Source organism: Methylobacterium sp. 1A (assembly GCF_058072805.1).
In genome coordinates this window covers 2,130,001-2,351,927 of record NZ_JBYQVE010000002.1, presented here as the reverse complement: position 1 = coordinate 2,351,927, position 221,927 = coordinate 2,130,001, and the positions used below count along the sequence as shown (strand labels likewise).

The following is a 221,927-nucleotide window of genomic DNA, read 5'->3' as shown; positions in this document are numbered from 1 at the left end:
CCGCGACCTCGCCGAGCCCCTCCGTGGTGCCGAGGGTGAACAGCGCCATCTCCAGCCGATGGAAGCCGACGAAGGCGGGATCGCGCTCGCGCAGCTCGAACTCGTCGCTGCGCACGTCGAGACGCTTGATCAGCTCGGGAAACAGGGCCGCCACCGGCTCGATACGCTCGTAGGGCGCGCGCGCCGGGGCGTAGAGCCGGCGCGCCTCCGCGAGCTGCCCGGCCTGGATCGCCGCGACGAAGCGCGCGGTCTCGCGCACGAAGGCGTCGGCCTGGGCCACGACGTAGGTCCTGTACGCCGCGAGGGCCGCAGCCAGCTCCGGCGGCACCGGCCGGGACGGCCGGGCGGGACGCGGGCTGTCCGGCATGTCGAGGGACCAGCCCGGGCGGGGATCGCCGACGCCGATCAGCGTCGCCAGAGCGAGGGCCGCGATGCGGGATCGGTCCCGGGCGAGGCTTGGAGACGCGGGCATGGGCGGCGCATCGTGACACGGGGCGCGGCCCGAGCCGGCCGCATCGACCGGCTAATCGAGGCCTCACCGGCGGGCAACTGCCGACCGCGGCGGCGGTTCGCGGCGGGCCCTGGTCGACCGGCCTTCCGGCGGCCTCGCGGAGCATGATCGCGGCGCGCTCAGACGAGGAGCGGGATCACGATCGCGAGCAGGACATTCCCGCCGATGAGCAGGATCAGAGGAAGCGTCTCCACGCCGGTCAGCCCAGGCAGGACCGGGCGCGGATCCCGGCCATCGTGGGCTTGACCGGGCAGGCGGGCGCGTCCGCGGCGTAGCTCCGGGTGCCGGCCTGCTGCCCGGTGACGGCCTGCGAGAGCGCCGGCAGGTAGGTCGTTCCAACCATGATGCCGGCCGAGAGCAGGAGGCGGGCGATGACGTCGAGCATGGTGTTTCCCCTCATTCGGCCTTCGAGGACCGTTGTGCGGGGCGGTATCTACGCAAGCGGTGCTGCGGGAATATTGCGTCCCGTGTTGCTTCAGCGCTCTCGGGAAGTCATCGCGTCGATGGCACAATAACGGACTGTGTCGTCGCGGAATCAGCGATGGATCGGGGAGCGGGACGGGTGACGGGGCGCGGGACACGGTGCGCGGCGCGATGATCCGCGGGTTGGGGAGGTCCGGGATCGCGCGCCGCGTCCTCGTGGTCGGCGCGATCCCGATTCTCGTCGCGGCCGCCATCGCGCTGGGCGCCTGGATCCTGCTCTACGAGGCCGAGCGGGCCCGGACCGGCGCCGTGGTGGCGACGGAGACCGCACAGACGCTGACGTCGATGAACCGGGCGCGGGCGGATGCCGTCAGCGGCGGCACCGCGCGGCGGGACGAGGCCGAGCGACGCTTCGACGAGCGGGCCGCCACGGCGGCCGGGCAGCTCGAACGTCTGGAGGGTCTCGCGCGCACCCGCGGCCAGTCGGCTCTCGTGGCGACCGTCACGGGCGATCTGAACTCGCAGGTGACGCGTATGCGCTCGCTCCTGCTCTCCGAGCGGACGGCGAACGCGACGATCGCCGATATGGCCCGGCGGGCGGACGCCCTGGTGGCCCTGACCGACGTCGCGCGCCGGCGCCAGCAGCAAGACAACGCTCAGCTGATCGCCGTCCTGGCCGTCAAGGATGCCGAGCTGGAGCGGAACCAGGGTGTCGTCACGGCCCTCCGGGAGCTCCGGGAGGCGATCAGCACCGCGGAGCTGAACCGGGCGCGCATCGGCCGCCCGGTCTTCCCGATCGAGTTCGATGAGCTCGCCGCCGACCTGCGGCAGCTCGATGCGGTGGGCGACCGGCTGCGCCGCGTCCTGCGGGTCGACGGCGAGGCGGGGGCGGCGGACCGGGCGACGGAGCTCCTGAAGGCGTACCGCGACCGGAGCCGGACCGAGGACGGCCTCAACAGGGTGCTCTCCGAGGGCTTCGAACTGACCCGCGCGACCCAGGCCGGCCGCGTCCTGGTCGAGTGGTGCGACCAGCTCGTCCAAGTGAACGTCACCCGGCAGAACCGGCTGTACGAGGAGGTCGCGCTCCTGATCCGTCACTCGGTCCTCTCGAACGAGGCCGAGCTCTCCGCCCAGGACATCGCCCTCACGGCCCTGCGCCTGGCCCGGCGGACGGATGCGGCCCTGGCGCGCCAGGATACTGCGGAAGCGTCGCGGGTGCTGGAGGCGGGCGCGGAGCTGTCGGGCACGTCCCGGACGCTGCTCATCCCGGTGAGCATCCGGGACGAGATGGCGGAGGCGATCGACGGGTGGCGCACGCAGCTCGCCGCGACGATCGAGAAGATCGGCGAGCAGAACGAGACCATCGCCGACATGGACAGCCGCGCCGCCACGATGAGCGCCAACGCGCAGACCCTGAGCCGGGCCTTCATCGACGATGCCGACCAGTTCGGCAGCGTGATCCGGCAGCTGCTGGTCGTGGGGGCGGTCGGCGCCCTGTGCCTGGGGATCGGCGCCGCCGCCGCGGTGGCGCGCTCGATCACCCGGCCGCTGCACGCGCTCCAGCACAGCATCGTCACCGCCGCCGCCGCGCCCGCCCCCGAGGATATCGGCCGCGACAGTCACCTGCTCACCCGACGCGACGAACTCGGCGACATCGCCAGGGCGACCAACGCGTTCCTGGAGCAGATCCGCCGCCGCGAAGCGGACCGGCGCAACGCCTCCCAGCGCGCCGACGACGCGCTCACGACCCTGCGGCAGGCCCAGGAGGACCTGATCCGCGCCGAGCGGCTCGCCTCGCTCGGGCAGCTCGTGGCGGGCGTCTCGCACGAGATCAGCACCCCGCTCGGCATCGCCCTGACCACGGCGACGCAGGTCCAGTCCGACTCGGCGGCGTTCGCGCGCATGGTCGGGGACAACCAGCTCTCCCGGTCGCGGCTGACCCAGTATGCCGGGCGGATGCGGGAGGGCGCGCAGCTCCTGACCAGCAACCTGATGCGCGCGGCCGATCTCCTCTACAGCTTCAAGCAGGTGGCGGCCGATCAGGCCATCGAGGACCGCCGCCCGCTGAACCTCGCGGACTGGATCGACGAGCTCCTGAAGAGCCTGCGCGCCCTGGCGCGGCCCGGCCGCCACGTGTTCGAGGTCGACTGCCCGCCCGATCTCGTCGTCGACACCCTGCCGGGGATCCTGGCGCAGGTCGTCTCGAACGCCGTCAAGAACGCGATCGAGCACGGCTTCCAGGATCGGGAGGGCGGCCGCATCACCATCACGGGGATCCGGTCCGGGGACGGCATCGGCCTCTCCATCGCCGATGACGGGCGCGGCATCGACGGGGCCGACCTCGGCCGCGTGTTCGACCCGTTCTTCACGACGGCCCGCGCCCGCGGCGGCACGGGCCTGGGCCTGCACATCGTCCACAACCTCGTGGTGAACCGCCTCCAGGGGCGGGTCGAACTGCAGAGCAGCGCGGGTGCCGGCACGGTGCTGCGGCTGTGGCTACCGGAGCGGCTGGCATGAGCGGCGCGACGCAACCCATCCGGCGCGGCGTCGGCCGCTCGAGGCTGCCGAGCGCCGGCCTGCTCATGACGCTGCTCGTCGGGCTACTCGTCGGGCTGCCCGCCGCGCTGCGCCCGCTGCCCGCCGCGGCCCTCACCGAGATCCAGTTCTGGCACGCCCTGGACGGGCCGAACGGCGAGCTGGTGACCCGCCTCGCCGAGACCTTCAACGCCTCCCAGCCGGACTACCGGGTCGTGCCGGTCTACAAGGGCTCCTACGCCGAGACGATCAGCAGCGGCATCACGGCCTACCGCACCGGCGCGGCGCCGCACCTGCTGCAGGTCTTCGAGGTCGGCAACGGCACCATGGCGGCCGCCGTCGGCGCCGTCAGGTCCGTCGCCACCGTGATGCGGGAGGCCGGGCTCTCGGTGACGCCCGAGGACTTCCTGCCGGTCGTCGCCACGAATTATCGGGATGCCGAGGGCGGGATGCTGTCACTCCCCTTCAACGTCTCCTCGACGGTGATGTGGATCAACCGCGACCGGTTCCGTCTGGCGGGACTCGACGCCAAGCAGCCCCCGGCGACCTGGCCCGAGGTCTTCGAGGCCGCGCGGCGGCTCAAGGCGGCGGACGGCAAGCGGTGCGCCCTGTCCTCCGCCTGGCCGACCTGGGTGCATCTCGAGCAGCTGTCCGTCTGGCACGACCGGCCGCTCGCGACCCGCTCCAACGGCCTGGACGGCTACGATGCCGAACTCGTCTTCAACGGCCCGCTCCAGGTCCGCCACCTGCAGAACCTCGTCGACCTGAAGCGCGCGGGCGTGTTCGAGTACAACGACCGCGTCAATCGCGGCGAGAACCGGTTCGTCTCGGGCGACTGCGCGATCTTCCTCACCTCGTCCAGCCTGTACGGCAAGGTCGCCACCGCGGCCCGGTTCGACTGGACGGTCGTGCCCATGCCCTTCTATCCCGACGTCGTGCCGGAGCCGCAGAACGCGATCCTGGGCGGCGGCTCGCTCTACGTGATGCAGGGCAAGACGCCGGACGAGTACCGCGGCGTCGCCCGGTTCCTGGCCTTCCTGATGGACGGGCGGCAGCAGGCCGCGATGTACCGGAACACCGGCTACATCCCCACCACGCGCGCCGCCTACGCCGACGCGGTGGCGGAGGGCTTCTTCGAGCGGCACCCGCAGCTCCACGTCGCCGTGCAGGAACTCACCCGGCGGCCGCCGACGCGCAACACCGCCGGTCTGCGCCTGGGCAACATGCTGCAGATCCGGGACATCTGGGCCGAGGAACTGGAGGCGGCGCTCGACGGCGCGAAGGCGCCGCAGCGGGCCCTCGACGACGCCGTGGCGCGGGGCAATCAGGTGCTGCGGGTCTTCCAGCAGCGGACCAAGAAGTGAGCGTGGCCGGTCGGTCGGCCCACCCCGTCATCGCGAGCGCCGCGAAGTGCCCCAGGGATGCGCGCCGTTAGTGGACGTGGCGCTGCTGGATTGCTTCGCTCCGCTCGCACGGACGGCGCTGTCGTTGCCGTCAGCGCGGGTCGCGGAACCGCACCGTCTCGAACAGGTGGCGGCCGAGGGGATCCATTGTCAGGCCGAGCACGTCGTCGCGGAGCGCCAGATGCACCTTGGTGTGGGCCAGGGGCACCCAGGGCATCGCACGCCGGGCGATGGCCTGAGCCTGCCGGTACAGAGCCTGGCGCGCCTCCCGGTCGCCGGTGCGGCGGGCGGCCTCGACCAGCCGGTCGTAGGCCGGGTCGCACCAGCGGGCGAGGTTGGCGCCGCCGGTCTGGGCGGCCTTGCAGCCGAGCAGGACGTTCAGGAAGTTGTCCGGGTCGCCGTTGTCGCTCGTCCAGCCGTAGAGCATCAGCGTGGGCTCTCCGCCGTACAGGGCGGCGCGGTACGCGTTCCAGGGACGCGTGACCGGGCGCGCGCGGATGCCAACTTGCGCGAGGTCGGCCTGGATCATGTCGGCGACGCGCCGGCCGTTCGGGTTGTAGGGTCGGCTGACTGGCGGATACCACAGGTCAACGTCGAAGCCGTCGGCGAGCCCGGCCTCGGCCAGCAGGCGCAGCGCCTCGCCGCGGTCGAAGGGGGTGTCCGGCAGGTCCGCGTCGTGGGCCCAGATCCCGGGCGGCAGCGGCCCCTGCGCCAGGATCCCGGCATCGCCGTAGACGCCCGCCACGATCGCCCGCCGGTCGATGGCGAGGTTGACCGCGCGCCGCACCCGGACGTCGCCGAAGGGCGCGCGGGTCGTGTTGAGGGCGAGATAGGCGACGTTCAGCTCGGCCAGCGCGAGCAGCGTTAGGCCCGGCTCCGCCCGGATCGCGTCGAGGTCGCCGGTCGCCGGGAACGCCATGGCGTGGCACTCGCCGGCCCGCAGCTTGTTCAGCCGGACCGCCGCGTTCGGCGTGATCGCGAAGACGAGACCGTCGGGGCGCTCGCCCGGCTCGTTCCCGTCCGCGGGGCGGCGCCAGTAATCCGGGAAGGCGCGGTAGCGGAGGACCTGATCCGGCCGGTACCCCTCGAAGACGAACGGGCCCGTCCCGACGGGCGCCCGGGCGAGGTCGTCCGACGCGTTGCCGGCCGCGAGGGCGGCCGCGTACTCGGCGGACAGGATGGCGCCGAAGGCCTGCGCGATGTTGGCGAGGAAGGTGGTGTCGGCCTCGCGCAACCGGAAGCGGACGTGGCGCGGATCCTGGGCGTCGACGGTCTCGATCAGGTCGGCGAGGCCGAGATCGTGGAAGTAGGTGAAGCCCTGCGCGGCGCCGTCGGGCCCGGAGCGCCGCTGCCGGGTGAACGAGAACACCACGTCGTCGGCGTTCAGGGCGCGCGTGGGGGTGAAGCGCGCGTTGGCGTGGAAGCGGACGCCGTCCCGCAGAGCGAAGACGTAGGTCCGGCCGTCTTCCGAGACCGTCCAGGATTCGGCGAGGGCCGGGCGGATCGTCGTGGTGCCGGGCACGAACTCCACGAGCGTATTGTAGACCTGCCACGCGGCGTTCATCGTGGTGGTGGTCGTGGCGCGGGCGGGATCGAAGGTTTCCGGGCTGCCTTCCGAGCAGAACACGAAGGTGCGCGCCGATGCCGGGCCGTGACCCAGGATCAGCGCCGAGATGAAGCCGGCCGCCAGGGCGCGCTGCCCGGCGCGGTATGCCGCGGCCGGCCTCACGGCGTCCGGATCGCGCCGGTCCGCGGCCGCGCGGCCGCTCCGGCACCCTGGGCGGGAAAGTCGACCTGCACGACGGTCCCCTGGCCGGGCTCGCTGCTGACCGCGATGCGGCCGCCGAGCTTGGCGGTCACGAGATTGTGGACGATGTGCATGCCGAGCCCCGTGCTGCCGGCGCTGCGGGCCGTCGTGAAGAACGGGTCGAAGATCCGGTCGAGGTGCTCCGGCGGGATGCCCTGACCGGTGTCGCGGACCTCCATCCGCACGAGGCCGTCCTCCCGTTCCGACACGTGCACGGTGATCCGTCCCGGCTCGCCCGCGCGGAAGCCGTGCACGACCGCGTTCGCGATGAGGTTGGTCACGATCTGCGCGAGCACGCCGGGATTGGTGTCGATGACGAGGTCCGCGGGGCAGGCGCGCTCGACCACGTGGCCGCCCTTGCGCAGCATCGGCCGGAGGCTCGTCAGCAGGTCGTCGAGCCAGGTCGCCAGCACGACGCTGCGGCACTCGTCGCTGACGCGGTCCACCGCGACCTGCTTGAAGCCCTGGACGAGGTCGGCGGCCCGGGTGAGATTCGTGCAGAGCAGGGTGGCGCCCTCCTCGACCCGGTCGACGAAGTGGTTCAGCCGGGACCGCGACAGCGTGCCGGCAGACAGGCCGGTGCGGAAGGTCCGCGCCTCGTCGCTCATGAGCGTCCCGGTGGTGAGCGCGATGCCCAGCGGCGTGTTGATCTCGTGGGCGACCCCGGCCACGAGCTGCCCGAGGGAGGCGAGCTTCTCGGCGCGGACGAGGTTGTCCTGGGTCCGGCGCAGCTCGACCAGGGCGACGTCCGCCTGATCCTTGGCCCGGCGCAGCGCGCCTTCCCGGCGGGTGATCTCGGAGACGAACACCGCGGTGGCGCGGGCGATGTCGCCGAGCTCGTCCCGGCGTGCCGTGCCCCGCACGGCCGCCCCCGCCGGGTTACCGGTCAGCATGACCATGTCGCCCTGGAGGGCGCGCAGCGGCACCAGGATCGAGCGGGCGACGAGGATCACGACCAGCGCGCCGAACAGCAGGAGCCCGGCCGCGCCGGCGAGTAGGATCCGCTGGATGACGATGCCGGACCGGTCGGCGTCCTCCACGAAGGCGTCGTTGAGCGCCTTGGCGCTGTCGATCATCGTCGCGGCGAGCCCGTCCATCGCGACGATCATGGCGTTCTGCTGCCGCAGGCCCCCGATGGTGGTGGTGAGGCGCCCGCGCCACCCGTCGAGGGCCTGGACCATCTCGGCCTGGATCAGCGGCGAGATCGGCAGCGAGGCGGCGCTCCGGGCGAGGCGCTCGCCCTCGTCGCGCATCCGCTCGGCGAGGGCCGCGTCCCGGTGCAGGAGGGCGCCCGCGGTGCGCGGCCCCAGCTTGAGGGTGCCGATCGCGACGTTCTGGGTGGCGCGCTCGATCTCGTTGGCCTCCACGGAATAGGCCAGCAGCTGCGCCACCTCGTCGTGCAGGCTCTCCTGGCCGGACGTCTCGATCTTCAAGGTGCGCTCGATCCAGGCGTCGAGCTTCGCGCGGAGGTCCGGCTTCGACCCCGCCGTCTCGGCGGTGAGCGCGTCGAGGGCCTCCGCGTCGGCGTCCCGGCCGTCGGCCCGCAGCGCCGCCGCGAGGTCGCGGCTGGCGGCGCGGAAGAGGCCCTGCGCGCGCGGGCCGTCGCCCTCCGAGACCGCCGCTCCGGCGGGGCCGGCCGCGGGGGCCTCGCTCCGGGCCGCGGCCTGGGCGGCGAGCACGGCGCTCTCCGCGCTGCGGGCTCTCAGGGCGTTGAGGCGGGCCACGAGGCCCCGGGCGACCCGCAGCGCCTCGACCTTCTCGGCCGTCGAGCGCGCGAGGTCGGCGTTCGAGGCCTGCTGCCGCAGGCGCGCCCGGTCGGTGAGGTCGATCAGGGTGTCGGCCCGCTGCGTCATCTCGCGGATCAGGCCGTCATTCTCCCGGGTCCGGCGGACGAAGGCGTCCATCTCGCCCCGGTAGCCGGCCAGCGCCCGCTCTACCGAGGCGGTCCGCGCGCGCTGCTCGTCGATGCGGGCGAAGCCGGCGAGCCGGCCGAGGCCGGCCTCGGCCCGTGCCGTCAGGCTGGCGAAGCGCTCGGCGTAGGCGGGCCGGTCCTGCGCGTCCGCGGCGGCGTACTGGTCGCGGACCAGGCGGGCGGTGGCGATGTCGTGGTACACGTCGGCGGCCAGGACCGCGCCGCGCCGGGCGCGCTCCTCCTGCGCCAGGAGGAGCCAGCCGGCCATGGCGATCGCGCCGGCGGCGAGGATCGGCACGCCACCGACCAGGGCGATCTTGGGTCCAACCCGCATCCGCGTCCCGACATAGGGGTCCGGCAGCAACTTAAGGCCGTGCCGGAGAGCGGTGCAATCGGGCGGCGTTCCGGCGACCGGATCACCCGGTGTCCGCGCGCAGTCTTCGGTCGCTGCCGCCCGCCCCGTCATCGCGCGCGCAGCGAAGCGACCCAGGGCTGCGCGCGTCCGGCCGATATGGCGCCGCCGGGTCGCTTCGCTGCGCGCGCAGAGACGGCGTCGAAGCCATCCGCCACGAGCGGTCTCAGCGATGTCGGGATCGGGGCGGCCGCGGGTCCGGGCCGGCCAGCACGGCATCCTGCGCGTCACGCGCGCGATCGCGCGGCGCCGGCACGCCGAACCGCTCGGCGCAGGTCGGCAGGCGCCGCGGAGCGCGTTCTCCGCCGTGCAGCATGCGGCGCAGCGCACCGAGCAGGTCGGGATCTTCGTCGGCACCGGGGTCGTCGCTGAAGTGCGGCATGGCGGTTCGCGCCCCTCACCGACGGCCGGGCGCGGCGTCGACCGCGATGAGCCGGACGCGACGGCCCGCCGGGTCGCCGACCGGGCCGGCACCCGCGCAGGCGCCGGGCGGGTACGGCCAGGCCGCCCCGCCACAGGCGGCGCCGTCACGGGCCGCCGCGGAGGCTTTTGCGCCCCCGCTGGCCTGCATCGGCACCGTGCTGGCCGCTTGGGTCCAGCCGACGAGCGCCAGGACGCAGAGCGTGCCGAAAGCCGCGGCCGACGAGGTACCGATCACGTGTCGCATGGCCCGTCCTCCGGGCACCTCCGGCCCTCGGTCCTGCCACGCTGATAGGGACGCTCCGTACCGCGGATATTGCTTCCAGCCAGATCTGGAGCGTGAATTGTTGCGTCACCCCATCACGACGCAACATTGATCCGGGTCGCATCAGTCTCCCTCGGGGCGGAATATGTATCCGAGGCCCCGCACGGTGCGGATGTAGCGCGGATTGCCGGGGTCCGGCTCGACCTTCTTGCGGATGCGGTTGATCCGTACGTCGATGGCGCGGTCGAACGCGTCCGGGTCGCGGGCATCGGCGAGGTCGAGCAGGCGCTCGCGCGAGAGCGCCCGCCGCGGATTGTCGGCGAACGCCTTCAGCAGGTCGAATTCCGAGCGGGTGAGCGCCTGCTCCAAACCGGCATCGTCGCTGAGGCGCAGGGCGTCGAGCTCCAGCCATTTCGTGCCGAACCGGATGCGGCGCCCGCTCACGGGAACCGGGGCCGGCGCGGCGGTCGGCGTCTGCACGCGGCGCAGGACCGAGCGCACGCGGGCGACCAGCTCGCGCAACTCGCAGGGCTTGGGCAAGTAATCGTCGGCCCCGAGCTCCAGCCCGACCACGCGGTCGATCGCGCTCGCCGTGGCGGTGAGCATGATGATCGGGATCGCGGTCCGGGCCTTGAGGTCGCGCACGATGGAGAGCCCGTCCTCCTCGGGCATGTTCAGGTCGAGCACGATCAGGTCCGGGCTGTGGCCGGCGAGGTGCTCCCGCAAGGAGCGCCCGCCGTCGCACAGGACCACCGAGAACCCGTGGAGCTTCAGGTAATCCCCGACCATCTCGCGGGTCGCCGCCTCGTCGTCCACCACGGCGATCGACGGGATCGCCGCACCGCCGCGGGCGGCGCCGGGGGCGGGGCTGTCTGGTATGGTCATCGCAGCGGTGCGCACTTTCCGGGTTCGCTCTGGAACGAATGCAGGAATCGTATCGGCTCACGGTAGCGTGACAAGTTTTCAACACGATTTCTAGCGTAGTCGTCCGATTGCGAGCAGCATTTCAGGTCATAGCCATGGACGATGACACCCTCACGCTGATCCCTGACGACCTCGACGAGGCGCAGCCGACCGCGGGAGCCTGGGTGATCGCCGTGATCGACGACGATCCGGCCGTGCATGACGGCACGCGCTACGCGCTGGCGAGCTACACCCTCGACGGGCGCGGCCTGGAGATTCTCACCGCCCGTTCGGCCGCGGAGGCGCGGGTGCTGCTCGCCGAGCGCCGCGACGTGGCGGTGGTGCTGCTCGACGTGGTGATGGAGACCGACAATGCCGGGCTGGAGCTGGTGGACTACATCCGGCGCGAGCTCCGGCAGGAGACCGTGCGCATCATCCTGAGGACGGGCCAGCCCGGGCAGGCGCCGGAGCGGCGGATCATCGTCGACTACGACATCAACGACTACAAGGCGAAGACCGAGCTGACCGCCGACAAGCTGTTCACCAGCCTCACCGCGGCCCTGCGCGCCCATCAGCAGCTCAAGCGCCTCGACGAGACCCGGCGCGGGCTCGAGATCATCATCGACGCCGCGCCGATGCTCCTCGATCACAAGTCGATGCAGCGCCTGGCGGAGGGCGTCCTCACCCAGGTCGCCTCGCTCCTGAACGTCGCCTGCGCCGGCATCCTGGTCCTGCGCGAGACCGCCGCCCCGCAGGAGCGCTTCTGCGTTCTGGCCGGCTCCGGCTGTTACGGCCACTACGCCGGCCGCGAGCCGTGCTGGCCGCTGGAGGAGCGGGTGCAACCCCTCGTCGAACGCGCCTTCGCCGAGCGCCGGCACAGCTTCGGCGAGCACTGGTCGACCCTGTATCTGCACACGGCGAGCGGCAGCGAGATCGTCGCGCTGATCGAGGCCGACCGCCAGTTGTCCGAGACCGACCGGTCGCTCATCGCCCTGTTTACGAGCCGGCTGTCGATCGCCTTCGACAACGTCATCCTCTACGAGCGGCTGCAGCTGACCAACGCCGACCTCGAGCGGCGGGTCGTCGAGCGGACCGCCGAGCTGATCCGGGCGAATCGCCGGCTGGACCTGCAGCGCTCGGACCTGCGGCGCGCCAACAGTCTCAAGACCGAGATCCTCGGCACGATCGCGCACGATCTGAAGAACCCGCTGGCGGTCATCCTCGGCCGCGCCGAGATGCTGTCCGACCTGATCGACATGCAGGGCGACCGGGAGCAGATGCGGGCGCAGGTGCAGCACGTGCGCACCAGCGCCAAAGGGCTGACGACCATGATCGACAGCCTCATGGCCGACGCGATGAACGACGCCCTCGACATCAGCCTGCGCCGGGAACCGGTCGACCTCGCGGGCCTCGCCCGGGAGGTCTGCGAGGCCGACCGGCCGCTCGCCGACGCGAAGGACCAGACCCTGGTCTGCGAAGGCCCGGACGAGCTGTTCCTCTGCGGCGACGCCGAGCGCCTGCGCGAGGCCCTCGACAACCTCGTCTCGAACGCCATCAAGTACAGCCCGGTGGGCGGGGCGATCACGGTCCGGGTCAGCCGCGAGCCGGGCCCGCGCGGCGCGGAACTGATCTGCGCCGTCGCCGACCACGGGCCCGGCCTCTCGCCGGAGGATTCGGCCCGCGTGTTCGGGCGGTTCCAGCGCCTGTCGGCCAAGCCCACCGGCGGCGAGAATTCGACCGGTCTCGGGCTCTCGATCGTCCGTCGGATCGCCGAGCTTCACGGCGGCCGCGCCACGGCGGAGAGCGCCGGTCCGGGGCTGGGGGCGGTCTTCGCGATCCGCTTCCCGGAAGAATCCGTCGGGCTGATCTGAGGGATCGCCGGGTCAGTCCGTGCCGCAACGCGAGACGTCGCGCAATCCGGCGGCAGAGGAGCTTGACCACGACGCCGCTCCGAGCCGGCCGATCACCGGCCGCGACCGCGAGGGGACGGCCGATGGCGACGCGCAGGATGACGAAACCGCGTCCGGATCCGACCGGCTCGTCGCTTGGTCGATGATCGCGGGTCTCGCACCGGCTCTGATCCAGTACGCGCACGGCGTCGCCCTGCCGGCGCGCTTCGTCTGACCGGCAGGACGATCCCGGCTCCGATCGCGTCGCGAAGGACGCGCGATGCCGCCGGGGGAGCCGCTCAAGGCCGCGACGGGCGCGCCTCTGCGTCACCGTCCCCCGGTGACCGGGTCCGGAGATAGGCGATGAGATCCCCCCGATCGAGGGGATCGGGAAGGCCGCGGAAGGTCATGCGCGTGCCGGGCGCCAGCTTCGCCGGGGCGGCGAGCCAGAGGTCCATCCGCTCCGGTGTCCAGACGCCGCCCAGCGCCCGGAGCGCCCCGGTATAGCCGTAGCGCCGGCTGTTGCTGGCGACCGGCTTGCCGAGCACGCCGTAGAGTTCGGGTCCGTTCCGATCGCCCGCCCCCGGGCTGATCGTGTGGCAGGCGGCGCACTGACCGAACAGCCGCCCGCCGCGCTCCGCGTCGGCCACCCGCATGACGTCATCGAACGTCGGGGTCTCGCCCAGGGCGCGGCGGCGCTCCCGTCCGTCGTCCGAGCAGGCTGACGCGAGCAGTACCAGCGCCAGTGCCGAGACGCGCGAGGGACGACGCGGGATCCGCGGGCGCGTCCGCCTGAGACACTGGAGCATCGCGTTCCCTTCGCGGTCAGAGGGGTCGGACCGGCATGGGTCGGTCGGCCGTTGGGGAGCGCGGCGCGCCGAGCACGATCCGGCCGACGAACGGGGCGGCGCGCGATCGGGCGGCGCAGCTTGGCCGAGCGCGCGAGGCTCGCGCCGCCTCTGCCGGCTCAGACAACGGTGGAGATCGCGCCGGGCGGGTGCGCCAGCAGCGTCGCGAGCAGGCTGAGGCCGTACCGGAGCGTCTCGGCGTCCGGCGCCGCACCCAGGGAGACGCGGATCGCTTCCGGGGCGGCCCCGACCGCGAAGGCGTCGCTCGGGACGACCGACACGCCGAGCTGGCGCGCGTGGGCGCCGAACTCGCCGCGACGCCAGGGATCGGGCAGCCGGAGCCACAGATGGTGCCCGCACGGATGCGCCCAGACGTCCAGGTCCCGGAGCGTCTCGCGCGCGACCGCCTGCCTAAGCTCGTTCTCCTGCCGGATCGCCGCGACGATGCCGTCGAGCTCGCCCTCGGCGATCCAGTGCGAGGCGAGCGCGGCCGTGAGGGGCGAGGCCATCATGTTGATGGCGCGCAGTTCGGCCGCCAGCCGCACCGCCTCGTTCGTCCCCGGGACCGCGACGTAGGCGATGCGCAGGCCGGGACTCGCGCATTTGGACAGCGTCGCGATGTGCCACGTGATGTCGCTCGCCTGAGACGCGATGGGAGCCGGCGCGTCGTGGGGCAAGGCGCCGTACGCGTCGTCCTCGATGATGGCAACGCCGTGCGTGCGGGAGATCTCGGCGATCCGCCGACGCCGGATTACCGGCAGGGTCGCGGTGGTCGGGTTGTCGAGGGTCGGCACGAGGTACAGGGCCCGCGGCCGATCGGATCGGCACCGCTCGAGCAGGGCGTCCGGGTCGAGCCCCTCCGCGTCGCCGGCCACAGGCAGGAGGCGGACGCCGCGGCGCTCCGCGGCCATGCGCAGCCCGGGATAGGTGAGCGCCGGGACGCAGAGGGCGTCGCCCGGCTTCAGGACGGCAGCGAGCACGGCGGCGAGCACGACCTGGGCACCGCCGGCCACGAGGACGCGCTGCATCGGGAGCGCCCCGAGCCGTTGACCGAGCCAGTGGGCCGCCGCCGCCCGGTCGGCGAGGTTCCCGGCACTGTCCTGGTACTGCATCCGGGCCAGGAAGGTGGACGAACCGGCCAACCGCGACAGACCCGCGTCCAGGCGCTCCGCCAGCCGCGCCGCCTCCGGCTGGGGCGGCATGTTCATGCTGAAATCGACGCTGCCGGACGGATCGGGCCTGCGCATCTCCCCGGCCGGCGATCGGGACGCCCGGACGAAGCTGCCCCGTCCCGCGGTCGCGTCGATCAGGCCCGTTCGGCGCGCCTCGTTGAAGGCACGCGTGACCGTGGTGAGATCGACGTTGAGGTGCTTCGCCAGGGCGCGCTGCGGCGGAAGGCGCGCTCCCGGCGAGAGCCGGCCGGCCCGGATGTCATCGGCCAACGCCCGGACGATGGCGAGGTACTTGGGCCCCGTGTCGCCGGCGATTGTCGGGCTCCAGGATTCCATCATTGACCCCTGTAATCCCACCACTGTATGCATACATTGAGCGAGCGGCCAGATCGCTCAGTGTTCGCAACCGGCCGCGATCCGCCAGAAACCTGTCGGATTGCTCAGTCTCAACCGCGATTGTATGGCTTAATATGCCATACAATCGGCAGGCGCAAGGCCGGTCGATCAGGGATCGGCGCCGGCCTGTTGCTCAGGACCGTCGATGATGCAGAGGACCACCGACCAATCGCTCATGTCCGTCGGCCTGCGCTGCCGCTGCCCGCGCTGCGGGACAGGACGCCTGTTCGACGGCTTCATCACCCTGCGGCCGCGCTGCGAGGCGTGCGGGCTGGACTACGGCTTCGCCGATCCGGCGGACGGGCCCGCCTTCTTCATCATGATGACGATGGCGTTCCCCGTCACCGCTTTCGGGATCTGGCTGGAACTCACCTACGATCCGCCGCTCTGGGTCCACGCCGTGGTGACGCTGCCGCTGCTCCTCCTGGCCTGCGTGCCGATCATCCGGCCGCTGAAGGGGCTCTTCATCGCCAGCCAGTACATCAACAAGGCCGAGGAGGGACGCCTCGCGGTCCCGAAGGCGCCGGTCTCCGGTCCGACGTCGCGGGACTGACCGCGTCGCCGGTGCGTGCGCGTCGCCGCGATGATCAGGCGGCGGTCGCGGCACGTTGACCGGAAGTCGACCGCCGGGCTAGCCTCGCGGAATCAGAGTATTCCGGGAGATCTCGTGGGCAGAATGTTTCGCCTGATCGTCCCGGCGCCGGGGCTGCGCGACGATAGTGGGACGCGTTCACGGGCAGATTTGGCGTCGCGGCGGATGCCGGTGATCGGCACGCGCGGCCGCGCTGGAAAGTCTTCGGTCCAGCCGCGCCTCACGTCACGGGACGGGCTCCGTGAGGCGCCCGCCGCCGGCTCGACGGCGCGGCGCGGGACGGCACCGCGACCGATCGCCCTGTCGCGGCGAGCGGGCCGAACCTGACGGGAGGGGGGTTATCGATACCGCGATCGCACGCCTGGAGCGCGCCATCGGCCGCGCGGCGCGCGGCCTGGTCGGGCGTCGCCACGTGGTGGAGCTGGTGCACCTCGCGCTGGTGGCGCGCGAGCATCTCCTGCTGATCGGACCGCCCGGCACCGGCAAGTCGGCCGCGGTGCGGGCCTGCGCCGCCGGGACCGGGGCGCGCTGCTTCGAGTACCTGATCGGGCGCTTCACGGAACCGGCCGAACTGTTCGGCCCGCTGGACCTCGAAGCCCTGCGCGCGGGCAAGCTGCGGCCGGACATCTCCGGCATGCTGCCGGAGGCCGAGTTCGCCTTCCTCGATGAGGTCTTCCTCGGCTCGACAGCGATCCTGAACGCGCTTCTCGGCGTGCTGAACGAGCGCCGCTACCGCCGGGGGCATTTCGACACCGCCGTCCCGCTGCGCTGCTGCGTCGGCGCCAGCAACGCCCTGCCGGAGGATCCCGGTCTCGCGGCCTTCGCCGACCGCTTCCTCGTCACGGCCTTCGTTGATCCCCTGGCCGACACCGACCTGGAGGCCCTGCTCGCCGGCGACCCGGTCGCGTCCGTCGAACCCGGCGACGGGGAGGCGCCGCTGACGCTCGCGGAGATCGACGCCCTCGCCGAGGCCGCCGCGCGGATCGACCTCGCGCCGGTCCGGCCCGCCTACGCGCAGGTGGTGCGCAAGCTGCGCGCCCGCGGCGTGCGGCTGAGCGACCGGCGCGTGGTGCGGGGCCAGTCGCTCGTCGCGGCGGCGGCGCTCATCGCGGGCCGCATGGCCGCGGAGGAGGCCGACCTGTGGCCGGTGATCCACCTCGTCCAGGACCGGATCGCGCAGGACGAGGCCCGCGACCTGCTGCGCGTCGAGCTCGGCGCCGCGGCGAGCCCCGTCCTGCCCGCGGCCGCCAAGGCGGCGGGCTACGGTCCGGCCGCACGGGCCGCGGACCTCGCCAGGGAAGGGGAGGCTCTGGCCGCCTCCGCCCCGGACGACCGCACCGCCCCCGCCTTCGAGGCTTGGCTGGTCCGCGCCGAATCCTTCCTCGTGCAGATCGACGCCGCCTTCGGGGCGGAGGAGCGCCCGCCGGCCCTCGCCGCGGCGCGGGACGCGCTGCTGACGCGCTGCCGGGCACCGGTCGCGGGCGCGACTCCGGCGTGATCCAGGATCCGGCGCGTCTTCCCCTGCGGTTGATGCCGGCGGCCGGCGGCTCGCCGGTGGGTCTGCGCCTCACCCGCAGCGACGCGGCCGGTCTCTTGGCGCGGATCGCCCCGCGGATCGGCCGCTACGCCACCCTGCGCCTCGCGCTGGCGGGTGGAGAGGCCGTCCTGTTCGCCCCCGACACGGGCTCGGGCCGGCCGGCGCTGCCCTGGTGCGCGACGCCGCTCGGGTGGCTGGCGGCCGACGGGCCGCTGCTCCTGCCCTTCGGGTGCCGCCTCGCCGTGCCGGCGCCCTGGCGCGCCGAGGTCGCGCGCCGCCTGCTCGACCGGCACGGTCTGGGCGGTCCGGCCCTGCTCGTCCCCGAGGGCGAAACCCTGCGCCTGCTCGACCTCGCCGGTTCGCGCGCCGTGCCGGACATCGATACCGGCCGCCTGGGAGAGGCGGCGTGAGCGCCGCGTCGACCGGTCCGCGGACGACCCTTCTGCCGGCGCTCGCACCGTGGACGGCGCTCTTCTCCGACATGGCGGAACCGGATCTGCGGATCCTCGCGGCGCTGGTCGAGGCGCTGCGGCCCCTCGTCGAGCGGGCCGACGGCGCGGGCGGGCAACCGCAGGGCGAGATCGACGGGCTGGGGGGCCTCGGCACCCGCGGCGGGATCGAGCGCCTCGTCGCCTCGGAGTGGCTCTGGCGCGACCTCGATCCGGACGCCTTCCTGCAGCGCGCGGCCGAGCGCGACCTGCTGACCCTGGAGCCGGTCTACCGTCAGGCGGCGGATGCGGGCGCCGTGCTGGTCGTGGTCGATGCCGGGCCGGAACTCCTCGGCGCCCCCCGCCTCGTGGCCTTCGCGGCGCTGCTCTGCCTGGCCGGCCTCGCCCGGCGGCGCGGCGCGCGCCTGCTCTGGGCCTCGACCGCCACGCCGGAGCGGCGCTGGCTCGGCACGTTGAAACGGTCCGACGCCGCGATCCTTCTCCGCGAGAGTGCCGCCACATCCCTCGACGCGGTCGAGCTCGAACGGGTCCTGGCGGAGCCGGTCGCGACCCGCGCGGCCGGGCGGCCCGGTGCCAGCCTCTGGCTCATCGGCGGGTCCGACCTGCCCGAAGCGACGCGACCGTGCCGGCGGATCACCATCGTGGAACGGCCGCGTCTCGGGCCGGACGGCCTCGCCGTGGCCGCCGACGTCACCGTCCTGGGCGCCACCGGCCAAGTCGCCGCCGCGCGCCTCGACCTCCCGCCGGAGCGCGAGGCGGTGGCGTTGTTGCGCGACCCGTTCCGGCCCCGTCCGGCTCCCGGACGCCCGCCGTCCCGGCGGTCCGCGCCCGACCGGAGCGCGGCGCCTCCGGACTGGGCGCCCCGCGGGCTGGCCTTCGCGCCCTGCGGCGAGCACCTCCTGGTGGCGCGGCCCGACGGCATCCTCATCGTCCCCGTCACCGGCACCTCTGGCGCGCTGCGCCTGCCGGTCGCACCCCACGAGCGCCTCGTGGGGCTCGCCGTCGGCCGGTCGCGGATCCGGGCCGCGTGCCTCAACGTCTACGCCGACGACGCGCGCCTGACGCTCCGCAGCTGGACCTTCGACCGCTCGGGCGCCGCTGCGACGCTCGACCGGCGGATCCCGCGGGACCATCCCCTGGTGAGCCCGCGCCTGCCGAAGGCGGTTCTGCCGCCCCTCGGGACGCTGAAACGCCGCAACCGGTCCTGGCTCCTGGCGGCCGACGGCACGGCCTTCCTGGTCTCGGAGACGCGGCTGATCGACTACGCGCCGCTCGCGGGCGAGCTTCCCCTCGCGGTCACGCCCGCCGGTCTGCTGATGCGCGATCGCGCGGACGGGGTGATCGCGCGGCGGCCGTCCGACGGGAAGGTCGTGGCGCGGTTCCCCGGCCGGGCCGGATCGCTGCGGCCGGGCGGCGGCCTCGCCCTCTGCGCGGTGCGCGGGCAGCCCACCCTGGGGATCGAGCAGGCGGGCGGGCACTGGCACGTGGTGAGCGCCGCGGACGGAGCGGTCGCGCACCTCGGGCCGCAGGGCCGGATCATCGGCATCGTGCCGCCGTACGACGGCGTGCGCGCCCAGGCCGTCGAGGGCCCCCTCGCCCTCCATCTCGACCGCGACGAGGCGGGCTCGGCGCGCCTGACGTTCCGGACCCCGGACGGCGCGGCGGCGTGCGATCCCCTGACGCTTCCGGACGCGACCCTCGAGGCGGTGCGCGTCGCCGTCGATGCCGATGCCGTCCCGTGCATCGCGGCCGCGCGGTGCGACGCCGCGGGCTTCGTCGACGCGCTCGCCTTCGGCCAGCTCGACCGCGGATGGTCCCACCTGAGAGATCTCGGCGCGTTCGCGGAAACCGTCCCGTGCCTGGGCGCCTGAGGCCGCCGCCGGTCCCCGATGCCCGGGAGCCGCTCGCGGCCCTGCGCCCGCGCGGCTGGATGCATGCCGGCACGATCCCCCTCGACGGGATCCTGATGGCGCGCGGCTCCGCGGGGCCGGACTGGCGCGCCCGGCTCCTTCCCTGGCTCGAGCACGCCGCGGAGGTGCGATCACGCGGCGATCGCGTGCTCGTGCTGTTCGCCGCGCCCGTCACGCGGGACTGCGCGGCCCTCGGACCGGTCCTGCCGGTCGTGCGCAGTGCCGGGATCCTGACCGCCGTACCCCTCGCCGAGCCGGAGCCGCCCGTCGCCGCGGCCCTGCGGGACCATGTCGTCCACATGACGGGGGGACGCCTCGCCGCCGAGCCGCTGGCGGCCTTCGCCAGTCTCGACATCGCCGGTTGGTGGGATCTCGACGCGATCGCGGTGCATCCGGCCGAACGCCTGCCGGTCCTGCGACCGGCGCCGCCGGCACGCCGCCTCGTCAGCGCCCCCGCCCTCGTCGCCGACGCGGACCCCCTCGCGCCGGTCCGCGACGCCGCGACCCGGCGGCCGCGGCGTCGGACGAAGCACGTCCTCGGCGATCTCGTCACCCGCTTCCGGCGCCTGATCGGCGGCGCGTTGGGGCTCCTCTGGACCGCCTACGTCGTCCTGCTGGCCTCCATCATGGTCGGCGCCATGGTGCTCGGCTTCGCCGAGAACGTCCGGACGACGGCGGAGCAAGGGGCCGCCGCGGCCCACTGGGGCAGCCTCGCGCTGCCGGTGCTGGTCCTTCTCGTCCTCGCGTGGTTCGCGTTCCGGCGCCGCGGGGCGCGGGCCGCGCGTGAGGGCGCCGCGCCCTCGGCCAGCCCGCCCGCCGGAACCGGCAGCGGGCGCACGCCCGTCTGGCGCCGGGCGGCGGCGTGGCTCGCGTGGCGCTCGCCCTACGCGGCCCATCTTCGCCGCCTCTATGCCCGGCGGCTCACCGAGGTCGAGCGGCTGTTCGCGGCGGGGCGCGTCGACGAGGCCCTGTACCGGGCGATCGGTCTCGGCGGCGCGGCGCGGCGCGGGAGCGCCTTCGCCGACCTGCCGCTGACCGGGCCCGGGCTGCGCAGGAGCCTCGACCTCGATCTCGGGCCGCAGCGGGCGAGCGGACTGAGCCTCGCGCCCGCGGACGAGATCCGGCTCGCGGCGCTCTACCGCGCGCAGGCCGTGGCGATGGCCGGACGCGGCGACACGGATCGCGCGGCCTTCGTGCTCGACAGCCTGGTCGGGAACCCGCACGAGGCGGTGCGCCTCCTCGCGGAATCCGGGCGCCTGGAGACCGCCGCCCGTCTGGCCGAGGCGCGCCGCCTCCCGCCCTCGACGACCGTCCCGCTCTGGTTCCGGGCGGGGCAGACCGAGCGGGCCCTGGCACTCGCCGCCCGCCACGAGGCCCACGCGGAGCTCTGGAAGGAACTCGGGGCCGACGATCCGTTCCGACCGGTCCTGGCCGAGGCCTGGGCCGCGCGCCTCGTCGGGATCGGCGCCCTGGATCGCGCCGCCGCGGTCACCTTCGGCCTGCCGGCTCTGGCCGAGCGGCGACTGGACTGGATCCGGCAAGCCCTCGACGCCGAGACGCCGGTGCCGGCCGCGCCGCTCGCCCGGGCCCTGCGCGCCCTCCCTTGGGAGGGACGGGACGGCGACCGGCTGCACGCTGCCTTCGCGGACCTGGTGGGCGCGACCGGGGCCGAGGCGGCGGCGCGCCGGAGCGCGGTGGCCGCGCTCCTGCTCGACGCGCAGTTCGAGGGCGGTCCGGAGCGGCCGCCGACGCCCGCCTTCGCGCTCCTCTGCCGCGGCCTCGCGCGCCGCCTCGCCGCGGATGACGGCATCCTCGGCCACGATGCGGAGCGCGCCCGGCTCGCCGGGCGCCTCGCGGAAGCCGGCGGACAGGTTGCCCTGCGCCAGCATCTCCGGCAGCTCAGGACGCGCACCGCACCGTCCGCCTCCCGCCTGGCGGGCCCGCTCGTCGTCCCGGACGGCCCGGCGCTGGCCGAGATCGCCGATACCGCGCTCCTGTCAAGCGGGCGGCTGCTCCTGGGCTACCGTTCCGGTCTCGTGCGCCTCCTCGGCCGCGCCGGCCGCGAGCGCTGGCGGGGACAGGTGGATGGCCTGACGGGCTTCGCGCGTCTCGGCGCGGGCGACCTGGCCCTCGTTCTGCGCGAGACGCTCGAAGGCCCCGACGTCCAGCTCTTCGACGCCGGCACCGGACGTCTCCTGCCGCTCGGTCCCCTGCCGATCACGCACTGGCATGGTCAGGCGGACGAGACCGGCTGGCTCGTCTTCGATGGGGAGGCGCTCGTCCGGCTGGACACCGCCTCGCTCCTCGGTCGCGCGGGCGGCGCGCCCGGCTCCGACGGCGCCCTGGCGCACCATTGGCGCCTGCCCATGACCGAACCGGGCCGGCCGCTGCTGCTCGCCGCCTTCGCGGACGCGAGCGCCCTGATCTACGCCCGGCACGACGGCCTGATCGAGTGGTGGAGCCTGTCCTCCCGCACCCTTGCGGTGACGTGCCGGTTCTGGACGCCGCCCGATCGCGGCGTCGGCGTGCTCGGCCTGACCGAGGCCGTCGCGTGGTCCCTCGAGGGGACCGGCGCGCATCCGCACCTGCGGGCGCATCCCCACGCTTTCACGACGGCCTCCCGGGAGCAGGAGCGCGCGTTGATCGAGGCCGCCGCGCGCGCGGAGCCCGCGGACCCGCCGCGCCTAGTCGCGGCGGAGAACGGCCGCCTCTGGGCCGCGACCGCCACCGAGGAGGGGACGCTCTGGGCCAGCGTGCCCGGCGCGAACCGGATCCGCGGACCGGCCGTCCTGTGGCAGGGCAGCGGGAGCCTGCGCGCGCGCTTCGCTCCCGAGGGCGACGCCGCGGCCGTCTTCGACGGGCGGGGTCGCCTGATCGTGTTCGAGACCGTCACCGGACAGGTGATCCTGCGCCTGATCTGACCGGCCGGGCGCGCGCACCGCCTTGGGCACGCGACACCATCCGGGCTAGCTTCCCCGTCGGACGACGACGTCGCTGCCCCGGCGACCGGCAGGCTCACCCCGACGATCCCATGCGGCCCCGCACGCCTCCCCTCTCCACGCTCAGGCTCTTCGAAGCGGCCGGCCGCCATCTCAGCTTCGCCCGCGCGGCGTCCGAACTGAACCTGACGCCGAGCGCCGTGAGCCACGGGATCGTCGGCCTCGAGAAGGCGCTGGGCGTCAAGCTGTTCGTCCGGGAGCCGGGCCGGCTGGCGCTGACGCGCGAGGGGGCCGAGTACCTGACCTACGTGTCCGAGGCGCTGTCCCTCATCCTGATCGGCACGCGCCGCCTGCCCACGCCGCGGTCCGGCAGGACCCTGGCCATCAGCTGCGCACCGACCCTGGCGACGCGGTGGCTGCTGCCCCGGCTCCCGGCCTTTCGCAGCCGCCACCCGCAGATCGCGATCCGGATCGACACCTCCCACCGGCAGGTCGGCTTCCCGATCGACGGCTTCGACTTCGCCCTCCGTCTCGGCCGGGTTCCGACTCCGCGCCACCGCAGCGTCCGCCTGTTCGAGGATTGGCTGCTCCCCGTCTGCAGCCCGGCCCAGCGCGGGGCCGTCACCGGTCCGGACGGCGCCCTCGACCTCCGGCGCGCGACGACGATCCACGTCACCTCCGCGACCGAGGACTGGCAGGCCTGGAGCGACGCGTCGGGGGCGGTGGAGCTGGCCTCGGCCGACACCCTGCACGTCGACACGTTCGCGATGGCGCTCCAGGCCGCGGCCGCGGGCCTCGGCATCGCCCTCGGCCGGGGGGCGCTCATGGACCGGGAGCTGCGCGAGGGTACGCTCGTCGGGGTCGGCCCCGCCGTCCCGGCGGCGACCTCCCACTGGCTCGTGAGCGCCGAGGGCGACGACGACCGGCCGGAGCCCGACCTGTTCCGGACCTGGCTGCTGGCAGAGGCGCGCCGGTTCGCGGCCGAGCAGAAGCGGCGCTTCCCGACCGGCGCCGCCTGAGGGCCCGACGGGACCGGGACGGCGCGCCCCGCCCGTGAGCGGCGTTCACTGCCCGTGGAAATCTTCTCGTTTGTCGCGCCGGCCACCGGCTGCGACCGTCTCCGAAGGCGACAGCCAACGGAGGCCGCGATGGCAACGATCGGGCGCGCGCGCGCAGGGCGACGGGGCGGGTTGCCGGTGGTGCCGGTGGCGGTCGCGGCCGGCCTGGTTCTGAGCGGCGCGATGGGCATCCGGCAGACCTTCGGGCTGTTCCTCGGGCCCTTCTCCCTCGAGACCGGCATCCCGGTGGCGACGACCGCCCTCGCCATCGCCCTGCACAACCTCGTCTGGGGCTTCGCGCAGCCCTTCGCGGGCGCGGCGGCGGACCGCTACGGGGCCGCGCCGGTCGTCGCCCTCGGCGCACTGATCTACGCGGGCGGCCTCGTCCTGACGGCGCTCGCGCCGACGGCGCCGACGCTGCTGCTCGGCCTGGGGCTGCTGGTCGGGATCGGGATCAGCTGCACCAGCTTCGGCGTCGTCCTGACCGCGGTCGGTCGCGCCTCCGCACCGGAGCGTCGCAGCGCGGCTCTGGGCCTCGCGAGCGCCGGCGGCTCGCTCGGCCAGGTGCTGCTCGTCCCGTTCGCGCAGTCCGTGACCGCGGTCGCGGGCGTGAGCGCGGGGCTCCTCGCGCTCGCGGCGATCATCGTCGCGCTCGCGCCGCTCGGTGTCGCGCTCGACCGCGCGCCCCGCGCCGGCGTGCCCGACGGCTCTTCGGCGGCCGGCAGCCTGTCCGAGGCGCTCCTGCGGGCGTGGCGGCACCCGGGCTACCGGCTGCTGACGCTCGGCTTCTTCACCTGCGGCTTCCAGCTCGCCTTCATCGCGACCCACCTTCCGGGGTACCTCGCCCTCTGCCACATGCCGGCGGGCCTGGGCGCGACCGCGCTGGCGCTGATCGGCCTGTTCAACATGGCCGGGAGCTGGGGGTGCGGCTGGCTCGGAGGCCGGTACCGGCCGCAGCACGTCCTGGTCTGGCTCTACCTCATCCGCGCCGCCGCGATCGGCACCTTCCTCGTCGCGCCGAAATCCGAGGCTGTCGTCCTCGCATTCGCGGCCGTGATGGGCCTGACCTGGCTGGGCACGGTCCCGCTGACGAGCGGCCTGGTGGCGCGGGTCTTCGGGATCCGTCACCTCGGGACGCTGTTCGGGATCGTCTTCCTCAGCCACCAGATCGGCTCGTTCTTCTGGGCGTGGCTGGGGGGCGTGGTTCTGGAGGTCTCCGGATCCTACGATGGGGTCTGGTTCGCCACGGCCCTCGCGGGCCTGGTCGCCGCGCTCCTCCACCTCCCGATCGACGATCGTCCGGTCCCGGCGGCCACAGCCGAGGGGGTCCGATGACGCCCGTCCGCCACGCGCCCGCCGCGACCGCCGGTGTCGACGCGCGACCCGTGACGATCGCCTGCCGCGACGGCTACCGGCTCCACGGTCACCTCTGGCGGCCCGAGGCGAACCGGCCACCGGGCCGGGGCACGATCGTCGTCAATCCCGCGACCGGCGTCCGCGCGCGCTACTACCACGCCTACGCGCGGTTCCTGGCCGAGCGGGGCTTCGTCGTGCTCACCTACGATTACCGCGGCATCGGCGACTCGCGGCCCGCGCGCCTGAGGGGATCCGGCATCCGCTGGCGGGACTGGGGCGAGCTCGACTTCGACGCCGCCGTCCGATGGATTCGGCAGCGCGAGGCGGGGCCGCTCACGGTCGTCGGCCACAGCATCGGCGGCTTCCTCCCCGGCTTCGCCGAGGCCGCGGGCGCGGTGGACCGCATCCTCACCGTCGGCGCGCAATTCGCCTATCGCCGCGATTATCGCGCCCGCGAGAGGCTCAGCATGATCGCGAAGTGGCACCTGCTGATGCCGTGCGTGACCGCCGTCGTCGGCTACTTTCCCGGCCGTCGGCTCGGATGGCTCGAGGATCTGCCGGCCGGCGTGGCCTACGAGTGGGCATTCCGCGGGCGGCGCATGGAGGCGAGCTACCCGGCCGCCGAGCGCCCCGCCCTCCTCGCCCGCTTCGCCGCCGTCCGCGCCCCGATCCTGGCGGTCGGTACGCCGGACGACCCGTTCGGCACGCCGGCGGCGATCCGCCGGGGCCTCGGCTACTACGTGTCGAGCCCGCGCATCCAGGTACAGCTGACCCCGTCCGCGATCGGCGCGAATGCGCCCGGCCATGTCGGCCTGTTCCACGCGCGCAGGAGCGGCGGATTCTGGGCCGACACGCTGCGCTGGCTGAGCGACGGGCAGAATCCCTGGCCGGACTCCGTGATCGATCCGGGTCGCCCGAACCCTGCCTGACCGCGCGTATCGCGGCGAACCGCTTCGGACGCGATTGAGAGGGCCTATCCTGCCCTGTGACGCAGCTGCAGCGATCGCGCGATCTCCGAGCGCTTGGCGGCGTAACCCGGAGCCACCATCGGATAGTCGCGCGGCAGCCCGTACTTGGCGCGATACTCCTCCGGTGTCAGCCCGTAAGCCGTCAGGTGGCGCTTGAGCGTCTTGTAGGACCTGCCGTCGATGAAGCTGATCAGGCCCTCGGCCTGGATGGACGCGCGGATCTCCCGCGCGGTGGCGGCCTCGGGCGTCGCGACCGCGCGCGCCGGTCCCGCGCTGATCTGGCTAAGCATTTCGTACGTACTGGCTAAAATCTCACAGAGTTGGACAGGGGATACCGGATTCCGGATCACGTAGGCGCAGACGATCTTGATTGAATTTCTCAAGGACGAGTCAAAAAATTCTCCCGCACCGACACCAACCTCAGGTAGCATACCTGCCATTCTCCCTCTAAACGCACCTCATGAGAGTTGTATATCAATTTTCGCATGTCAATCCTTCATCTTGATTGAGCTTCAAAAAAGAACATCGTGATCACTATTCTACTTATAGAAACAGTGGCTACAAAATTTCTCAACCAGAAAGTGGCTCCATCCTCCCCGCTGATCTGGGTACCGAACAGGTTGCTGTACTGGATCTGCGACACGTCCGTGGCGGCGAGCCTGTCGGAAGCGGTCGCGCCGGTCCCGCACGGGACGCCCACGGACGCGGATGGAAGCGCGATCGGCGGAGTTCGCGCACGGCGGACGGTCACCGACGACGCTGGCGCGACCGTTGCACCTCGGGTCCTAGGTCTGCGAAGAGCCCAGCCGGCACGGGACCGGATGCGGGGCGCCGGATCGCGTCGAGAGAGGATCATGACGGATCAATCCGCACGGACACGGGCGACAGAGTCCGGACGCCGTCCATGAAGGCGGGAGACGAGGGCGATCGCGTCGGGGCGATCTGCCAGGCCCTGAGGCGGGCCATCGTGGAACGGGCGCTCGCCCCCGGCGACCGATTGCCGGAGGACGCCCTCGGCGAGCGGTTCGGGGTGAGCCGCACCATCGCCCGGCAGGCCCTGCTGCGGCTGGCCGGGGAAGGCTTGGTCGATCTGCGCCGCAACCGCATCGCCGTCGTGGCGACGCCGAGCTGGGAGGAGGCGCGCGACACCTTCGACGTGCGCCTCGGCCTGGAGCGGCTCGTGGTCCGCCGCCTCGCCGGGCGGCTCAGCGCGGAGCAGCGTCAGGTCCTGCTGGACCAGATCGCGCGCGAGGAGGCCGCACGGGGCGGCCCCGAGGCGCTGTCGATCCGGCTCGCCACGGAGTTTCACCTGATGCTCGCCGAGATGACCGGCAGCGCCGTGCTGACCCGGTACGTCGCGGAACTCGGCTATCGCTGCGCCCTGATCCTGTCCCTCTACAGCCGGCCGCATTCCTCGGACTGCGCGGTGAGCGAACACCGCGACATCGTCGCCGCCCTGGTCTCGGGCGATGCCGAGCGCGCCGCCGCGCTCATGGACCACCACCTCGACGCGGTCGCCGACCGGGCGCGGATCGTGCCCCCGGCCCCGCGCGAGCGCGATCTGGCACGCCTGCTGGCGCCCTACGTCGCGGGCGGCGGGGCCTGAGCCCGCCGCGTCAGGCCGTCAGGCCGTGCTTCGTCAGCAGGCGCTCGGCGCTGTCGTTCCAGACCTCCATGCCGACGATCAGCCCGTCGCGCACGGTGAAGCGATCGACGTAGCGATTGCCCTCGAAGGGCGTGCCGTCCGGCCACGCGCCGTACAGGGTCCCGAGGCTGTAGACCGTGGTGACGCCGTCGCCCGGCACCACGTCCAGCCGCTCCATCCGCTTCTTCACCCAGGCGTAGCGGCCCGCGTTGAAGGCCGTGACCTCGGAAGGATGATTGAAGACCCGCGCCCCGGTGAACACGATCCGGGTGCCCGGCGCCATGTAGCGCGCGGCCGTCTCGGGATCGGGCACCATCGAGGCCTCGAGATAGGCGGTGACGTTGGCGGCGTCGCGGGCGGTCGCCGCATCGTGGGTCATGTCGGTCATGGCAGGCCTCCTGTCGGCCCAACGTGCCGCAAAAGGCCGGCCCGTGCATGCAGGAAGTGTATGCACTTTGACGCCAGATTGAGCACAGATTGCCTCCGACGATACAGGCACCGGTCTGTGCAGCGGCCGAAGCGGCCAATTCCTGGTGGCATGGAGGTTGCGCGAAGCAGGCTGCGCCCCGCTCCCGGAGACACGCCATGGCCTCCTTCCTGCCCCCGACCCTGCGCCGCTTCGCGGTGACGACGAGCGCGCTGCTCGGCCTCGCCGTCTCGACCGCGCAAGGTGCCGACACCGTCAAGATCGGGCTCGTGACCGCCCTGAGCGGCCAGTCCGCGAAATCCGGCGAGGCGATCTCCCGCGGGATCGGCCTCGCCATCGACGAGATTAACGCCAAGGGCGGCGTCCTCGGGCGCCCGCTCGAGCTCGTGGCCCGGGACGACGAGGCCAACCCGTCCAAGGGCGTGCTGGCGACCCGCGAGCTGATCCAGCGGGTCGGCGTCGTCGCGGTGGTCGGCGGCCTCGACACGCCGGTCTCGATGGCGATCGTGCCGATCGCCAACCAGATGAAGGTGCCGTTCATCGGCCCCTGGGCGGCCGGCACCGGCATCACCCGCAACGGCGCCGCCGACAACTACGCCTTCCGCGTCTCCGCGGTCGACGCCCTCGTCGACGAGGCGCTGGTCGCCTACGCGGTGAAGACCTACGGGGCGAAGAAGCCCGGGATGATCCTCGTCAACAACGCCTGGGGCGAGTCGAACCAGAAGGGACTCAAGGACGCCCTGCAGGCGGCCAACCTCCCGGCGGCGGGCATCGAGAAGTACGAGGCCAACGACGTCGACATGGTGCCCCAGCTGTCCCGGCTGAAGGAGGCCGGGGCCGACGCGCTGTTCCTCGTCGGCAATGTCGGTCCCTCGGCCCAGGTGGTGAAGTCGCTGGACCGGATGGGCTGGTCGGTGCCGGTCGTCTCGCACTGGGGCCCGGCGGGCGGGCGCTTCGACGAGCTCGCCGGCCCGAGCGCCGGCAAGGTCCACTTCATCCAGACCTTCACCTTCGCGGGCAACGCGTCGCCGAAGGCGGGCGCGGTGCTCGACGCGCTCAAGGCCAAGTACCCGGCGATCAAGTCGATGGCCGACGTCACCCCCGCCGTCGGCATCGCCAACGCCTACGACGCGACGCACCTGCTGGCGCTCGCCATCCAGGCCGCCGGCTCCACCGAGGGCCCGAAGGTCCGCGACGGCTTCTACAAGATCGGCACCTATCCGGGCCTTATCAAAACCTACGAGAAGCCCTTCGCCCCCGGCCAGCACGACGCGCTCGGCCCGAACGACTACGTGTTCACCCGCTTCAAGGACGGTGAGATCGTCGCGGTGACCAACTGAGCCCGGCGATGCTGACCTCCATCCTCGTCAGCGGCCTCGGCCTCGGCAGCATGTACGGGCTCGTGGCCCTCGGCTTCCACGTGACCTACGCGGTGTCGGGGACCGTGAACTTCGCGCAGGGGAGTGTCGTCACCCTGGGCGCGGTCCTGGCCTACGCGCTCGGCGTCACCCTGGGCTGGCCGATGCCGGCCGCGATCGTCCTGGCGCTCGCCGGCTGCGCCCTGTTCGGCCTCGTGGTCGAGCGGGCGCTGGTCCGCCCGTTCGTGGCGCGCGGCTCGGACGCGTGGCTCCTGGCGACCGTGGCGGGCGGCATCGTCCTCGACAACACCGTGCTGTTCACCTTCGGCAAGGAGCCGCGCAGCCTGCCCTCCCCGCTGGCGACCAAGCCCGTGGAGATCCTCGGGACCGGCATCTACCCGCTGCAGCTCGTGATCCCGGTGGTCGGGATCGCGCTGGCGTTCGCGATCCGCACGGTGTTCCGGAAGACCGATCTCGGCCGTGTCCTGCTCGCCGTGGCGCAGAACGCCGACGCCGCCCGGCTGATGGGGATCGACGTGCGCCGCACCGTGGCCTGCGCCTTCGCGCTCTCGGCAGTGCTCGCCGGCATCGCGGGCCTGCTGATCGCGCCGCTGTTCTCGGTCTCGGCCGAGCTCGGCACGCTGTTCGGCATCAAGGCCTTCGCGGTCGCGATCCTGGGCGGCATCGGCTCCGCGACCGGGGTGATCCTGGCGGGGCTGCTCTACGGCCTCGTCGAGGCCGGCGTCACCGCGACCCTGGGCTCGACCTACACGCAGCTCGTGGTGTTCTCGGTGATCATCCTGGCCCTCACCCTGCGCTCCGACGGCCTGCTCGGCCGCGCCGCGGTCAACAAGGTCTGACGCGATGCCGTACCTGCGCTCAGGCCCGGCGATGCGGCTCGGCATCGCCGGCCTCACCGCCGCCGCGCTCGGCCTCGTCGCGCTGACCGCCGGCTACAGCCATTTCGTGATCGCCCTCGTGGCGCTGACCACGGTGGCGGGGGTCGGCCTCAACGTGCTCCTCGGCCTGACCGGGCTGATCTCCTTCGGCCAGGCCGGCTTCTACGCGATCGGCGCCTACGCGAGCGCGATCCTGACGCTCCACGGCGTCAGCTTCTGGCTGGCGCTCCCGGCCGCGGCGCTGATCGCGGCGCTCGTCGGCGGACTCGTGGCGGTGCCGGCGATGCGGGTGAAGGGCCCCTACCTCGCCATGCTGACGATCGCCTTCGGCTACATCGTCGAGCACGGGCTGATCGAGGGCGGCGACCTGACCGGCGGCCAGAACGGCCTCGTCGTCACCGACGCGCCGACGCTCCTCGGCGAGCCGCTCGCGCCGGCGGGCCTGGCGGTGCTGGCTGTGCTCGCCGCCGGGGCGAGCCTCGCCGGGTTCGACGTCCTCGCCCGCAGCCGCCTCGGCCGGGCGATGCGCGCCGTGCGCGACGCCGACGTCGCCGCCGCGGCGCTGGGCTTCGACCCGGTCCGGGTGAAGACCCTGGCCTTCGCGATCTCCGCCGCCCTGACCGGCCTCGCGGGCGCGATCCTGCCGCCGCTGATGCTGTTCATCGCGCCGAGCTCGTTCCCGTTCTCGCAGTCGATCCTGTTCGTCCTCTCGGTGATCGTCGGCGGCGCCGGCACGGTGCTCGGCCCGCTCCTCGGCGCCCTCGTCACCGTGCTGCTGCCGGAGGCGCTGTCCGGCCTCGCCGAGTACCGCCTGCTGTTCTTCGGCGTCGCGACCCTGGCGGTGCTGTGGCTGGTACCCTCGGGGCTGGTCGGCAGCCTCGCCCGGCTGCTGCCCCGAGGCCGCGACGAGGCGGCCGCCCCGGAGAGCGGGGAGGTACCGCTGCCCGGCACGGCGGCGCGTGAGGCCCTCGTCCTCGACGGCCTCGGCATCCGCTTCGGCGGCATCACGGCGGCGGACGGCGTCGACCTCACGGCGCGGCCGGCGGCCGTCACCAGCGTGATCGGCCCGAACGGGGCCGGCAAGACCACCGTGCTCAACATGGTCTCGGGCTTCTACCGCCCGAGCGCCGGGGCGATCCGGCTGGGCGGGCGCGACCTCGCCGGTCGGCCGGCCCACGTCGTCGCCCGCGCCGGCATCGCGCGCACCTACCAGACCACGCGCCTGTTCGGCTCGCTCCCAGTGGCCGACAACGTCGCCCTCGGCCTCGCGCCGGGCCGGCTGTGGCGCCGCGCGCGGGCGCGGGACCGCGCGACGGCCGCCGCGCTCCTCGCCTTCGTCGGCTACCGGGGCGCCCTCGACCGCCCGGCCGCCGAGCTGCCCCACGTCGACCGGCGGCTCGTGGAGATCGCCCGGGCGCTCGCCGGCAGCCCCGCGGTGCTGCTCCTCGACGAGCCCGCCGCCGGCCTGTCGCGGGCCGACACCGACCGGCTGGCCCGGCTGATCCGCCGGATCGCCGACAGCGGCGTCGCGGTGGTGCTGGTCGAGCACGACATGCCGCTGGTGATGGGCATCTCCGACCACATCCTCGTCATGGATGCCGGCCGCCCGATCGCGCGGGGCACGCCCGCCGAGATCCGGCGCGATCCCGCGGTCCTGCGCGCCTATCTGGGCGGCGCCGACACCCCGGCCCGGCCGCGGAGCGCGCCGTGGCAGGGGCCGGCGGACGCCGTCCTCTCGGTCCTCGACCTGACGGCCGGCTACGGCGCCGCGCCCGTCCTCGACGGCGTCCATCTCGACGTGCGGCCGGGCGAGACCGTCGCCCTGCTGGGCGCGAACGGGGCCGGCAAGTCCACGGCCATGCGGGCGCTGGCGGGGCTGCTGCGCCCGGTCGCGGGATCGGTCGTGTTCGACGACCGGCGCGTCGACGCGCTGCCGGCCCACCGGATCGCCCGCAGCGGGCTCGTCCTGGTGCCGGAGGGCCGGCAGGTCTTCCCGGAGCTCACCGTCGTCGAGAACATCCGTCTCGGCGCCTTCGGACGCGGGACGCCGATCGACCCGGCCGAGGTCGAGCGCCTGCTCGACCGGTTCCCGCGGCTGCGCGACCGGGCGGCGAGCCGGGCGGGCCTGCTCTCCGGCGGCGAGCAGCAGATGCTGGCCATCGCCCGCGGGTTGATGGCGCACCCGCGCATCCTGCTCCTCGACGAGCCGTCGCTCGGCCTCGCGCCGGCGATGATCAACGCCCTCTACGCGACCGTGGCCGAGCTGCGCGACGAGGGCGTCACCATCCTGATCGTGGACCAGATGGCGGCACTGGCCCTCACGGTCGCCGACCGCGGCTACGTGCTGGAGCAGGGCCGGGTCGTCGCGCGCGGAACCGCCGCGGAGCTGTCGGCGGACAAGGGGCTGGAAGCGGCCTATCTCGGTGCGGCGTAACGGGGGCTCTGATGGACACCAATGCCGGACACGGCCGCTACGGCTACAGCGCCCTCCCCGACCGGCCGGTCTACGACTGGCCGGAGGGCAAGCGGCTGGCCGTCTATGTCGGGCTGAACCTCGAGACCTTCGCGTTCGGCGAGGGCCTGGGCGCCGAGCTGGCGCCCGGCGGCCCGCAGCCGGACGTGCTCAACTACGCGTGGCGCGACTGGGGCAACCGGGTCGGCGCGTGGCGGATCGCCGAGATGCTGGACGCTCTGGCGATGCCGGCGAGCGTGCTCGTCAACAGCAACCTCTACCGGGACTGCCCCGGGCTGATCGAGGCGTTCCGGTCGCGGGGCGACGAGATCGTCGGCCACGGACGCACCAACGCCGAGCGGCAAGGCACCCTCGACGAGGATGCCGAGCGGGCGCTGATCGCCGAGACGACCGCGGTGATCGCCGCGCAGGAGGGCCGCCCGCCGGCTGGCTGGCTCGGGCCGTGGATCTCGCAGTCGCGGGTGACGCCTGACCTCCTCGCCGAGGCCGGGTACCGCTACCTGCTCGACTGGGACCACGACGACCAGCCGACCTGGTTCAAGACCCGCGGCGGCGGCCGCATCCTGACGGTGCCCTACCCGCAGGAACTCAACGACATCCCCGCGATCGTCGCCCGCAAGGAGACGGGCCGCCAGTTCGCCGAAGCCATCGTCGACGCCTTCGAAGAAATGCTGGAGCAGTCTCGGGGCGCGCCGCTGGTGATGGGCATCGCGCTCCATCCCTACATCGTCGGGCGCCCGCACCGGCTGCGGCCCCTGCGGCAGGCGCTCCGGCACATCGCAGACCGCCGCGACGCCATCTGGCTCACCACCGCCGGGGCGATCGCCGACCACATCGCGGCGCGGGAGGCCGGGCCGCGCTGACGCGGCCCTGACCCCGGCGGGCTCAGAGCACCTGCGACAGGAACCGGCGCGTGCGCTCGTCCCGGGCGGAGGCGAAGAAGGTCGCGGGCGGCCCGTGCTCGACGATCACGCCGCGGTCGGTGAAGTAGATGTGGTCGGCGACGTCGCGGGCGAAGTTCATCTCGTGCGTGACGAGCATGCAGGTCATGCCCTCCTCGGCGAGTTCCCGGATCGTCACCAGCACCTCCTTGACCGTCTCCGGATCGAGGGCGGCGGTGACCTCGTCGAACAGCATCACGTCCGGCCGCATCGCCAGCGAGCGGGCGATGGCCACGCGCTGCTGCTGGCCGCCGGACAACTCGCCCGGATAGGCGTTCTCCTTGCCGGCCAGCCGGACCTTGGCGAGGAGTGCCCGCGCCCGGGCCTCGACCTCGCGCTTCTCCTGCCCGAGCACGTGGATGGGGGCCATCATCACGTTCTGCAGCGCGGTCTTGTGCGGGAACAGGTTGTACTGCTGGAACACCATGCCGACCTTGCGGCGCAGCGCCAGCTTGTCGAGCCGCGGATCGGTCACCTCGATCCCCTCGACCTGGATCGAGCCCGCGCTCACCGGCACCAGCGCGTTGACGCAGCGGATCAGCGTCGACTTGCCCGAGCCCGAGGGGCCGATGATGCAGACGACCTCGCCCTTGCGGACGTCGAAGCTGATCCCCTTCAGCACCTCGAACGACCCGAACGACTTGTGCACGTCGACGACGCGGACGATCGGCTGATCGGGGGTCCAGCTCGGGGACGGGGTGGCGGCCAGGGTCGCGCGCGTCATGGTCTCAGCGGGTCTCGAAGCGGCGTTCCAGGGCGGCGGTGAACCGGTCGATCGGGTAGCAGTAGAGGAAGAAGCACAGCAGCGCGAAGCCGTAGAGCGGCGCGAACAGCTCCGGGCGGCCGCCCTCGGCGGCGTGCACCTGCGCGGTCAGCGTCAGCATCTCGGTGACGCCGACGATGGAGGCCTGCACGGTCGCCATCGCGATGAGCGAGTAGACGTTCATCCAGGGCGGCAGCATGCGCTTCGCGCACTGGGGCAGGATGATGCGCCACATCGTCTGCCGCCGGGTGAAGGCCAGGGACTCGGCGGCCTCCCACTGGGTGTTGGGCACCGAGCGCACCGCGCCGCGGACGATCTCGGCGACGTTGGCCATGACCGGCAGGCTGAAGCCGAAGGTCGCCTTGACCCAGTCGGGCAGCGGCACGCGGACGCCGAACACGGTGACCTGGAACGGCACGAGGAACATCACGAAGAACAGCAGCACCAGCCAGGGCACATTGCGAAAGACCTGCGTGGCGCACCACGCGAGGCGGGGCAGGATCCGCCCCTCAGCCAGCATGGCCAGCCCGAGCCCGATGCCCGCCACCGTCCCGATCGCCATCGCCATCAGCGAGATCGCGACGTTGAAGGCGAAGCCGGTGAGCAGGAGGGGTGCCCACTTGATCACGACCTCCAGCGGCGACAGCGCGGCGGCGCCGCCCTGCGCCCAGGCCGGGACGGCGACGAGGGCGAGCGCGGTGAGCAGCCAGAGATGGGCCGGGCGCAGGCGCGCCGCCGCGCCGTCCCTCGGGAGCGCGAAGGGCAGCAGCACCGGCAGGTCGCCCGGTCGCCCGCCCCGCGGATCGGCAGCTTTCATCGGCCGTATCCCGGGATCCGCAGGGCGCGTTCCCAGCGGTGCATGATCCAGACGAGCACGCCGACGAGGACCGCGTAGGTCGCGAGCAGCACCAGCATCATCTCCAGCACGTTCTGCGATTCGGACCAGATCTGCTTGACCGCGTACAGCGTCTCCGGGACCGCGATGGCGTAGGCCAGTGTGGTGGTCTTCAGGAGGTTGATCAGGTTGTTGTTGAGCGCCGGCAGGCAGACGCGCAGGGCCAGCGGCAGGACGACGTACCGGTAGGCCTTGAAGCGGGTGTAGCCCAGGGCCTCCGCGGCCTCGACCGTGGTCCGCGGCACCGCCTCGATTCCGGAGCGGAAGATCTCCACGTTGAACGCGCCCGCGAACAGCGACAGCGAGATGATCGCCCACTGGACGTTGTTGAGGATCGGCGCGCGCAGGCCGTCGGCCGAGCGGATGTCCGGGAGCAGCGTCCCGAGGCCGAAGTAGAAGAAGAAGATCTGCACGAGCGGTGGCGTGTTGCGGAAGACCACCACGAAGCCGTTGACCAGCGCCCGCAGGACGCGCGACGGCCCGCTCTGCAGGAGCGCGCCGACGGCGCCGATGACGAGGCTCGCCAGGATCGTGCTGATCCCGAGGAGCAGCGTCATCCGCAGGCCGGCCACGTACCGGTCCCAGTCGTAGGGATCGTAGAAGACCGTGAAGTTGAAGCCCGTGGTCTCGTAGAGCTGCTGGAACCACGCCTGGATCGTGGCGATCATCGCGGGCTAACGCTCGGTGTTGTCGCGCAGAACCGCATCAGTTGGTCGCGTTCTTGTACTTCTCGTGCATCGCCTTCGAGTAAGCGGTCGGCTCGATGCCCCACTTCTTCTCCTCGTTGACGATGAAGCCGGTCTTCATCCAGTCCTTGGTGGCGTCCTCGACCGCGGCCTGGAGCGTGGTGTTGCCCTGCGCCACCGCCATCATCCACGGGGCGTCGAGGATGCCCTTGAGCGGCAGCGCGTAATTGGCCTTCCAGTCGTCGTCGAGCAGCTTACCCTGCAGCATGCTCTGGTCGTAGACGTAGCCGATGCAGTTGCCCTGCTTTAGCGCGAAGAGCGGCTTCTCGGACCCGTCGAAGGCGACGATCTCCGCCCCGTAGGTCCGCGCGACGTCCTTGTTGTACCAGGCGCCCGAGGTGGCGCAGAGCGGCTTGCCCTTTAGCTGCGCCCAGTCGGTGATGCCGGACGACTTGGGCAGCAGGACGTTCACGAAGTCGGAATAGTAGTTCGGGTCGATCGCCTGCACCACGCGGCGGCGCTCCGGCTTGTCCGACAGAGTGGCGATCAGCAGATCGACCTTGCCCTGCTGCAGGAACTCGATCCGGTTGGCCGAGACGACCGGCACGAGCTCGAGCTTCACGCCGAGCCGCTTGGCGAGGTCGGCGGCGAGGTCGGGCTCCAGGCCGATGATGGTCCCGCTCGGGTCGCGGAAGCCGAACGGCTTGTAATCCGCCTTCACGCCGACGATCAGCGTTCCGCGCTTCTTGATCGCGTCGACGCCGTCGGCGGCCGTGGCCCGGCCGGGCAGCGCGACGGTCGAGAACGCCGCGAGCGCGGCCAGCGCACCGGTGGTCAGAAGGGTGCGGACGGTGAGACGCATCGGATCTTTCCTGCTCGGGTCGACGGATCTTGGCATGGTTTCAAGCAATCCACGAGCCATTGGCCGGCGCATCAACTGAAACGTGCCAGAGCGAAGGGCTTGAGATCGACGGTGCTACCGGTCCCAGCCAGCTCCGCGGCGACGGCCTCGCCGATGCCGGCCGAGTGCTTGAAGCCGTGCCCCGAGCAGGCGGAGACGACCAGGACCCGCTCCATCGCAGGATGCCGGTCGATGATGAAGCCGCGGTCGGGGGTCACCGTGTAGACGCAGGCGGCGGCCTGGACGACCTCCGGAGTCGCGCCGGCCAGCCGGTTCGCGACGCGCAGCCGGTACATGTCGTCGGATTCCGACGGATCGACGCGGCGCTCCACCCCGTCGGCGGTGGTGGTGGTGCTGTACTGCTCCGTCGCGACCTTGATGGACCCGTCCAGCGGCGGGAAGCCGTACAGGTATTCCGTGTCGCTCGTCCCGTACATCCAGATGAAGACCGGCGCGTGTGGCCCGTAGGCGGTCTCGTCCGCGAGCGCGTACCAGTGCAGCAGTTGGCGACGGACGGTCAGGAGCCGGTCGAACGGGCTCCCGAGCAGCGGGGCCGTCCAGGCGCCCGCGGCCACGACGGCGCGGTCGGCCAGGATGGTCTCCTCCGCCGTCTCGATGCGGACGCCGCTCCCGTCCTGCTGCAGCCCGACCACCGTGCAGCTGGTGCGGATCTCGGCGCCCGCGGCACCCGCGCGGCCGAGCTGCGCCGCGAGGCAGCGCTCCGGGAACACGTAGCCGCCGCCCGGCTCGTAATAGGCCTTCTCGTCGCCCGCGAGGTTCAGGAATTGCGGGAAGCGGCGGGCCACCTCCGCCCCTGTCAGCACCTCGTGGACGATGCCGGCGCCCTCCGCGGCGCTGATGGACCGGCCCACGAAGTCCGGTTTGCCGTGGTGCGAGGAGACGCCGTGGCCCGGGGCCATGACGAGCGCCCCGCAGGCGTTCAGCAGGGTCTCGCCCGTCTCGGCCTCCAGCTCGCGCCAGATGCGGTGCGAGGCGGTGACGAAGGGGACGTAGTCGGCGCCCTCACCGACCGCCTGACGGGTGATCCGCGTCTCGCCGTGGCTCGACCCGAGCGCGTGGGGCGGCGCGAAGCGGTCGAGCCCGATGACCGCGGCGCCCCGCTTCGCCAGCTGGTAGAGCGCGGCGCTGCCCATCGCGCCGAGACCCAGCACGGCGACGTCGTAGCGGCGGCTCACGGCCGACACTCCCGCTCGCTTCCGGGACGGGCCGCCGCGGCGGCGCGGAACGGAGGAAGATCGGCAGGTCGAGGCATCCGGAAGCGATCTCGCGCGGGACGGGGTAACGGCACACAGCATGATCAATGCCGAGGCGGGCGTTTGACTGAAACGGACGGTTTCCTGCACGTTTGAGCCATCGAGGAGCGGAGGGGCGTGCGAGATGGAGGCGGAGACCGGGGATCGCCCACAGGAGATCGGCTTCATCCTCGTGCCCGGCTTCGCGCTGCTGTCCTTCGCTTCGGGGTGCGAGCCGTTCCGGGCGGCCAACGAACTTGCCGGGCGGCCGCTCTACCGCCTGCGGTACTTCGGCGAGTCGGAGGGCTCAGTGGCCGCCTCGTCGGGCGCCGAGGTCCCCACCGAGGCGCTGCCGCGCCAGCGCGGCCACCTCCACACCCTCTTCGTCTGCGCGGGCGGCGAGCCGACCGGGTGGGACAGGCCCGAGATCCACGCGACCCTGCGGCGGATGGCCCGACTCGGCGTCCGCATCGGCGGCATCTCGGGCGGTCCCTACCTGATGGCCGAAGCGGGCCTGCTGGCCGATCGCGCATTCACGCTCCACTGGGAATATGCCGGTGCCACGGTCGAGACCTTCCCGGAGGCGCGCCTGAGTCGGGCGCGCTACGTCGCCGACGGCGATCGCCTGACCTGCGGCGGCGGCGTCGCGCCCCTGGAGATGGCCCACGCCCTGATCGCCGAACGCATGGGCGAGGCCTTCGCCCGGCGCGTCTCCGACTGGTTCCTCCACACCGCCATCGGCGCCGCCGACGACCCGCAGCGGGCCTCCGCGGTCGAGCGCTACGGAATCCACCATCCGGCCCTGCTGGCGGTGCTGGAGACGATGGAGAAGACCGTGGAGGCGCCGCTCGGCCGCCTCGCCATGGCGCGCCTCGCGGCGATCAGCCCGCGCCACCTCGACCGGCTGTTCCTCGACAAGCTCGGGCTCAGCTTCTCGGCCCAGTACAGGGCGATTCGCCTCGCCCACGGACGCCGCCTTCTGCGCCAGAGCCCGCTCAGGATCGGGGAGATCGCGACGGCCTGCGGCTTCACGAGCGCGGCCCATTTCGCCCGCTGCTACCGGTCCCAGTTCGGCTGCAGCCCGTCCGCGGAGCGCGCGTGACGTCCGCCCGGGTCGTCCGAGCGGTCAGTCCCGCGCGTCCGGCAGCGCCTTCGGGTCTGCGGGATCGTCCCGGCGCAGCGCGACGCCGCTGGTGCCCTGGGCCAGCATCGCCCGCAGCAGCGCCTCCATCTGCCCGGCGGCCGCCTCGACCGCCAGGCCGCCCTCCCGGATGTTCGAGATGCAGTTGCGCCGGGAATCGGGCAGCCCCGGCGCCGGGCCGTACGTGACGTAGCAGCCCAGGCTGTCGGAGGCCGACAGGCCCGGCCGCTCCCCGATCAGAACCACGACGCAGCGCGCCCCGAGTCGCGCCCCGATCGGATCGCCGATCGCTACACGTCCCTGGCTCGCGACGACCACCGGCGCGAGGCGCCAGCCGGCCCGCCGCACCCGCGCTGCCAGCGCCGCCGCCGCCGGGACCGCGTTCAGCGCGACCGCCGTCGCCGACAGCCCGTCCGCGATCACGATCGCCACGTCGAAGCCCGGCCCGTGCCCGTCGAGCACCGACCCGGATTCCGGATCGAGGGTGCGGCCCCTGTCCGGCCGGCGCAGGTACTCCGCCCGGTCGGCCACGGCGGAGCGGACCTCCACCGCGTCGAGGCCCTGCGCCCGCAACCCTTCGCGGATCGCGGCCGCGTCGAGGGGCGTCCACACCGCCTCGCGGGCGCGGGCATGGTCGAGCCCGAAGGCGAGCGCCGCGCCGGTCGGCAGGCCAGCGCCGTGCGCGCCGAGCGCGATGCGCGCCTGGGTCAGCCCGCGCAGGTCGCGCAGCGTCGGGTGGCCCGGACGGGCCGGCTCGCCGCTCACGCCGCCCGCCCGGGCAGGAGCCGGGACGCCTCCGCCAGGGCCGGGGGCAGCGCGCCCGTCGCGCTGGCCAGCCGGCCCTGCCCGTCCGTGATGCCCACGGCCCGCAGCCACGCCTCGAATTCCGGGGCCGGACGGCGACCCAGGGTCTCGCGGGCGTAGACAGCGTCGTGGTGCGACAATGACTGGTAGTTCAGCATCACGTCGTCCGCCCCCGGCACCGTGATGACGAAGTTGACCCCGGCCGCGCACAGCAGGGTCAGGAGCGCGTCCATGTCCTCGCCGTCGGCATCGGCGTGGTTGGTGTAGCAGACGTCCACGCCCATCGGCAGGCCGAGCAGCTTGCCGCAGAAGTGGTCCTCCAGCCCGGCGCGGATGATCTGCTTGCCGTCGTAGAGGTACTCGGGACCGATGAAGCCCACGACCGTGTTGACCAGCAGCGGGTCGAACTCCCGCGCCACCGCGTAGGCGCGCGCCTCCATGGTCTGCTGGTCGACGCCCCAGTGGGCGTCGGCCGAGAGCGCCGAGCCCTGGCCGGTCTCGAAGTACATGAGCTGCCCGCCCTCCGGGCAGCGGCCGAGCGCGCGGGCAGCGTCCGAGGCCTCGCGCAGGACAGCGAGGTCGACGCCGAAGCCGGCATTGGCCTTCTGCGAGCCCGCCACCGACTGGAACACGAGGTCGACGGGCGCGCCGCGGGCCATGGCCTCGATCGCCACGGTGACGTGGCCGAGGCAGCAATGCTGGGTCGGCACGTCGAGGCGCAGCCGCAGGGTCTCGAGCAGCTCGACGATGCGGATGTAGTCCGGCAGGGAATCGGTGGCCGGATTGACCCCGATGACCGCGTCGCCCGAGCCCATCAGCAGTCCGTCGAGCGCCGAGAGCAAGATGCCCTCGGAGGAGTCGGTCGGGTGGTTGGGCTGGTTGCGGGTGGCGAGGCGCCCGGGCAGGCCGATGGTGGAGCGGAAGCGCGTCACCACCGGCCGCTTGGCGGCCACCGCGACGAGGTCCTGCAGCCGGCAGATCTTGGAGACCGCCGCGACCATCTCGGGCGTGAGGCCGGGCGCGAGGGCAGAGAGGGCGTCCGCGTCGGCGGCGGGCGCGAGCAGCCACTCGCGGAAGGCGCCGACCGTCAGGGATGAGACCGGCGCGAAGGCTTCCGTGTCGTGCCGGCGGGCGATGAGGTCGGAGACCTCGTCCTGCTCCGAGGGGATCAGCTCCTCGGCCAGGAAGGTCTTGAGCGGCAGGTCGGCGAGGGCGATCTGCGCGGCCAGGCGCTCGACCGGCCCGTCGGCGCAGAGCCCGGCGAGCTGGTCGCCCGAGCGCTCCGGCGTGGCCTTGGCGAGCAGGCTGCGCAGGTCGGGGAAGGTGAAGCGTGTGCCTTCGATCGTCGTCGCGTAGGCCATGCGGGCGCTCCCGGCGCGCTGTCGGACGTCAGGGAACCCGATCCTGCAGGATGTCGGGGCCGCCGGGAAGCGGGGACGGCGCGGGTGCTGCCCGCCCTCAGGCCGGCAGCACGACCACCTTCGTCTTCACCGGCGTGCGCGCGTAGAGGTGGATCATGTCCTGGCTGAGCAGGCCGACGCAACCGCTGGTGATGCCCGTGCCGATCGATTCGGCGTCGCTGCTGGCGTAGATCGTGTAGAGCGTGTAGGCGCCGTTCTGGTAGAGGTGCAGCGTGCGCGCGCCGAGCGGGTTGTCGAGGCCGCCGGGCATGCCGCGGGCGTATTTCGCGGCCTCGGGCTGGCGCCGGATCATCTCCTTGGGCGGGGTCCAGGTCGCCCACTCGGACTTGCGGCCGACATAGGCGTTCCCGTTCCACAGGAAGCCCTGGCGGCCGACATTGGCGCCGTAGCGGGTGGCGGTGCCGTCACCCTCGATGCGGTAGACGTAGTAGTTGGCGGGATCGACCACGATCGTGCCGGGCGCTTCCGACGAGGCGTACTGGACGGTCCGCCGGTAGTATTTCGGGTTGACCTTGCTGACGTCGACCGCCGGAATCGGGAACTTCTCGTTCGGCATCGGCCCGTAGGTCTTCGCCGCCTCGGCCATGAGCAGGGTGTCGGTCGTCCCGCACCCGCCGAGCGAGAGCGCGCCGATCCCGAGGGCCGAGCCGGCCAGGAACGACCGGCGGCTGAGAACTCCCGCCTCGCATCCGAGGCGCCCGCGCCCGTCGAACCCGCCGGCCTCGCGATCGTCCGTCATCATCGCCCTGGACTTCCCTGTCCTGCAGCCCGGCGCGACTGCGCGGCGTGCCACCGCCGCGCGAACGGCCAAGCTTGAGAGTGCCGCGTGCCAGCGCGCGTGGCAAGCTTGTCTTTACAGAGTCGAGAGCGGCCGAAATGCGTCGCAAGTGTGGTGAGTCCTCGCGATCTCCGGACTTCGTCGCTGAACGACCGTACTGAACGCGCCGGGTGTGCTTCGGACGTCGCAGGTGTCCCGGTGCGGGGCGAGGCCGGTCGGCGTCAAAACTGCACGCCGCGGGTCAGGCTGCCGTCGACCACGAGGTTGGTGCCGGTGATGAAGCTCGCGGCCGGGCTGGCCAGGAAGACGGCCGCGCGGGCCACTTCCTCCGGCCGCGCCATCCGGCCGGTCGGGTTCAGCCGGAGTGCCTCGGCGAACAGCGCCGGGTTGCCGGTCTCGATCTGGTGCCAGACGCCGCCCGAGAAGTAGGTGTTGCCGGGCGAGACCGAGTTCGCGCGGATGTTCCGCGGCGCGAGCTGGAAGGCCAGCCCCTGCGCGTAGTGGATCAGCGCAGCCTTAAAGGCGCCGTAGGGACCGGCCGCGAAGTCGATCTCCCGCCCGGAGACGCTGGAGATGACGACGATCGCGCCGGCCTCGGAGCGCTCGAGGTAAGGCATCGCCGCCTCGACCGCCGAGACGGTGCCCATCATGTCGACGGCGAAGCCGCTGCGCCACGCTGCCTCGTCGCTGCCGACCGCCAGCGCGCTCACGTTGGGCACCACGATGTCGAGGCCGCCGAGTTCCTCCGCGGCCTCGGAGACCCAGCCGCGCAGCGCGGCGGAATCGGCGACGTCGACGGCGCGCCCGGTCGCCGCGACGCCCCGGGCGCGCAGGGCCGCCACCTTGGCGGCGACTTCCGCGGCGTTGCGGGCGCAGAGGGCGACCGCCGCCCCCTCGTCGGCCAGCAGGTCGTTGATCGCCGCGCCGATGCCCTTGGTGCCGCCGGTCACCAGCGCGCGGCGGCCTCTGAGCCCGAGATCCATGCCGTCCTCCTCCGTCGCCGGTCAGGCGTGGGCGATCGCCTTCGTGATCGAGGCGCCGAGCGTGTATTTCGGATCGACCATGTTGCCGAGCCGCACGCGCCCGCACTGCGTGAGCAGCATGTAGGCGTCGATCTCGTCGAAGCCGAAATCGGCGGCGAGCCAGCGGATCAGCTCCCGGTAGGCGATGCGCGCCGCGTCCTCCATCGGCCGGGACGAGCCGATCGTCATGTAGAAGTCTTCGGTCTCGAGCCGCGGCCAGCGGAAGGTCCAGCCCTTGATCAGGTCGATCTGCACCGTCGTGTGGGTCGGGTGCTCCACCGCGACGCCGCAGAGTTCGCCGTCGCCCTGCGCGGCGTGGCAGTCGCCGAGGTAGAGGAGCGCGCCCTTCGCATTCACCGGCAGGTAGATCACCGCGCCGACGCCCACGTCCGGCAGGTCCATGTTGCCGCCGTAATAGTCCGGCTGCAGCGAGGAGATCGCCTCGATCTCCGGCGAGGTGCCGATCGTGCCGATGAACGGCTGGTAGGGCAGCGTGATCCGGTCGTTCCAGCGCACGCCGGTCTCGGCCGTGACCTCGAGCTTGCGCACCCGCTCGGGGAGCGGCGGATTGAGGAGCGCGGTGTCGCCGGTGGCGACGAGGCCGCCGAATTCCGGCATGATCAGCGTCGTGCCGCAGGGCTGCGGGCCGCGCGGCCGGATCGAGCGGATCGCCACCGCGAGGCAGTCGCCCTTCTCGGCGCCGTTGACGTAGATCGGCCCGTTCTGCGGGTTGAGGTAGGGGAAGTTCAGGATCTGCGTCGGGCTGTCGGTCTCGTGGCGGATCTTGCCCTCGAAGGCGTCGTGGGTCTCGACGGTGACGACCGCGCCGGGATCGACGGTCAGCACCGGCTCGGCGAAAGGCCCGTAGACGTAGTGGTAGCGGCCCTGCTCGACCTCGGTGATCGTGTACTCCCGGCCGGGCTTTCCGCCGGCGACGCCCTTGCGGGCCATGATGGACTGGTCGAGCCACTGCATGGTCGTCTCTCCCTTGGTTGTCTGCCGTGTCGTCAGACGGCGAGGTGGCGCCGCACGAGGTCGCGGTCGTCGAGGTCGCGGGCCGTCAGCTCCGCGACGATCCGGCCCTTGTCCATGACGTAGCTGCGCTGGGCCATGGCGCGGATCAGGTCGAGGTTCTGCTCCACGAACACGATCGTCACCCCGGTGCGGTGGTTGAGATCGACCAGGGTGCGGCCGATCTGCTGCACCACCGAGGGCTGGATGCCCTCGGAGGGCTCGTCGAGCAGGATCAGCGCCGGCCCGCCGACGAGGACGCGGCCGATGGCGAGCTGCTGCTGCTGGCCGCCCGAAAGCGTCCCCGCCCGCTGCCCGCGCCGCTCCCGCAGGATCGGGAACGGCCCGAAGGCGCGCTCGTAATCCGGCCGCTCGCCCTTCGGCAGCAGGGAGGCGCCGACCGTGAGATTGTCGGCGACGCTCATGCGCGGGAAGACGTCGCGGCCCTGGGGCACGTAGCCAATGCCGAGGCGGGCGCGCCGGTGGGCGGCGAGCCCCTCCACGGCCGCGCCCCGGAACGCGATGCCGCCCGCGGAGGCGGGCAGCAGCCCGACGAGGCTGCGCATCAGCGTCGACTTGCCGACGCCGTTGCGGCCGATCACCGCCACGATCTCGCCGGGCCGGACCGCGAGGTCGACGCCCTGCAGCACGGGCTTGCCGCCGTAGCCGGCGCGCAGGCCGGTCGTCGCGAGGAGCGGCTCAGGCATCGGCGACGCTCCGCAGCGGCGGCGCGTCCGCCTCCCCGAGGTAGATGGCGGCGACCCGCTCGTCCGCGATGATCGCGTCGGTGGTGCCCTGGGCGAAGATGCGCCCGACATGGAGCACGGTCACCCGCTGGGCGATCTGCCGGACGAAGGCCATGTCGTGCTCGATGGCCAGCACCGCGACGCCGTCGCGGTTGAGCGCCTGCACCATCGCGCCGGTGGCGAAGGTCTCGTCCGGCGACATCCCGGCGGTCGGCTCGTCGAGGAGGAGCAGGCGCGGCTTGAGGCTGATCGCCATGCCGATCTCCAGCCACTGCTTCTGCCCGTGGCTGAGGGCGCCGGCCCGGTCGGAGGCCGCCGCGGTGAGGTTGAGGAAGGCGAGCAGCCGGCGGATCTCGGCGCCGAGCGAGGCGCCCTCGAGATGGTGCTGCAGGGCGATCTCCAGGTTGTGCGCCACCGACAGGCTCGGGAAGATGCCCGGCACCTGGAACTTGACGCTCATGCCGCGCCGGATCCGCGCGAAGGGCTTGAGCGCGGTGATGTCCTCGCCGGCGTAGAGGATCTGCCCCCGCTCCGGCGCGTACTCGCCGAGCAGCAGGCGGAAGAAGGTGCTCTTGCCGGCGCCGTTCGGCCCGATCAGGCAGTGGATCTCTCCCGCCGCGAGGGCGAAGTCGACGTCGTTGGTGACGTGCAGCCCGCCGAAATGCTTGCTGAGCCCGCGGGTCTCGAGGAGCGGAATCATCGGCCGGCCTCCCGGCGGCGCAGGCGGCCGAGCCCGCGCAGGGCCGCCACCACGAGGCCGTCGGGCGCCGCCAGCACCACCACGACGAGGAGCAGGCCCATCACCACCAGGGCGTACTGGCTGCCGTAGATCGTCAGCGCCTGGAAGCCGCCGAGCACCAGGAGCGTGCCGATGAGCGTGGCCGTCAGGTCGCCGCGGCCGCCGACCGCGACCCAGATCACCGGCAGCGCGGCGGCGGTGAGCCCCATGCTGGAGGGCGTGATGTACTGGCCCCAGGCGGTGTAGAGGGTGCCGCTCAGCCCCGCGAGGGCCGAGCCGATCACGAAGGCGGCGAGCTGGTAGCGCCGCACGTCGTAGCCGAGCATCTCGGCCCGTTCCGGGTTCTCGCGGATCGCCACCAGCACGTTGCCGAACCGGGCGTTCACCAGGATGCGCAGCGCGAGGTAGACGACGATCAGGAGGCCCAGGAGACCGTAGTAGAGGGCGACGTCGGGGAACAGCACGACGTCGCCGTCGGGCCACGGCACGGTCAGGGGCGGCATGCCGCTCATGCCGTTGTAGCCGTTGAGGCGCGCCGCCCCGATCTTCCATTCCGGACCGGCGGTCTGCGCCATGAAGCGCTCCAGGGCGAGCGTCGCCGACAGGGTGATGATGCCGAGGAACACCCCGCCGATCCGGCCGAAGAACAGGAAGTAGCCGAGGAGCGCCGCCATCACGGCCGAGAGCGCGACCGCCAGCACCAGGGCCGCCAGGGTGAAGCCGTAGGCGGCGCCGACATTGAGGGTGAGCACGCCGTAGGTGTAGCCCGACAGGCCGAAGAAGGCGGTCTGGCCGAAGCTGAGCGCGCCGCCGTAGCCCCAGATCAGGCACAAGCCGAGCGCCATGAATACCCAGCAGAAGAAGTAGGCGGTGTTGCCGACCGTGTAGCCGTCCGCGAACCACGGGTAGGCCACGGCGGCCGCCACCGCGAGGGCGAAGGCGGTCCAGAAGGCCGGGCCGCGCCCCAGGGTCTGCGGGCCCTCGAGGCGCCGGAGCAGGGTCTTCGCCGAGAACATGGCCGGAATCATCGCCATGGCCTCAGGCCCGCTCGCGCAGGATCAGGCCCGAGATGCCCCGCGGGAGCACCCGGATCACCAGGATCACCGCGACGAGGAGGCCGATCTGGCCGAAGAGCTGGCCCTGCCACGTCGTGAGCAGCGCCCGCACCGTGCCGAGCACGAGCGCCGCCGGCGCCGTGCCGAGGAAGATGTCGGCGCCGCCGACCACTACGGTGACGAAGGCCTCCATGATGAAGGTCGTCCCCATGGTCGGCACGATGGTCATGGTCGGCGCGTAGAGCCCGCCCGCGAGGCCCGCCAGCGCCGCGCCGAGGCCGAAGGTCAGGGCGTAGACCGTGCGGGTGTCGACGCCGAGGGCCTCGGCCATGTGCGGCACCTGGATGGTGGCGCGGGCGAGCGTCCCGAAGCGGGTGGCGTTGAAGGCGAGGTAGAGCCCGGCCAGCACCGCCACGGCGGCGACCATCAGCACGACGCGGTAGGTCGAGTAGGAGTAGCCGCCGACCGTGAAGCTGCCGAGCGGCGTGCCGATCCCCGGCATGCTGGAGCCCAGCAGGATCAGCGTGCCCTGCGTCGCCGCGAGGCTGATGCCCCAGGTCGCCACGATCGTGTCGAGGGGCCGCCCGTAGAGGTGGCGGATGACGAGGCGCTCCATCACCATGCCGACGGCCCCGGCGACGAGTGCGCCGGCCAGGATGCCCAGCGGCAGCGGCAGCCCGGCCCGCGTGGACGCCGCCGTGACGTAGGCGCCGCACATGATCAGCTCGCCGTGCGCGAGGTTGATCACGCCCATCATGCCGAACACCACCGCGAGGCCGCAGGCGGAGAGGACCAGGAACGAGAACGCGTCGCCGATCTGGTAGAGGAACGTGAAGGCGTGAGTCAGCAGATCCATCCGGAGGCCCGATCGTGATGGCTGTGGGCCGGGGCCTCGGCCCCGGCGATGTCGCGTCGTCTCCGGCCCGGGGCCGCGGCGCGCGGATTCCCGTCCCGGCAGCTCAGGGCTTCGGCGGGTTGCTCGGCGTGTACTGCGCCATCGGATCCTTCTGCGTCAGGTCGCAGCCGGCCTTCCCGAGCCAGTAGGGCTGAATGTTGTCCCAGGTCTTCGAGAAGGAGATCGCGTGCTTCTCGTCGACCTTCGCGAGGTAGATCGTGTGGGAGGCGTGCTGGCTCTTCGGATCGATGCAGACCTTGCCCTCCGGCGCGTCCACGCAGACGTCGCCCGCCGCGATGACCTTGCGCAGGTCGGCGCGCTTGGTCGAGCCGTTCGCCCGCTCCACCATCTGCTTGTAGAGGTAGACCGCGAGGTAGGAGTTCTCGGCCTCCTGGTTCACGTAGGGCTCGTTCGGGAACTTCGCCTTCCACTTGGCGAGGAAAGCCTTGCTCGAAGGGCTGTCGACCTCCTCGATGTAGTTCGTGGTCACGTACATGTTGGCGAGGCTCGGGGGCTGGAAGCGCTTGTGCTCGTAGCCCTGGCCGATATTGACCGAGGAGCCCATCGGCACCTTCAGGTTCGCGGCCGCCGCCTGCTCGTAGTAGGAGGCCTGCGCCGTCCCGACGAGCAGCGTCATCAGGATGTCGGGCTTGGCCTTCTGGATGTTCTGGATCGTCTGCGAGAATTGCGACACGCCGAGGGGGATAAATTCTTCCCCGACCATCTCGCCGCCGTTCTCCTTGACGATGTTGCGCACCCACTCGGCCGAGATCTGACCGAAATTGTAGTCGGCCGCGATCGTGTAGACCCGCTTGCCGAACTTCTCCATCATCCACGGGATCAGCGTCGAGAACTGCTGCTCCGGCACCGCGCCCGTGACGACCATGTGGCCGTCGCAGACGCCGCCCTCGTACTGGTTGTTGTAGAACGCGAAGCCGTCGAGCTGGTCGACGATCGGCCGGTAGGCCTCGCGGGACGCGCTGGAGAAGCCCGCGAAGACGGCGTTGACCTTGTCGCGCTGGAGCACCCGGCGCATGAATTCCTGATAGCGCGTGTTGTCGGACTGCGTGTCGTAGATCACGAGCTCCAGCTTGCGCCCGGCGATGCCGCCCGCGGCGTTGATTTCGTCCGCGGCGAGCTGGATGCCGTGGACCTTGCCGATGGTGGCGACCGCGAAGTCGCCGGACTGGTCCTCGAGGACACCGAGCTTGATCGGGTCGGCGGCAAGCGCCGCCGAGGCGGCCAGGGATGCGCTCGCGAGCAGGGCGGCCGCGAGGGCGGACAGGCGGGATCCGCGGGGCGTTCTCGTCATCGGGTCGTCCTCGTCTACGGGGTGGAGTGCGTGCTTCAGGATCGGGCCAGCCGCCGCGAGAGGGCCGGCGCGGCGACGGACGGACGGGCGCGCACCAGCGCCTCGCAGTAGGTTTCGAGCGGCTGCCGGGCGCGCATGGCGTCGCGCCGCAGCGTCTCGTAGGCCGCGTCGTCGTCGAGGCCGTGCTCCTGCATCAGCCGGAGGATCGCCTTGACGACGTGGCGCCGGCCGCGCCGCCGCTCCTCGTGGCGGGCCAGGCGTTCTTCGAGGAGACGGCGCCGGTTGTGCTCGTTCACCGCCAGGAACAGTGCGGCGTAGACCGAGGCGCCGTGGATCGGCTTGCGCAGCAGGCCGGTCGCGCCGAGCTGGAGCAGCGCCTTGAGGCGGCTCGGCGCCTCGACGCCCACGAGCCCGACCACCGGGACCGGCGACAGGTCGGGCACAGCGCTCGCCGCGAGGCCCGGCAGCGGCAGGTCGCCGTCCACGATGACGATGTGGTGCTCGGGGTCGAGGATCTCGAAATCGAGCCACGGCGCCTCGCCGGCCGGGACGACCGAGGCCACGGTGAGCCCGAGCTTCATCAGGGTACTCGCCAGGACGTCCGTGGCGGTGCTCGGCGGCGCGATCAGCAGGGCCTGCGCGCCGCTGAAATTCTGGATCAGCCGGGGCGTCGTCATGGCACCACCTTCAGGTGCGGGCGCCGGCTCACCGGCACGACGCGCGGATCGCTGCGCACCAAGTAGGGGTCCGGCGCGACCGGCGCCTCGGCCTGCGCCACGATGGTGAAGCGGGCCGCCGCCGTCGAGAGGCCGATCCGAGGGGTCAGGCAGGCGTGGAGGGTCGTCTCGTCGAGGCGCACCGGTCCCTGGGGCGCCTCGAACTCGTCGGCGCAGGCCGCCCGGCGCACCGTCGCGGCATCCTCGGTCCCGGCCCGCGCCAGCGCCCGCGCCAGGAGATGCACCGCGATGTACGAGGATTCCGCATCCGCCGAGGGGGTCGGGCCTTCGGGGAAGCGCGCCGCGTAGGCCGCCATGAAGGCGCGGTTGCGGGGCGTGTCGATCGACGTGAAGTAGACGCTGGAAGACAGGTGGCCGTCGACCGCCTCCGGCCCGATCGCCTCCAGTTCCGGCTCAGCGAGGCTGCAGCTCGCCACCGGCATGGTCCGCGCCTGGTCGATGCCGCGCGCCGCGCAGGCTCTCCGGAAGTCGCGGAAGAAGCGGTACGCCGAGATGCCGATCAGCGTGTTGAAGACGAAGTCCGGCTTCGCGTCCAGGATCGCCGCGATCACCTGATCGAAGGCGGTCTCGCCCACCGCGAGGTAGCGCTCACCTGCGACCCCGCCGCCGGCGATCGCCAGCGTCTCCCGCAGGATCCGGTTGTTCTCCCAGGCCCAGATGTAGTTGGAGCCGACGCAGAAGGCGGTGCGGCCGCCCCGGGCGAGGAGGTGCCGCACCAGCGGGACGATGTGCTGATTCGGCGCCGCCCCGGTGTAGACCACGTTCGCCGAGGTCTCGAAGCCCTCGTAGTGCGACGGGTACCAGAGCAGGGCGTCCCGCTTCTCGAAGATCGGGATGATCTCCTTGCGGCTCGACGAGGTGTAGCAGCCGACGACGTGGCGGATCCCCGCGTCGAGGAGCCGCTCGGCGCCGGCGACGTAGCCCGCGAGGGCGCCCTGCGGATCGCGGATCACCGGCTCCAGGACGCAGTCGCCCCGCGCGTTCACCTCGTCGACCGCCAGGAGCGCGCCGTTCAGCATCGCCCTCCCGACAAGACCGTAGGGTCCGTCCGCGGAGAACAGGATTCCGATGCGGTGATGGCTGAGGCCCATGCAATCCTTCAGAACGCAAAAAGCCCGCCAGTGCGGAAGCACTGCGGGCGGCATCGCCGTGAAAGATGGTGACGTATTGGCGCGAAACTGGGCAGCTTTGCCCCGCGCCTGAAAACTAGGCTCCTCGGTAATGGCCTCGGTGTCAAGTCCCGCGCAGTCTTTTCGGAGCCGGCGTCTTGATGATTGCTTCCCGGGTCGCTGATCAGCGCCCGCGCCAGGCCCCTCCGCGGCGCCTGTACCCGCGCAGGCGAGGCGGATGACGGCCGCGCCAGGCCGCTCGATTATTCCGATTTACGGAATGATGAACTGCGGAGAACGCCTATTCTGCTCGCCCAAACGCGGCGGCATTCTCCTCACACGGCCCGGGGCGATCCCGGCCCCCGACGGAGATCCACGGTCATGAAGCTCTACCACCATCCCCTCTCCGGCCACGCGCATCGGGCCCGCCTGTTCCTCTCCCTGGTCGAGGCCCCGCACGAGCTGATCGAGGTCGACCTGAAGGCGGGCGGACACAAGACGCCGGCCTTCCTGGCCATGAACCCGTTCGGTCAGGTGCCGGTGCTCGACGACGACGGCGTGATCGTCTCCGATTCCAACGCCATCCTCGTCTACGTGGCGAAGCGGCTCGGCCGATCCGACTGGCTGCCCGAGGATCCGCGCGCCGCGGCGGCGGTCCAGCGCTGGCTCTCGGTCGCGGCGGGCGAACTCGCCTACGGGCCGGCGGCAGCGCGGCTGATCACGGTGTTCGGCGCCACGTTCCATCCGGAGGAGGTGATCGCCCGGGCGCACACGCTCCTGGGGCGGCTCGAGGCGCATCTCGATGGCCGGAAATGGCTCGCGGCCGAGCGGCCGACCGTCGCGGACGTGGCGGTCTACAGCTACCTCGCCCGCGCCCCGGAGGGGAACGTGGACCTGTCGGGCTACCCGCGGGTCGAGGCCTTCCTGCGCCGGATCGAGGGCCTGCCGGGCTTCGTCCCCTTCGCCCAGACCCCCGCGGGCCTCACGGCCGCGGCGTGACCGGAAGGCCCCGGGCGCACCCGCGCCCGGGGGCGGATGCAGATGGAGGGCGCGAAGATGGCTGACGGTCAGACCCTTGCGACGCTGCCGACATGGCATGCCGGCGAGACGTCCATCCAGGAGACGGTCGGCGCCGCCGACCGGATGGCGGTGGTCGGCCAGCGGGTGGTGCGGGACTTCATGCCCGATCAGCACCGCGCCTTCTTCGCGGAGATCCCCTTCATCGTGCTGGGCAGCGTCGACCGGCAGGGCGACGCCTGGGCCACGCTCCTGGCCGGCCGTCCCGGCTTCATCTCCTCGCCGACCGCCACGACCCTCGACATCGCCGCGCGGCCGGACCCGGCCGACCCCGCGTCCGATGGCACGGGCGACGGCGACGCAATCGGCCTCCTCGGGATCGCGCTGGACAGCCGCCGCCGCAACCGCGTCAACGGCCTCGTCCGCTCCACGGCCGGCGGAGTCCTGCACTTCGCAGTCGACCAGAGCTTCGGGAACTGCCCGCAATACATCCAGCTGCGCGACATGAGCTTCGTCCGCGAGCCGGGCGCCCCAGCTCCGGCCCCCGCCGAGGAGAGCGCGGAGCTCGACCCGGAAGCCCGCGGCCTGATCGCGGCGGCGGACACGTTCTTCGTGGCCTCCTACGCCGACCGGGAGGGCCGGCGCCAGGTCGACGTCTCGCATCGCGGCGGCAAGGCGGGATTCGTCCGCATCGCCGCGGACGGCACGCTGACCATCCCCGACTTCGCCGGCAACCTGTTCTTCGCCACGCTCGGGAACATCTTCCTGAACGGCAGGGCCGGCCTGGTCTTCACCGATTTCGAGACGGGCGATCTCCTGCAGCTGACCGGCGACGCCGCGGTGATCCTGGACTCGCCCGAGATCGCGGCCTTCCAGGGCGCCGAGCGGCTCTGGAGCTTCCGGCCGCGCCGGGTAATCCGCCGACGCGGTGCCCTGCCGCTGCGCTGGTCGTTCCGGCCGGACGGCTGGTCGCCGAACGCGCTGATGACCGGCGACTGGGCGGAGGCCGCCGACCGCGTCCGGGCGGCCGAGCGCGCGACGCAGTGGCGGCCGTTCCGGGTAGCCGAGATCGTCGACGAGAGCCGCACGATCCGGTCCTTCCACCTGACCCCGGACGACGGGGCCGGGCGGCTCCCGCACCGCGCGGGCCAGCACCTGCCGATCCGCGTCACGCTGCCGGGGGCAGACGCGCCGGTCATAAGAACCTACACGCTCTCGGTCGCGCCCTCGGACCCGACCTACCGGATCAGCGTGAAGCGCGACGGCACCGTCTCGCGGCACCTCCACGACCGAGTTCGGGTCGGCGACATCGTCGAGGCACGCGCGCCCGGCGGCGGCTTCACCCTCGATGCGAGCGCGGCGCGCCCGGCCGTGCTGCTCGCCGGCGGCGTCGGGATCACGCCGCTCCTCGCGATGCTCCGGCACGTGGTCTACGAGGGCCTGCGCACCCGCAAGATCCGACCGACCACGCTCGTCTACGCTGCCCGCACCCGCGCCGAGCGCGCCTTCGACCGGGAGTTGTCCGAACTCGCCGCGGCTGCGCAGGGAGCCGTGCGGATCGTGCGCGTCCTGAGCGATGTCTCCGATGCGACGGCCGGCGTCGATTACGAGGCGGCGGGCCGGATCGACATGGCCCTGCTCACGCGGTTCCTGGCCTTCGCGGATTACGATTTCTACCTGTGTGGCCCGTCGGCCTTCACCCAGGCGCTCTATGATGGCCTGCGCGGCTACAACGTGGCGGACGACCGGATTCACGCGGAGGCGTTCGGTCCCTCGGGGCTCATCCGCGACACCGGAACGGCGGCGGCCGTGCCTCCGCGGCCACCGGTCTCCACGGAGACGGTGCCGATCGCCTTCCTCGACACCGGCAAGGAAGCGCGCTGGACGCCGGATTCGGGCAGCCTCCTCGACCTCGCCGAGGCGCGGGGTCTCGCACCGGAGTTCAGCTGCCGCGAGGGCAGCTGCGGGACCTGCCGCACCAAGCTGCTGGCCGGCGCGGTGACCTATCTGAGGGAACCGAGCGCACCGGTGGCTGAGGACGAGGTGCTGATCTGCTCCGCGGTGCCCGCGGAGGGCACGGACCGGGTGCAGCTCGCGCTCTGACGCGCGCGACGGCGCGGCCCGCACCGTGTTCCGCCTTGCGGGACCGGCGCCGGCGGATCATCCTGCGCCGCCACCGGAGCCGGGCTGAACCTTCCCCGAGGACAAGGAGCCCAACCTGTCCGTCCGCCGCTGCCGCCCTTCGACGCGCAGAGCGCGATCACAGAGGTCCGCCTCGCCGAGGACGGGCTGATGCGCTATCGGCACAGCAGCATCAACGCGTTGCCGATCGCGGAATCGGACCGCGAGTTTCACTGGCCCCTCGGGCGCCGGCCGGACGACCTTCCGGGCCTGAGCCAATTCGGCTTCTGACCGTTCGGCCGGGACGCCGACGCGGCGGGCCGGATCGGGCGTGAGCGTCGCGACCCGGCCGCGAGAACCCGGAGCGAGGCTATGGATCGGTGGCAGGCCATGCGCATCTTCGCGAAGGTCGCCGAGACGGCGAGCTTCGCGCAGACCGCCCGCCTCCTGCACATGAGCCCGCCGGCCGTGACGCGCGCCGTGGCGGCGCTCGAGGAGACCATCGGCGCCCGCCTCCTGATCCGGACGACCCGCTCCGTGAAGCTCACGGAAGCGGGCAGCCGGTACTACGAGGATTGCCGGCGGATCCTGGCCGACATCGCCGAGGCGGAATCGGCGGCGGCCGGCTCCAACGCGACGCCGTCGGGCACGCTCGCGGTGACGGCCTCGGTCCTGTTCGGACGGATGCACGTGCTCCCGATCGTCACCGACTACCTCGACACCTACCCGACCATGGTGGCGCGGACCCTCTTCGTCGACCGGCCGGTCAGCATGGTGGAGGAGGGAATCGACGTGGCGATCCGCATCGGCCACCTGACCGATTCCGGGTTCACGGCCGCTCGGGTCGGGTCGGTGCGCCACGTCATCTGCGGCGCCCCGGACTACTTCGCGCGGCACGGCGTGCCGGCGACCCCGGCGGATCTCAAGCGCCACCGGATCGCCGTCTCCACCGGGGCCTTCGCGTCGCCGGAGTGGCGGTTCGGCCGGAACGAGCGGGTGGTCGTCCGCCCCACTCTGGAGGGCAACACCAACGAGGTCTCGATCGGCGCCGCACGGTCGGGCTGGGGGCTGGCGCGTGTCTTGAACTACCAGATCGGCCCGGACCTGCGGGACGGCCACCTGCAGATCGTGCTCGCCGACTACGAGGAAGCGCCGCTGCCGGTCCACGTCCTGTACCCGGAAGGCCGGCACGCGCCCGCGAAGGTGCGGACGTTCGTCGACCTGGCCGTGGCGCGGCTGCGCGCCAACCGGACGCTGAACTGAGAGCAGCCCGGATCGACGACGGTCGCATTGGTCGCAGCCGCGGCCGGGGAAAGGATGGCTCAGTCTTAGGTTAGTTTTTTAGGATCTTCCGCATCTTCTGCGGGCAATGGGGGCCCATACGTGACGAGACCCGAGCGCGCGACCGTGGGCAACCGCCCCTCAGCGGCCATTCGCCTGGATGTCGACGCGGTGGCGCTCTGAGAGGAGTCAGGCGCATGGATCAGTGGACCCGCCTGGATCCCGTCTACGATTCCGAGGCGGCCGCGCGCGCGATCGCCGCGTCGGCGCCCGCGCGCGCCGACGCCCAGGATCACGACGACGGCTTCCCACTGGATGACATCGCCGATCTCGCCCGCCTGGGGCTGCTCGCCGCGCCCGTGCCGGTGGATCACGGCGGCGCGGGCCTCGGGACGGAGCCGGGCGCCGGTGCCCTGGCGGAGGTTCTGCGGCTGGTCGGCTACGGAAGCCTCGCTCTCGGCCGGCTCTACGAGGGTCACGTCAACGCCCTCCAGCTCGTCGCCCGGTACGGCTCACCCGCCCAGCGCGTCCGCCTGTTCGCCGACGCGCGCGCCGGCCACCTGTTCGGTGTCTGGAACACCGAGCCGGGGGAAGGCGGCCTCACGATCGAGGCCTCGGACGTCGACGGCCATCTCCGCGGCGTGAAGACCTTCGCGTCGGGCGCCGGCTTCGTCACCCGCGCCCTCGTCACCGCCCGGCATCCGGGACAGGGCGGCACGGCGATGATGGTGGTGCCGCTCGACGCCGGCACGCGGTCCGATCTCTCGGCGTGGCGGGCGCAGGGCATGCGCGCCTCGGCGACCGGCACGATCGACTTCACCGGCCTCGCCTTCGCGGCCGACGATATCCTCGGCCAGCCCGACGATTACTTCCGGCAGCCGGCCTTCTCGGGCGGCGCGTGGCGCTTCGCGGCGGTGCAACTCGGCGGCATCGAGGCCGTGTTCGATGCCTGGCGCGGCCATCTGCGCCGCCTCGGCCGGGGGAGCGATCCGCACCAGCTGGCGCGCCTCGGCGAGGGCGCCATCGCGGTCGAGGGCGCGCGCCTCTGGGTCGAGCGCGGGGCGCAGGTCGCGTCGGACGCGGCAATGCCGCCGGAGCGCGTCGTCGCCTACATCAACCTGGCCCGCCTCGCGGTCGAGCGCGCCGGCCTCGACATCCTCCAGCTGGCCCAGCGCTCGGTCGGCCTCCAGGGCTTCCTGCGCGGCCATCCGCTGGAGCGGCTGTCGCGCGATCTCGCCACCTACCTGCGCCAACCCGGACCGGATCACGCGCTCACCAGCGCGGCCTCCGAGATCCTGCGCGGGGACGGCCTGGCCGGTGACCTCTGGACCGAGAACGCCGCGTGACGGGGCAGAGCGGCCACGCCACCGCATCGCGGACCGTCTGGCTGGACACGCCGCAGCGGTACGGCCGCGTCAGCCGCGGCTTCCACTGGGTGATGGCGGCCCTGTTCGCCTGGCAATTCACCGGGGCGCTGCTCTACGTCACGATCGGCGATGCGACGCTCACCCGCCTCATCGGCGGCAGCCACTTCACCCTCGGCTTCACCCTGTTCGTGCTCGTGCTCCTGCGCGGAGTGTGGGGCCTCGCGAATCTTCACCGGCGCCCCGCCCATCCGGGCGCGCCGGGGCGCGCGGTCGCGGCCGGTCACGGCCTGATCTATCTCCTGATGGTCCTGGTCCCGAGCCTCGCGCTGCTGCGCCAGTACGGATCGGGCAAGCCCTTCGCGCCCTACGGCATCCCGGTGATGCCGGCGCGCGAGACGAAGATCGAGTGGATGATGCTGCCCGCCGACCTGTTCCACTACTGGCTGGGCTTCACGCTCCTCGTCGTCGTGCTCGGCCACGCCGCGATGGCGTTCCTGCACCGCAGGCTCTGGAACGAGACCGTCCTGACCCGCATGACCTGACCGGCGGCGGGCCCGCGGCACGCGATCCTCAGACCGTCGCTTCCGCCGCGGCGGGCGCGCGGTCGGGCAGCGGCGCGTCCAGCGTGAATACCACGCCGCGGGGGCGGTACTCGATCTCGGCCGAGCCGCCCATCTCGGCGGCCAGCGCCCGCTCGATGAGGCGCGTGCCGAACCCGCCGCGGGCCGGTGCCGTCACCGCGGGTCCGCCGACCTCCTCCCAGCGGAACCAGAGACGGGCCGGCGTCGCCCCGTCGACCACGTCCCAGTTCAGGACCACTCGCCCCCGGTCGTTCGACAGGGCGCCGTACTTCACGGCGTTGGTCGCCAGTTCGTGCAGCGCCATCGTGAAGGCGAGCGTCAGGCGCGGCGTCAGCCACACCTCCGGTCCGTTGATCAGGAAGCGCTGTCCCGCCCCGCCCCGGAACGCCTGGAGGGTGCCCTCCACGATGACGTCGAGCGCGGCCCCGATCCAGCTCTGGCGGGTCAGGACGTCGTGGGCCGCCGAGAGCGAGTGCAGCCGCGCGTCGAGGGTCCTGTGCGCCTCCTCCAGGGAGGCGGCGTTGCGCAGGGTCTGGTGCGCGATCGACTGCATGGTCGCCATCGAGTTCTTCACCCGGTGGTTCAGCTCGTCGGCCAGGAGGGCGCGGTGCTCCTCCGCGCGCTTGCGCTCGGTCACGTCGATGGAGACGCCGGCCATGCTCAGCGGCTGCCCGACCGAGTCGTAGAAGGTCTGACCCCGGATCTGCAGCCAGCGAAGCTCGCCGCCGGGCGTGCGCGCCCGGTACTCGATGTCGTAGTCGCTGTGCTCGCGGATCGAGGTCTGCACCGCGGCCTGCATGCGCGGCCGGTCCTCGGGCTCGATCGCGGCGATCAGATCCTCGTAGCTGAACGCCTCGCCCGACACCCGCCCGAAATTCTCCTTGCAGGTCTCGGAGGCCACGAGACGCATGTCGGCAAGATCGAGGGTCCACGAGCCGAAACGTCCGGCCTTCAGGATGAATCGCAGCCGCTCCTCGCTGCGGGTGAGGTCGCTGGTGCGGCGCTCGATCTCCTGCTCGAGCGCCTCCCGGTCGCGCTGCATCCGCGCGAGCTTCTCCCGCTCCAGCGTCACGTCGAACTGCGACGCGAAGAAGTAGGTGAGCTCCCCGTCGCGATCGAAGACCGGCGAGATCAGCAGCCGGTTCCAGAAGAGCTCGCCGCTCTTCTTGTGGTTCAGGAGCTCGATCTCGATCGGCACGCGGCGGGCGATCGCCGCCCTGATCTTCGCGATGTCGGCCTTGCTGGTCTCGGGCCCCTGAAGGAACCGGCAGTTCCGGCCGATGATCTCGTCGTGGCCGTACCCGGTCAACTTGGAGAAGGCGGCGTTGACGAAGACGATGGGGTTGTCCGGCTGATGGGGATCGGTGATCAGCATCGGCATCCGCGTCGCCCGGACGGCGGAGACGAAGGGGTCAGTGCTCGCGTCGGTGCGGGCGAATTCCGCCTCGAAACGCGTGCGTTCCTGCTGATCCGTCAATGCCCGGTCGCCCCTGTCACGACTCGCCGATGGCGGCCTTCGGCCCTCGTGGCGTGGCTGTACCACAGCGGGGATCGCTTGTGCGCAATCATGATGCGGTCCGAGACGCCGCAGGGGGTCGCGACGCCTCGCCCGATCGGACCCGGGAAGAGGCCCGCCGCTACACCGCGGCCCGACCGGGGCCGAACCCGGCCGGCGGGCGCGAGCCGAGATGGTCCCGCAGCGTCCGGCCCTCGTACTCGGTGCGGAACAGGCCGCGCCGCCGCAGCTCCGGCAAGACCAGCGCGATGAAGTCGTCGAGGCCGCCGGGCAGCGTCGGCGGCATGATGTTGAAGCCGTCCGCCCCGCCGGCCCGGAACCGCGCCTCCATCTCGTCCACGATCTGGGCCGGCGTGCCGACGATCTGCGAGTGGCCGCGCGCGCCGGCGATGCGCAGGTAGAGCTGGCGCAGGGTCAGGCCCTCGCGGCGGGCGAGGTCGAACATGAGCTGCTGGCGGGACTTGATGCCTTCGGTCTCGGGCAACTCCGGCACCGGCCCCTCGGGATCGTAGCCCGACAGATCGTGGCCACCGATCATGCGACCGAGCAGCGCCAGCCCGACCACCGGGTCGATCAGGTCCTGCAGCGCCTCGAACTTCGCCCGCGCCTCGGCCTCGCTGCGCCCGACGACGGGGAACAGGCCGGGCATGATCTTCAGATCATCCGGCGCACGACCGAAGCCGGGCATGCGTCCCTTGAGATCGCCGTAGAACTCGACCGCCTCCTCCAGAGTCTGGTTCGCGGTGAAGACGATCTCGGCGGTCCGCGCCGCGAGGTCCTTGCCGGGCCCGGAAGCGCCGGCCTGCACCAGCACGGGCTGGCCCTGCGGCGTCCGCGAGATGTTGAGCGGACCGCGGACCTCGAAATGCTTGCCCCGGTGATCCAGCGGGCGGAAGCCGTCCGGCTTCGAGAACTGGCCGCTCGCGCGGTCGATGATCACGGCGCCGTCGTCCCAGGTGTTCCAGAGGCCGAGGACCACGTCCGCGAATTCCTCGGCGCGCTCGTAGCGGTCGGCGTGACGGCCGATCCGGTCGCCGCCGAAATTCGCCGCCTCCGCGTCGGTCGCGGAGGTCACGAGGTTCCAGCCGGCGCGCCCGCCGCTGAGATGGTCGAGGGAGGCGAACCGGCGCGCGACGTTGAAGGGCTCGTTGAAGCTGGTGGAGGTGGTGGCGACGAGACCGATCCGGCGCGTCACCGCCGCGAGGGCCGACAGCAGCGTCAGCGGCTCGAAATGGGTCGAGCGCGCGGTGCGCTCGCTCGACCGCAGGTCGAGGTCGCGGATCCCGCTCCCGTCCTCCAGGAAGATGAGGTCGAACTTCGCGGCCTCGGCGCGCTGCGCCCAGCCGACGTAGCGCTCCAGGACGAGCCCGCCGTCGGCCTCGCTGGAGGGATGGCGCCAGCCCGCGACGTGGTGGCCGGTCGCGTAGAAGAACGCGCCGAGGCGCAGGGTACCCTGTCTCATCGAACCGACCGTCATCGTGCCTGATCCGCTCCGTGCCTTCCGCGCGGGCAGGTGTCCAGCCGAACCGTGCGCACGGGCGGACCCCGCGTCGCGCACGGCTCATCCGCCGCACCGGAACTCCGGCCGGGCGGCCGGAGCCTCAGCGCGGGACTGCGGCGTCCGGCGCGTTGTCGGCGGGGAGGTCGCGCAGGTCGGACGAGGCGTAACGCCCGTGCCGGGCCGCCAGCGAGCCCCTTGCCTCCTGCATCGGCATGAAGGCCGCGAATCCGACCGGCTCGGCCACGTCGTGGTAGATCGCCTCCATACCGCCGCGCATGTGGTAGGTCTCGTGCCAGATGCCGACGCCGCGCGTGTCGCGCAAGAAATCCCGCCACCAGATCCGGTGCGGCTCGGACTTGGACCACGCGACCATGCTGTCCATGTCCCGCCAGTACCAGCGCATGCCGACATGGAGCGGGCGCAGGCTGAAGATGATGTTGTTCTCGTAGTGCAGGAGGCCCTCTGGCCGCGCCGCGCCGACCCTGTCGATCCGCGGCCCGAAGCCGAGCAGGGTCTTCACGCCGGCCAGGGTGCGGACCTTCATCCCGAGATAGATCACGACTAGGTCCGGGTAGCCCGAGAAGTCCGGGACCGCGTGTCGCCGGTTCGCGCCCATGATCGAGCCCTCATTCGCCGGCCGGTCCTGGCGGGCCTTCAGCGTCGAGAATAGGCGACGACGCGGTCGGCGAGCAATATTCGTGGACCGCGTTGCTTACGACCTGCGAAGTCCGGCAGTATCGGACGAACTCGGTCGCCCTCCGTCACGGCCGCCGCGCGGCAGGCGCGATCCGGGCGGACGCCCCTGCGCGCACCGCCGCGGAGATCCTCGAGGTTCGTGCCGACCGCCTCGGAGATCTCCGCTCCGTCGCCGGATCGTTCGGGATCGTGCGCGGCTCAGCGCGTGCGCGCCCCGCAATCCGGGCCATTCTGCCGGGAGCGCGGCCAGGCGCGGGTGCGGATGTACTGTTCGACCACGAGAGCCCCTCCTCCAAGAACAACCACAGCGAGAATGGCTTCGCGGAAAGCGCCAGGATCGATCATCGTCTCGACTCCCTGAAGTGAATCGCCCCTGCCGGGGCCTGAGATCTCTTCAAGTCTGCTACCCCTCGTCAATACCTGACCGCTTCCCGGGTTGCGCTGCCTAGCTGACAATTGCCCTTCGACGACGTGAACATTCTGTAAGACGGAGGATCGAGAGAGCGGCGCGTCGGCGCCGAGCGCGCGGCCGGAGAATGGGCCCGTCCACCGCGTGCGCCGGCCGACTGGCATCGTGTCGACGGCGCAAGGCCTTCGACATTTCGCGCGACGCGCCCGTGTCGGATGCTAGGATCCGACGATGCAGCAGCAGATCTCGGTCATCACGCTCGGCGTCTCATCGCTCGGCCGGTCGCGCGCCTTCTACGGCGACGGCTTCGGCTGGGCTCCCGTGTTCGAGAACGACGAGATCGTCTTCTACCAGATGAACGGGTTCATGCTCGGAACCTGGCAGAACCCCAACCTCGACCAGGACATGCGGCGCGCGAGCGAACCGAGCCCGAGCGCGTTCTGCCTCGCCCACAATGTCCCGAACCGCGGCGACGTCGCACCCACCATCGCGCGGCTCGTCGCGGCGGGCGGGACGCTCCTGCGCGCGGCCGACGAACCGCCCCACGGCGGATTCCGCGGATATCTGAGCGATCCGGACGGACATGCCTGGGAGATCGCCTGGAACCCGGCCTGGCGGATCGATGAACGCGGTCGGGTGACGTTCGGACTCTGAGCGGGCGCGGAGGCCGCCGAGGAGATCGGCCGTGCCGGGAAGGCCGCGCCTCAGAGGCGGGTGAGCCGCAGGCGCCACCCGGACGAATCCGCGACGATGGCCGGGTCGAGGGCCGGATCGGGCGGCCGCGCCGCGGCCGGCGCGGCCGTCGGAGGCTCCGCCACGGCGATGTCGGCGGACGGGACGCGGCCGGAGACGCAGCCGCAGAGGGGCAGCGCCAGGGCGAGTGCCGCGACGGAGACAGACCGGATCGGTACGGTCCACCCGCGGATCGGCGAGCCGGCCTCGACCGCGCGGGAGACCGCGGCGCTCCGTCCTCGGCGCGGAGCGCGTCCGGAAACGGGTCCCGGCGGACGGCCTGGAGCAGCGCCGCGGTGGGGCCGGGTGCCCGACGCGGACATGGCCCGGCCCCGGCACTCGGCCTCAGGCGCCCGCCGGGCCGCGGCTCACGTGGCCGCCCAGAAGGAGCGCCTTGGCGGCCGCGTCGATCCGGCCGAGCCACTTCTCCGCCGTCTCCGCGCGCAAGTCGGCGACGCGGACCTGCTCCTCGGCGGCCCGAACCCAGGCTTCGGCCTCCGCGCGGATCGTCCGGACGCGCGCCTCGGCCTCCGCGCGGATGTCCTGCACCTGGGCGTCCGCCTCGGCCTGGACGCGCTGCAGCCGGATATCGGCGCGGGCCTCGACCTCGCGGACGCGCATCTCGGATAGTTGCAGGCGGTGCCGGGTCTCCGCCAGCGCGCGCTGCGCGGCGGCCAGGGCGGCCTCGTGCGACATGCTCTGCTCCTGCAGGCGCTGCTTCTGCGCTTCGGCGCGGCCGGCCATGCCGGTGATGATGTCGAGCGTGCTCATCCAGTCCGACACCGCCTCGGACTCGCAGGGGACCGGCGCGGGACCCGCGTCGTTGACCGCGGGTTCCGGCAGGATCGGCGGGTGCGCGACGGGCTCGATGCGCGGCGCGGACAGCGCGGCCGACCCCTCGACCGTGTCGAAGGACGGCTTGAGCTTCAGGATCTCGGCGGACGGTCCCTCGACGAAGCGGTCCAGGCTGTCGGCGACCTGCGAGAGGATGTGGGACCACGTGGCTGTGGGGGCCGCGACCATGATGGCTCTACCCTGGCGGGATTTTGGCAATAGCTAATACAATCTCCAGTATGGTTAATGGGTGGTTAATCGGCGGCGCGGCGGCGCGAATCCCGGACGGTTCGTGGCGGCCCGATCAGTCTCGGCAGGCCCGGACGGGAAGGCTCGACAATCTTCCGCCGGTTCGGTTCCAGTTTCCGAGGCGCTTCGAGCGGTTTCGGCAGGTTATCGACCGCCGAAGACCGGACTCCCGGACCGGCCGCGCTCGGGCCGGCGTCATCGCGCGGCCTGCGTCGCGGGCGCGGCCTGGATGATCGGCGCGGCCGCGGCCAGGATGGACGCGGCGTCGCGGTCGAGGGGCGGATAGATGCGCGTGCCGTTGATGATCCGCTTCGTCGCCTTCGCGGCGGCGCCCGACGAGACCAGCGTGCCGCGATCCCACCCGGCGGTGTAGACCGCCCCCCAGGCGCCCAGATCCAGCACGGTGACGTAGTCGGGCGCGGCGAAGCGCAGCCGCCGCTCCGGCCGGCCGGCGAGATCGCAGACGGCGTTGAAACCCGCGAACCGACCCATCGGCCGGGCGTGCTGGCACGACATCACCGTGCGATGTCCGGCATCGTCCGCCGCAGCCGAGGCGATGTCGCCGGCCGCGTAGACGCCAGCGAGCCCCTGGACGGCCAGGAAGGCGTCGACGGGCAGGCGCCCGAGCGGGTCGAGGGGGAGGCCGAGCGTGCCGCCCAGCGGGCTCGCCCGCATGCCTGTGGCGCAGACACTCGTCCACGCCGGCAGGCGCGTCCCGTCCGCCAGCGTCACCCCGGCGCGATCGACGGCACCGACCCGCGCACCGCCGATGCAGGTCACGCCGGCATCGCGCAAGGCCTCGCGGATCCCCGGCAGGGCCGCCGCGCCCATGGCGCTCCCGACCTCGCGCGCGTGGTCGATCAGGATGGTCCGCACCGGACCCGTGGCCCCGGCCCGGTCCCTGGCAGCGGCGAGCCGGGCGGGCAGCTCGCAGGCGAGTTCCAGTCCCACCAGGCCGCCGCCGATGACGACGGCGGTCCAGCGGCCGGCCTCATCCGGCCCGCCCGGGTCACCGAGACGATCGAGATGCGCCGCGAGGGCCTGGGCCCCCGCGAAGGTGTCGACATCGAAGGCGCCCGCGATTCCCGGGATCTCGGGGCGCCACAGCAGGCTTCCGGCGGCGAGGATGAGGCGGTCGTACGCCAGCGTCTCGACGACGCCCGACGACGCGGCGGACGACGCCGCGGACGACACCGCGGACGACGCCGCGGACTCGACCGTGACCGTGCGCGCCGCGGGGTCGATGTCGATCGCGCGCGCCTCGCGGCGTTCCACGCCGATCGGCCCGAGAACGTCGTCGAGGGGCACGCGCAGGGCGCCGAGATCGGCCTCGTAGCAGCGGACCCGGATGACGTGGAACGGGTCCGGCGCGATCACCGTGACCGCGACGCGGTCGCCGAGGCCGAACTCGGTCCGGGCGCGCACCGCGGCGGCAGCGGCCCACAGACCGGCGAAGCCGCCGCCGATCACGACGATTCTCGAGACCATGGCAGAGTTCCCCCCGTGCCGGAGACATCGAACTCTGCACGTCGCTCGGCGATGCGGCAACGGTTACAGTCCTGGCGCGGGCGAGGATCGCTTCCGACAGTCGAGCGCCGGCGGTTCAGCCGTCGTGGCAGCCGCCATCCTGGCGCGCCTTCGGGCGCCGGAAGGACCCGTCAGCCCGCAGCCGCGGTCTCACGTGAGTGCGGGCCGCGCGGCTCCAGCATGGCCGCGGCGCGGCCCGGGAGGACAGACGCCGCTCCTCGCGCGCGCGGACGCGTAATTTCTTCTCGTCCTGGGTCGGCCGACCGAAAATTCTTGCTTCGACGCCGCGAAGTAGAGAAAGCCCTTTTGTTGACTCCGCGACCGGCCGACAGGATCTTGTATTCACAGTCACGCCGAGGGCCGCGCAGGTACGATGAAGACGCAGGGGCGGACCGGGCGTGATCCCGCAGCCGGGGGATGTGTCGGCGCGGATCGCGCGATCGGGGCGGTCCCGGGTCTCGGACGCGCCGGATGCGCCCGGCCGATCGTCTCGCCGACGGCGCCGCGCCCCTGAACCCAGCCGCCCGGACGAGACCGCTCGGGACCGCGCCGCGGCGCGGATCCCCTGCCCCGCGCCGGCCCCGCACCCCGCCCTCCGTTTCGCCACGACATCAGGCCCGACCATGCGCTCCACCCGCCGATCCCTCCTGGCCGCCGGCCTCGCCCTGCCCTGCCTCGGCGCGCTCGCGCCGCGCGAGGCCCGCGCCGACGACCCGAAGGAGATCCGACTGGACTGGGCGACCTACAACCCGGTCGGCCTGCTCCTGAAGGAGAAGGGCTTCCTGGAGGAGGCGCTGGCGCCGCGGGGCATCAAGGTCCGCTGGGTCCAGTCGCTCGGCTCCAACAAGGCCCTGGAGTTCCTGAATGCCGGCGCCATCGATTTCGGGTCGGCGGCCGGCGCGGCGGCCCTCGTGGCGCGCATCAACGGTAACCCGATCAAGGCGATCTACGCCTACTCGCGCCCCGAATGGACGGCGCTCGTGACCCGCAAGGACAGCGGCATCACCAAGCCCGCCGACCTGAAGGGCAAGCGCGTCGCCGTCACCCGGGGCACCGATCCGCACATCTTCCTGATCCGCGCGCTCCAGGGCGCCGGCCTCACCGAGCGCGACGCCAAGCTCGTGCTGCTGCAGCATGCGGACGGGCGGACCGCCGTCGACCGCGGCGACGTCGATGCCTGGGCCGGCCTCGACCCGATGATGGCGGCGGCCGAGATCGAGAACGGCGACGTGCTGGTCTACCGCGACGCCGCGGCGAACACCTGGGGCCTGCTCGACGTCCGGGAGGACTTCGCCACCGCCCATCCCGACCTCGTCCGGACGGTGATCGCGGCCTACGAGCGGGCGCGCGCCTACGCGCTGGCCAACCCGCAGGCGCTCGCGGCGGCCCTCGTGGCGGCCACCAAGCTGCCCGAGCCGGTGATCGCCCGGCAGCTCGAGCGGACCGACCTCTCCCAGCCGGCGATCGGCCCGGCCCAGGCGCAGTCGATCAAGGCGGCCGGCACCGCCCTGCAGCAGGCCGGGATCATCCCGGCGGGCACCGACGTGTCCGCCGCCGTCGACGGGCTGCTCGACACGCGCTTCAATCCCGTCGCCGGACAGTGAGCGGCCGCGTGCCGCTTCTGCGGCGGGGCGGTCGCGCCGGCCTGGGTCTGCTGCTACCGCTCGTCCTGGCGATCGGCTGGGAGATCGCGGTCGCGAGCGGCGCGGCGTCGGGGCGGCTGCTCCCGCCGCCGAGCCGGATCGCCGCGACCCTCTGGGCCCTGGCCGTCTCGGGCGATCTCTGGATGCATGTCGAGGCGACCCTCGTGCGGGTCGGCCTCGGCTTCCTCTGCGGCGCGGCGGCCGGGATCCTGGCCGGCGCCCTCGTGGCCACGGTCCCGCCGCTGCGCTGGCTCCTCGACCCGAGCCTGCAGGCGCTGCGGGCCGTCCCGTCGCTCGCCTGGGTGCCGCTCTTCATCCTGTGGTTCGGCATCCTGGAGACGCCGAAAGTTCTCTTGATCGCCGTTGGGGTGTTCTTCCCGGTCTATGTCGGCGTCTCGGGTGCGATCGCCTCGGTCGACCGCAAGCTGGTCGAGGTCGGCCGGATCTTCCGCCTGTCCCGCCTCGCCCTCGCCCGCCGGATCCTGCTGCCGGCCGTGCTGCCGGCGACCCTGGTGGGCCTGCGCACGGGGCTCGGCCTCGGCTTCCTGTTCGTCGTGGCGGCGGAGCTGATGGGCGCCTCGGAGGGGCTCGGCTACCTGCTGGTGGACGGCCAGCAGTTCAGCAAGCCCGATCAGATCGTGGCGGCGATCATCGCCTTCGCCCTCGTCGGCAAGGCGGCCGACATGGCCCTGGTCACGCTGACAGCCCCCCTGACCCGGTGGCAGGATACCGTGCGGGACAGCCTGTGACCGCGGCGCCGGTGCGGACGCGCGCCGCGGACCGGGAGGCCGCCCCGCGCCGCGATCCCCACGCCACGCCCGCCGAGAGACGCCCGTGCTGACCGTCGACGACCTCTCCAAGACCTACGCGGACGGCACGCAGGCGCTCGCGGGCATCGACCTGTCGGTCGAGCAGGGCGAGATCGTCGCGCTGATCGGCGGCTCGGGCTGCGGGAAGACGACCCTGCTCCGGCTGATCGCGGGGCTCGACCACGCGAGCGCGGGCGCCGTCGCGGTCGACGGCGAGACGATCCGCGCGCCCCATCCGAGCGTGGGCGTCGTCTTCCAGGAGCCGCGCCTGCTGCCCTGGCTCGACGTGGCCGGCAATGTCGGCTTCGGCCTCGCCGACCTGTCCCGGTCCGAGCGCCGCGCCCGCGTCGCCCACGCCCTGGAGCGCGTCGGGCTCGCCGAGCACGGCGGTCGCTGGCCGCGGGAGCTGTCCGGCGGCCAGCAGCAGCGCGTGGCGATCGCCCGCGCCTTCGTGGCGCGGCCGCGGGTGCTGCTCCTCGACGAGCCGTTCTCGGCCCTCGACGCCTTCACCCGGAAGGGGCTGCACGACCAGCTCCTCGGTCTCTGGGCCGAGTCGAAGCCGACGATCCTGATCGTCACGCACGATGTCGGGGAGGCCGTCACCCTGGCCGACCGGGTGGTGGTGATGCGCCCGCGGCCCGGGCGCCTCGACGAGACCGTCCCGGTCGCGCTCGCCCGGCCGCGCGAACCGGTGGCGGCGACCTACGAGGAGGCCGTGCGCCGCGTGCTCGCCGCCCTCGACCACTCCCTGCGCCCGGCGACGAGCAGCCGGCCGCCCGCGCCCGAGACCCGCGCGAGCTGGTGGTAGGGCCGCCGGCGAACCGCGACCTCAGGACCCGACCGCGGTCAGTTCGAGATCCGCGGGGTCCGCGCGCCGGAACCGGGCGTAGCGCAGCGCCATCACCGGCAGGACCAGGAGGTTCATCACCGTCGAGGTGATCAGGCCGCCGAGGATCACGAGGGCCATCGGGCCCTCGATCTCGCGGCCGGGCTCCCCGGCCCCGAGCGCCAGCGGCAGCAGGCCGAGGCCCGTCACCAGGGACGTCATCAGGATCGGCACCATCCGGTCCGCGGCGCCCGCCGCCGCCGTGGCGGCGTCCCAGGCGCGCCCGTCCCGGGTGACCATCTGCTCGTAATGGGCGATCAGCATCACGCTGTTGCGCAGCGAGATGCCCGACAGGGTCACGAAGCCGACGATCGAGCCCAGCGACAGCACACCGCCGGTGAGCGCCACGGCCGCGACGCCGCCCACGAACGCGAAGGGCAGGTTGACGAGGACGAGGAGCAGGTTCGCCGCCGAGCCGGTGACGATCGCCAGCAGGACCACGATGCCGAAGCCGGCCATCCCGGCATGGACCAGCAGGTCGCGGCGGGCGGCCGCCTGCGCCTCGGCGGCCCCCGAGAAGGTCACGTAGACCCCTTCCGGCAGCCGCACCTCGCGGGCGATCTTGCGCTTGGCCGCCGCCACGAAGCCCGCGACGTCGCGGTCGGCGACGTTGGCGGTCACCGCCTGCACCCGCTGCGCGCCGAGATGCTGGACCTGGTAGCGGCCGGCGCTCTCGTAGACGTCGGCGACCTGCGACAGCCGGACGTAGCGCCCGCCCGGCGTCCGCAGGGGCAGGTCGCCCACCGCGCTGAGGCGGTCCCGCACGCGGGCGTCGAGGATCACCAGCACGTTGAACACGGCGTTGCCGCGATAGGTCTGGCCGACCGTGTCGCCCTGGTAGGCGGTGCGCACGGCCTCCAGCACCTCCACGGGGTCGAGCCCCCAGTGCCGCAGATCCACCGGCCGCAGCGCCACCGTGACCTGCGGCAGCCCGGCCGGCGAGGCCTGCTGGACGTCCCGGGCGCCCTTCACCTCCGAGAGTTCCTGCGCCACCGAGCGGGCGGCCGCCTCGATCCGGTCGAGGTCGCTGCCGACCACGTTGACCACGACCGGCGCGGTGAAGCCCGAGACCGTCTCCTCGATGCGTTCGGTGAGGAAGGTCTTGAGCGAGAAGGCGGCCCCCGGGAAGCCGGCGATCAGCTGCCGGATGGCGCCCTCGACCCGGCGCTGGGCGGCGCCGTCGAGCCCGGGCTCGAGGTCGATGTGGATCTCGCTGTAGTGCGGCCCGGCGGTGTCCTCGGCGGCCTCGGCCCGGCCGATCTGCGCCGCCACGGCGCGCACCCCGGAAATCTCCTTCAGGTCGCCGGTGATCAGCGTCCCGAGCCGCTCCGATTCCTGCAGCGCGGTGCCGGGGATGGCGACCATGTGCAGGATCATGTGCCCCTCCTTCAGGTCGGGGAGGAACACCGCGCCGAGGGTCGGCAGGACGGCGGCGCCCGCGAGGGTGACCAGCAGGGCGCCCGCCATGGCGACCCGCGGCACCCGCCCGATCCCGGCGAGCAGCCGCAGGTAGGCGGCGCGGCTCCAGCGCACCACGGGCGGATCGGACGGCGCGGCGCCGGCGTCGCGCCCCATCCGGCCCCCGAGGAGCAGGAGCGCCAGGGCCGGCGTGACCGTGAGCGCCACGAGGAGCGAGGCGACGACGGCCGCGATGTAGGCGAGCGCCAGCGGCCCGAACAGGCGGCCGGCGACGCCGGTCAGCGCCAGGACCGGCAGGAACATCAGGATCACCGCGAGGGTCGCGTAGGCGACCGAGGTCCGCACCTCCAGCATCGCGGCGAGCACCACGCGCGGCAGGCCGCGGCGTCCGCCCCGCGACTCCCGCAGCCGGCGCGCGACGTTCTCGACGCCGATCACCGCGTCGTCGACGACCTCGCCGATGGCGAGGGCCAGCCCGCCGAGGGTCATCGTGTTGAGGCTCTCGCCCCAGGCCTGGAGGGCGACGGCGGCGGCGATCAGCGACAGCGGGATCGCCGTGGCGCTGATCAGGGCCGCCCGCCAGTCCGCGAGGAAGACGAGGAGCACGACCACCACCAGCACGCCGCCGAGCGCCAGCGCCTCGATCACGTTGCCGGTGGCCACGTCCACGAAGTTCGCCGGCCGGAACAGGTCGGCCCGCAGGCTCACGCCGTCGCGCTTCAGGACCGGGCGCAGCTCGTCGAGGGCCGCCTCCAGGCGGGCGGTCACGGCGCGGGTGTCGACGCCCACCTGCGCGCCGATCATCAGCAGCACGCCGGGCCGGCCGTCCACGAGGGCCGCGCTGATCGCCGGCTCGGGCGCGGCCGTGACGGTCGCCACGTCGGAGAGCACCACGCTCGCCCCGCCGTCGTTGTGGAGCACGATCTGCCCGAGCGCCTCCGGGGTGAGCGACTGCCCCTCGGTCCGGAGCAGGACGCGCTGGTTCGGCGTGTCGACGAAGCCCGCCCCGCGCACGCCGGTCCCCTTCCGGGCGGCCGTCAGGACGTCGTTGAGGCCGATCTGGAAGCGGATCAGGTCGTCGGGGCGGACCTGGATCTGCAGGGCGCGCACGCCGCCGCCGTAGATCGAGACCTGGGCGATGCCGGGCACCGCCTGGAGCCGCCGCCGCACGGTCCACTCCGCGACCTGGCGCAGGTCCATGGCGTCGCGGGTCTCGGAGGTGAGACCCACGAGGAGCACGGTCAGCGTCGAGGAGGTCAGCGGGGTCATGGCGGGCGCCGCCACGCCGGCCGGCATGCGGCCGGCGAGCGCCGCCAGGCGCTCGTTGACCCGCTGGCGGATGCGGTCGACGTCGCTGCCGGACCGGAACGCGGCGGTGATCACCGACAGGCCCTGGATCGAGGTGGAGCGCAGGGTCTCCAGGCCCGGCAGGCCGCCGACCGACACCTCCACGGGCTGCGTGACCAGCACCTCGACCTGCTCCGAATCGAGGCCCGGCGCCTCGGTCTGGATGGTCACGGTCGGCGGCGCGAATTCCGGGAACACGTCGTAGCGCGCCCCCGAGAGGGCGTAGAGCCCGAAGACGAGGACGGCGCAGGCGAGCGCCAGGACCACCCTGGGCAGCCGGACGGCGAAACCGACGAGGGCCGCCTGCGGACCGCCGCGACCGGCGCCAGCGGGCGGCTCAGTCATCGTCGTCGCCCACGACGCGGATGCGGCTCTTCATCTCCTCGGACAGGAGCGCCTGCGCGCCCCGCAGCACGATCTCGCTGCCGTCCGCCAGATCCTCGACCACGAAGGCGTCGGCCGACATCGGCGCGTCCGGCCGCACCGGGTGACGCACGAAGGCGCCGTCGCCGGTCCCGCGATACACCCAGGTGCCGCCCTCGCCGTGGACGACGGCGTCCTCCGGCACGAGGACGCCCTTCACCGCGCGCGGCGCCGGCAGGAACGCCATCGTGCTGGTCCCGGGCAGGAGACCGCTGTCGCCGGAGACGAGATAGAAGAAGCTCTGCCCCTGGATCCGCGGATCGGTCCGCGTCGCCGGCGAGACCAGCCGGAGGGCGACCCGCTCGCTCTGCGGCGGCACCTCGGCGAAAGCGGCCTTGGGCGCCTCCGGCAGGGTCTCACCCGGCGGCAACGTCACCTGCATGAGGAAATCGGCCCGCTCGATCAGGCGCGTCACCAGCGGCGACCGCTCGATGATCGCCTTTCCGAGCACCGGCCCCCATTCCTGGCGCGCCGTCGCCGCGAAGGTGCGCAACTGCGATTCCGCCACCGTGACCGACGCCTGATCGGTCAGGAGCGTGCCCTCGGCGGTCTCGATCTGCGCCACCGCCACCACGCCGGCGCCGAGGGTCCGCGCCCGGCGGGCGGCGCTGGCCGAGACCTCGACCCGGGCGCGGGCCGTCTGGAGCGCCGCCACGGCGCCGGCGTAGCTGTTGGTCAGCTCGGTGATGCGGGCGAGGTCGAGGACGCTGCCGTAGGCGGTCAATTCCTGGCGGTGCAGGACGGCGGGACGCGCCTCGGCGACGAGACCGATCCGGGCGCGCTCGGCCGGCGTCAGCCGGACCAGGGTCCGGCCGTCCTCGATGGCGGTGCGCGGTGCGGGAAGCTGCGCCGCCGCCGACAGGCTGTCCCGCCGCTCGGGGATCAGCGCCGCGACGCGCGCCCGGACCTCGGCGACGATCGGGCCGGCATCGGCCCGGAGGCGCTCGCCCGTCGGCGTGACCGCGAGACCGGCCGCCGCGAGCAGGACCCCTCCGATGAGCAGCAGCGCCCGGCGACCACGCACGTCGCTCTCCTCCCTGGACCGATTGCCGAATCTACCCGGTTTCGATGCCAAATACACCCGAACTCGGCCAGCTCAAACTGTCACGCTCGGTTCCGGTCGCGGGTCGGGCCTCGCGGGTGCTCGGGAACGCGAAAGCCCGCCTCGACGGTGCGAGGCGGGCTTCCGGTCTTCTGGGATTATGTCGGTTCGGATCAGCAATCGTTGCCGGAGACCGGGGCGGTCTGCCGATCGGCGGCGGCCTTGTTCATGGCGCCGACCGTGCCGGGCGACGCGGGCTGGTTGCCGCCGGCCAGGTTCGCGGCGGCCGGATCGGTCGAGTTCGACTTTGAGCCGGCGTCCGTCTGCGCCTGACGGTCGGCGGTCTGGTTGGCGCCCACGTTGTTCATGGCACCGACCGTGCCGGGCGACGCGGGCTGGTTGCCGCCAGCGAGATTCTTGCTCGACTTGTCGACGTCGGAGCTCTTGGGATTCGATGCCTGCTGATCGGGGCTGTTCGACTTCGTGGTTCCGGTGTTGCACGGGGCCGCGAGGGCGGGCCCGGCAGCGAGGGCCAGAAGCGCAACCGCGCCGGCCAGGTGAGAGACCTTCATCAAACGCTCCTCCAGGATTTATCGATCTCCCAAGTGCCTAATCGTCCCGTGAGTTCCGTCGCGACTGCCCAGATCTTCGATTGAGAGCGGCCCGCACACCGGATTTCGGTGCCTTCGACGCGGATAAATGTATGAATTCAGACATTGGCGCCGAAGATACCGGGCCGCTCACGTCGCGGCGGCCGATCTTCGGTGCGGCATCTTATCCCACGGGGCCCGGCCGAGCCGTTTCATCGGCCCGGCGGGACCGCGCATCGATCCGGTCGTCCCCGAGCGCCGCGCCGCCGCTACCTCGTTTGGTCGAGTTCTTGAGTCCGGGATGCCCGGGATAGCGTCGACTCGCGAGGGGGCGTGTCCGCGGCAGCCTCGAGCGGTGTCAGGCCGCGGGGCGGATGGGACACCGCCTCACCCGGGGCGTCTGAGATCGAGCGATGGCGTTTCCACGACACTTGACGGGCCTCGGACACGGTCCTGCCGGCGGCCTCGCTTGGTCACCGGGCGGGCCGTACGGAACGGATCACCGCTGGGCCCATTCGGGCGCACCGGGCGATGGCGGGGCCGAGGCCATGCCGCGGCTCGGCGTGGCCGCCGCCGCGTGGATCGTCCTGTTCCTCTTCGCCCCGGTGGTCGGCGAGCAGATCAAGCTGCCGGGCGTCGACAAGGCGATCTGGATCGGCAGCGACCTGATCGCCTTCGCGTTCCTGGTCATGCGCCGCGACCTCGCCGCCACCCTGTTCGGCAGCCGTCTGCTGCTGCTCAGCTGGCCGCTCCTCGCGATCGCGTCCGCCCTGTGGTCCCTCACGCCCGGCCTCTCGGCCTATCACGGGCTCCAGCTGCTCGCGACGATCGTGGCCGGCATCACCCTGCGGACGACGATGGGCCTGTCCCGCCTCGTCAGGATCGTCTTCCTGGGCCTCCTGGCGGGACAGCTCCTGTCGGCCTTTCTCACGGTGGCGGCGCCCGCCCTGACGCGCGGGACGGACGGCAACTGGGCCGGGATCTACTCACACAAGAACGTCCTCGGATCCCTGTCGAGCCTCCAGATCCTCTGCGCGGCCTGCCTGTTCCTGCAGGGCTGGAACCGTCTCCTGACCGCGTTCGGATTCTGCCTGGCCCTGGCGCTCCTCGTGTCGACGCACTCGGCCACCGCCCTGGTAGCGGCCGCCGCGGGGCTGTTGCCGCTCGCCGCGATCTTCGCGTGGCGCCAGGGCAAGCACGTGACGGGCTTCTGCCTCGGCATCGCCATCGCCCTGGCGGGCGTCGGGATCCTCGTCGTCGCCGCGCGGGGCGCCGACATCTCGGCGAGCGTGCTGTCGGATCTCGGCAAGGACACCACGCTGACCGGCCGCACCATCCTCTGGCAGTTCGGCCTCGACCAGTTCTGGCGGGAGCCGCTCATCGGCATCGGCTACAAGGCCTACTGGGAGAGCCCGCTCACCACGGCCGCCTACCTGCACTTCGTCACGAAGCAGAAGTTGTGGTTCTTCCACAACAACTTCATCGACACGGCCGTGGCGTTCGGGATCGTCGGCCTGGTCCTCTTCACGGCCGCGCTGCTCGACACCGCGCGCCGGGTGATCGCCCATTTCGCGCGCTCCTCCGGCTACGTCGAGGCGTGGCCGATCCTGTTCATGAGCCAGCTCTTCGTCCTGGTCTGTTTCGAGTGCCCGCTCTTCGTCAATCACGGTCTCCACCAACTCCTGCTGGCGGCGATCCTGCCGGTGGTGCGGTCGCCGACCGTCGACGGGAGCGACCCGGCCGCCCGCGATTGAGCTCGCAGGCCCGAGCGCCGTCCGGACCCCGGCGCAGATCCGGACGGCCGGAGCCGGAGGACGCGGTCGGGAAGGATCACGGCCGCCGAACGCGGCCGGCCCGACGGGCCCCATCAGAGGTGACTACGATGTACTGCTTCGGGATCTCCCTGCCCCGGTTCCGCGAACGGCACGCCTACCTATCCCGGCACCTCGCCGAGGTGTGGGGGCCGCGCTGCGAGATCACCGGCTATGAAGGCCCGGTCCCGGATCCGAACGCCTCGTTCCAACCCGACCTGACGGCCGGTCAGATCGGGTGCGCGCTGTCCCACATGAGCGCCTACGAGCGGATGATCGCGCTCGACCTGCCGCACGCGCTCATCGTCGAGGATGACGTCGTTCTGCCGCCGCAGATCCATCAGATCGTGGCCGGCATCGAGGCCGCCTTGCGGCCGGGCGACGTCGTCCTGCTCTTCAATTGGGCCGAGACGGTCGGGCCGTTCAGCTCAGTCGACACCGTCACCATCGGCGAATACCGGTTGTGCCTGCCCATGGACATGAGCAGCCTCGGCACGGCCGCAGCCTACGTGATCACCCGGTCGGCGGCCGAGGGGATCCTGCGGGCCAACCGCCCGGTCGCGGTGACGTCGGACAACTGGGCCTACTTCTTCGAGCGCGACGCCCTGACATGCGGTCGCGCGCTCGTCCCGAACGCCGTCTCGCGGAAACCTTTCGAGTCGACCATCTTCACGTCCCGCTCCAGGATCGCGGCCTTCCTGAAAGGCAACCCGATCCTCAAGCCCCTCTTCGCCGCGCGCCGCCGGGTCCTGGCGGAGCGGGTCGCCGCCAAGCTGACGTTCGTCGACGAGACCTCACCGCTGGCGGGACAGGCGCCGCGCTGACGCCCGTCCCACCGCGCGCAGCGGCGGGTAGAGCTCGGGGGCCGGGACGGTCGGGGTAGCCGAAAGGCGTAGGGGCGATCGCCCTCTTTGCAGCCTCTCACACCCCCGTGAAGTGCCAAGCTCTCCGGCGAGGCAGGAACCCGGGGCGGCAGGACAGGTCCGCGGCGGGTCCTCCTCGAGACGCCCGCATGACGGCGGACCCCGTTCGGCCGCTGGCCGCCCCGTCAAAGCGGGCCCTTGAGGATGAGAGGTCGTCGCTGCGCGCAGCGGCGGTCGCACCAGCGCGGCGGAAGACAGACGATGAGCAGCACGCTCCCGATCACCGGCCCGGACAAGGCCCTCGACACCGCCCTGCGACGCCTCGTGCGACCAGTGGCGGAGCGGGCGCGCTACTACCTGATCCTGCTCGCGCAGATCGGCGCCCTGCTGGTCCTGCTGAAGGTCTCGCACAGCGTCACGGCGATCAACAACTACTACGGCGTGGTGCTGCCCGTGGCGCTGGCCCTCGCGATGACGCGGGTGCGCTTCGCCGCCGCCGATCTCGCGTCGGTCCGGCTGCTGCAGATGATCGGCGTGATCGCGGGCGGCTACGCGCTGATCCACTACCCGCTCTTCCCCGTCATTCTGCCCGGGGCGAAGGCGACCGTCGCCGTCACGGCCATCGCGGTGCTGTGGGTCGCGGCCGTGGCCGGCGGCGTGCTCTGCCTGCGCTGGCCCTCGCTCGCCCTGATCAGCGCCACCTACCTGGTCTGGAGCAAGCAGGCGGTCATCCGGGTGACCGGCCTCTGGCACGGGCACATCACCGACGTGGTGCCGCTCGCGGAGGTGAGCTTCTGCCTCGTCGCGGGCCTGCTGATCGCCCACGGGACGGCGCGTCTGCGCGACTGGCGCGGGCTCGGCGCCGCGGCGCGGTCGGACGTCGCGTCGGCCAGCGCGATGTTCTCGAAGGTGCTGATCGCGGCGGCGATCAGCATCCACCTCGGCAACTACTATTCGTCATTCCTGGCCAAGGTCACGCTCGACGACGGGCCGTTCTCGTGGCTGCTGAACAACGATCCCGGCAAGATCTTCATCGTCGGCCTCGACAACAACCACGTCCCCTACGCCGGCTGGCCCGTGCTGGTGGAGGCGATGCGCACGATCCTGAGCCATTCGAGCGCGCTGACCAACACGCTCATCCTGGTCGGCCAGGGCATCGCCCTGGTGGGGATCCTCATGCCGCGCCGCTGGCTGCTGCTGCTGCTCCTCGGCTTCGACGTGATGCACCTGTCGATCATCGTGCTCATGGGCGCCAACTTCGCCCCCTGGATCATGCTGAACCTCGCCATCGCGGCCGTCGTCGTGAGCCGGCACTACGAGCGGCCCCCGGTCTCGGTCGGGATCCTGTCGGTGCTGTTCATCCTGACCGGCAACACGTTCATGACCCAGGCCTGGCTCGGCTGGTACGACACCCTGGCCAATAACAAGATGTACTTCGAGGCGGTCGACCGGACCGGCCAGCGGCACTACGTGCCGACCAACTTCTTCACCTTCTACTCCTACCCGTTCGCCCACATGGCCTACGGCGCGCCCGACGCGGCGAACGCCTTCGCCCTCGACAACCCGAACGGCGGCACGCAGGTCTTCCGCAAGGTCACGGCCTCGACGACCTGCGACGTTCCCGTCCTGACCGCACCGGACGGCCTGGGTCAGGAATACTCGAAGTCGGAGATCGACGGGCCGGCGCTGGACGCCTACGTCCGGGGCTACCACCGCCTCGTCAGCGCGATCCGCGACAGGACGGGCCTGTTCCCCTACGCGGTCTATCCGCACCACTTCTTCGTCCCGCTCCAGTACGCCGCCGGCTTCGACACCCTCGCCATGGCCGACATCGTCGCCTACGTGTACCGGCGCGAATCCGTCTGCTTCAGCCTGCAGGACGGCGTCCCCGTCCGCCGCGTGGTGTCCGAAGCCGAGCACAGGATCGACCTGACGCCATGACCGCCCCCTCGACCGAGGCCGCCCTGACGGTGGTCTACGACGGCGAATGCCCGTTCTGCTCCAACTACGTGCACCTCATGGCCCTGCGCCGGTCGGTCGGCACCGTCGCCCTGGTGGACGCCCGGAGCGGGGGTCCCCTGGTCGACGAGATCGCGCGGCGCGGGTACGACCTCGACGAGGGCATGGTCGTCCGGCACGGCCCGGACCTCTATTACGGCGCGGACGCCCTCGTCCTGCTGTCGCGCCTCAGCGACGACCGGGGCGCGGCGAGCCGGCTCCTGGCGCGGCTGCTGCGCAGCCCCGGACGCGCGCGGCTTCTCTACCCGGCGATGAAGCTCGGGCGGCGCGTCACGCTCCGGATGCTCGGCCGGACGCGCCTCGCGCGGCCCGGCGGCGCGCCGGCCCGCTGAGCGGGCCGCGCTCCCGCGCCTCCCGCCGGCGCGTTCCGCCCTAGGCCCGGGCGGGCGCGCGCGTCAGCAGCGTCCGCGCGCTGTGCCAGGCGAAGGCCAGGACGCCGCTCAGATTGGCGGTCACGATGGCGCGCCACGTCAGGCCGAGCTGCGCGTCGAAGCACGGGCCCCCGACCAGTTCGCGGGCGGCGTTGCGGGCGGACCAGTACAGGTGCTTGATCAGCCACGGGCTGCGGCCGATGTGCTTGGCGTAGAGCGCCCCGTTGCCGAACTGGTAGTTCCAGTGCAGCCGGTCGATCGTGCGCGGGTCCCGGCGCCCGTGGAAGTGCTTGACGCTCATGTCGGGCACGTACTCGACCGCCACGCCGGCCGCCCAGCCGCGGTAGATGAAGTCCGTGTCCTCGGCCGCGCGGAACGTCGCCCCGGGGCCGAACGCCGCGTCGAACCCGCCGATCCGCTCGATGACGGCCCGGCTGCAGGTCATGTTGCAGCCGTGGACGAAGCCGCCGGGATGGGCCGGGTACGTCAGCCGGCTGGCCAGGGCCTCGGTCTTCGTGGTGAAGTCGATGTCCTGGGTCGATCCCAGCTCGACACGGCCACCGCGGATGACGCTTTCCGTGTCGCCGGCATAGTGCGCGATCAGATCTCGCAGATACTGGTCCGACACGACGCAATCGTCGTCGATGAACGCGATGATGTCTCCGGACGCGCGCGCGATCGCGGCGTTCCGAGACCCGGCGACACCTGGGCGCGCCTGCGTGAGGAGCAGAACGTCGCGTCGATCGATCGAGATTGACGCGGACCAGCGCTTCAACGCCGCGTCCGTGCCGTCCTCGGACCCGTTATCGACGACGATGATCTCGGCCTCAGCTTCGGGCGCGGCCTCGATCGCGCGGACCACCGAGTCGAGCGTCTGCAGAAGGGACGCTACACGGTTGCGAGTACATACGATGAAGCTGATTTTCATTTGGCATTATTCCATAAATACTGCCAGAATTGTGATCTTCTAAAACGAGTCACAGACAATGTATAGTAATATTATTGCACTTCCTCGATCCGTGCGCCGTAGGGGCGGCTACGCCTTTTGGATGCGGAACCGAATGTCGTGCAGTTGTGGCGGCGCAATATCCGGCGTCCTCGACGCAAAGCGACGGCCACTTGGATCCTCTGCCGCGCTATAGAAAAGTTCAGATCCGCGCCGGCATCGGACGATGATCTCGGGTATTCGATCCCACCGACCCGTCAAGCCGGGAAAATCTTGCGGAGATTTACTGTTCCATCGGCGATAATGCGGAATAGGGCAAGCGCGCGCCGTGACGGACTGCGATCCGTCCGGCCTTTCGACCGGGATTCCAAGTCTTTCCGCGAGGTCTTCGGCCAAAACATCGGATCATCCCGGCCGTGCCGCGCGCCGCTTGCACATTCGGAAATCTTCGTTCGGCCTCGGCATACGGTGCTGCCAGCGTGAACGGGGCTCGAAGTGCGTTCGGCAAGATGAATATATTACGTGCCGGTTCATGACGCGGGCAGATCACGGATATGTGCGCCCGATACAGTCACATCGGATTCCCGGACTCGGGAGCGGGCGAGTTCTCGGGCCTCTCTGCAGCGCCTGATCTGCACGGCGCCCCGACCTGACCTCGGCCATCGGGCGTGGGCACGGTCCTCCGATTGGCCAGCTGCCGCGGTCCACCGGGCACTGTTAAGCCGTCCCGACCGATCGCGCCCTGGCCGCCGCCAGCGCCGCCGCCACCCTGTCGCGTCCGAAGGATCCCATGGCAGAACTCCGAGAGGGGCCGGAAGCGACGGCGCCGCCCGCGTTCTCGAAGCGCCGGAGCCTGGCCTGGATGGGATTCTGCCAGGGCGGGTTGTTCCTGGCACAGTTCGGCACCTCGCTGGCCCTCGCGCGGCTGCTGACGCCCCACGAGACCGGCATCTTCAGCCTCGCCGCCGCGATCGCGGGCCTGCTGTCCACGCTGCGCTCCTGCGGCCTGTCGAGCTACATCGTCCGGGCGGACCGGGTGGACGGGGCCCTGCTGGCGAGCGTGTTCACGGTGAACCTGATCCTGTCGGGCGCGGCGGCGATCCTGATCCTGGCCTTCAGCGTGTTCGGCAGCGTCCTCCTGGGCGAGCCGGAGGTCCAGCGCGCCCTGGCCATCCTCGCCGTCGTGCCGCTGGTCGGCGCGCTGGAGTTCCGCCCGGCCGCCATGATCGAGCGGCACGGCAATTTCCGCGGCGTGGCCCTCGTCAACATGCTGCGCGGTCTCGTCGCCAGCGGCGCGATGCTGGCGCTGGCGCTCCTCGGCTTCAGCTACATGAGCCAGGCCTACGGGCAGGCCGCGGGCGCCGTCGCGGCGGCGCTGGCGGCGAACGGCCTCGGCCTGCGCTACGTGTCGCTGCGCATGGGCCTCGCGGGCTGGCGCGAGATCCTGACCTACGGCGGCCGGCTCTTCGCCATCGCGGGGGTCGCGGGAATCGCCGGCCGGATGGGCGACCTCGTCCTCGGGCGGATGCTCGGGCTCAGCGCCCTCGGCCTGTACTCCCGCGCGGCGAGCCTCAACACCCTGATGTGGGACCACCTGCACGTGGTGATCACGCGCATCACCTTCGTGGACCTCGCGAACCAGCAGCGGAACGGGCAGTCCCTGCGCACCTGCTACCTCCACACGCTGCGGATGATCACCGTGCTGCTCTGGCCGGCCTTCGCGGGCGCGGCCGTCCTGGCCGGGCCGATCATGCGCGTCCTGCTCGGGCCGGGCTGGGACGGCGCGGCGCTACCCTTCTGCCTGCTGTCCCTGGCGGCGATCGTGCTGAGTTCGCTCAGCATGACCTGGGAGGTGTTCCTGATCCGGGACCAGACCGCCCTGCAGGCGCGGTTCGAGTTCCTGCGCCACGGCGCCGGGCTCGTGATGTTCAGCATCGGCTGCCTGTTCGGACTCGGCGGCGCGGGCGCGGCACGGGTCGGCGAGGCGCTCCTGGCCGTGGGCCTCTACCGGCCGCATCTCGAGCGGATGACCGACACGTTCCGGCGCGACTACGCCCCCATCTACCTCCACGCCGCCGTCCTGACCGGCATCGCCGTCGCGCCCGCCGTCCTGGTGATGTCGGCCTGGGGCTGGTCGGCCGAGACGCCGCTCCCGAGCCTCGCGGCCGCGATCGCCGCGGGCATCGCGGGCTGGGTGTGCGGCCTCTGGTACCTGGACCATCCCCTCGTCGCGGAAGCGCGCCTGCTGCTCGCGCACATGCGCCCTGCCCGCCCGGCCACGACCGTGTCGGATCTCTAGAGCCGTTCCCGATCACCCCGAGACGGGGGCGATAGCCGGGCGCATGTGCTCGAGGGGCGGGTCCCCTCTCCCGTACGGAGGGGACCGCCGCACGCTTGCGCTTCCGCGCGCCGCGGCGCGATATGGCCGGGCACGGCGGCGAGGCGGGACGATCGCGGGATGGCGGATTTCCGCAGCTTGGAGGTGTTCTACTGGGTCGCGAAACTCTCGAGCTTTCGCCGCGCCAGTGAGAAGGTGAACACCACGCAGCCGGCGGTCTCCCAGCGCATCGCGGCCCTGGAGCACGAGTACGGGACGCTGTTCGAGCGCCGCAGCCGGGACGTCGCGCTGACGGAGCGGGGACGCCTGCTCCTCGGCTTCGCGGAGCGGTTCCTGGCGCTCCAGACCGAGATGAGCGCGGCCCTGCACGAGACCGGCCGGACGCGGGGCACCCTGCGGCTCGGCGTGTCCGAGACCATCGTCCACCTCTGGCTGTCGCGCTTCATCGAGCGCATGCGCGCCACCCATCCCGGGATCGGCGTCGACATCACGGTCGACATCTCGCCCAACATGCAGGCCGCCCTGGTCGCCGACGAGATCGACCTCGCCCTCCTCGTCGGCCCGATCACCCTGCCGAGCTTCGCCAACCGGCCCCTGTTCAGCACCCCCGTCGCCTGGATCGCCGCGCCTGGCCTGCTGCCGGACGACGAGCCCCTGAGCCTCGGCGCGCTGCTGCACCACCCGCTCATCACCTACCCGCGCAACACCAGCCCTTACGTCGAGCTGCGCGATCTCGTCCTGCAGGAGAACCTCCTGCCTAGCCAGATCCACACGAGCGCCTCTCTGGCCACCATCGTGAAGATGGGCGTGGAGGGCCTCGGGATCTGCGTGATCCCCCCGGCCGTGGTCGAGGCCGAACTGCGTGCCGGCACCCTGCGCGTCCTGCCGGCCGAGCCGCAGCTCTCGGACCTGACCTTCACGGCGATGCACACCAAGCGGCCGGCCCACCACTTCGTGGCGGACGCGGCCCGCCTCGCCCAGGACGTCGCCGAGACCTGGGCCGCCGAGACCTGGGCCGCCGGCCGATAAGTCCGGTTTATCGCGCCCCATTCGCAATCACGATTGGCGTGCCCCGCGGCGCGATGGGATCGTTGCCGCAGGAAATGAATCGCTGAAGCGATCGGGATCTCGCGGAATACGGACGGCCGACGCGGCCGCTCCGGCGCGCGACGACCAGCCAGGGAGATCAACGCGGTGAGCCAGCACGCGGGCGCCGACGGCGCGCCACCTGTCTTCGCCGACGCGGCGGACGCGCGGCGCGCGATCCGCGCGGGTCGGTTCCGGGGCCACACCTCGGGTCTCGTCCCCGCCCACGCGCAGGGCAACCTGATGATCCTGCCGCGGGCCATGGCGGAGGATTTCCACCGCTTCTGCCAGCAGAACCCGAAGCCCTGCCCGATCCTCGGCGTCTCGCGGCCCGGCGACCGCGCACTGCCGACGCTGGGGACCGATCTCGACCTCGCCACAGACGTCCCCGGCTACCGCGTCTACGAGGGCGGCGCGCTCGTGGCGGAGCTGCCCGACCTGACTGGCGTGTGGCGGGACGACCTCGTCACCTTCGTCCTCGGCTGCTCCTTCTCGTTCGAGGCCGGCTTGATCGAGGCGGGCATCCCGCTCCGGCACGTCGCCCTCGGCCGCAACGTCGCGATGTACCGGACCTCCATCGCCACCCAGCCGTCGGGCCCGTTCCACGGTCCGCTCGTCGTCTCCATGCGGCCCATGAAGGCGGCGGACGCCATCAAGGCCGTGCAGGTGACGGCCCGGATGCCGGCGGTCCACGGGGCGCCGATCCATCTCGGCGACCCGGGCCTGATCGGCATCCGCGACCTCGCGCGGCCGGATTTCGGCGACCCCGTGCCGATCGAGCCGGACGAGATCCCGGTCTTCTGGGCCTGCGGGGTCACCCCGCAGGCGGTGGCGATGGCGGCGCGGCTGCCGCTCTGCATCACCCACGCGCCCGGTCACATGCTGATCACCGACCTCCTCAACCGCGACCTGCCGTTCCTGTGACCATCCCGGCCGCGCGGCGGCCATTCCGCAAAGGAGTTGCGCCATGTGGGTGAGAGACACGAGTCCGGCGGAGCGCCGGGTCCTGGGCGCGGCCTTCGCGGGCTACGGCGTCGATGCGTTCGACTACATGATCTACACGTTCCTGATCCCGACCCTGGTCGTGGTCTGGGGCCTGACCAAGGTCGAGGCCGGCAACATCGCCACCGCCGCGCTGGTGACCTCGGCGATCGGCGGCTGGGCGGCCGGGATCCTCGCCGACCGCTACGGCCGGGTCGTCGTCCTGCAGGGCACCGTCGCGTGGTTCACCCTGTTCACGGTGCTCAGTGGCTTCACCCAGTCCTACGAGCAGCTGCTCGTGACCCGCGCGCTGCAGGGCTTCGGCTTCGGCGGCGAGTGGTCGGTGGGCTCGGTGCTGATCGCCGAGACGATCCAGGCCCGCTACCGCGGCAAGGCGGTGGGGCTCGTCCAGTCGAGCTGGGCGGTCGGCTGGGCCTGCGCGGCGATCGCCTTCTGGGCCGTGTTCGCCCTGGCGGAGCCGGCGGTGGCGTGGCGGATCCTGTTCTGGCTCGGCGCCCTCCCCTCGGTGCTGATCTTCTGGATCCGCCGCAACATCGAGGACCCCGAGGTCTACCGGCAGACCCGCGCCGCCATGCGGGACGTCGGCGACACCGGCAGCTTCCTCGACATCTTCTCCCGGCCGCTGATCGGCCGGACCGTGCTGGCGAGCCTCCTCGCGACCGGCATGCAGGGCGGCTACTACGCCGTGACGACATGGCTCCCGACCTACCTGAAGACCGAGCGCAACCTCTCGGTCCTGAACACCAGCGGCTACCTGCTGATGCTGATCTTCGGGTCGTTCGTCGGGTACCTGACCAGCGCGTGGCTCTCCGACCGGATCGGGCGCCGCCTGGGCTTCGTCCTGTTCGGCTTCTGCGCCGGCATCCTCGTCCTGGCCTACACGCTGATCCCGATCACCGACCCGGTGATGCTGATCCTCGGCTTCCCGCTGGGCTTCTTCCTCTCCGGCGTCTTCTCCGGAATGGGCGCCTTCCTGAGCGAGCTGTTCCCGAGCCGGATCCGCGGCTCCGCGCAGGGCTTCTGCTACAATTTCGGCCGCGCCACCGGCGCGATCTGCCCGGCCGTGGTGGGCCACCTCAGCGGTTCGCTGACACTCGGCATCGCCATCGGCGTCGTGGCGGCGGGCGCCTATTGCCTCGTGATCGTCGCGGCGCTTCTCTTGCCGGAGACGGCGGGCCGCGCGCTCGATTCTCGCAGCGCGGATCCGGCCGAGCCGGAACCCGTTGCGGCCCTATGAGACCCGATCGGCACGCGGAGCGGCGGCGATGACCAGCGTGGACCTGAATTCCGACCTCGGCGAGGGCTACGGCGCCTACGCCTGCGGCGACGACGCAGCGATCCTCGGGATCGTCACCTCGGCCAACGTCGCCTGCGGCCTCCACGCCGGCGACCCCGAGATCATGGCCCGGACCTTCGCGCTGGCGAAGGAGCGCGGCGTGGCGGTCGGCGCCCATCCGGGCTACCCGGACCTCTGGGGCTTCGGGCGGCGGCGGATGCCCTACAGCCCGGCCGAGATCGAGCGGCTCGTCGCCTACCAGATCGGCGCCGCGCAGGCGCTCGCCGCCTATGCCGGCCACCGCATCACCTACGTGAAGGCGCACGGGGCGCTGGCCAACGTCGCCGCGGAGGAGCGGCCGGTGGCCGACGCCATCGCCCGCGCGGTCCGTGCGGTGGACCGGGAGCTCGCGCTGCTCGCCATCGCGCTGACCGCCCAGGTGCCGGCGGGCGAGGCCTGCGGCCTCGAGGTTCACCAGGAGATCTTCGCCGATCGCGGCTACACGCCGACCGGCCTCTTGATCCCCCGCAGCCAGCCCGGCGCGATGATCACCGATGCCGGCGAGGCGGCCGACCGCGTCCTGCGCATGGTCGAGGCGGGCGCGATCCTCACGGCCGACGGCCAAGCGCTGCCGACGCCGATCCGCTCGATCTGCGTCCATGGCGATTCGGACCACGCCGTCGCCACGGCGCGGGCGGTGCGGACCCGGCTGGAGGGCGCGGGCGTCACGCTGGCGCCGTTCCGGCCGTGAGCGCGGCGCTGGACGAGCCCCGGCTCCTCGACGCCGGCGAGGCGGCCCTCGTGGTCGAGTTCGGCAGCACCGTCGACCCGGCGATCAGCGACCGGGTCCTGGCCCTCGACGACGCCCTCGGGGCGGACCCGCCCGAGGGGCTGCGGGAGCGCGTGCCGACCTACCGCTCCCTGATGCTGCACTACGACCCGCTGGTGCTCGATCGCGAGACGCTCGCCGAGCGGGTCCGGGCGCTGGTGGCCGGCGCGACCGCGCGCGCGGCGAGCCCGATACTCTGGACGCTGCCCTGCTGCTACGACGCCCCCCACGGTGAGGACGTCGCGCAGGTCGCCGAGCGGAGCGGCCTGAGCCCGGAGACTGTGGTGTCGACCCACGCGGCTACGACGTTCCGGGTCTACATGTACGGCTTCGCGCCGGGCTTCGCCTATCTCGGCGGCCTGCCGCAGCCCCTGGCGGTGCCCCGGCGGGCGAGCCCGCGGCCGCCGCATCCGCGCAACGCCATCATGATCGGCGGCGGCCTCGCCGCGGTGGCGACCGTGCCGATGCCGACCGGCTGGTACGTGATCGGCGCGACGCCGTCCCGCCTCTACGCGCCGGAGCGCGACCCGAGCTTCTTCGTCGGCGCCGGCGACCTGATCCGCTTCGAGCCCGTGGATGCCGCGACCTTCGACGCCCTCACGGCCCGCGAGGCGGCGGGCGAGCCGGTGGCCCGCCGCGGGGAGGCGCGCTGATGCCCGCTCTCGTGATCGGGTCCGCCGGCCCCGGCATCACCCTGCAGGACGGGGGCCGGCACGGCTACCTGCGCTACGGCATCACCGCCGCGGGCCCGATGGACCCGCTGATGCACGCCGCCGCCAACCGGGCGGCGTCGAACCCCCTCGACGCCACCGCCATCGAGATCTCCACCGGCGGCGTCACCGTCTCGGCGGAGGACGGCGCCGTCGGGCTCGCCCTGCTGGCGCCGGGCTTCCGCGTCGCGCTGGACGGCGTACCCCTGCCCGACACGGTCGCGCTCGCCCTGGAGCCCGGCCAGACCCTCGTCGTGCGGGCCGGCGATGCCGGCGCCTGGGGCTACCTCGCGGTCGCCGGGCGGCTCGACGTGGCGCCGGTCCTCGGCTCGGCGGCGACCCATACCCGCTCGGGGCTCGGCGGCCTCGACGGGCGCGGCCTCGCCGCGGGCGACCGCCTCCCCGTCGCCGAGGGCCGGACGTCGGACGGAGCGCCGCAGCGGCTCGTCGCGCCCTGGCTCGCCCGGGACGGCCGGGAGATCCGGGTCGTGCTGGGCCCGCAGGACGACTACTTCGCGCCCGACCAGGTCGAGGCCTTCCTGGCCAGTCCCTGGACGGTCTCGCCGCGGGGCGACCGGATGGCCTGCTTCGTCGACGGCACGCCGCTGAGGCACGCCAAGGGGCACGACATCGTCTCGGACGGCGTCGCCATGGGGGCGATCCAGGTGCCCGGCAACGGCCTGCCGATCATCCTGATGGCCGACCGGCAATCCACCGGCGGCTACCCGAAGATCGCCACGGTCATCGGGCCGGATCTCGGGCGGCTGGCGCAGGTCCGGGGCGGGGCGAGCCTGTCGTTCCGGCGCGTCTCGGTGGCGGAAGCGGTCGCGGCGCGCCGCGCCGAGCGCGATCTCCTGCGCGAGGCGATCCCGCGCGAGCCGGTCATCCGCACGGATTTCGCGTCGGACTTCCTGCTCGGCCTCAACCTCGTCGGCGGCGTCACGGACGGCCGCGCCTGAGCGCGGAGCGGCTGCGCAGGGGCGAGCGAGCGTCTAGAGTGCGGGACCGGTCGAGTCCCCGGCCCGAACCCCGACACAGGAAAGCCCGCACGCATGGCGCACGCCGTTACCGCCCCGGGAACCCCGCCCGCCCGCAGCAACGAGCCCCTGAACGCCGACAGCGTGCGCCGCGCCCGGGTCGACCTCGCCGCCTGCCTGCGCTGGGCCGCCCGCAACGGCCTCGAAGAGGGGATCTGCAACCATTTCTCGGCGGTGCTGCCGGAGCGGCCCGACCTGTTCCTGGTCAATCCCTACGGCCTCGCCTTCGCGGAGGTCACCGCATCGAGCCTGCTCCTCTGCGACTTCCACGGCAACGTCCTCGAGGGCGACGGCCAGCCGGAGGCGACCGCCTTCCACATCCACGCCGAGCTGCACCGGCTGAAGCCCCGCGCCCGGGCCGCGTTCCACACCCACATGCCCTATTCGACGGCCCTGGCCATGCTGGAGGGCGAGCCCCTGGTGTGGGCGGGCCAGACGGCCCTGCGCTTCTACGGCCGGATCGCCGTGGACGAGGATTACAACGGTCTCGCGCTCGATTCGTCCGAGGGCCGGCGGATCGCCGAGAGCGCCGGCGAGGCGGACGTCGTGTTCCTGAAGAACCACGGCGTGATGGTGCTGGGCGAGACGATCGCGGAGGCCTGGGACGACCTCTACTACCTGGAGCGCGCCGCGCAGGCGCAGGTCCTGGCCATGAGCACGGGGCGCGCGCTCAAGGCCGTGCCCGAGGCGATCGTGCAGCGCGTGGCGGCCCAGGAGGCGGCCGGGCGCGCCGAGAGCGCCCGCCTCCACCTGGAGAGCGTCAAGCGGGTGCTCGCCCGGGACGAGCCCGCCTTCCTGGCGTGAGCGTCCGTCAGGGCGCGGCCCGGACCCGGTCCAGCAGCGCGGCGTCGGCGTAACCGTCCGGCGGCAGGCCGACCGACCCCTGGAAGGCGCGCAGCGCCGCCCGCGTCTTCGGGCCGATCTTGCCGTCGACCCCGCCGGTGGCGAAGCCGCGCTCCGTCAGGCGGGTCTGCAGGTCGCGCCGCTCGTCGCCGGTGAGGGGCCGGTCGCCCCGCGGCCAGTCGTGCACCAGGCCCGGGTCGCCGCGCAGGCGGTCCGACAGGAGCGCGACGGTCAGCGCGTAGGACAGGGCCGTGTTGTAGCGGAGGATCACCGCGAAGTTCGGCTGCAGCAGGAAGGCGGGGCCGCGGATCCCGGCGGGCAGGATCAGGGTCGCCTCGGCCGTGTCCGGCAGGGCGCGGTCGCGGGCGGGCCTCACGCCGAGCGCCCGCCACGCCGCGACGGTGCGGACCGTCGTCTCGTCGGCGAGCGCCGCGTCGAAGGTCTCGGGCAGAACCGCCTCGCTGCCCCATCTCGCGCCGGGCTTCCAGCCGTGGCTGCGCAGGTAGTTCGCCGTCGACGCGAGGGCGTCCGGCACCGAGGTCCAGATGTCGCGCCGGCCGTCGCCGTCGAAATCGACCGCCTCGCGCTGGTAGACGCTGGGCATGAACTGCGTGTGCCCCATGGCGCCGGCCCAGGACCCGGTCAGCCCCGCCGGCATCCGGTCGAGGGGCGCCTGGTTCCAGGCCAGGATCTGGAGCGCCGCCGCCAGCTCGTCGCGCCAGTAGGTCGCCCGGGCGGGATCGCTGCAGCCGAGCGTCGCGAGCGAGCGGACGACCGGCTTCACCACCGCCGCGTTGTCGAGCACCGCGCCGTAACTCGATTCGACGCCCCAGAACGCCACCAGGATGTGGCGGTCGACCCCGTACTTGGCCTCGATGGCCGCGAGCGTGTCGGCGTGCTCGGCGAGCTTGCGCAGACCGGCCTCGACGCGGGCCGGCGTGACGCTGGCCTCGATGTAGTCCCAGATCGGACGGACGAACTCGCCCTGGCTCTGTGTCGCGGCGATCACGTCCGGGTCGGGGGTGAGCGCGGCGAGCTGCGCCTCGGCGAGGCCCTGCGGCACGGCGCGGGCCGTGACCCAGGCGATCAGGTCGGCCCGGCAGGCCTCGAAGGCCTGCGGCGCGGCTGGCGGCGACGGGTCCGGCCCCGCGGCGAGCGCCGGCACGGCCGAGCCGATGACGAGTGCGGCGCCGGTCGCCAGGACCGCGCGCGCGGCGCCGCTCCGGGTCGCGGGCCGCTTCGGCGCGGCGCGATCGTCCATGGGCATCTCCGGTGATCCTGACGGGCGCGGCGTAGCATACCGCGCCGGCAGCGACACCTTCGAGACGCGGTCCGTCGCGGCCCCGGGGCTCGCCGCGGCCGGGCGGCGCCCCAAGTCGCGTCACATCAGCCCGGCGGCCCGGAGACCGACCCGTGATGCATCCCGCTTACCTGACGGCGATCGGCGCGGCCCTCTTGGCCGCCGGACCGGCCAGCGCCCTGGAGGTCACCCGCAGCCGCGACATCCCGGCTCCGCCCGCCGCGGTCTGGGCGCTGGTCGGCGATTTCTGCGCGATCCAGAACTGGCACCCGCAGGTCCAGCGCTGCATCCTGTCGGGCGAGGACGAGGATGACGGCATCCGCGCGCAGATCCGCGGCCTCGTGGTGAAGGGCGGCAAGGGCACGATCGCCGAGGTCGAGACCGCGCGCGACGAGACCGGCATGAGCTACAGCTACAGCTTCATCCAGGGGCCCCTGCCGGTGCGCGCCTACAACGCGACGCTGGCGGTCCGTCGCGACGGCGCGGGCTCCACGGTGATCTGGAGCGCGACCTTCGACGCCGAGGGCATGAGCGATGCCGACGCCGTCGCCGACATCACGGGCGTGTTCGACGCCGGGCTTGCCGGGATCGCCCGGGAGGCGGCCAGATAGCCCCCTGCCGAATCGGCCAGCCGCGCGAAAAATCGCCTGCCGGGCGCCGCGAGGCCTCGCCGCGGGGCCGTCGCGGACCGATGTGAGCGCCGTCGGCGCGACCGAGCGCCCGGCTCGATTCCCAGAGGCAGCCTCAGGAGGCCGAGACCCGCATGCGCCGTCACCGCCACGCCAAGATCGTCGCCACCGTCGGTCCCGCCAGCTCCGCCCCGGACCAGCTCCGCGCCCTGTTCCTCGCCGGCGTCGACACGTTCCGGCTCAATTTCAGCCACGGCCTCCAGGCGGATCACGCCAAGGTCCACGCGGCCATCCGCGCCCTCGAGAAGGAAGTCGGCCGGCCGATCGGCATCCTGCAAGATCTCCAGGGGCCGAAGATCCGCATCGGCACGCTCCAGGGCGGACGGCTCGATCTCCAGGCCGGCGAGACGGTGCGCTTCGTCCTCGAGGGCGCCGACGGCGACAAGCAGGCGATCCCGCTGCACCACCCGGAAATCTTCGACGCCGTCGTGCCGGGCCAGGAGCTCCTCATCGACGACGGCCGGGTGCGGGTGCGGGTCACCGGACCCGAGCGGACCTCCATCACCGCCGAGGTCGTCACCGGCGGTCCGATCTCGAACCGCAAGGGCGTGAACCTGCCGGGCACGCTGCTGGACCTGTCGCCGCTGACCGAGAAGGACCGGGCGGATCTCGCCTTCGGGCTCGACCTCGGCGTCGACTGGGTCGCCCTGTCGTTCGTCCAGAAGCCGTCCGACGTCATCGAGGCGCGGGGGATCATCGGCGACCGCGCCGGCATCATGTCGAAGATCGAGAAGCCGCAGGCGCTGGAGCGGATCGACGACATCATCCGGCTCTCCGACGCCGTGATGGTCGCCCGCGGCGACCTCGGCGTCGAGATCCCGCACGAGGACGTGCCGGCGCGGCAGAAGGAGCTGATCCGGGCCTGCCGGCTCGCCGTGAAGCCCGTGGTGGTGGCGACCCAGATGCTCGACTCGATGGTCAACGCCCCCGCGCCCACCCGGGCGGAGGCGTCGGACGTCGCCACCGCCATCTACGACGGCGCCGACGCCGTGATGCTCTCGGCGGAATCCGCCACCGGCCGCTACCCGGTCGAGGCGGTGGCGATGATGGACCGGATCATCCGGAGCGTGGAGGGGCACAAGCTCTACCACTCGATCGTCGCGGCCTCGGAGCCGGGCGAGGAGGAGACGCCGCCCCACGCGGTGGCGACCGCCACGGCCGACCTCGCCGAGGCGGTGCACGCCGCCGCGATCGTCGCCTACACGGCGAGCGGGACGACGGCCGCCCGGGTCGCCCGCAAGCGCCCCGCCGCCTCGATCCTGGCCCTGACCCCCAACGTCGCGACCTCGCGGCGGCTGAGCCTGCTCTGGGGGGCCCACAGCGTCCTGACGGAGGACGTCGACAGCTACGAGGAGATGACCTCGAAGGCCTGCCACCACGCGCAGGACGAGGGCTTCGCCAGGCCGAACGACGTCATCGTGGTCACCGCCGGCATCCCGTTCCACACCGCCGGCAACACCAACAACATCCGCCTGATGCAGGTCTGAGACACCCCGATCCGGCACCGGGCTGGAACGCGGCCCGCGCCTGACCCGTTGATGGAGAAGCTGCGCCATTGGGGCGCGATACCGGAGGGCCGACCCATGAACCTGATCGGACGCATCGTCACCAAGATCCTCGGCAACGAGAACCGCCCCGTCGACCGGGACGACCGGAACGCCAGCACGGCGACGCCGCTCGGCCGCCTCGTGACGAAGATCCTGGGCAAGTAGGCGCGTCGTCCGCCCGCGCCATTCGCCGCGCGCCCGAGCCGGGCGCGCGGCGGACCGTTAGGCGGTCAGTTCGCGACGGCGCTGGCGGTCGCCTTGAGCACCGGCGCCGCCGGGATCGAGTGCTGCCAGAAGGTGCCGGTCCGGCCCTTCTCGTAACCGGCGTCGTACAGGGCCCGCATGTAGGCGGTGTCGAAGCCCTTCGCGGCGGACGCCTTGGGGCCGTTCTCGTCGATGTAGGTGAGATTGAAGCCGATGCCGTTGGTGCGGGCCAGCGCGTAGGTCGCCGTCAGCGTCGCGCGGGAGCGGGCGCGGCTCGCGGTGGTGAAGGAGCGCTCGACGATCGAGAGCGTGTTGTCCTTCGTGACCTCGAATTCCGGCTCCAGGCGGCCGTTGATCACCACGTAGATCTCGGCCTTGCCGCCGGTGCGGATCCGCCCGTCGCGCAGCAGCAGGGTCTGCGGCAGGGTGAAGACGGGGGTCACCACCGAGCCGTCGACATGCATCTCCTGGAAGCGCGCGTCGCCGGCCGAGACGTCGATGAACTGGGGCGGGAACACCGCCGGGATGCTGGCCGAGGCCGCCAGCACGTCGCGGAACAGCTGGCGGGCGTTGGGCACCCCGCTCGCCGCGATGGCGCCCATGTTCCAGATCACCGCGCGCTGGGAATCGAGGTTCGTCGTGACGACCAGCAGGCGCCGGCCCTTCGCGTGCTCCTCGGCCACGGCCTTGAGGAGATCGTCCGTGACGTAGCGGTCGATGAGGTTGCGCAGGCGCCCGTCGCCGAACAGGCCCGAGCCGAACAGCACGTTGGCCAGGTTCGGCGAGGCCACCAGCTCGCTGGCGACGCCGCTCGTATAGAACTCGGTCAGGTAGGGGTCGTAGGCCGGGCCCAGGAAGGCGAAGGGCGCGATCAGCGCGCCCGTCGAGACGCCGGAGACCAGGGTGAATTCGGGCCGCTTGCCGGACGCCGTCCAGCCGTTGAGCACGCCCGCCCCGTAGGCGCCGTCGCCGCCGCCGCCCGACAGGGCCAGGTAGGTGAAGCCCTTGAGGCGCCGCTCCGGATTGGCGGCGAGCGCCGCGATCGTGTCCACCGACGCGTCCGCGAAGACGCGCGCGCCGGGGATGCCCGGCACGGTGGCGAAGGCCGCCTGCTCGGCACTGTAGGGGGTCCGCGGAACGCTGCCGCAGGCCGCGACCTGACCCGCCAGCCCGAACGCCACCGCCATGCGCAGGCTGACCTGACGAACACCCATCGTCACTTCCTCGAACCGCGAAACGCGCCCACTCTGCCACACGGAACGAGCTTGGCCGTATCGCCTGTTCCGTCTTAGCCGGCTTCGGAGGAACGATAAGGCCGCGCTGTTGCGGTGGGGTCACGATCCCACGCGATCGGGGCGCAAGCGTGGCCGCTGCGGCCGGCGCCCCGGACGGTGCGGCGCCGTACCGGACACCGGCGGGACCGCGCCGGGACCGCGCCGGGGCCGCGCAGGATCGCGCCGGACCCGGCCGACCCGGGCCGGCCCGGGTCATTGCCGGTGGACAGGCGTCGCGGCGGCCCGTGACCGGCGACCGCCCGCCCTTGCAACGTTCGCGAGCGCCGCGCTAGGGTTCCCCCGTGGCCTGGCGAGACAGGGTGTCGCACGCGATGCGGCAGCCGGTGTGCGGGGGCGCGGTCTGCACGGCGACACGGTCGGCCGGGATAATGGCTTCTGTCTGCCTGGAAGACGCGGACTGGCCTTCGGGAACGCGGCCGAGCCGCAGGGGGCGGAGGGGATGATGGAAGCGGGTCTCGGCTGGACGGACGATCGCGTGGCGCTGCTGCGCCGCCTGTGGGAAGACGGGCAGAGCGCCAGCAAGATCGCGGCGCAACTCGGCGGCGTCACCCGCAACGCGGTGATCGGCAAGGTCCACCGCCTCGGTCTGGCCGGTCGCGCCCGCGGCGGCGAGGAAGCCGCCACCGCCGTCCCGCCGTCGAAGACGGTCGAGATCGAGACCGCCATCGCGGTGGTCGAGACGCAGGCGCCCGAGCCGGTCGCGATCCTGGCCCACCGTCCGGCCCCGGACTTCCCGGCGCCCGCGCCGGCCGCGGCGCCCGCGCCCGTGGCCCTCGCGGTGTCGGAGCGCGTCACCATCATGGACCTCCGGGAATCCATGTGCCGCTGGCCCCTCGGCGACCCGACGACGCCGGAATTCCGCTTCTGCGGCGCCCGCTCCATCACCGGCCTGCCGTACTGCACCCACCACGCCGAAATCGCCTACCAGCCCGCCGCCGAGCGGAAGCGCGATCGCCGCGTCGCCTCGTTCCGCTGAGCCGCCGCGCCGTCAGCGCAGCGTGACGCCGGCTTCGCGCAGGACGCGGGCGGTGCCGGGATTGACCTGGTCCGCCGGGACGAGGCCGACGAGGTTCATCGGCTGCGCTTCGGTGAGCTCCGTCCGCGCCAGCGCCCGGACGATCCGGTAGGCCGTCTCCTCGTCGAGGCCGGGCCGTGCGATCACGAAGCTCCAGGACCCCACCGTCGCGATCGGCTCCGCCTGCCCGGCGAAGCTGCCGGCCGGAACCGTGAGGCGCCGCGTCGCCGCGCCGGGCTGCGCGAGGCGCGCGATGGCCGCCTCGGACGGTCCGAAGAAGCGGGCCCCGCCCGGATCCGCGGCCAGGGCGTGGAAACCCGGCCAATCGAGGCCGCCGCCCCAGAGCGCGTCGGCGCGGCCCTCTCGCACCAGGGCCGGGCCGTCGCCGGCCCGGTCGAGGAGGATCGGGCTGATGTCGCGCTCGGGATCGAGGCCCGAGGCGCCGAGGACGCTGCGGCCCATGACGGTCAGCCCGGACTTGTGCGTGCCGAGCACGACCCTGCGCCCGCGCAGGTCCGCCACCGAGCGGATCGCGCTGGTCGCCGGCACCACGAACAGGCCCGGCGTCGGGTACATCGGCGCCAGGACGGTCAGGCCGCCGCCCTCGGCGAGGGCCGGGTAGGCGTACTCGCCCTGCACGAGGCCGAGATCGACGCGGCCGGCGCGGAGGAGGCCGACATTCTCGGACGACCCGCCGGTGGCGCGCCGCTCGACGGTCAGGGCCGGGTCCGCGGCTGCGACCGCGCCGGCGAAGGCCTCCCCGAAGGCCGGGAAGCCGCCCCCCGGCGTCGCGGTGGCGAGCACGACGCGGAGCGCCTCGGCGGCGCGCGCCGGCCGCGCCAGGACCAGCCCGAGGCCCGCCAGAAGAGCGGCCCGACGAGTCGGCCGAAGAGGGAGGCCCCGTCCGCCCGTCGGGCGGGATGGTCGGGCAGCGCCGGCCGCGGCCGGACGGGCTGGAGAATAGTATTCCATCAGGAACGGGCCGCTCAATAAAGGTCTTCCACCCCGCCGCGAAAGTTCGCCCAATTCCGGAAAGAACTTTCGGCAACGGCACTTAGCCCGATTGCTCCGGCCGCGGCAACGCGATATCGCAGCCTCCCGTCCGGGCCGGTCAAGCCTCCCCACGCGAGGGCGATCCCTTGGCGGGGCCTCTCCCGGATACGACATCTGTCCGATCCGTCACCACGAGCAGGAGTTCCGCGATGGCCGATACCCTCAACGCACCGGCGAAGGTCGGCCACGGCCGTGTCTACGGCTCGATCACCGAGACGATCGGCAACACCCCTCTGGTGCGCCTGAACCGGCTGCCCAAGGAGCACGGCGTCGACGCCGAGATTCTGCTGAAGCTCGAGTTCTTCAACCCGATCGCGAGCGTGAAGGACCGCATCGGCGTCAACATGATCGACGCCCTGGAGGCCTCCGGGAAGCTCCAGCCCGGCGGCACGCTGGTCGAGCCGACCTCGGGCAACACCGGCATCGCCCTCGCCTTCACGGCGGCGGCCCGCGGCTACCGGCTCATCCTGGTGATGCCCGAGACGATGTCGCTGGAGCGGCGCAAGATGCTCGCCTTCCTGGGCGCGGAGCTGGCGCTCACGCCGGGCGCGCAGGGCATGAAGGGCGCGATCGCCAAGGCCGAGGAGCTCCTGAAGGAGATCCCGGGCTCGGTCATGCCGCAGCAATTCTCCAACCCGGCCAACCCGGAGATCCACCGGAAGACAACCGCCGAGGAGATCTGGAGCGACACGGGCGGCCAGCTCGACGCGTTCGTGGCCGGCGTCGGCACCGGCGGCACCGTGACGGGCGTCGGCGAGGTGCTGAAGCCGCGCCTGCCGAACCTGAAGGTCTTCGCGGTGGAGCCGGAGGACAGCCCGGTGATCTCCGGCGGCCAGCCCGGCCCGCACAAGATCCAGGGCATCGGCGCCGGGTTCATCCCCGACAACCTGCACACCAACATCCTCGACGGCGTCCTGAAGGTCACCAACCAGGCGGCGTTCGAGACCTCCCGGGCGCTCGCCCGGCTGGAGGGCATCCCCGGCGGCATCTCCACCGGCGGCAACGTCGCGGCGGCGCTGGAGCTGGCCAAGCGCCCCGAGTTCCAGGGCAAGCGGATCGTGACGGTCGCCTGCTCGTTCGCCGAGCGCTACATCTCCTCGGCGCTGTTCGACGGGATCGGCTGAACCCGGCATCGGAGCGGCCTTCGGGCCGCTCCCCTACGGAGCACCGATCGAATCGCACCGGCGCGGATCGCGGCGATGTGGATCCGCGCGCGCTTCCGGTCCGCCGGGGACGGACACGATCGTCGCGACCCACGGAATTTTTCATTTTATCACAGTCATACAATTATTTTTTCTTGATCAGTATCTGTCTCTTTCAAAACTTATTCGCAGCACAATACTGAGTTTTGGGCGAAAATTTCGGATCAACACTGCGATCTCCCGTGCCTGGACGCCAGAAAAACTCTCCGCTAACGCCGATCGGCGAACGGACAGCGATTCTCTCATGCGCGGCCTCCTGCTTCTCGTGTTCGGCCTCTGGGCTCAGTCGGCGATGGCCCTGGGCTTCGCTGTCCACGACCTGACCGGGCTGGCCGAGGCCGCCAGACTGGCGCTGGGACCGGCAGCCACCGCGCAGGCGGAGGCCCAACGTCTCGGCCTGCACTGCGCCGCCTGCGCGGGCGCCCCGACGATCGCGTTGCGGCTCGGCCGACTGACGGACGGGACCGAGGCCCGGGTCCGCTCCGGCAGGACGACCCTCGCGGCGCTCGAGGCGCTCTGCGTGCGGCGCAATCCGGATTGCCGGCTCTCGGCCCTGCCCGCCGGCCCGGCGATCGGCTGGTTGAGCGTGTACGCGCTGGACGGCGGCGCGGGTGCCACCGCGGTCATCCTCCGGGACGGCGATCTGCTGACGATCGAGGCGCGGGCATCGGATCGCGGGGCCGCGGAGGATGCGGCGCGGCGCCTCATGCAGGCCGTCCTGCCCCGGATCGTCGGGCCGGAGACCTGAACCGACCGCCTCCGGTCGCCCAGTTCGCGCAACCCTCCCCGGCCGCCTCCGTTGTCTCCCGAAGAGGCAGAGAGGCGAGCCATGACAGACCAGACCGGACGACCCGCGCGGGAGGGTGCCGAGGCCGCGGTGGCCAACGAGACCGAGACGCCGCGCGAGAAGCTCGGCCAGATGGAGGACAAGGCGCGGTCCGACACGGATCTCGGCGAGGCGATCGACCGCGCCACCGCCGCCGTCGGCCAGGACGACGGGAAGCGCTGATGGTCAGGCCGACGAGCGAATCCGGCACGGTCACCCGCAAGCCCGACGACAAGGTCGGTTCGCGCGGGAGCCCGCCCGCCGGGGGCGGCCATCAGACGGCCGATCAGGCGGCGATCACCGACATGGGCTCCGGCGAGGCGCCGCGGACCGAACCGAAGGACGGATGGGGCGCGGCCGGAGAGCCCGGGCGCGCGCCGCCGGCGGTCGGCGGCTCCTCGGGCGGCCACTCGGACCAGAAGGCCTCGCGGGGTCCGGCCGCCGACACGAAGGTCGCGGGCGGGCACTACCGGGCGGAGCGGGAGAATCGGGAATGACCGAGCGTCGCGAGACCGGCGCGCAGCCGGACAAGCCGAAGAACGTCGCCCCCGACGCGGTCAAGGACCCGAACGAGAAGACGGAGGGCAAGCCCGGCCAGGGGACGCCCGCCGGCGGAACGCAGAACGACGAGACCGATCCCGGAGGCAGCTGACGCGACCGGGCAGGCCGGCGCCGCGGCGGCATACCCGCCGCGGCGGCGCGCGGCTCAGGAGAGTCGGAAGGGGATCGGCCCGGAAGCCAGCGGGACGTCGCCGGGACGGCAGCCGGTCTCGACGCAGGCGTAGCGGATCGCGTCCTGGCGGCTGCGGAAGATGCCTCCGGCACGCCCACCGGTCTCGACGGCGACCCAGTGACCCTCGCCGTCCTGGCCGACGAGGTATGAGGGCGGCGCGGCGGCGGCCTGCGCGAGCGACGGAAGCGGGTTCAGCGCGACGGGCATCGGTGTCACGGGGTTCACGCGGGCCTCTCGGGTCCGCCCCATCGAAGTATTGCCCCCGGCATAAGGGTTCGATGGGTCCGAGAGCGGCCAGGAATAAGGGCCACATCAGCAACCGGGCCTGAGCGCCCGGTTGCCCGTCGTTCACGATCGGTGACGGTCGCGCGCCTCAGGCGGCGTTCTCCTTCGACCGCTCGGCCCGCTTGCGGTCGTTCGGGTCGAGGATCGCCTTGCGCAGGCGGATCGACTTCGGCGTCACCTCGACGAGCTCGTCGTCCTGGATCCAGGCCAGCGAGCGCTCCAGGGTCATCCGGATCGGCGGAGTGAGGCGCACGGCCTCGTCCTTCGAGGTGGTGCGGATGTTGGTGAGCTTCTTGCCCTTGAGCACGTTCACCTCGAGGTCGTTCTCGCGGTTGTGCTCGCCGACGATCATGCCCTGGTACACCTTCCAGCCCGGCTCGATCATCATCGGGCCGCGATCCTCCAGGTTCCACATAGCGTAGGCCACGGCCTCGCCCTGGTCGTTGGAGATCAGCACGCCGTTGCGACGGCCCGGCATCTCGCCCTTGTAGGGCTCGTACGCCTTGAACAGCCGGTTCATGATCGCGGTACCGCGGGTGTCGGTCAGCAGCTCGCCCTGGTAGCCGATCAGGCCGCGGGTCGGGGCGTGGAACACGAGGCGCAGGCGGTTGCCGCCGGACGGCCGCATCTCCAGCATCTCGGCCTTCCGCTCGGACATCTTCTGGACGACGACGCCGGAATGCTCCTCGTCGACGTCGATCACGACCTCCTCGATCGGCTCCAGCAGGCCGCCGGCCTCGTCGCGCTCGTACACGACCCGCGGCCGCGACACGGCGATCTCGAAGCCCTCGCGGCGCATGGTCTCGATCAGGATCGAGAGCTGCAGCTCGCCGCGGCCCGAGACGTAGAAGCTGTCCTTGTCGGCCGCCTCCTCGATCTTGAGCGTGACGTTGCCCTCGGCCTCCTTGAACAGGCGGTCGCGGATCATGCGGCTCGTGACCTTGTCGCCCTCGGTGCCGGCGAGCGGGCTGTCGTTGACGATGAACGACATCGTCACGGTCGGCGGATCGATCGGCTGCGCCTGGATCGGGGTCTCGACCTGCGGGTCGCAGAAGGTGTCGGCGACGGTGCCCTTGATCAGACCGGCGATCGACACGATGTCGCCCGCCTCGCCGATGTCGATCGGCGCGCGCTCCAGGCCGCGGAAGGCGAGGATCTTCGACACGCGGCCGGTCTCGACGACCTTGCCGTGACGGTCGAGCACCTTGATCTGCTGGTTCGGCTTCACCGAGCCCGCGGCGATCCGGCCGGTGATGATGCGGCCAAGGAACGGGTTGGCCTCGAGCAGGGTGCCGAGCATCCGGAACGGCCCCTCCTCGGTCCGGGCCGGCGGCACGTGCTTGAGCACGAGGTCGAACAGCGGCTCGAGGCCGACCGACGGGTCCGCGTCCGGGCTGTCGGCCATCCAGCCGTTGCGGCCCGACCCGTAGAGGATCGGGAAGTCGAGCTGCTCGTCGGTGGCGTCGAGGGCGGCGAACAGGTCGAACACCTCGTTCACGACCTCGTTGATCCGCGCGTCCGGACGGTCGACCTTGTTGATCGCCACGATCGGGCGCAGGCCGATCTTGAGCGCCTTGCCAACCACGAACTTGGTCTGGGGCATCGGCCCCTCGGCGGCGTCCACCAGCACGATCACGCCGTCGACCATCGACAGGATGCGCTCGACCTCACCGCCGAAATCGGCGTGGCCGGGGGTGTCGACGATGTTGACGCGGGTGTCCTTCCAGACGACCGAGGTCGCCTTGGCGAGGATCGTGATGCCACGCTCCTTCTCGAGGTCGTTCGAGTCCATCGCCCGCTCCTCGACCCGCTGATTCTCGCGGAAGGTGCCGGACTGGGCCAGCAGCTTGTCGACGAGGGTCGTCTTGCCGTGGTCGACGTGAGCGATGATGGCGATGTTGCGCAGTTTCATGGCGGCCCGAAACGGGTTGTGCCGGCTCCCTGGCGGCCGCGCGGCGCGGCCGTCCGCGCCGGTTCAGGTACGGAGTCGTGGTGGTTGCGTCGCAATATAAGGACGCGCGCGCTTGGGCAAGGCCGCTGAAGTCATGGGGGCCTCGCGTGACCGGGATTGCTGGGGGAAGATCGGCGTCGGGATCCGGCGCCGAGTGCCCTATATGACGGCGCGATGACACCGCGGCCGGCGGGAAGCCGCGCCTATCGGGCTGTATTGGATGAAACCGGATCCCTCGGGTAGCGTATCGACCAGGATCAGGCGTCCGGCTGCGGCGATTCGGCCGTCGGGCCGCCAGGGCGGGCTTTCGTCGGAAGGACACGATGCGCGCGCTTGAGCCGCGGCTGTTCCCGTATATCTGGCGCTACTCCAAGGTCGCGCAGCTCCGGATCTGCGCCGTCGTGCTGGCGTCGCTCCCGTTCTATTTCGCCTCGCTCGACCTGCCGAAGCGCATCGTCAACGACGCGATCACGGGGAAGGCCTACGCGCACGGCGAGGCGACCGCGCCGTTCCTCGAGCTCACCGTCGAGTGGCCCGCCTTCCTGGGCGGCGGCAAGACGCACCTGTTCGAGGGGTTCCAGCTCGACCGGTTCGAGCTGCTGCTCAGCCTGTCGACGCTGTTCCTCAGCCTCGTCCTGATCAACGGCGCGTTCAAGTTCTGGATCAACCTCCAGAAGGGCATTCTCGGCGAGCGGATGCTGCGCCGCCTGCGGTTCCAGCTGTTCTCGCTGATGCTGCGCTTCTCCCCGGAGACGCAGCGGGAGGTGAAATCCTCCGAGACCGCGACGATCATCCGGGACGAGGTCGAGCCGATCGGCTCCTTCATCGGCGACGCGATCGTGGTGCCGGTGTTCCTGGGCACGCAGGCCGCGACGGCGCTGGCCTTCATCATGATGCAGAACATCTGGCTCGGCATCGCGGCCGGCGGCATGGTCGCCGTGCAGATGACCGTGATCCCGCGGCTGCGGCGGGAGATCATCCGTCTCAGCCGCCAGCGCCAGATCGCGTCCCGCGCCCTGGCCGGGCGCGTCGCCGAGGTGCTCGACGGCCTGCAGGCGGTGACGCTGAACGACACCGGCCGCTGGGAGCGGGCGGAGATCGGCGGCCGCCTCTACCGGCTCTACGACCTGCGCCTGCGGATCTACCGCCGCAAGTTCGCGGTCAAATACCTCAACAACCTGCTGGCGCAGGTGACGCCGTTCCTGTTCTACGCGATCGGCGGCTACTTCGCCCTGAAGGGCCAGCTCGACATCGGCCAGCTCGTGGCGGTCCTGGCCGCCTACCGGGACCTGCCGCCGCCCCTCAAGGAGCTGATCGACTGGGACCAGCAGCGCCTCGACGTCGAGGTCAAGTACGAGACCGTGGCGGCGCATTTCGGCCCGCAGCGCCTCCTGCCGGCCGAGCACGAATCCGAGCGCGCGGCGCCCCGGCTCGGCGGGCCGCTGCGGCTGGAGGGCCTGCAGCTGCGCGATCCGCAGGGCGGGTCCCTGATCGAGGTCGGCGACGCGGAGGTGCGCCTCCCCGGGCAGGTCGCCCTGGTCCCGCCCGGGGCGATCGCGCAGGAATTCGTCCGCGTGCTCGCCGGGCTCCAGGCGCCGCCCGGGGGCACGGTCCGGATCGGCGAGCACGACCTCTCGACGCTGCCGCGCCGCGACCACGCGCGGCGCATCGCCTACGCGGGCGTCCAGCCCGTGCTGTTCCCCGGGACGCTGCGCGACAACGTCCTCTACGGGCTGCGCGTGCACCCGCTGCGCACCAAGAGCCTCGACCTCAGCAAGGCGCGGATCAACGAGGCGGTGAAGACCGGCAACCCCTGCGACAGCGTCGAGGACCCCTGGATCGACTTCAAGCGCCTCGGCGTCCGGGATGCCGACGAGCTCGACGAGCGCCTGCTCGACCTGCTCGGCCGGCTCGACCTCGGCGACGAGCTCTACCGGTTCGGGCTCGGCGCCCTGAGTTCGGTCGCCCACGACACGCCGGTGGGCCAGCGCATGATCGCGGCGCGGGAGCACCTGCGCGAGCATTTCGCCCAGAAGGGTCTCGCCGACCTCGTGATCCCCTTCGCTCGGGGCCACTACAACGAGCAGGCCACCGTCGGGGAGAACCTGCTGTTCGGCGTCCCCCGCGACCCGACGCTGACGGATCCGCGCCGCCTCGCCGGCGTCCCCCTGTTCCGCGACGCGCTGGAGAAGGTGAAGCTCCTCGACGAGCTCGACCGGATGGGCGTCGCCATCGCCAGCAACCTCAAGGACATCTTCGCCGACGTGCCGCCGGGCCACCCGCTGTTCCGGCGGTTCTCGCTGATCACCCCGGACGCGCTGCCCGACTACCTGCGCCGGCTCGCGCGCCTGCCCGAGGACGGGCGGCTGAGCGAGACCGACAGCGTGGCCTTCCTGGCGCTGGCCCTCGCCTATGTCGAGCCGCGGATGCGCTTCGGGCTGCTCGACGAGACCCTGTCCAAGCGCATGGTCGGCGCGCGGGCGGTCGTGCAGGGCTTCATGCACGGCGACGACGGCTGCGACGTCGAATCCTACGACCCGAACCGGATCAACCCGCGCAGCACCGTCCTCGACAACCTGCTCTTCGGCCGCATCGACACGGCGCGGATGCACGGCGAGGCGCTGATCCAGAAGGAGGCCCGCGCGGTGTTCCGGGAGTTCGACCTGGAGCGGCCGATCCAGCGGCGCGGCCTCGAGAAGGAGGTCGGCAACCGCGGGCAGGCGCTCGCCGAGCGCGTGCGGGTGCGGGTCGGCCTCGCGCGGGCGATCCTGCGCGAGCCGGAGATCCTCGTGGTCGACCGGGTGGACGAGCACCTGGAGCGGGGCGTCGACACGCTGCTCGACGTGACCGAGACCGCCCTGCCCCGGGCGAGCCTCGTGGCGAGCCTGTCGCCGGAATCCGACCCGGCCCGGTTCCCCGCGCGCCTGCCGATCCAGAGTGCCGACCGGAGTGCCGAAGCGCGCCTGCGCGCGGCGGCGGAATGACGTAAGCGTGACCGGTCCGCGCGGGGCGCGGCCGGCGGTTTACAGGGCTGCCCGTCTCCGGCACAGGATGGCACCCCATGCCAACATTCTCGGACGCCACCGCGACCCCGGACCGGACGATCCCGAGCCTCGCCGGGACGCCGCGCGTGGTGCCGCCGCACCGCGCTCCGCCCGAGCGCGAGCTGCCGCTGCCCGCCTACCTGCGGTCGATCCGCGACAACGCGCTCGCGGGCTTCCCCCGGCGCGCCTTTGAGGAGCCGGTCACCCGCCGGGGCCTGCTCGGGCGGTCGAGCTTCGTGCTGAACGACCCCGAGGCGATCCGCCGGGTGCTCGTCGAGAATCAGGCGAACTACGCGCGCACCACCGGGACGACCCGCATCCTGCGCCCGATCCTCGGCGACGGGCTCCTGATCAGCGAGGGCTCGGCGTGGCGGCACCAGCGGCGCACCCTGGCGCCGGCCTTCACGCCGCGGGCGATCGACGGCCTCGTGCCCCACATCGCCGCCGCCGTGACCGACGGGATGGAGCGCATCGCCGCCGAGGCCGCGGCGGGGCCGGTCGACCTGTTCACGTCCTTTTATCGGCTCGCCCTCGAGATCGCCGGGCGCGCCATGTTCTCGGTGGGAATGGACCAGCACGGCGCCGAGCTGCGCCAGTTCATCGCCGAGTACGCCGAGCGGATGGGGCGGCCGCACCTCCTCGACATCGTCACCCCCCCGGGCTGGCCGGTGCCCCTCGACCTGTCGCGCCGCCGGTTCCGGCGCCGGTGGATCCCGTTCCTCGACCGGATCATCGCGGCGCGCCAGGCGGTCGAGGGGGACAGGTCCCGCTCGGGCGATTTGCTCGACCTGCTCGCGGCCGCGCGCAATCCCGATACCGGCGCCGCCTTCACGCCCGACGAGCTGCGCGACCAGGTCGCCACCATGATCCTGGCGGGCCACGAGACCACGGCCGGCACGCTGTTCTGGGCGGCCTACCTGCTGGCCCTCGCGCCGGAGGTGCAGGAGCGGGTCGCCGCCGAGGCGCGGGCCGCCGACCTCGCCGATCCCACCGGCTGCCAGAGCGACGGGCGGCTGCCGCTCACCCGCGCGGTGATCGACGAGACTTTGCGCCTGTACCCGGCGGCCTTCGTGGTCGTCCGGCGGGCGCTGGGCCCGGACAACGTGGCGGGCCACGCCGTGAAGGCGAGCGACATCGTGATGGTAAGCCCCTGGGTTCTGCACCGGCACCGGTCGCTCTGGTCGGATCCCGACGCGTTCGATCCGGGCCGCTTCCTGCCCGGCGCCCCCGCCCCGCGGCGCTTCGCCTACCTGCCCTTCGGGGCCGGCCCGCGGGTCTGCATCGGCGCGCAGTTCGCCCTGAGCGAGGCCGTCCTCTCCCTGGCGCGGGTGCTCCAGCGGTTCCAGCTGGTACTCGACGAGCGCGAGCCGGTGCTGCCCCAGGCGGTCGTGACGACCCAGCCCGATCGCCCGGCGCGCTTCCGGCTGATCCCCCGCGCGCCGGTCAGCCCCTGATCCCGGTGATCGTCGCCGAGATCGCCCGGGGGTCGCGCATCGGCCAGCGGCCGCTCTCCACCTGCGCCAGAAAGTCGTCCAGCAGGCGATTGTAGGCGTCGGGCTCCTCGACCGAGAGGGCGTGGCCGGTATTGGGCAGCATGGCGAGGGCGGCGGAGGGGATGACCCGCTTGAGCATCAGGCTCGGGGTGAGGCAGGGCCAGTCCTCGTCGCCGGCGACGATCAGGGTCGGGACGGTCATGCGCCCCAGCTCGTCCGTGAGATCGTAGAGCGACGGCCGCCCCTTCTGCACGCCGGCCTGGGTGTTGGCCGAGCCGAGGGCCGAATGCTCGGCGAGCATCCGCTTGAACTCGGCGTGGCCGCGCGGGTCCTTGGTCTCGAACTGGACCCGCGTCGGCCCGACGGCGTAGCGCTCCGCGAAAGCCGCCATGCCGTCGCGGAGCAGCATCGCGGCGGTCGCGTCCGCCTCGGCGCGGAACAGAGCCTGCCGCTCGGGCTCCGCGCCGTAGCCGCAGCCGCCGAGGCACAGCGACAGCGCGCGGTCGGGATGCCGCAGGCCGAAATGCAGGGTCGCGAAGGCGCCCATCGAGATGCCGGCGACGTGGGCCTTCGGCGCGCCGAGATGGTCAAGGACGGCCAGGATGTCGTCGGCCGCGCGCGCCTGCGCGTAGGCCGAGACGGCCTCCGGCACGTCGGAGGGCGGGTAGCCCCGGGCGTTGAACGCGACCGCGCGGTAGCGCCGGCCGAAATGGCGCAGCTGCGCCTCGTAGCTGCGGTGATCGCCGGCGAACTCGTGGACGAAGATCAGCGGCGTCCCCTGGCCGCTCTCCTCGTAGTGGAGCCGTATCCCGTCGTCCGTCGTGGCGCTCGGCATGGCGATCCTCTCATCGGCCTCCCCCGGGTTTCCGAGATGGCGCGACGGGGCGCCCGGTCGAGAGTCGGGACCGGAGTTCGTGGCGGGCAGGACGAAGCCGCACCCGGCGGACCGGGCGCGGCTTGCGATCTTCCGTGCCGGCGGGGACGCTCCCCGCCCGGCTCAAGCGGCCTTCTTGGAGGAGGCCGGCTTGGCGGCCCCCTTCTTGGCGGCGACCTCGGCGAGCTTCGCGGCCAGCTTGGCGTCGAGCTTGCCCGAGGCACCGAGCGGCAGCTCGATGTCGAGGCCGAGGGTCGAGACACCCTCGCCGCGCTCCAGGGTGACCTTCACCTTGTCGGGCTCCACCGCGACGTGGTTGGCGATCACCGCCAGGATCTCCTCCCGGAGCTGGATCACGAGGTCGGGGCGACCCGACTCCGCGCGCTCGTGGGCGAGGATCAGCTGCAGGCGGTCGCGGGCGACCGCGCCGGAGCTGCGCTTCTGGAACAGTCCCAGGATGCTCACGCCGCCCTCCGCATGAACAGCTTGTCGAGGAAGGACTTGCGCTCGACCGGCAGGCTCATCGGCACGGACTCGCCCTTGAGCCGGCGGGCCGCGTCGGCGTAGGCCCGCGCCGGGGCGCAGAGCGGGTTGTTCAGCGTCACCGGGCAGCCGAGGTTCGAGGCGCGCAGCACCTCCTGGCTCTCCGGGATGATCGCGAGCAGCGGGATCGACAGGATGTCGAGCACGTCCTCGGTCTTGAGCATGTCGCCGCGGTCGGCCCGCATCGGGTCGTAGCGGGTGAGGATCAGGTGCTTCTCGATGTCCTCGCCCTTCTCCGCCTTGGCGGTCTTGGAATCGAGGAGGCCGATGATCCGGTCGGAGTCACGCACCGAGGAGACCTCGGGGTTGGTCACGACCACCGCCACGTCGGCGTGGTGCATGGCGAGCTGGGCGCCGCGCTCGATGCCGGCGGGGGAATCGCAGATCACCCAATCGAACTTCGCGCGCAGCTCGTCCATCACCCGGGCCACGCCCTCATCGGTGAGCGCGTCCTTGTCGCGGGTCTGCGAGGCCGGCAGCAGGTGCAGGGTCTCGAGCCGCTTGTCCTTGATCAGCGCCTGCGGGAGCTTGGCGTCGCCGTTGACCACGTTGATGAGGTCGTAGACGACCCGGCGCTCGGCGCCCATGACGAGGTCGAGGTTGCGCAGGCCGACGTCGAAGTCGACGACGCACACGCTCTGCCCGCCCTGGGCCAGGGCCGCTCCGAGGGCTGCGGTCGTCGTCGTCTTGCCGACGCCGCCCTTGCCCGATGTGACGACGAGAACCTTTGCCACGCGTCGATCTCCCTTAATCCAGGCTTGCCATTCGGATGTTGCCGCCATCGAGCCAGACCTGGGCGGCCTTGCCGCGCAGGGCCGTGCCCATGTCCTCCGCCGTCCGCACGAGGCGGTCGATCCCCAGCAACTCGGGTTCGAATTTGCGGCAGTAGATTCGTGCGCGCGGGTTGCGCGCTGCTCCGGCGATCGCGCGACCGCGCAGGGCGCCGTAGACGTGGATGGAGCCGCCGGCCAGGATCTCGGCCCCGGAGGAGACGGACCCCATCACGGTCACGTCGCCGGTCGGGTTGATGACGCTCTGTCCGGAGCGGACCGAGCCCTCGACGGTGATCGAGGTGACCACCTGCGGCTCCGGCTCGGCCGGGACGCTCGGGATCTCGATCGTCTCGGACGGGTGCCCCTTGACCAGCAGCGGCGGCAGGCCGTCCACCACCGCGTCGGCCCCCTCGATGCCCAGGACCGCGATGCCGCGGGCCTTGAGCTCGTTCATGAGCGTCTCGAGGGCGTCCGGCTCGGGCTTGAGCTGGGCGCAGTCCAGGATGACGGCCCGGCCTTTCAGCAGGGTCGGCGAGCGCTTGAGCGCCGCGTCGAGGCCCGCGAGCCACTCGGGGAGCGGCGGCTCGGGGGAGAGGGCCAGGGCCTTGAAGGCCCGCCCGCGCAGGCTGAGCGGCCGGGGCGCGGAAGGAGCCGCCGCTGTGGCGGTCTCCGGGTCGATCGGCTCGGGGAGGGTGTCGCTCATGTCCGCCCGTTAAGAGTCCTTACCGGACCATTGACGGCGGGTATGGTTACCGAAGGGTTAAGTTTCTGATCCGGTCGGCAAATTCTGCCGGGATCCTTGTATCGGGGCAGCGGAGGACGGTCTCACGCCCTCGGCCGCGAAGGTCGCGGGGGGCTCGGCCCCGGTCTCCGTGGGTTCTGCGCGGGCTGAAAGGCCGTTAACCGACGGCCCGAACGCCGGAGCTGAGAAGCCTCTCAACCTCGCTCGAACAGGTTCAGCTTGATCGCGTCCTCCAGCAGCCGCACCTCCACGGCCTGCCCCCGGAAGGCCGGGTCGAGGTCGTCGGCGGCGCGGTAGAGACCGTCGATCGCGACCAGCTCCGGCTCGAACCGCCGGCACCAGATCCGCGCCGTCGGGTTGCCGGCGGCGCCGGCGATCGCGCGGCCGCGCAGGGCGCCGTAGACGTGGATCGAGCCGCCCGCGATGACCTCGGCGCCCGACGCCACGGCGCCCAGCACCGTGACGTCGCCCTCGAGGTGCAGCACGGTCTGGCCGGAGCGCACGGGCGCGTCGAGGATCAGCGACCGCACCGTCTCCCGGGCCTGCGGCTCGGCCGGCGCGGGCGCGTCCGCGGCCGACTCGTCCGGGGCGGCGACCTCCCCCGCGGGCCGCCCGCCCGACAGGGCCGGCGGCGTCGCGGAATCCAGGAGCGACGGCGCCGCGCCCTCGATCCCCAGGATCGGGATGTTGCGGGCGGCCAGCTCGGCGAGCAGACCGTCGAGATCCTCGCGGTTGAGCCGCAATCCGGACAGGTCGAGGATCACCGGCCGGCCGGCGAAGAAGTTCGGGGCACGGCGGTTGAGGGCGTCGAGGTCGCCGAACCAGTCGGCGACCGGGGGGATCGGCGCCAGGACGGTGGCCATGAAGGAGCGGCCGCGGAAGCGGATCGGCGGGCGCGCCGGCTCGGATGTCGGCTGGGTCACGGGCGTGTTCGGTGTGCGCGGAAGGGATCGTCTGCATCCATGGGACGGCGCCGCGCCCGGGGCAATCCCGCGAGGGCCGGTGTGACGCCTTGGCGGGCCCGCGGGCGCGTTTCTGTTGTAGAGAGAGCCGGCAGCCGAGCCGGACCGGACCGTTGAGCAGCGTCACCCCGCACGCCCCCGCCCCCTTCGTCGTCGACGACCTGACCCGCGCCAACCAGCGTCGGGCGGCCGACCCGCGCGCCTCGGCCTGGGTCTCGGCCAATGCCGGCGCGGGCAAGACCAAGGTCCTCACCGACCGGGTGGTCCGGCTGCTCCTCGACGAGGCGCCGCCCGGCCGGATCCTCTGCCTGACCTTCACCAAGGCCGCCGCGGCCAACATGGCGATCCGCGTCTTCCGGCTGCTCGGCCGCTGGGTCACGCTGGACGACGAGACCCTCGCCGCCGAACTCGCCGAGCTCACCGGCGAGCGCGCCGGGCCCGAGCGCCTGCGCCTGGCGCGGCGCCTCTTCGCCCGGGCGGTCGAGACGCCGGGCGGCCTCAAGATCGAGACGCTGCACGCCCTGTGCGAGCGGCTGCTCCACATGTTCCCCTTCGAGGCGAACGTGCCGGCCCGCTTCGTGGTGCTCGACGAGGCCAAGGCCCGGGAACTGTTCGACATCGAGATGGCCAACGTCCTGGCCGACGCCGTCGCGAACGGCGACACGCCGCTCAGCGCCGCCCTCGCGCGGGTCACGCCGGAAGCCACGGGCGACACCCTGCGGGCGGCGATCCGGGCGGCCATGCGGGCGCGGAGCTTCATCGGCGACGCCGCCGGCCTGGAGCGGGCCTTCGGGCGGCTGCACGGGGCGCTGGGGCTGGCGGCCGATGAATCCGCCGAGCGGATCGAGGCCGCGATCCTCGAGGGCGGTCCCGGGTGCCGTCCGGAGGAGCGCGCCGCGCTGGTCGCGGCGCTGCGCACCGGCAAGGCCAACGACGAGAAGCTCGCCGACGCCCTGCAGGCCGCCGAGGCCGAACGGCTCCGCTCCGCGGACCTTCCCGACCGGGCCGAGGCGCTCGCGCTCTACCGCGCGGTCTTCTTCACCCAGAAGGACGAGCCCAAGGCCGACAGCAGCCTCGGGACCAAGGGCGTGCCGGCGGACGTCAAGGCGGCGCTGCTCACCGAGCGGGACCGGCTGGAGCCGCTGTTCGACCGCCTGCGCGCCGCCCGGGCCCACGCCCGCACCCAGGCGCTGTTCCAGATCGCGGCCGAGATCCACCGCCGCGTCGAGGCGCAGAAGGCGCGCCTCGGCGCCCTCGACTTCGACGACCTGATCCACAAGGCGCTGGACCTGCTCGGCCGCGTCGGCGCCGGCTGGGTCCTGTACAAGCTCGACCGCGGCATCGACCACGTCCTCGTCGACGAGGCGCAGGACACGAACCCGGAGCAGTGGGCGATCCTGCGGGCAATCACGCAGGAATTCGCCGCCGGCGAGGGCGCGCGCTCCGGCAGCCGCACGCGCTTCGCGGTGGGCGACCCCAAGCAGTCGATCTACGGCTTCCAGGGCGCGGAGCCGCGGGAATTCGCCCTGACCCGCGCGTCCTGGATCGCGGAATCGCGCTCGGCCGGACTGACCTTCGAGGACGTGCCGCTCACCCTGTCGTTCCGCTCGACCGATCTCGTCCTGCGCGCCGTCGACGCGGTCTTCGCCCTCGACGCGCACAACGAGGGCCTGTCGTTCGAGGACACGGTGCGCACGACCGTCCACGCCAGCGCCCGCCCGGGCGCGCCCGGCGCCGTCGAGCTGTGGCCGATCGCCGAGCCGGAGCCGGCCGCGGAGCCCGATGCCTGGACCGCCCCCGTGGACGCGACCGAGACCAGCGCTCCCGCGATCGTCACCGCCCGCCGGGTGGCGCAGGCGGTGCGCGCCTGGACCACCGCGGGGGACGCGACCGGCCGGATCTGGCGCCCCGGGGACGTCCTGATCCTGGTCCGGAAGCGCGGGCCGGCCTTCGAGGAGGTGATCCGCGCCCTGAAGGGGATCGGCGTCCCGGTCGCCGGGCAGGACCGGCTCGAGGTCTCCGCCCACATCGCGGTGGCCGACCTGGTCGCCGCCGGCCGGGCGGGCCTCCTGCCGGCCGACGACCTGACCCTCGCCACCGCCCTCAAGACGCCGCTCGTCGGCCTCACCGACGAGGACCTCGTGCGGATCGCCGCCCGCCGCGACCTCGCCGAGACCCTGGAGGATGCCCTGCACCGCCACGCCGCGGCGGGCGACGCGGCCGCGCGGCGCGGGCTCGAGGCCCTGTCGGGCTGGATCGCCCTGGCGGGGCTCCACGGCCCGTTCGGCTTCTACGCCCGGCTCCTCGGGCCGCAGGGCGGCCGGGCCAAGCTGGTCGCCCGCCTCGGCGGCGAGGCCGGGGACGCGATCGACGTGTTCCTCGCCGCCGCCGCCCAGGCCGAGACCGGCGAGGACGCCCCGTCGCTGGGCGGCTTCCTCGCCCGCTACGTCGGGGCCGAGGCCGGCCACACGGTCAAGCGCGACCTCGAATCGGGCCGCGACGAGGTCCGGGTCATGACGGTCCACGGCGCCAAGGGCCTGGAGGCGCCGGTCGTGGTGATCCTCGACGGGTGCGAGCCCCTCGGCCGCAACGACCCGCCCCTCCTGCCGCTCCCGGCGACGGAGATCGCCCTGCCGCCGGTCTGGTCGGGCGGGCGGACGCAGGACTGCGCCGCCACCGACGCGGCGCGGGCGGCCCTGCTCGCCAAGGCCCGCCAGGAGCACAACCGCCTTCTCTACGTCGCCATGACCCGCGCGGCCGACCGGCTGATCGTGGCGCCCTTCCGCGGCCACGAGCGCGAGACCGAGGCGGCGTGGTGCCGGATGATCCAGGCCGGCCTGGAGGCGGCACTCGGCGCCGGCCGGGCGCTGGAACTCCCCTACGGGCCCGCGACCCTCTGGCAGGACGGCGCCCCGCCGGATCCCGCCCCCGCCGCGGGTGCCGCGTCGGCCAGAGCGGAGGCCGGGCCGGAGCCCGACTGGCTGCGCGGCCCGGTGCCGCCGGAACCGACCCCCGAGACCCTGAACCCGTCCGGCGCCCTGCAGGCGGCGGACGGAACGCGCGTGCCGCCGCCGCGCCTCGCCGACGCGCAGGCCCGGCGCCGGGGGATCCTGACCCACGCCCTGCTGCAGCACCTGCCCCGGGTCGAGCCGGACCGCCGGGAGACGGCCGGGCGCGCCTTCGTGCAGGCCCGGGCGCCCGGTCTGCCGCGCGCGGCCGCTCCCGCGATCGTCCGGTCGGTCCTCCGGATCATCGACGCCCCCGACCTCGCGCCGCTCTTCGCCCGGGACGCCCGCGCGGAGGTGGCACTGTCGGGGCGTGTCCGTGCCGGCGGGGCAGAGAGGGTGGTCCAGGGGCGCGTCGACCGCCTCGCCGTGACGGCGGACACGGTGCACCTCGCCGACTTCAAGACCGGGCGCCCGCCCGAGCCCGGCGCGCCGCTGCCCGCCGCTGAGGCCGGCCAGATCGCCCTCTACGCGCGCCTCCTCGCGCAGATCTACCCGGGCCGGACGATCCGGCCGATTCTCGTCTGGACCTCGGGGCCGGTGATCCGCGCCCTCGATTCCGACGACGTCGCGACGGCCCTGGACCGGATCGGGATCGAGGCGTGACCCGTGCCCCGGGGCGCGTGCCCGGAAGCGGTCCGCATGCGCCAGCGCACGTGGCGGCGCGGCGATTCACCGAGAGAGCCGTGCGTCCCGGGCACCCCCGCCCTCCCCCGGCGACCGGACTTCTTGACCGGGCGCCGGGCCGTCGCCAATTCTGACCGGACCGCGCGGGCCTCTGCCCGTTCGACGCCGCCCGACGGGCGGCGGATTCCGAAAGGTGACGTTATGGCGACGGTGAAAGTAACCGACGCGAGCTTCGAGCAGGACGTTCTCAAGTCCGCCGAGCCCGTCGTGGTGGATTTCTGGGCGGAGTGGTGCGGCCCCTGCCGTCAGATCGGCCCGGCCCTCGAGGAGATCGCGACCGACCTGCAGGGCAAGGTGAAGATCGCCAAGGTCAACGTCGACGAGAACCCGCAGATCGCCGCCCAGTACGGCATCCGCTCGATCCCGACGCTGCTGCTCTTCAAGAACGGCGAGCGCGTGGACCAGAAGGTCGGCGCCGCACCGAAGGGCGACCTGTCGCGCTGGATCGGCGCCCAGACCGCCTGATCTGCCGTCACGGCTCCGAACGACAAAAAGAAAGCCCGGCCGCGAGGCCGGGCTTTCTCGGTTTCGAGCCCAAGTTTTTTTATTTCGGGATCCCGGTGCTTGGCCCGGGATCCCGTATTCCGTCTCAGTACGAGCCGAACTTGTAGTTCAGGCCGGCGCGGACGACGGCGAAGGCGTTCTCGTTCCGGCTGGCGCCGGCGAGCGAGTACACCGGCACGAGGCCGACCGGGGAGATCGCAGCACCAACCAGCGGCGCCTGGGCGCGGCCGTTGTTGTTGTCGAGGTTCACGTACAGACCTTCGACCTTCAGCGTGACGGCCGAAGAGCGGAAGAAGTTCAGGAACGAGTCGGTGGGCAGGGCGTACTCGACACCGCCGCCGACCGTCCAGCCGGTCTTGAAGTCGTTCCGGCGGCCGGCGAAGTTCTGCAGGCCGACGCGAGCGCCGTCATCCGTGCCGGTGGCGTAGGCGAAACCGCCGGTGGCGTACACGAGGGTCCGGTCGAAGGCCCAGCCGAGACGACCGCGGACGGTGCCGAAGAAGTCGATGGTGTTGAGCGTGCCGTTGACCGGAATGAAGCCCGGGTTGATCGCCACGGCGTTGGTGGCGAAGCGGGCGCGACGGCCGAAGTCGAGGTACTGGGCGTCAGCCTCGAAGCCGATCACGGCGCCGGAGCCCGGGGTCAGCTGCCAGTTGTAGCCGACCTGGCCACCGCCCGAGAAACCCTCACGGCTGTCGTTGCTGTAGACCAGCGACGAGCCGTTCGGCAGCAGGGCCTGGTAGGGGACGAGACCGCCCGGAACCAGAGCGACCGGGTTGCCGGGCGTCTGGACGAAGCCGCGGGTGGAGTTGCTGCTGGCGTCGAACGCGTAGCCGGCGTTGATACCGAAGTAGGCGCCGGTCCAGGTGAACACCGGAACGGGGGTGAACACCGGCGGCGGCGCGGCGCGGCGCGGCAGGTCGGCGGCCGAAGCGGCGGCCGTGAGCGCGGTGAACGCCGCGAGAGAGGTGAGAAGCTTCTTCATTACTGTGATCCCCAGCATAAGCCCGATCGCCGGTGAAACTATGCGATCGGGCCCCGCGAGGATGTAGCTTAGCTGCCACAGCGGGAGGAAAGCGTGGCCGTGGACGGGTGTCCGTCCGGGCGATTGCGGCGATTCGACGGATTTTCGAATGCAGAATCCGGATTTCACAGGTCTCCGGTTCCCGGCCACTTGATACAGCGGCCGCGCGCGGCGCTCCCAGACTGGAGACGACTCAGACCGGCGGCGTGTCGTTGGCGGCGAGAACCATGCCGGCCAAGTAGAGCGATCCGCAGATCAGGATTCGCGGCGGGCGCTCGAAGGCGATGTCCCGCACGAGGGCGAGGGCCGCCTCGATGCTCGGCGCCGCGTAGGTCTTGAGGCCGACATCCTCGCCGATCCGGGCCACCTCCTCGGCCGGGCGCGCGGCCATGGTCCCGGTGATCGGGACGGCCACCAGGGCCCGGGCCAGGCCCACGAAGTTGCGCAGGAACCCGTCGGCGTCCTTCGTGCCGAGCAGGCCGACCACGAGGACGAGCGGCACGTCGCTCTTCTCGCCGAGATCCGCCATGGCGGCCGCGAGGATCCGGCCGCCGTCGATGTTGTGGCCGCCGTCGAGCCAGAGCTCGGTGCCGGCATCGAGCTGGGCGGCCAGCCGGCCGCGGCCGAGGCGCTGCAGCCGGCCCGGCCACTCGACCTCGGTCAGGCCCCGCTCCAGGGCCGCGATCCCGATGTCGCCGAACCCGGCGGCGCGCAGCGCGGTGATCGCGGTTCCGGCGTTGACCAGCTGGTGACGCCCGGCGAGGCGCGGCCGCGGGAGGTCGAACAGGTCGGTCTCGTCCTGGTAGACGAGCCGGCCGCGCTCCTCGTGCACGGAGAAGTCCTGATTGCCCACCAGCACAGGCCCGGCCCCGAGGGCTTCCGCGCGCCGGCAGAGGACGGCGTCGGCCTCGGCGTAGTCCTGGGCGGCGATCACCGCCGGGCAGCCGCGCTTGAAGATCCCGGCCTTCTCGGTCGCGACCGACTCGACCGTGTCGCCGAGATACTCGGCATGGTCGCGGCCGATCGGCGTCACCACCGCGCAGGCCGGCCGGTCGATGACATTGGTGGCGTCGAGCCGGCCCCCGAGGCCGACCTCCAGGAGCAGCACGTCGGCCGGGCTCTCCGAGAAGAGCAGGAACGCCGCGGCCGTGGTGATCTCGAACATCGTGATCGGCTCGCCGGCATTGGCGCTCTCGCAGCGCGCGAAGGCGTCGGCCAGCCGGTCCTCGTCCACGAAATGCCCGCCGCCGATCCCGCCGATGCGGATCCGCTCGTGGAAGCGGACGAGGTGCGGGGAGGTGTAGACGTGGGCGGCCAAGCCCCCGGCCTCCAGGATCGACCGCATGAACGCGATGGTCGAGCCCTTGCCGTTGGTGCCGGCCACGTGGATGACGGGCGGCAGGCGGCGCTCGGGATGGTTGAGCCGCGCGAGCAGCCGCTCGATGCGCCCGAGCGACAGGTCGATGGTGCGGGGGTGGAGCGCCAGGAAGCGCGCCATCAGGGCGTCGGACGAGGCCATCGCCGGGCTCAGGCCGCCTCGGAGGCCGCGGCCGGCGCGCCGGCCTGGGACACGTTGGTCAGGAGGCTGCAGAGACGCGTGATCGTCTCCTTGAGCTGGTGCCGGTGGACCACCTGATCGACCATGCCGTGCTCGCGCAGGTACTCCGCCCGCTGGAAGCCGTCCGGCAGCTTCTCGCGGATCGTTTGCTCGATCACCCGCGGTCCCGCAAAGCAGATCAGCGCGCCGGGCTCGGCGAGGTGGACGTCGCCCAGCATCGCGTAGGAGGCGGTGACGCCGCCCGTGGTCGGGTTCGTCAGCACCACGATGTAGGGGAGCCGGGCCGCGTTGAGCCGGCGCACCGCCACGGTGGTCCGCGGCATCTGCATCAGCGACAGGATCCCCTCCTGCATGCGCGCGCCGCCGGAGGCCGCGAACAGCACGTAGGGCGTGCGCTTCTCCAGCGCCGTCTCGGCGCCGCGCACGAAGGCCTCGCCCGCCGCCATGCCGAGCGACCCGGCCATGAAGCCGAATTCCTGCGCGGCCAGCGTCATCGGCAGGCCGCCGACCCGGCCGAAGCCGATCTTGAACGCGTCCTGCAGGCCGGTCTTGGCCCGGGCCTCCTTGAGCCGGTCGACGTAGCGCTTCTCGTCGCGGAACTTCAGCGGGTCGGGGGTGACCTCGGGCAGGGCCACGTCGATCCACGTGCCCTCGTCGAACATCATCTTCAGGCGCGCCTGGGCGCCCATCTTCAGGTGATGCTCGGAACCGGGAATGACCCAGTGATTGGCCTCCACCTCCTTGTGGAACACCATCTGCCCCGTGTCCGGGCACTTGACCCAGAGGTTCTCGGGCGTCTCGCGCTTGAACAAGGTCTTGATCCGGGGGCGCACCACCTCCGAGATCCAGTTCATCGGTTCGACCATCGACTTGCGTCCGTCCGCTTCAAGCCCGCGCAGATATCAGGTGCGGCGCGCTCCGCCGCCAGGGGTGCCCGGTCCGCCCGTCAGGCGGCCCGCCCGACGCCCGCCGACCGCACGCCCGCGGCGAGTTCTCGCACCAGCTCCGTCACGGCCTCGACGCTTCCGGCCTGCGCCCGGCCCTCGCCATCGAGGGAGCGCACCAGGGCGTCCACGAGCGCGGAGCCGACCACGACGCCGTCGGCACCTTCGGCGATCGCCGCCGCGTGGGCGCCGGTCTTGACGCCGAAGCCCACGACGACGGGCAGCTCGGTGTGGCGCCGGATGCGGGCGACCGCCTCGGAGACCTTGCCGAAATCCGGGGTCGCCGTCCCGGTGATGCCGGTGATCGACACGTAGTAGACGAAGCCCGCCGTGTTCGCGAGGACGGCCGGCAGGCGCCGCTCGTCGGTGGTGGGCGTGGCGAGGCGGATGAAGGCGAGGCCCTTGCCGAGGGCCGGCAGGCACAGCTCGGAATCCTCCTCGGGCGGGAGATCGACGACGATCAGCCCATCGACGCCGGCCGCCAGCGCGTCGTCGAGGAAGCGGTCGACGCCGTAGGTGTGGATCGGGTTGTAGTACCCCATCAGCACGATTGGCGTGGTGTCGTTGCCGGCGCGGAAGCGGCGCACGAGGTCGAGGGTGCCCGACACCGTCTGGCCCGCCTTGAGCGCCCGCAGGCCGGCCGCCTGGATCGCCGGGCCGTCCGCCATCGGGTCGGTGAACGGCAGGCCGAATTCCAGGATGTCGGCGCCGGCGCCCGGCAGCGCCTTCAGGACCTCGAGCGAGGTCGCGGGATCGGGATCGCCGGACATCACGTAGGTGACGAGGACGGACCGGTTCTCCGCGCGGGCGCGGGCGAAGGTGGCGTCGATGCGGCTCGGCATGGTCGGTCGATATTCGCTTCTGCAGGGCCGCCGACGGCCCGGGATTGCCCCCGCGCTACACCAAAGGCACCGGCCCGTGAAGCGGGCGGACCTGCCGCGACCGCCGGCGAAGGCGTCCCGGAGGCCCGGCCACGCGCGAGACGCGGCCATGCGCGCGGGCCGGTTGCCGGGACGGCGGCGCCGGCCTAGCCCTCGCCCATGCCCGAGTCAGCCCTCCCGTCGCGCCCCCTGGCGGCGCTCCTGTTCGACATGGACGGGACGATCATCAGCTCGATCGCCTCCGCGGAGCGGATCTGGTCGCGCTGGGCCGAGGCGCACGGCCTCGACGCGGCGTCCTTCCTGCCGACGATCCACGGCGTGCAATCGGTCGAGACCATCCGGCGGCTGAACCTGCCGGGCGTCGATCCCGTGGCCGAGGCGGCCGCGATCACCGAGGCCGAGATGGCGGATGTCGACGACATCGTGGCGATCCCGGGGGCGCGGGCCTTCCTGGAGGCGCTGCCGCGCCACCGCTGGGCGATCGTCACCTCGGCGCCCCGGCGGCTGGCGGAGCGCCGCCTCGCGGCGGCCGGCATGCCGGTCCCCGACCTTCTCGTGGCCGCCGAGGACGTGGCGCGGGGCAAGCCCGCGCCGGACTGCTTCCTCCTGGCGGCCGGGCGCCTCGGCGTCGCGGCGCCGGACTGCCTCGTGTTCGAGGACGCCCCGGCCGGCATCCGGGCGGCCGAGGCCGCGGATGCGGCCGTCGTGGTCGTCACCGCGACCCATCACGAGCCGGTGAGGACCGGTCATCCGACGATCGCCGACTACACCGGGCTGCGCGTCGCGGCGGCCCCGGACGGGATCCGGGTGACACGGACCGCCTGAGCCTCTCCATCCCGGCCGCGGATCCGCTGGCGGCCGGCCCCGCCCGGTCGTATCGCCCGCTTGCGCCGCGCGGATCGCGGTGAAGGGACACGGCCATGGTGACGATCAGTCGACGCCGCGCGCTCGGGGCGGTCGCCGCCGGGGCCGCCGCGGGCCTCGGCCCCGCCGCGGCCGCCGAGGCGCAGCCGGCCCCGCTGTTCCCGCTGCCGCAGGCCACGATCCCGATCCTGGGCGAGGCGCAGGTCTTCCCGGTCCGCCGGATCTACTGCATCGGCCGGAACTACGCGGCCCACGCCCGCGAGATGGGCTCCGACCCGTCGCGCGAGCCGCCCTTCTTCTTCCAGAAGCCGGCGGATGCCGTGCAGGTCGTCGCGGGGGGCGTCGCCGACCATCCCTACCCGTCGCTGACCCAGAACTACCACCACGAGATCGAGCTCGTGGCCGTGCTGAAGTCGGGCGGGCGCGACATCCCGGCCGCGCAGGCGCTCGACCACGTCTACGGCTACGCCACCGGCCTCGACATGACCCGCCGGGACCTCCAGCGCGGCATGGGCAACCAGAAGAAGCCCTGGGAGATCGGCAAGAGCTTCGACCAGTCCGCGCCGATCACGCCGATCCTGCCGGTCGCCCGGGTCGGCCATCCGGCGCGCGGCCGCATCCGGCTCGCCGTGAACGGCACCGTGCGGCAGGACGCCGACCTGTCGGACATGATCTGGTCGGTCGCCGAGCAGATCGCCGAGCTGTCGCGGGCCTTCGAGCTGAAGGCGGGCGACATCGTCTTCTCGGGAACGCCCGAGAATGTCGGGCCGGTCGTCCGCGGGGACGTGCTCGCCGGCTCCATCGAGGGCCTGCCGGACCTGTCGATCCGCATCGTGTGATCGCGCGTCGCGCGATCCCCCGCGGCGATCCGGTCGCGGCGGGGCGTTGACTTTCCCTGCCGGCGTCGCGGCTTTATCCGGTACGGATCCGCGGGGGCAGGAGCAGCGCGCGTATGACCAAGCCCGACGGCGTGCCGCCGCACCTCTTCGAGACCGCCGAGGGCCGCCGTCTCGTGGAGGCCCGCTCCGATCCGGCGTGGCGCCGCTGGGGGCCGTACCTCAGCGACCGGCAATGGGGCACGGTGCGGGAGGATTACAGCCCGAAGGGCGACGCCTGGGACTACCTGCCCCACGACCACGCCCGGTCCCGCGCCTATCGCTGGGGCGAGGACGGGATCGGCGGCTTCGGCGACCGCCACCTGAACTGGTGCCTGTCCCTGGCGCTGTGGAACGGGCGCGACCCGATCCTGAAGGAGCGGCTGTTCGGCCTGACCAACCAGGAGGGCAACCACGGCGAGGACGTCAAGGAACTCTACTACTACCTCGACGGGATCCCGACCCACGCCTTCATGCGGATGCTCTACAAGTACCCGCAGGCCGCCTTCCCGTACGGACGCCTGGTCGAGGAGAACGCGCGGCGCGGCCTCGACGACCCGGAATTCGAGCTCCTCGACACGGGCCTGTTCGACGAGGGCCGCTACTTCGACGTCGAGATCGCCTACGCCAAGGCCGCCCCCGACGACATCCTGATGCGGGTGACCGCGACCAACCGCGGCCCGGACCCGGCCGCCCTGACGCTGCTGCCGCAGCTCTGGGCCCGCAACACGTGGTCGTGGAAGCAGGGCACGCCGAAGCCGGAGCTGATGGCCGGGTCGGAGGGCTCGGTCTGGGCGCGCCACCCCGAGATGCCGACCTTCCGGTTCTTCGCCGAGGGCGCGGGCGACCTGCTGTTCACCGAGAACGAGACCAACACGCATCGGCTGTTCGGCAGCGGCCCCGCCGAGGGCTTCTACAAGGACGGGATCGACCGGTGCGTCGTGGGCGGCGACCGGGCCGCCGTCAACGCCCTGTCCGGCACCAAGTGCGCCGCCCGCTACGACCTGCATCTCGGCCCCGGCGAGACGCGGACCGTGCGCCTGCGCCTGCGCGCCGAGACCGCGCCGGGCGCGCCCTTCGCGGATTTCGACGCCGTCTTCGCCGCCCGCGAGGGGGAGGCCGACGACTTCTACGGGGCGCTCCAGGCGCCGATCGCCGATCCCGAGATGCGGCTCGTGCAGCGGCAGGCGCTCGCCGGCATGCTCTGGTCGAAGCAGCTCTACCATTACGACGTGCGCGAGTGGCTCGCCGGCGACCCGGCGCAGCCCGCGCCGGCGCCGGAGCGGCGGCACGGCCGCAACAGCGACTGGTCGCATCTGCGCGCCAACGACATCATCTCGATGCCGGATGCCTGGGAGTATCCCTGGTTCGCCTCCTGGGATCTCGCCCTGCAGGCGATCGTGTTCGGGCTCATCGACCCGGACTTCGCCAAGAACCAGCTCCTGCTGCTGGTCGACGAGGCCTACACCCACCCGAACGCCGCGCTGCCGGCCTACGAGTGGGGCTTCGGGGACGCCAACCCGCCGGTCCACGCGCTGGCCGCCTGGCGGGTGTTCGAGCTGGACCGGGCGCTCACCGGCCAGCCGGACCACGCCTTCCTCAAGCGGATCTTCAACAAGCTCACCCTGAACTTCACGTGGTGGGTGAACCGGAAGGATTCCGACGACCGCAACCTGTTCCAGGGCGGCTTCCTCGGCCTCGACAATATCGGGATCTTCGACCGGTCGAAGCCGGTAGGCGACGGCGCCACGCTGACCCAGTCCGACGCGACGGCCTGGATGGCGACCTACGCGCTGAACCTGATGCGGATCGCCATCGAGCTGGCGCTCGACGACCCGACCTTCGAGGACATGGCGGAGAAGTTCTTCGAGCACTTCCTCCTCATCGCCGGAGCCACGGGCGCGGGCGTGTGGGACGAGCCGGACGGCTTCTTCTACGACGTCATCGAGACGCGCGACGGGCAGCGCCTCCCGATCCGCGCCCGGACCATGGTCGGCCTGATCCCGATCTTCGCGGTGGCGGTGATCAACGAGTGCGACCTCGCGCGGCTGCCGTCCCTGCGCAGCCGGATGGTGTTCTTCCTCAAGAACCGCCCGGACCTCGCGACCCTGGTCTCGCGCTGGAACGAGCCCGGCGAGGGCCAGACGGCGCTGCTGTCGCTGCTGCGCGGGCACCGGCTGAAGGCGCTGCTCCACCGCGCCCTGGACCCGAACGAGTTCCTCTCGGATTACGGGCTGCGCGCCGTGTCCCGCGTCTACGCGGACGAGCCGTTCTGCTTCGCCTGGGACGGGCGGGACCTGGGGCTCGCCTACGAGCCGGCCGAGTCGCGCTCGCGGCTGTTCGGCGGCAACTCGAACTGGCGGGGACCGGTGTGGATGCCGGTCAACTACCTGCTCATCGCCGGGCTGAACCGCTTCCACGACTATTACGGCCCGGATTTCAGGGTCGAGGCGCCGACCGGGTCGGGCCGGACCTACGCGCTCCGGGAGATCGCCGCCCACCTGTCACGGCGGCTGATCAGCCTCTCGACCCGCCGCCCGGACGGGTGCAGGCCGGTCTACGGCGACAGCCGGATCGAGCAGGAGGATCCGCATTTCCGCGACCACGTCCTGTTCTACGAGTACTACCACGGCGACAGCGGCCGCGGGGTCGGCGCGTCGCACCAGACCGGATGGTCCGGGCTCGTGGCCCTGCTGATCCAGGAAGTGGCGACCGCCGCCGCCGAGGCGCAGAACCCGGGCTGGCCGTGAGGACCGGTCGCCGGGCTCGCGCGCCGGCGACCGACGCCCATTTACTCCGCGGCCTGCTGCATCCGCAGGCGCTGGCCCTCGCCGATCTGGCGGGAGATCGTCGAGCGGCGGGCGCTGTAGACCGCCGAGACCAGCGGGTAATCGACGGGCAGGCCCCACTTGGCCTTGTAGGCCTCGGGCGTGAGGCCGCGCATCGTCAGGTGACGCCGCAGGGCCTTGTAGGGCTTGCCGTCCTCGAAGCTGATGAGCGTGTCCGGCCGGATCGAGGCCCGGATCTGCGCCTCGGTCGGCCGCCGAACCTGCGGCTCCGCGGGCTGGTCCAGGGCGGTGATCGAGCGGTGTACCTCGGAGAGCAGGTCCGGCAGCGTTCCCGCCGGGACACTGTTGCGCGTGACGTAGGCGCTCAGGATCTTTGCGGCGAGTTCGACGCTCGGCGATGTCATCTGCATGGTCGTCACCTCGATTCTACGTGTTTCGGATGTGGCTCTCGTCGGTTTCCGTCGGGCTCTTCGCCGCCGACGGCCGGTGCATGTCCCTGAGACGTTCTCGGCCTCGGCCGGAGGCGGCGGATGGCCTCATTATGGGCCAGTCCGCCGCCGCTACAACCGAGCCGCGCATTTATCGCGCCGATATTTCTACTTAGGATTGAGATTTAGGGTCAACGACGAATCAACGGGCGCGTCGTTGTTCCGGCTCAAGTGCGGTATTGAGGACTCACCTGCCCAACCGGGCGCGTTGGAGAACGCGAAGACATGGAGGCCCTGGTCGTCGGAGCCGGCGTCGTCGGACTCGCCATCGGGCGGGCACTCGCGCTGCGCGGGCATGCCGTCATCGTGGCGGAAGCCGAGGACGCCTTCGGAACGGGAGTCTCGTCCCGCAGCTCGGAAGTGATCCACGCCGGCATGTACTACCCGGGCGGATCCGAGCGCGCGCACCACTGCGTCGAGGGCGCCCGGCGCCTATACAACTTTTGCGCGAGTCACGGCGTCCCGCATCGCGCGTGCGGCAAGCTGATCGTCGCCTCCGACGACGCGGAGGCCGAGAAGGTCGCGGCGATCCGACGCCAGGGCGAGGCCAACGGCGTCCCGGGCCTCGAACTCCTCGACGGACGCGCCGCCCGGCAGCTGGAGCCGAATCTCGCCTGCACGGTGGCGCTGCACTCGCCGCGCACCGGCGTCGTCGACAGCCACGCGCTGATGCTCGCCCTGCTCGGGGCGATCGAGGATCACGGCGGCGCGCTCGCCCTGCGCACCCCGGTCGAGGGCCTGACGCGGCGGGACGGGCAGTGGCAGGCCGCGTTCGGCGGCGCCGAGCCCGGCACGATGGCCTTCGACGCGGTGGTCAACGCCGCGAGCTTCGGCGCCCCGGCCCTGGCCGCCGGCACGGAGGGCTACCCGGCCGAGCGCGTCCCGACGCTGCGCCTCGCCCGCGGCAACTACTTCGGCTGCACCGGCAAGCCGGCCTTCTCGCGGCTGATCTACCCGGCGCCGCGGATCGACGGCGGCCTCGGCATCCACCTCACCCTCGACCTCGCCGGCCGCACCCGCTTCGGGCCCGACGTGGAGTGGGTCGACGGGTTCGACTACCGGGTCGATCCCGCGCGCGCCGAGGCCTTCTACGGCGCGATCCGGCGCTACTGGCCCGGCCTGCCCGACGGGGCGCTGTACCCGGACTACGCGGGCCTGCGGCCGAAGCTGACCGGGCCCGGCGAGGCAGCGGCCGACTTCCGGATCGACGGGCCGGCCGAGCACGGCCTGCCGGGGATCGTGCACCTGTTCGGGATCGAGAGCCCCGGCCTGACCTCCAGCCTGTCGCTCGCCGAGGCGGTGGCCGACCGGCTGGACGCCTGAGGCCACAGAACAGCAGGTGCTCAGAACAGCAGGTGCAGCGCCAGGGGCGCGAGGATCGCCGTCAGGAAGGCGTTGAGCCCCATGGCGATGCCCGCGAAGGTGCCGGCGACCTCGCTGACCTGGAAGGCGCGGGCCGTCCCGATGCCGTGGGCCGCGAGCCCTGCGGCGAAGCCGCGGGCGCGCATGTCGCGGATCCGCAGGAGGTTCATCATCGGCGTCACGAGGATCGCCCCGATGATGCCGGTGAGGATCACCAGGATCGCCGTGAGCGTCGGGTCGCCGCCGAGCGCCTCCGCGATGCCCATCGCGACGCCCGAGGTCACGGATTTCGGGGCCAGCGAGACGAGGATCGGCTGCGGGATGTCGAGGAGGCGCGCGAGGCCGATCACCACGGCGAGGGTGGTGGCCGAGCCGGCGGCGAGGGCCGCCAGCATCGGCGCGAGGGCGCGCAGGACGGTCGCCCGCCGCTCGTAGAGCGGCATCGCCAGCACCACGGTGGCGGGCCCGAGCAGGAAGTGGACGAACTGCGCGCCCTCGAAATAGGCCCCGTAGGGCGTGCCGGTGACGGCCAGGACCGCCCCCACCAGGACGACGGTGATGAGGACGGGGTTGGCGATCGGGTGCCGGCCGGTCACGGCGGCGATCCGGTCCGCCAGGACGTAGGCGGTCAGCGTCACCGTCAGCCACAGGAGCGGCGTCTTGGCGAGGTAGACCCAGAGCGAGAAGTCGCCGGCCACCCGTCAGGGCTCCCCGTCGGTCCCGCGCCGCTCGACCAGCGCGGCGACGGCGCGGAACACCAGGACGGTGACCAGCAGCGACAGGGCGGTCGAGACGACCAGCACGAGGGCCAGTTTGGCGCCTTGCGCCCGCAGCAGGTCGAGGCGGCCGACGACGCCGACGCCCGCGGGGACGAACAGGAGCGACAGGTTCATCAGCAGCCCGCGCGCGGTCGTCTCGAGCGTCCCGTCGGTCAGCGGCTTCGGCAGCACGCGCGGTAGGCCGAGGCGGGCATTGTCGCGCAGCAGCAGGAACGCGAACATCAGGCCCATGCCGATCACCGGCCCCGGGATCGGGACGCCCGCGCCGCGCGCGAGGGCTTCGCCCAGCAGCTGCGCGAGCAGGATCAGGGCCAGGCTGGCGATCATCGCGGGCGGCCGGGACTACGCGGCCGCGACGCCCTGCTGTCCGCTGCGGCGGGCCGCCGCGATGGCGGCCTCGTCGAAGCCGAGCAGGCGGCCGAGGCGCTCGACCAGCGCCTCCTCGAACTCGTCGACGTTGCCGTCCGCCGCCGCCACCGACCACGCCATGGTCAGCAGCTCTTCGCGCTCGGACCGGTCGGCCTCGTGCGGGATCATCTCCACGAGGCTCGCCACGTCGCGCACCTCCGAATCCATGGCGGCGGCGCGCTCGATCAGCGCCCGCGCCGCATCCGGACCGTCGGCGTAGTGGCCCTGCACGAGGCGCGAGAGGCGCTCGCTCTCGGCCGGCGCCAGGATGCCGTCGACGCGGGCGACGTGGACGAGGAGCGCGGTGGCCGCGAGATGCGTCTCGTCCACGGTCTCTTGCGTGCCGACGCCGAGAGCCTCGGCCGCGTAGGCGCGCAGGCGTGCGATCAGGGACATGGCGGCTCCGGGGGATCGTGCACCGCAACAGTTCGGGCCCCGGCGGCGCGCCGTCAAGCACGCCGCCGCACGTCGCGCCGGACCGTGTCCCGGTTGCATCGCCGGCGCGGCGCTCACCGGCGCGCTGCGGCCTCCGCCCCCGTCACCAGCGGCGCGAGGATCGCCTCGGCCGCCCGGACGGTCGCCGGCCCGGCCTCGGCGGGCGTGCCGGCGCGGAAGGGCGGCGCCGGGGCGTACTCGGCGACGAGCTGCGCGGTGCGGGCGTAGGTATCCCCGCGCAGGCGCGCGGCGAGCGCCAGCCCGAGATCGAGCCCCGCCGAGACCCCGGCCGCGGTGACGCGGTCGCGGTCGAAGACGACGCGCTCGGCCACCGGACGGGCGCCCAGGAGCGGCAGCACCGCGTCGCGCACGCTCCAGTGGGACGTCGCGCGGTAGCCGCGCAGCAGGCCCGCCGCCCCGAGGATCAGCGACCCGGTGCAGACGCTGGCGATCCAGCCGGCCCGCGCGGCGCGGTCGCGCAGGAAGGCGAGGAGCGCAGCGTCGCCCATCTGTGCGGGGGTGCCGTCGCCTCCGGGGACGAACAGGACGTCGAGGTCCGCCGGGCAGGTCGCGAAGCCGTGGGTCGCCACCAGGACGAGGCCGGTGTCGCTCGTCACCGGCCCGGGCTCCGCGCCGACGAGGTGGAGGCTGCCGGGGGCGAGGCCGGCGAGGAAGGTCTGCGGCCCCACGAGATCGAGCGCGGTGAGGCCCGGATAGACCAGCATGGCGATCCGGACGGGCCGATCCGGCGGGATCGGCGCCGGATCGCCGGCGCCGGCGGCCAGGGCCGGACGGAGCGGCGCGGCGAGGGCTGCAGCGAGCGCGGCGGCGACGAGATCGCGGCGGCTGGCGTCCGGCGCGGTCACGGGCGCGCCGGGCGGGTCACAGGGCCCAGGCCGCGTCGCGGTAGGCGCTGTCCCAGAACTGCCACTCGAGCCGGGTGGCCTGCGTGAACGCCCGGTGCATCCGCGCGCGCTCGGCCTCCGACGCGTCCCGCGCCGCGCAGTCGGTGGCGGCGATCATGGCCGCGACCGCTGCGGCGAAATCGTCGCCCGCGTAGGTGTCGATCCAGGCGCGATACGGGTTGTCGGGCTGCGCGCGGGCGAAGATGTCGTCGCCGACCGCCTTGTAGATCCAGAAGCAGGGCAGCAGGGCCGCGCAGAGGACCGCGTAGGGCTCGGCGTAGGCGGTGGCCGTGAGGTAGCTGACGTAGTGGTCGCAGGCCGGCGTCAGGGGCGTGGCCGCGAAGGTGTCCGGCCCGATGCCGTAGTCGCGGAAGAAGCCGCCGTGGAGGGCGCGCTCGACCACGATCGCCTCCTGCGCGGCGCGGGAGAACTGCACGATCGTGTCCGGATCCGGCGCCTTCGCGGCGGCGAGGCTCAGCGCCCGGCCGAAGCCGATCAGGTAGTGCGCGTCCTGCACGATGTAGTGCCGGAACCGGTCCTGCGGCAGCGTGCCGGCGGCGAGCTCGGCGTTGAACGGCATCGACCGGATGGTCTCGTAGGCGGCGGCGTTGCGCGCCCAGGCCTCCCAGGAGAAGGCGTCGTCAGGTCCGGGGGATGCCACGGCTTAGCCCTGCCGCTGCGCGTGGGTGACGGCGACGTGGATCAGCTCGGCGAGGGTGCGCACGCCGAGCTTCTGGCGCATCTGCGAGCAGGCGTTCGTCACGGTCTTGTAGCTCACCGACAGGTCGGCCGCGATGGCTCCGTAGGAGCGGCCCTGCGCGAGGCGCGCCAGGATCTGCTGCTCGCGGGGGGTCAGCTGCGATTCCGGCGCGCGGCGGGCGTCGGCGCGCAGCATCGCCACCTCGGTGGCGAGGCGCCGGTCGAGGTAGACCTCGCCGACGCGGACCTTGGCGAAGGCCTCGAACAGCTCGGCCGAGGCGTGGTCCTTGAGGACGTAGCCCAGGGCCCCCGCCTCGAGGGCGCGGGCGACGATCACCGGGTCGTTGTGCATGCTGAAGACCAGGATGCGCGTCTCGGGCGCGACCGCCCGGATCCGCCGGATCAGGCCGAGCCCGGCCATGCCGCTGCCCTGGAAGGTCAGGTCGCAGATCACGACCGGCGGGCGGAGCCGGTGGAAGATCCGGTAGCCGCCGACGACTGTCGTCGCCTCCGCGATGGTCTCGACGCCGGAATCCTCCAGCACGCGTCGACAGCCCTGCAGGACGATGGGGTGATCATCGATGACGAGAACCGGCAGGCGCGTGGCGGCGGCGTCGATCTGGGATGCGATGGCGTTCATGCGCTCGGCGCGGTGTTGTTCTCGTCGCCCCGGTCAGGCGGAACGGGGATCGTGATCCGGACGATCGCCCCGGGGCCGGCATTGTCAAGGGCGAAGGTGCCGTCGAGGGCCTCCACGCGCTCGCGCATCCCCGACAGACCGAGCCCGGTGCCGTGTTCCGGCGGGATTCCGGTGCCGTTGTCGCGGATGGTGAGGTCGATCCCGCCGCCGGTCTCGGCCGCCTCGGCCTCCACCCGGGTCGCGGCGCCGTGCCGCACGGCGTTGGTGGCGCTCTCCTGCACGCAGCGGAACACCGTAAGGTCCACGAGGTCGCCGTAGCCCCGGGCCAGCCCGTCGAAGCGGCCCGCGAAGGTGATGCCGGGATGGCGCTGCTCGAAGCCGCGCAGGAGCAGGTCGAGGCAGGTCGCCAGGGGCGCCTGCCCGAGGCCGTGCGGCCGCAGGCGGTTCAGGAGTTCCCGGTTGACGGTCTGGACCTGCCCGACGATCGCGCTGATCTCGGCCGCCCGGGCGGCGAGCTTCTCGCGGCTCGGCTCGGCCGTGCCGGAGGCGATGCGGCCGATCGAGGCGGCGTTGGCCTCAAGGGCGAACAGGCACGGACCAAACTCGTCGTGCAGCTCCAGGGCCGTCCGGCGGCGCTCGTCGTCCTGCGCGGTCAGGAGCTGGCGGTTGAGGCGGCCGTTGGCGGCCCGGACCTCGCCCAGGGCCTCGGCGACCTTGTTGAACCGCTCGGCGATCACGGCCAGCTCCCGGGCGCCGGGCGGCTCCAGGCGGGCGGTGTAGTCGTGGTGCTCCAGCTGGGTCAGGCCGGCGCCGAGCCGCCGCAGCGGCGCGAGGATCCGGCCCAGCGCGATGTAGAGCGCGATCAGCATCGCGGCGTTGATCGCAAGGGTGGTCAGCGAGAGAGCCCGCGCGTAGCCCCAGATCTCGTCGATCTCGTCCATCGGCTGCGTGGTGATCTGCGCCGTGCCGAGCCGCCGCCCGTTGACGACAATCGGAAGGGCGTGGCGCTCGATCGGCGGCATGATCAGGTCGGCGAACCAGCGCGGCGCCTCCCGGTCGGCGCGCGGCGGCGGCAGCGGCCGGCCGACCTCGTCGCCGTCCGCGTCGAGCACAGCGACCCGGACGTGCCGGAGGACCTTGAAGCGCAGGTCGAGGGTCTGGAGCAGCGTGTCGGGCGCGGCCGTGTCGGACAGGCGGATCGTGTCGGCCACCAGCGACTCGACGGTCGCGAGCGACGCGCGGGTCTCGACGCGCACGGCCGACCGGGCGTTCAGGACGATGACCGCGCAGGAGATCACGGCCGCGAAGGCGTCGATCAGCAGGACCACCGCGACGAGCCGCGCGCGGGTGGACCACGCCGACCAGGGCCAGCGGCGGAGCCGGGGAGCGTCCGGCGCTTCGGCCGTCTCGGTACGCGGGGACAGGTTCGGGCGGGTATCCACGCGCTGACGCATAGCGACCGCGCCGGCGAAGTCCATGGCGCCCGCCGCGGGCGGCCGGCGGAGTGGCGACCCGGACGTGCTCAGGCCGCCCCGCCCCCAGTGCCGCGGACGGGGCGAACACCGATTCTTAAGCGGCGCGGCGTAATCTTGTGGATAGCCGCGCCAGGACTGGCTGGGCAGGCAATTCGGACCGACATCATTGCGCCGTATTGCAGCTCCTCTATCGCCACCAGAGTCGAACCACCTTCGAATCCTCGGAGTGTGGCGGCCGGTGAAGGGGAGCCCGGTCGCGCGCGGCGTGTATCGTGTCAGAGACCCCGGCCTATGATCGATCTCAACCTCGACCCGTCCGAGACCCGGCCTGACCGGACGCCGTCGGCCAAGCCCGGGCCGTCGCTGAACCTCAAGGTCGCGCTGTTCAGCGTGGCCGGCGCGAGCGCGCTGGTCGGCTTCGGCGTCGCCGCCTCGACGGTGATGGCCGGCCTGGCGGCGCCGACCCCCGTGAAGATCGTCGCGTCCCGGCAGGCCGCGGACTGGCCGGAGCTGAAGGACGGGCTGCCCGCCATCAAGGGCTCCGTCCAGGCGGCGGCTGCCCCGGCGCAGCCCGCCAAGCCGGAGACACCGGCGCTCAGGATGGTGTCGCTGCCGGAGGCGTTCGCGGCGATCACGCCCGCGCCGACGCCGCCCGCACCCACCACCCCGCAGCCGGCGGCCCCGCAGCCCGCGAAGGTCGCCGCCGCCCCCGTCGCGCCGACGCAGCGCATCCCGGTTCCGACGCCCGTCACGCCGGTCGCGGCCGCGCGGGAAGTGGCGCCGCTGGCGCCGGTCCGCACGGCCGCGCTTCAGACACCCCGCGCCTCCGAGACGGTCCGGGCCCGCGAGCCCGTCGAGCCGGCCGCGCCGAAGCCGGTGGCGGAGAGCACGGAGCGCGCGGAGAAGGCCGAGCGTCCCGAGAAGAAGGAGCGGGCCGAGAAGACGGAGCGCTCCGGGAAATCGGAGAGGACGGAGCGCGCCGAGAAGATCGAGCGCCCCGAGAAGCCCGCGCCCAAGGCGGCGACCCGCCAAACGCCCGCGCCGACGCGGACCGTCGACAAGGCGAAGGGCGCCGCCGCGACCGTTGCCCAGGCGGAGCCCGCCGAGGCGGAGGACACCGAGGTGCTCGGCATCAAGCTCCCGTCCCTGGCGCCGGCCGGGCGGAAGCTCAAGGAGAGCGTCGACGCCCTCGGCGACGCCGTCAAGAACGTCTTCTGATCCGCCGCGCCGGCCCCGTTCACGGGGCCGGACGTCTGCCGGGGCCGGCGCTCAGGCCCGGCCCGTCTGGCGCCCGGCCTTGTCGCCCTTCGGCCCGGTGCGCTCGGCCTTGCGCTGGTGCTTGCCGGCCCGCGGGCTCGCGAATCCCTTCGGCCCGGCGGGCGGGCCCCGGCGCTCGGCCGGCGCCCCGTCGCCCGCGAGCGCCTCGACCTGGATCTCCGGCGAGCCGTTGCGGGCGAAAGCCTCGGCGAAGCGCGCCGCCGCGTTGCCCCGCACCTCGAACTTGGTCTCGCGGTCGAAGATCCGGATGGCGCCGATCTCCTGGCGCCCGATGCCGCCCCGACGGGTCAGCATCGGCAGCAGCCGGCGCGGATCGGCGTTGTCGCGGCGGCCGAGGTTCAGCCGGAACCAGACCGCCGGGCCCATGGCGGCGATCCGCTCCGGGTCCATCGGGTCGTAGGGCGGACGCTCGCCGCGGGGGGCGCGGCCCTCGCCCGGATCGCTGACCTCCTCGGGGGCCGGCAGGCGGGTGCGGTACACGCGGGCCAGGAGCGCGGCGAGCTCCTCCGGGCTCTTGCCGGCGAGCAGCGTCTCGGCCAGCGCGACGTCCTCCTCGGCCGGCGGCTCGGCGAAGAGCGGGTCGGACAGCATGCGCTCGCCGTCGAGCCGGCGGATCTCGTCGGCCGAGGGCGGCCCCGACCATTCGGGGCTCACCTTGGCGATGGCGAACATCTGCTCGGCCCGGCGCCGCCGGGAATTGGGGATCAGCAGCACCGAGGTGCCCTTGCGGCCGGCGCGGCCGGTGCGGCCGCTGCGGTGCTGGAGCACCTCGGCGTCGTGCGGGAGATCCGCGTGGATGACGAGGCTGAGCGACGGCAGGTCGATGCCGCGGGCGGCCACGTCGGTGGCGACGCAGACGCGGGCGCGGCCGTCGCGCAGGGCCTGGAGCGCGGCGTTGCGCTCGCCCTGCCCCAGCTCGCCCGAGAGTGCCACCACCGAGAAGCCCCGCTCGGTCAGGCTGGCCTGGAGGTGCCGGACGGCGTTGCGGGTGTTGCAGAAGACGATCGCGGTGGCGGCGTCGGCCTCGCGCAGGAGGTTGAGCACCACGTGCTCGGTCTCCCGCGGCATGATCCGCACCGCCCGGTAGGCGATGTCGGCGTGGCCCTTGGTCTCGCCCTTGATCGCGAGCCGGAGGGCCCCGCGCTGGTAGCGCTCGGCCAGCGTCTCGATCGCCTTCGGCAGGGTCGCGGAGAACAGGTAGGTGGCCCGCTCCGCGGGCGTCGCCGAGAGGATGAACTCGATGTCCTCGCGGAAGCCGAGATCGAGCATCTCGTCCGCCTCGTCGAGGACCACGGCGCGCAGCGCCGTCGGGTCGAGGTTGCGGCGCTCGAGGTGGTCGCGCAGGCGGCCCGGCGTCCCGACCACGATGTGGGTGCCGTCCGCGAGCATCCGGCTCTCCCGGCGCGGATCCATGCCGCCGACGCAGGCCGCGACACGGCCTCCGGCCGGCCCGTAGAGCCAGGACAGCTCCCGCTGGACCTGCAGGGCGAGTTCCCGGGTCGGGGCGATCACGAGGGCGAGGGGCGCCGCCGGGGGCGGCAGATGCTCGGCCTCCCCGATCAGCATGCTGGCCATGGCGAGGCCGTAGGCCACGGTCTTGCCGGACCCGGTCTGGGCCGAGACGAGGAGGTCGCGGGAGCCGGCGGCGGCTTCCAGCACGGCGGCCTGGACCGGCGTCGGGTCGGCGTAGCCGCGGTCGCTCAGGGCCCGCGCGAGGGGGGCGGGCAGGGTCGGGAAAGGCAAGCTTCGGGAACTCTCAACGGCCGTGCCGCGCCCGGCAGCGCGCCATCGCGCGGCGGGGGAATCAGGCGCCGGACTTTATTCGGGTGCCTGGAAGGTAACGCCAACCGGGCCGACTGACCACTCCCGTCGCAGCATGGGGCGGTTGCGCGCGCTCGATCCGGGATCCGGCCCGCCTCATCGGCGCGCGAATGGACCCGCGGCCGATCGGCCGTCGACGCCGACACTGGTCCGACGACCTGCTAAGGCTCCCGTGAATCGCGCACGTCGAGGCCCGACGCGAACCGAGCGGAGTACACGTTCATCATGATGGCAGCCCTGCGGGTGGCGGTAGCCTGGGCGACGGTTCTCGCCTTCACGTGGTTCGGCAAGGACTGGCTCGGAGACCTGTCGCAGCCCCTGTTCGCGGGGGGCCTGTTCGCGTGGCTGCTCGCCGTGATCGTCTGGGCCGCCTTCGGCGTGGTGCACGAGGCCGAGGAACTGGCACACCGCCTCGGCGAGCCCCTCGGGACGCTGGTCCTGACGTTGGCGATCGTCATCATCGAGGTGGCGCTGATCTCCGCCGTGATGCTGTCGGCCAAGGACGCGCCGACCCTCGGCCGCGACACGATGTTCGCGGTGCTGATGATCGTGCTGAACGGCGTCGTCGGGCTGGGCCTCCTGGTCGGCGGCCTGCGCCACCACCAGCAGCGCTACAACCTCCAGGGCGCCTCGGCCTTCATGGCGGTGATCATCCCGCTCACCACGATCGCGCTGGTCATCCCCAACTTCACCAGCTCCACCAGCGACGGGACCCTGACGACACTTCAGGCGGTCACGTTCTCGGTGTTCACCCTCGCCCTCTACGGCGTGTTCCTGCTGATCCAGACCGGGCGCCACAGCGAGTTCTTCATCGACGCGGAGATACCCGAGGCGACGGAGCCGCCGCACGGCGCGGATCCGGTCTCGGGCGGCAGCGTCGCCAAGCATGTCGGCCTGCTGCTCGCCAACGTCCTGCCGATCGTGATCCTGGCCAAGAGCCTCGCGGTGATCCTCGATCACGGCATCGCGGCGCTCGGCGCGCCGACGGCGCTGGGCGGCGTGCTGATCGCCGCCATCGTGTTCACGCCGGAGGGGATCTCGGCGCTCAAGGCGGTGGCCCGCAACGAGCTCCAGCGGGCGATCAACCTGTGCCTGGGGGCGGCCACCTCCACGGTCGGCCTCACCGTGCCGGCGATCCTGACCATCGGGCTGCTCACCGGCCAGACCGTGGTGCTCGGCCTCAAGCCGACTGAGATGACCCTGCTGGCCGTGACGCTGATCCTCAGCGCCCAGACCTTCTCGGGCTCGCGCACCACCGTGCTGGAGGGCGCGGTGCACCTCGTGCTGTTCTTCGTCTACCTCGTGCTGATCTTCAGCCCCTGATCCGGCTTCCGGCGGAACGCTTCGGTCGGTGCAACCCGCTCCGTCGTCGCGAGCGCAGCGAAGCGACCCGGGGCGGCGCGACGTTGGAGAACGTGGCGCACTCCGGATTGCGTCGCTCCGCTCGCAACGACGACAGAGCCGAGATCCTCGACCGGAAAGCGCCAGGCCTCGTTCAGGCGCCGAAGCGCTCGGTGCGGATCAGGCCCGGCGCGACGCCCTGCGCCAGGATCAGGTCCGAGGCCGCGGCCACGAACCGGTTCGAGCCGCAGAGGAACACCTTCCCGGGCGCCCCGATCCGCGCCAGCGCGTCGGCGACGAGGTGCGCGTCGATCCGCTTGCCGCCGGGCTCGCGCGTCGTGGCGAGATGCAGGGAGAAGTTGGGATCCGTCTCGGCGAGCCGCTCCAGCTCGGCGACCGCGATCGCCTCCGCGCGGGTGCGGGCCGAGTAGATCAGCGCCGCCGGGATCGCCCGCCAGTGCTGCGCCCGCCGCCGCAGCATCGCCAGGAGCGGCACCACGCCGGACCCGCCGCCGCCGAGGAGCAGCGGCCCACCGTCGGACCCGTCCCAGGAGAACGAGCCGCCGATCGGCCCGCGCAGCTCGACCCGGTCGCCGACCTCGGCGCAGTGCGAGAACCAGCCGGACACCTCGCCGTCCGGCAGGGCCTCGATCATCAGCTCCAGGGTGCCGCTGCCGTCCTGCGCCGAGGCGACGGAGTAGCTGCGCTGCGCCTGGTAGCCGTCCTCGGCGGTGAGCCGGACATCGACGTGCTGTCCGGCCCGGTAGGACTCGGCGAGGCCGCAGCGCAGCCGGACGCTCTTCACGTGCGGCGTCACCGGCGCGATCGCGGTGATCTCCGCCTCGTGCCAGCGGAAGACGATGGGTTCGAACGCCGGGTCAGTCACTGTGTCCGTCACTGCGCCAGTCACCACTTCAGGAACCGCCTCAGTCACCGATGTAGCGCTGCTCACGCCAGGGATCGCCGTACATGTGGTAGCCGCGCAGCTCCCAGAAGCCGGCCGTGTCGGTCTGGGTGAACCGGAGGCCCTTCACCCACTTGGCGCTCTTCCAGAAGTAGAGATGCGGCACGAACAGCCGCGCCGGGCCGCCGTGATCCGGATGGATCGGCTGGCCCTCGTAGCGCGTCGCCACCAGGGCGCGGCCGCCCACGAGGTCGGCCACCGGCACGTTCGTGGTGTAGTCGTCGTGGGATTCCGCCAGAAGGTAGCCGGTCGGCGCCGCGATCCCGGCATCGGCCAGGATGTCGTCGAAGCTGACGCCCTCCCAGGTCGTGTCGAACTTCGACCACTTGGTGACGCAGTGGATGTCTCCGCGCCAAGTGGTGCGGGGCAGCGCCTCGAACTCCGCCCAGCTCCACGCCTTGATCGGCCGGGATCCCTCGCGCAGCGTGAACCGCCACGTCGCCATGTCGACGGTCGGGTTGGGGCCGATCTGGAGGATCGGGAAGTCGTCGGTCAGGTACTGACCCGGCGGCAGGCGCGCGCCGGTCTCGGGCGGCTGCCTGCGTCCGACGAAGCCCCGTGTCACCATGACGGTCGCCGCTCCTCTCGCTCGCCCTCCGGCTCGCCCCCGGGTTTGGTGCGGCGGAGCACCTCACGTCAAGCCGGCACGTGCGGCCGAACAAACGCCCCAAAGCTCGGGTGTGCTAGCAGCTCTGTGCCGATCGATCGGCACGAATCGCCTGCTTTCAGGGGGATGTCATGAAGTACCTTCTCGCGACGAGCCTTGTCGTCGGGAGCCTCGCCACGCTCGCGCCGGCCGCCCAGGCCCGCGACGGCATCGGCGCCGGCGGCGCGGCCGCCCTCGGCGTGCTCGGCGGCCTGGCCGTCGGCGGCGCCATCGCGTCGGCCAACAACGGCTACTACCCGGGCCGCCCGGTCTACCGCGCCCCGCCGCCGGTCTACGTCGAGGAGGATTACGGCCCGGTCTGCCACTTCGAGCGCCGCCGGACCTACGATGCCTACGGCGACGTCTACATCCGCCGCGTCCGCGTCTGCGAGTAGGCGGCTTCCGGAGTCGCCTCTGCGGCGGGCGCCGGTTTCAGGCGCTCGGCGCAGGCGATCCCGGCCAGCACCAGGGCCAGGGCGACCCCTTCCGTCGCGCCGAACGGCTCGCCGACCAGCAGGACGGCGAGGATCGCGCCGAAGATCGGCACGAGGTTGACGAACAGGCCGGCGCGGTTCGGGCCGATGATCTCGACGCCGCGCATGAAGAAGAGCTGCGCCAGCAGCGACGGCCCGAGGCCCACGAAGGCGACCATCAGCCAGCCCTCGCGGTTGGGCCAGACGGCGTGGCCCGTCGCCCACTCGACGGCGAGCGGCGGCAGCGAGGTGACGAAGGCCGCGACCGCCATCGCGGCGAAGAACACCAGGGCCGGCACCTTCGGGCGCGTCGGCAGGAAGATCGTGTAGCCCGCGTAGAGCAGGCAGGCGCAGAAGACGAGCACGTCGCCGCGATTGAAGGCGAGGTTCGTGAGCACGGACAGGTCGCCGTGCGTGGCGGCGAGGCCGGCGCCGACCAGGGTCAGCGCCACGCCCAGGACCTGCCCCGGCGTGACCGGCACCCGGTAGGCGAGCCGGTTCAGGACGATCACCAGCACGGGGATCGCCCCCTGGAACAGGGCGAGGTTGATCGCGCCGGTATGCACACCGGCCGCGTAGAACAGGCAGTTGAAGGCCGTGTAGCCGAGGCCGCCCATCAGCAGGATGCGCAGCCAGTGCGGCCGCAGGAGCGGCCACGCGGCGGCGAGCCGGCGCGCGGCGAAGGGCATGAGCACCAGGCAGGCGACCGCCCATCGGAGCGTCGTGATGACCTGGGGCGACACGTGACCGGGCGCCCAGCGGCTGGTGACGGCGTTGCCGGCCCAGAGGAGCGCCGTGACGGTCAGCAGCAGGTAGGCGGCCGCGGCCGGGGAAGTCCGGCTCGCGCGCCTAGCCGTCAACGGCGGCGGAACTGACCGCCGCGCACCGGCGGGCGGGGTCCGGACGAGCGCTCGTCCTTGTGGCGGAACACGAGGCGGCCCTTCTCGAGGTCGTAGGGCGACATCTCGACCGTCACCCGGTCGCCCGCCAGCGTCTTGATGCGGTTCTTCTTCATCTTGCCGGCCGTGTAGGCCACGATCTCGTGGCCCTGGTCGAGCTGCACGCGGTAGCGCGCATCCGGCAGGATCTCGATCACGAGACCATCGAACTGCATCAATTCTTCTTTCGCCATGCACCTTCTCCAGTCGGACCGTCCGGCAGCAGGCGTTCCGGCAATGCGTGTTCGGCTGTCATCGAGCTCGGGAAACGCCGCAGGGCGCGGATCCGATCCGGGGGACCGCCCGCGCCAGCTCAGCAGCACCGCCCGCATGTAGTCCCCGCGGGAACCGGCCGCAAGTCACGGACACCGAACACGTTCCGTCATCGACACGATTTGCCGGCTCTCAGGGCTCCGCATCGTTGCCGGCATAGTCGAGGCGCCCGTCCGGCGTCCGGCGCCAGATCCGCAGGGCGATCGGTGCTCCGGCGCGGTCGCCCCGCGGGTCGAAGGCCACCGATCCGAGCAGCGTCCGGGACGGCCCCGTCCGCACGGCCTCGGCCACCTTGTGGCCGTCCGCGATGCGGCCGGTCCTCGGGTCGGCGGCGCGGGTGCGCTCGGTCGCCTGCGCCAGGAGCTCCACGGCCGCGTAGGCGTTGGCCGCGACGCTCTCCGCCTCGGGGGAGCGCGGCACCGGGCGAGCGCCGCGGATCTCGGGCAGGCGCGGCGGATCGGAAACCAGGGTCATGACCGTCCCCTCCCCGTCCCCGTCGGCCGCGGCGGCGAAGGCGGGGTCGAGGATGCCGTCGCTCGCCACCAGCGTCGCGCCGAGGCCGGCCTCGCGCATGGCGCGGAGCAGGGTCGCGGCCTCGGGCGCGAGGCCGCCGAAATACACCGCGTCGAGGCGCGCCGCCTTCAGCCGCGCGACGAGGTCCGCGAGGTCGCGGTTGCCCCGGGGGAAGCCGTCGAACATCACCTCCGGCATGCCGGCCTCCTTCAGCCGCGCCGCCACCGCGTCGGCGAGGCCGCGGCCGAAGGTCGAGCGGTCGCTGAGGATCCCGACCCGGCGCCCCGCGAATGCCTTCGCCAGGTAAGCCCCGGCCGCCCGGCCCTGCTGGGCGTCGCTCGGTCCGAGGCGGAACAGGTTCCACAGGCCCCGCCCGGTCAGCGGCCCGTAGGATGCCGCGGGCGCGACCATGACCGCGCCCGCCTCCTCGTAGACGGGCGCCGCGGCCGCGACCGCCCCGGATTCGAGCGGTCCGACGACGAGGCGCACGCCGTCGGCGGCGAACTTCTTCGCGACGGCGACGGCCTGCCGCGCGTCGCCGCCGTCGTCGGCCGGGACGAGGACCCAGCGCGGGCGGCCGCCCGCGACGCGGTTGAGATCGGCCACCGCCTGCTCGGCGCCCTGCCGGAGCCCCTGGCCGAAGGCGGAATCCGGACCGGTCAGCGGCGCCGACAGGCCGATCCGCACCGGTGCCTGCGCGACGGCCGGGGCGGCCGCGAGGAGAAGGGCGAGGAACGGGAGGAGGCGACAGATCATGGCGGCACTCTAGGACCGTCTCCGCCCCGACCGGAAGGGCGCCGCTCCCGGATCGCCCGGACTATCGTCGGGCGCAGCGTCGCGCAGATCGTTGAGCGGATCGGGACGCTGATGCGCGCGGAAGCGCTGGCGGGCGAGCGCGATGTGCGGAATAAGGGCGTCGGCCCGGCCCGTCGCCGGGCGTGCCGGCGCCCCTCCGCGCGTCGCCGGCCGAGACCCTCTGGGACGATTGACGATCATGACCTCGCTGTTCGCCGGCATCCAGGACGCGCCGCTCGACCCGATCATGCGCCTGTTCGAGGCCTTCAACGCCGACCCGAGCCCCAAGAAGCTCAACCTCGTGGTCGGCGTGTACACGGACGCGGACGGCAAGGTGCCGCGCCTGCGCGCCGTGCAGACCGCCGAGAAGCGCTGGATCGAGAAGGGCCTGCCGAAGACCTACCGGCCGATCGAGGGCACCAAGCCGTTCCGCGACGCGGTCCAGGAGCTCCTGTTCGGCAAGGGCGCGCCGATCCTGTCCCAGAACCGGGCCGCGACGCTCCAGAGTATCGGCGGCACCGGCGCGCTGAAGACCGGCGCCGACCTGCTCGCCAAGCTCTACCCGAACGCCACCGTGGCGGTGAGCAACCCGAGCTGGGAGAATCACAAGGCGCTGTTCAGCCAGGCCGGCTTCACCGTAGTCGACTATCCCTACTTCTCGGCCGAGACCGGCGGCGCCGACTACCCGGCCATGAAGGCCTATCTCCAGGATCTGCCGAAGGGCTCGATCGTGGTGCTGCACGCCTGCTGCCACAACCCGACCGGCGCCGATCTCGGCCTCGACGAGTGGCGGGACCTCGTGCCCCTGATGGCCGAGCGCGGCCTGATCCCGTTCCTCGACATCGCCTACCAGGGCTTCGGCAACGGCCTCGACGCCGACGCCGAGCCGGTGCGCCTGTTCGCCGAGTCCGGCCAGGAATTCCTGGTCGCCTCCTCGTTCTCGAAGTCGTTCTCGCTCTACGGCGAGCGCGTCGGCGCGCTCACCATCGTGGCCGAGAACCCGGCCGCGAAGGCCAAGGTCGAGGCCTTCGCCAAGCGCCTCGTCCGGGCGAGCTACTCGAACCCGCACACCCACGGCGCGGCGATCGTCGAGATCGTGCTCACCGACCCGGAGCTGCGCGCCGACTGGGAGCGGGAACTCGGCGAGATGCGCGACCGGATCCGCGCCATGCGCGAGCGGATGGCCGACAGCCTGCAGCAGCGCCACCCGGAGCGCGGCTTCGACGCCATCAAGGCGCAGAAGGGCATGTTCTCCTACACGGGCCTGAGCCCCGCCGAGGCCACCCGCCTGCGCGAGGACCACGAGGTCTACGCCCTGGAGACGGGCCGGATCTGCGTCGCCGCCGTCAACACCCACAACATCGACCACGTCATCGACGCGATCGACGCGGTGGTGAAGGGCTGAACCGGGTGTCGGCCCCCAAGCGCGTCTGCCGATTCAACGTCTGGATCAATCCGGTCTTCGACGCGCGCCTGGGGGCCGAGCCCGACATCGACCTTCAGGTCGGCGACCTGCAGGGACCGGACGACGCGCTCGCGGCGCTGCTGGCGCGGGCCCACGTCCTCCACGTCTCGCCGGCGCGGGACGAGCTGCCGCGCCGCTGGCACGTGACCGACGCGCTGCTCGCCGAATGCCCGAATCTGCTCGCGGTCTCGTCGGCCGGCGCGGGCTTCGACACGGTGGACGCCGCCGCCTGCACCCGGGCCGGCGTCGCGGTGGTGAACCAAGTGGGCGGCAATGCCCGCTCGGTGGCGGAACTGGCGATCGGCCTGATGCTCGCCGTCTCGCGCAAGATCTGCGTCTCCGACCGCCTGCTCCGGACCGCGCGCGGCTTCACCCGCGAATCGCTGATGGGCCACGAGATCGGCGGCGCGACCCTGGGCCTCATCGGGATCGGTCATACCGGCCGGGAGGTCGCCAAGCTGGCCCGCGGCTTCGACATGCGGGTCCTCGCCCACGATCCCCTCCTCCCGGACGCGGAGATCCGGGCTCGCGGCGCGGAGCCGGTGGACCGGGCGCGGCTGCTCGCCGAGTCCGACATCGTGTCCCTTCACTGCCCCCTCGACGACACCACCCGGGGCAGCTTCGACGCCGCGTCCTTCGCGGCGATGAAGCCGGGGGCGCTGTTCATCACCACCGCCCGGGGCGGGGTCCACGACGAGGCGGCGCTCGCCGCCGCGCTCACCGCCGGCCATCTCGCCGGCGCGGGCCTCGATGTCTGGTCGCCGGAACCGCCGTGCCTCGACGCGGCCCTGCTGCAGCTCGACACCGTGGTGGCGACCTACCACACCGCCGGCGTCACCCACGAGGCGCGGCGCAACGTGGCCGCCTGGGGGGCCGAGCAGATCGTCGGCCTGCTCCGGGGCGAGACGCCGCCGCGGCTCGTCAATCCCGAGGTCTGGCCCACGGTCCTCGAGCGCCGGGCGCGGCTGCTCGGCGGCGCCTGACCGGGAACAGGTCCCGCTTCGCCCTGTCTGGGCGGCGCGCGAACCGGTCACGATCGCTCGGACGACGCGAGAGGCGTCGTCTGTGCAGATGCCCCGCGACCCGGCGTGTTGAGAGCCCGTGCGCCGGAGCGATCCTCCCCTTCCCTCAGCGGTCGAACGGGCAACGACGGGGTCTTCGCGCGCTTCTTGCGGGCGCACCGTCGATCCCGCCCAGATTATAGTTATTCAAAATCTAGCCTGGATGTTCCGCCGACGATCAAGCTTGACCGTGAATGTTTCCGCGCCGTATCTGGCGCCACTCGAAACAGAATGGTCGACATCGTGGTACGGCGTAACTGTGCAAGGTCTTGCACGCGGGCTTCGCGCGGTGTTTCCGGACGCGCAGCCAGAATCTCCCTCTTCCTCGCTCCGGTATTGCTCCCGTCTCCTGGCTGGGCTCAACTTGCCGTTGATAGTTCCCAGGAAGTCCAGCTGGAGGAGCTGTCGGTGGCGGGGACCGGCGACGGGACGTCCCGCATCGACGGTTACCGGGCCACGCGGGCGGTGAGCGCCACGCGGACCGACACGCCCGTCCGCGAGGTGCCGCAGACCATCGTGGCGGTGCCGCAGGAGGTGCTGGAGGACGCGGCGGCGACGCGGATCGACAGCGCCCTCGACCTCGCGGGCGTCGGCCGCGGCAACAATTTCGGCGGTCTCGGCCTGACCGAGTTCACGATCCGCGGCGTGGCGACCGGCGAGTATTACCGCAACGGGTTCCCGATCAACCGCGGCTACCCCAACAGCCCCGACATCGTCTCCATCGAGCGCATCGAGGTCCTGAAGGGCCCCTCGGCCTTCCTGTACGGCCGCGGCGATCCCGGCGGCACCTTCAACATCGTGACCAAGCAGCCGCTGGCGGCGCGCTCCCTCACGGTCGGCACGCAGTACGGCAGCTTCGGCGCCAAGCGGAGCACCTTCGACGCCACGGGCGCCCTCGACGAGAGCGGCCAGGTGCTGGCCCGCGTCACCGGCGCCGTCGAGGACAACGGCAGCTTCCGGGACTTCGTCACCAGCGACCGCTACGCCCTCGCCCCGGTCATCGCCTGGAAGCCGACGACGGACACGACCGTCACCCTGGAGGGCGACTTCGTCAGCACGGCGCAGACCTTCGACCGCGGCATCGTCCCGCTGGGGGGCAACGTGCGCGCCCTGCCGCGCAGCCGCTTCATCGGCGAGCCGGGCCTGCCGCCGGCCCATGTCGACAACGCCCTCGGCCAGTTGCGCGTCGAGCACCGGTTCGACCAGGACTGGGTGCTGAACGTCGGTGCCCAGGTTCTCGGCGGGAACCTGTCGGGCTACGGGGTCGGCGCCATCGGCCTGCTGCCGGATGGCCGGACCCAGCGGCGGACCCTGGAATGGCGGGACCTGACGTGGTCCGACCTCGACCTGCAGGCGAATCTCGCGGGCAAGTTCGAGACCGGCCCGTTCCGCCACACGCTCCTGCTCGGGCTGGAATACGACAGCTACCGCTACCGGGAGGTGTTCAACCGCTCGAACGTCGCGACGAACCCGTTCCTCCTCGACCTGCTGGCGCCGCGCTACGGCCAGCCGCTGCCGCCGATCACCGCGCGGGTCACGAACTTCCTGCAGAAAACCGAGAGCTACGCCGGCTACGTGCAGGACCAGATCGACCTCACGCCCCGCCTCCACGCCCTCCTGGGCGTCCGGGTCGAGGACCTCGGGCTGGTCTCGACGAACAACCTCACGAAGAGCACCACCAGCCTGCAGGGTCTGGTGGCGACGCCGCGCTTCGGCCTGCTCTACGACCTGACCGACACGGTCGCGCTCTACGGCAACTACGCGCGCTCGTTCCGGCCCAATATCGGCACGGATCGCAGCGGCCGGCCCTTCGCGTTCGAGGAGGGCGAGGGCTACGAGGCCGGCGCGAAGGTCAGCCTCCTCGACGGGCGCCTCGACGCCACCGCCGCCCTGTTCGAGATCCGGCGCTCCAACGTCCTGAGCACCGATCCGGTCGACCCGAACTTCAGCGTGGCCACCGGCACCGTCCGCAGCCGCGGCTTCGACCTGACCGCCGCCGGCTACCTAGCCCCGGGCTGGCGCGTGATCGGGACCTACACGCGCGTCGACGCGGCCGTCGCCCGCGACAACACCCTGCCGGTCGGCACGCGCATCGCCAACGTGCCCGCCAACAGCCTCGCGTTCCAGACCGTCTACGAGTTTCAGAGCGGCGACCTGAAGGGGCTCGGCCTGGGCGGCGGCCTCGACTTCGTCGGCCGGCGCGCCGCCGGGACGGCGCTCGCGACCTTCAACCTGCCGCAATACACGCTGGTCAACCTGATCTCGTACTACCAGATCGCGCCGGGCGTGCGGATCTACCTCAACGTCGACAACGTGTTCGACGCGACGTACTACGACCGCGCGTTCCAGAACCGCTACGCGACGCCGGGGCAGCCCCGCACGATCATCGGCGGCGTCGCCGCCCGGTTCTGAGGCCCCGGCGCTACGCCGCTGCCGCCCGCATCCAGCCGAGCCCCGCCTCGGTGCCGGCCGCGGGATGGTACTCGCAGCCGACGAAGCCGGAATAGCCGACCTCCTCCAGGGCGGCGAAGATCGGGTCGAAGGCGATCGTGCCGGTCCCCGGCTCGTGCCGCCCGGGATCGTCGGCGATCTGGACATGGGCGATGAGCGGCGCGTGCGCGCGGATCAGCGCCGCCGGATCGTGGCCGAGGCACACGCAGTGATAGGCGTCGAACAGCAGCTTGACGTTGTCGCGGCCGATCGTCCGGATCGCCTCGACCGCCAGCAGCGGGTCGTCGATCGCGTAGTCGGCGATCGAGCCGGGACCGATCGGCTCGACGATCACCGTCATGCCGCGCGCGCCGGCGGCGTCGGCCGCGAAGGCGAGATTGTCGAGGTAGGTGTCCCAGAGCCGCGCCCGCTCGACTCCCGCGGGCCGGACGCCCGCCATCGGGTGGACCATCCGGCAGCCGAGTTGCGCGACGTAGTCCAGGGTCGGCTCGATCGTGGAGCGGAAGTAATCGATCCGGTTGGGCAGCGCCGCGAAGCCCTTCTCGCCCTTGGCGGCGTCCCCTGCCGGAAAGCCGGTCTGGACCAGCGGCACGCCCGCCCGCTCCAGCCAGCCCGCGACCTCCCGGGCCGGCGTCGCGAACAGGTTGGGATGCTCGACCGCGCGGAACCCGGCACGGGCCGCCGCCGCGAAGCGCTCGGCCAGCGGCAGCTCCGTGAACAGGAAGCCGCAATGGCCGCTGAGACGATCCTTGTAGGCACCGAGCTTCATGGGTCAGGCGCTCCCGCCGGTCTCGATCATCGCCCGCATCCGGTCCACCGCCGCGTGGGGCGCGGTCAGCACCGGGACGTCGACGGCCTTCCGCACGGCCTCGGCCGCGCGCGAGGTGGAGAAATGCGCGAGCATGATCGCGTCGCAGTCGCGCAGGTCCGGCGCCCGCTCGGCGATCAGCCGGTTGTGGGTCTCGGCGTCGCCGGCGCGCAGCCGCGCCATCGCGTCGTCCACCAGGACCGTCCGGAGGCTCGCCGGGCGCCCGAACTCGGCGACGAACTCCTCGAACTCGTCCGTCATCGTGCCGACCGAGGGCCCGAAGGTCGCCAGCATGCCGATGCGCGCGCCCTGCGCGATCGCCGCGCGGAACATCGCCTCGTTGGGCTTGAGCACCGGCACCGGCACGGTCTCGATCAGCCGGTCGATGGCCGGACCGAAGGCCGAGCAGGTGATCAGGATGCCGTCGGCGCCCATGTCGTGGCCGTAGCGGCCGAACCGCACGAAGCGCTCGATCATCGCCTCCGAGATCGCGCCCGGCTCCTTCGCCCGATCGAGGGACAGGCCGTCGTCGAGCAGGTTGACGGTCTCCGCCTCCGGCCAGCGCTCGGCGAAGGCGGCCTGGATCGGCGCCATGGCGACCGGTGTCGCGTGCAGGAGGACGATGCGGGGCGCCATGCTGTGTTCCCGAGAGGCCGCGGACCCGGCCGGGCGCCGGTCCATATCTGGTCAGCGATTGTTGTAAGCGATTTCAAACAGGTGGCAAGATAGCGCAGGTCAGGGTCCGGCCCGCCTCGGCGGAGCCGTGCTGGCGCGCAGGATCAGCTCGGCGTCGATCTCGGTGAGACGGACCATCGGCCGCCCCTGGATCCGGGCGATCAGGTGGTCGCCGGCGGCGTGGCCGATCTCGGCGGAGTGGATGCGGATCGTCGTCAGCGCCGGGTCGAGGAAGGGCGCGAAGTCGGAATCGTTGTGGCCGATCACCGACAAATCGCCGGGAATGGAGAGCCCCCTTGCCCGCGCCTCGATCATCGCCCCGAAGGCGATCTGGTCGGTGCCGCAGATGATCGCGGTCGGCGGCGGGCCGCCGGCCAGCATCTGGCGGAACCCGTCGCGGCCGCCGCCGATCCCGTAGGAGATCTCGATGTCGTGCTCCGGGGCGAGCCGCAGGCCGCGGGCCGCGAGCGCCGCCGCGATGCCCGTCACCCGGGCGCCGCCGCGGTCGTTGTCCTTGCGCAGGCCCGAGATCACCCCGATCCGGCGATGGCCGAGATCCATCAGGTAGTTGGCCGCCCGGGCCGCCGAGGCAGCGTTGTCGAAGCCCACGCAGGGGCGCTCGCGGGACAGACTGAAGGTCTGCACCATCGGGATGCCGGCGCGGGCGATCCGGGCGTGGAGGTCCGGGTGGTGGATGTCGCCGACCAGCATCAGTCCGTCGACGCCGCGCTCCAGCAGGAAGGTCGCCTCGCGGAGCTCGTCCTCCAGGTCGTAGCCGGCATTGGCCGCCACCAGGGTGTAGCCCGCCTGCCGCAGCCGGTCCTGGAAGCTCGACAGGACGCGCACGAAGGCCTCGTTCTCGATGTTCGGCACGACGGCGCCGACGGCCATGAAGCGGCGCGTCGAGAGCGCCCGGGCCGCCCCGTTGGCGACGAAGCCGAGATCCTGCGCGGCCCGCATCACCGCCGCACGCTTGTCGGCCCGGACGCCGGCGGAGCCGTTCAGCACCCGGGACACCGTCGCGGTCGAGACGCCGGCGCGGCGGGCGACGTCCCGGGCAACCGGGCTGCGCGTTGGCGGCTCGAGGATCTCCTCCGGCAGGTCCAGCACTGAGATCGATCCTCCTCCCGAACGGCCCCGCGGGGCAGCGCGTCGGCCCCGGATACGCGACGCGGCGATGCCCGGCCAGCAGAAGCGGGCCGAACCGGCAGTATATTGACACCCCACCCGACCACTGGCTATCTGAAAGCGCTTTCAAGAGGCTGCTCGATCGGGCGGCCCACAGGAGGATCCGATGGCGACGCTCGACCGGCCGGCCTCCGGACTGGGAGCCCCAGAGCGTGCCGCGCCGACCGTCGGCGGCGCGGACGCCGCGGCGCCGGGCATCGCGGCCCCGCAGGCCATCGTCACCAGCCTGAAGCGCAGCGACGCGGTCACGCCCTACCGGTTCCGCGACCTGCTGGCCCTCGACGATTTCGAGCGGCACGCCCGCAAGCTCCTGCCGCCGATGATCTTCCAGTACGTCTCCGGCGGGGTCGAGACCGGCTCGGCCCTGGCGCAGAGCCGCGGCGCCTACGCCGACTACGCCCTCGTCCCTCGCCTGATGCGGGACACCTCGGCGCGGGACACCGCCACCACGCTGTTCGGCCAGACCTACGCGGCGCCGTTCGGGATCGGGCCGCTGGGCGGGGCCGCCTTCATCGCCTACCGGGGCGACCTCGTGCTCGCCGAGGCGGCCCGGCGGATGAACCTGCCGATGTGCCTGAGCGCCTCCTCGTTGATCAGGTTGGAGGACGTCCACGCCCGGAACCCGCAGGCCTGGTTCCAGGGCTACCTGCCGGGCGATCAGAACCGGATCGACCGCCTCCTCGACCGGGTCGAGGCCACCGGCTACCGGACCTTCGTGGTGACCGCCGACACGCCGACCCTCGGCAACCGCGAGCACAACATCCGCAGCGGCTTCTCCATGCCGATCAAGGTCACGCCGAAGGTGGCGTGGCAGAGTGCCACCCACCCGCGCTGGCTGCTCGGAACCGTCGCCCGGACCTTCCTCAAGCACGGGGCCCCGCACTTCGAGAACACCGAGGCCGAGCGCGGGCCGCCGATGATGTCGCAGGGCGCGGTGCGCAACACCATCGCCCGCGACCAGCTCTCGTGGAAGAACCTGGAGGCGATCCGCAAGCGCTGGTCCGGCAACCTGCTGGTGAAGGGCTTGCTGGCGCCGGAGGACGTCGACATCGCGCGGGAGTGCGGCGCCGACGGCGTGATCCTCTCGACCCACGGCGGCCGCCAGCTCGACTACGCCGTCGCCCCCCTCGACGTGCTGCCGGAAATCGCCGCCCGGAAGGGCGGGCTGAAGATCATCGTCGACAGCGGCATCCGCCGGGGCACCGACGTGATGAAGGCGCTGGCGCTGGGCGCAGACTTCGTCCTGCTCGGCCGGCCCTTCATGTTCGCCGCGGCGCTCGGGGGCGCCGCGGGGGTCGAGCACGCGATGCGGATCCTCAAGGAGGAACTCAACCGCGACATGGCGCTGATCGGGGTGAACCGCCTGTCCGAACTCAATCCCGACTTCCTGCGCCGCACCCCGCGGCGGGCCTGAGCCGATGGCGGGAGGATCGACCGTGATCGGCTTCCCGGACACGCGCGGCGCGCCGGCGAGCGGCAGCGGGACAGCCGCCCGGGGCGCCGGGGCCGCCGCGCCCGGGCGCCCGGCATCCCTGCACCGTCGATCCCGCCGGCTGTCCCCGCAGCCCCGTCCCCGATCCGGATGCTCCGCATGACCGACCCCGCCCCCCGCGGCCTCGCCTTCGTGGGCTGCTTCACCACCGAGCGGCGCCGGGCGCGCGGCCGGGGCATCGACATCTACCGGACCGGTCGCGACCTCGGCGACTGGACGCATCTCGGCCGGGTCGAGAACCTGACGAACCCGTCCTTCCTGGTGACCGACCCGGCGCGCGCGATCCTCTACACGGTCCAGGGCGACGGCGAGGCGGCGAGCGCCTTCGCGCTGGAGCCCGACGGCACCCTGCGCGCCCTCGGCAGCGCCGCCACCGGCGGCACCAACAGCGTGCACCAGGCCCTCGACCCCGGGGGTCGGTTTCTGATCGTGGCCAACTACGCCAGCGGATCGGTCGCCCTCATGCCGGTGCGCGCCGATGGCGGCCTGGAGCCCGCGTGCCAAGTGCTGCCGCTCCCGGGCGAGCCGGGCCCGCACCGAACCGAGCAGGCCTGCGCCCACCCGCACCACGTGGTCCTGTCGCCCGACGGTCGCCACGTCATCGTCCCCGACAAGGGCCTCGACCGCGTCTTCGTCCTGAAGCTCGCGGGCGAGCGGCTCGCCATCGTCTCGGAAACCGCGATGCGTCCCGGCGCCGGCCCGCGCCACATCGCATTCCACCCGCACGAGCCCCTCGCCTTCCTGGTCAACGAGCTCGACTCGAGCGTCGCCACCTGCCGGTGGGACGCGGACGCCGGAGCGCTGACGCCCCTGCACCTCGTCTCGACCCTGCCGCCGGACTTCTTCGGCGCGAGCACCGCCGCGGCCATCGCGGTCACGCCCGACGGACGATTCGTCTACGCGTCGAACCGCGGACAGGACGGGATCGCGCGGTTCCGGGCGGACCCGGCCGGGCGCCTCGAACCCGCGGGCTGGACGTCCTCCGGCGGCCGCGACCCGCGCTTCATGGTCCTGGCACCGGACGGAGGCCACCTGCTCGTCGCCAACGAGCAGGGCGACTGCCTCGTCGCCTTCGCCATCGATCCCGAGAGCGGAGACCTCACTCGGACCGGTTCGCGCCCGAGCCTCAGTCCCTGCACGATCGCGTTCCTGTAGGAGGCGCCGACGCGTTCAGGCCCGCGCCGCGCGCGGGCCCGACCATGCCCCTCGAAGGGGCAAGAGAGGCGGAACCGGCGGCGGTCGAGCCGTGACCTCTGACCGCCGGGCCGCACCAAGCAAACAAGAAAAGAAAATCATAAATATTCTGGAGGATGCCCATGTTCGCCAAGCGTTACAGGTTCCTGATCGCGTTCCTGCTGTTCATCGCCGGTATCATCAACTACATGGATCGAGCAGCGCTCGGCGTCGCCGCGCCCTTCGTCAAGCAGGACCTGAACCTGTCGCCCTCGGAGCTGGGGGTGATCTTCAGCACGTTCTTCTTCGGCTACGCGCTGTTCGCCTTCGTGGGCGGGCAGCTCGCCGACCGTTACGGGCCGCGCAGCGTCTACAGCTGGGCGGCGGCCTCCTGGTCGGTCCTGTGCATGCTCACAGGGGCGGTGACCGGCTTCGCCCAGATGTTCATCGTCCGCGCCCTGTTCGGCTTCGCCGAGGGGCCGATGAACTCCACCACGAACCGCACCATCACCACGTGGTTCCCCCGCGAGGAGACCGCCCGGACCATCGGCTTCACCTTCTCGGGCCAGACGGTGGGCAGCGCCATCGCGGCGCCGGTCGTCGGCCTGCTGGCGATCCAGTACGGCTGGCGCGTGGCGTTCGTGGCCATCGGCGCCGTCGGCCTGCTGTGGGTCGTGGCGTGGCGGATGCTCATGACCGACCGGCCGCAGGACAATCCGCGGGTCCATCCGGAGGAGATCGCCCTCGTGGAGCGCAGCCGGGCGGTCACGCACCTCGCGCCCTCCGACCATGCCCGCTCGCTGAAGGAGTACCTGTTCCTGCCGAGCACCCTGTCGCTCGGGCTCGGCATGTTCGCGGTGAACTACACCCTCTACATCTTCCTCTCGTGGCTCCCGAGCTACCTCACCGACGCGCTGCACATGCCGGTGAAGGAGATGGCGCTGGTCGCGTCGATCCCCTGGGCCTGCGGCTTCGTCGGCTATGTCGGCGGGGGCGTGGTGGCGGACTTCGTCTACACGCGCATGGGCGACAAGCTCGCCGCGCGGAAGATCACCACGATCGTGCCGCTCGCCATCGCGGGGGTGGCCCTGATCATGGTCAACGCCGCGACCAGCACCGCCATGGCGGTCGCGCTGATCGCGCTCGCCGTGCTGATGCTGACCAGCTCGGTGCAATCCTGCTGGGCGACGATCCACGAGCTGGTGCCCGAGGCCCGGGTCGGCGGCGTCAGCGGCTTCATCCACCTCCTGAGCAACATCTCGGGCATCATCGGGCCGACTGCCACGGGACTGGCCGTGCAGTATCTCGGGGGCTACGCCAGCGCCTTCGTGATCGCCGCCCTGATCGCGGCGGCCGGCGTCGTCGCGATGGCGATCTTCGTGCGGCGGCCGCGCAACCCGGCGGAAGCCGGCCCCCTCGCCGCGGCCAAGCCCGTCTGACCGAGGCTGTCCGATCAAGTCCGCCGGAATCTGGAGCAGCGTCCCATGAGCCCCGAGACCGTCCCGCCCAAACCCGTCCTCCTGACCGGAGCCTCCGGCGCCCTCGGGCGCGTCCTGACCCGCGCGCTCGGCGCGCAGGGCTGGACGCTCCGGCTCACGGACCGCGTCCCCTTCCCCGACCCGTTGCCGGAGGGGGCGCGCTTCCAGGTCGCCGACCTGGAGGACGGGCCGGCGATCCTCCGGCTGGCGGAGGGCTGCGGCACGATCCTCCATTTCGGGGGGATCTCGGTCGAGCACCCGTTCGAGACCGTGATCGGCCCGAACATCCGCGGCCTCTACCACGCCTACGAGGCGGCCCGGCGCGAGGGCGCCCGGATGATCTTCGCCTCGTCGAACCACGCGATCGGCTTCCACCCGCGGTCCGAGGTGCTGGACGACGATTGCGGCCTCGCGCCCGACGGCTATTACGGCCTGTCCAAGGCCTACGGCGAGCTGATGGGCGGCCTCTACCGCGACAAGCACGGGGTCGAGAGCGTCTTCCTGCGGATCGGCTCGTGCTTCCCGGAGCCGACCGACGCGCGGATGCTGGCCACGTGGCTGTCCTACGCCGACCTGACCCGGCTGATCACCCGCGCCACCCTGGCCCCGGACCTCGGCCCGACGGGCTCGGTGGTGATCTGGGGCGCCTCGAACAACAGCCGCATGACCTGGTGGCGGAAGGACGGCCGCGCCGTCATCGGCTGGACGCCGCAGGACAGCGCCGATGCCCACGCGGCGGCGCTGGAGGGGAAGACCAGCGGCAACCCGGTGGTGGAGCGCTACCAGGGCGGCGGGTTCACGGCGATCGACTATTCCCGCGCCGCGCCGCCGCGGTGACGGACCGCTTCTTCGGCGCGGCCACCCGACCGCTCCTCCCGAGACGAGAGACTGGACACACCATGCCGAGCGCGCGACCCGAGACACGCCTCAAATGCGCCCTGGTGATGCGCGGCGCCTTCGACGCCCACGTCGTCCCGGCCTTCGAGGCCGCGGGGGGCCGGACGGCGATCCACTGGGCGCCGACCACGGTCATCATGAAGACCCTCGCCGAGGGCGAGACCGCCGACGCGGTGCTCGTCCTGTCGGACGCCATGGATCGGCTCGTCGCCGAAGACCGCGTCGAGCCCGAGAGCCGGGTCGACGTGGTGCGCTCGCGCTACGGCATCGCCGTCAAGGCCGGGGCTCCGCATCCGGACATCGCGACCGTCGAGGCGCTGAAGCGCACCCTGGTGGAGGCGCGGTCGGTGGCCTACTCGCGGACCGGCGCCAGCGGGATCTACTTCGCCGGCCTGCTGCCGCGGCTCGGCCTCGCCGACGCGGTGAACGCCCGGGCGACGATCATCCCGCAGGGCTTCACGGCCGAGAAGCTGGTCTCCGGGGAGGCCGACATCGCCGTCCAGCAGATCAGCGAGCTGATGGTCGTGCCCGGCATCGAGGTGGTCGGCCCCCTCCCCGACCCGGTGCAGGAGATGACGACCTTCGCGGCGGCGATCCTGCGCGGCGCGGCGGACCGGGACGGCGCGGCCCGGTTCCTCGCCGGGCTGACGACGCCGCAGGCGGCCGAGGCCTATCGGACCAGCGGGCTGGAGCCGGCCTACTGACGGCCCGGTCGTCTGGCCGTACCGTCGCGCTTGCACGGAGCCCGCCGATCTTTGACAATCTCTGCCAAAGATCGTCATCCAGCGGGCGGAGGTGCCCCGTGGCCAGCATGAACGTCTCGCTGCCCGAAGCCATGAAGGCCTGGGTCGAGGCGCAGGCCGATACCGGCCGCTACGCCAATGCCAGCGACTACGTGCGCGACCTGATCCGGCGCGACCAGGAGCGCTTGGCTAAGCTCGGCGATCTGCAGCGGCTGATCGACGAGGGGCTGGCGAGCGGCGTCAGCGACCGGTCGGAGCAGGATATCCGCCAGCTCGGGCGGACGCGATTGGCGGCCCGTCCGGAACCATGACCTTCCGGACGACGCCTCAGGCCGATGAGGACATCGCCGAGGCCTATGTGACGGGGGCGCTACGCTTCGGCGTGACCCAGGCCGAGCGTTACCAGGACGGCCTGTTCGACGCCTTCCGCATGCTGGCCGCAACGCCGCAGATGGCGCGCGAGCGGCGCGAATTCACGCCGCCCGTGCGGCTACATCCCTATCGAGCCCACGTGATCGTCGACGTCGTGGACGGGTCCGCCGTCCTCATCCTGCGCGTGCTGCACGGGCGACAGGACTGGGAACGGGCACTGACGTAGGAGTCGAGCCCGCCTCGATACTGGTGGCCGAACGGGTCTGCGGCGGTCTTGTTGCCACCGCCTCCGCGAAACCGGGGTTCGCGACCGCAAAAAAGTCCTTATGCTCGTGCTGTCCGGACGCCCAATCCCGTCCGACCGGATCGCTCCATTCATGCTGAAGACAGCCTTCGTTGCCGCCCGCGACCGCCAGCGGCTGTCGGAGATCGCGACGATCCTCATCGGCTTCGGCGTCACCCGCGTCGTGGACCGGCTCGGCCTGCGCTACCTGCCGCTCCTGCCGCGCCGCCAGCCCCGGGTCGACGTCACGCGCCTGTCCGAGCCGGAGCGGCTGCGCCGGGCGATCGAGGCGCTCGGGCCGACCTTCATCAAGTTCGGGCAGGTGCTGGCGAGCCGGCCGGACCTCCTGTCGCCGGCCTGGACCGAGGAGCTGCAGAAGCTCCACAGCCAGGTCGTGCCGGTGACGTGGGAGCAGATCGGCCCGCAGCTCGAGCTCGATCTCGGCGCCTCGCCCATGGAGGTGTTCGCCGAGTTCGACACCAACCCGATCGCCTCGGCGTCGATCGCCCAGGTCTACCGGGCGCGGCTGCACTCGGGCGAGGACGTCATCGTCAAGGTGCTGCGGCCGAACCTGCGCAAGATCATCGAGGCGGATCTGCGCCTCATGGCCCACGGCGCCCGCATCGTCGAGAACGAGTGGCCCGACATGGCCCGCTACCAGCCGCGGGAGCAGATGCGCCACCTCGCGGAGGGCCTCAACGGCGAGCTCGACCTGCTCAACGAGGCGCGCAACTGCGAGCTGCTGGCCCAGATCTTCGAGGACCGCGACGACATCGTCTTCCCGAAGATCCACTGGGAGTACTGCTCCGAGCGGGTGCTGGTGCAGGACTTCATCCACGGCATCCCGCCCAACGACGAGGCGGCCCTGCGCGCGGCGGGCATCGACAAGAAGCTGCTCGCCCAGAAGGGAACCGACGCGTTCCTGCAGATGGCGCTGATCGAGGGCGTGTTCCACGCCGACCCGCATCCGGGCAACATGCTGGCCCTGCCCGGCAACAAGATCGGCTTCATCGATTTCGGCATCATCGGGCGGCTGTCGCAGCGGCGGCGCTCGCAGCTGCTCGTGCTGATCGGCGCCATGCTCAAGCAGGACGCCGACGGCCTCATGGCCGTGCTCCTCGACTGGACCGGCACCAGCAACCCGGACCTCACCCGTCTCCAGGTCTCGGCCCAGTCTTTCGTGGAGAGCCACTCGTCGATCCCGCTGAATCTCGGACTGGTGCTGACCGACTTCATGAACATGGCCCGCGAGAACGACCTCGCGATGCCGACCGACCTCGCCATCCTGTTCAAGGGGCTGGTCACCGCCGACGGCGTGATGCGCCACCTCGACCCGAATTTCGACCTGTTCGCCGCCGCGGGCCCCACGGTCCGGGCGAGCATGCAGACGCAGTTCTCACTCTCCGCCCTCAAGCAGAAGGCCGAGGCCCTGGGCGTCGGCCTCTACGGCGCCGCCTCGGAGCTGCCGACCCTGATCCACCTGATGCTGGTGCGGCTGAAGCAGGGCCGCGTCACCGTCGAGATCGAGGTGAAGGGCCTCGACAAGGTTACCCGCGGCATCGAGCGCGCGGCCGCGCGGGTCGCCGTGGCCCTGGTGGTGGCGGCCTTCGCCACGCAGCTCGCGCCCCGCCTCATCGATCTCGGCACGCCCGTCTTCGTCTCGATCGGATTGATAATTTTTATCCTCGGGATCGGCTGGCTCGTGCTGCTGATGCGAAACAAGTAACCGTCTTCGCACCCGCACAGGGCTCCAACATAAGTTTTCATCCGCAGGCGAATACCGAGCTGATTTGATAATCCTGCGCGCCATGCTAGCGTGAGACATCCAACGATTCGCTCGGCTGCGGGCGGGGAACCGGCACCAGAAGCGGTCTGAACCGCCGGTGCGGCCCTGCCATCGACATCCGTTGCCGCGCCGCGCGGTCGGGGAGCTCCGACGGCGCGCCGCGCACGGGCGCCCCGTCGGGATGACGAGGGGGGCGGGCGATGGAAGTGGACATCGTACGGCCGCGGATCGACGGGGCGGAGCGCCGCGTCGAGACGCTCGAGGCGGAGAACATCCGCCTGCGCAGCCTGCTCAGCCAGGCGACCGCCCAGGCCGACTGGGAGCGGCAGCGGAGCCGGCGGCTCGGCCGAATCATCGAGACGGCGAGCCGCGTCGAGGCCGGTCGCATGGCGGCCGAGCGGGTCGAGGCGCCCCGCGGGCCGTCGCCCCGCGAACCGGCCGGACTCGGGCTCGAGGCGAGGCCGCGCCCTTCCGGCCGCGCGCGCGCGATCGGCCTGCCGCAGGCCCCGAACGATTACCTGGAACTGCTGGACCGCGACGGGCGCCTGATCACCGCCAGCGAGGACGGTCCGGCCCTGTCCGCCGCCGGGGACGAGGCTGACGCGATCGGCCGGCCCTGGATCGACGCCTGGACGCGCCCCGAGGACCGGGAGGCGGTGGCCGAGGCGCTCGATCGGGCCCGGATCGGCCGCCCGAGCCGGTTCCAGGCCCAGTCGGAATCCGGCGGCGCGCTCCGCTGGTGGGACGTGGCCGTCACGCCGATCGGCGCGGCGCCGGACCGGCCCGAGCGGATCCTGGCGGTGTCGCGCGACATCACCGACCAGAAGCTGTCCGAGGCGCGCCAGACGCTGCTGATGCAGGAACTCGCCCATCGGATGAAGAACACCATGGCCATGGTCCAGGCCGTCGCGACGCAGACCATGCGCAACGCACCGTCGCTGGAGGCGGCCGGCGAGGCGCTGGCCGCGCGGCTCCTGGCGCTCGCGAAGGCGCACGACGTGCTGCTGCAGGGCTCCTTCACCCGGGCCTCCCTGAGTGGTCTGGTCGAGGGCGCCGTGTCGCTCCACGGGGACGGCGTCGCGGGCCGGTTCCGCATCGCCGGTCCCGAGCTGACGCTCGGACCGCGCCACGGCATGACCCTGGCGCTGATGCTGCACGAGCTCGGAACCAACGCGGCCAAGTACGGCGCGCTGTCGGTGGCCGCCGGCTGGGTCTGCATCACGTGGAACGTGGCCGAGGCAGAGGGCGGCCAGACCCTCCGGTTCCGCTGGGAGGAGAGCGGCGGACCACCGGTCACGCCGCCGACCCGCACGGGGTTCGGCACGCGGCTCATCGCCCGCAGCCTCGCCCACAGCTTCGGCGGGACCGCCCACATGAGCTACCCGCGCGAGGGCGCGGTGCTGACCTTCGAGGCGCCCCTCGACGCGGTGATGGTCGCCTGATCCCGACGCGGCTGCGTGGCCCTAGGCGCTCAGCCGGGTCTCCGCCTGCAGGTCCCGCAGGGCCGCGACGGTCCGGTCGCGCAGGGTCCTCAGGTCGACCAGCGAACGGGTCAGATCGTCGCCCGCCAGGGCCGATTCCTCGAGGCCGCGGCAGGCCCGGGACAGCTCGGCGCAGCCGAGCATGCCGGACATCGAGACCAGTGTGTGCGCCTCGCGGCCGTAATCGTCGTTCGCGCGATCCGGTCCCTCGAAGGCGGTGGTCAGGCTGACGACGAACCGATCGAGGATGCGGACGAGCTTTTCCGTGCCGATCACGGCCGTAAGTTCCTCGAGCGCGTCCCGGTTCACCAGGGAGTGCGACACCGTCGGTCTCCAAGTACGGATCCGCGACAGCGATCCGAGAGAGGCGCGCAACCGAGGCGCCGCCCAACGGCCCAGTTTGCAGCGAAGTGTTTACACCGCGTTGCGTCAGCTTTTCAACGAAGCGTGACCGTTCCCCAGGCTCCGCAGGGTTGACCCGGGTGCATGGATCGGCCGTCGCGACTGGCCGAAGCTTCGCGATGGTCGTTGCGAATCAGTTCGGGCTCTCCTAGCCTCGTGCTCCTATCGCGCTCGCACCAGGGAGGGAGCTGCATGATCGCTGTGTTTGCCACCCTCCGAGCAGGACTTGACGGCGCCCCCGCGCGGGCCGGCTAGCCGCTTCCCGCTCTCGCCCGGCCCTGCCGCCCGGCGCCTCTGAACCCGATCCTGCCTGATCTCGCCGGCGCGCATCGTTCGCGATGGGACGCGGCGTCACCCGGAGCCGACGCTCGCCCGCGTCGGGCACTCGCATGTCTCTGTCGTCTCCCCAGAAGGCGGACGCGGTCCGTCGCGTCCTGGCCTTCGTCGTCCGCAGTTGGCGCAGGCGCTGGCCCCTCGTCGCCGGTCTCACCGGCGCGATCACGCTCGCCACCCTGGCGGAGGTGCTGCTGCCGCTCTTCGCGGGCCGCTTGGTCGACGCGCTCTCCGGGAGCGACCGACGCGCGGCGCTGGACGCGGCCTGGCCGGCCTTCCTGGCGATGACCGGGCTCGGCCTCGCCACCGCGCTGCTGCGGCACGTCGCCTGGAGCCTCGTGGTGCCGCTCTCCCTGCGCACCATGAGCGACATCGTCGGCAAAGGTTTCGCCCGGGTCCAGCGCTTCTCGACCGAGTGGCACGCCAACACCTTCTCGGGCTCCACCGTCCGGAAGATCTCCCGCGGCATGTGGGCGATCGACGGGCTCAACGACACGCTGCTGCTGTCGCTCCTGCCCGCGCTCGTCGTCCTCGTGGGCACGGCCCTGGTCCTCGGCCTGCACTGGCCGGCCCTCGGCGCGACGGTCGCGATCGGCGCCGGCGCCTATGTCGGCGCGACCGCGCTGCTCGCGACCCGCGTCATCGCGCCCGCGGCCGCGCTCTCGAACGCCCTCGACACCCGCCTCGGCGGCGCGCTGAGCGACGCGATCGGCAACAACGCCGTCGTCAAGGCCTTCGGCGCGGAGGCGCGGGAGGAGGCGCGGCTCGGCCGGCTGCTGGCGAAGTGGCAGCGGCGGACCCGGCGCACGTGGATGATCGTCACCTGGGGCGGCACCGGCCAGCTCGGGCTGCTGCTCGTCCTGCGCACCGCCATCGTCGCCATCGCCCTGTGGCTGTGGTGGCGGGAGCGGGCGAGCCCGGGCGACGTCGCCTACGTCCTGACCGCGACCTTCGTGGTGCACGGCTACCTCCGCGACATCGGCGGCCACATCAACCACCTGCAGCGGGCCATCAACGAGATGGAGGAGCTGGTCGCCCTGGAGGCCGAACCCGTCGGCGTCGCCGACCGGCCCGGCGCGGTCCCGCTCGCGGTCGCGGGCGGGGCGATCCGGTTCGAGACCGTGCGCTTCCACTACGGCGACCACACGCGGCCCCTCTACGACGGGCTGACCGTGACCATTCCGGCCGGCCAGCGCGTCGGGCTGGTCGGGCGCTCGGGCTCCGGCAAGACGACCTTCGTCAAGCTGATCCAGCGGCTCTACGACGTGTCGGGCGGGCGCGTGACGATCGACGGGCAGGACGTGGCGTCGGCGAGCCAGGCGAGCCTGCGCGCGCAGGTCGCCATCGTGCCCCAGGAGCCGGTGCTGTTCCACCGCTCCCTGGCCGAGAACATCGCCTACGCCCGGCCCGGCGCCTCGGCGCAGGAGATCGAGCGGGCGGCGCGCCTCGCCAACGCGCACGACTTCATCGCGCGGCTGCCGAAGGGCTACGCGACGCTGGTGGGCGAGCGCGGGGTCAAGCTGTCGGGCGGCGAGCGCCAGCGGGTGGCGCTCGCCCGCGCCTTCCTGGCGGACGCGCCGATCCTGATCCTCGACGAGGCGACCTCGAGCCTGGATTCCGAGTCGGAAGCTCTGGTGCAGGAGGCCATGGCGCGGCTGATGCGCGGGCGAACCGCCCTGGTCATCGCCCACCGCCTGTCCACGGTGCAGGCCCTCGACCGGATCCTCGTCTTCGACCGCGGTCGCATCGTCGAGGACGGGCCTCACGCCGCCCTGCTGCGCCGCCCGAACGGGGCGTACCGCGCCCTGTTCGAGCGGCAAGCCGACCTCGCGGAGAGCGCGTGAGGATCCTGTTCGTCTGCGGCCGGGCGCGCGCCCGCAGCCCGACCGCGGAACAGATCTTCGCGCGGCTGCCCGGCATCGAGACCGCCAGCGCGGGGGTGTCGCCCGACGCCGACGAGCCGGTGGACGCCGATCATCTCGCCTGGGCGGAGATCGTCGTCGTCATGGAGCGCGCGCACCGGCGCAAGCTGATGCGCCGCTTCGGGGCCGCCCTGCGCGGGACCCGCCTCGTCTGCCTCGACATCCCCGACGTGCACGACTTCATGGCGCCGGCGCTGGTGGCGCTGCTCGACGCGCGCGCCGGCCGCTTCCTGCCGCGCTGAACCCCGCCGCGCTGAGACCCGCCACGCCCGGCGGCGCATTGCCGTTCTTTAATCTTCCGGTCATGCGACCAAATGGCGGCTGATCTATTATCTGAACACGGAATGAATGAGGCCAATGCAGATGAAGGCCTTATCTCCGGCATTAGAGGGAGATATTACTATGTCCTATCGCAAATCTATGGCTGCGGCTCTCGTGCTCACCACAATCCTCGGTGGAACCGCCTACGCGGCGGAGCAGGCCGCCCAGACCAACGGCACGCAGATCAGCGCGAGCCAGGCGGCGGTCGACAAGGATGTCGGCAAGCTCTCGAAGGACGGCGCACAGGGCTTCAGGGATCTCCAGCTCACCCGCCTCGCGATCTTCGAGGCCAATCCCGGCCAGGCCAAGGACATGATCGCCAAGGCGCAGGCCGCCTTCGCCAAGGCCAAGACCGACGACGCGGTCTTCACCAAGGCCGAGGCCGACCTCAAGTCGCCGGCCGACATGGCCGCCCACAAGGCGACTGCGCCGAGCGCCAAGGCCGACACCAAGGCCGATACCAAGACGGCCTCCAAGGAGCAGGTGGCCTGGGTCCCGGTCGACGCGCAGCTGACCCTCGGCGACGACTTCGTGGCCACGCCCGCCAAGGCCTCCGCGGTGACCGAGGCGAACAAGAACCTCGCTCAGGGCGACCAGAAGGGGGCCCTGGAGAAGCTCAAGCTCGCCCATGTCGACGTCAACTTCACCATGGCGGTCCTGCCCCTGAACAAGACCATCACCGACGTCGATCAGGCCGCGACGCTGATCAATCAGGGCAAGTATTACGAGGCCAACGCCGCCCTGAAGACGGCCCAGGACAACATGCGCTTCGACGTGATCGACGCGATCGCGGTGCCCCAGAAGGCGGCCGCCGCCACGGCCGACAAGGGCGCGCCGCAGGCCACCGGCACGACGGCGGGTGCCAAGACCAGCAAGTGACCGAACGCCGACGACGGCCGCGCCTGACGGATCTCGGGCGCGGCCCGGTCGGCGCACAGGAGGGAGGGTCGCGTGCGGCGATTCTGGATCTCGACCATCCTGGGACTCGAACTGCTCCTCGGCGGGACCCTGGCGGCCTCCGCCCGGACGGCGGGGGTTCCGGACTTCAACATCCGGGCGATCTGCGCGCCGGAGCACCGGGCGGGATCGACCGCCGTCGACCGGGCGAGCTACCGCGGCTGCCTGTCCGACGAGGCCGCCGCCCGGCGCACCCTGATCAAGCGCTGGGCGACGTTCGACGTGGCCGAGCGCCGGACCTGCGCGACGGAGAGCCAGATCGGCGGCACCCCGTCCTACGTGGCGATGCTGACCTGCGTGCAGCTCGGAAGCGACGCCCTGCCGATCAACCCGTCGGGCCAGCCCTGAGACGAGACCATCCGCGCGACGGATCGCACGCCCGTGATCCGCGCATGAGGAACCGGCGGCATCGCCAAGACGTCCTGCAATGTCGATTGAGTGGAGGAGGCATCATGTTCAAGACTACGGCGCGCGCTGCTCTTTGCCTGGCCTGTCTCTGGTCGGTCACGCCGGCCCTGGCGGCCCCGAAGGAGATGCCCCAGGGCAAGCGTGACGAGATGTCGATGAAGGACACCAAGCACGAAGTGGTGATGCAGCGGAAGGAGAATAAGGAAGCCAACAAGAACGTCGACAGCCTCATCACGAACCGCAAGTGAGCGCGCGCGCCGACGACTGATCGATCGTACGTCCGAGCGGGGTGCCGGACGCGGCGCCCCTCTCCCGGCGGTCCCGGGCCCGGCCCGGGGCCGTAAGCGCGCGTCGCGTCGGCACCGTGGGACCCGCGCAGTCTCCGCGTGGTCGGTGACCGGGCAATGGCTTAGGAACGGGGTCCGGGCGCGCGACGCCGCCGCAGGAGCCAGCGCCATGCCGGGTCGAACACCGCCGTGACGGCCTACAGCCTGCGCGCCCGGCTGCTCGCGCTCTGGGTCCTGCTGGTCGCCTCCGCGGCCGCCACCGCCTACCTGATGCTCGGCGTCTACGACCAGTCGACGGGCGTCCAGGTGGCGCAGGCCGATCTCGCGGTCGGGCGGGCCTGCCGCGACATCATCGACCGGTACGCCGCCCTCGTGCGTGCGCGCGGGAGGGGCGTCGGGGAGGCCGACCTCGTCGGCACCGTCTCGGCCGCTCTGGCGCGCTTCCCGGGCCTCGAGGGCGGAATCTGGAGCGCCGCGCGCGGGTCGGTGGCCTACGCCTATCCGACCTACGAGGGATCCGGGCCGAAGACCGACTTTCCGGCGGCCGAGCGCGACGCCATCGCGGCGCTGAACGCGCAGGCCCTGCGGGTCGACCACGCGGCCTCGGAGCGGCGGCCGAGCCGGACCCAGGTTCTCATGCTCCAGGCCTGCCCGCTGCACGGGCCGGAGGCCGGCCTGACCGCGTGGTCGATGACGCGCGCGCACGTGAACGACGGCCCCACCTACACGCGCTTCCTCGCGGGCCTGGGCTTCCTCGCCGCCACGGTACTCGGATCGGCCGCGTTCCTGAGCTGGTTCCTGTACGGGTTCTCGGGGCGGATCGCCCGGCTCGAGGCCGCGCTCGCCGCGCCGCGTCCGGACGGCCAGGACCTGCCCCATCTCGACCGCACCGGCGAGCGCGAGCTCGACCGGCTGGTCGACGCCCTCAACGCCGCCGGCGGGCGGCTGCGGGAGGCCCAGGCCCGGATCGTGGCGACCGAGCGCCTCGCCGCCGTCGGCCGTCTGGCGGCGAGCATCGCCCACGAGATCCGCAACCCCATCGCGGCGATGCGGCTGAAGGCCGAGAACGCCCTGGTCAGCGGCGATCCGCACCGCGCCGCCGTCGCCCTCGAGACCGTTCTCGGCCAGATCGCCCGGGTCGACACGCTGCTGCGCGACCTCCTCAACCTGACGCAGGCGCGGCCGCTCAACCGGATGCCCACACCCGTGGCACCGCTCCTGGCCGAGTGCGCGGGCCTGCACGAGGACCTGGCGCGCGCGCGCGCGGTCCGGATCGCGGTCGAGGCCGACGGGCTGCCCGCCGCGGACCACCCGCATCTCGACCGGGCGCAGGTCGCCCGCGCCGTCGACAACCTGCTGCTGAACGCCCTGCAGCACGCGCCGCCGGGCGGGCGGGTCCGCCTCGGCGCCGAGCGCGTGACGGTCGACGGCGCGCTGCGGCTGCGCCTCAGCGTCGCCGATACCGGCGCCGGGGTCGACCCGGCGATCCGCGCCAGCCTGTTCGAGCCCTTCGTCACCGGCCGGCCCGACGGGACCGGTCTGGGGCTCGCGATCGTGCGCGAGATCGCCGTGGCGCATCGGGGCGAGGCGAGGCTGGTCGAGGGCGCGCCGGAGACCACCTTTGTCCTGGATCTGCCATGGCAACCATCCTGATCGTCGACGACGACAGAGCCCTGCGCGACGGGCTCGCCGAGACGGTGACCGATCTCGGGCACACCGCGCTTCCGGTTGCCTCCGGGTCGGAGGCGCTGGCGCGGCTGGGCGAGGGTCCGGTGGCGGCGGTGCTCCTCGACCTGCGCATGCCCGGAGACCTCGACGGCATGGCCACCCTGGAGCGGATCCGGGCCCTGCCGGAGCCGCCGCCCGTGACGGTCCTGACGGCCTTCGCGAGCCCGGCCAACACGATCGAGGCGATGCGCCTCGGGGCGCACGACCACCTGACCAAGCCGATCGGCCGGGCCGACCTCGCCGCCGTCCTCGACGCGATGCTGCGCGACGCCCGCTCCGATCCCGTCGGCGCTGCCCCGCCGCCGGACCACCCGGTCCTGATCGGGTCGAGCGCGGGCATGCGGAAGGTCCAGAAGACCATCGGTCTCGTCGCCGACAACGCGTCCACGATCCTGGTCCAGGGCGAGACCGGCACCGGCAAGGAGGAGGTCGCCCGGGCCCTGCACGCCTTCTCGCGGCGGCGCGCGCGGCCGTTCGTCCCGGTCAACTGCGCGGCGATCCCGGCCGAGGCTCTGGAGAGCGAGCTGTTCGGCCATGTCCGGGGCGCCTTCGCGGCCGCGACCGCCGACCGCGCGGGCGCCTTCCACGAGGCCCAGGGCGGCACCCTGTTCCTGGACGAGATCGGCGACATGCCGGCCGCGATGCAGGCGAAGATCCTGCGGGTGATCCAGGACGGCGTCGTGACCCCGCTGGGGGGCCGGCCTGCCCGGGTCGATGTCCGCCTCGTGGCGGCGACGCATCGCGACCTGCCGGCGCTCGTCGCCGCGGGCGGGTTCCGCGCCGACCTGTACTACCGTCTGAACGTCGTTCCGATCACCCTGCCGCCCCTGCGCGAGCGCCTGGCCGACATCGTGCCGCTCGCCGAGCACTTCCTGGTCCCTTCGGGCAAGCGCCTGAGCGGTGGGGCCGCCTCGCGCCTGCTCGCCTACGAGTGGCCCGGCAATGTCCGCGAGCTGCGCAACGTCGTGGAGCGCGCCGCCATGCTGGTGCGCGGCGGCGTGATCGCGGCCGAGGCCATCGATCTGCCGGCCGCGCGACTCGACCGCCGCGGCGAGGACGGCGCGGCCGACTGGCTCGCCGGCGACCTGCCCGGGGCCGTGGCTCGCCTGGAGCGGACCATGATCGCGGCCGCGCTCCGCGAGGCCGACGGCAACCGCGCCCGGGCCGCCCGCCGGCTCGGCATCCAGCGGCAGCTCCTCTACGCCAAGATCGAGCGCTACGGCCTCGGCGCGCCGGGCACCGATCTGTCGGAAGAGACGACAGACGCTGTCGGGAATCCCGACGCTTCGGCCGGCACCGACACGGCCTGAGGCCCGTGCGGGCCGGAGAACCGTTCACATCCCGCGTGAGGCCCGCGCCGCGCGGGAACCGATGGCGCGCGCGGGCGTCGAGCCCCGCGTGCGACGGCACGGCCCGGATCGGGGCCGCGCCGTCCGTCGGTCGGGGGATCGCGGCAGGATGAACAGCATCGAGACGGGCGCCCGCGGCGCCGGCGGCCGGACACCCTCGGCCAAGGCCCTGCGCGGCCTCGACGCGCTCAACTTCTTCCTCGCCGACGTGCGCGACGGCCTCGGCCCCTACCTCGCCATCTACCTGATCGCCGTGCGCGGCCCCGACCAGGGCTGGAACGAGGCCACGACCGGTCTCGTGATGACCATCGCGGGCATCCTCGGCCTCGTGGCGCAGACGCCCGCCGGCGCGCTGATCGACGCCACCAACCACAAGCGCGCGGTGGTGATCGGCGGCGCCATCGCAGTGACGGCCAGTTGCCTCGTCCTGCCGTTCATCACGAACTTCTACCTCGTCACCGCCACCCAATCGATCGCTCACGTCGCCGGGACGATCTTCCCGCCGGCGCTGGCCGCGATCACGCTCGGCCTCGTCGGGCCGAAGATGTTCGCCAAGCGGATCGGCCGGAACGAGGGCTTCAACCACGCCGGCAACGCGGTCTCCGCCGCCCTGGCGGGCGGGCTCGCCTACTTCTTCGGGCCGGTGGTCGTGTTCTGGCTGATGGGCATCCTGGCGGCGCTGTCCATCGGCGCCATGCTGATGGTGCCGGCCGACGCCATCGACAACGACCTCGCCCGCGGCATGACCGAGGCGGAGGAGCAGGCTCAGGAGAAGCCCTCCGGCCTCGCCACCCTGCTGCAGAACCGGGCGCTGCTGATCTTCGCGGTGCTCTGCGCGATCTTCCACCTCGCCAACGCGGCGATGCTGACCTCGGTGGGCCAGCTCCTGACGCACATCTCGGGCAAGGACCACGCGACCTCGCTGATCGCGGTCTGCATCGTGGCGGCGCAGTGCGTGATGGTGCCGGTGGCGATCTTCGTGGGCGCGAAGGCCGACGTGATCGGCCGCAAGCCGATCTTCCTCACCGCTTTCGGCATCCTGGCGCTGCGCGGCGTCCTGTACACGCTGTCGGACAACCCGTTCTGGCTGGTGGGCGTCCAGCTCCTCGACGGCATCGGGGCCGGCGTCTACGGCGCGCTGTTCCCGATCGTCGTCGCCGACCTGACCCGCGGCGGCGGCCGGTTCAACGCGGCCCAGGGCGCCGTGGCGACGGCCCAGGGCATCGGCGCCTCCCTGAGCGCGACGCTGGCCGGCGTGATCATCGTGTCGGCGGGTTACTCCACCGCCTTCCTGGCGCTGGCGGCCATCGCGGCGCTCGGCTTCGTCCTCTACTTCGCGCTGATGCCCGAGACCCGCGAGGCGGTGCGCGCGGGCAGCGAGCCCGAGAGCGGCGCCGGCATGCCGCCGGCCGTGCCGGCGAGCGCCTGAGCGCCGCGATCGGATCCGGAGGCCGGGCTCAGGACGCGGCGGCCAGCTCCGGCGCGGCCTCGCTCGCCACGGATTTGCCCGGTCCGAGTTGGCCCGGCACGGTCGCCTCCGGCGGGGCCTTCCGCGAGACGTAGTAGATGTCGACGGCGCGCCAGAACGCGCCCTGCTCCTCCGTCGAGCGGCGCGCGAGGGAGGTCTCGAGGATCGACATCGCGGCCCGCGCGGGCTCGCTCCGCTCGAGTTCCTCGAGCAGGCCGGCGAGATGCAGCATGGGATCAAACTCCGAGCGGACAGCAACCCCCATCAACGCCCGAGCTTGCGTAACGATCCGTCGCGCCCTGCACGTCGGCGCCCTGCATGATCCTTGCCTCGAGCCGGGGCGCGGCTACCATCCCCGCGTCGAGTCCGACTCGCTCTCCCGTCAACCGTCGAGGATCTCCGATGTTCTCCTGCCGAAGCGGCGCGGCTCTTCCCCTGCGCGGAGCGGTCTTCGCCCTGGCCCTGGCCAGCGGATTCGGGGCGGCGCCCCTCGTCGCGCGCGAGATGCCCGAGGCCGGCACGGCCGCCGCGGCGAAGAAGCCGAACGTCGTGATCCTCGCCACCGGCGGGACGATCGCGGGCGCCGGCGCCGACGCCGCGAACAGCGCCACCTACACGGCCGCCAAGGTGCCGGTCGACAAGCTGATCGCCGCCGTGCCGCAGGTGAACACCATCGCCAACGTCCGCGGCGAGCAGGTCTTCCAGATCGCCTCCGAGAGCTTCACCGACGCCCAGCTGGTCCAGCTCGGCAAGCGCGTGTCCCAGCTCCTGAAGCAGGACGACGTCGACGGAATCGTGGTCACGCACGGGACCGACACGCTGGAGGAGACCGCGTTCTTCCTCGACCTCGTGGTGAAGAGCGACAAGCCGATCGTGGTGGTCGGCTCGATGCGGCCGGGCACGGCGATCTCGGCCGACGGCGCCCTCAACCTGCTCGACGCCGTCACGGTCGCCGCCAGCAAGGAGGCGATCGGCCAGGGCGTCACCGTGACGATGAACGACTACATCCAGTGCGGCCGCGACGTGAACAAGCGGACCAACATCGTGCCCAGCGCCTTCTACAGCCAGTGGGGACCGCTCGGCATGGTGGTCGAGGGCAAGACCTACTTCTTCCGCTCGCTGACGAAGCGGCACAACATGAGCTCCGAGTTCGACATCGACCAGATCGACAGCCTGCCGCTGGTCGGCATTGTCTACGGCTCGGGCAACATGATCCCGGGCGTCTACGACGCCGAGCTTCAGGCCGGCGCCAAGGCGATCGTCAACGCCGGCACCGGCAACGGCTCGGTCCCCGGCTACCTCGTCGACAAGCTGAAGGAGATCCGCTCCAAGGGCGCCGTCGTGATCCGCTCGTCGCGCGTGCCGGACGGATTCGTGCTGCGCAACGCCGAGCAGCCCGACGACAAGTACGACTGGGTGGTCGCCCACGACCTCAATCCCGCCAAGGCCAAGATCCTCGCCGCCGTGGCGCTCACCAAGACCAGCGACACCAAGGAGCTGCAGCGCATCTTCTGGGAGTACTGAGTCCGGGAGCGCGCCGGGTCTCCGCGGTTCGACCCCGTCCTGAGGCAGGCCTCGAAGGAGCGCTTCGAGACGTGCTGCCGTCGGGCGTCCAGGCAGAGGCGTGAGCGCACCGTCTTCGCGAGTGCAGCGAAGCAATCCAGGGTCGCGCTGCCCTGGGTCACTTCGCTTCGCTCGTGATGACGATGTGAGTGGCATCGATCGAGAGCGTGAGCGTTCGCTGCCCTGGACGCGGGGTTTCCTGAGCCGGCGGGCGGCCGTCGCGGCGTCGCCGGCGCCCGCCCCGGGTTACATCCCGCGGCGCACCCCTTAGATACCGGCCACCGACGCGGGCGCGCGGCCGATCCCGACTCGCGGCCTCGGCCGCGCGCCCGTCGGCACCGAGCCTGGAGGAACGAGCATGACCGAGCTTCATCCCGAGGTCGCGGCGGTCACCGAGCGCGTCGTGGCGCGCTCCCGCGAGACCCGGCGCGCCTATCTCGACCTGATCGCCCGCGAGCGCGAGGCGGGGGTCCGGCGCGGTAAGCTCGCCTGCGGCAACCTCGCCCACGGCTTCGCGGCCTCCGGCGAGGACAAGGCGGCGATCCGCGACGAGCGGACGGTGATGAACATCGGCATCGTCACCGCCTACAACGACATGCTCTCGGCCCATCAGCCGTACGGGCGCTACCCGGAGCAGATCAAGCTGTTCGCCCGGGAGCGCGGCGCCACCGCGCAGGTCGCGGGCGGCACGCCGGCCATGTGCGACGGCGTCACGCAGGGGCAGAGCGGCATGGAGCTGTCGCTGTTCTCCCGGGACACGATCGCGCTCTCCACCGCGGTCGCGCTGAGCCACGGCATGTTCGACGGCGCGGCTTTGCTCGGCATCTGCGACAAGATCGTGCCGGGCCTGCTGATCGGGGCGCTCCGCTTCGGCCACCTGCCGACGATCCTGATCCCGGCCGGGCCCATGCCGTCGGGCCTCGCCAACAAGGAGAAGCAGCGGATCCGCCAGCTCTACGCCGAGGGCAAGGTCGGCCGGGCGGAGCTGCTCGAATCCGAGTCCGCCTCCTACCACGCGGCCGGGACCTGCACGTTCTACGGCACGGCCAACTCCAACCAGATGATGATGGACATGATGGGCCTGCACATGCCGGGCGCGTCCTTCATCAACCCCGGCACCAAGCTGCGCCAGGCCGTGACCCGGGCGGCGATCCACCGGCTCACCGAGATCGGCGGCGCCGGCAACGACTACCGGCCGCTCGGCCTCTGCGTCGACGAGAAGGCGATCGTCAACGCAGCGGTCGGCCTGCTCGCAACGGGCGGATCCACCAACCACGCGATCCACCTGCCGGCCATCGCGCGCGCGGCCGGCATCGTCATCGACTGGGAGGACATCGACCGCCTGTCCAGCGCCGTGCCGCTGATCGCCCGCGTCTACCCGAACGGCGCCGGCGACGTGAACCACTTCCACGCCGCGGGCGGCATGAGCTTCGTGATGGCGGCCCTGCTCGACGCGGGCCTCCTGCACGACGACATCCTGACCGTGTCGGGCCAGACGCTGCGCGACCACGCCCGCGACCCGAAGCTCGACGGCGAGGAGCTGGTCTTCGAGGACGCCGTGCCGGAGAGCCTCGACGACACGATGCTGCGCCGGCCCGGCAACCCGTTCCAGCCCGACGGCGGCATGCGGCTCGTGAAGGGCAATCTCGGCCGGGCGACGTTCAAGACCAGCGCCGTCGAGGAGCATCGCCGCACCATCGAGGCCCCGGCCCGGGTCTTCTCCGACCAGGACGAGGTGCTGAAGGCGTTCAAGGCCGGTGAGCTGGAGCGCGACGTCGTGGTCGTGGTCCGGTTCCAGGGCCCGAGGGCCAACGGCATGCCGGAGCTCCACAAGCTCACGCCGCCGCTGGGCGTGCTGCAGGACCGCGGCCACAAGGTCGCCCTGGTGACGGACGGGCGGATGTCGGGCGCGTCCGGCAAGGTGCCGGCCGCCATCCACCTGAGCCCCGAGGCGCTCGGCGGCGGCCCGATCGGGCGGATCCGCGACGGCGACATCGTCCGCCTCAGCGCGGCCGACGGGCTGCTGGAGGTGCTGGTCGACGAGGCAGAGCTCGCCACCCGCCCCGAGGCCGAGGCGCCAGAGCCGGCGCAGGGCACCGGGCGGGAGCTGTTCGCGTTCATGCGTCACGGGGCCGACACGGCGGAGCGGGGCGCCTCCGCGATGCTCGCCGCCGCCGGCCTCTGAAACCGAGAGGGAGTTGCCGACCATGAACGATCTGACCAGCATCGACGCGCTGATGCGCTCCGTGCCCGTCATTCCGGTCCTGGTGATCGACGACGCGGCGCAGGCGCGGCCCATCGCCGAGGCCCTGGTGAAGGGCGGCCTGACCGCCCTGGAGGTCACCCTGCGGACCCCGGCCGCCCTCGACGTCATCCGGGAGATGACCCGGGTCGAGGGCGCGGTGGTGGGCGCCGGGACGGTGCTCAACCCGCGCGATCTCGAGAAGGCCCTGGCGGCGGGGGCCGAGTTCATCGTCTCGCCGGGCCTCACCGAGCCGCTGACCGACGCCGCCAAGGCCAACGGCGTGCCCTACCTGCCCGGCGTCGCGACGGCGGCCGACATCATGCGCGGCCTCGACCACGGGCTCGACCGGTTCAAGTTCTTCCCGGCGGAGGCCGCGGGCGGGATCAAGGCGCTGAAGGCGCACGCGGCGGTGTTCGGCGCGGTGCGGTTCTGCCCGACGGGCGGGATCACCGAGCTGAGCGCCCCGGACTGGCTGTCGATCCCGTCCGTGCTCTGCGTCGGCGGCAGCTGGGTGGTGAAGCCCGGCACGCCGGATCCGGCGGCGATCGAGCGGGCGGCCCGGGCCGCCGCGGGGTTGCGCAAGGCGTAAGCCCCGCAACCGACGTCCTTGCGAGCGAAGCGAAGCAATCCAGGGTCGCGCCACATCTCCAGGATGTCGCGCTGCCCTGGTCACTTCGCCGCGCTCGTGATGACGGAGAGGGCGCGGCCCCGCCCCTCAGAGGGGGAGGAGCTGTTGCAGCCTCTCACTCCGCCGGCAGCGGCTGCCTCTGCACCCGCGGGACGAAGACACCGCTCTCCGGCTCGAGCGCGATGCGCCGGTCGTGGAAGGCGTCCAGCGTCGAGCGATGGCCGATCGACACGATCGTCGTGCCGGGGAGCTGCTCGCGCAGCATCCGGTAGAGGGCGGCCTCGGAGGGCTCGTCGAGGGAGGCCGTCGCCTCGTCGAGGAACAGCCATTCGGGCTTGGCCAGCAGCGCGCGGGCGATGGCGAGCCGCTGCTGCTCGCCACCCGACAGCCGCCGCTCCCAGGTGTCGCTCTCGTCGAGATGGTCGACGAGGTGGGGGAGCTGGGCGGCCGTCAGGGCGTCCCGGATCGCCGCGTCCGAGAACTGGTCGGTGGTGTTCGGGTAGACAACGGCGCCGCGCAGGGTCCCCTGCGGAATGTAGGGCCGCTGCGGCAGCAGCAGGGCCGACTGCCCGGCGGGCACGTCGACCCGGCCCTTGCCGAACGGCCAGATCCCCGCGATCGCCCGGAACAGGGTCGACTTGCCGGAGCCGGAGGGACCCGTGACCAGGGTCGCGCCGCCGCGCGGCAGGGTCAGCGCGTCGGCGGTGACGATCGGCTTCCCGTTCGGCAGGGCGAGGACGAGGCCGCGCGCGGTGACGTCGCCGGTGCTCTCGTTCCCCTGGACGAGGCCGTAGCCCGCCGCCTCCAGCGCCTCGGCCTTCGTCATGGCCCTTCGGAACGAGCCGAGACGGATGGTATTGGCCTTGTAGGCGGCCAGCGTCGTGTACGAGTCCACGAAGAACGACAGCGAGCTCTGCACCTGGCTGAAGGCCTGGGACGTCTGCTGGAGCGCGCCCAGCGTGATCTTCTTGGCGAAGAAGGACGGGGCCGCCAGCACCATCGGGAAGATGACGCTCGCCTGCCGGTAGCTGAACGTGAAGGCGATGAGCTTGATGCGGCGGAAGATGATCCCGACATAGTTGTCGATCACGCTGTGGAACAGGCTCGAGAGCCGCGAGGCCTCTGCCCGCTCGCCGCGCAGCAGGGCGATCTGTTCGGAGTAGATGCGGTTCCGGGCCAGCGCGAAGCGGAAATTCGCCTCGACCTGCTCCTGCCGGAAGTCCAGCCCGATGAGCGGCCGGCCGATCAGGTGGGTGAGCCACGTGCCGACCACCGCGTAGGCGATCACCAGCCAGACCAGGAAGCCCGGGATCACCGTGTCGGTGAACGGCACGACGAAGTCGCGCGACAGGGTCCAGAGGATCACGATGAACGAGACGAGCTGCGCGGCCTGGCTGAGGAGCCGGATCGACAGCGTCGTGGTCTGCACGATGAAGCTGTTGACGTCGGCCTGGATGCGCTGGTCCGGGTTGTCCGCTTCCTCGTCGGTGAACGGGATCCGGTAATGCGTGCCGTTGCCGAGCCAGCGCTCGTACAGGCTGTGGGTCAGCCACGTGCGCCAGCGGATGAGCAGCGAGGAATCGACGAACAGGTCGAACATGCCGATGGCGATGTTCAGCGTGGCCAGCGGCACGAACACCCAGAGCAGCTGGTACCAGAACGCGTTCGCATCGTATTCCTGGAGCGAGTTGTAGATGTCGCGGTAGAAGAAGTTGAACCGCAGCGTCAGCGCCACGTCGGCGAAGTTCACGAAGATCGACAGCGCCACGAGGTTGCGGCCGATCCGGCCCTCGGTGGTGCCGAACCAGCGGAACAGGCCGATCTCCTTGGTCGGCTTGTCGCGATTGGCGAAGTACGGGTCGGCGATGTTGGTGATCGCGCGGATCGGCTCGAGATGCGAGATGCCGAGCACGATGGCGGCGAAGACCACCGCGCCGGTAGCGGCGAAGGCCGGCGGGAGCAGCGCGGCGATCACCGGCGGCAGCAGCCCCATGGCGGCGATCGTCTTCGATCCGGCGAGCAGCAGGTAGCCGACGCCGTAGACCGAGACGAAGACCTTCAGGTAGGCCGAGATGCCGTTCGCGGCGATCAGGATGCCCGCCATGGCGAAGCCGGCGAGGGAGACGTAGAGCGGCGGGCTCGGGATTCCGGGAAACGCCAGCAGGATCAGCGCGGCCAGGGCCGTGAGCACGGCCTGGATGCCCAGTCCGGTCCTGAGTGCTGCCACCGTCGATCCCCCATCCGCGCGCGCCCGCCCGGGGCGCCGCCGGCGGCCTTGGCCCCGGCAGATGGCCAGATAGTGGCACTCGGCCCGCGCTGTCGCGTGAAACTTTGGTCACGTTCCGGCGGTGCGGCGATTTACGCGGGCGCCGCGGCTACCAGTTCCACTCCTCGAAGCCGGGCTCGCGGCAATGGTAGCCGATCGGGCATTGCGGGTTGTCGCGCGTCGGGGCGAAGCGCAGCTCGGCGATCTCCGCGCCGCTGCACTGGCCGGGATTGCTGACGAACCGCTCCGGCGCCGCCCCGGCGGCGATGATCACGTCGCCCTCGTTCTTCACCAGGGCCATCGCCTCGGCGCAGGTCATGCGGGCCGTCATCGAGCCGCGCGGCGGCCGCGACTGCGCACGGGCCTCGACCCCGGCCGCGACGGCGGCGAGGTGGGCGAACAGCAGAGCGAGGGCCAACGGCCTCATCGGGCACGGGTTCCGGTACGCACCCGGGAAGAAAGCCCGCGGGTCTGGCGCCATCCTGCACAAGCGGGCCGCCCGAGACTGTCACCGGAATGCGCCACCGGGCCGCTTTCGCCGTCGGACCGCCGCAATCGGCGGATTAGGAGATTCCGGGATCGCCGGAAGCAGCTGTAGATTTGTGGTCGTGGACGCCTGCGCGGGCGGCCCCGGCACGACGGCTGGACCGGCCCCCCGGCACGCGTCTCCGGCGCCCCGCGTGCCGGCCGACCGGCGCCGGAGCCAAGGGACCCAGCGATGTCCGCTCTCTCGATCCTCGACATCTCCGCCGTGCGCGCCGCGCCCGTCTCGCGCGAGCCCTACGCCTACACCCTCGGCAGCAACGTCCTGAATCCCGACGCGATCGACGACATCCGGCGCGACTTCCCGGACATCGCCAAGCCCGGCTACCTCACGGTCGACGAGGTCACCCTGAAGGGCCGGTTCAAGGCGCTGATCGACGAGCTGGAGAGCGACGCCTTCTCGAAGATCCTCGGCGAGAAGTTCGGCATCGACCTCGTCTCCTGCCCGCGCCTGACGACCATCATGCGCCGCAGCCAGCTGAAATACGGCTCGATCCACACCGACGGCCCGTCGAAGGTGCTCACCCTGCTCGTCTACATGAACGACGCCTGGGACGCCCCGGCGGCCGGCCGCCTGCGGGTGCTCTACGACGGCCGCAACTACGAGCCCTTCGCGGTGGAGGTCCCGCCGACCATGGGCACGATGTTCGCGTTCCTGCGGGCGGACAATTCCTGGCACGGCCACGAGCCCTTCGAGGGCGAGCGGCGCGTGGTCCAGGTGGCGTGGCTCAGGGACGCGTCGGAGCTGGAGCGCAAGCGCAAGCGCAACCGCACGGCGCAGTTCCTGAAGGGCATCTTCGGCCGCTGAGCGGACGAGAGGGGGGCGGACCATGGGGGCGGTCGTTCTGGCGGATCCGGGCGACGGGGCGCGTTCCGGCTCCTGGCGTCGCTTCGCCTTGCCGACCCTCCTCATCCTCGGCTGGGTGGGCCTGTTCGCCTACAGCGCCGCCTACCTCACCGAGGACCTGCCGTTCCGCCCGTCCCCGCCGGAAGCGAGCCCGTCCGCGGCGGGGTCCGCCGCGCCGCGCCCCGCGCGCCGCGTCGTGATGCTCGACGAGCCCGACCCGCTCACCGCCCCGGCCGAGCCGCCCGGCCAGACCGCCATGGCGGCCTCTCCGGCGCCGGCGGCCCCGCAGAGTGCCGCCGCGCCGCCCGCGACCACGGCGAATGCCCGCCCGGCCCCGGGCGCCGCTCCGGCCGCCGCCGTGCCCACCGCGGTGCCCGCCGCCGAGTATGTCGGTGTCTGGGGCCCGACGCCGGAGGCCTGCGGAGCGCGCTCGCGCCGCCGCGGCTACATCCCGGCCACGATCACGCAGGACCGCGCCCGCGCGGGCCGCACGCTGTGCCTGTTCCACGACGTGCGGCGGAGCGGCGGCGCCTGGGTCACGGCCGCCGAGTGCAGCGATCGCGGCCGCCACTGGTCGTCGCAGGTCCGCCTGCAGGTCGACGGCGAGCACCTGACCTGGTCGAGCAGCCGCGGGACCTCGACCTATATCCGCTGCGGCCGTCGCGCCGGCTGAGCGGCGCCGTCACGCCGCCGGATCCGCTCCCTGCCCCCCGGCCGCGCGCAGGACGATCCGCGCCGCGGCCCGGCTCGGCGTGTCCGCCGCGGCGAGCCGCATCAGCCCGTCGATGCGGCCGAGGGCGGCGAGCTGGACGTCGCGCTCGTGACCGCCGGCCAGGAGCGGCCGCAGGGCGCCGGCGAGGCGCTCCGGGGTGCAGTCGGCCTGGACGAATTCCGGCATCGCGTTCTCGGCGAGGATCAGGTTCGGCAGCACGATGCTCGGGACCTGGATCAGCCGGCGGGCGATGAACTCCTCCGCCCGCGAGACCTTGTAGGCCACGACCATCGGGACGCCCGCGAGCGCCAGCTCCAGCGTGACCGTGCCGGAGGCGGCGAGCGCCGCCCGGGCCTCCCGGAAGGCCGCGTATTTCGGCGCCTCGCCGGTGACGATGCGGACCGGCACCGGCCACCCGGCCGACAGCCGCTCGATCAGGGCCCTGTGCCGGGTCACGGCGGGCAGGACCGTCTCGACCGCCAGGCCCTCGGCGACGCGGGCCAGCGCCGCGCCGAAGACCGGCATCAGCCGCTCGATCTCGGACCGCCGGGAGCCCGGCAGGACCACGAGGCTGTAGGGAACGGCCTCGCGCCGCCCCCGCTCGGCCGCGCCGGGCCGCAGCTCCGGGAGGCGCTCGATCAGCGGGTGCCCGACATAGGTGCAGGGCGGGCCGCCGAGCCGCAGATGCGCGTCGGGCTCGAACGGGAGCAGGGCCAGCACGTGGTCGATGAACGGCCGCATGCCCTTCGCCCGCCACGGCCGCCACGCCCAGACGCTCGGGGACACGTAGTCGATGATCGGGATGCCGGGGGCCGCCCTGCGCACCCGCCGCGCCACCGCGTGGGTGAAGCCCGGGCTGTCGATGATCACCAGCACGTCGGGCCGGGCGCGGATCGTCGCCTCGACGGTCTCGCGGATGCGGCGGAGCAGGGTCCGCGCCCGGGCGAGGACCGGCAGGTAGCCCATCACCGCCACGTCATCGAGGGGGAACAGGGACGCGAACCCCGCCTCCGCCATGGCCTCGCCGCCGACGCCGCCGAAGACGGTGTCGGGCGCGGCCTCGCGCAGGGCGCGCATCAGCTTGGCGCCGAGCTGGTCGCCGGAATCCTCGCCGGCCACGAGCCAGATCGTGCGGGGCCGGCCGGTCACGGCGCGCCCCCGTACCCAACCACGAACAGGCCGAGGCGGTCGGCCTCCGCGGCCGTCGCCGCCCGGTCGATGACCAGGGTCCCGCCGGCCTCCAGGGCGAGCCCGGCGCAGCCTGCCCGGGCCGCGTTGCGCACGGTGCGGGCGCCGACGGCCGGGAGATCGATGCGGCGGTCCTGGCCGACCTTCGGAGCCTTCACCAGCACGGTCGCGGGCATCGCCCGGCCGAACCCGAAGGGGCGCCGCCCCAGGGCCCGCGCCCGGGCCAGCATGCGGTCCGTGCCCTCCGGCCCCTCCACGGCGAGGATCCGGTCGCCGGCCAGGACGACCGCCTGCCCCAGATCGTAGGGCGAGAGGGCGTCGAGGACGCCGCGCCCGGTGCGGATCGAGGCGGCCGCCTCCGCGTCCGGGACCCGGCGCCCGAGGGGGCCGTCCGGGCAGAGCAGGTCCGGCGCGGCCTCGTGGACGCCGACGACCCGGTGGCCCGCCTCCTCGACCAGCGTGACCGCCGCCCGCAGCAGGCGGTCGTCCCCGCCGCCGGCGATCGCCCGCAGGGCCTCGCGGTTGCGCAGGGCGGCGCCCGCGTTGAGGATCGCGGCCGGGCTCGGGCGGGAGACGCCGCCCGCCGGCACCACGGTCGCCGGCCCCCAGAGCCGCAGCAGCTTCAGGGTGGCCGCGAGATCGAGGAGGTCGACCGTGGCGTCGGCGCCGGCGCGCAGGGCCGGTCCGGTGAAGCCGCGCAGCGCGATCACCCGGAAGGGCCGGCGCGCCCGGCGGAGCGACTCGGCGACGAGCTCCGGCAGGCGCCCCGCCCCCGCGATCAGGACCAGGGCCCCCTCTGGGGCGGGGGCGGGATCGGCCTCGGTCACGGCCCGGCCGCTCAGGCGGCGCTGATCGGGGTCGGAACCTCGCGCGGCGTGCAGATCGAGCGCTTGCCGCCGAGGCGGATGAAGTCGAGGATCTCGGCGACCGCCGCGTGGGACTCGAAGGTCGCGGCCACGTCCTCCACCCGCTCCATCAGCGTGCCCTCGGGGGCGAAGAGCAGGCGGTAGGCGCGCCGCAGCGCGTGGATGTCCTCGCGGGCGAAGCCGCGGCGCTGCAGCCCGATGATGTTGAGCCCCGACAGGTAGGCCCGGTTGCCGAGTACCATGCCGTAGGGGATGCAGTCGTTCTCCAGGCCCGACAGGCCACCCACGAAGGCGTGCGCGCCGACCCGCGCGAACTGGATCACGGCGGCGCCGCCGCCCAGGATCGCGTAGTCGCCGACGCTGCAATGGCCCGCCAGCATGACGTTGTTGGAGAAGATCACGTGGGCGCCGACCCGGCAATCGTGGCCGACATGCGAGTTGGCCAGGAAGGTGCAGTGGTCGCCGACCACGGTCTCCAGGCCGCCGCCGCTGGTGCCCGGGTTCATGGTGACGCCCTCGCGGATCAGGCAGTCGGCGCCGATCGTCAGGGTCGAGGCCTCGCCCCGGTATTTCAGGTCCTGCGGCTGGTGGCCGATCGACGCGAAGGGGAAGATCCGCGTGCGGGGGCCGATCGCGGTGCGGCCCGCCAGGACCACGTGGCTGATGAGTTCGCAGTCCGCGCCGAGCACGACCTCGGGCCCGACATGGCAGAAGGGGCCGATCCGCGCACCGTCGCCGATGCGGGCGCCGGACTCGATCACGGCGCTCGGGTGGATGACGGGGGCGGTCACTCCGTCACCAGCATGGCACTGATCTCGGCCTCCGCGACCAGCGTGCCGTCGACCCGGGCCTCGCCGCGGAACCACCACATGGTCCGGCGCTGGTTCAGCTTCGTCATGTGGAAGCGCACCTGGTCGCCGGGGGTGACGGGCTTGCGGAACTTGCACTTGTCGATGGTCATGAAGAACACCTGCTTGGTGTTCCGCCCGTCCGCCCGGATGTGGCGGCAGCAGATCGCCCCCGCCGTCTGCGCCATGCCCTCGATCAGGAGCACGCCCGGGAAGACCGGCATGTCGGGGAAGTGGCCCATGAACTGCGGCTCGTTGGCCGTAACGTTCTTGATGCCGACGCAGGATTCGTCCCGGTCGATCTCGACGATGCGGTCGACCATCAGGAACGGGTAGCGGTGCGGCAGCAGCTCCAGCAGCGTCTGGATATCGGCTATGCCCAGCTCGCTGCCGGTCTCGCGCGCCGCCTCACTCATCGAAATCCGCACCTCGACTTGCCGCCATCGGCGGCCCGCAATCCGGCCGCCACCGGGGCGCCGACCGCCCTATTCGGAAGAAATCGCCGGAAGCGCAAGGCCTTCCCGGTCAGGCGTCGTCTCCGGCGGGCTCCTTGCCCGAGCGTTCCGCGAGCCGCGCGAGCGTCGTCAGCTCGCGGAACCAAGCCCGCACCGGCTTGGCGGGCGTCCCGCCCCAGCGGCTGCCCGGCGGCACGTCGCGGTTGACGTTGGACGAGCCGGCGATCTGCGCGCCGCGACCGATGCGCAGGTGGCCGACGACGCCGACCTGCCCGCCGAGGACGACGTAATCCTCCAGCGTGGTCGAGCCCGAGATGCCGACCCCCGACACGATGACGCAGTGGCGCCCGATCACGACGTTGTGGGCGATCTGCACGAGGTTGTCGATCTTGGTGCCCTCCCCGATCACCGTGTCGCGCGAGGCGCCCCGGTCGACCGTGGTGTTGGCACCGATCTCGACGTCGTCCTGCACGATGACCCGCCCGACTTGCGGCACCTTGAGGTGGGTGGCGCCCATGGCGAAGCCGAACCCGTCCTGTCCGAGCCGGGCCCCCGGATGCAGGATCACCCGGTTGCCGAGGAGGGCGTGGCTGAGGGTCGTGCCCGCGCCGATCGCGCAGTCGCGCCCGATCCGGACGCCCGGCCCGATGACGGCGTTCGGCCCGATCACCGTGCCGGCGCCGATCTCGGCTCCCGGCCCGATCACCGCGCCGGGATCGACCGTGACCCCGTCCTCGAGCCGGGCCTCGGGATGGACGTGGGCGCCGGAGGCGACGCCGCGGACCGCGAACTGGGAACCGGGACGCAGCGCGTCCGGGTGCAGGCGGCCGAGCAGGGCCGCGTAGGCGCGGTAGGGATCGCGGCTGACGAGGGCGACGGTTCCGGCGGGGCAGCGCGCCGCGAAGCGGGGCGAGATGAGGCACACGCCCGCACGCGTCGCCGCGAGGGCGTCGCCGTAGCGGGCGTTGTCCATGTAGGCGAGGTGGTCCGGACCGGCACTCTCCAGGGAGGCCGCGCCGCTGAACCGGCGATCCGGATCCGCTCCCTCGGGGAGGCCGAGGCCGGCGGCGGCCGCGATCTCGGCCAGGGTGAGGCCGGTGGCGGCGGTGAAGAAGACGGGATCTGTCATGTCCGACAACGCGCCGGCCGGGAGAATCCGGCCGGCGCGCGTGTTTTTTATCAGAAGCGCGAGCCGCCGGAGAAGCGGAAGGCCTGGACCTGATCCGCGCCGATATGGCCGAACTTGCCGAGGATCGGGACGAACACCTTCTGACCCTCGTCCTTGGACAGAGCGTAGGCGTAGTCGAACCGGATCGGGCCGAGCGGCGAGTTCCACAGGATGGACGCGCCGATCGAGGAGCGGATCGCCGCCGTGTCGCGGACGTTCACGCATTCCGGCTCCACGCCGATCGTGAAGGCGTTGAAGTTGCACTTCCCGGTCGTCGGCGAGATGCCGTTGATGAAGGCGTCGCCGTTCACGTTGAAGTTCCGCTGGCCGTGATAGCCGAACAGCGTGCCGGCATCGGCGAAGAGCGCGCCTTTCAGGCCCAGATCCCGCGGAACGAGGGGCAGCGGGAACTGCACTTCGAGGGTGCCGCCGACGTAGGTCGAGCCGCCGATGGCGTTCGAGCGGGCGTCGGCGATGCCGACGTCGCGCGGACCGATGCCGTTCGGCGCGAAGCCGCGGACCAGCGACGGGCCGAGGAAGAACTGGTCGGTCACCCGCAGCGGGTCGTTGTTGAGCGACGAGATGTGGCCGCCCTGGAAGCGGATGAAGCCGACCACGTCCTCGAAGATCTCCTTGTAGTACCGCGCGTCGGCGGTCACGCGGAAGAACTTGGAGTCGCCGCCCAGGCCCGCGACGTCGGGCTTCAGCTCGGCGTAGAGACCGTTGCGGGGCGCGCCGATCACGTCGAGGGTCGAGTAGGCGAGCGTCAGGCCGGCCAGCGAGGTCAGCGTGTTGCCTTGCGAGCCCTTAATGGCGATCGAGGCCTCGCCGTCATACGCGCAGTTCGGGTAGATCGACTGGCCGCCGATGTTGCGGCCGGTGTTCGGGTCGATCGTGCCCGCCGCGTAGGTGGCGGTGTAGCCGGGGATCGGGATCGAGCAGTCGTTGTACGGCCGCTTGAGGGTGTTCGGCACCTTCAGCTCGGTGTTGTACAGCGAGTAGCGCAGCGTGATGCCGAACTCCTCGGTGATCGGCAGGCCGAGGCGCAGCTGACCGCCGTACACCGTGGTCTCGTAGCGCGAGTACCGGGTCAGGTCGGAGTACTTGTAGAAGGCATCGAAGCCCGCCGCGAGGCGGTAGCCGAGGAAGTACGGCTCGGTGAACGAGAAGTCGACGCCGCGCGAGTACTGGCCGCCCGTACCGGCGAGGCGGACGTACTGGCCGCGACCGAGGAAGTTCGACTCGGAGACCGAGACCTCGCCGATGATGCCGTCCTGGGTGGAGTAGCCGCCCGCCACCGAGAACGAACCCGTGGGCTGATCCTCGACGTCGATGTTGATGACCACGCGGTCCGGGGCCGAGCCCGGCTCGTTCGAGAAGCGGACCTTCTTGAAGAAGCCCAGGCCGTTCAGGCGCCGCTCGGCGCGGTCGGTCAGCACGCGGTTGTAGGCATCGCCCTCCGCGATATCGAGCTCGCGGCGGATGACGTAGTCGCGGGTGCGGGTGTTGCCGCGGATGTTGATGCGCTCGACGTAGACGTGCGGGCCGTCCTCGACCACGAAGCCGAGGGAGACCTGGTGGCTCGCCGGGTCGCGCTGGCCGGTCGGGCGGACCTGCGCGAACGGGTAGCCGGCGCGGTTGACCTGGCGGGTGACGTTGTTGAGCGTCTTCTCGACGTCGTCGGCGTTGTAGACGTCGCCCACGGAGGTGGCGATGTCGCTGTCGAGCTTCGCGGTGTCGAGGCCCGGCAGGCGGGAATCCACCTGGACGGCGCCGACCCGGTACTGCTCGCCCTCGCTCACCGTGATGGTGATGACGTAGCCGGACTTGTCGCCCTCGACGTAGCGCGCGTCGGCGCTGACCACCTGGAAGTCGGCGTAGCCGTTCTTCAGGTAGTAGCGACGGACCTGGTCGAGGTCGTTGGTGATGCGGTCGGGATCGTAGACGTCGGAGGTCTTGATGAACGACAGGAAGTTCATCTCCGAGGAGCTCATCAGCCCCTTCAGCGTCCGCTCCGAGTAGGCGTTGTTGCCGACGAAGTTGATCGAGAGGATGCCGGTCTTGTCGCCCTCGTCGATCTGGTAGATCACGTCGACGCGGCCGTTGGGCAGGTCGACGGTCCGGTAGGTCACCTTGGCGGTGCCGCGGCCGAAGCGCTTGTAGACGTCGCGGATGCGCGCGAGGTCGGCGTTGATGATCGCCTCGCTGTAGGGCCCGCGGGACTTGGCCTCGACCACCCCTTCCAGGGTGGCCTTCTCGATCTTCTTGTTGCCCTCGAAGACCACGCGGTTGATCAGGTTGTTCTCGCGGACGGTCACCACCGTGCGGCCGCCCGACTGGGCGACCTTCACGTCGGAGAACATCCCGCTAGCGAGCAGGTTGCGGCGGGCCTCCTCGGCGGAGCCGGACGCCGTCCCGGTCACGTAGGACCGGATCGTGTCGGCATCGACGCGCTGGTTGCCCTGGACGACGATCTGCTGCGCCTGGGCAGCCCCGCTCAGGACGACACCCAGACCGGCAGTGACTAGGACGATGGTTTTCCGCACCGACTTACGTCGGGGCTTCCCCGTCAACGACATCATGCAATCGCCCGTTTCTGTTCTGGTCGCGGGGGTTAGCCCGTCACGGGCGACCGTTGATCGGCCGTCCCGTCACCTGGTCCAAGCGTGGCTTCGGTCCAAGCGTAGCTCTTAGCGGGATTCCCCTGCCAAGCAAACGCGCGGGAGGCCATCGTCAGGGGATTTTGGGGGGTCGTGGCCTTCGCGCCACTTAACGGTGCGGTCAGCTTACGGGCAAACCGCGGATCATGGTGAACGCGCCGTAAACGCCTGAGCGACCGGCCCTTTTCCGCGCCGCTCGCAGTCGCGTGAACGTCCCGTTAACCCTATTTCGACGCGCCGGCGGGGCGTCATCCGGGCGGTGTCCGGGCGAGATCGCGGCGGGATTGGGGCAGCGTTTCCGGTGGAGATCCGGCGGCGATCCTCGGATCCCCGCCGGCCCCGGATCAGGTGTTCCGCCAGGAGGCGCCGAGGTTGAGGATGTCGTTCCAGGCGGCGAACAGCATCAGCATCAGCACGAGGGCGAGACCGATGCGGAAGCCGATCTCCTGGGCCCGCTCGCTCAGCGGGCGGCCGCGCACCACCTCGAAGGCGTAGAACAGCAGGTGGCCGCCATCGAGCAGCGGCACCGGGAACAGGTTGAGCAGGCCGATCGAGACGGAGAGCAGGGCGATCAGCCCGACCAGGCCGCCGACGCCGCCGGTCTTGGCGACCTCGCCGGAGACGCGGGCGATGCCGATCGGACCCGAGAGCTGGTCGGCGGATTCCCGCCCGGTCACGAGCTTGCCGAGATACGAGAAGGTGCGCTCGACGACGAAGTAGGTCTCCTTCACGCCGAGATTGAGCGAGTCGAGCGCCCCGTACTGCACCAGTCGCGCCTCGGAGCCCGCGGGCGAGCGGATGCCGAGCCGGCCGATCCGGTGGCGGCCGAACGGCGTCTTCTCCTCGAAGGTGGCCGGCGTCGCCTGGATGGTGATGGGCTGGTCGTTGCGCTCGACCGTGAAGGTCAGCGGCGTCCCGGCGCTGCCGGTCACCGTGCGGTACATGGCGTTGAAGTCGCCGATCTTCTCGCCGTCGATCGCGGTGATCACGTCGCCGGGCTGGAAGCCGGCCTGGGCGGCGACGCTGTTCGGCTCCACCGACGAGACCCGGGCGGGCAGCTCGTAGCGGCCGCCGAGCCAGATGGCGCCCGCGAAGAGCAGGATCGCCAGGATGAAGTTGGCCACCGGGCCCGCGGCGACGATCGCGGCGCGCTTGGACACGGGCTGGGTCGGGAAGCTGATCGCCCGCTCGTGCGGGCTCATCCGGGCGACCGCCTCGGGATCGGGCATGCTGGCGCCGTTCACGTCGCCGTGGAACTTCACGTAGCCGCCGAGCGGGATCGCGCAGACCTTCCAGCGGGTGCCGCGCCGGTCGTTGAACCCGAAGAGCTCGGGACCGAAGCCGAGCGAGAAGGCGTGCACGCCGACCCCGCACCAGCGCCCGACCAGGAAGTGGCCCATCTCGTGCACGAACACCACGACGGTGAGCACGAACAGGAACGGGATCACGGCGCCGAAGAAACCGCCGGCGGTTCCGCCCATCGCGTTGAGGAAGTCCATAAGCCGTATCCTGGCCGTCTCGGCGCCGGCTTCTCGGGCCGGCCATCCGCCCTGTCTAGCAGATCGGCGGTGCCGACCGCCAACGCAATCCTGCGGCCCGGCCGCGGAAGGTCGCACGCGCCGTCCGATTCCGCACCGGCCGATCGCGCGGGGTCGGTCCCGCCCGTCGGGGACCGACCGTCAGTGGCCGCCGCCCCCGCCCGCGCCGGCCTTCGGCCGCCGGATCATGGGGACCGCGCAGGCCATCGCGAGGAACAGGACGGTGAGGGACAGGAACACGTCCTCGAAGGCCATGACGAGGCCCTGGATCCGCACCGTGTTGGTCATCGCCTTCAGCGCCATGTCGGAGGCGGCGCTGCCGTAGGCGTCGAAGCCGCGCTGCATCGCGTCGAGCCGCTCCAGCGCGGCCGTGTTCGCCCAGGTGAAGCGCTCGTGCAGCCGGGCGAGGTGCAGGTCCCAGCGGTCGTTGAGGATCGTGTTGATCAGCGCGAGCCCGACCGCGCCGCCGAGGTTGCGGGTCAGGTTGAACAGCCCCGAGGCGTTCTTCATCCGCGCCGGCGGCAGCGTGCCCAGCGCGATGTTGTTGATCGGGATCATGCAGAGCATCAGCGAGCAGCCGCGCAGGATCTGCGGCACGAGCAGCTCGTAGAAGTCCCAGTCCTTGGTGAGGCCCGTGACGATCCACGTGCCGCAGGCGAAGCCGACGAAGCCGATCCCCATCATGATCCGGGGATCGACCTTGCCCGAGAGCCGGCCGGCGATCGGCGCGGTGGCGAACATGCACAGGCCCGAGACGAACATCGTCTCGCCGATCATCAGCGCCGAGTAGCCGCGCACCCGGGCGAGGTAGACCGGGTAGATGTAGGTCAGCCCGTAGAGGCCGATGCCCAGCACGAAGCTCGCCACGCAGCCGCTGGCGAAGTTCCGGTCCGAGAAGGCCCTGAGATCGACGATCGGCTGCTTCGCCGTGAAGACCCGCCAGAAGAACAGCAGCGCCGACGTCCCGCAGACGATTGCGCAGGCGAAGACCGCCTCGTCCTGCAGCCAGTCGTGGTTGGGCCCCTCCTCCAGCACGTATTCGAGGCAGCCGAGGAAGCCGGCCATGAAGGCGAGTCCGGCCCAGTCGAACGACCGGATCAGGCCGTAATTGGGCTCGTCGAAATCGACCAGGATCCAGGTCGAGACCGTCACGAAGATGCCCGGCACGACGTTGATGAGGAACAGCCAGTGCCACGACATCAGGTCGGTCAGGTAGCCGCCCACCGTCGGCCCGATCGTCGGCGCCAGCGTCGCCACGAGGCCGATCATCGGCGAGACGATCGTCCGCTTCGAGGGCGGGAAGATCGTGAAGGCCGCGGCGAAGACGGTCGGGATCATGCCGCCGCCGATGAAGCCCTGGAGCGCCCGCCAGACGATCATCTCGCCGATCGACGAGGAGGTGGCGCACATCAGGCTCATCAGCGTGAAGCCGCCCGCCGAGATGGCGAACATCCAGCGCGTCGAGAGCACCCGCGACAGGGTGCCGGAGAGCGGGATCGAGATGACCTCGGCGATCAGGTAGCTGGTCTGGACCCAGGGGATCTCGTCGCCGGAGGCCGAGAGGCCGGCCTGGATCTCGTTCAGGGAGGCCGAGACGATCTGGATGTCCAGGATCGCCATGAACATGCCGAAGACCATGCAGACGAACGCCACCATGCGGCGGCGGTCGAGGGGCGGCTCGGCGGCGCGGATCGGCGCGCCGGGCGCGAGGGCGGCACTGGCGGCCATCGCCGGTCTCAGCGGCTCGCGGTGCTGACCGGCCGCGGCGCGGAGGCGCGGTCGAGGACGGAGCGGTCCGCGCCGGTGCGGGTATCGACCCGGACCACCGCCGACAGGCCCGGCCGCAGCAGGCCCTCGCGGGCGACCTCCTCGGGCACGCGCACCCGCACGGGCAGGCGCTGGACGATCTTGGTGAAGTTGCCGGTGGCGTTGTCGGGCGGCAGCAGGCTGAACACCGAGCCGGAGGCCGGCGAGAACGATTCCACCACGGCGTGGATCTCGCGGTCCGGATAGGCGTCGACCGTCACGGTCACCGGCTGGCCGGGACGCATGCGCTCGACCTGGGTCTCCTTGAAGTTCGCGTCGATCCGGACGCTCTGGAGCGGGACCAGCGCGGCGATCCGCGTGCCGGGCCCGACATAGGCGCCGGCCTCGACGGCCTTGTTGCCGACCACCCCGTCGAAGGGCGCGCGGATCGCCGTGAAGTCGAGGTCGCGCCGGGCCCGGTCGACGGCGGTGCGGAGTTCCGCCGCGAGGCTCTCCGCCTCGCGCTTCTGCGCCTGGAGCACGTCCACGTTGGCGCGGGCCGCGAGGAGGCCGGCCTCCATGGCCTTCACGGAGGCCTCGGTGCGGTCGCGGTCGGCGCGGGTCTGGTCGATGCGCGACTTGGCGACGTAATCCGCCTGCATCTGCGTCGACCGGGCGAAGTCGGCCTGGGCGCGGACGGCGTCGGCGCGGGTCGCGTCGAGCTGCGCGGCGGCCTGGGCGACCTGGGCCTGCGCCGCCTCGGCCTGCCGGCCGATCCGCGCGATCGTGCTCTCCTGGGTGGCGAGCTTGTCCTGCGCCGCCTGCAGCGCGAGGCGGTAGTCGCCGTCGTCGAGCTTGGCGATGACGTCGCCCTTCTTCACCGCGAGGCCGTTCACGACCGGGACCGACTGGAGATAGCCCGGGATCTTGGCCGCCAGGACCGAGATGTCGGCCTGGACGTAGGCGTCGTCGGTCGAGACGAAGAACCGCCCGACGGTCCACCACTGCCATCCTTGATACGCGCCGCCGCCCAGGGCGGCCGCCAGCAGTCCGAGCAGGACGAGCCGCTTCACGGAGCGCTTGCGGGCGGGCGGCGCCCCGACCGGCACGGGCGTCGGCAGGGACGCCGCGGCGGGGGCCGGCGCGGCCGGCGCCGTGCGCTCGGCGCGCGCCTCGTCCCCGGCCTCGATTCGGGACTCAATAGCGGCATCGAGACCGGAATTCGGCCGATCGGCGTCCTCGCGAAGGGACATATCAGCGCCTCGACATCAATGACCGAACCGTTCGGTCAATAACGAGGGACGGCTTGACGCGCCCCCGAAGAAGCCGCAGGTTATTTTGACCGAACGGTTCGGTCAAGCGTGACGGTGTCACGGTGCGGAGCGGGATCATGGCTCAGGGTGCGGCGTTGGAGCGGGGTCAGGCCCAGCACGAGGGCGACAAGCGGCAGCAGATCCTCGAGGGCGCGCGGACGGTGTTCCTGGCGGCGGGGTTCGACGGCGCCAGCATGGGCGAGATCGCGCGGGCGGCCGGGGTCTCGAAGGGCACGCTCTACGTCTACTTCGAGAACAAGGAGGACCTGTTCGAGGCGCTGACCATTCAGGAGAAGGCCAGCCTCGCCGAGGCACTGTTCACCCTGGACGCGGACGATCCCGACGTGCCGGGCGTCCTGACCCGGCTCGGAAGCAGCTTCCTGACCGAGATGTGCCGGCCGGCGCACGTCTCGCTGGTCCGCATGGTCATCGGCGCGAGCGAGAAGTTTCCGCGCTTCGGGCAGGTCTACTACCAGGCCGGTCCGGCCTGCGGCGTCGAGCGCCTCTCGCGCTACCTCGACGCGCAGGTCCAGGCGGGACGCCTGACGATCGCCGACACCGAGCTCGCGGCCCGGCACTTCCTGCATCTCTGCCAAGCGGGTCTGCTGACCCGCCTGCTGTTCGCGGCGGGCGGCATCGCCGGCGAGGCCGAGATGCGCCATCAGGTCGACGAGGCGGTGCGGGTGTTCCTGGCCGGGTACGGCCCCGCGCGCTGAGGCGCGGCTCAGGCGGGAAGCGTCTTTGCGAGCGCAGCGAAGCAGTCCAGCGGCGCCACGCTCGCAGAATGTTGCGCCGCCCTGGGTTGCTTCGCTGCGCTCGCAATGACGGTTCAGCCGGCGGCGCGCAGCTCCGGCAGGGCCTCGGCGCTCCAGATCCGCACGTGGGCGTCGATGGCGAGCGCCTCGTCGACGTCGGCGGGCGCGGCCCGGTACTGGCCGGCGAAGTGGGTGCAGGCGCGCTCGACCAGATCGCTGATCCCGTAGAAGCCGATCCGGCCGGCGATGAAGGCCGCCACCGCGATCTCGTTGGCGGCGTTCATCACGGTGGGCGCCGCGCCGCCGGCGGCCAAGGCCGCGCGGGCGATCCGCAGGCACGGGAAACGCGCCTCGTCCGCGGCCTCGAAGGTCAGCGAGCCGAGCTTCACGAGGTCGAGGGGCCGGCCCCGCTCGATCGTCAGCCGGTCGCCGAGGCCGAGGCAATGCGAGATCGGCACGCGCATGTCGGGCAGCGCCAGCTCGGCGGTCACCGCCCCGTCGAGCCAGTAGACCATGCCGTGGATCACCGATTGCGGGTGCACGACCACGTCGAGGCGCTCGGGCTCGATGCCGAACAGGTGGTGCGCCTCGATCAGCTCGAGCCCCTTGTTCATCAGGCTCGCCGAATCGATGTTGATCTTCATGCCCATCGACCAGGTCGGATGGGCGGCGGCCTCGGCCGCGGAGGCGGCGGCGATCCGCTCGCGGGTCCAGGTCCGGAACGGGCCGCCCGAGGCCGTGATCATCATGGTGCGGACGTCGGCGAGCGGCCGGCCGGCCAGCGCCTGGCTCAGCGCGTCGTGCTCGGAATCCATCGGCAGGATCGTGGCGCCGTAGCGGGCGGCGTCGCGCATGAAGGCGTCGCCGGCGCAGACCAGGCTCTCCTTGTTGGCGAGCGCGACCTTGCGGCCGAGCCGGAGGGCGGCGTGGGTCGATTTCAGCCCGGCCGCCCCGCTCACGGCGGCGACGACGATGTCGGCGTCGCGGGCGGCGGCCTCCATGACGGCCGCCTCCCCCGCCCCGCTCGGGATGCCGGAGCCCGACAGGGCCTCGGCCAGTGCCGGGCCGGCGGCCTCGTCGGCGAGCGCCGCGAAGGAAGCGTTGAGTTCGCGGGCGACCTTGGCCAGGGCGACGGGATCCTTGCCGCCGACCAGGGCGCCGACGCGGAACCGGTCGGCGTGCTGCGCCAGGAGGTCGGCGGTGGAGCGGCCGATCGAGCCGGTGGCGCCGAAGACGGTGACGACCTGGGTCACGGGTTCAACTCCCTCATCGTCACGTGATCAGACCGCCGCCGCGCAGGGCGAGATAGACGGCCGCCAGCACGGCGACCGCGAAGAATCCGTCGAGCCGGTCCATGACGCCGCCATGGCCGGGGATGATCTTGCCCGAATCCTTGACGCCGTAATGGCGCTTCAGTCCGGATTCGATCAGGTCGCCGGCCTGACTCAGCACCGAGGCGAGCGCGCTCACGCCCGCCACGACCGGGAGAGAGGCGGCGCTGGGCAGGGTCATCCCGGCGAGGTCGGCGACCACCGGGACCAGCGTCCCGGCGGCGACCGCGCCGACGAGGCCGCCGAGTGCGCCCGACCACGTCTTGTTGGGCGAGACCCGGGGCATCAGCTTGGGGCCGCCGATCTTCCGGCCGGCGAAGTAGGCCGCGATGTCGGTGGACCAGACCACCGCGAACATCCAGGCCGGCCCGACCAGGCCGATGGCGGGGTCGTCGCGCAGGGCCACCGGCACCGCCGCGATCGCCGCCGCGCCGAGCACGCCGAGGAAGGCGCGGAGCCGGCCCCGTCCGGTCCGCGCCACCGTGGCGCAGGCCGCGGCGCCGAGCAGCAGGACCGCGAGGCAGGCCGGCGTCGGGGCGCCGCCGCGCTGGCAGAGCAGCAGGGCGCCGAGCGTCGCCGCGCCCAGCGCGATCAGCACCTCGCGGGGCTCGGTGCGGCTCATCACCATCCACTCGGCGAAGCCGACGATGCCGGCGGCGAGCCAGATCCCCGCGAAGGGCCAGCCGCCATAGACCAGAGCGGCCAGCACGCCGGCGCCGAGCACGAGGCCCGAGGCAACGCGCAGCCACAGCTCGCGCCGTCCCGAGGGACGCGCGGCCGGTGCGGCGGCGGAGGTCACGCGCGTCCTGCCCTTCGCCTCAGACCTGCATGATCTCCTTCTCCTTGGACGCCAGCACGCCGTCGATCTCGGCGATGTACTGGTCGGTCGCCTTCTGCACGTCGGTGGCCTGACGCTTCTCGTCATCCTCCGAGATGGCGCTGTCCTTCAGGAGCTTCTTGAGATGGTCGAGCCCGTCCCGGCGCACGTGGCGCACGGCGACGCGGGCCTCCTCGGTGTACTTGTGGGCGACCTTGACCATCTCCTTGCGGCGCTGCTCGTTCATCTCGGGGATGCGGAGCCGGATGGTCTGCCCCTCGGTCTGCGGGTTGAGGCCGAGGTCGGATTCGCGGATCGCCTTCTCGACGGCCGTGACCATGCTGCGGTCCCAGACCGAGATCGACAGGAGCCGCGGCTCCGGCACGCTGACGGTGGCGACCTGGGCCATCGGCATCATCGAGCCGTAGGCGTCGACCTGGATCGGGTCGAGGAGCGACGGCGTGGCGCGCCCGGTGCGCAGCGAGCCGAGATCCTTCGAGAGCGAGGACACAGCGCCCTGCATGCGGCGCTTGATGTCGTTGAGATCGAATTCCGGTGTGGCCATGAGGGTCGTCCCGAGACGTCTGACGTGGTCTTGAGCCCGGCGCGGGCGGTCGCGGCCTCAATGGACGAATTTTTTCAGGGCCGCAAACGGTCGCGGCCCGGTCGTGCCGCGCGTCAGGGCGCCACGAGGGTCGAGGGCGCGTCGCCCGACAGGATCGCGGCGATCGAGCTCGGCGGGTGGAGCGAGCCGACCACGATCGACAGGCGGCTCTCCCGGGCCAGCGCGAAGGCGGCGGTGTCCATCACCTTCAGGTCGCGGGCGATCGCCTCGTCGTGGGTGATGCGGTCGTAGCGCGTGGCGCTCGGATCCTTCTTCGGATCCGCCGAGTAGACGCCGTCCACCTGCGTCGCCTTGAGGACCGCGTCGCAGCGCAGCTCGGCGGCGCGCAGCACCGCGGCGGTGTCGGTGGTGAAGAACGGGTTGCCGGTGCCGCCGGCGAGGACGACGACCTGGCCCTTGTCCAAGTGGTGCAGGGCCGGCTGGCGGGCGTAGGTCTCGCAGATGGTCGGCATCGACACCGCCGACATGGTCCGCGCCTGCACGCCCGCGGCGTTGAGCGCCGTCTCGATGGCCAGCGAGTTCATCACCGTGGCCATCATGCCGAGCGAATCCCCGGTTGCCCGGTCGATCCAGCCGGCCGCGGAGATCCGCGCGCCGCGGATCATGTTGCCGCCGCCCACCACGATGGCGATCTCGGCGCCCGACTCGATCGTGCGGGCGATGTCCTCGGCGAGCGCCGCCAGCGTCGGCGGATGCAACCAGTAGCCGTCGGGAGCGGCGAGCGCCTCACCCGACAGCTTCACGAGGATACGGCGAAACGGCGTCGTCTCCGGCATCTGGGCCCCCGGCTCCATCCCGCATCGCGTGAGCGGGGAGGCTTCTACGTCAACCGCCCGAGCGCCGTCGAGGGGCCCGGCCCGGATCCGGCGGGGATCGTGGGTACAAGGCCTGCGCCGCGCGAACGGCGCGCGGCCGTGGAGGATGTCTGCGCCGCCTTCGCGGTTCGGGTGCAGAACCGCGGGATCCCGGTCGATGCGGCCCCGGCGTGACGGCGATCCGCCGCGCCGGCGCCCGTTCTCAACTGCCAGCCAGGACGCCGACGGCGCCGAAGACGGTCATGGCGAGGCCGGAGGCGAACACGCCGATCATGAGGTAGGAGAAGGGCTTCAGAGGCATGCCCGGAACCTAGCGCGGCGCCGCATAGCGGGGTGTGCGGCGCAACACGACCCCGCGCGGATCGATCGGGCGCCTCCGGAAACGCGAAGCCCCGCCCGGCGCGTGCCGGACGGGGCTGATCTCACGACGGCCCGGCAAACCGGGCGATCGCGGTCGGTCTCAGGCGCGGCCAGCCTGCTGGGCGACCTCGGTGGCGAAGTCCGGCCCCTCTTCCTTCTCGATGCCGTCGCCCAGCGCGTAGCGGACGAAGCCCGTCAGGGTCACGGGGCCGCCGACCTTGGAGCCGGCCTCCTTGAGGACCTGGCTCACGGTCTTGGAACCGTCGTGCACGAAGGGCTGCTCCAGGAGGGTGACCTCCTTGTAGTAGCTCTTCAGGCCGCTCTCGACGATCTTGGCCATCACGTGGTCCGGCTTGCCGGCGTTCTTCTCGCGCAGGATGTTCGACTCGCGCTCGACCGTGGCGGCGTCGACGCCCGAGGCGTCCAGCGCCACCGGGTTGGTCGCCGCGATGTGCATGGCGATCTGGCGACCCAATGCCGAGAGCGCGTCGACGTCGCCCTCGGACTCGAGCGCCACGAGCACGCCGATCTTGCCGAGGCCCTCGGAGATCTGGTTGTGCACGTAGGAGGCGATGACGCCCTTCTTGACCTCGAGCTTGGTGACCCGGCGCAGGTTCATGTTCTCGCCGATGGTGGCGATCAGGGCTTGCAGCTTCTCCGAGACGGTCTCGGTGGCGCCCGGGAAATGAGCGGCCTGGAGGCCCTCGAGCGTGCCGTCGGTGTTGAGCGCGATCTTGGCGGCCTCGCGGGCGAAGGCCTGGAAGGCGTCGTTGCGGGCAACGAAGTCGGTCTCGGAGTTCACCTCGACCACGGCGGCGTGGCGGCCGGCGGACTCGACGGCGACGAGGCCCTCGGCGGCGACGCGGCCGGCCTTCTTGGCGGCCTTGGCGAGGCCCTTCTTGCGCAGCCAGTCGACGGCGGCCTCGATGTCGCCCTGCGTCTCGTTGAGCGCGCCCTTGCAGTCCATCATGCCGGCGCCGGTCTTCTCCCGGAGCTCCTTCACCATCGCGGCGGTGATGTTGGCCATGGCGGTCCCTTTCGTGTGGTCTGGATGCGAGAGGCCCGGCGCGCGGGTGAGCGGCCGGGCCCGGTATGCCTGGATCCGCGACGGCCCGATGACGGTGCCGCCGCGAAGCCCCGTTGGATCAGGCCGCGGCGGCGGCCTCGACGAAGCCGCGGGCCTGCGAGACCCACGAATCGCGGTCGATGCGGCCGTTGAGCTTCAGGTCGGCATCGACCTTGGCGACGTCCTCGGGGGTCATCGCGGCGAGCTGCCAGTAGTGGTAGATGCCGGCGTCGTTGAGCTTCTGCACGATCTGCGGGCCGGCGCCGTTGAGCTTGGTCAGGTCGTCCGGCGCGCCGCGCGGGGCGGCGAGCAGCTCGAAATGCTCGGTCGACTCGGCGAGCATCGCCACGTCGGCCGGGTCGAGGGCATCGGACTCGACCGTGACGGCCGCGTCGTCGTTCGCCGGCAGCTCCTCGGCCATCGGCTCCTCGGAGGCGCCGATATCCATGCCCGACGAGCCCTGGGCGCGCGAGATGCCGTCGATGGCGGCCTTGGCGATCAGGTCGCAGTACAGCGCGATCGCGCGGCCGGCGTCGTCGTTGGCCGGGACGATGTAGCTGATGCCGTCCGGGTTGCAGTTGGTGTCGACGATGGCGGCCACCGGGATGCCGAGGCGGTTCGCCTCCTTGATCGCCAGCTGCTCCTTGTTGGTGTCGATCACGAACAGCAGGTCCGGCACGCCGCCCATGTCCTTGATGCCGCCGAGCGCCTTCTCGAGCTTCTCCTTCTCACGGGAGAGCATCAGGCGCTCCTTCTTGGTCAGGCCCGGGCCGCCGGTCTCCAGCGTCTCGGTGACCTTGCGCAGGCGCGAGATCGAGCCCGAGATGGTCTTCCAGTTGGTGAGCATGCCGCCCAGCCAGCGGGAGTTGACGTAGTACTGGGCCGAGCGCTTGGCCGCCTCGGCGATCGTGTCGGCCGCCTGGCGCTTGGTGCCGACGAACAGCACGCGGCCGCCCTTGGCGACGGTGTCGCTCACCGCCTGCAGCGCCTGGTGCAGCGCCGGCACGGTCTGGGCGAGGTCGATGATGTGGATGTTGTTGCGGGTGCCGAAGATGTACGGCTGCATCTTCGGGTTCCAGCGGTGGGACTGGTGACCGAAATGGGCGCCCGCCTCGAGGAGCTGACGCATAGAGAAATCGACGGCCATGTCTTTTGTGCTCTCCGGTTATATCCGCCGCGGAGGGATGCGGTCGGCCGAGAGTTCGGACGACCACCGGAAACGCCTCATTCAGGCATGAGGCCGGCTCCGCGTGTGGGATGGGCGGGCGCTTAGCAGAGGGCGGGTCCGAAGGCAAGAAGCGGCGGGGCGGCGCGGGCCAGCCCTCAATCACAGCCTGTGTTCAGACCGCTTGCAACACGCGGGCTCGCCTCGCGAGAGTTCGGACCATGGCGGCGGTCGCATTCGACACCCTGAAATTCGCCCGGACCCTCCGGGAGAAGGCCAAGCTCTCCCCGGAACAGGCGGAGGGCCATGGCCGATGCCATGGCGGAAGCGTTGCAGGGCGATCTCGTCACGAAGGCGGATCTCCGCGCCGAGCTGGCGGATACGCGGTCCGAAATCGTGCGCTGGGTGGCGGGCCTGATCGGCTTCCAGACACTCGCTGTGATCGGCGCGGTCGTCGCCCTCGCCCGGGCGCCGCACTGACAGGCGCGCAGCCCGGATCACCCGCCCGCGAACACCGCCGCCACGTCGTCGGCCGTCATCACCCGGTACGCCCCCGCCGGCAGGTCCGCCGGCAGAGCGAGACCGCCGACCCGGTCCCGGTGCAGCGCCGCGACGTGGTTGCCGACGGCGGCGAACATCCGGCGGACCTGGTGGTAGCGGCCCTCCGTCAGCGTCACCGCGCAGCGCGTGGCATCCTCAACGTCGAGCCGCACCGGCAGGAGCGGGCGCTCCTCGCTCTCCAGCACGAGCGTCCCCGCGGCGAACACCTCCGCCTCGCGGCCGGTCAGCGGCCGGTCGAGGGTCACGCGGTAGCGCTTCGCCACCTGGGCCTTCGGGCTGATGATCCGGTGCAGGAGCGCCCCGTCGTCGGTCAGCAGCAGCAGGCCCGAGGTCTCCTTGTCGAGGCGTCCCACCGTGGAGAGCGGCGGGTCGCGGCGGCGCCAGCGCTCGGGGAGCAGCCCGTAGACCAGCGGACCCGCCTCCTTGTGCGAGCAGGTGACGCCCAGCGGCTTGTGCAGCATCAGGCACAGGCCGGGGAGCGGGTCCAGGGCCTCGCCGTCGATCGTGAGGCGCTCCGGCAGGTCCGGCGCGAGGGCGATCCGGTCGCCGGCCTCCGCGAGCTCCGCGCCGTCGAGGCGGATCGCGCCGGCGCGGGCGAGCGCCTGGATCTCGCGGCGCGAGCCGTAGCCGAGATTGGCGAGGAGCTTGTCCAGGCGGACGGATCTCGCCGCGCTCATGGAAGCGGCGCGCTCACCGGCGGGCCTCGTAGACCCGGTAGCCGTTCGCCTGGACGGCCACCGCGACGTGCCGGAACGCCTCGCGCAGGCTCGCCTCGTAGGGCAGGTGCGCGTTGGCTACGAGCCACAGCGCCCCCCCGGGGCGCAGGGCCTCGGCGGCCCGCGCGATGAACGCCCGGCCGAGCGCCTGATCCTCGCTCCCGCCCTCGTGGAACGGCGGGTTCGTGACGACGAAGTCGAGGTTTTCCGGCACGGCGCCGGAGGCCCGGATATCCGCCCAGAGGATCGTCGCGCGCGGGTCGGCGACGTTGCGGCGGGCCATCTCGACGGCGCGCCGGTCGATCTCCAGCAGCGTCAGGGCGGTCACGGCCTCGGAGCCCAGGACGGCCCGCGACAGGATCCCGAGCCCGCAGCCGAAATCGGCGCCGCGACCCTTGAGGGCCGGGAGGTTCGCGAGCAGCAGCGCCGTGCCCGGATCGAGCCGGTCCCACGAGAAGATGCCGGGCTGCGTGCACAGGGCGAGGTTGTCGACGTGGCGCGGGCCGCCCTCGTCGATCGCCTCGGCGAGGCCGGCCGGCGCCGTCGGCCGCTCCGCCGTGCAGATCCTGTGGTGCCGGCGCGGCTGGTCCGCGGCCGCGCAGCCGAAGGTCGTCAGCTCCTTGGCGAGGCGTGTGCCGCCGCGATCCTTGGGCGCCAGGGCGACCATGCGGCCGCCCGGCCCGAGGGCGCGCAGCACCTGGGCCAGCACGTAGCGCCGCTCGACCGTCCCGGGCGGCGCCAGCACGGTGGCCGAGTCGAGGCTGTTCTCGGACAGATCCTCGAGCCGCGCGGCGCCGGGGATCAACGGGGAGAGCTGGACGGCGTCGCCCGGGACCTCGGCGAGGTCCACCGGCGGCAGGCCGTAGACGGCGTGGCGCATAGACGATTCGGGATTTGGAGTGCCGAAACCGGAACGCGAATCCGCGGCGGAGCGGGGTAAACCCGCGCCCGACTCGATTCATCCGGGGGAACACCGCGTTTATACCGGAACCGGCCGCGAAGCCCAGCCTCCCGCGCGGCCCGGCGCGTCAGCCCCGCGGAAATTCCAGGCCCATCTCGCGGTAGCGGGCCGGGTCGTCCGCCCAGTTCTCCCGCACCTTCACGTGCAGGAACAGGTGGACCTTGGCGTCGGCCGCCTCGGCGATCTCGATCCGGGCCGCCTGCCCGATCGACCGGATGGTCTGGCCGCCCTTGCCGAGCACGATCGAGCGCTGGCTCTCCCGCTCGACGAAGATCGTCTGCTCGATCCGTACCGAGCCGTCGGGCCGGATCTGCCACTGGTCGGTCTCCACCGTGGAGCGGTAGGGCAGCTCCTCGTGCAGCCGGTCGTAGATCTTCTCCCGGGTGATCTCGGCGGCGAGCATGCGCAGGGGCGCGTCCGAGACCTGATCCTCCGGATACAGCCACGGGCCCGCCGGCATGCGGGCGGCCAGCGCCCGGCGCAGGTCGGCGACGCCGTCGCCGTTGAGCGCCGAGATCATGAAGGTCTCGGCGAAGGGCGCGGCGGCGTTGAGCTTGGCGGCGAGATCGAGCAGCCGCTCGCGCGGGATCAGGTCGATCTTGTTGAGGATCAGCAGTTTCTCGCGCTTCACCTCACCGAGCCGGCCGAGCACCGCCTCGACTTCCGCGTCGACACCCTTGCGCGCGTCGACCAGCAGGCAGACGGCGTCGGCGTCGGCGGCACCGCTCCAGGCCGAGTGGACCATCGCGCGGTCGAGGCGGCGCTTGGGCGCGAAGATGCCGGGGGTGTCGACCAGCACGACCTGGGCGGAGCCCTCGATGAGGATGCCCCGCACCAGGGCCCGGGTCGTCTGCACCTTGCGGGAGACGATCGAGACCTTGGTGCCGACGAGGTTGTTGAGCAGGGTCGACTTGCCGGCATTCGGCACGCCGATCAGCGCGACGAAGCCGGCCCGGGCGTCGGCGGGCGTGCCGGGAAGGGTGGACGGGTCGCGCGCGGGGTCCCGGGCCGGGGCGATGCCGGGCCCGTCCTGCGCGTCGTGATCGTCCTGCTCGTGCGCGCTCATGCTGTCTCCGTCGGTTCCGCGTCCGCGGAGGCCCCGATTCCCTCCCGCTCCATCAGCGCCCGCGCGGCGGCCTGCTCGGCGATCCGCTTCGACGTGCCGTCGCCGAGACCGGGCTCCAGGCCCTCGACTTGCACGGCGATGCGGAACCGGGGCGCGTGGTCGGGACCGGTGCGCTCCACCACCTCATAGGTGGGGATCGGCAGGCTGCGGCCCATGGCCCATTCCTGCAGGGCGGATTTGGCGTCGCGGCCCCGCGCCGCCGCGGTCGGCTCGCCGGGACGGAAATGCGCCTCGACCACCGCCCGGGCGGCGTCGAACCCGGCATCGAGGTAGATCGCACCCAGGATCGCCTCGCAGACGTCGGCCAGGATCGTCTGGTTGCGCCGGCCGCCGCCCATGACCTCGCCCTGGCCGAGGATCAGGTGCGGGCCGACCTCCCAGGAGGCGGCCACGGCCGCGCAGGTCTCGCGCCGGACCAGGGCGGCCAGGCGCCGGGAGAGGTCGCCCTCGTCGGCCTCCGGGAAGGCGCCGTAGAGGCGGTCGGCGACCGCGAGCCCGAGCACGCGGTCGCCGAGGAATTCCAGGCGCTGGTAGCTGCCGCCCCGGCCGCTCGCCTTGCTGGTGTGGGTCAGCGCGCGGGTGAGCAGGTCCTGGTCGCCGAAGCTGTGGCCGATCCGCTCCTCGAGCGCGGTCAGCGGCGGGCGCGGCTTGTGGGCCCGCCGGGATCGGGCGTTGGCCCGGGGCTGCGCGGCGTCGTCCAAGTCCGGGCCAGTCAATGGATCGTCGTGAACAGGCGCGACCAGCGCACGTGGGCCGGCCAGTTCCAGACCTGCCAAGCCGGCGTACCCTCGTCGATCGAGAAGAAGATCATCTCGGCGCGCCCGACCAGGTTGGCGAAGGGCACGTAGCCGACATTGGCGAGATCGCGCGAATCGGTGGAGTTGTCGCGGTTGTCGCCCATCATGAAAAAGTGACCGGGCGGGACCGTGTACAGCTCGGTCTTGTCCCAGAAGCCGTTGTCGCCGTCGCGCTCGATCACTCGGTGGACCACGCCGTTCGGCAGGGTCTCCAGGTACTGGGGCACCTTGGTCGGCTGGCCGTAGGGATCGGTGGTCTCGTAGTCGGCGATCCGCTCGCGCTTGACCGCCTTGCCGTTGATGTTCAGCACGCCGTCGATCATCTGGATCTTGTCGCCCGGCAGGCCGATCACGCGCTTGATGTAGTCGGTCGAATTGTCCTTGGGCAGCTTGAACACCGCGATGTCGCCGCGCTTCGGGTCCGCGCCCCAGATCCGGCCGTCGGCCTGAATCGGGATGTACTCCGAGAGCGGCAGCGAGTACTTGGAATAGCCGTAAGAATATTTTGACACGAACAGGTAGTCGCCGATCAGCAGGGTCGGCACCAGCGAGCCGGACGGGATGTTGAACGGCTGGAACAGCAGGGTCCGCACCACGAGGGCGATCAGCAGCGCCTGGATGCCGACCTTCAGCGTCTCGCGGATGCTGGCCCAGGTGCCGGTGTCGGCAGGTTTCCTGAGCGGCTTGCCGTCGTAATCCACGCGCGCGTTCCGTCTTCGATTGAGGTGCGACGCCCGCGATCCGCGGGGCGCGGCCCCGCCGCGCGCGGCCTGATGTGCGGTTGTCCCGAGGAATGCGCCGCAATCGTGTCCGCCGTGTCCGGCGGTCTAGACCATGCGCGAGCCCCCCGCAACGCGCGACCGCCGCTGGCTAATCCGCGACGGCGGCCTCAACCGGCGACAGGGACCGGCAAGGCCTCGATGATCACGAAGGCTTGCGCCATCGGCGGATCGTCCGTGAGGCTCACGTGGAGCCGCGCCGCGTGCCCCGCCGGCAGGAGTTCCGCGAGCCGCTCGGCCGCGCCGCCCGCGAGACGCAGGGTCGGCTGCCCGGAGGGCAGGTTCACCACCTCCATGTCGCGCCAGAACACGCCGGCGCTGAGGCCGGTGCCGAGCGCCTTGGCGCAGGCCTCCTTGGCGGCGAAGCGGCGCGCGTAGCCCTCGGCGCGAGCGGCCCGCCGGTCGCAGCGGGCCCGCTCCCCGTCGGTGAAGACGCGGTGGGTGAAGCGCTCGCCGTGCCGCTCCAGGGTCCGGGCGATCCGGCGGATGTCGCAGAGATCCGAGCCGATCCCGACGATCATGGGTGTCGCGCCCGGTCCATGGCGGCCCGCATGTCGCGCACCGCCCGGTCGAGCCCCACGAAGATCGCGTCGGCGATCAGGGAATGGCCGATATTCAGCTCCCGGATCTGCGGCAGCGCCGCCACCGGCCCGACGCTGCCGAGGGTGAGCCCGTGGCCCGCGTGGATCTCGAGGCCGAGGCCGGCCCCGTGCTCCGCCGCGCGCCGGATGCGGGCGAGCTCGTGCGCGGTCCGGGCGTCGTCGTCCTCCAGCGCCGCCTCGCAGTAGCTGCCGGTGTGCAGCTCGACGACGGGCGCCCCGAGGGCGCGGGCGGCGTCCATGACGGCGGGCTCGGGCTCGACGAACAGCGAGACGCGGATGCCGGCCTCCGCGAGGGCGCGGATGCGCGGCGCGAGGTGCGCGCGGCCGCCGACGATGTCGAGGCCGCCCTCGGTGGTGCGCTCCTCGCGCTTCTCCGGGACGAGGCAGGCGGCGTGCGGGCGGGTGTCGAGCGCGATCGCCACCATCTCGTCGGTGGCGGCCATCTCGAAGTTGAGCGGCACGGACAGGCCGCGCTTGAGCGCCGCGATGTCGGTGTCGCGGATGTGGCGCCGGTCCTCGCGGAGATGCGCGGTGATCCCGTCGGCGCCCGCCTCGACGGCGAGCAGGGCCGCCCGCACCGGGTCCGGATAGTCGCCGCCGCGGGCGTTGCGGACGGTCGCGACGTGATCGATGTTGACGCCCAGGCGCAGTTTCTCGGAGGTCATCCGCTCGTTCGTCCCCGTGTCGGCGCGGTGCGACAGACTCACCGGGGGGTCGGAAGGCGCCGCGCGCCCTCACCCCGTGCCGGCGATATGCGGAGGATCGCGCGCGCCGGCAAGACGGTCGGGGTTCGGGGGGCGGGCTCCGGCGGCCGGCCCGCCCGGTCAGGCGAGCCGCAGGCGCGACCGGCTGTCCTTCCGCTCGGGCAGTGTGTCGAGGGCGGTCTTGACGATGGTTGTGGCGTCCAGTCCCGCCTCGGCGTACATCTTCTCCGGGCTGTCGTGGTCCTGGTAGGCGTCCGGCAGCGTCATCGTCCGCACCCGCACCCCGCCCGCGTCCAGAGCGCCCCGCTCCGCCAGCAGGTGCAGCACCATCGCGCCGAACCCGCCCCGCGAGCCCTCCTCGATCGTGATCAGAACCTCGTGGTCGCGCGCCAGATCAAGGATCAGCGCCTCGTCCAGCGGCTTGGCGAACCGCGCGTCCGCCACCGTCACCGCCACGCCCTGCTCGGCCAGCGTGTCGGCCGCCTTCAAGGCCTCCGCCAGGCGCGTGCCGAGCGACAGCAGCGCCACACGCGCCTCCGCGTCCCGGCGCACCACCCGGCCCTTGCCGATCGCCAGCGCCTCGCCCCGCTCCGGAAGCTCGACGCCCACACCCTCGCCGCGCGGGTAGCGCAGCGCGATCGGGCCCGTGTCGTGCGCGTGCGCGGTCGCCACCATGTGCACCAGCTCGGCCTCGTCGGAGGCCGCCATCACGGTCATGTTCGGCAGGCAGCACAGGTAGGCGAGGTCGAACGCGCCCGCGTGCGTCGCCCCGTCGGCGCCGACCAGCCCCGCCCGGTCCAGGCAGAACCGCACGGGCAGGTTCTGCAGCGCCACGTCGTGCACCACCTGGTCGTAGGCCCGCTGCAGGAAGGTCGAGTAGATCGCCACGAACGGCCGGTAGCCCTCGGTGGCCAGACCGCCCGCGAACGTCACCGCGTGCTGCTCGGCGATGCCGACGTCGAAGGTCTTGTCCGGGTGCGCCTTGCCGAACAGGTCGATGCCGGTCCCGCCCGGCATCGCCGCGGTGATCGCCACGACCTTGTCGTCGGCGTCGGCCGCCTTGATCAGGCTCTCGCCGAACACCCGCGTGTAGGCCGGCGCGTTCGGCTTGGCCTTGGCCTGGACGCCCGAGACCACGTCGAACTTGACCACGCCGTGGTAGCGGTCGGCCGAGGCTTCCGCCGGGGCGTAGCCCTTGCCCTTCTGGGTGACGACGTGGAGCAGGATCGGGCCGTGCTCGGCGTCGCGGACGTTCTTCAGGACCGGCAGCAGGTGGTCGAGGTTGTGCCCGTCGACCGGGCCGACGTAGTGGAAGCCCATCTCCTCGAACATGGTGCCGCCGCCGACCACGAGCGAGCGGGCGTATTCCTCGGCCGCGGCGGCGCGCTGGTAGAGCGCCTTGGGCAGGAGCTTGCCGAGCTGCTTGGCGGTCTCGCGCAGGGACTGGTAGGCGCCGCCCGAGGCGAGGCGGGCGAGGTAGGCCGACATGGCGCCGACGGGCGGCGCGATCGACATGTCGTTGTCGTTGAGGATGACGATCAGGCGCGAGTGCAGGGCGCCGGCGTTGTTGAGGGCCTCGTAGGCCATGCCGGCCGACATCGAGCCGTCGCCGATGACCGCGATGGCGTTGCGGCGCTTGAGCGGGCGGTTCTTCGCCTTGGCGGCGGCGTTGTCGAGGTCGCGGGCGACCGCCATACCCAGCGCGGCCGAGATCGACGTGGAGGAGTGGGCGGCGCCGAAGGGGTCGTAGACGCTCTCGCTCCGCTTGGTGAAGCCGGACAGGCCGCCGCCCTGGCGCAGCGTCCGGATGCGGTCGCGGCGCTCGGTGAGGATCTTGTGGGGGTAGCACTGGTGTCCGACGTCCCAGACGATGCGGTCGTCGGGGGTGTCGAACACGTGGTGGAGCGCCACGGTCAGCTCGACCACGCCGAGCCCCGAGCCGAGATGGCCGCCGGTGATCGAGACCGCGTCGATCATCTCGGCGCGCACCGCGTCGGCCACCGCCTGCAGCTCCGACTCCGGAAGACGCCGCAGCGCCGAAGGAGACGGAACGCGGTCCAGCAACGCCGATTGCTCAGGGGAAAGTGCCAATGCTCGCATCCATTCGTTCGAGTATGGCGACGGCTCCGTCGCGAGCTCTCGGCAACCGCGACGCCAGCAGCCCGGGGACACGCGTTCATGCTAGAACCCGCCCGTCCGTCGCTGTCATGATAGTGCCAGTTACGGACGATCGGCGGCGCGATCAATGTCGGGCCGGCGTTTTTTTCAGTCACGTGCCCTTAACGCCACAAGAGGTTCGCCTTTGAATCCGGCTCGTCTGTGCACAATCCTGCTCATGTTCGCGATTACGGGTCACGGCCAAGCTTACGCCCAGCCACGGCCGCCGGACGGCAATCTCGACTTCCTCTGCAACTTCCTCGGCGACTGCCCGGCGCGGGTCGCGCCGGGCGGTCCCGATCGCGATGCCCGCCCGTTCAGCAACAGCCTCGGCCGGCCCTGCGCGTGGCGGGACCGCCCGACCCCGGAGGGCGTCCGCCGGGTCCGCGTCTGCTGGTGATGCGGGCACCGACGCTCGCCGCCGCGGTCCTGACCCTCGCGCTGGTCGCGCCCCCGGTCCGCGCCCAGGATTCCTGTCCGGCCCTGTTCGCGGACGGGCAGACGCCCGTCCTCACGAATCCGAAGCTCGCCGTCCGCGCGGTCCCGCTGTGCTTCGAGGCCTTCGCGGTCCTGCATTCCGGCGTGACGCGCACGCCCCTCTACGCCGCCGAGCACCTCACCCGCGCCAGCGTCGCGGCGGCCCGGGCGGTGGCCCGCGACGATTCCTTCCACGAGGAGACGCGCCTGCCGGAGGATCAGCGCGCCGCGCTGGAGGATTACGTCCGCAGCGGGTTTGACCGGGGCCATCTCGCGCCGGCCGGGGACATGCCGACCCTCGCCGCCCAGGCCGAGTCGTTCAGCCTCGCCAACATCGTGCCGCAGAACCGCGTCCTGAACCGGGGACTCTGGGCGGATATCGAGGAGAGCACCCGGCGCCTGGCCACCCGCCGGGGCGCGCTGTTCGTCGTCACCGGGGTGATCTTCGCGGGCGACGCGGTGCAGCAGATCAAGGGCGGCGTGCTCGTCCCGACGCAGCTCTTCAAGGCCGTGTACGACCCGTCGCGCGGCGAGGCGGGCGCCTACCTCGCCCGGAACGACGATTCGAGGGACTGGCGCGCCCTGTCGATCGACGATCTCCGCCAGGAAGCCGGCATCGACGTCTTTCCCGGCCTGCCGCCCGCGGCCCGGGCCACCGCGATGGGGCTGCCGGATCCCCAGGCCGCCGCCCGCGCGGAGGAGCGCCGGCCCCGGCACGAGCAGACCTGGCAGGACTGGCTCGAGCGCGAACTCACCCGCGCCCTGCGCAAGCTCGTCCGCGACTTCCTGCGCACGTTCTTCTGAGAGGACCCGATGCCCGAGGACAAGCGACGCGCCCGGCCCAAGAGGGGGAGCCCGGACAGCGAGAGCCGGGACGGCAAGAACTCGGACACCGAGGGCTTCGCGCCGTTCGCCGACGATGCCGGCGTGCGCTCCGTCGGCGCCCTGAGCTTCGAGAACGGCAAGGACCGGATCGCCCTGCACGGGTCCCTCGACCTGACCCGCGACCGGACCGGCCTGGAGCAGGCCAGGCTGCTCCGGGAGACGCTGGACGCGATCGTGAAGGCCCTGGAAGCGTCCGACCTGCCGGACGCGGTGGCGGAGGTGCCGGACGCGCCGCCGGGGACGGTCAAGAACCCCTTCGCGTGAGCGATCCGGCGCCCGTCGGCGGCGGGCCCGTCCTTGCCGCGTCCTTGCCGCGTCCCGGCGGGCCTGATACTCCGAGAGGGTCATTCCTATATCGTAGGGACGCGCGTCCAGGACGGGTGCTGAGGCCCGGTGCCTGACCCGTGCCGCTGGCACGATCCGCGCGGTCCCGAACAACGCGCCGAGGACTATCCGCGATGGCTCGCGAATTCATCTACCACATGCGGGGCCTGACCAAGGCCTATACCGGCGGCAAGAAGGTCCTGGATAGCGTCAACCTGTCCTTCTACCCCGACGCCAAGATCGGCGTGCTCGGCATCAACGGCTCCGGCAAGTCGACGCTGCTCAAGATCATGGCGGGCATCGACAAGGAGTTCACCGGCGACGGCTGGGTCGCGCAGGGCGCGCGCGTCGGCTACCTGCCGCAGGAACCCCAGCTCGATCCGAGCAAGTCCGTCCGCGAGAACGTGATGGAGGGCGTCGCCGAGAAGCAGGCCATGCTCGACCGCTACAACGAGCTCGCCATGAACTACTCGGAGGAGACCGCCGACGAGATGACCGAGCTCCAGGACCGGATCGAGTCGCTGGGCCTCTGGGAGCTCGACTCGAAGGTCGATCAGGCCATGGAGGCCCTGGGCTGCCCGAGCGACGAGCAGCCGGTCGCGACCCTCTCGGGCGGCGAGCGCCGCCGCATCGCGCTGTGCCGCCTGCTCCTGTGGGAGCCGGAGCTGCTGCTGCTCGACGAGCCCACCAACCACCTCGACGCCGAGACGGTGAACTGGCTCGAGGGTCACCTGCGCCAGTATCCGGGCGCGATCCTGATCGTGACCCACGACCGCTACTTCCTCGACAACGTGACGAGCTGGATCCTGGAGCTCGATCGCGGCAAGGGCATCCCGTACGAGGGCAACTACTCGGCGTGGCTGGTCCAGAAGCAGAAGCGCCTGGAGCAGGAGGGCCGCGAGGACATGGTCCGGCAGCGCTCCATCGCCCGCGAGCAGGAATGGATCGCCGCCTCGCCGAAGGCCCGCCAGTCGAAGTCGAAGGCGCGCATCACCCGCTACGAGGAGCTGGTCGCCAAGCAGGCGCAGAAGGTCGACGCGTCCGCGCAGATCGTCATCCCGATCGACGAGCGGCTCGGCAACAACGTCATCGAGTTCGAGCACCTCAGCAAGGCGTTCGGCGACCGGCTGCTGATCGAGGACCTGTCGTTCAAGCTGCCGCCCGGCGGCATCGTCGGTGTGATCGGCCCGAACGGGGCCGGCAAGACCACCCTGTTCAAGATGATCACCGGCCAGGAGAAGCCCGACAGCGGCAAGATCGAGGTCGGCGAGACGGTGAAGCTCGGCTACGTCGACCAGTCGCGCGACGCCCTCGACCCGAACGCCACGGTCTGGCAGGAGGTCTCCGGCGGCAACGACATCATCTATTTCAACAAGCGCGAGATCAATTCGCGCGCCTACTGCGCGGCCTTCGCGTTCAAGGGACCCGATCAGCAGAAGAAGGTCGGCACCCTCTCGGGCGGTGAGCGCAACCGCGTTCACCTCGCCCGGACCCTGAAGGGCGGCGCCAACGTACTGCTCCTCGACGAGCCGACCAACGACCTCGACATGGAGACCCTGCGCGCCCTCGAGGACGCGCTGGAGGATTACGCCGGCTGCGCGGTCATCATCAGCCACGATCGCTGGTTCCTGAACCGCATCGCCACGCACATCCTGGCCTTCGAGGGCGACAGCCACGTCGAGTGGTTCGAGGGCAACTTCTCCGACTACGAGGCCGACAAGGTCCGCCGGCTCGGGGCGGATTCGATCATGCCGAAGAAGATCAAGTACAAGCGCTTCTCGCGCTGAGACCGGTCGCGGCTCCGGGGCGCCGCCGGCGTTCCGGAGCCGCGCGCCCGTCCGAGGGCGTTGCCGTCACCTCTGCCCGGTGACGGATCACCGGAGGCGCGCCCGCGCCTCCGCCAGGATCGTCGCCAAGCTCTGCGCGAGCGGGATGGTCGGGGCCCATCCGGTGGCGGTCGCGAAGGCCGCGGGGTCGCAGCCCTCGCTGCGCACACCCGCCGGGCGGACACGCCCGGGCGCGACGCGCAGGTCGAACCGCGCCTCCGTCAGGCCGCGCAGCGTCTCCAGGATGTCGGAGACCGGCGTGACGACCCCCGATCCCACGTTGAAGATGCCGCCGTCCGGCAGGTCGTCGATCCGGGCGATCACGCGCAGGCACGCCGAGGTGACGTCGGCCACGTCGAGGAAGTCGCGCCCCGCCGAGAGGTCGCCGACCTCCAGGCTCGGCGGCGCCAGCCCCCGCTCGATGCGGGCGATCTGACCGGCGAAGGAGGCGACCACGAAGGTCTCGCTCTGCCCGGCCCCGATGTAGTTCGACGGCCGCAGCACGAGATGCTTGATCCGGGCATTCGCCAGCACGTCGCGGAGGATGTACTCGCAGGCGTTCTTGGTCCGGCCCGAGATCGTGTCGGGGCGCGGCGTGACGCTCTCGTCCGGGCGCGGGCAGGCGCGGAACACCTCGCCGTAGACGACCGTGGAGCTGAGGAAGACCAGCGCCGCGCGGGTCCGCGCCACCGCCTCGGCGAGGTTGAGGGTGCCGAGCAGTTCCGCCCGCCAGGCGTAGGACGGCGTCTCGCTCGACTGCGCCACCGAGGCCAGCGCCGCGAGGTGGAACACGCAGGTGGGGTCGAAGGCCGCGACCGTCTCGGCGAGCTCGCGCGCGTCGAACGGGTCCACGGCCCTCAGCGTCACGCCGTCGAGGGGCGGTGGCGGGCTCCGGTCGAGGCCGAGGATGGGGCTGCCAGGCGGCAGGTGCCGACGCAGCGCCTCGAGCAGGCGGCGGCCGAGATAGTCTCCCGCTCCGGTGACGAGGACGCGCATGCCCCTTGCCCTCAACCCTGCCACGAACCCAGCGACGTGCCCCGTGCCGGCGCGGGCGCCGGGAACCGGGATCGTCGGCCGCGTCTATACCGCGCCTCGCCGCGACGCGAGGGGGCGGCGCGGCCAACGGCCGCCGCGGCGGGCGGATCATCGGTGCGACCCCGCCGTTGTGCACATCCGAACAAAGGCGCGTGATCGGCGGGGCCTCGGGCGGTCGGCGCGCTATGGTTGCACCGCGGCCCCGGCCGCTCCGCGTCCGGACGGAGAGCGCCACGGTGATGGGCTGAGTGACGCGCCTCGACGATCTCGAACGGCCCGGCGCCGCGGAACCGCGGGCGCTCCCCCCACCGCCCGCGGAGGCACGGCCGGCGAAGCCCGCGCGCGACGCGCGGGTCGACGTGGTGCGCGGCCTCGCGCTCCTCACGATCTTCATCGACCACATCCCGCGGAACGCGCCGGCCCTGCTGACGCTGCACAATTTCGGGTTCTCGGACGCCGCCGAGATCTTCGTGCTGCTGGCCGGCTACTCGTCGATGATCGCCTACGGCGGGTTGTTCCGGCGCGCCGGGATCCGGACGGCGCTCACGCGCATCGCCAAGCGCTGCCTGCGCATCTACCTGTTCCAGGCCGGGCTGCTGCTCGCGACCCTGGTCATCGTCCGGATCTGGATGGACCTCACCGGCCTGACGCCGCGATTCGGCGTCGCGCCGCTGCTGCAGATGGGCCTCCTGCCGGGCCTGCTGCGCGGCCTCGCGCTGAACGCGCTCCCGAACTACCTCGACATCCTGCCGCTCTACATCCTGCTGCTGGCGCTGTTCCCGCTGATCTATCTCGGGATGCGGCGCGGGATCTGGGGCGTACTGGGCCTGTCGGGCGCCCTCTGGCTCGCCGCCAACGTCGATCACCAGCTGAACCTCCCGAACGCCGCGGCGGTGGATGACGGGTGGTACTTCAACCCCTTCGCGTGGCAGTTCCTGTTCGTGATCGGTGCGGCGCTCGCGGTCACGGTCCGCGCCCATGACGGCCTGCTGCCGCGGCGCGGCTGGGCCGTGGCGGCGGCCGCGGCCTACCTCGTCTTCGCGTTCCTGCAGGGCGGGTCCTGGGCGGAGTGGGGGCTTCCGGACCTCCGGCCGCTGGCGATCGGGCCGCCCGACAAGAGCCACGTCGCGCCCCTGCGCCTGATCAACATGCTGGCGCTGGCCTACCTGCTGTTCAGCGCGCCCGCCGTGGCCCGCGCGAGCCGGTGGCGGCGGCTGCGCCTCGTCGACGCCTGCGGGCGGCACTCGCTGGAGATCTTCGCCGCCGGGTGCCTGGCGGCGCTGATCGGCCGCATCCTCTACCGGACCTTCGACCCCACCTGGCCGCTGCAGATCGCGGTCAATGTCGGGGGGATCGCGATCATGCTCGGCCTCGCCCACGCGCTGGACGCGCGCCTGCGCCGGGCGGCCGGGACCGGCCCCGACGCGCGCCGGCCCGGATAGGCCGGGAGGAGCCGCGATGCCGCCGATGCGCCGCAAGGGCGATCTGCCGGAGAAGATCTGCGCCCAGTGCGGCCGCCCGTTCGCGTGGCGCAAGAAGTGGGAGCGCGTCTGGGACGAGGTCCGCTACTGCTCGGACCGGTGCCGGGCCGAGGCGAAGGCCGCGCGCGGGCGCGACGCGGCGGGGCGCTGACCGCGCAGCGCGGCCAGCGCGTCCGGCGTGTCGACGTCGAAGGCGGTGGCCGGGTCGCCCGGGATCTCCAGCACGTCCGGCCGCCCCCTCAGGAGCGGCCCCGCGCCGTGGTCGCCGGCGAGGCGGGCGATGTCCGGGCCGAGGCGGCGTAGGTTGAGCAGCACCGGATTCCCCCGCCGGCCGGCCTGCACCGGCACCACGGCCGCCGGCGGCTCCAAGGCGACCGAGGAGGCCTCCGCGAAGGCTTCGGCCAAGCGGTCGAGATGCGCGGCGGTGACGCGCGGCATGTCGCCCAGCACGACGATGGCGGCCGTGCAGGTGGCGGGCAGCGCCGCGAGGCCGGCGCGCAGCGAGCTCGCGAGGCCGGAGCGGTAGTCCGGATTGTCGACGCGGACGAGGTCGAGCCCCGACAGCGCGTCGCGGATCGCCGCCGCGTGCGCGCCGAGCACGGCGATCACCGGCCGGGGCCGGGCGCCGAGGGCCGCCTCCGCGGCGTGGCGCACCAGCGGCCGCCCGTCGAGGGGCGCGAGCAGCTTCGGCGCGGCGCCGAACCGGCTGCCGAGGCCCGCGGCGAGCAGGATCGTGCCGACCTCAGGCATGCCGGTCCTCCGCCCCCGGATCCGGCTCGTCCGCCGCGGCCGCGCCGCCGGCGCGGGGCTGCGGGCGCGAGACGATCTCCATCAGCAGGCCGCCGACGCCGAGGGCGACGATGTCGGCCCGGGTCACGGTCAGGTCCGCCAGCAGGCGGTGGAGGATCCAGTCGAAGCCGTTCTCCTTGGGCGAGCGGGCGCAGCCCGGCGCGCCGATCACCGGCACGCCGCCGCGGGCGCCGACGAGGAGCAGGTTGCCGGGGTCGACCGGCATCCCGAGATGGTCGACCCGGCCGCCCGCCGCCGCGATGCCGGCCGGGATGACGTCGCGCCGGTCGGCGATCGCCGAGGCGCCGAACACCACCACGAGGTCGGCCCCGGCGCGGTCGATCATCTCCGCCAGGGACGCCGCCACGGAGGCGGCGCTGTGGGGCACCCGGGTCTCGGCCACGATCGCGGCGCCCGCGGGCGCGAGGCGGTCGGCCAGGGCCCGGAGGGTCTTGTCGATCGTCGTCTCCTTGAGGCTCGGCAGGCGCGTCGAGACCACGGCCACCCGGCGGCGGCGATACGGCACCACCGCGAGGACGTCCCCCTCGGCGGCCGCGCAGGCCCGGGCCAGCACGGCGCCCGGCACGGCGTAGGGGATGATCTTCACCGTGGCGACCATCTCGCCCTCGACCACCGGCCGGAAGCGCGGCAGCGTCGCCACCGTCACCGCCTCGTCGACGGCGTTGACCGCGTCGATCCGGGCCGGATCGAGGGTGAGCACCCCCGCCGTCTCGGCGAACAGGTTGCTGCGGCCGGTGAAGGGCGCCTCGACGCGCAGGTTCGGCCCGCGCAGGCGCGCGGCGAGCCGCGCCGCGGCGGCGTCCTCGCCGACGTCGCCGGGCTCGAGCGTGGCCGCCACGATCTCCGACAGGCCGGCCCGCGCCAGGCCGGCGGCGGCCTCCGCGGCGATGACGGCGCCCTTGCGCAGGGTGATGTCGGCCCGCCGCACCGTGTGCGCGCTGATCAGCCCGGCCGAGTCCGCGACCGGGACGGTTCCGAACCTCACGCGACCTCCGGGCGGGGCACGCGGCGCAGGGCGGCGACGATCTCGGCGAGCACCGCCAGGGCGATCTCGGCCGGGCTCACGGCGCCGATGGGCAGGCCGATCGGCGCGCGGATCCGGCCGATCTGCGCCGGCGTGAAGCCGGCCTCGGTGAGCCGCGCGACGCGCGACGCGTGGGTCTTCCGGGAGCCGAGGGCGCCCACGTAGAAGCACTCGGCCGTCAGCGCCGCCTTCAGCGCGGGATCGTCGATCTTCGGATCGTGGGTCAGGGCCGCGAGGGCGCAGTAGCGGTCGAGGACCGGCACGCTGGTCCCGAGGGCGGCGTCCGGCCATTCGGCGACCAGCGCGGTGCCGGGGAAGCGCTCGGGCGTCGCGAAGGCGGTGCGCGGGTCGATCACCGTGAGCGCGAGGTCGAGCCCCGCGGCCATCGGCGCCAGGGCCTGCGAGATGTGGACCGCGCCGACCACGACGAGCCGCACCGGCGGCACCTGCACGGTCAGGAACAGGGTCCGCCCGCCCGCCTCGACGAGGCCGCTCTTGCCGGAGGCGAGGTGCTTCGCCAGCACGTCGGCGAGGGGATCGGCGGCGATCGCGTCCTCGCCGACGAGGCGCTGCGCGCCGTCGGCGATGTCGGTGATGAGGATCGCGGCGCGGCGCGCGGCCCGCGCGTCGTTGAGCGCTGCCAGGACGTCGCCGCGCATCAGTCGACCCGCTCGACGAAGACCCGGATCCGGCCGCCGCAGGACAGGCCGGCGCGCCACGCGGTCTCGTCCGCGACGCCGAATTCGAGGACGCGCGGCGCGCCCGCCTCGATCACCTCGATCGCCTCGGTGATCACCGCGCCCTCGACGCAGCCGCCGGAGACGGAGCCGAGGAAATTGCCCTCGCCGTCGACCACGAGGTGGCTGCCCACCGGTCGGGGGGCCGAGCCCCAGGTCTCGATCACCGTGGCGAGGGCCACGGCGCGGCCGTCGCGCCGCCAGGACTGGGCGGCGGAGAGGATGTCTGTGTCTGTGCTGAGCATGGCCTCGTGGACTTCCGGCCGGCGGGCGCCCCCCGCCCCTCACAGGTATGGCCCGCGTGCCGCGGTGCAAGAAGCCCTCATGCCGAAGGGCGCGTCAGGAAACATTGGCCGAGATCGTCGGTCGGCCATACTCTGCACCCACGATCTTTCGCGGAGACGGCGCCCCGATTAGTGTCCGGCATGTCCAAACCACAGCCTCATCCTGAGGTGCCGGAGCGCAGCGGAGGCCTCGAAGGAGCCCTCCAGCCGGCCGCGCGACCCCTGGAGCCCTCCTTCGAGGCCCGCTGGCGCGGTCACCTCAGGATGAGGGCGTGGGGTGGACGTTTCGCTGAAACCGAGGCCCCTCTCGCCCGATGGGCCCGGCCCCGGCGCCCAGCCCCATGAACGCCCCGGATCCCGCCCTCGCCCGGGCGCTCCGCAAGGAGCCGCCGCGCTCGCCCCCGCGCCGCCTGTGGAAGCGCGTCAGCCGGGCGATCGGCGACGTCCTGCCGAAGGGCCTCTACGCCCGCTCGCTGATCATCATCATCGCGCCGGTGGTCCTGCTCCAGTCGGTGATCGCCTACACCTTCATGGAGCGGCACTGGCAGCTCGTGACCAAGCGCCTGTCGGCGGCGGTCACGGCGGACGTCGCCGCGCTGATCGACATCTACGAGAGCTACCCGCAGGACAAGGATGCCGAGACCCTCGCGCGCATCGCCGGGGAACGGCTGAACCTCGACCTCGACATCCTCAAGGGCGCCAAGCTGCCGCCCCCGGGCCCGCGCCCGTTCTTCTCGATCCTCGACGAGGCCCTGTCCGACGAGATCAAGCGCCAGATCCGAAGACCGTTCTGGATCGACACGGTCGGGCGCTCGAACCTGATCGAGATCCGCGTGGCGATCCCCGACGGGGTGATGCGCATCACCGCCCGGCGCAGCCAGGCCTACGCGTCGAACTCGCACATCTTCCTCGTGTGGATGATCGGCTCGTCGCTGGTGCTGCTCGGCGTCGCGATCCTGTTCCTGCGCAACCAGATCAAGCCGATCCTGCGGCTCGCGGCCGTGGCGGAGGGCTTCGGCAAGGGGCGCGAGATCGAGTTCCGGCCCCGCGGTGCCCGCGAGGTGCGTCAGGCCGGCCACGCCTTCATCGAAATGAAGCGGCGCATCGAGCGGGCGATGGAGCAGCGCACGACGATGCTGAACGGCGTCAGCCACGACCTGCGCACCATCCTGACCCGGTTCCGCCTGTCCCTGGCGCTGATCGAGCAGACCGAGGAGATCGAGGATCTCAGCCGCGACGTCGACGAGATGAGCCGGATGCTGGAGGGCTACCTCGCCTTCGCGCGGGGCGATTCGGCCGAGCCCGCGACGCCCACCGACATGCGCGCCCTGCTGGAGGACCTGCGGACCGACGTCGAGCGCCTCGGCGCCCACGTCTCCGCGGTCGATCTCGCCGGTGCGCCCGAGGTCACGGTGCGGCCCGGCGCCTTCCGGCGCTGCCTGTTCAACCTCGCCGCCAACGCCGTCCGCTACGGCGAGACGGTGGCGATCTCCGGCCGGCTGGAGGCCCGGACCTTCCTCGTCTCGATCGACGATGACGGGCCCGGCATTCCGGCGGAGAGCCGCGAGGACGTGTTCAAGCCGTTCGTGCGGCTCGACGACGCGCGCCAGGATGCCGGCGGCTCCGGGCTGGGCCTGTCGATCGCCCGGGACATCGCCCGGGCCCACGGCGGCGACATAACCCTGCACGACAGCCCGCTCGGTGGCCTGCGGGCCACCGTCCGGGTCCCGGCCTGAGCCGGATCCGGCTCAGGTATCGGCGGGCCGGCGCAGGCGCAGGAACTCGGCCTGCACGTTGCGGATCAGGTGATCCATGCTCGCCTCGTCGAGGGCGGCGCTCGTCAGCCGGGCGCGCAGGCCGGCCTCGCCGTTCCAGGCGTAGCCGGCCTCGAACGGCAGGTGGCGCCGCAGGAGCGGACTCACGACCGACTCGCGCCGGTAGGCGGGATGTCGCAGCAGCCGCCCGATATGGAGCGCCAGCGTCTCGACGCTGGAGGATCTGGAGCCTGAACTCCCCGCTCCCTTGCCTTTCGAATCGACCGATGCCCAACGCATACGTGTCCGCCCTCCCGGAGACGCCACTGTTGCGCGAAATGATTGCGCATCCATGAGCGTTCGGGCGAGCCGGCGAAAAACTGCAGCTCGCGGGGTCCCAACCTTCGCAGCACGGTGATATGCAGGGGCGCTTTCCCAGGGCCGCGGTCAGCCGCGCGCCGGATCCCGAGTGCCGAACATGAACCCGCTCGTCCCGCTCTTCGCCCTCATCTCGCTGCCGCTCGCGGCCATCGGGCTCGTGCTCTACACCGATGAGGGCATCAACCCGGACCTGTTCTACGCCTCCGTGAAGACCTTCGTGATCCTGGGCGCGATCGCCGCGGCGATGTCGTTCGGCGCGATGAAGCTCTCGGAGCGGTCCAAGCACTGACGTCCCACCGCCCGGAGGGCGCGATGCTGCACGTGGTCCCGGCCTTCTCGCGCATCGGCGAGGAGAACGCCTTCGCGGTTCTGGCGCGGGCCCAGGCCCTCGCCGCGCAGGGTCGGGACGTGATCAACCTCGGCATCGGCCAGCCGGACATGCCCACGCCCGCCCACGTGGTCGAGGCGGGGATCAAGGCCCTGCGCGACGGACACCACGGCTACACGCCGGCTGTCGGCATCCCGCAGCTCCGCGAGTCGGTGGCCCGCGACATCCACCGCCGCCACGGCGTCGAGGTCTCGCCGGATTCCGTGATGATCGTGCCGGGCGGCAAGGTCACCATGTTCATGGCGATCCTGATGTTCGGCGCGCCCGGGACCGAGATCCTGTATCCGGACCCCGGCTTCCCGATCTACCGCTCGATGATCGAGTTCACCGGGGCGACGCCCGTGCCGGTGCCGATCCGCGAGGAGAACGGCTTCGCCTTCTCGGCGGCCGAGACCCTGGCGCTGATCACGCCGAAGACGCGGCTGCTGATCGTCAACTCGCCCGCCAACCCCACCGGCGGCGTGACGCCGAAGGCCGAGATCGACGCCCTGGTGAAGGGCCTCGCCGAGCACCCCGACGTCGCGGTGCTGTCGGACGAGATCTACGGCACCATGACGTACGACGGCGAGACCCACCACTCGCTGCTGAAATATCCCGAGATCCGCGACCGGCTGGTCTACCTCGACGGCGCGTCGAAGACCTACGCGATGACAGGCTGGCGGCTCGGCTGGTCGGTCTGGCCGAAGCCGCTCTACGACGCGGCGCGCAAGCTCGCGGTCAACGCGCATTCCTGCGTCAACGCGGCGACCCAGTGGGCCGGCATCGCGGCGCTCGACGGACCGCAGGCTTGCGTGGCCGAGATGGTCGCCGAGTTCGACCGGCGCCGGGCGATCGTGGTCGACGGGCTGAACGCCCTGCCGGACGTCTCCTGCATCGCGCCCAAGGGCGCGTTCTACGCCTTCCCGAACATCGCCCGGACCGGCTGGAAGGCGAAGCCCCTGGCCTCGACCCTCCTGGAGGAAGCGGGCGTGGCGGTGATCGGCGGTCCGGATTTCGGCGTCCACGGCGAGGGCTACCTCCGCCTGTCCTACGCCAATTCGGCCGAGAACATCCGGCGGGCGCTGGAGCGGATGGGCACGTTCCTCAGCACGCACAGGCCGGGCTGAGACCGCGCCCCGTCGCCGACCTCGGCAGGGACGCCATCATCCGCGCCGCCGTCCTCGCGAGGGCGGCGAAGCGATCCAGTCGCCGCGACGACCGCCGAAGCTGGGCAGCCCTGGGTCACTTCGCTGCGCTCGTGATGACGGTTGTGGCGACCGAACCGTTTGAACGCACACCGGTTCGACCGGCACGCCTCAGGACTTGCCGGGCGCCCGCTTGTCGATCCAGCCGACCAGCCAGTCGGCGATGTCGAGGCTGTTCTTGTCCTGCATCAGCATGTGCGAATTGCCGTGGATGCCGATCTCGGGCAGCAGGATCAGCTCCGCCTTGCCGCCCGCGGCGTTGGCGGCCGCCACGAAGCTGCGGCACTGCTTGAGCCGCGGCGCCCAGCGGGGCGAGGCGTCGACGTAGTCGCCGAACAGGACGAGGATCGGCAGGTCCTTGTAGGGTGCGAGGTCGTCCTTGGCCGGGTCCGGGCAGGCGGCCGGCTCGATGGCCACGATGGCGCGCAGGCCGGTCCGATCGAGGGCGGCGGTCTGGAACGGGTAGATCCCCGACTGCGAGTGCGAGATCAGCACCGCGCCCTTGAGCCGCTTGGCGAGCTCCGACAGGGCCGGCACGGTCGGGTTCGGCACCGGCAGGGCGGCCGACCAGTCCGGGACCATCTGCTTCCAGAACTCCCCCTGGGCCTCCAGGGGGAACTGCATGCCGGGGAACACCTTCGGGTATTCCGGCCCGAACCGGAAGATCGCCCAGGCCGGCTCGCGCCCGGCCGAGAACACGGCCGGCAGCGTCTTGGGGTCGGCCTGCCCCGTCTTCACGGCGTTGATCTGGGCCGGGCTCGCCGCCGAGCGGCCGCGCCAGGCCTGATCGATCACGTAGGTCGGGAAGCCGCGCCGGACGAGATACTCGTCCCAGCCCATGCGCCCGTCGGGCGTCGTCTCCCAGGTCTTGCCGGTGAGGCAGCAGCCGTGGATCAGGACCAGCGGCGGCCGTCCGGCATTCACCGGGACCTGGTAGCGGACGTAGATCTGGTCGACGCTGATCGTGCCCGACGGCGCGTAGGCCGGCAGCGTCGAGAGCGTGTCGGACTGGACGTCGCGGCCGCCGACGAAGAAGCTGCCCTGCTCGGCGATCGTCAGGGGGCCGGCGGCCGGATCGGCCGCGCGCGCGGAGCCGCCGGCGATCAGCATGGCTGCGACCAGCGCGCAGGCCCGCCGGCGGGCGCGCCCGGGCGCGGGCACTGACAGTCCTGCCATGAAATGTCCCGTCCTCCCGCGCGCGGGCCGTCCACCGGACCCGTCGTCGCGCGGGAGCCTAGCACGAAGCTCGGCCGCCGTGGGAGATCCGCCCTTCGGGCAGGTTGCCAGTCAGGCTCCGATGTCGCGCTCGACACGCTCGACCGCCTCCGCGGGCAGGTCGAGGGCCTCGGCCAGCATCTTGAGGAACTGACGCTCCTGGAGCGTGTCGGGCTCGATGGCGAGTCGCGCCGCCGCGAAGATCCGCGCCGCCGCGTCGGGATCCGCGACCCGGTCGGCGATCGCGTCGACGTCGGCCGGGTCCGCGAGCTCGCGCTCGAGCCAGGCTCGACCGTCGGGATCGAGGCCCGCCTCCGCCACGGCGGCGTCGAGGCGCCCGCGCTCCGCGGCGTCGACCATCCCGTCGGCCGTCGTGGCCGCCACCATGGCCCGCAGCATCAGCCGGGCCTCGTCCTCGTCGACCTGCGTGAAGTCCGGGCCCCCGGCCTCGGGCGGGGGCGCCCCGCGCAGCGCCCGGTAGGCGAGGCCGCCGATCAGCGCCAGTCCGCCGAGGGCGGCACCGGCGGCGAGCCCGCCGCGCCTCGACCGCACGAGCGCGTCGACGATCCGTCTGCTGTCAGCCATGCCGTCCTCCCGGTTTCCGATCCAGATCGGATCGGAAACCTCCCGGGAGGCGCTCGGGTTCAGCCGCGCTCAGGCGTCGGCCTCGTCCTCGTCCTCGTCGATATCCACGAGGAAGACGATGTCGGCCTCGTCCTCGTCGTCCGAATCGGACCCGGTGTGGCGCGGATCCTCGACGAAATCACCCTCGCCGTCGTCCTCGGCGAGGGCGTCCTCGAAGATCTCGACCTCGTCCTCGGTGGCGGCCCGGACCGTGAGCGCCGACGTGCCGTTCCAGACCGGCTTCCCGCCGGTCGTCATGGTCCGGATGTCTTCCTTGAAGCCGTCACAGGTGAAGAGGTCCTTGGCGGACGCCTCGTCGCTGTTGATCACCGCAACGGCGGTGCCGTCGATCTCGAGCGTGAACATGGCCGGCATCCCTCTCGTAACCGTCCTCAGGCGCGCCCGGTCCGCGGGCTGGCGCACGGGTGCGACGCGCTGCCCCGGGAAGAAACGTCTCGGTTTCGTCCGTCTGACACGAGCGTCGCGCGGGGATGCTGTAGGGGTGAAGCGGACGGCCGCCAAGCCCGTCGCGGCCCGACCCGCACGATTCGGCGCGGCACGGATCCTGCGCCCATCGGGGCGGCCACAGTCTCGAACACGAAGGATCACCCGCGCATGCGGATCAGGCTCGGCTGCGAGATGCGCTACGCCTTCCCCTACCCCGTGCCCATGGTGGTGATGCTCAACGTGCATCCCTCCGGGGCGGCCGCCCTGGAGGCGCCCGACACGCTCCGGACCGATCCGCCCGTCCCGGTGGCGATCTACCGCGACGGTTTCGGCAACCTGTGCGGCCGGCTGACCGCGCCCGCCGGCAACTTCACCGTCGGGACCGACGCCGTGATCCGAGACAGCGGGATGCCCGATCCGGTGCACCCGGAGGCCGCGCAACACGCGATCGAGGCGCTGCCGGCCGAGACGATCGTGTTCCTGCTTCCCAGCCGCTACTGCGAATCCGACCTGCTGGCCGACGAGGCGTGGCGTCTCTTCGGTCATACCGAGCACGGCTGGGCCCGGGTGCAGGCGGTCTGCGACTTCGTCCACGCCCACATCGCGTTCGGCTACGAGTTCGCCCATCGCGACCGCACGGCCGCGGACGCCTACGCGGGCGGACGCGGCGTCTGCCGGGACTTCACCCACCTGGCCGTCGCGTTCTGCCGCGCCCTGAACATCCCGACCCGGTACTGCACCGGCTATATCAGCTTCATCGGCGAGCCCGAGCCGCACCCGGCGGGCGACTTCGCGGCCTGGATGGAGGTCTACCTCGGCGGCGCCTGGCACGTGTTCGACCCGCGCAACAACAGCCCGCGGATCGGCCGGGTCATGGTCGCGTACGGCCGGGACGCCGCGGACGTGCCGCTGACCCACACGTTCGGACCGAATCCCCTGGTGGGCTTCCGGGTCTGGGCCGACCGGATCGACCACCTGGACGCCTCGGGCGACGCGCCGGTCCTGCCGGAGGAGCCCCTGCCGCCGCAGAGCATGGCGACACGGACCGGGTGAGCGTCAGACGCCGGCGCCGCGGGCGATGGCGCGCTTGACCACGCCCTGGACGTCCGGGTTCGAGAGGAACAGGTCGTGGTTGATCAGGCCGCCGCCGTAATCGGAGGCATCGGCGACGCGCACGCCGAGCGCCTCGAGCTTGGCGCGATCGGCGGCGCCGGCGCGCACGCCCCCCGCCAGCGCGGCGGAGAGCTCGAGCGCCCGGTCGTTGGTCGAGGAGATCACGGTGATCTTCGAGACGTCGGGTCCCATGCGGGCGACGCCGTTGGAGAACAGGTCGAAGTCGATGTCGGGGGCGGCCAGCACCACGGCGCCGATCCGCGACATCGCCGCCTCGCCCGCCTCGGCGCGGAGCATCCGCAGGGTCTCGAGGGTGAGGAGCGTGCCCATCGAGTGCGCGACGATGTTGATGCGGCCGCCGCTCGGCGAGGCGGCGAGCGCCTTCAGCAGGTCCTCGAAGGCGTCGCGCGACCAGAGGGCGCTCTCGCGATCGTAATTGTAGTCGAGGGTCGCGGCCGCCGACGGCCACGTGAACAGGCCGGAGACGCCGCGGAACCGGATCCCGTCCGAGAGCCGGGCGGCGCTGACCGCGGCCGATTCGAACGATTCGCGGTAGCCGTGGACGTAGATCAGCACGTCGCGTCCGAGGGCCGCCTGGGCGAAGGCCTCGGCGGCGCCCGGTCCGGATTCGGATTTCGGAACCGCGCCGATGGTCCAGTCGCCGGTGATGACGGACGAGACCTTGCCGAGCAGCGAGCGGTCGGGCGGTGACAGGCGCACCTCGGCGAAGCTCAGGCCGCGGCCGCGGTCGCTGCTGAAATACGGCGGCCGGGGCGGGTTGCCCACGGGCTTGCGGGTCGTGGCGACCAGCAGCACCGGCATGACGTCGAGGGCCGACTGCTTCTCGGGCAGCGCCGCCCCGGACCCGAGGTCGTCGGTGACGCAGGCGCCGAGCGACGGGGCGAGGCCCGCGGCGCCCGCGAGCGCTCCGAAGCGAAGAAGGATGCGGCGTGAGACGATCTGGCTCGACATGATCCGGTTACGCTCGGGCGGGACGCCTTCCGTTGCCCAGGATCGTGACCATCGCGGGGCACGAGCGACGCGACGCGGCGTGAATAGCGGGCACGGCCGGGCTTGTGGTGGGCGGGACACAGGCCGGCCATCCCCCGACCCCGATGCTCTCCCCCTCGACGGCGGCCGTCGCCGCGGCCATGAAGGGAGCATGACGCCGTCCATCGACATCGAGAGTCTCCGCGAGCGCCTGCTGCGCGGCGACCGCGCCGCTCTGGCCCGGGCCATCACGCTGGCCGAGTCCAAGCGCGCCGATCACCGGGCGCTGGCGGCGAACCTGATCGACTCGGTCCTGCCCGAGACCGGCCGGGCGATCCGCGTCGGCATCACCGGCGTACCCGGCGTCGGCAAGTCGACCACCATCGACGCCCTCGGGTCGAACCTGACGGAGGCCGGTCACAAGGTTGCGGTGCTCGCGGTCGACCCGTCCTCCTCGAGGACCGGCGGCTCGATCCTGGGCGACAAGACCCGGATGGCGCGGCTGTCGCACGATCCCAAGGCGTTCATCCGCCCCTCCCCCTCCTCCGGTACGCTCGGCGGCGTCGCGGCCAAGACCCGCGAGACCATGCTGCTCTGCGAGGCCGCGGGCTTCGACGTGATCCTCGTCGAGACGGTCGGCGTCGGCCAGTCGGAGACGGCGGTGGCCGACCTGACCGACTTCTTCCTCGTGCTGATGCTGCCCGGGGCGGGCGACGAGCTGCAGGGCATCAAGAAGGGCATCCTCGAACTCGCCGACATGATCGCGGTCAACAAGGCCGATGCGGGCGAAGCCGAGCAGCGCGCCAACGCGGCGGCCTCGGAATACCGGGCGGCGCTGCACATCCTGACCCCGGCCTCGGCCACCTGGACGCCGCCGGTGGTCACGATCTCGGGCTTCCACAACCTGCGCCTCGACGCAATGTGGGCGAAGATCGTCGACCACCGGGAGAAGCTCACAGCGACCGGCGAGATCCAGGCGAAGCGCCGGGCCCAAGACGTGAAGTGGATGTGGGCGCTGGTCGACGAGCGCCTGCACCAGCGCCTCGTCGGCTCCCCGGAGGTCCGTCGCCGCACGGCCGAGGCGGAGGCCGGCGTCGCCCGGGGCGAGACCTCTCCGGCCGCCGGCGCGGCGGCCATCGCCGAGCTGATCGGGCTCTGACCCGCTCCGCCGCCGCGATCGCGGGTCGAGGCGCACAATTTCGCGGTGATCGGGGGCACAAACGCCATCTCGCGCGTTCGGTGGACGACGGCGTAACGAGCGGCGCCGGTGTCGCGACGCCGCGCTCACGTCCAGGAGAGTGCCATGGTGGATACGGATCGGATCGTCGGCGGAGCCAAGGAGGCTGTCGGCAAGGTTCAGGGCGCGGCCGGCGACTTCGCGGGCTCCAACCGCGACTCGGTCGAGGGACGTTTCCGCGAGGCCCAGGGCCAGGCGCAGAACGTCTACGGCCAAGTGAAGGACAAGGCCCGGGACATCGCCGACCGCGCCGGTGACTACGCGAGCGACGCCTACGAGCGCGCCGGCGACGTCGCGGAGGACGTCTACCAGCGGGGCGGCTCGTACCTGCGCGACGGGCGCAGCGCGGTCGGCGCCCGGGTGGAGGAGAATCCCCTGGTCGCGCTGCTGATCGCGGGCGCGGTGGGCTACGGCCTCGCCCTGCTGGTCCACGGCCGCCGCTGACCGGGAGCGGCCCCGCCCGGCACGGGCGGGGCCGGCCCTCGGACGAGGCGCGCCTGTCGAGGCCGGTCGCGCTACTGCGCGGTCCAGCCCCCGTCCATGCTGATGTTGGCCCCAGTGATCTGGCTCGCCGCGTCGGAGCACAGGAACACCGCCAGAGCGGCCACCTGGTCGACGGTCACGAACTCCTTGGTCGGCTGCGCCTTCAGCATCACGTCCTCGATCACCTGCTCCTTGGTGAGGCCGCGGGCCTTCATCGTGTCGGGGATCTGCGCCTCCACGAGCGGCGTCCAGACATAGCCCGGCGAGATGCAGTTCACCGTGATCTTGTCAGGCGCGAGCTCCAGAGCCGCCGTCTTGCTCAGGCCCGCGATCCCGTGCTTGGCCGCCACGTAGGCCGACTTGAACGGCGAGGCCACCAGCGAGTGGGCCGAGGCCGTGTTGATGATCCGGCCCCAGCCCCGGGCCTTCATCCCGGGGATCGCCGCGTGCATCGTGTGGAAGGCCGAGGACAGGTTGATCGCGATGATCTGCTCCCACTTCTCGGCCGGGAAGTCCTCGATCGGCGAGACGAACTGGATCCCCGCATTGTTGACCAGAACGTCGACGGCCCCGAAGGTCTCCTCCGCCTCGCGCACCATGGCGGCGATCGCGTCGGGCTTGCTCATGTCGGCGGCCGAGTAGCGGGCCTTGACCCCGTAGGCGCTCTCGATCCCGGCCCGCGTCTCCTCGATGGCGGTCGCGTCCCCGAACCCGTTGAGGACGACGTTGGCCCCCTCCGCCGCGAAGGCGCGCGCGATGGCGAGCCCGATGCCGCTGGTCGAGCCGGTGACGAGGGCGGTCTTGGTCTTGAGAGTCATGGAGCCTCCTGGGACGCGGGCGCCCGGCCGAACGGTCGGGGACGGCGCGCTCGCGGTGGGACAGGTCGCGACCTAAGTAGCGCGGGAAGGGGATGCCGGCACAGGGTCGCCCGGAGGCGGTGCGGGCACGATGTCACCGGCTGCCGGCTGCGGGCGCGGCGTGGCCGGGAACGCGATCTCGACCCGCAGGCCGGGCCCGTTATCGGCGAGCCGCAGGCTCCCGTGGTGCAGGCGCACGACGGCGTTGACGAGGCTGAGGCCCAGCCCGAAGCCGGGCCGCGAACGGGCGTCCTCGAGGCGCACGAACCGGTCGAGCACGCGGGCCCGTTCCGCCTCGGGAATGCCCGGGCCGTGATCGGAGACGGCGAGGCGGATCGATTCCCCGTCGCGCCACGCCTCGAGCGTCACGCTGGTCTCCGCACCCTCGGATTCGGCACCGTATTTCAGGGCGTTGTCGATGAGATTGGCGAGGGCCTGACCGATCAACTCGCGGTTGCCCGCGATCGTGAGCGCGTCCTGCGCGTGCACGGCGAGCGTCAGCCCCAGATCCTCGGCGAGAGCCTCGTACAAGTCGCCGACGCTCCGGACCGTCTGACCCAGATCCAGCGGCACGAGGATCTCCCGTGCAGACCCGGCCTCGAGCCGCGCGATCATCAGGAGGGCGTTGAACACCCGGATCAGCCCGTCGCCCTCCTCGATCACGGCTTCCAGCGCCGCGCGCAGCTCCTCCGGCGTGGAGGCGCGGCGCAGGGCCTCGTCGGCACGGTTGCGTAGGCGGGTCAGCGGCGTCTTGAGGTCGTGGGCGATGTTATCGGAGACCTCGCGCATGCCGCGCATCAGCTCGCCGATGCGCTCCAGCATCTGGTTGAGGCTCGATGCGAGACGGTCGAGTTCGTCGCCGTTCCCGGCCACGTGGAGCCGGTCGTCGAGATCGCCGGCCATGATCGCGCGGGTGGTCTGGGTCATGGCATCGACGCGGCGCAGCACCCGGCTCGCCGCCAGCCAGCCCCCGATCACCCCGAGGATCACGACGGCGGCGAGCGAGGTGATGAAGGCGCGCCCGATCACCGCCCGCAGCCGGTCGCGCTCCTCGGTGTCGCGCCCGACGAGCAGGCGGAACCCGCCCGGAAGGGTGAAGACCCGCACGATCGCCCGGTGCGCCTCGGCATCCGCGTCGTTGCGGCCGTAGCGCGTCTCGCTCTGGCCCGGCGTCGCCAGTACGGCGGCGGGCACGTAGCCGACATTGCCGACGACATGGTCACCGCCGGCCGTGGTCACGAGGTAGAGCGAGGCCCCGGGCTCGCGGGAGCGCCGCTCCACCACGGTGATCAGCCGACGCAGGCCGCCGGCATTGTACTGTTCCGACAGCCCGTTGATCTCGGCGTCGATCGTGGAGACGATCTGGTCGTCGAGCACCGCGCGGGCGTTCCACGCGACGTAGCCGAGCGCCAGGAAGGCGCAGAGGGCGAAGATCGCGAGGTAGGCCAGCGACAGCTTGAACGCGGTGGTGCGGAACAGTTTCTGGAAACGCGCCGCCGCGGTCTCGCGGGCGATCGGCGCGTCGGTCCAAACCTCGCTCACCCGGCCGCGCCCTCGTCGTAGCGCAGCACGTAGCCGGCGCCCCGGACCGTGTGGATGATCGGCGACGCGAAGCCCTTGTCGAGCTTGCTGCGCAGGCGCGAGACGTGGACGTCGATGACGTTGGTCTGCGGATCGAAGTGGTAGTCCCAGACATGCTCGAGCAGCATGGTGCGCGTCACGACCTGTCCGGCGTGCCGCATCAGGTACTCGAGGAGCCGGAACTCGCGCGGCTGCAGCGGGATCTCGCGGCCGGCCCGGGTCACCCGGTGCGAGAGCCGGTCGAGTTCCAGGTCACCGATCCGGTAGCGCGTCTCCTCCGCGGCGCCGGATCCGACCTGCCGCCGGGCCAGTGCCTCGGTGCGCGCCAGGAGTTCGGAGAACGCGTAGGGCTTCGGCAGGTAATCGTCGCCGCCGGCGCGCAGGCCCTTCACGCGGTCGTCGACCTGACCCAGCGCCGACAGGATCAGGGTCGGGGTCGCGACGTTCTGCTCGCGCAGCGACCGGATCAGCGACAGCCCGTCGAGCTTCGGCAGCATCCGGTCGACGATCAGCACGTCGTAGTCGCCCTCCCGGGCGAGCGCGTACCCGTCGAGGCCATCATGCGCGCTGTCGGCCACGTGTCCGGTCTCGCGGAACGCCTTGACGA

At 72.2% G+C, this 221,927-nt stretch carries 205 protein-coding genes and 2 pseudogenes (2 of these 207 only partly in view); 99 read left to right on the top strand and 108 right to left on the bottom strand.

All coding sequences use genetic code 11. The features are described from left to right. On the bottom strand, positions 1-472 hold the 5' portion of the coding sequence (efeO, locus tag ACX9MN_RS31135) for an iron uptake system protein EfeO (RefSeq protein ID WP_020093141.1). The gene continues 416 nt to the left of window position 1, outside the view; the window shows 472 of its 888 coding nt (coding positions 1-472); its start codon is at positions 470-472; the stop codon falls past the left edge of the window. Between the two features lie 238 nt (positions 473-710). Then, positions 711-896, bottom strand: coding sequence for a hypothetical protein (locus tag ACX9MN_RS31130; protein ID WP_489726293.1), 186 nt, complete (start codon positions 894-896; stop codon positions 711-713). 209 nt (positions 897-1,105) lie between these two features. On the opposite strand from ACX9MN_RS31130, the gene ACX9MN_RS31125 reads away from it, so the two are divergent. Continuing rightward, the gene (locus tag ACX9MN_RS31125; protein ID WP_489726292.1) at positions 1,106-3,451 is read left to right on the top strand and encodes an ATP-binding protein; all 2,346 of its coding nucleotides are present in this window, start codon (positions 1,106-1,108) and stop codon (positions 3,449-3,451) included. Further along, the gene (gene ugpB, locus ACX9MN_RS31120; protein WP_091928030.1) at positions 3,448-4,833 is read left to right on the top strand and encodes a sn-glycerol-3-phosphate ABC transporter substrate-binding protein UgpB; all 1,386 of its coding nucleotides are present in this window, start codon (positions 3,448-3,450) and stop codon (positions 4,831-4,833) included. The genes ACX9MN_RS31125 and ugpB overlap by 4 nt, the downstream gene beginning before the upstream one ends. A 130-nt stretch (positions 4,834-4,963) precedes the next feature. Here ugpB and ACX9MN_RS31115 read toward each other — a convergent pair whose 3' ends face one another. The 5 genes from ACX9MN_RS31115 to ACX9MN_RS31095 form a co-directional block, all read right to left on the bottom strand. After that, the gene (locus ACX9MN_RS31115; protein WP_489726291.1) at positions 4,964-6,601 is read right to left on the bottom strand and encodes an ABC transporter substrate-binding protein; all 1,638 of its coding nucleotides are present in this window, start codon (positions 6,599-6,601) and stop codon (positions 4,964-4,966) included. Continuing rightward, entirely contained in the window at positions 6,598-8,925 is a 2,328-nt protein-coding gene (locus tag ACX9MN_RS31110; protein WP_489726290.1) for an ATP-binding protein, read from the bottom strand. Before ACX9MN_RS31110 ends, ACX9MN_RS31115 begins: the two co-directional genes overlap by 4 nt. Positions 8,926-9,169: 244 nt before the next feature. Continuing rightward, positions 9,170-9,385 (bottom strand): hypothetical protein, encoded by a 216-nt coding sequence (locus ACX9MN_RS31105; protein WP_020093135.1) that lies wholly within the window; start codon positions 9,383-9,385, stop codon positions 9,170-9,172. Positions 9,386-9,400: 15 nt separating this feature from the next. Next, positions 9,401-9,670 (bottom strand): hypothetical protein, encoded by a 270-nt coding sequence (locus ACX9MN_RS31100; RefSeq protein ID WP_020093134.1) that lies wholly within the window; start codon positions 9,668-9,670, stop codon positions 9,401-9,403. Positions 9,671-9,811: 141 nt separating this feature from the next. Beyond that, positions 9,812-10,573 (bottom strand): response regulator, encoded by a 762-nt coding sequence (locus ACX9MN_RS31095; protein ID WP_056533312.1) that lies wholly within the window; start codon positions 10,571-10,573, stop codon positions 9,812-9,814. Between the two features lie 134 nt (positions 10,574-10,707). Between ACX9MN_RS31095 and ACX9MN_RS31090 the strand changes: the two genes are divergently transcribed. Together ACX9MN_RS31090 and ACX9MN_RS31085 are read left to right on the top strand one after the other, a co-directional pair. After that, positions 10,708-12,462 carry an ATP-binding response regulator gene (locus ACX9MN_RS31090; protein WP_091680607.1) on the top strand — a complete coding sequence of 585 codons (1,755 nt, stop codon included), beginning with the start codon at positions 10,708-10,710 and terminating at the stop codon, positions 12,460-12,462. A gap of 19 nt (positions 12,463-12,481) precedes the next feature. Beyond that, positions 12,482-12,715: a hypothetical protein gene (locus ACX9MN_RS31085; protein WP_489726289.1), complete on the top strand. Its 234-nt coding sequence runs from the start codon at positions 12,482-12,484 to the stop codon at positions 12,713-12,715. Between the two features lie 64 nt (positions 12,716-12,779). On the opposite strand, the gene ACX9MN_RS31080 is transcribed toward ACX9MN_RS31085, so the two are convergent. Together ACX9MN_RS31080 and ACX9MN_RS31075 are read right to left on the bottom strand one after the other, a co-directional pair. Beyond that, positions 12,780-13,289: a c-type cytochrome gene (locus tag ACX9MN_RS31080; protein WP_331298772.1), complete on the bottom strand. Its 510-nt coding sequence runs from the start codon at positions 13,287-13,289 to the stop codon at positions 12,780-12,782. A gap of 158 nt (positions 13,290-13,447) precedes the next feature. Continuing rightward, the gene (locus tag ACX9MN_RS31075) at positions 13,448-14,839 is read right to left on the bottom strand and encodes an aminotransferase-like domain-containing protein (protein WP_489726288.1); all 1,392 of its coding nucleotides are present in this window, start codon (positions 14,837-14,839) and stop codon (positions 13,448-13,450) included. Between the two features lie 205 nt (positions 14,840-15,044). Here ACX9MN_RS31075 and ACX9MN_RS31070 point away from each other — a divergent pair, with 205 nt between their 5' ends. The 8 genes from ACX9MN_RS31070 (at position 15,045) to ACX9MN_RS31035 (ending at position 25,666) form a co-directional block, all read left to right on the top strand. Beyond that, positions 15,045-15,449, top strand: coding sequence for a DUF983 domain-containing protein (locus ACX9MN_RS31070; protein WP_085986796.1), 405 nt, complete (start codon positions 15,045-15,047; stop codon positions 15,447-15,449). Positions 15,450-15,729: 280 nt separating this feature from the next. Continuing rightward, positions 15,730-16,986 carry an AAA family ATPase gene (locus tag ACX9MN_RS31065; RefSeq protein WP_489726287.1) on the top strand — a complete coding sequence of 419 codons (1,257 nt, stop codon included), beginning with the start codon at positions 15,730-15,732 and terminating at the stop codon, positions 16,984-16,986. Then, positions 16,983-17,435, top strand: a complete 453-nt coding sequence (locus ACX9MN_RS31060; RefSeq protein ID WP_482958301.1) for a hypothetical protein — start codon at positions 16,983-16,985, stop codon at positions 17,433-17,435. Before ACX9MN_RS31065 ends, ACX9MN_RS31060 begins: the two co-directional genes overlap by 4 nt. Beyond that, positions 17,432-19,345, top strand: a complete 1,914-nt coding sequence (locus ACX9MN_RS31055; protein WP_489726286.1) for a hypothetical protein — start codon at positions 17,432-17,434, stop codon at positions 19,343-19,345. Before ACX9MN_RS31060 ends, ACX9MN_RS31055 begins: the two co-directional genes overlap by 4 nt. Then, on the top strand, positions 19,330-22,305 hold the full coding sequence (locus ACX9MN_RS31050; RefSeq protein ID WP_489726285.1) for a hypothetical protein: 2,976 nt from the start codon (positions 19,330-19,332) through the stop codon (positions 22,303-22,305). The genes ACX9MN_RS31055 and ACX9MN_RS31050 overlap by 16 nt, the downstream gene beginning before the upstream one ends. Positions 22,306-22,415: 110 nt before the next feature. After that, positions 22,416-23,342 (top strand): LysR substrate-binding domain-containing protein, encoded by a 927-nt coding sequence (locus ACX9MN_RS31045; protein ID WP_020093123.1) that lies wholly within the window; start codon positions 22,416-22,418, stop codon positions 23,340-23,342. Between the two features lie 129 nt (positions 23,343-23,471). After that, positions 23,472-24,716 carry an MFS transporter gene (locus ACX9MN_RS31040; protein WP_489726284.1) on the top strand — a complete coding sequence of 415 codons (1,245 nt, stop codon included), beginning with the start codon at positions 23,472-23,474 and terminating at the stop codon, positions 24,714-24,716. After that, entirely contained in the window at positions 24,713-25,666 is a 954-nt protein-coding gene (locus ACX9MN_RS31035; protein WP_489726283.1) for an alpha/beta hydrolase family protein, read from the top strand. The genes ACX9MN_RS31040 and ACX9MN_RS31035 overlap by 4 nt, the downstream gene beginning before the upstream one ends. 44 nt (positions 25,667-25,710) lie before the next feature. Here the strand turns inward: ACX9MN_RS31035 and ACX9MN_RS31030 are convergent, their stop codons facing one another. Further along, positions 25,711-26,136 (bottom strand): Ros/MucR family transcriptional regulator, encoded by a 426-nt coding sequence (locus ACX9MN_RS31030; RefSeq protein ID WP_489726282.1) that lies wholly within the window; start codon positions 26,134-26,136, stop codon positions 25,711-25,713. 473 nt (positions 26,137-26,609) lie between these two features. Here ACX9MN_RS31030 and ACX9MN_RS31025 point away from each other — a divergent pair, with 473 nt between their 5' ends. Then, positions 26,610-27,311 (top strand): GntR family transcriptional regulator, encoded by a 702-nt coding sequence (locus ACX9MN_RS31025; RefSeq protein ID WP_482958292.1) that lies wholly within the window; start codon positions 26,610-26,612, stop codon positions 27,309-27,311. A gap of 10 nt (positions 27,312-27,321) precedes the next feature. Here ACX9MN_RS31025 and ACX9MN_RS31020 read toward each other — a convergent pair whose 3' ends face one another. Then, the gene (locus tag ACX9MN_RS31020) at positions 27,322-27,738 is read right to left on the bottom strand and encodes a nuclear transport factor 2 family protein (protein WP_020093118.1); all 417 of its coding nucleotides are present in this window, start codon (positions 27,736-27,738) and stop codon (positions 27,322-27,324) included. 197 nt (positions 27,739-27,935) lie between these two features. Between ACX9MN_RS31020 and ACX9MN_RS31015 the strand changes: the two genes are divergently transcribed. Genes ACX9MN_RS31015 through ACX9MN_RS31000 form a run of 4 tightly spaced genes read left to right on the top strand, consistent with a single transcriptional unit; the run spans position 27,936 to position 33,370 of the window. Further along, positions 27,936-29,117 (top strand): ABC transporter substrate-binding protein, encoded by a 1,182-nt coding sequence (locus tag ACX9MN_RS31015; RefSeq protein ID WP_489726281.1) that lies wholly within the window; start codon positions 27,936-27,938, stop codon positions 29,115-29,117. 8 nt (positions 29,118-29,125) lie between these two features. Continuing rightward, positions 29,126-29,995, top strand: a complete 870-nt coding sequence (locus ACX9MN_RS31010) for a branched-chain amino acid ABC transporter permease (protein ID WP_489726280.1) — start codon at positions 29,126-29,128, stop codon at positions 29,993-29,995. Positions 29,996-29,999: 4 nt separating this feature from the next. Then, positions 30,000-32,468 (top strand): branched-chain amino acid ABC transporter ATP-binding protein/permease, encoded by a 2,469-nt coding sequence (locus tag ACX9MN_RS31005; protein ID WP_489726279.1) that lies wholly within the window; start codon positions 30,000-30,002, stop codon positions 32,466-32,468. 11 nt (positions 32,469-32,479) lie between these two features. Next, entirely contained in the window at positions 32,480-33,370 is an 891-nt protein-coding gene (locus ACX9MN_RS31000; RefSeq protein WP_489726278.1) for a polysaccharide deacetylase family protein, read from the top strand. 22 nt (positions 33,371-33,392) lie between these two features. Here the strand turns inward: ACX9MN_RS31000 and ACX9MN_RS30995 are convergent, their stop codons facing one another. From ACX9MN_RS30995 to solA, 5 genes are all read right to left on the bottom strand, one after another. After that, on the bottom strand, positions 33,393-34,172 hold the full coding sequence (locus ACX9MN_RS30995) for an amino acid ABC transporter ATP-binding protein (protein WP_489726277.1): 780 nt from the start codon (positions 34,170-34,172) through the stop codon (positions 33,393-33,395). A 4-nt stretch (positions 34,173-34,176) separates the two neighbouring features. Continuing rightward, a complete protein-coding gene (locus ACX9MN_RS30990) occupies positions 34,177-35,028 on the bottom strand; it encodes an amino acid ABC transporter permease (protein ID WP_489726276.1) in 852 nt (283 codons plus the stop codon). Next, on the bottom strand, positions 35,025-35,774 hold the full coding sequence (locus ACX9MN_RS30985; RefSeq protein ID WP_012320251.1) for an amino acid ABC transporter permease: 750 nt from the start codon (positions 35,772-35,774) through the stop codon (positions 35,025-35,027). The genes ACX9MN_RS30990 and ACX9MN_RS30985 overlap by 4 nt, the downstream gene beginning before the upstream one ends. Before the next feature lie 37 nt (positions 35,775-35,811). Beyond that, the gene (locus ACX9MN_RS30980; protein WP_020093110.1) at positions 35,812-36,654 is read right to left on the bottom strand and encodes a transporter substrate-binding domain-containing protein; all 843 of its coding nucleotides are present in this window, start codon (positions 36,652-36,654) and stop codon (positions 35,812-35,814) included. 71 nt (positions 36,655-36,725) lie between these two features. Continuing rightward, complete coding sequence (gene solA / locus ACX9MN_RS30975; protein ID WP_489726275.1) at positions 36,726-37,898, bottom strand: N-methyl-L-tryptophan oxidase; 1,173 nt, start codon at positions 37,896-37,898, stop codon at positions 36,726-36,728. A 193-nt stretch (positions 37,899-38,091) separates the two neighbouring features. Here solA and ACX9MN_RS30970 point away from each other — a divergent pair, with 193 nt between their 5' ends. Further along, positions 38,092-39,048, top strand: a complete 957-nt coding sequence (locus ACX9MN_RS30970) for a GlxA family transcriptional regulator (RefSeq protein WP_056533280.1) — start codon at positions 38,092-38,094, stop codon at positions 39,046-39,048. 24 nt (positions 39,049-39,072) lie between these two features. On the opposite strand, the gene eutC is transcribed toward ACX9MN_RS30970, so the two are convergent. From eutC to ACX9MN_RS30910, 12 genes are all read right to left on the bottom strand, one after another. Beyond that, entirely contained in the window at positions 39,073-39,852 is a 780-nt protein-coding gene (eutC, locus tag ACX9MN_RS30965; RefSeq protein WP_489726274.1) for an ethanolamine ammonia-lyase subunit EutC, read from the bottom strand. Beyond that, positions 39,849-41,252 (bottom strand): ethanolamine ammonia-lyase subunit EutB, encoded by a 1,404-nt coding sequence (locus ACX9MN_RS30960; RefSeq protein WP_489726273.1) that lies wholly within the window; start codon positions 41,250-41,252, stop codon positions 39,849-39,851. The genes eutC and ACX9MN_RS30960 overlap by 4 nt, the downstream gene beginning before the upstream one ends. 97 nt (positions 41,253-41,349) lie before the next feature. Beyond that, positions 41,350-42,054 carry a L,D-transpeptidase gene (locus ACX9MN_RS30955; protein WP_489726272.1) on the bottom strand — a complete coding sequence of 235 codons (705 nt, stop codon included), beginning with the start codon at positions 42,052-42,054 and terminating at the stop codon, positions 41,350-41,352. Between the two features lie 257 nt (positions 42,055-42,311). After that, positions 42,312-43,073, bottom strand: a complete 762-nt coding sequence (locus tag ACX9MN_RS30950) for an SDR family NAD(P)-dependent oxidoreductase (RefSeq protein WP_489726271.1) — start codon at positions 43,071-43,073, stop codon at positions 42,312-42,314. A 21-nt stretch (positions 43,074-43,094) separates the two neighbouring features. Continuing rightward, on the bottom strand, positions 43,095-44,087 hold the full coding sequence (locus ACX9MN_RS30945; RefSeq protein ID WP_020093103.1) for an acetamidase/formamidase family protein: 993 nt from the start codon (positions 44,085-44,087) through the stop codon (positions 43,095-43,097). 32 nt (positions 44,088-44,119) lie between these two features. Continuing rightward, positions 44,120-44,830 carry an ABC transporter ATP-binding protein gene (locus ACX9MN_RS30940; protein WP_091781230.1) on the bottom strand — a complete coding sequence of 237 codons (711 nt, stop codon included), beginning with the start codon at positions 44,828-44,830 and terminating at the stop codon, positions 44,120-44,122. Next, on the bottom strand, positions 44,823-45,566 hold the full coding sequence (locus tag ACX9MN_RS30935; RefSeq protein ID WP_489726375.1) for an ABC transporter ATP-binding protein: 744 nt from the start codon (positions 45,564-45,566) through the stop codon (positions 44,823-44,825). The genes ACX9MN_RS30940 and ACX9MN_RS30935 overlap by 8 nt, the downstream gene beginning before the upstream one ends. After that, positions 45,566-46,642, bottom strand: coding sequence for a branched-chain amino acid ABC transporter permease (locus ACX9MN_RS30930; protein WP_489726270.1), 1,077 nt, complete (start codon positions 46,640-46,642; stop codon positions 45,566-45,568). The genes ACX9MN_RS30935 and ACX9MN_RS30930 overlap by 1 nt, the downstream gene beginning before the upstream one ends. A gap of 4 nt (positions 46,643-46,646) precedes the next feature. Then, entirely contained in the window at positions 46,647-47,519 is an 873-nt protein-coding gene (locus tag ACX9MN_RS30925) for an ABC transporter permease subunit (RefSeq protein ID WP_020093099.1), read from the bottom strand. A 103-nt stretch (positions 47,520-47,622) separates the two neighbouring features. After that, positions 47,623-48,870 (bottom strand): urea ABC transporter substrate-binding protein, encoded by a 1,248-nt coding sequence (locus tag ACX9MN_RS30920; protein WP_489726269.1) that lies wholly within the window; start codon positions 48,868-48,870, stop codon positions 47,623-47,625. 35 nt (positions 48,871-48,905) lie between these two features. After that, complete coding sequence (locus tag ACX9MN_RS30915; RefSeq protein ID WP_489726268.1) at positions 48,906-49,547, bottom strand: ANTAR domain-containing response regulator; 642 nt, start codon at positions 49,545-49,547, stop codon at positions 48,906-48,908. Next, positions 49,544-50,698 (bottom strand): transporter substrate-binding domain-containing protein, encoded by a 1,155-nt coding sequence (locus tag ACX9MN_RS30910; protein WP_489726267.1) that lies wholly within the window; start codon positions 50,696-50,698, stop codon positions 49,544-49,546. The genes ACX9MN_RS30915 and ACX9MN_RS30910 overlap by 4 nt, the downstream gene beginning before the upstream one ends. A 399-nt stretch (positions 50,699-51,097) precedes the next feature. Between ACX9MN_RS30910 and ACX9MN_RS30905 the strand changes: the two genes are divergently transcribed. From ACX9MN_RS30905 to ACX9MN_RS30880, 6 genes and pseudogenes are all read left to right on the top strand, one after another. Continuing rightward, positions 51,098-51,715, top strand: coding sequence for a glutathione S-transferase family protein (locus ACX9MN_RS30905; RefSeq protein ID WP_489726266.1), 618 nt, complete (start codon positions 51,098-51,100; stop codon positions 51,713-51,715). A gap of 57 nt (positions 51,716-51,772) precedes the next feature. Next, positions 51,773-53,836, top strand: coding sequence for a 2Fe-2S iron-sulfur cluster-binding protein (locus ACX9MN_RS30900; RefSeq protein WP_489726265.1), 2,064 nt, complete (start codon positions 51,773-51,775; stop codon positions 53,834-53,836). 174 nt (positions 53,837-54,010) lie between these two features. Next, positions 54,011-54,145, top strand: a pseudogene (locus ACX9MN_RS30895) (DUF1348 domain-containing protein); the annotation flags it as partial. Between the two features lie 81 nt (positions 54,146-54,226). Continuing rightward, positions 54,227-55,117 carry a LysR family transcriptional regulator gene (locus ACX9MN_RS30890; RefSeq protein WP_091927134.1) on the top strand — a complete coding sequence of 297 codons (891 nt, stop codon included), beginning with the start codon at positions 54,227-54,229 and terminating at the stop codon, positions 55,115-55,117. A gap of 215 nt (positions 55,118-55,332) precedes the next feature. Continuing rightward, a complete protein-coding gene (locus ACX9MN_RS30885; RefSeq protein ID WP_489726264.1) occupies positions 55,333-56,481 on the top strand; it encodes an acyl-CoA dehydrogenase family protein in 1,149 nt (382 codons plus the stop codon). Then, positions 56,478-57,044: a cytochrome b gene (locus ACX9MN_RS30880; protein ID WP_489726263.1), complete on the top strand. Its 567-nt coding sequence runs from the start codon at positions 56,478-56,480 to the stop codon at positions 57,042-57,044. Before ACX9MN_RS30885 ends, ACX9MN_RS30880 begins: the two co-directional genes overlap by 4 nt. Positions 57,045-57,072: 28 nt before the next feature. On the opposite strand, the gene ACX9MN_RS30875 is transcribed toward ACX9MN_RS30880, so the two are convergent. From ACX9MN_RS30875 to ACX9MN_RS30865, 3 genes are all read right to left on the bottom strand, one after another. Further along, positions 57,073-58,560: an HWE histidine kinase domain-containing protein gene (locus tag ACX9MN_RS30875; RefSeq protein WP_489726262.1), complete on the bottom strand. Its 1,488-nt coding sequence runs from the start codon at positions 58,558-58,560 to the stop codon at positions 57,073-57,075. A gap of 160 nt (positions 58,561-58,720) precedes the next feature. Further along, on the bottom strand, positions 58,721-60,061 hold the full coding sequence (locus ACX9MN_RS30870) for an LLM class flavin-dependent oxidoreductase (RefSeq protein ID WP_026604917.1): 1,341 nt from the start codon (positions 60,059-60,061) through the stop codon (positions 58,721-58,723). A 139-nt stretch (positions 60,062-60,200) separates the two neighbouring features. Then, complete coding sequence (locus tag ACX9MN_RS30865) at positions 60,201-60,716, bottom strand: DUF4188 domain-containing protein (protein ID WP_020093087.1); 516 nt, start codon at positions 60,714-60,716, stop codon at positions 60,201-60,203. Between the two features lie 720 nt (positions 60,717-61,436). Between ACX9MN_RS30865 and ACX9MN_RS30860 the strand changes: the two genes are divergently transcribed. Further along, positions 61,437-61,859: a VOC family protein gene (locus ACX9MN_RS30860; protein WP_091927139.1), complete on the top strand. Its 423-nt coding sequence runs from the start codon at positions 61,437-61,439 to the stop codon at positions 61,857-61,859. Positions 61,860-62,282: 423 nt separating this feature from the next. Here ACX9MN_RS30860 and ACX9MN_RS30855 read toward each other — a convergent pair whose 3' ends face one another. Beyond that, positions 62,283-62,960, bottom strand: coding sequence for a cell division protein DivIVA (locus tag ACX9MN_RS30855; protein ID WP_489726261.1), 678 nt, complete (start codon positions 62,958-62,960; stop codon positions 62,283-62,285). Between the two features lie 255 nt (positions 62,961-63,215). Then, the gene (locus ACX9MN_RS30850; RefSeq protein WP_489726260.1) at positions 63,216-64,508 is read right to left on the bottom strand and encodes an NAD(P)/FAD-dependent oxidoreductase; all 1,293 of its coding nucleotides are present in this window, start codon (positions 64,506-64,508) and stop codon (positions 63,216-63,218) included. A 662-nt stretch (positions 64,509-65,170) separates the two neighbouring features. Here ACX9MN_RS30850 and ACX9MN_RS30845 point away from each other — a divergent pair. The 3 genes from ACX9MN_RS30845 (at position 65,171) to ACX9MN_RS30835 (ending at position 67,807) form a co-directional block, all read left to right on the top strand. Continuing rightward, positions 65,171-66,151, top strand: a complete 981-nt coding sequence (locus ACX9MN_RS30845) for an aliphatic sulfonate ABC transporter substrate-binding protein (RefSeq protein WP_489726259.1) — start codon at positions 65,171-65,173, stop codon at positions 66,149-66,151. Positions 66,152-66,159: 8 nt separating this feature from the next. Further along, positions 66,160-66,939 carry an ABC transporter permease gene (locus ACX9MN_RS30840; RefSeq protein WP_244435397.1) on the top strand — a complete coding sequence of 260 codons (780 nt, stop codon included), beginning with the start codon at positions 66,160-66,162 and terminating at the stop codon, positions 66,937-66,939. Between the two features lie 85 nt (positions 66,940-67,024). Further along, complete coding sequence (locus ACX9MN_RS30835) at positions 67,025-67,807, top strand: ABC transporter ATP-binding protein (protein WP_020093080.1); 783 nt, start codon at positions 67,025-67,027, stop codon at positions 67,805-67,807. Between the two features lie 21 nt (positions 67,808-67,828). On the opposite strand, the gene ACX9MN_RS30830 is transcribed toward ACX9MN_RS30835, so the two are convergent. The 3 genes from ACX9MN_RS30830 to ACX9MN_RS30820 all read right to left on the bottom strand — a co-directional run bounded on the left by ACX9MN_RS30830 (position 67,829) and on the right by ACX9MN_RS30820 (position 72,688). Then, positions 67,829-70,996, bottom strand: coding sequence for an efflux RND transporter permease subunit (locus tag ACX9MN_RS30830; protein WP_489726258.1), 3,168 nt, complete (start codon positions 70,994-70,996; stop codon positions 67,829-67,831). After that, positions 70,989-72,098, bottom strand: a complete 1,110-nt coding sequence (locus ACX9MN_RS30825) for an RND family efflux transporter (RefSeq protein ID WP_056533238.1) — start codon at positions 72,096-72,098, stop codon at positions 70,989-70,991. Before ACX9MN_RS30825 ends, ACX9MN_RS30830 begins: the two co-directional genes overlap by 8 nt. A 191-nt stretch (positions 72,099-72,289) precedes the next feature. Further along, positions 72,290-72,688 carry a hypothetical protein gene (locus ACX9MN_RS30820; RefSeq protein ID WP_020093077.1) on the bottom strand — a complete coding sequence of 133 codons (399 nt, stop codon included), beginning with the start codon at positions 72,686-72,688 and terminating at the stop codon, positions 72,290-72,292. A gap of 566 nt (positions 72,689-73,254) precedes the next feature. Between ACX9MN_RS30820 and ACX9MN_RS30815 the strand changes: the two genes are divergently transcribed. The 4 genes from ACX9MN_RS30815 to ACX9MN_RS30800 all read left to right on the top strand — a co-directional run bounded on the left by ACX9MN_RS30815 (position 73,255) and on the right by ACX9MN_RS30800 (position 77,731). Next, positions 73,255-74,460 (top strand): O-antigen ligase family protein, encoded by a 1,206-nt coding sequence (locus ACX9MN_RS30815; RefSeq protein WP_020093076.1) that lies wholly within the window; start codon positions 73,255-73,257, stop codon positions 74,458-74,460. A 128-nt stretch (positions 74,461-74,588) separates the two neighbouring features. Further along, on the top strand, positions 74,589-75,341 hold the full coding sequence (locus ACX9MN_RS30810) for a glycosyltransferase family 25 protein (protein WP_489726257.1): 753 nt from the start codon (positions 74,589-74,591) through the stop codon (positions 75,339-75,341). 300 nt (positions 75,342-75,641) lie between these two features. Then, positions 75,642-77,321: a hypothetical protein gene (locus ACX9MN_RS30805; RefSeq protein ID WP_489726256.1), complete on the top strand. Its 1,680-nt coding sequence runs from the start codon at positions 75,642-75,644 to the stop codon at positions 77,319-77,321. After that, on the top strand, positions 77,318-77,731 hold the full coding sequence (locus ACX9MN_RS30800; RefSeq protein WP_020093073.1) for a DCC1-like thiol-disulfide oxidoreductase family protein: 414 nt from the start codon (positions 77,318-77,320) through the stop codon (positions 77,729-77,731). Before ACX9MN_RS30805 ends, ACX9MN_RS30800 begins: the two co-directional genes overlap by 4 nt. A 40-nt stretch (positions 77,732-77,771) precedes the next feature. Here the strand turns inward: ACX9MN_RS30800 and ACX9MN_RS30795 are convergent, their stop codons facing one another. Beyond that, entirely contained in the window at positions 77,772-78,698 is a 927-nt protein-coding gene (locus ACX9MN_RS30795; protein WP_489726255.1) for a glycosyltransferase family 2 protein, read from the bottom strand. An 808-nt stretch (positions 78,699-79,506) separates the two neighbouring features. Here ACX9MN_RS30795 and ACX9MN_RS30790 point away from each other — a divergent pair. The 8 genes from ACX9MN_RS30790 to ACX9MN_RS30755 all read left to right on the top strand — a co-directional run bounded on the left by ACX9MN_RS30790 (position 79,507) and on the right by ACX9MN_RS30755 (position 87,798). Continuing rightward, positions 79,507-81,015 carry an oligosaccharide flippase family protein gene (locus tag ACX9MN_RS30790; protein WP_447715485.1) on the top strand — a complete coding sequence of 503 codons (1,509 nt, stop codon included), beginning with the start codon at positions 79,507-79,509 and terminating at the stop codon, positions 81,013-81,015. 159 nt (positions 81,016-81,174) lie between these two features. Further along, on the top strand, positions 81,175-82,083 hold the full coding sequence (locus tag ACX9MN_RS30785; RefSeq protein ID WP_091680547.1) for a LysR family transcriptional regulator: 909 nt from the start codon (positions 81,175-81,177) through the stop codon (positions 82,081-82,083). Between the two features lie 165 nt (positions 82,084-82,248). After that, positions 82,249-83,064 carry a putative hydro-lyase gene (locus tag ACX9MN_RS30780; RefSeq protein WP_100251878.1) on the top strand — a complete coding sequence of 272 codons (816 nt, stop codon included), beginning with the start codon at positions 82,249-82,251 and terminating at the stop codon, positions 83,062-83,064. 43 nt (positions 83,065-83,107) lie between these two features. Further along, positions 83,108-84,379 carry an MFS transporter gene (locus tag ACX9MN_RS30775; protein WP_091680544.1) on the top strand — a complete coding sequence of 424 codons (1,272 nt, stop codon included), beginning with the start codon at positions 83,108-83,110 and terminating at the stop codon, positions 84,377-84,379. 28 nt (positions 84,380-84,407) lie between these two features. Beyond that, positions 84,408-85,169, top strand: coding sequence for a 5-oxoprolinase subunit PxpA (locus ACX9MN_RS30770; protein ID WP_132368387.1), 762 nt, complete (start codon positions 84,408-84,410; stop codon positions 85,167-85,169). Beyond that, positions 85,166-85,900: a 5-oxoprolinase subunit B family protein gene (locus tag ACX9MN_RS30765; RefSeq protein WP_103985238.1), complete on the top strand. Its 735-nt coding sequence runs from the start codon at positions 85,166-85,168 to the stop codon at positions 85,898-85,900. Before ACX9MN_RS30770 ends, ACX9MN_RS30765 begins: the two co-directional genes overlap by 4 nt. Beyond that, a complete protein-coding gene (locus ACX9MN_RS30760) occupies positions 85,900-86,916 on the top strand; it encodes a 5-oxoprolinase subunit C family protein (RefSeq protein ID WP_489726254.1) in 1,017 nt (338 codons plus the stop codon). Before ACX9MN_RS30765 ends, ACX9MN_RS30760 begins: the two co-directional genes overlap by 1 nt. Before the next feature lie 93 nt (positions 86,917-87,009). Beyond that, positions 87,010-87,798, top strand: a complete 789-nt coding sequence (locus ACX9MN_RS30755) for an aldolase (RefSeq protein WP_447715482.1) — start codon at positions 87,010-87,012, stop codon at positions 87,796-87,798. Positions 87,799-87,805: 7 nt separating this feature from the next. On the opposite strand, the gene ACX9MN_RS30750 is transcribed toward ACX9MN_RS30755, so the two are convergent. Beyond that, on the bottom strand, positions 87,806-89,098 hold the full coding sequence (locus ACX9MN_RS30750) for a lytic murein transglycosylase (protein ID WP_489726253.1): 1,293 nt from the start codon (positions 89,096-89,098) through the stop codon (positions 87,806-87,808). Positions 89,099-89,253: 155 nt separating this feature from the next. On the opposite strand from ACX9MN_RS30750, the gene ACX9MN_RS30745 reads away from it, so the two are divergent. The 3 genes from ACX9MN_RS30745 to ACX9MN_RS30735 all read left to right on the top strand — a co-directional run bounded on the left by ACX9MN_RS30745 (position 89,254) and on the right by ACX9MN_RS30735 (position 91,538). Further along, positions 89,254-89,748, top strand: coding sequence for an SRPBCC family protein (locus ACX9MN_RS30745; protein ID WP_020093062.1), 495 nt, complete (start codon positions 89,254-89,256; stop codon positions 89,746-89,748). A gap of 152 nt (positions 89,749-89,900) precedes the next feature. Beyond that, positions 89,901-91,313: a pyruvate kinase gene (gene pyk, locus ACX9MN_RS30740; protein ID WP_489726252.1), complete on the top strand. Its 1,413-nt coding sequence runs from the start codon at positions 89,901-89,903 to the stop codon at positions 91,311-91,313. 96 nt (positions 91,314-91,409) lie between these two features. After that, entirely contained in the window at positions 91,410-91,538 is a 129-nt protein-coding gene (locus ACX9MN_RS30735; protein ID WP_012320301.1) for a hypothetical protein, read from the top strand. Positions 91,539-91,603: 65 nt separating this feature from the next. Here ACX9MN_RS30735 and ACX9MN_RS30730 read toward each other — a convergent pair whose 3' ends face one another. Further along, positions 91,604-92,791 (bottom strand): patatin-like phospholipase family protein, encoded by a 1,188-nt coding sequence (locus tag ACX9MN_RS30730; RefSeq protein ID WP_170855161.1) that lies wholly within the window; start codon positions 92,789-92,791, stop codon positions 91,604-91,606. A 520-nt stretch (positions 92,792-93,311) separates the two neighbouring features. Here ACX9MN_RS30730 and ACX9MN_RS30725 point away from each other — a divergent pair. Further along, entirely contained in the window at positions 93,312-93,848 is a 537-nt protein-coding gene (locus ACX9MN_RS30725) for a GcrA family cell cycle regulator (RefSeq protein WP_026604914.1), read from the top strand. A 12-nt stretch (positions 93,849-93,860) separates the two neighbouring features. Here ACX9MN_RS30725 and ACX9MN_RS30720 read toward each other — a convergent pair whose 3' ends face one another. Then, positions 93,861-94,859 carry a TAXI family TRAP transporter solute-binding subunit gene (locus ACX9MN_RS30720; protein ID WP_489726374.1) on the bottom strand — a complete coding sequence of 333 codons (999 nt, stop codon included), beginning with the start codon at positions 94,857-94,859 and terminating at the stop codon, positions 93,861-93,863. A 230-nt stretch (positions 94,860-95,089) separates the two neighbouring features. Here ACX9MN_RS30720 and cysK point away from each other — a divergent pair, with 230 nt between their 5' ends. The 5 genes from cysK to ACX9MN_RS30695 all read left to right on the top strand — a co-directional run bounded on the left by cysK (position 95,090) and on the right by ACX9MN_RS30695 (position 97,620). Then, on the top strand, positions 95,090-96,064 hold the full coding sequence (cysK, locus tag ACX9MN_RS30715; protein WP_070999936.1) for a cysteine synthase A: 975 nt from the start codon (positions 95,090-95,092) through the stop codon (positions 96,062-96,064). 322 nt (positions 96,065-96,386) lie between these two features. Then, positions 96,387-96,890 (top strand): hypothetical protein, encoded by a 504-nt coding sequence (locus tag ACX9MN_RS30710; protein WP_489726251.1) that lies wholly within the window; start codon positions 96,387-96,389, stop codon positions 96,888-96,890. An 81-nt stretch (positions 96,891-96,971) separates the two neighbouring features. After that, entirely contained in the window at positions 96,972-97,151 is a 180-nt protein-coding gene (locus ACX9MN_RS30705; protein WP_331297759.1) for a hypothetical protein, read from the top strand. Then, the gene (locus tag ACX9MN_RS30700) at positions 97,151-97,465 is read left to right on the top strand and encodes a hypothetical protein (protein ID WP_489726250.1); all 315 of its coding nucleotides are present in this window, start codon (positions 97,151-97,153) and stop codon (positions 97,463-97,465) included. The genes ACX9MN_RS30705 and ACX9MN_RS30700 overlap by 1 nt, the downstream gene beginning before the upstream one ends. Next, on the top strand, positions 97,462-97,620 hold the full coding sequence (locus ACX9MN_RS30695) for a hypothetical protein (RefSeq protein ID WP_020093053.1): 159 nt from the start codon (positions 97,462-97,464) through the stop codon (positions 97,618-97,620). Before ACX9MN_RS30700 ends, ACX9MN_RS30695 begins: the two co-directional genes overlap by 4 nt. A gap of 54 nt (positions 97,621-97,674) precedes the next feature. On the opposite strand, the gene ACX9MN_RS30690 is transcribed toward ACX9MN_RS30695, so the two are convergent. Then, a complete protein-coding gene (locus ACX9MN_RS30690; protein WP_419544807.1) occupies positions 97,675-97,926 on the bottom strand; it encodes an RAG2 PHD domain containing protein in 252 nt (83 codons plus the stop codon). A gap of 148 nt (positions 97,927-98,074) precedes the next feature. Continuing rightward, on the bottom strand, positions 98,075-99,898 hold the full coding sequence (gene typA / locus ACX9MN_RS30685; RefSeq protein ID WP_020093051.1) for a translational GTPase TypA: 1,824 nt from the start codon (positions 99,896-99,898) through the stop codon (positions 98,075-98,077). 362 nt (positions 99,899-100,260) lie between these two features. Here typA and ACX9MN_RS30680 point away from each other — a divergent pair, with 362 nt between their 5' ends. Next, entirely contained in the window at positions 100,261-102,921 is a 2,661-nt protein-coding gene (locus tag ACX9MN_RS30680; RefSeq protein ID WP_489726249.1) for an ABC transporter transmembrane domain-containing protein, read from the top strand. Positions 102,922-102,998: 77 nt separating this feature from the next. Then, positions 102,999-104,435: a cytochrome P450 gene (locus ACX9MN_RS30675; RefSeq protein WP_489726248.1), complete on the top strand. Its 1,437-nt coding sequence runs from the start codon at positions 102,999-103,001 to the stop codon at positions 104,433-104,435. Here ACX9MN_RS30675 and ACX9MN_RS30670 read toward each other — a convergent pair. The 5 genes from ACX9MN_RS30670 to minC (ACX9MN_RS30650) all read right to left on the bottom strand — a co-directional run bounded on the left by ACX9MN_RS30670 (position 104,425) and on the right by minC (ACX9MN_RS30650) (position 108,269). After that, on the bottom strand, positions 104,425-105,309 hold the full coding sequence (locus ACX9MN_RS30670) for an alpha/beta fold hydrolase (RefSeq protein ID WP_489726247.1): 885 nt from the start codon (positions 105,307-105,309) through the stop codon (positions 104,425-104,427). The genes ACX9MN_RS30675 and ACX9MN_RS30670 overlap by 11 nt on opposite strands. A gap of 162 nt (positions 105,310-105,471) precedes the next feature. Then, positions 105,472-105,813, bottom strand: a complete 342-nt coding sequence (gene minE, locus ACX9MN_RS30665; RefSeq protein WP_042672278.1) for a cell division topological specificity factor MinE — start codon at positions 105,811-105,813, stop codon at positions 105,472-105,474. Then, positions 105,810-106,625: a septum site-determining protein MinD gene (gene minD, locus ACX9MN_RS30660; protein ID WP_020093046.1), complete on the bottom strand. Its 816-nt coding sequence runs from the start codon at positions 106,623-106,625 to the stop codon at positions 105,810-105,812. Before minD ends, minE begins: the two co-directional genes overlap by 4 nt. Positions 106,626-106,638: 13 nt before the next feature. Next, on the bottom strand, positions 106,639-107,367 hold the full coding sequence (gene minC / locus ACX9MN_RS30655; RefSeq protein ID WP_020093045.1) for a septum site-determining protein MinC: 729 nt from the start codon (positions 107,365-107,367) through the stop codon (positions 106,639-106,641). Positions 107,368-107,600: 233 nt separating this feature from the next. Beyond that, a complete protein-coding gene (gene minC / locus ACX9MN_RS30650; protein ID WP_489726373.1) occupies positions 107,601-108,269 on the bottom strand; it encodes a septum site-determining protein MinC in 669 nt (222 codons plus the stop codon). A 212-nt stretch (positions 108,270-108,481) separates the two neighbouring features. On the opposite strand from minC (ACX9MN_RS30650), the gene addA reads away from it, so the two are divergent. Then, entirely contained in the window at positions 108,482-111,979 is a 3,498-nt protein-coding gene (gene addA / locus ACX9MN_RS30645; protein ID WP_489726246.1) for a double-strand break repair helicase AddA, read from the top strand. 222 nt (positions 111,980-112,201) lie between these two features. After that, positions 112,202-112,525 carry a thioredoxin gene (trxA, locus tag ACX9MN_RS30640; RefSeq protein WP_010682902.1) on the top strand — a complete coding sequence of 108 codons (324 nt, stop codon included), beginning with the start codon at positions 112,202-112,204 and terminating at the stop codon, positions 112,523-112,525. Between the two features lie 124 nt (positions 112,526-112,649). Here trxA and ACX9MN_RS30635 read toward each other — a convergent pair whose 3' ends face one another. The 4 genes from ACX9MN_RS30635 to trpA form a co-directional block, all read right to left on the bottom strand. After that, positions 112,650-113,549, bottom strand: coding sequence for an outer membrane protein (locus ACX9MN_RS30635; RefSeq protein WP_091680517.1), 900 nt, complete (start codon positions 113,547-113,549; stop codon positions 112,650-112,652). 232 nt (positions 113,550-113,781) lie between these two features. Next, complete coding sequence (locus ACX9MN_RS30630) at positions 113,782-115,107, bottom strand: bifunctional folylpolyglutamate synthase/dihydrofolate synthase (protein WP_020093041.1); 1,326 nt, start codon at positions 115,105-115,107, stop codon at positions 113,782-113,784. A gap of 8 nt (positions 115,108-115,115) precedes the next feature. Then, complete coding sequence (gene accD, locus ACX9MN_RS30625; protein WP_056533173.1) at positions 115,116-116,012, bottom strand: acetyl-CoA carboxylase, carboxyltransferase subunit beta; 897 nt, start codon at positions 116,010-116,012, stop codon at positions 115,116-115,118. An 80-nt stretch (positions 116,013-116,092) separates the two neighbouring features. Then, on the bottom strand, positions 116,093-116,932 hold the full coding sequence (gene trpA / locus ACX9MN_RS30620) for a tryptophan synthase subunit alpha (protein ID WP_091927169.1): 840 nt from the start codon (positions 116,930-116,932) through the stop codon (positions 116,093-116,095). A gap of 198 nt (positions 116,933-117,130) precedes the next feature. On the opposite strand from trpA, the gene ACX9MN_RS30615 reads away from it, so the two are divergent. The 3 genes from ACX9MN_RS30615 (at position 117,131) to ACX9MN_RS30605 (ending at position 121,460) form a co-directional block, all read left to right on the top strand. Next, positions 117,131-117,796 carry an HAD-IA family hydrolase gene (locus tag ACX9MN_RS30615; RefSeq protein ID WP_489726245.1) on the top strand — a complete coding sequence of 222 codons (666 nt, stop codon included), beginning with the start codon at positions 117,131-117,133 and terminating at the stop codon, positions 117,794-117,796. A 95-nt stretch (positions 117,797-117,891) separates the two neighbouring features. Beyond that, on the top strand, positions 117,892-118,674 hold the full coding sequence (locus ACX9MN_RS30610) for a fumarylacetoacetate hydrolase family protein (protein WP_489726244.1): 783 nt from the start codon (positions 117,892-117,894) through the stop codon (positions 118,672-118,674). A 113-nt stretch (positions 118,675-118,787) separates the two neighbouring features. Next, entirely contained in the window at positions 118,788-121,460 is a 2,673-nt protein-coding gene (locus ACX9MN_RS30605; RefSeq protein WP_489726243.1) for an MGH1-like glycoside hydrolase domain-containing protein, read from the top strand. 41 nt (positions 121,461-121,501) lie between these two features. Here the strand turns inward: ACX9MN_RS30605 and ACX9MN_RS30600 are convergent, their stop codons facing one another. Beyond that, positions 121,502-121,909, bottom strand: a complete 408-nt coding sequence (locus ACX9MN_RS30600; RefSeq protein ID WP_026604910.1) for a Ros/MucR family transcriptional regulator — start codon at positions 121,907-121,909, stop codon at positions 121,502-121,504. A gap of 303 nt (positions 121,910-122,212) precedes the next feature. On the opposite strand from ACX9MN_RS30600, the gene ACX9MN_RS30595 reads away from it, so the two are divergent. Further along, positions 122,213-123,310, top strand: coding sequence for an NAD(P)/FAD-dependent oxidoreductase (locus tag ACX9MN_RS30595; RefSeq protein WP_489726242.1), 1,098 nt, complete (start codon positions 122,213-122,215; stop codon positions 123,308-123,310). A 20-nt stretch (positions 123,311-123,330) separates the two neighbouring features. Here ACX9MN_RS30595 and ACX9MN_RS30590 read toward each other — a convergent pair whose 3' ends face one another. From ACX9MN_RS30590 to ACX9MN_RS30560, 7 genes are all read right to left on the bottom strand, one after another. Beyond that, positions 123,331-124,047, bottom strand: a complete 717-nt coding sequence (locus tag ACX9MN_RS30590; protein WP_020093033.1) for an LrgB family protein — start codon at positions 124,045-124,047, stop codon at positions 123,331-123,333. 3 nt (positions 124,048-124,050) lie between these two features. Then, on the bottom strand, positions 124,051-124,455 hold the full coding sequence (locus ACX9MN_RS30585) for a CidA/LrgA family protein (RefSeq protein WP_020093032.1): 405 nt from the start codon (positions 124,453-124,455) through the stop codon (positions 124,051-124,053). Between the two features lie 15 nt (positions 124,456-124,470). Beyond that, on the bottom strand, positions 124,471-124,932 hold the full coding sequence (locus ACX9MN_RS30580; RefSeq protein ID WP_020093031.1) for a tellurite resistance TerB family protein: 462 nt from the start codon (positions 124,930-124,932) through the stop codon (positions 124,471-124,473). Positions 124,933-125,045: 113 nt separating this feature from the next. Further along, on the bottom strand, positions 125,046-125,837 hold the full coding sequence (locus ACX9MN_RS30575; RefSeq protein WP_020093030.1) for a DJ-1/PfpI family protein: 792 nt from the start codon (positions 125,835-125,837) through the stop codon (positions 125,046-125,048). A gap of 16 nt (positions 125,838-125,853) precedes the next feature. Next, the gene (gene tenA / locus ACX9MN_RS30570) at positions 125,854-126,537 is read right to left on the bottom strand and encodes a thiaminase II (RefSeq protein WP_020093029.1); all 684 of its coding nucleotides are present in this window, start codon (positions 126,535-126,537) and stop codon (positions 125,854-125,856) included. 3 nt (positions 126,538-126,540) lie between these two features. Next, the gene (locus tag ACX9MN_RS30565; protein WP_012320334.1) at positions 126,541-127,215 is read right to left on the bottom strand and encodes a response regulator; all 675 of its coding nucleotides are present in this window, start codon (positions 127,213-127,215) and stop codon (positions 126,541-126,543) included. Beyond that, positions 127,212-128,693 carry an ATP-binding protein gene (locus tag ACX9MN_RS30560; RefSeq protein WP_489726241.1) on the bottom strand — a complete coding sequence of 494 codons (1,482 nt, stop codon included), beginning with the start codon at positions 128,691-128,693 and terminating at the stop codon, positions 127,212-127,214. The genes ACX9MN_RS30565 and ACX9MN_RS30560 overlap by 4 nt, the downstream gene beginning before the upstream one ends. A 288-nt stretch (positions 128,694-128,981) precedes the next feature. On the opposite strand from ACX9MN_RS30560, the gene ACX9MN_RS30555 reads away from it, so the two are divergent. Then, positions 128,982-129,908 (top strand): hypothetical protein, encoded by a 927-nt coding sequence (locus ACX9MN_RS30555; protein WP_489726240.1) that lies wholly within the window; start codon positions 128,982-128,984, stop codon positions 129,906-129,908. Between the two features lie 51 nt (positions 129,909-129,959). On the opposite strand, the gene ACX9MN_RS30550 is transcribed toward ACX9MN_RS30555, so the two are convergent. Then, positions 129,960-131,711 (bottom strand): DEAD/DEAH box helicase, encoded by a 1,752-nt coding sequence (locus ACX9MN_RS30550; protein ID WP_132368402.1) that lies wholly within the window; start codon positions 131,709-131,711, stop codon positions 129,960-129,962. Between the two features lie 303 nt (positions 131,712-132,014). Here ACX9MN_RS30550 and ACX9MN_RS30545 point away from each other — a divergent pair, with 303 nt between their 5' ends. After that, positions 132,015-133,112 (top strand): calcium:cation antiporter, encoded by a 1,098-nt coding sequence (locus ACX9MN_RS30545; RefSeq protein ID WP_489726239.1) that lies wholly within the window; start codon positions 132,015-132,017, stop codon positions 133,110-133,112. Between the two features lie 172 nt (positions 133,113-133,284). Here the strand turns inward: ACX9MN_RS30545 and ACX9MN_RS30540 are convergent, their stop codons facing one another. Continuing rightward, positions 133,285-134,016 carry an FAD-binding oxidoreductase gene (locus tag ACX9MN_RS30540; protein ID WP_331297742.1) on the bottom strand — a complete coding sequence of 244 codons (732 nt, stop codon included), beginning with the start codon at positions 134,014-134,016 and terminating at the stop codon, positions 133,285-133,287. A gap of 40 nt (positions 134,017-134,056) precedes the next feature. Further along, on the bottom strand, positions 134,057-134,662 hold the full coding sequence (locus ACX9MN_RS30535; RefSeq protein ID WP_091927177.1) for a sulfite oxidase-like oxidoreductase: 606 nt from the start codon (positions 134,660-134,662) through the stop codon (positions 134,057-134,059). 170 nt (positions 134,663-134,832) lie between these two features. On the opposite strand from ACX9MN_RS30535, the gene ACX9MN_RS30530 reads away from it, so the two are divergent. Next, the gene (locus tag ACX9MN_RS30530) at positions 134,833-135,135 is read left to right on the top strand and encodes a hypothetical protein (protein WP_012320341.1); all 303 of its coding nucleotides are present in this window, start codon (positions 134,833-134,835) and stop codon (positions 135,133-135,135) included. Here ACX9MN_RS30530 and ACX9MN_RS30525 read toward each other — a convergent pair. From ACX9MN_RS30525 to ACX9MN_RS30515, 3 genes are all read right to left on the bottom strand, one after another. Next, on the bottom strand, positions 135,105-136,073 hold the full coding sequence (locus tag ACX9MN_RS30525; RefSeq protein WP_331297741.1) for a DMT family transporter: 969 nt from the start codon (positions 136,071-136,073) through the stop codon (positions 135,105-135,107). The two genes, ACX9MN_RS30530 and ACX9MN_RS30525, sit on opposite strands and share 31 nt — an antisense overlap. Then, positions 136,070-136,345 (bottom strand): translation initiation factor IF-1, encoded by a 276-nt coding sequence (gene infA, locus ACX9MN_RS30520; RefSeq protein WP_012320343.1) that lies wholly within the window; start codon positions 136,343-136,345, stop codon positions 136,070-136,072. Before infA ends, ACX9MN_RS30525 begins: the two co-directional genes overlap by 4 nt. Positions 136,346-136,556: 211 nt before the next feature. Then, positions 136,557-137,693, bottom strand: a complete 1,137-nt coding sequence (locus ACX9MN_RS30515; RefSeq protein ID WP_489726238.1) for a branched-chain amino acid ABC transporter substrate-binding protein — start codon at positions 137,691-137,693, stop codon at positions 136,557-136,559. Between the two features lie 238 nt (positions 137,694-137,931). Between ACX9MN_RS30515 and ACX9MN_RS30510 the strand changes: the two genes are divergently transcribed. From ACX9MN_RS30510 to ACX9MN_RS30500, 3 genes are all read left to right on the top strand, one after another. Continuing rightward, positions 137,932-139,137, top strand: a complete 1,206-nt coding sequence (locus tag ACX9MN_RS30510) for an amino acid aminotransferase (RefSeq protein ID WP_020093019.1) — start codon at positions 137,932-137,934, stop codon at positions 139,135-139,137. A gap of 5 nt (positions 139,138-139,142) precedes the next feature. Continuing rightward, complete coding sequence (locus ACX9MN_RS30505; RefSeq protein WP_489726237.1) at positions 139,143-140,180, top strand: hydroxyacid dehydrogenase; 1,038 nt, start codon at positions 139,143-139,145, stop codon at positions 140,178-140,180. A gap of 486 nt (positions 140,181-140,666) precedes the next feature. Continuing rightward, positions 140,667-142,670: a TonB-dependent siderophore receptor gene (locus ACX9MN_RS30500; RefSeq protein WP_489726236.1), complete on the top strand. Its 2,004-nt coding sequence runs from the start codon at positions 140,667-140,669 to the stop codon at positions 142,668-142,670. A gap of 10 nt (positions 142,671-142,680) precedes the next feature. On the opposite strand, the gene ACX9MN_RS30495 is transcribed toward ACX9MN_RS30500, so the two are convergent. The 3 genes from ACX9MN_RS30495 to ACX9MN_RS30485 form a co-directional block, all read right to left on the bottom strand. After that, the gene (locus tag ACX9MN_RS30495; protein WP_489726235.1) at positions 142,681-143,478 is read right to left on the bottom strand and encodes a hydroxypyruvate isomerase family protein; all 798 of its coding nucleotides are present in this window, start codon (positions 143,476-143,478) and stop codon (positions 142,681-142,683) included. A 3-nt stretch (positions 143,479-143,481) separates the two neighbouring features. After that, a complete protein-coding gene (locus ACX9MN_RS30490; protein ID WP_489726234.1) occupies positions 143,482-144,153 on the bottom strand; it encodes an aspartate/glutamate racemase family protein in 672 nt (223 codons plus the stop codon). 99 nt (positions 144,154-144,252) lie between these two features. Then, on the bottom strand, positions 144,253-145,302 hold the full coding sequence (locus ACX9MN_RS30485) for a LacI family DNA-binding transcriptional regulator (protein WP_489726233.1): 1,050 nt from the start codon (positions 145,300-145,302) through the stop codon (positions 144,253-144,255). A gap of 184 nt (positions 145,303-145,486) precedes the next feature. Here ACX9MN_RS30485 and ACX9MN_RS30480 point away from each other — a divergent pair, with 184 nt between their 5' ends. The 9 genes from ACX9MN_RS30480 (at position 145,487) to ACX9MN_RS30440 (ending at position 155,046) form a co-directional block, all read left to right on the top strand. Further along, on the top strand, positions 145,487-146,794 hold the full coding sequence (locus ACX9MN_RS30480; RefSeq protein WP_489726232.1) for an alpha-hydroxy acid oxidase: 1,308 nt from the start codon (positions 145,487-145,489) through the stop codon (positions 146,792-146,794). 177 nt (positions 146,795-146,971) lie between these two features. Beyond that, positions 146,972-148,027 (top strand): lactonase family protein, encoded by a 1,056-nt coding sequence (locus ACX9MN_RS30475; protein ID WP_489726231.1) that lies wholly within the window; start codon positions 146,972-146,974, stop codon positions 148,025-148,027. A gap of 161 nt (positions 148,028-148,188) precedes the next feature. Then, positions 148,189-149,484 (top strand): MFS transporter, encoded by a 1,296-nt coding sequence (locus tag ACX9MN_RS30470; protein WP_091680479.1) that lies wholly within the window; start codon positions 148,189-148,191, stop codon positions 149,482-149,484. A gap of 45 nt (positions 149,485-149,529) precedes the next feature. Continuing rightward, positions 149,530-150,360: an NAD-dependent epimerase/dehydratase family protein gene (locus ACX9MN_RS30465; protein ID WP_489726230.1), complete on the top strand. Its 831-nt coding sequence runs from the start codon at positions 149,530-149,532 to the stop codon at positions 150,358-150,360. Between the two features lie 62 nt (positions 150,361-150,422). Next, a complete protein-coding gene (locus ACX9MN_RS30460; RefSeq protein WP_489726229.1) occupies positions 150,423-151,124 on the top strand; it encodes a molybdate ABC transporter substrate-binding protein in 702 nt (233 codons plus the stop codon). 98 nt (positions 151,125-151,222) lie between these two features. Further along, a complete protein-coding gene (locus ACX9MN_RS30455) occupies positions 151,223-151,474 on the top strand; it encodes a type II toxin-antitoxin system ParD family antitoxin (protein ID WP_210186920.1) in 252 nt (83 codons plus the stop codon). Then, positions 151,471-151,761, top strand: coding sequence for a type II toxin-antitoxin system RelE/ParE family toxin (locus tag ACX9MN_RS30450; RefSeq protein ID WP_489726228.1), 291 nt, complete (start codon positions 151,471-151,473; stop codon positions 151,759-151,761). The genes ACX9MN_RS30455 and ACX9MN_RS30450 overlap by 4 nt, the downstream gene beginning before the upstream one ends. A gap of 151 nt (positions 151,762-151,912) precedes the next feature. Continuing rightward, complete coding sequence (locus ACX9MN_RS30445; RefSeq protein WP_020093008.1) at positions 151,913-153,544, top strand: ABC1 kinase family protein; 1,632 nt, start codon at positions 151,913-151,915, stop codon at positions 153,542-153,544. Between the two features lie 260 nt (positions 153,545-153,804). Further along, positions 153,805-155,046, top strand: a complete 1,242-nt coding sequence (locus tag ACX9MN_RS30440; protein WP_091680470.1) for a sensor histidine kinase — start codon at positions 153,805-153,807, stop codon at positions 155,044-155,046. 21 nt (positions 155,047-155,067) lie between these two features. Here the strand turns inward: ACX9MN_RS30440 and ACX9MN_RS30435 are convergent, their stop codons facing one another. Beyond that, entirely contained in the window at positions 155,068-155,409 is a 342-nt protein-coding gene (locus ACX9MN_RS30435) for an Hpt domain-containing protein (protein ID WP_100251839.1), read from the bottom strand. 467 nt (positions 155,410-155,876) lie between these two features. Between ACX9MN_RS30435 and ACX9MN_RS30430 the strand changes: the two genes are divergently transcribed. The 8 genes from ACX9MN_RS30430 (at position 155,877) to ACX9MN_RS30395 (ending at position 164,221) form a co-directional block, all read left to right on the top strand. Continuing rightward, positions 155,877-157,664, top strand: coding sequence for an ABC transporter ATP-binding protein (locus ACX9MN_RS30430; protein ID WP_489726227.1), 1,788 nt, complete (start codon positions 155,877-155,879; stop codon positions 157,662-157,664). Further along, the gene (locus ACX9MN_RS30425) at positions 157,661-157,984 is read left to right on the top strand and encodes a low molecular weight protein tyrosine phosphatase family protein (RefSeq protein WP_020093004.1); all 324 of its coding nucleotides are present in this window, start codon (positions 157,661-157,663) and stop codon (positions 157,982-157,984) included. The genes ACX9MN_RS30430 and ACX9MN_RS30425 overlap by 4 nt, the downstream gene beginning before the upstream one ends. 160 nt (positions 157,985-158,144) lie before the next feature. Then, positions 158,145-158,942, top strand: a complete 798-nt coding sequence (locus ACX9MN_RS30420) for a YfdX family protein (protein ID WP_489726226.1) — start codon at positions 158,145-158,147, stop codon at positions 158,940-158,942. 72 nt (positions 158,943-159,014) lie between these two features. Next, positions 159,015-159,368 (top strand): hypothetical protein, encoded by a 354-nt coding sequence (locus tag ACX9MN_RS30415; RefSeq protein WP_056533079.1) that lies wholly within the window; start codon positions 159,015-159,017, stop codon positions 159,366-159,368. 104 nt (positions 159,369-159,472) lie between these two features. After that, positions 159,473-159,676, top strand: a complete 204-nt coding sequence (locus ACX9MN_RS30410) for a hypothetical protein (protein ID WP_020093001.1) — start codon at positions 159,473-159,475, stop codon at positions 159,674-159,676. A gap of 228 nt (positions 159,677-159,904) precedes the next feature. After that, a complete protein-coding gene (locus ACX9MN_RS30405; protein ID WP_427509628.1) occupies positions 159,905-161,368 on the top strand; it encodes a sensor histidine kinase in 1,464 nt (487 codons plus the stop codon). Next, entirely contained in the window at positions 161,353-162,753 is a 1,401-nt protein-coding gene (locus ACX9MN_RS30400; protein WP_091927196.1) for a sigma-54-dependent transcriptional regulator, read from the top strand. Before ACX9MN_RS30405 ends, ACX9MN_RS30400 begins: the two co-directional genes overlap by 16 nt. Positions 162,754-162,901: 148 nt before the next feature. After that, the gene (locus ACX9MN_RS30395) at positions 162,902-164,221 is read left to right on the top strand and encodes an MFS transporter (RefSeq protein ID WP_091680460.1); all 1,320 of its coding nucleotides are present in this window, start codon (positions 162,902-162,904) and stop codon (positions 164,219-164,221) included. Between the two features lie 28 nt (positions 164,222-164,249). On the opposite strand, the gene ACX9MN_RS30390 is transcribed toward ACX9MN_RS30395, so the two are convergent. Then, positions 164,250-164,492 carry a hypothetical protein gene (locus tag ACX9MN_RS30390; RefSeq protein ID WP_091978212.1) on the bottom strand — a complete coding sequence of 81 codons (243 nt, stop codon included), beginning with the start codon at positions 164,490-164,492 and terminating at the stop codon, positions 164,250-164,252. A 170-nt stretch (positions 164,493-164,662) separates the two neighbouring features. Here ACX9MN_RS30390 and ACX9MN_RS30385 point away from each other — a divergent pair, with 170 nt between their 5' ends. The 3 genes from ACX9MN_RS30385 to eda all read left to right on the top strand — a co-directional run bounded on the left by ACX9MN_RS30385 (position 164,663) and on the right by eda (position 168,657). Beyond that, entirely contained in the window at positions 164,663-165,784 is a 1,122-nt protein-coding gene (locus ACX9MN_RS30385; RefSeq protein ID WP_489726225.1) for an asparaginase, read from the top strand. A gap of 397 nt (positions 165,785-166,181) precedes the next feature. Beyond that, a complete protein-coding gene (gene edd / locus ACX9MN_RS30380; protein ID WP_489726224.1) occupies positions 166,182-168,008 on the top strand; it encodes a phosphogluconate dehydratase in 1,827 nt (608 codons plus the stop codon). 22 nt (positions 168,009-168,030) lie between these two features. Further along, a complete protein-coding gene (eda, locus tag ACX9MN_RS30375; RefSeq protein WP_020092994.1) occupies positions 168,031-168,657 on the top strand; it encodes a bifunctional 4-hydroxy-2-oxoglutarate aldolase/2-dehydro-3-deoxy-phosphogluconate aldolase in 627 nt (208 codons plus the stop codon). Between the two features lie 154 nt (positions 168,658-168,811). Here eda and ACX9MN_RS30370 read toward each other — a convergent pair whose 3' ends face one another. Together ACX9MN_RS30370 and ACX9MN_RS30365 are read right to left on the bottom strand one after the other, a co-directional pair. After that, the gene (locus tag ACX9MN_RS30370) at positions 168,812-170,923 is read right to left on the bottom strand and encodes an ABC transporter ATP-binding protein/permease (protein ID WP_026604903.1); all 2,112 of its coding nucleotides are present in this window, start codon (positions 170,921-170,923) and stop codon (positions 168,812-168,814) included. Between the two features lie 148 nt (positions 170,924-171,071). After that, positions 171,072-171,389: a hypothetical protein gene (locus ACX9MN_RS30365; protein WP_489726223.1), complete on the bottom strand. Its 318-nt coding sequence runs from the start codon at positions 171,387-171,389 to the stop codon at positions 171,072-171,074. A gap of 291 nt (positions 171,390-171,680) precedes the next feature. Here ACX9MN_RS30365 and ACX9MN_RS30360 point away from each other — a divergent pair, with 291 nt between their 5' ends. Then, complete coding sequence (locus ACX9MN_RS30360; protein WP_056533055.1) at positions 171,681-172,313, top strand: 2OG-Fe(II) oxygenase; 633 nt, start codon at positions 171,681-171,683, stop codon at positions 172,311-172,313. 22 nt (positions 172,314-172,335) lie between these two features. Further along, complete coding sequence (locus tag ACX9MN_RS30355; RefSeq protein WP_091978215.1) at positions 172,336-173,025, top strand: peptidase inhibitor family I36 protein; 690 nt, start codon at positions 172,336-172,338, stop codon at positions 173,023-173,025. 9 nt (positions 173,026-173,034) lie between these two features. On the opposite strand, the gene lpxB is transcribed toward ACX9MN_RS30355, so the two are convergent. The 9 genes from lpxB to ACX9MN_RS30310 all read right to left on the bottom strand — a co-directional run bounded on the left by lpxB (position 173,035) and on the right by ACX9MN_RS30310 (position 184,786). Continuing rightward, positions 173,035-174,213, bottom strand: a complete 1,179-nt coding sequence (gene lpxB, locus ACX9MN_RS30350; protein WP_489726222.1) for a lipid-A-disaccharide synthase — start codon at positions 174,211-174,213, stop codon at positions 173,035-173,037. After that, positions 174,210-175,079 (bottom strand): LpxI family protein, encoded by an 870-nt coding sequence (locus ACX9MN_RS30345; protein WP_489726221.1) that lies wholly within the window; start codon positions 175,077-175,079, stop codon positions 174,210-174,212. Before ACX9MN_RS30345 ends, lpxB begins: the two co-directional genes overlap by 4 nt. An 11-nt stretch (positions 175,080-175,090) precedes the next feature. Further along, the gene (lpxA, locus tag ACX9MN_RS30340) at positions 175,091-175,909 is read right to left on the bottom strand and encodes an acyl-ACP--UDP-N-acetylglucosamine O-acyltransferase (RefSeq protein WP_056533043.1); all 819 of its coding nucleotides are present in this window, start codon (positions 175,907-175,909) and stop codon (positions 175,091-175,093) included. Further along, on the bottom strand, positions 175,906-176,382 hold the full coding sequence (gene fabZ, locus ACX9MN_RS30335) for a 3-hydroxyacyl-ACP dehydratase FabZ (protein ID WP_020092987.1): 477 nt from the start codon (positions 176,380-176,382) through the stop codon (positions 175,906-175,908). The genes lpxA and fabZ overlap by 4 nt, the downstream gene beginning before the upstream one ends. Positions 176,383-176,491: 109 nt before the next feature. Continuing rightward, a complete protein-coding gene (lpxD, locus tag ACX9MN_RS30330; protein ID WP_020092986.1) occupies positions 176,492-177,550 on the bottom strand; it encodes a UDP-3-O-(3-hydroxymyristoyl)glucosamine N-acyltransferase in 1,059 nt (352 codons plus the stop codon). 50 nt (positions 177,551-177,600) lie between these two features. Continuing rightward, positions 177,601-180,171 carry an outer membrane protein assembly factor BamA gene (gene bamA / locus ACX9MN_RS30325; RefSeq protein ID WP_026604899.1) on the bottom strand — a complete coding sequence of 857 codons (2,571 nt, stop codon included), beginning with the start codon at positions 180,169-180,171 and terminating at the stop codon, positions 177,601-177,603. 422 nt (positions 180,172-180,593) lie between these two features. Next, entirely contained in the window at positions 180,594-181,748 is a 1,155-nt protein-coding gene (locus ACX9MN_RS30320) for a M50 family metallopeptidase (RefSeq protein WP_020092984.1), read from the bottom strand. A gap of 180 nt (positions 181,749-181,928) precedes the next feature. Then, a complete protein-coding gene (locus ACX9MN_RS30315; protein WP_091680447.1) occupies positions 181,929-183,515 on the bottom strand; it encodes a DHA2 family efflux MFS transporter permease subunit in 1,587 nt (528 codons plus the stop codon). A gap of 8 nt (positions 183,516-183,523) precedes the next feature. Next, positions 183,524-184,786, bottom strand: a complete 1,263-nt coding sequence (locus ACX9MN_RS30310; protein WP_489726220.1) for an HlyD family secretion protein — start codon at positions 184,784-184,786, stop codon at positions 183,524-183,526. Positions 184,787-184,923: 137 nt separating this feature from the next. Here ACX9MN_RS30310 and ACX9MN_RS30305 point away from each other — a divergent pair, with 137 nt between their 5' ends. Continuing rightward, on the top strand, positions 184,924-185,562 hold the full coding sequence (locus ACX9MN_RS30305) for a TetR/AcrR family transcriptional regulator (protein ID WP_026604898.1): 639 nt from the start codon (positions 184,924-184,926) through the stop codon (positions 185,560-185,562). A gap of 113 nt (positions 185,563-185,675) precedes the next feature. On the opposite strand, the gene dxr is transcribed toward ACX9MN_RS30305, so the two are convergent. From dxr to ACX9MN_RS30275, 6 genes are all read right to left on the bottom strand, one after another. Further along, entirely contained in the window at positions 185,676-186,854 is a 1,179-nt protein-coding gene (dxr, locus tag ACX9MN_RS30300) for a 1-deoxy-D-xylulose-5-phosphate reductoisomerase (RefSeq protein ID WP_091680444.1), read from the bottom strand. Between the two features lie 19 nt (positions 186,855-186,873). Next, the gene (locus ACX9MN_RS30295; RefSeq protein ID WP_020092979.1) at positions 186,874-187,731 is read right to left on the bottom strand and encodes a phosphatidate cytidylyltransferase; all 858 of its coding nucleotides are present in this window, start codon (positions 187,729-187,731) and stop codon (positions 186,874-186,876) included. Positions 187,732-187,750: 19 nt separating this feature from the next. Then, positions 187,751-188,314 carry a ribosome recycling factor gene (frr, locus tag ACX9MN_RS30290; RefSeq protein ID WP_020092978.1) on the bottom strand — a complete coding sequence of 188 codons (564 nt, stop codon included), beginning with the start codon at positions 188,312-188,314 and terminating at the stop codon, positions 187,751-187,753. A gap of 113 nt (positions 188,315-188,427) precedes the next feature. After that, positions 188,428-189,150 (bottom strand): UMP kinase, encoded by a 723-nt coding sequence (gene pyrH / locus ACX9MN_RS30285; RefSeq protein WP_026604897.1) that lies wholly within the window; start codon positions 189,148-189,150, stop codon positions 188,428-188,430. A 499-nt stretch (positions 189,151-189,649) separates the two neighbouring features. Further along, positions 189,650-190,576, bottom strand: a complete 927-nt coding sequence (gene tsf / locus ACX9MN_RS30280) for a translation elongation factor Ts (protein WP_042676079.1) — start codon at positions 190,574-190,576, stop codon at positions 189,650-189,652. Between the two features lie 118 nt (positions 190,577-190,694). Then, a complete protein-coding gene (locus ACX9MN_RS30275) occupies positions 190,695-191,762 on the bottom strand; it encodes a 30S ribosomal protein S2 (RefSeq protein WP_020092974.1) in 1,068 nt (355 codons plus the stop codon). A 239-nt stretch (positions 191,763-192,001) separates the two neighbouring features. Here ACX9MN_RS30275 and ACX9MN_RS30270 point away from each other — a divergent pair. Continuing rightward, positions 192,002-192,260, top strand: a pseudogene (locus ACX9MN_RS30270) (hypothetical protein). Positions 192,261-192,277: 17 nt separating this feature from the next. Here the strand turns inward: ACX9MN_RS30270 and ACX9MN_RS30265 are convergent. The 8 genes from ACX9MN_RS30265 to dxs all read right to left on the bottom strand — a co-directional run bounded on the left by ACX9MN_RS30265 (position 192,278) and on the right by dxs (position 200,126). Beyond that, positions 192,278-193,018, bottom strand: coding sequence for a pseudouridine synthase (locus ACX9MN_RS30265; RefSeq protein ID WP_489726219.1), 741 nt, complete (start codon positions 193,016-193,018; stop codon positions 192,278-192,280). 13 nt (positions 193,019-193,031) lie between these two features. Continuing rightward, positions 193,032-193,937 carry a class I SAM-dependent methyltransferase gene (locus ACX9MN_RS30260; RefSeq protein ID WP_489726218.1) on the bottom strand — a complete coding sequence of 302 codons (906 nt, stop codon included), beginning with the start codon at positions 193,935-193,937 and terminating at the stop codon, positions 193,032-193,034. 148 nt (positions 193,938-194,085) lie between these two features. Continuing rightward, positions 194,086-195,084, bottom strand: coding sequence for a GTPase Era (gene era, locus ACX9MN_RS30255; protein ID WP_020092970.1), 999 nt, complete (start codon positions 195,082-195,084; stop codon positions 194,086-194,088). Further along, positions 195,081-195,860 carry a ribonuclease III gene (rnc, locus tag ACX9MN_RS30250; RefSeq protein ID WP_489726217.1) on the bottom strand — a complete coding sequence of 260 codons (780 nt, stop codon included), beginning with the start codon at positions 195,858-195,860 and terminating at the stop codon, positions 195,081-195,083. Before rnc ends, era begins: the two co-directional genes overlap by 4 nt. Continuing rightward, positions 195,857-196,642 (bottom strand): signal peptidase I, encoded by a 786-nt coding sequence (gene lepB, locus ACX9MN_RS30245; protein ID WP_020092968.1) that lies wholly within the window; start codon positions 196,640-196,642, stop codon positions 195,857-195,859. The genes rnc and lepB overlap by 4 nt, the downstream gene beginning before the upstream one ends. A 188-nt stretch (positions 196,643-196,830) precedes the next feature. Continuing rightward, the gene (gene acpS / locus ACX9MN_RS30240) at positions 196,831-197,241 is read right to left on the bottom strand and encodes a holo-ACP synthase (RefSeq protein ID WP_020092967.1); all 411 of its coding nucleotides are present in this window, start codon (positions 197,239-197,241) and stop codon (positions 196,831-196,833) included. Then, positions 197,238-197,987, bottom strand: coding sequence for a pyridoxine 5'-phosphate synthase (locus tag ACX9MN_RS30235; RefSeq protein ID WP_091978236.1), 750 nt, complete (start codon positions 197,985-197,987; stop codon positions 197,238-197,240). Before ACX9MN_RS30235 ends, acpS begins: the two co-directional genes overlap by 4 nt. A gap of 159 nt (positions 197,988-198,146) precedes the next feature. Beyond that, positions 198,147-200,126 carry a 1-deoxy-D-xylulose-5-phosphate synthase gene (dxs, locus tag ACX9MN_RS30230; RefSeq protein WP_489726216.1) on the bottom strand — a complete coding sequence of 660 codons (1,980 nt, stop codon included), beginning with the start codon at positions 200,124-200,126 and terminating at the stop codon, positions 198,147-198,149. 235 nt (positions 200,127-200,361) lie between these two features. On the opposite strand from dxs, the gene ACX9MN_RS30225 reads away from it, so the two are divergent. The 4 genes from ACX9MN_RS30225 (at position 200,362) to ettA (ending at position 203,656) form a co-directional block, all read left to right on the top strand. Further along, positions 200,362-200,583: a hypothetical protein gene (locus ACX9MN_RS30225; protein ID WP_056533022.1), complete on the top strand. Its 222-nt coding sequence runs from the start codon at positions 200,362-200,364 to the stop codon at positions 200,581-200,583. Then, a complete protein-coding gene (locus ACX9MN_RS30220; RefSeq protein ID WP_489726215.1) occupies positions 200,583-201,464 on the top strand; it encodes a DNA/RNA non-specific endonuclease in 882 nt (293 codons plus the stop codon). Before ACX9MN_RS30225 ends, ACX9MN_RS30220 begins: the two co-directional genes overlap by 1 nt. A 9-nt stretch (positions 201,465-201,473) precedes the next feature. Further along, positions 201,474-201,809 (top strand): hypothetical protein, encoded by a 336-nt coding sequence (locus tag ACX9MN_RS30215; protein WP_489726214.1) that lies wholly within the window; start codon positions 201,474-201,476, stop codon positions 201,807-201,809. A 194-nt stretch (positions 201,810-202,003) separates the two neighbouring features. Continuing rightward, the gene (gene ettA / locus ACX9MN_RS30210) at positions 202,004-203,656 is read left to right on the top strand and encodes an energy-dependent translational throttle protein EttA (protein ID WP_331302385.1); all 1,653 of its coding nucleotides are present in this window, start codon (positions 202,004-202,006) and stop codon (positions 203,654-203,656) included. Positions 203,657-203,743: 87 nt separating this feature from the next. Here the strand turns inward: ettA and ACX9MN_RS30205 are convergent, their stop codons facing one another. After that, on the bottom strand, positions 203,744-204,691 hold the full coding sequence (locus ACX9MN_RS30205) for an NAD-dependent epimerase/dehydratase family protein (protein WP_489726213.1): 948 nt from the start codon (positions 204,689-204,691) through the stop codon (positions 203,744-203,746). Positions 204,692-204,978: 287 nt separating this feature from the next. Between ACX9MN_RS30205 and ACX9MN_RS30200 the strand changes: the two genes are divergently transcribed. Together ACX9MN_RS30200 and ACX9MN_RS30195 are read left to right on the top strand one after the other, a co-directional pair. After that, a complete protein-coding gene (locus ACX9MN_RS30200) occupies positions 204,979-206,172 on the top strand; it encodes an OpgC family protein (RefSeq protein ID WP_489726212.1) in 1,194 nt (397 codons plus the stop codon). 16 nt (positions 206,173-206,188) lie between these two features. Then, positions 206,189-206,362, top strand: a complete 174-nt coding sequence (locus tag ACX9MN_RS30195; RefSeq protein WP_170855278.1) for a DUF2256 domain-containing protein — start codon at positions 206,189-206,191, stop codon at positions 206,360-206,362. On the opposite strand, the gene ACX9MN_RS30190 is transcribed toward ACX9MN_RS30195, so the two are convergent. The 4 genes from ACX9MN_RS30190 to ACX9MN_RS30175 are packed head-to-tail and all read right to left on the bottom strand — an operon-like array spanning position 206,296 to position 209,027. Continuing rightward, entirely contained in the window at positions 206,296-206,961 is a 666-nt protein-coding gene (locus ACX9MN_RS30190) for a nucleotidyltransferase family protein (protein ID WP_489726211.1), read from the bottom strand. The genes ACX9MN_RS30195 and ACX9MN_RS30190 overlap by 67 nt on opposite strands. Next, positions 206,954-208,006 carry a molybdopterin-binding protein gene (locus tag ACX9MN_RS30185; RefSeq protein WP_482961312.1) on the bottom strand — a complete coding sequence of 351 codons (1,053 nt, stop codon included), beginning with the start codon at positions 208,004-208,006 and terminating at the stop codon, positions 206,954-206,956. Before ACX9MN_RS30185 ends, ACX9MN_RS30190 begins: the two co-directional genes overlap by 8 nt. Continuing rightward, positions 208,003-208,704: an XdhC family protein gene (locus ACX9MN_RS30180; RefSeq protein WP_489726210.1), complete on the bottom strand. Its 702-nt coding sequence runs from the start codon at positions 208,702-208,704 to the stop codon at positions 208,003-208,005. Before ACX9MN_RS30180 ends, ACX9MN_RS30185 begins: the two co-directional genes overlap by 4 nt. After that, the gene (locus ACX9MN_RS30175; RefSeq protein ID WP_042673745.1) at positions 208,704-209,027 is read right to left on the bottom strand and encodes an XdhC family protein; all 324 of its coding nucleotides are present in this window, start codon (positions 209,025-209,027) and stop codon (positions 208,704-208,706) included. Before ACX9MN_RS30175 ends, ACX9MN_RS30180 begins: the two co-directional genes overlap by 1 nt. A gap of 380 nt (positions 209,028-209,407) precedes the next feature. Between ACX9MN_RS30175 and ACX9MN_RS30170 the strand changes: the two genes are divergently transcribed. Further along, positions 209,408-210,802 (top strand): ATP-binding protein, encoded by a 1,395-nt coding sequence (locus ACX9MN_RS30170; RefSeq protein WP_020096349.1) that lies wholly within the window; start codon positions 209,408-209,410, stop codon positions 210,800-210,802. 12 nt (positions 210,803-210,814) lie between these two features. On the opposite strand, the gene ACX9MN_RS30165 is transcribed toward ACX9MN_RS30170, so the two are convergent. Next, positions 210,815-211,120, bottom strand: a complete 306-nt coding sequence (locus tag ACX9MN_RS30165) for a hypothetical protein (RefSeq protein WP_026605442.1) — start codon at positions 211,118-211,120, stop codon at positions 210,815-210,817. A 178-nt stretch (positions 211,121-211,298) separates the two neighbouring features. Here ACX9MN_RS30165 and ACX9MN_RS30160 point away from each other — a divergent pair, with 178 nt between their 5' ends. Further along, positions 211,299-211,490, top strand: a complete 192-nt coding sequence (locus ACX9MN_RS30160; protein ID WP_026605443.1) for a hypothetical protein — start codon at positions 211,299-211,301, stop codon at positions 211,488-211,490. A gap of 23 nt (positions 211,491-211,513) precedes the next feature. Next, positions 211,514-212,695: a pyridoxal phosphate-dependent aminotransferase gene (locus ACX9MN_RS30155; RefSeq protein WP_020096352.1), complete on the top strand. Its 1,182-nt coding sequence runs from the start codon at positions 211,514-211,516 to the stop codon at positions 212,693-212,695. A 189-nt stretch (positions 212,696-212,884) separates the two neighbouring features. On the opposite strand, the gene ACX9MN_RS30150 is transcribed toward ACX9MN_RS30155, so the two are convergent. From ACX9MN_RS30150 to ACX9MN_RS30140, 3 genes are all read right to left on the bottom strand, one after another. Continuing rightward, the gene (locus ACX9MN_RS30150; protein ID WP_026605444.1) at positions 212,885-213,949 is read right to left on the bottom strand and encodes an alpha/beta hydrolase family protein; all 1,065 of its coding nucleotides are present in this window, start codon (positions 213,947-213,949) and stop codon (positions 212,885-212,887) included. Positions 213,950-214,060: 111 nt separating this feature from the next. Then, positions 214,061-214,573: a DUF533 domain-containing protein gene (locus tag ACX9MN_RS30145; RefSeq protein WP_489726209.1), complete on the bottom strand. Its 513-nt coding sequence runs from the start codon at positions 214,571-214,573 to the stop codon at positions 214,061-214,063. 69 nt (positions 214,574-214,642) lie between these two features. After that, positions 214,643-214,978, bottom strand: a complete 336-nt coding sequence (locus ACX9MN_RS30140) for a hypothetical protein (protein WP_026605445.1) — start codon at positions 214,976-214,978, stop codon at positions 214,643-214,645. 249 nt (positions 214,979-215,227) lie between these two features. Between ACX9MN_RS30140 and ACX9MN_RS30135 the strand changes: the two genes are divergently transcribed. Further along, positions 215,228-216,112 (top strand): transglutaminase-like domain-containing protein, encoded by an 885-nt coding sequence (locus ACX9MN_RS30135; protein WP_489726208.1) that lies wholly within the window; start codon positions 215,228-215,230, stop codon positions 216,110-216,112. A gap of 3 nt (positions 216,113-216,115) precedes the next feature. Here the strand turns inward: ACX9MN_RS30135 and ACX9MN_RS30130 are convergent, their stop codons facing one another. Continuing rightward, complete coding sequence (locus ACX9MN_RS30130; RefSeq protein ID WP_020096357.1) at positions 216,116-217,144, bottom strand: alpha/beta hydrolase; 1,029 nt, start codon at positions 217,142-217,144, stop codon at positions 216,116-216,118. Positions 217,145-217,334: 190 nt separating this feature from the next. On the opposite strand from ACX9MN_RS30130, the gene meaB reads away from it, so the two are divergent. Beyond that, complete coding sequence (gene meaB / locus ACX9MN_RS30125; protein WP_091683681.1) at positions 217,335-218,321, top strand: methylmalonyl Co-A mutase-associated GTPase MeaB; 987 nt, start codon at positions 217,335-217,337, stop codon at positions 218,319-218,321. 144 nt (positions 218,322-218,465) lie between these two features. Beyond that, a complete protein-coding gene (locus ACX9MN_RS30120; protein WP_132369367.1) occupies positions 218,466-218,843 on the top strand; it encodes a CsbD family protein in 378 nt (125 codons plus the stop codon). A gap of 71 nt (positions 218,844-218,914) precedes the next feature. Here ACX9MN_RS30120 and ACX9MN_RS30115 read toward each other — a convergent pair whose 3' ends face one another. The 3 genes from ACX9MN_RS30115 to ACX9MN_RS30105 all read right to left on the bottom strand — a co-directional run. Further along, entirely contained in the window at positions 218,915-219,700 is a 786-nt protein-coding gene (locus tag ACX9MN_RS30115; RefSeq protein WP_489726207.1) for a 3-hydroxybutyrate dehydrogenase, read from the bottom strand. Between the two features lie 72 nt (positions 219,701-219,772). After that, complete coding sequence (locus tag ACX9MN_RS30110; RefSeq protein ID WP_489726206.1) at positions 219,773-221,281, bottom strand: HAMP domain-containing sensor histidine kinase; 1,509 nt, start codon at positions 221,279-221,281, stop codon at positions 219,773-219,775. After that, positions 221,278-221,927: the 3' portion of a response regulator transcription factor gene (locus tag ACX9MN_RS30105; RefSeq protein WP_020096362.1), read on the bottom strand. The gene runs 46 nt beyond the window's last position; the window shows 650 of its 696 coding nt (coding positions 47-696); the start codon falls outside the window, past its right edge — the gene reads right to left on this strand; the stop codon is at positions 221,278-221,280. The genes ACX9MN_RS30110 and ACX9MN_RS30105 overlap by 4 nt, the downstream gene beginning before the upstream one ends.

What these genes read in the sequence shown, in the direction of transcription:
- ACX9MN_RS31130 (WP_489726293.1), bottom strand. Translation starts at nt 896, where the DNA reads ATGCTCGACGTCATCGCCCGCCTCCTGCTCTCGGCCGGCATCATGGTT.
- ACX9MN_RS31125 (WP_489726292.1), top strand. Translation starts at nt 1,106, where the DNA reads ATGATCCGCGGGTTGGGGAGGTCCGGGATCGCGCGCCGCGTCCTCGTG.
- ugpB (WP_091928030.1), top strand. Translation starts at nt 3,448, where the DNA reads ATGAGCGGCGCGACGCAACCCATCCGGCGCGGCGTCGGCCGCTCGAGG.
- ACX9MN_RS31110 (WP_489726290.1), bottom strand. Translation starts at nt 8,925, where the DNA reads ATGCGGGTTGGACCCAAGATCGCCCTGGTCGGTGGCGTGCCGATCCTC.
- ACX9MN_RS31105 (WP_020093135.1), bottom strand. Translation starts at nt 9,385, where the DNA reads ATGCCGCACTTCAGCGACGACCCCGGTGCCGACGAAGATCCCGACCTG.
- ACX9MN_RS31100 (WP_020093134.1), bottom strand. Translation starts at nt 9,670, where the DNA reads ATGCGACACGTGATCGGTACCTCGTCGGCCGCGGCTTTCGGCACGCTC.
- ACX9MN_RS31095 (WP_056533312.1), bottom strand. Translation starts at nt 10,573, where the DNA reads ATGACCATACCAGACAGCCCCGCCCCCGGCGCCGCCCGCGGCGGTGCG.
- ACX9MN_RS31090 (WP_091680607.1), top strand. Translation starts at nt 10,708, where the DNA reads ATGGACGATGACACCCTCACGCTGATCCCTGACGACCTCGACGAGGCG.
- ACX9MN_RS31080 (WP_331298772.1), bottom strand. Translation starts at nt 13,289, where the DNA reads ATGCTCCAGTGTCTCAGGCGGACGCGCCCGCGGATCCCGCGTCGTCCC.
- ACX9MN_RS31075 (WP_489726288.1), bottom strand. Translation starts at nt 14,839, where the DNA reads ATGATGGAATCCTGGAGCCCGACAATCGCCGGCGACACGGGGCCCAAG.
- ACX9MN_RS31070 (WP_085986796.1), top strand. Translation starts at nt 15,045, where the DNA reads ATGCAGAGGACCACCGACCAATCGCTCATGTCCGTCGGCCTGCGCTGC.
- ACX9MN_RS31045 (WP_020093123.1), top strand. Translation starts at nt 22,416, where the DNA reads ATGCGGCCCCGCACGCCTCCCCTCTCCACGCTCAGGCTCTTCGAAGCG.
- ACX9MN_RS31040 (WP_489726284.1), top strand. Translation starts at nt 23,472, where the DNA reads ATGGCAACGATCGGGCGCGCGCGCGCAGGGCGACGGGGCGGGTTGCCG.
- ACX9MN_RS31035 (WP_489726283.1), top strand. Translation starts at nt 24,713, where the DNA reads ATGACGCCCGTCCGCCACGCGCCCGCCGCGACCGCCGGTGTCGACGCG.
- ACX9MN_RS31030 (WP_489726282.1), bottom strand. Translation starts at nt 26,136, where the DNA reads ATGCTACCTGAGGTTGGTGTCGGTGCGGGAGAATTTTTTGACTCGTCC.
- ACX9MN_RS31025 (WP_482958292.1), top strand. Translation starts at nt 26,610, where the DNA reads ATGAAGGCGGGAGACGAGGGCGATCGCGTCGGGGCGATCTGCCAGGCC.
- ACX9MN_RS31020 (WP_020093118.1), bottom strand. Translation starts at nt 27,738, where the DNA reads ATGACCGACATGACCCACGATGCGGCGACCGCCCGCGACGCCGCCAAC.
- ACX9MN_RS31015 (WP_489726281.1), top strand. Translation starts at nt 27,936, where the DNA reads ATGGCCTCCTTCCTGCCCCCGACCCTGCGCCGCTTCGCGGTGACGACG.
- ACX9MN_RS31010 (WP_489726280.1), top strand. Translation starts at nt 29,126, where the DNA reads ATGCTGACCTCCATCCTCGTCAGCGGCCTCGGCCTCGGCAGCATGTAC.
- ACX9MN_RS31005 (WP_489726279.1), top strand. Translation starts at nt 30,000, where the DNA reads ATGCCGTACCTGCGCTCAGGCCCGGCGATGCGGCTCGGCATCGCCGGC.
- ACX9MN_RS31000 (WP_489726278.1), top strand. Translation starts at nt 32,480, where the DNA reads ATGGACACCAATGCCGGACACGGCCGCTACGGCTACAGCGCCCTCCCC.
- ACX9MN_RS30995 (WP_489726277.1), bottom strand. Translation starts at nt 34,172, where the DNA reads ATGACGCGCGCGACCCTGGCCGCCACCCCGTCCCCGAGCTGGACCCCC.
- ACX9MN_RS30990 (WP_489726276.1), bottom strand. Translation starts at nt 35,028, where the DNA reads ATGAAAGCTGCCGATCCGCGGGGCGGGCGACCGGGCGACCTGCCGGTG.
- ACX9MN_RS30985 (WP_012320251.1), bottom strand. Translation starts at nt 35,774, where the DNA reads ATGATCGCCACGATCCAGGCGTGGTTCCAGCAGCTCTACGAGACCACG.
- ACX9MN_RS30980 (WP_020093110.1), bottom strand. Translation starts at nt 36,654, where the DNA reads ATGCGTCTCACCGTCCGCACCCTTCTGACCACCGGTGCGCTGGCCGCG.
- ACX9MN_RS30970 (WP_056533280.1), top strand. Translation starts at nt 38,092, where the DNA reads ATGGAGGCGGAGACCGGGGATCGCCCACAGGAGATCGGCTTCATCCTC.
- ACX9MN_RS30960 (WP_489726273.1), bottom strand. Translation starts at nt 41,252, where the DNA reads ATGGCCTACGCGACGACGATCGAAGGCACACGCTTCACCTTCCCCGAC.
- ACX9MN_RS30955 (WP_489726272.1), bottom strand. Translation starts at nt 42,054, where the DNA reads ATGATGACGGACGATCGCGAGGCCGGCGGGTTCGACGGGCGCGGGCGC.
- ACX9MN_RS30950 (WP_489726271.1), bottom strand. Translation starts at nt 43,073, where the DNA reads ATGGATCTCGGGCTCAGAGGCCGCCGCGCGCTGGTGACCGGCGGCACC.
- ACX9MN_RS30945 (WP_020093103.1), bottom strand. Translation starts at nt 44,087, where the DNA reads ATGCAGTGGCTCGACCAGTCCATCATGGCCCGCAAGGGCGTCGCCGGC.
- ACX9MN_RS30940 (WP_091781230.1), bottom strand. Translation starts at nt 44,830, where the DNA reads ATGCCTGAGCCGCTCCTCGCGACGACCGGCCTGCGCGCCGGCTACGGC.
- ACX9MN_RS30930 (WP_489726270.1), bottom strand. Translation starts at nt 46,642, where the DNA reads ATGGCGATGATTCCGGCCATGTTCTCGGCGAAGACCCTGCTCCGGCGC.
- ACX9MN_RS30925 (WP_020093099.1), bottom strand. Translation starts at nt 47,519, where the DNA reads ATGGATCTGCTGACTCACGCCTTCACGTTCCTCTACCAGATCGGCGAC.
- ACX9MN_RS30920 (WP_489726269.1), bottom strand. Translation starts at nt 48,870, where the DNA reads ATGACGAGAACGCCCCGCGGATCCCGCCTGTCCGCCCTCGCGGCCGCC.
- ACX9MN_RS30915 (WP_489726268.1), bottom strand. Translation starts at nt 49,547, where the DNA reads ATGACGACGCCCCGGCTGATCCAGAATTTCAGCGGCGCGCAGGCCCTG.
- ACX9MN_RS30910 (WP_489726267.1), bottom strand. Translation starts at nt 50,698, where the DNA reads ATGGGCCTCAGCCATCACCGCATCGGAATCCTGTTCTCCGCGGACGGA.
- ACX9MN_RS30905 (WP_489726266.1), top strand. Translation starts at nt 51,098, where the DNA reads ATGAAGCTCTACCACCATCCCCTCTCCGGCCACGCGCATCGGGCCCGC.
- ACX9MN_RS30900 (WP_489726265.1), top strand. Translation starts at nt 51,773, where the DNA reads ATGGCTGACGGTCAGACCCTTGCGACGCTGCCGACATGGCATGCCGGC.
- ACX9MN_RS30890 (WP_091927134.1), top strand. Translation starts at nt 54,227, where the DNA reads ATGGATCGGTGGCAGGCCATGCGCATCTTCGCGAAGGTCGCCGAGACG.
- ACX9MN_RS30885 (WP_489726264.1), top strand. Translation starts at nt 55,333, where the DNA reads ATGGATCAGTGGACCCGCCTGGATCCCGTCTACGATTCCGAGGCGGCC.
- ACX9MN_RS30870 (WP_026604917.1), bottom strand. Translation starts at nt 60,061, where the DNA reads ATGAGACAGGGTACCCTGCGCCTCGGCGCGTTCTTCTACGCGACCGGC.
- ACX9MN_RS30865 (WP_020093087.1), bottom strand. Translation starts at nt 60,716, where the DNA reads ATGGGCGCGAACCGGCGACACGCGGTCCCGGACTTCTCGGGCTACCCG.
- ACX9MN_RS30860 (WP_091927139.1), top strand. Translation starts at nt 61,437, where the DNA reads ATGCAGCAGCAGATCTCGGTCATCACGCTCGGCGTCTCATCGCTCGGC.
- ACX9MN_RS30855 (WP_489726261.1), bottom strand. Translation starts at nt 62,960, where the DNA reads ATGGTCGCGGCCCCCACAGCCACGTGGTCCCACATCCTCTCGCAGGTC.
- ACX9MN_RS30850 (WP_489726260.1), bottom strand. Translation starts at nt 64,508, where the DNA reads ATGGTCTCGAGAATCGTCGTGATCGGCGGCGGCTTCGCCGGTCTGTGG.
- ACX9MN_RS30845 (WP_489726259.1), top strand. Translation starts at nt 65,171, where the DNA reads ATGCGCTCCACCCGCCGATCCCTCCTGGCCGCCGGCCTCGCCCTGCCC.
- ACX9MN_RS30830 (WP_489726258.1), bottom strand. Translation starts at nt 70,996, where the DNA reads ATGACTGAGCCGCCCGCTGGCGCCGGTCGCGGCGGTCCGCAGGCGGCC.
- ACX9MN_RS30820 (WP_020093077.1), bottom strand. Translation starts at nt 72,688, where the DNA reads ATGAAGGTCTCTCACCTGGCCGGCGCGGTTGCGCTTCTGGCCCTCGCT.
- ACX9MN_RS30815 (WP_020093076.1), top strand. Translation starts at nt 73,255, where the DNA reads ATGCCGCGGCTCGGCGTGGCCGCCGCCGCGTGGATCGTCCTGTTCCTC.
- ACX9MN_RS30810 (WP_489726257.1), top strand. Translation starts at nt 74,589, where the DNA reads ATGTACTGCTTCGGGATCTCCCTGCCCCGGTTCCGCGAACGGCACGCC.
- ACX9MN_RS30805 (WP_489726256.1), top strand. Translation starts at nt 75,642, where the DNA reads ATGAGCAGCACGCTCCCGATCACCGGCCCGGACAAGGCCCTCGACACC.
- ACX9MN_RS30800 (WP_020093073.1), top strand. Translation starts at nt 77,318, where the DNA reads ATGACCGCCCCCTCGACCGAGGCCGCCCTGACGGTGGTCTACGACGGC.
- ACX9MN_RS30795 (WP_489726255.1), bottom strand. Translation starts at nt 78,698, where the DNA reads ATGAAAATCAGCTTCATCGTATGTACTCGCAACCGTGTAGCGTCCCTT.
- ACX9MN_RS30790 (WP_447715485.1), top strand. Translation starts at nt 79,507, where the DNA reads ATGGCAGAACTCCGAGAGGGGCCGGAAGCGACGGCGCCGCCCGCGTTC.
- ACX9MN_RS30785 (WP_091680547.1), top strand. Translation starts at nt 81,175, where the DNA reads ATGGCGGATTTCCGCAGCTTGGAGGTGTTCTACTGGGTCGCGAAACTC.
- ACX9MN_RS30775 (WP_091680544.1), top strand. Translation starts at nt 83,108, where the DNA reads ATGTGGGTGAGAGACACGAGTCCGGCGGAGCGCCGGGTCCTGGGCGCG.
- ACX9MN_RS30770 (WP_132368387.1), top strand. Translation starts at nt 84,408, where the DNA reads ATGACCAGCGTGGACCTGAATTCCGACCTCGGCGAGGGCTACGGCGCC.
- ACX9MN_RS30760 (WP_489726254.1), top strand. Translation starts at nt 85,900, where the DNA reads ATGCCCGCTCTCGTGATCGGGTCCGCCGGCCCCGGCATCACCCTGCAG.
- ACX9MN_RS30755 (WP_447715482.1), top strand. Translation starts at nt 87,010, where the DNA reads ATGGCGCACGCCGTTACCGCCCCGGGAACCCCGCCCGCCCGCAGCAAC.
- ACX9MN_RS30750 (WP_489726253.1), bottom strand. Translation starts at nt 89,098, where the DNA reads ATGGACGATCGCGCCGCGCCGAAGCGGCCCGCGACCCGGAGCGGCGCC.
- ACX9MN_RS30745 (WP_020093062.1), top strand. Translation starts at nt 89,254, where the DNA reads ATGCATCCCGCTTACCTGACGGCGATCGGCGCGGCCCTCTTGGCCGCC.
- pyk (WP_489726252.1), top strand. Translation starts at nt 89,901, where the DNA reads ATGCGCCGTCACCGCCACGCCAAGATCGTCGCCACCGTCGGTCCCGCC.
- ACX9MN_RS30735 (WP_012320301.1), top strand. Translation starts at nt 91,410, where the DNA reads ATGAACCTGATCGGACGCATCGTCACCAAGATCCTCGGCAACGAGAAC.
- ACX9MN_RS30730 (WP_170855161.1), bottom strand. Translation starts at nt 92,791, where the DNA reads ATGGGTGTTCGTCAGGTCAGCCTGCGCATGGCGGTGGCGTTCGGGCTG.
- ACX9MN_RS30725 (WP_026604914.1), top strand. Translation starts at nt 93,312, where the DNA reads ATGATGGAAGCGGGTCTCGGCTGGACGGACGATCGCGTGGCGCTGCTG.
- ACX9MN_RS30720 (WP_489726374.1), bottom strand. Translation starts at nt 94,859, where the DNA reads ATGGAATACTATTCTCCAGCCCGTCCGGCCGCGGCCGGCGCTGCCCGA.
- cysK (WP_070999936.1), top strand. Translation starts at nt 95,090, where the DNA reads ATGGCCGATACCCTCAACGCACCGGCGAAGGTCGGCCACGGCCGTGTC.
- ACX9MN_RS30710 (WP_489726251.1), top strand. Translation starts at nt 96,387, where the DNA reads ATGCGCGGCCTCCTGCTTCTCGTGTTCGGCCTCTGGGCTCAGTCGGCG.
- ACX9MN_RS30705 (WP_331297759.1), top strand. Translation starts at nt 96,972, where the DNA reads ATGACAGACCAGACCGGACGACCCGCGCGGGAGGGTGCCGAGGCCGCG.
- ACX9MN_RS30700 (WP_489726250.1), top strand. Translation starts at nt 97,151, where the DNA reads ATGGTCAGGCCGACGAGCGAATCCGGCACGGTCACCCGCAAGCCCGAC.
- ACX9MN_RS30695 (WP_020093053.1), top strand. Translation starts at nt 97,462, where the DNA reads ATGACCGAGCGTCGCGAGACCGGCGCGCAGCCGGACAAGCCGAAGAAC.
- typA (WP_020093051.1), bottom strand. Translation starts at nt 99,898, where the DNA reads ATGAAACTGCGCAACATCGCCATCATCGCTCACGTCGACCACGGCAAG.
- ACX9MN_RS30680 (WP_489726249.1), top strand. Translation starts at nt 100,261, where the DNA reads ATGCGCGCGCTTGAGCCGCGGCTGTTCCCGTATATCTGGCGCTACTCC.
- ACX9MN_RS30675 (WP_489726248.1), top strand. Translation starts at nt 102,999, where the DNA reads ATGCCAACATTCTCGGACGCCACCGCGACCCCGGACCGGACGATCCCG.
- ACX9MN_RS30670 (WP_489726247.1), bottom strand. Translation starts at nt 105,309, where the DNA reads ATGCCGAGCGCCACGACGGACGACGGGATACGGCTCCACTACGAGGAG.
- minC (WP_020093045.1), bottom strand. Translation starts at nt 107,367, where the DNA reads ATGAGCGACACCCTCCCCGAGCCGATCGACCCGGAGACCGCCACAGCG.
- minC (WP_489726373.1), bottom strand. Translation starts at nt 108,269, where the DNA reads ATGGCCACCGTCCTGGCGCCGATCCCCCCGGTCGCCGACTGGTTCGGC.
- trxA (WP_010682902.1), top strand. Translation starts at nt 112,202, where the DNA reads ATGGCGACGGTGAAAGTAACCGACGCGAGCTTCGAGCAGGACGTTCTC.
- ACX9MN_RS30635 (WP_091680517.1), bottom strand. Translation starts at nt 113,549, where the DNA reads ATGAAGAAGCTTCTCACCTCTCTCGCGGCGTTCACCGCGCTCACGGCC.
- ACX9MN_RS30630 (WP_020093041.1), bottom strand. Translation starts at nt 115,107, where the DNA reads ATGGCCTCGTCCGACGCCCTGATGGCGCGCTTCCTGGCGCTCCACCCC.
- accD (WP_056533173.1), bottom strand. Translation starts at nt 116,012, where the DNA reads ATGGTCGAACCGATGAACTGGATCTCGGAGGTGGTGCGCCCCCGGATC.
- trpA (WP_091927169.1), bottom strand. Translation starts at nt 116,932, where the DNA reads ATGCCGAGCCGCATCGACGCCACCTTCGCCCGCGCCCGCGCGGAGAAC.
- ACX9MN_RS30615 (WP_489726245.1), top strand. Translation starts at nt 117,131, where the DNA reads ATGCCCGAGTCAGCCCTCCCGTCGCGCCCCCTGGCGGCGCTCCTGTTC.
- ACX9MN_RS30610 (WP_489726244.1), top strand. Translation starts at nt 117,892, where the DNA reads ATGGTGACGATCAGTCGACGCCGCGCGCTCGGGGCGGTCGCCGCCGGG.
- ACX9MN_RS30605 (WP_489726243.1), top strand. Translation starts at nt 118,788, where the DNA reads ATGACCAAGCCCGACGGCGTGCCGCCGCACCTCTTCGAGACCGCCGAG.
- ACX9MN_RS30600 (WP_026604910.1), bottom strand. Translation starts at nt 121,909, where the DNA reads ATGCAGATGACATCGCCGAGCGTCGAACTCGCCGCAAAGATCCTGAGC.
- ACX9MN_RS30595 (WP_489726242.1), top strand. Translation starts at nt 122,213, where the DNA reads ATGGAGGCCCTGGTCGTCGGAGCCGGCGTCGTCGGACTCGCCATCGGG.
- ACX9MN_RS30585 (WP_020093032.1), bottom strand. Translation starts at nt 124,455, where the DNA reads ATGATCGCCAGCCTGGCCCTGATCCTGCTCGCGCAGCTGCTGGGCGAA.
- ACX9MN_RS30580 (WP_020093031.1), bottom strand. Translation starts at nt 124,932, where the DNA reads ATGTCCCTGATCGCACGCCTGCGCGCCTACGCGGCCGAGGCTCTCGGC.
- ACX9MN_RS30565 (WP_012320334.1), bottom strand. Translation starts at nt 127,215, where the DNA reads ATGAACGCCATCGCATCCCAGATCGACGCCGCCGCCACGCGCCTGCCG.
- ACX9MN_RS30560 (WP_489726241.1), bottom strand. Translation starts at nt 128,693, where the DNA reads ATGGACTTCGCCGGCGCGGTCGCTATGCGTCAGCGCGTGGATACCCGC.
- ACX9MN_RS30555 (WP_489726240.1), top strand. Translation starts at nt 128,982, where the DNA reads ATGATCGATCTCAACCTCGACCCGTCCGAGACCCGGCCTGACCGGACG.
- ACX9MN_RS30545 (WP_489726239.1), top strand. Translation starts at nt 132,015, where the DNA reads ATGATGGCAGCCCTGCGGGTGGCGGTAGCCTGGGCGACGGTTCTCGCC.
- ACX9MN_RS30535 (WP_091927177.1), bottom strand. Translation starts at nt 134,662, where the DNA reads ATGGTGACACGGGGCTTCGTCGGACGCAGGCAGCCGCCCGAGACCGGC.
- ACX9MN_RS30530 (WP_012320341.1), top strand. Translation starts at nt 134,833, where the DNA reads ATGAAGTACCTTCTCGCGACGAGCCTTGTCGTCGGGAGCCTCGCCACG.
- infA (WP_012320343.1), bottom strand. Translation starts at nt 136,345, where the DNA reads ATGGCGAAAGAAGAATTGATGCAGTTCGATGGTCTCGTGATCGAGATC.
- ACX9MN_RS30515 (WP_489726238.1), bottom strand. Translation starts at nt 137,693, where the DNA reads ATGATCTGTCGCCTCCTCCCGTTCCTCGCCCTTCTCCTCGCGGCCGCC.
- ACX9MN_RS30510 (WP_020093019.1), top strand. Translation starts at nt 137,932, where the DNA reads ATGACCTCGCTGTTCGCCGGCATCCAGGACGCGCCGCTCGACCCGATC.
- ACX9MN_RS30495 (WP_489726235.1), bottom strand. Translation starts at nt 143,478, where the DNA reads ATGAAGCTCGGTGCCTACAAGGATCGTCTCAGCGGCCATTGCGGCTTC.
- ACX9MN_RS30490 (WP_489726234.1), bottom strand. Translation starts at nt 144,153, where the DNA reads ATGGCGCCCCGCATCGTCCTCCTGCACGCGACACCGGTCGCCATGGCG.
- ACX9MN_RS30480 (WP_489726232.1), top strand. Translation starts at nt 145,487, where the DNA reads ATGGCGACGCTCGACCGGCCGGCCTCCGGACTGGGAGCCCCAGAGCGT.
- ACX9MN_RS30475 (WP_489726231.1), top strand. Translation starts at nt 146,972, where the DNA reads ATGACCGACCCCGCCCCCCGCGGCCTCGCCTTCGTGGGCTGCTTCACC.
- ACX9MN_RS30470 (WP_091680479.1), top strand. Translation starts at nt 148,189, where the DNA reads ATGTTCGCCAAGCGTTACAGGTTCCTGATCGCGTTCCTGCTGTTCATC.
- ACX9MN_RS30465 (WP_489726230.1), top strand. Translation starts at nt 149,530, where the DNA reads ATGAGCCCCGAGACCGTCCCGCCCAAACCCGTCCTCCTGACCGGAGCC.
- ACX9MN_RS30460 (WP_489726229.1), top strand. Translation starts at nt 150,423, where the DNA reads ATGCCGAGCGCGCGACCCGAGACACGCCTCAAATGCGCCCTGGTGATG.
- ACX9MN_RS30450 (WP_489726228.1), top strand. Translation starts at nt 151,471, where the DNA reads ATGACCTTCCGGACGACGCCTCAGGCCGATGAGGACATCGCCGAGGCC.
- ACX9MN_RS30445 (WP_020093008.1), top strand. Translation starts at nt 151,913, where the DNA reads ATGCTGAAGACAGCCTTCGTTGCCGCCCGCGACCGCCAGCGGCTGTCG.
- ACX9MN_RS30440 (WP_091680470.1), top strand. Translation starts at nt 153,805, where the DNA reads ATGGAAGTGGACATCGTACGGCCGCGGATCGACGGGGCGGAGCGCCGC.
- ACX9MN_RS30430 (WP_489726227.1), top strand. Translation starts at nt 155,877, where the DNA reads ATGTCTCTGTCGTCTCCCCAGAAGGCGGACGCGGTCCGTCGCGTCCTG.
- ACX9MN_RS30420 (WP_489726226.1), top strand. Translation starts at nt 158,145, where the DNA reads ATGTCCTATCGCAAATCTATGGCTGCGGCTCTCGTGCTCACCACAATC.
- ACX9MN_RS30410 (WP_020093001.1), top strand. Translation starts at nt 159,473, where the DNA reads ATGTTCAAGACTACGGCGCGCGCTGCTCTTTGCCTGGCCTGTCTCTGG.
- ACX9MN_RS30400 (WP_091927196.1), top strand. Translation starts at nt 161,353, where the DNA reads ATGGCAACCATCCTGATCGTCGACGACGACAGAGCCCTGCGCGACGGG.
- ACX9MN_RS30395 (WP_091680460.1), top strand. Translation starts at nt 162,902, where the DNA reads ATGAACAGCATCGAGACGGGCGCCCGCGGCGCCGGCGGCCGGACACCC.
- ACX9MN_RS30390 (WP_091978212.1), bottom strand. Translation starts at nt 164,492, where the DNA reads ATGCTGCATCTCGCCGGCCTGCTCGAGGAACTCGAGCGGAGCGAGCCC.
- ACX9MN_RS30385 (WP_489726225.1), top strand. Translation starts at nt 164,663, where the DNA reads ATGTTCTCCTGCCGAAGCGGCGCGGCTCTTCCCCTGCGCGGAGCGGTC.
- edd (WP_489726224.1), top strand. Translation starts at nt 166,182, where the DNA reads ATGACCGAGCTTCATCCCGAGGTCGCGGCGGTCACCGAGCGCGTCGTG.
- eda (WP_020092994.1), top strand. Translation starts at nt 168,031, where the DNA reads ATGAACGATCTGACCAGCATCGACGCGCTGATGCGCTCCGTGCCCGTC.
- ACX9MN_RS30365 (WP_489726223.1), bottom strand. Translation starts at nt 171,389, where the DNA reads ATGAGGCCGTTGGCCCTCGCTCTGCTGTTCGCCCACCTCGCCGCCGTC.
- ACX9MN_RS30360 (WP_056533055.1), top strand. Translation starts at nt 171,681, where the DNA reads ATGTCCGCTCTCTCGATCCTCGACATCTCCGCCGTGCGCGCCGCGCCC.
- ACX9MN_RS30355 (WP_091978215.1), top strand. Translation starts at nt 172,336, where the DNA reads ATGGGGGCGGTCGTTCTGGCGGATCCGGGCGACGGGGCGCGTTCCGGC.
- fabZ (WP_020092987.1), bottom strand. Translation starts at nt 176,382, where the DNA reads ATGAGTGAGGCGGCGCGCGAGACCGGCAGCGAGCTGGGCATAGCCGAT.
- lpxD (WP_020092986.1), bottom strand. Translation starts at nt 177,550, where the DNA reads ATGACAGATCCCGTCTTCTTCACCGCCGCCACCGGCCTCACCCTGGCC.
- bamA (WP_026604899.1), bottom strand. Translation starts at nt 180,171, where the DNA reads ATGATGTCGTTGACGGGGAAGCCCCGACGTAAGTCGGTGCGGAAAACC.
- ACX9MN_RS30320 (WP_020092984.1), bottom strand. Translation starts at nt 181,748, where the DNA reads ATGGACTTCCTCAACGCGATGGGCGGAACCGCCGGCGGTTTCTTCGGC.
- ACX9MN_RS30315 (WP_091680447.1), bottom strand. Translation starts at nt 183,515, where the DNA reads ATGGCCGCCAGTGCCGCCCTCGCGCCCGGCGCGCCGATCCGCGCCGCC.
- ACX9MN_RS30310 (WP_489726220.1), bottom strand. Translation starts at nt 184,786, where the DNA reads ATGTCCCTTCGCGAGGACGCCGATCGGCCGAATTCCGGTCTCGATGCC.
- ACX9MN_RS30305 (WP_026604898.1), top strand. Translation starts at nt 184,924, where the DNA reads ATGGCTCAGGGTGCGGCGTTGGAGCGGGGTCAGGCCCAGCACGAGGGC.
- frr (WP_020092978.1), bottom strand. Translation starts at nt 188,314, where the DNA reads ATGGCCACACCGGAATTCGATCTCAACGACATCAAGCGCCGCATGCAG.
- pyrH (WP_026604897.1), bottom strand. Translation starts at nt 189,150, where the DNA reads ATGCCGGAGACGACGCCGTTTCGCCGTATCCTCGTGAAGCTGTCGGGT.
- tsf (WP_042676079.1), bottom strand. Translation starts at nt 190,576, where the DNA reads ATGGCCAACATCACCGCCGCGATGGTGAAGGAGCTCCGGGAGAAGACC.
- ACX9MN_RS30275 (WP_020092974.1), bottom strand. Translation starts at nt 191,762, where the DNA reads ATGGCCGTCGATTTCTCTATGCGTCAGCTCCTCGAGGCGGGCGCCCAT.
- ACX9MN_RS30265 (WP_489726219.1), bottom strand. Translation starts at nt 193,018, where the DNA reads ATGAGCGCGGCGAGATCCGTCCGCCTGGACAAGCTCCTCGCCAATCTC.
- ACX9MN_RS30260 (WP_489726218.1), bottom strand. Translation starts at nt 193,937, where the DNA reads ATGCGCCACGCCGTCTACGGCCTGCCGCCGGTGGACCTCGCCGAGGTC.
- era (WP_020092970.1), bottom strand. Translation starts at nt 195,084, where the DNA reads ATGAGCGCGCACGAGCAGGACGATCACGACGCGCAGGACGGGCCCGGC.
- acpS (WP_020092967.1), bottom strand. Translation starts at nt 197,241, where the DNA reads ATGATCGTCGGGATCGGCTCGGATCTCTGCGACATCCGCCGGATCGCC.
- ACX9MN_RS30235 (WP_091978236.1), bottom strand. Translation starts at nt 197,987, where the DNA reads ATGACCTCCGAGAAACTGCGCCTGGGCGTCAACATCGATCACGTCGCG.
- dxs (WP_489726216.1), bottom strand. Translation starts at nt 200,126, where the DNA reads ATGCGAGCATTGGCACTTTCCCCTGAGCAATCGGCGTTGCTGGACCGC.
- ACX9MN_RS30225 (WP_056533022.1), top strand. Translation starts at nt 200,362, where the DNA reads ATGTTCGCGATTACGGGTCACGGCCAAGCTTACGCCCAGCCACGGCCG.
- ACX9MN_RS30220 (WP_489726215.1), top strand. Translation starts at nt 200,583, where the DNA reads ATGCGGGCACCGACGCTCGCCGCCGCGGTCCTGACCCTCGCGCTGGTC.
- ACX9MN_RS30215 (WP_489726214.1), top strand. Translation starts at nt 201,474, where the DNA reads ATGCCCGAGGACAAGCGACGCGCCCGGCCCAAGAGGGGGAGCCCGGAC.
- ettA (WP_331302385.1), top strand. Translation starts at nt 202,004, where the DNA reads ATGGCTCGCGAATTCATCTACCACATGCGGGGCCTGACCAAGGCCTAT.
- ACX9MN_RS30205 (WP_489726213.1), bottom strand. Translation starts at nt 204,691, where the DNA reads ATGCGCGTCCTCGTCACCGGAGCGGGAGACTATCTCGGCCGCCGCCTG.
- ACX9MN_RS30195 (WP_170855278.1), top strand. Translation starts at nt 206,189, where the DNA reads ATGCCGCCGATGCGCCGCAAGGGCGATCTGCCGGAGAAGATCTGCGCC.
- ACX9MN_RS30190 (WP_489726211.1), bottom strand. Translation starts at nt 206,961, where the DNA reads ATGCCTGAGGTCGGCACGATCCTGCTCGCCGCGGGCCTCGGCAGCCGG.
- ACX9MN_RS30180 (WP_489726210.1), bottom strand. Translation starts at nt 208,704, where the DNA reads ATGCGCGGCGACGTCCTGGCAGCGCTCAACGACGCGCGGGCCGCGCGC.
- ACX9MN_RS30175 (WP_042673745.1), bottom strand. Translation starts at nt 209,027, where the DNA reads ATGCTCAGCACAGACACAGACATCCTCTCCGCCGCCCAGTCCTGGCGG.
- ACX9MN_RS30170 (WP_020096349.1), top strand. Translation starts at nt 209,408, where the DNA reads ATGAACGCCCCGGATCCCGCCCTCGCCCGGGCGCTCCGCAAGGAGCCG.
- ACX9MN_RS30165 (WP_026605442.1), bottom strand. Translation starts at nt 211,120, where the DNA reads ATGCGTTGGGCATCGGTCGATTCGAAAGGCAAGGGAGCGGGGAGTTCA.
- ACX9MN_RS30160 (WP_026605443.1), top strand. Translation starts at nt 211,299, where the DNA reads ATGAACCCGCTCGTCCCGCTCTTCGCCCTCATCTCGCTGCCGCTCGCG.
- ACX9MN_RS30155 (WP_020096352.1), top strand. Translation starts at nt 211,514, where the DNA reads ATGCTGCACGTGGTCCCGGCCTTCTCGCGCATCGGCGAGGAGAACGCC.
- ACX9MN_RS30150 (WP_026605444.1), bottom strand. Translation starts at nt 213,949, where the DNA reads ATGGCAGGACTGTCAGTGCCCGCGCCCGGGCGCGCCCGCCGGCGGGCC.
- ACX9MN_RS30145 (WP_489726209.1), bottom strand. Translation starts at nt 214,573, where the DNA reads ATGGCTGACAGCAGACGGATCGTCGACGCGCTCGTGCGGTCGAGGCGC.
- ACX9MN_RS30140 (WP_026605445.1), bottom strand. Translation starts at nt 214,978, where the DNA reads ATGTTCACGCTCGAGATCGACGGCACCGCCGTTGCGGTGATCAACAGC.
- ACX9MN_RS30135 (WP_489726208.1), top strand. Translation starts at nt 215,228, where the DNA reads ATGCGGATCAGGCTCGGCTGCGAGATGCGCTACGCCTTCCCCTACCCC.
- ACX9MN_RS30130 (WP_020096357.1), bottom strand. Translation starts at nt 217,144, where the DNA reads ATGTCGAGCCAGATCGTCTCACGCCGCATCCTTCTTCGCTTCGGAGCG.
- meaB (WP_091683681.1), top strand. Translation starts at nt 217,335, where the DNA reads ATGACGCCGTCCATCGACATCGAGAGTCTCCGCGAGCGCCTGCTGCGC.
- ACX9MN_RS30120 (WP_132369367.1), top strand. Translation starts at nt 218,466, where the DNA reads ATGGTGGATACGGATCGGATCGTCGGCGGAGCCAAGGAGGCTGTCGGC.
- ACX9MN_RS30115 (WP_489726207.1), bottom strand. Translation starts at nt 219,700, where the DNA reads ATGACTCTCAAGACCAAGACCGCCCTCGTCACCGGCTCGACCAGCGGC.